Annotated in this window: 166 protein-coding genes and 1 pseudogene (2 of these 167 only partly in view); 103 read left to right on the top strand and 64 right to left on the bottom strand. The window is 43.9% G+C overall.

The window, feature by feature from the left end:
- The 10 genes from J6I44_RS06545 to J6I44_RS06500 all read left to right on the top strand — a co-directional run.
- Positions 1-1,039 carry the 3' portion of a CRTAC1 family protein gene (locus J6I44_RS06545; RefSeq protein ID WP_265765216.1) on the top strand. It extends 764 nt beyond the left edge of the window, so only the last 1,039 of its 1,803 coding nucleotides appear in the window; the start codon falls outside the window, past its left edge; the stop codon is at positions 1,037-1,039.
- Positions 1,032-1,898 (top strand): RnfABCDGE type electron transport complex subunit D, encoded by an 867-nt coding sequence (locus J6I44_RS06540; RefSeq protein ID WP_265765215.1) that lies wholly within the window; start codon positions 1,032-1,034, stop codon positions 1,896-1,898. The genes J6I44_RS06545 and J6I44_RS06540 overlap by 8 nt, the downstream gene beginning before the upstream one ends.
- 160 nt (positions 1,899-2,058) lie before the next feature.
- Positions 2,059-3,978 (top strand): 3-keto-alpha-glucoside-1,2-lyase-like domain-containing protein, encoded by a 1,920-nt coding sequence (locus J6I44_RS06535; protein WP_265765214.1) that lies wholly within the window; start codon positions 2,059-2,061, stop codon positions 3,976-3,978.
- Complete coding sequence (locus J6I44_RS06530; protein ID WP_265765212.1) at positions 3,956-6,043, top strand: plastocyanin/azurin family copper-binding protein; 2,088 nt, start codon at positions 3,956-3,958, stop codon at positions 6,041-6,043. Before J6I44_RS06535 ends, J6I44_RS06530 begins: the two co-directional genes overlap by 23 nt.
- Before the next feature lie 75 nt (positions 6,044-6,118).
- Positions 6,119-9,475 (top strand): VCBS repeat-containing protein, encoded by a 3,357-nt coding sequence (locus tag J6I44_RS06525; protein WP_265765210.1) that lies wholly within the window; start codon positions 6,119-6,121, stop codon positions 9,473-9,475.
- A gap of 466 nt (positions 9,476-9,941) precedes the next feature.
- Positions 9,942-12,812 carry a SusC/RagA family TonB-linked outer membrane protein gene (locus tag J6I44_RS06520; RefSeq protein WP_265765209.1) on the top strand — a complete coding sequence of 957 codons (2,871 nt, stop codon included), beginning with the start codon at positions 9,942-9,944 and terminating at the stop codon, positions 12,810-12,812.
- A gap of 89 nt (positions 12,813-12,901) precedes the next feature.
- Positions 12,902-14,488 (top strand): RagB/SusD family nutrient uptake outer membrane protein, encoded by a 1,587-nt coding sequence (locus tag J6I44_RS06515; RefSeq protein WP_265765208.1) that lies wholly within the window; start codon positions 12,902-12,904, stop codon positions 14,486-14,488.
- Positions 14,489-14,645: 157 nt separating this feature from the next.
- Positions 14,646-17,975 (top strand): VCBS repeat-containing protein, encoded by a 3,330-nt coding sequence (locus tag J6I44_RS06510; protein WP_265765207.1) that lies wholly within the window; start codon positions 14,646-14,648, stop codon positions 17,973-17,975.
- 59 nt (positions 17,976-18,034) lie between these two features.
- Positions 18,035-18,574, top strand: coding sequence for a hypothetical protein (locus tag J6I44_RS06505; RefSeq protein WP_265765206.1), 540 nt, complete (start codon positions 18,035-18,037; stop codon positions 18,572-18,574).
- 96 nt (positions 18,575-18,670) lie between these two features.
- Positions 18,671-22,018 (top strand): VCBS repeat-containing protein, encoded by a 3,348-nt coding sequence (locus tag J6I44_RS06500; RefSeq protein ID WP_265765205.1) that lies wholly within the window; start codon positions 18,671-18,673, stop codon positions 22,016-22,018.
- Between the two features lie 77 nt (positions 22,019-22,095).
- Here the strand turns inward: J6I44_RS06500 and J6I44_RS06495 are convergent, their stop codons facing one another.
- From J6I44_RS06495 to J6I44_RS06480, 4 genes are all read right to left on the bottom strand, one after another.
- Entirely contained in the window at positions 22,096-22,944 is an 849-nt protein-coding gene (locus J6I44_RS06495) for a hypothetical protein (protein WP_265765204.1), read from the bottom strand.
- 368 nt (positions 22,945-23,312) lie between these two features.
- Complete coding sequence (locus tag J6I44_RS06490; protein WP_265765203.1) at positions 23,313-24,119, bottom strand: 3-keto-disaccharide hydrolase; 807 nt, start codon at positions 24,117-24,119, stop codon at positions 23,313-23,315.
- Between the two features lie 567 nt (positions 24,120-24,686).
- Positions 24,687-28,118 carry a DUF7133 domain-containing protein gene (locus tag J6I44_RS06485; protein WP_265765201.1) on the bottom strand — a complete coding sequence of 1,144 codons (3,432 nt, stop codon included), beginning with the start codon at positions 28,116-28,118 and terminating at the stop codon, positions 24,687-24,689.
- A 176-nt stretch (positions 28,119-28,294) separates the two neighbouring features.
- Positions 28,295-29,548, bottom strand: coding sequence for a nucleoside permease (locus J6I44_RS06480; RefSeq protein WP_265765200.1), 1,254 nt, complete (start codon positions 29,546-29,548; stop codon positions 28,295-28,297).
- A 289-nt stretch (positions 29,549-29,837) separates the two neighbouring features.
- Between J6I44_RS06480 and J6I44_RS06475 the strand changes: the two genes are divergently transcribed.
- From J6I44_RS06475 to J6I44_RS06375, 21 genes are all read left to right on the top strand, one after another.
- Positions 29,838-30,770, top strand: coding sequence for a sugar phosphate isomerase/epimerase family protein (locus J6I44_RS06475; protein ID WP_265765199.1), 933 nt, complete (start codon positions 29,838-29,840; stop codon positions 30,768-30,770).
- A gap of 228 nt (positions 30,771-30,998) precedes the next feature.
- Positions 30,999-31,562, top strand: a complete 564-nt coding sequence (locus tag J6I44_RS06470; protein WP_265765198.1) for an RNA polymerase sigma-70 factor — start codon at positions 30,999-31,001, stop codon at positions 31,560-31,562.
- Between the two features lie 199 nt (positions 31,563-31,761).
- Positions 31,762-32,826, top strand: coding sequence for a FecR domain-containing protein (locus tag J6I44_RS06465; RefSeq protein WP_265765197.1), 1,065 nt, complete (start codon positions 31,762-31,764; stop codon positions 32,824-32,826).
- An 18-nt stretch (positions 32,827-32,844) separates the two neighbouring features.
- Positions 32,845-36,291 carry a SusC/RagA family TonB-linked outer membrane protein gene (locus J6I44_RS06460; protein WP_265765196.1) on the top strand — a complete coding sequence of 1,149 codons (3,447 nt, stop codon included), beginning with the start codon at positions 32,845-32,847 and terminating at the stop codon, positions 36,289-36,291.
- A 30-nt stretch (positions 36,292-36,321) separates the two neighbouring features.
- Entirely contained in the window at positions 36,322-37,899 is a 1,578-nt protein-coding gene (locus J6I44_RS06455; RefSeq protein ID WP_265765195.1) for a RagB/SusD family nutrient uptake outer membrane protein, read from the top strand.
- 315 nt (positions 37,900-38,214) lie between these two features.
- Positions 38,215-39,927, top strand: a complete 1,713-nt coding sequence (locus tag J6I44_RS06450) for a GMC family oxidoreductase (protein WP_265765194.1) — start codon at positions 38,215-38,217, stop codon at positions 39,925-39,927.
- Between the two features lie 76 nt (positions 39,928-40,003).
- On the top strand, positions 40,004-40,621 hold the full coding sequence (locus J6I44_RS06445) for a gluconate 2-dehydrogenase subunit 3 family protein (protein ID WP_265765193.1): 618 nt from the start codon (positions 40,004-40,006) through the stop codon (positions 40,619-40,621).
- 113 nt (positions 40,622-40,734) lie between these two features.
- Positions 40,735-41,373 (top strand): 3-keto-disaccharide hydrolase, encoded by a 639-nt coding sequence (locus J6I44_RS06440; RefSeq protein WP_265765192.1) that lies wholly within the window; start codon positions 40,735-40,737, stop codon positions 41,371-41,373.
- Between the two features lie 220 nt (positions 41,374-41,593).
- Positions 41,594-42,175, top strand: a complete 582-nt coding sequence (locus J6I44_RS06435) for an RNA polymerase sigma-70 factor (RefSeq protein WP_265765191.1) — start codon at positions 41,594-41,596, stop codon at positions 42,173-42,175.
- A gap of 27 nt (positions 42,176-42,202) precedes the next feature.
- On the top strand, positions 42,203-44,374 hold the full coding sequence (locus J6I44_RS06430; RefSeq protein ID WP_265765190.1) for a GH92 family glycosyl hydrolase: 2,172 nt from the start codon (positions 42,203-42,205) through the stop codon (positions 44,372-44,374).
- A 276-nt stretch (positions 44,375-44,650) separates the two neighbouring features.
- Positions 44,651-45,670, top strand: coding sequence for a FecR family protein (locus J6I44_RS06425; RefSeq protein WP_265765189.1), 1,020 nt, complete (start codon positions 44,651-44,653; stop codon positions 45,668-45,670).
- Between the two features lie 119 nt (positions 45,671-45,789).
- On the top strand, positions 45,790-49,221 hold the full coding sequence (locus J6I44_RS06420; RefSeq protein ID WP_265765188.1) for a SusC/RagA family TonB-linked outer membrane protein: 3,432 nt from the start codon (positions 45,790-45,792) through the stop codon (positions 49,219-49,221).
- A gap of 17 nt (positions 49,222-49,238) precedes the next feature.
- Positions 49,239-51,032, top strand: coding sequence for a RagB/SusD family nutrient uptake outer membrane protein (locus J6I44_RS06415; RefSeq protein ID WP_265765187.1), 1,794 nt, complete (start codon positions 49,239-49,241; stop codon positions 51,030-51,032).
- A gap of 95 nt (positions 51,033-51,127) precedes the next feature.
- Entirely contained in the window at positions 51,128-51,679 is a 552-nt protein-coding gene (locus J6I44_RS06410; protein WP_265765186.1) for a discoidin domain-containing protein, read from the top strand.
- A gap of 186 nt (positions 51,680-51,865) precedes the next feature.
- Positions 51,866-52,984 (top strand): glycoside hydrolase family 76 protein, encoded by a 1,119-nt coding sequence (locus J6I44_RS06405; protein ID WP_265765185.1) that lies wholly within the window; start codon positions 51,866-51,868, stop codon positions 52,982-52,984.
- 355 nt (positions 52,985-53,339) lie between these two features.
- The gene (locus tag J6I44_RS06400; protein ID WP_265765184.1) at positions 53,340-53,936 is read left to right on the top strand and encodes an RNA polymerase sigma factor; all 597 of its coding nucleotides are present in this window, start codon (positions 53,340-53,342) and stop codon (positions 53,934-53,936) included.
- Positions 53,937-54,106: 170 nt separating this feature from the next.
- A complete protein-coding gene (locus J6I44_RS06395; protein WP_265765183.1) occupies positions 54,107-55,162 on the top strand; it encodes a FecR family protein in 1,056 nt (351 codons plus the stop codon).
- Positions 55,163-55,218: 56 nt separating this feature from the next.
- Positions 55,219-58,752, top strand: coding sequence for a SusC/RagA family TonB-linked outer membrane protein (locus J6I44_RS06390; RefSeq protein ID WP_265765182.1), 3,534 nt, complete (start codon positions 55,219-55,221; stop codon positions 58,750-58,752).
- An 18-nt stretch (positions 58,753-58,770) separates the two neighbouring features.
- Positions 58,771-60,477 carry a RagB/SusD family nutrient uptake outer membrane protein gene (locus J6I44_RS06385; protein WP_265765181.1) on the top strand — a complete coding sequence of 569 codons (1,707 nt, stop codon included), beginning with the start codon at positions 58,771-58,773 and terminating at the stop codon, positions 60,475-60,477.
- A 196-nt stretch (positions 60,478-60,673) separates the two neighbouring features.
- On the top strand, positions 60,674-61,942 hold the full coding sequence (locus tag J6I44_RS06380; protein WP_265765180.1) for an exo-beta-N-acetylmuramidase NamZ family protein: 1,269 nt from the start codon (positions 60,674-60,676) through the stop codon (positions 61,940-61,942).
- Positions 61,943-62,033: 91 nt separating this feature from the next.
- Entirely contained in the window at positions 62,034-63,650 is a 1,617-nt protein-coding gene (locus J6I44_RS06375; RefSeq protein WP_265765179.1) for a glycoside hydrolase family 10-like protein, read from the top strand.
- Positions 63,651-63,754: 104 nt separating this feature from the next.
- Here J6I44_RS06375 and J6I44_RS06370 read toward each other — a convergent pair whose 3' ends face one another.
- The 3 genes from J6I44_RS06370 to J6I44_RS06360 all read right to left on the bottom strand — a co-directional run bounded on the left by J6I44_RS06370 (position 63,755) and on the right by J6I44_RS06360 (position 69,124).
- Entirely contained in the window at positions 63,755-65,866 is a 2,112-nt protein-coding gene (locus J6I44_RS06370; RefSeq protein WP_265765178.1) for an amino acid permease, read from the bottom strand.
- A gap of 856 nt (positions 65,867-66,722) precedes the next feature.
- The gene (locus tag J6I44_RS06365; RefSeq protein ID WP_265765177.1) at positions 66,723-67,301 is read right to left on the bottom strand and encodes a gluconate 2-dehydrogenase subunit 3 family protein; all 579 of its coding nucleotides are present in this window, start codon (positions 67,299-67,301) and stop codon (positions 66,723-66,725) included.
- Positions 67,302-67,402: 101 nt separating this feature from the next.
- A complete protein-coding gene (locus J6I44_RS06360) occupies positions 67,403-69,124 on the bottom strand; it encodes a GMC oxidoreductase (RefSeq protein WP_265765176.1) in 1,722 nt (573 codons plus the stop codon).
- Between the two features lie 182 nt (positions 69,125-69,306).
- On the opposite strand from J6I44_RS06360, the gene J6I44_RS06355 reads away from it, so the two are divergent.
- The gene (locus tag J6I44_RS06355; protein ID WP_265765175.1) at positions 69,307-70,470 is read left to right on the top strand and encodes a Gfo/Idh/MocA family protein; all 1,164 of its coding nucleotides are present in this window, start codon (positions 69,307-69,309) and stop codon (positions 70,468-70,470) included.
- A 95-nt stretch (positions 70,471-70,565) separates the two neighbouring features.
- Here the strand turns inward: J6I44_RS06355 and J6I44_RS06350 are convergent, their stop codons facing one another.
- Together J6I44_RS06350 and J6I44_RS06345 are read right to left on the bottom strand one after the other, a co-directional pair.
- Positions 70,566-72,119 carry a sodium:solute symporter family transporter gene (locus tag J6I44_RS06350; protein ID WP_265765174.1) on the bottom strand — a complete coding sequence of 518 codons (1,554 nt, stop codon included), beginning with the start codon at positions 72,117-72,119 and terminating at the stop codon, positions 70,566-70,568.
- Positions 72,120-72,230: 111 nt separating this feature from the next.
- Positions 72,231-73,232, bottom strand: a complete 1,002-nt coding sequence (locus J6I44_RS06345) for a LacI family DNA-binding transcriptional regulator (protein ID WP_265765173.1) — start codon at positions 73,230-73,232, stop codon at positions 72,231-72,233.
- Positions 73,233-73,563: 331 nt separating this feature from the next.
- On the opposite strand from J6I44_RS06345, the gene J6I44_RS06340 reads away from it, so the two are divergent.
- The 4 genes from J6I44_RS06340 (at position 73,564) to J6I44_RS06325 (ending at position 80,140) form a co-directional block, all read left to right on the top strand.
- Positions 73,564-76,680, top strand: coding sequence for a SusC/RagA family TonB-linked outer membrane protein (locus J6I44_RS06340; RefSeq protein ID WP_265765172.1), 3,117 nt, complete (start codon positions 73,564-73,566; stop codon positions 76,678-76,680).
- Between the two features lie 21 nt (positions 76,681-76,701).
- A complete protein-coding gene (locus J6I44_RS06335; protein WP_265765171.1) occupies positions 76,702-78,126 on the top strand; it encodes a RagB/SusD family nutrient uptake outer membrane protein in 1,425 nt (474 codons plus the stop codon).
- 236 nt (positions 78,127-78,362) lie between these two features.
- On the top strand, positions 78,363-79,745 hold the full coding sequence (locus J6I44_RS06330) for a glucoamylase family protein (RefSeq protein ID WP_265765170.1): 1,383 nt from the start codon (positions 78,363-78,365) through the stop codon (positions 79,743-79,745).
- Between the two features lie 101 nt (positions 79,746-79,846).
- On the top strand, positions 79,847-80,140 hold the full coding sequence (locus tag J6I44_RS06325; RefSeq protein ID WP_265765169.1) for a hypothetical protein: 294 nt from the start codon (positions 79,847-79,849) through the stop codon (positions 80,138-80,140).
- A gap of 151 nt (positions 80,141-80,291) precedes the next feature.
- Here the strand turns inward: J6I44_RS06325 and J6I44_RS06320 are convergent, their stop codons facing one another.
- The 11 genes from J6I44_RS06320 to thrS all read right to left on the bottom strand — a co-directional run bounded on the left by J6I44_RS06320 (position 80,292) and on the right by thrS (position 90,100).
- Positions 80,292-80,984, bottom strand: a complete 693-nt coding sequence (locus J6I44_RS06320; RefSeq protein WP_265765167.1) for a tetratricopeptide repeat protein — start codon at positions 80,982-80,984, stop codon at positions 80,292-80,294.
- A 66-nt stretch (positions 80,985-81,050) separates the two neighbouring features.
- Positions 81,051-81,728, bottom strand: coding sequence for an ABC transporter ATP-binding protein (locus J6I44_RS06315; RefSeq protein WP_265765166.1), 678 nt, complete (start codon positions 81,726-81,728; stop codon positions 81,051-81,053).
- A 5-nt stretch (positions 81,729-81,733) separates the two neighbouring features.
- Positions 81,734-82,555 (bottom strand): TIGR00282 family metallophosphoesterase, encoded by an 822-nt coding sequence (locus J6I44_RS06310; protein ID WP_265765165.1) that lies wholly within the window; start codon positions 82,553-82,555, stop codon positions 81,734-81,736.
- Between the two features lie 82 nt (positions 82,556-82,637).
- Positions 82,638-82,934 carry a cell division protein ZapA gene (locus J6I44_RS06305; RefSeq protein WP_265765164.1) on the bottom strand — a complete coding sequence of 99 codons (297 nt, stop codon included), beginning with the start codon at positions 82,932-82,934 and terminating at the stop codon, positions 82,638-82,640.
- The gene (locus J6I44_RS06300; protein ID WP_265765163.1) at positions 82,931-83,188 is read right to left on the bottom strand and encodes a coiled-coil domain-containing protein; all 258 of its coding nucleotides are present in this window, start codon (positions 83,186-83,188) and stop codon (positions 82,931-82,933) included. The genes J6I44_RS06305 and J6I44_RS06300 overlap by 4 nt, the downstream gene beginning before the upstream one ends.
- A gap of 8 nt (positions 83,189-83,196) precedes the next feature.
- The gene (pheT, locus tag J6I44_RS06295) at positions 83,197-85,608 is read right to left on the bottom strand and encodes a phenylalanine--tRNA ligase subunit beta (protein WP_265765162.1); all 2,412 of its coding nucleotides are present in this window, start codon (positions 85,606-85,608) and stop codon (positions 83,197-83,199) included.
- A 121-nt stretch (positions 85,609-85,729) separates the two neighbouring features.
- A complete protein-coding gene (gene pheS, locus J6I44_RS06290) occupies positions 85,730-86,743 on the bottom strand; it encodes a phenylalanine--tRNA ligase subunit alpha (RefSeq protein ID WP_265765161.1) in 1,014 nt (337 codons plus the stop codon).
- Positions 86,744-86,836: 93 nt separating this feature from the next.
- Positions 86,837-87,184: a 50S ribosomal protein L20 gene (rplT, locus tag J6I44_RS06285; RefSeq protein ID WP_265765160.1), complete on the bottom strand. Its 348-nt coding sequence runs from the start codon at positions 87,182-87,184 to the stop codon at positions 86,837-86,839.
- Positions 87,185-87,216: 32 nt separating this feature from the next.
- Complete coding sequence (gene rpmI, locus J6I44_RS06280; RefSeq protein ID WP_265765159.1) at positions 87,217-87,414, bottom strand: 50S ribosomal protein L35; 198 nt, start codon at positions 87,412-87,414, stop codon at positions 87,217-87,219.
- A gap of 157 nt (positions 87,415-87,571) precedes the next feature.
- Positions 87,572-88,129, bottom strand: a complete 558-nt coding sequence (infC, locus tag J6I44_RS06275) for a translation initiation factor IF-3 (RefSeq protein ID WP_265765250.1) — start codon at positions 88,127-88,129, stop codon at positions 87,572-87,574.
- 30 nt (positions 88,130-88,159) lie between these two features.
- On the bottom strand, positions 88,160-90,100 hold the full coding sequence (gene thrS, locus J6I44_RS06270; protein ID WP_265765158.1) for a threonine--tRNA ligase: 1,941 nt from the start codon (positions 90,098-90,100) through the stop codon (positions 88,160-88,162).
- Between the two features lie 162 nt (positions 90,101-90,262).
- Here thrS and J6I44_RS06265 point away from each other — a divergent pair, with 162 nt between their 5' ends.
- Positions 90,263-92,725 carry a PAS domain S-box protein gene (locus J6I44_RS06265; RefSeq protein ID WP_265765157.1) on the top strand — a complete coding sequence of 821 codons (2,463 nt, stop codon included), beginning with the start codon at positions 90,263-90,265 and terminating at the stop codon, positions 92,723-92,725.
- 3 nt (positions 92,726-92,728) lie between these two features.
- On the opposite strand, the gene J6I44_RS06260 is transcribed toward J6I44_RS06265, so the two are convergent.
- Positions 92,729-95,449, bottom strand: a complete 2,721-nt coding sequence (locus J6I44_RS06260; RefSeq protein ID WP_265765156.1) for a UPF0182 family membrane protein — start codon at positions 95,447-95,449, stop codon at positions 92,729-92,731.
- A 333-nt stretch (positions 95,450-95,782) separates the two neighbouring features.
- Between J6I44_RS06260 and J6I44_RS06255 the strand changes: the two genes are divergently transcribed.
- Both J6I44_RS06255 and J6I44_RS06250 read left to right on the top strand, forming a co-directional pair.
- Positions 95,783-96,424 carry a SatD family protein gene (locus J6I44_RS06255; RefSeq protein WP_265765155.1) on the top strand — a complete coding sequence of 214 codons (642 nt, stop codon included), beginning with the start codon at positions 95,783-95,785 and terminating at the stop codon, positions 96,422-96,424.
- Positions 96,421-97,170 (top strand): hypothetical protein, encoded by a 750-nt coding sequence (locus tag J6I44_RS06250; protein WP_265765154.1) that lies wholly within the window; start codon positions 96,421-96,423, stop codon positions 97,168-97,170. The genes J6I44_RS06255 and J6I44_RS06250 overlap by 4 nt, the downstream gene beginning before the upstream one ends.
- Before the next feature lie 24 nt (positions 97,171-97,194).
- Here J6I44_RS06250 and J6I44_RS06245 read toward each other — a convergent pair whose 3' ends face one another.
- On the bottom strand, positions 97,195-98,406 hold the full coding sequence (locus J6I44_RS06245; protein ID WP_265765153.1) for an MFS transporter: 1,212 nt from the start codon (positions 98,404-98,406) through the stop codon (positions 97,195-97,197).
- A 287-nt stretch (positions 98,407-98,693) separates the two neighbouring features.
- On the opposite strand from J6I44_RS06245, the gene J6I44_RS06240 reads away from it, so the two are divergent.
- The 4 genes from J6I44_RS06240 (at position 98,694) to J6I44_RS06225 (ending at position 101,750) form a co-directional block, all read left to right on the top strand.
- Entirely contained in the window at positions 98,694-99,212 is a 519-nt protein-coding gene (locus tag J6I44_RS06240; RefSeq protein WP_265765152.1) for a hypothetical protein, read from the top strand.
- Between the two features lie 4 nt (positions 99,213-99,216).
- Positions 99,217-99,654 carry a hypothetical protein gene (locus tag J6I44_RS06235; protein WP_265765151.1) on the top strand — a complete coding sequence of 146 codons (438 nt, stop codon included), beginning with the start codon at positions 99,217-99,219 and terminating at the stop codon, positions 99,652-99,654.
- A 98-nt stretch (positions 99,655-99,752) separates the two neighbouring features.
- On the top strand, positions 99,753-100,919 hold the full coding sequence (locus J6I44_RS06230; protein ID WP_265765150.1) for a phospholipase D-like domain-containing protein: 1,167 nt from the start codon (positions 99,753-99,755) through the stop codon (positions 100,917-100,919).
- Between the two features lie 9 nt (positions 100,920-100,928).
- A complete protein-coding gene (locus J6I44_RS06225; RefSeq protein ID WP_265765149.1) occupies positions 100,929-101,750 on the top strand; it encodes an ion transporter in 822 nt (273 codons plus the stop codon).
- 105 nt (positions 101,751-101,855) lie between these two features.
- Here the strand turns inward: J6I44_RS06225 and J6I44_RS06220 are convergent, their stop codons facing one another.
- From J6I44_RS06220 to J6I44_RS06210, 3 genes and pseudogenes are all read right to left on the bottom strand, one after another.
- Positions 101,856-102,302 carry a VOC family protein gene (locus J6I44_RS06220; protein ID WP_265765148.1) on the bottom strand — a complete coding sequence of 149 codons (447 nt, stop codon included), beginning with the start codon at positions 102,300-102,302 and terminating at the stop codon, positions 101,856-101,858.
- Positions 102,303-102,637: 335 nt separating this feature from the next.
- A complete protein-coding gene (locus J6I44_RS06215; RefSeq protein WP_265765147.1) occupies positions 102,638-103,324 on the bottom strand; it encodes a GDSL-type esterase/lipase family protein in 687 nt (228 codons plus the stop codon).
- A gap of 212 nt (positions 103,325-103,536) precedes the next feature.
- A pseudogene (locus tag J6I44_RS06210) lies at positions 103,537-104,061 on the bottom strand (DsbA family oxidoreductase); the annotation flags it as partial.
- Positions 104,062-104,192: 131 nt separating this feature from the next.
- On the opposite strand from J6I44_RS06210, the gene J6I44_RS06205 reads away from it, so the two are divergent.
- Positions 104,193-105,368, top strand: a complete 1,176-nt coding sequence (locus J6I44_RS06205) for a phosphatidylinositol-specific phospholipase C1-like protein (RefSeq protein ID WP_265765145.1) — start codon at positions 104,193-104,195, stop codon at positions 105,366-105,368.
- A gap of 12 nt (positions 105,369-105,380) precedes the next feature.
- Here the strand turns inward: J6I44_RS06205 and J6I44_RS06200 are convergent, their stop codons facing one another.
- The 4 genes from J6I44_RS06200 to J6I44_RS06185 all read right to left on the bottom strand — a co-directional run bounded on the left by J6I44_RS06200 (position 105,381) and on the right by J6I44_RS06185 (position 107,941).
- A complete protein-coding gene (locus J6I44_RS06200) occupies positions 105,381-106,097 on the bottom strand; it encodes an outer membrane beta-barrel protein (protein WP_265765144.1) in 717 nt (238 codons plus the stop codon).
- Between the two features lie 12 nt (positions 106,098-106,109).
- Entirely contained in the window at positions 106,110-106,700 is a 591-nt protein-coding gene (locus tag J6I44_RS06195) for a DUF6940 family protein (protein ID WP_265765143.1), read from the bottom strand.
- A gap of 22 nt (positions 106,701-106,722) precedes the next feature.
- A complete protein-coding gene (locus tag J6I44_RS06190; protein ID WP_265765142.1) occupies positions 106,723-107,241 on the bottom strand; it encodes a DUF6174 domain-containing protein in 519 nt (172 codons plus the stop codon).
- Positions 107,242-107,533: 292 nt separating this feature from the next.
- The gene (locus J6I44_RS06185; RefSeq protein ID WP_265765141.1) at positions 107,534-107,941 is read right to left on the bottom strand and encodes a hypothetical protein; all 408 of its coding nucleotides are present in this window, start codon (positions 107,939-107,941) and stop codon (positions 107,534-107,536) included.
- Positions 107,942-108,977: 1,036 nt separating this feature from the next.
- On the opposite strand from J6I44_RS06185, the gene J6I44_RS06180 reads away from it, so the two are divergent.
- From J6I44_RS06180 to J6I44_RS06170, 3 genes are all read left to right on the top strand, one after another.
- The gene (locus J6I44_RS06180) at positions 108,978-110,885 is read left to right on the top strand and encodes an ATP-dependent nuclease (protein WP_265765140.1); all 1,908 of its coding nucleotides are present in this window, start codon (positions 108,978-108,980) and stop codon (positions 110,883-110,885) included.
- Positions 110,882-112,846: a UvrD-helicase domain-containing protein gene (locus tag J6I44_RS06175; protein WP_265765139.1), complete on the top strand. Its 1,965-nt coding sequence runs from the start codon at positions 110,882-110,884 to the stop codon at positions 112,844-112,846. The genes J6I44_RS06180 and J6I44_RS06175 overlap by 4 nt, the downstream gene beginning before the upstream one ends.
- 182 nt (positions 112,847-113,028) lie before the next feature.
- Positions 113,029-114,384: a DNA recombination protein RmuC gene (locus J6I44_RS06170; protein ID WP_265765138.1), complete on the top strand. Its 1,356-nt coding sequence runs from the start codon at positions 113,029-113,031 to the stop codon at positions 114,382-114,384.
- A gap of 20 nt (positions 114,385-114,404) precedes the next feature.
- Here J6I44_RS06170 and J6I44_RS06165 read toward each other — a convergent pair whose 3' ends face one another.
- Positions 114,405-114,647 carry a hypothetical protein gene (locus tag J6I44_RS06165; RefSeq protein ID WP_265765137.1) on the bottom strand — a complete coding sequence of 81 codons (243 nt, stop codon included), beginning with the start codon at positions 114,645-114,647 and terminating at the stop codon, positions 114,405-114,407.
- Positions 114,648-114,736: 89 nt separating this feature from the next.
- On the bottom strand, positions 114,737-115,630 hold the full coding sequence (locus tag J6I44_RS06160) for a class I SAM-dependent methyltransferase (protein WP_265765136.1): 894 nt from the start codon (positions 115,628-115,630) through the stop codon (positions 114,737-114,739).
- A gap of 67 nt (positions 115,631-115,697) precedes the next feature.
- Between J6I44_RS06160 and J6I44_RS06155 the strand changes: the two genes are divergently transcribed.
- Positions 115,698-117,509, top strand: coding sequence for a chloride channel protein (locus J6I44_RS06155; protein ID WP_265765135.1), 1,812 nt, complete (start codon positions 115,698-115,700; stop codon positions 117,507-117,509).
- Between the two features lie 552 nt (positions 117,510-118,061).
- On the opposite strand, the gene J6I44_RS06150 is transcribed toward J6I44_RS06155, so the two are convergent.
- Both J6I44_RS06150 and J6I44_RS06145 read right to left on the bottom strand, forming a co-directional pair.
- Entirely contained in the window at positions 118,062-118,745 is a 684-nt protein-coding gene (locus J6I44_RS06150) for an RluA family pseudouridine synthase (protein ID WP_265765134.1), read from the bottom strand.
- The gene (locus J6I44_RS06145; protein ID WP_265765133.1) at positions 118,745-120,223 is read right to left on the bottom strand and encodes a sodium:solute symporter family protein; all 1,479 of its coding nucleotides are present in this window, start codon (positions 120,221-120,223) and stop codon (positions 118,745-118,747) included. The genes J6I44_RS06150 and J6I44_RS06145 overlap by 1 nt, the downstream gene beginning before the upstream one ends.
- A gap of 35 nt (positions 120,224-120,258) precedes the next feature.
- On the opposite strand from J6I44_RS06145, the gene J6I44_RS06140 reads away from it, so the two are divergent.
- On the top strand, positions 120,259-120,480 hold the full coding sequence (locus J6I44_RS06140; protein ID WP_265765132.1) for a hypothetical protein: 222 nt from the start codon (positions 120,259-120,261) through the stop codon (positions 120,478-120,480).
- Positions 120,481-120,520: 40 nt separating this feature from the next.
- On the opposite strand, the gene J6I44_RS06135 is transcribed toward J6I44_RS06140, so the two are convergent.
- On the bottom strand, positions 120,521-121,378 hold the full coding sequence (locus tag J6I44_RS06135; RefSeq protein ID WP_265765131.1) for a glycoside hydrolase family 16 protein: 858 nt from the start codon (positions 121,376-121,378) through the stop codon (positions 120,521-120,523).
- A gap of 107 nt (positions 121,379-121,485) precedes the next feature.
- On the opposite strand from J6I44_RS06135, the gene uvrC reads away from it, so the two are divergent.
- The 7 genes from uvrC to J6I44_RS06100 all read left to right on the top strand — a co-directional run bounded on the left by uvrC (position 121,486) and on the right by J6I44_RS06100 (position 131,498).
- Positions 121,486-123,336 carry an excinuclease ABC subunit UvrC gene (uvrC, locus tag J6I44_RS06130; protein WP_265765130.1) on the top strand — a complete coding sequence of 617 codons (1,851 nt, stop codon included), beginning with the start codon at positions 121,486-121,488 and terminating at the stop codon, positions 123,334-123,336.
- Positions 123,337-123,581: 245 nt separating this feature from the next.
- Positions 123,582-124,229 (top strand): RNA polymerase sigma factor, encoded by a 648-nt coding sequence (locus J6I44_RS06125; protein WP_265765129.1) that lies wholly within the window; start codon positions 123,582-123,584, stop codon positions 124,227-124,229.
- Complete coding sequence (locus tag J6I44_RS06120) at positions 124,213-124,848, top strand: hypothetical protein (RefSeq protein ID WP_265765128.1); 636 nt, start codon at positions 124,213-124,215, stop codon at positions 124,846-124,848. The genes J6I44_RS06125 and J6I44_RS06120 overlap by 17 nt, the downstream gene beginning before the upstream one ends.
- A 77-nt stretch (positions 124,849-124,925) precedes the next feature.
- Positions 124,926-125,669 (top strand): DNA repair protein RecO, encoded by a 744-nt coding sequence (gene recO / locus J6I44_RS06115; RefSeq protein ID WP_265765127.1) that lies wholly within the window; start codon positions 124,926-124,928, stop codon positions 125,667-125,669.
- The gene (locus J6I44_RS06110) at positions 125,666-126,856 is read left to right on the top strand and encodes a S1C family serine protease (RefSeq protein WP_265765126.1); all 1,191 of its coding nucleotides are present in this window, start codon (positions 125,666-125,668) and stop codon (positions 126,854-126,856) included. The genes recO and J6I44_RS06110 overlap by 4 nt, the downstream gene beginning before the upstream one ends.
- Positions 126,857-127,119: 263 nt before the next feature.
- Positions 127,120-127,683: a hypothetical protein gene (locus J6I44_RS06105; RefSeq protein ID WP_265765125.1), complete on the top strand. Its 564-nt coding sequence runs from the start codon at positions 127,120-127,122 to the stop codon at positions 127,681-127,683.
- A gap of 602 nt (positions 127,684-128,285) precedes the next feature.
- The gene (locus J6I44_RS06100; protein WP_265765124.1) at positions 128,286-131,498 is read left to right on the top strand and encodes a TonB-dependent receptor; all 3,213 of its coding nucleotides are present in this window, start codon (positions 128,286-128,288) and stop codon (positions 131,496-131,498) included.
- 279 nt (positions 131,499-131,777) lie between these two features.
- On the opposite strand, the gene icd is transcribed toward J6I44_RS06100, so the two are convergent.
- Complete coding sequence (gene icd / locus J6I44_RS06095) at positions 131,778-133,025, bottom strand: NADP-dependent isocitrate dehydrogenase (protein WP_265765123.1); 1,248 nt, start codon at positions 133,023-133,025, stop codon at positions 131,778-131,780.
- Positions 133,026-133,491: 466 nt separating this feature from the next.
- Between icd and mutL the strand changes: the two genes are divergently transcribed.
- The 7 genes from mutL (at position 133,492) to J6I44_RS06060 (ending at position 146,166) form a co-directional block, all read left to right on the top strand.
- Positions 133,492-135,336, top strand: coding sequence for a DNA mismatch repair endonuclease MutL (mutL, locus tag J6I44_RS06090; RefSeq protein ID WP_265765122.1), 1,845 nt, complete (start codon positions 133,492-133,494; stop codon positions 135,334-135,336).
- Between the two features lie 92 nt (positions 135,337-135,428).
- Positions 135,429-136,562, top strand: coding sequence for a tRNA-queuosine alpha-mannosyltransferase domain-containing protein (locus tag J6I44_RS06085; protein WP_265765121.1), 1,134 nt, complete (start codon positions 135,429-135,431; stop codon positions 136,560-136,562).
- Positions 136,563-137,536: 974 nt separating this feature from the next.
- Positions 137,537-140,740 carry a SusC/RagA family TonB-linked outer membrane protein gene (locus J6I44_RS06080; protein WP_265765120.1) on the top strand — a complete coding sequence of 1,068 codons (3,204 nt, stop codon included), beginning with the start codon at positions 137,537-137,539 and terminating at the stop codon, positions 140,738-140,740.
- 22 nt (positions 140,741-140,762) lie between these two features.
- On the top strand, positions 140,763-142,565 hold the full coding sequence (locus tag J6I44_RS06075) for a RagB/SusD family nutrient uptake outer membrane protein (protein ID WP_265765119.1): 1,803 nt from the start codon (positions 140,763-140,765) through the stop codon (positions 142,563-142,565).
- Positions 142,566-142,746: 181 nt separating this feature from the next.
- Positions 142,747-143,673, top strand: coding sequence for a hydroxypyruvate isomerase family protein (locus J6I44_RS06070; RefSeq protein ID WP_265765118.1), 927 nt, complete (start codon positions 142,747-142,749; stop codon positions 143,671-143,673).
- 339 nt (positions 143,674-144,012) lie between these two features.
- Entirely contained in the window at positions 144,013-145,125 is a 1,113-nt protein-coding gene (locus J6I44_RS06065; protein ID WP_265765117.1) for an endo-1,4-beta-xylanase, read from the top strand.
- A 51-nt stretch (positions 145,126-145,176) separates the two neighbouring features.
- Entirely contained in the window at positions 145,177-146,166 is a 990-nt protein-coding gene (locus tag J6I44_RS06060; RefSeq protein ID WP_265765116.1) for an aldo/keto reductase, read from the top strand.
- Positions 146,167-146,527: 361 nt separating this feature from the next.
- On the opposite strand, the gene J6I44_RS06055 is transcribed toward J6I44_RS06060, so the two are convergent.
- Positions 146,528-147,754, bottom strand: a complete 1,227-nt coding sequence (locus J6I44_RS06055) for an ABC transporter permease (RefSeq protein WP_265765115.1) — start codon at positions 147,752-147,754, stop codon at positions 146,528-146,530.
- A gap of 302 nt (positions 147,755-148,056) precedes the next feature.
- On the bottom strand, positions 148,057-149,592 hold the full coding sequence (lysS, locus tag J6I44_RS06050) for a lysine--tRNA ligase (protein WP_265765114.1): 1,536 nt from the start codon (positions 149,590-149,592) through the stop codon (positions 148,057-148,059).
- A 170-nt stretch (positions 149,593-149,762) separates the two neighbouring features.
- On the opposite strand from lysS, the gene J6I44_RS06045 reads away from it, so the two are divergent.
- The 6 genes from J6I44_RS06045 to J6I44_RS06020 all read left to right on the top strand — a co-directional run bounded on the left by J6I44_RS06045 (position 149,763) and on the right by J6I44_RS06020 (position 153,816).
- Entirely contained in the window at positions 149,763-150,395 is a 633-nt protein-coding gene (locus J6I44_RS06045; RefSeq protein WP_265765113.1) for a 4'-phosphopantetheinyl transferase family protein, read from the top strand.
- Positions 150,396-150,422: 27 nt separating this feature from the next.
- Positions 150,423-151,187, top strand: a complete 765-nt coding sequence (amrB, locus tag J6I44_RS06040) for an AmmeMemoRadiSam system protein B (protein WP_265765112.1) — start codon at positions 150,423-150,425, stop codon at positions 151,185-151,187.
- Between the two features lie 6 nt (positions 151,188-151,193).
- On the top strand, positions 151,194-152,060 hold the full coding sequence (locus J6I44_RS06035; RefSeq protein WP_265765111.1) for a Rossmann-like and DUF2520 domain-containing protein: 867 nt from the start codon (positions 151,194-151,196) through the stop codon (positions 152,058-152,060).
- A 252-nt stretch (positions 152,061-152,312) separates the two neighbouring features.
- The gene (locus tag J6I44_RS06030) at positions 152,313-152,627 is read left to right on the top strand and encodes an MGMT family protein (protein ID WP_265765110.1); all 315 of its coding nucleotides are present in this window, start codon (positions 152,313-152,315) and stop codon (positions 152,625-152,627) included.
- Positions 152,628-152,646: 19 nt separating this feature from the next.
- Entirely contained in the window at positions 152,647-153,183 is a 537-nt protein-coding gene (locus tag J6I44_RS06025; protein ID WP_265765109.1) for a TlpA family protein disulfide reductase, read from the top strand.
- 6 nt (positions 153,184-153,189) lie between these two features.
- Positions 153,190-153,816, top strand: coding sequence for a thioredoxin family protein (locus J6I44_RS06020; RefSeq protein WP_265765108.1), 627 nt, complete (start codon positions 153,190-153,192; stop codon positions 153,814-153,816).
- A 401-nt stretch (positions 153,817-154,217) separates the two neighbouring features.
- Here J6I44_RS06020 and J6I44_RS06015 read toward each other — a convergent pair whose 3' ends face one another.
- From J6I44_RS06015 to J6I44_RS05985, 7 genes are all read right to left on the bottom strand, one after another.
- Positions 154,218-157,274: an efflux RND transporter permease subunit gene (locus J6I44_RS06015; RefSeq protein ID WP_265765107.1), complete on the bottom strand. Its 3,057-nt coding sequence runs from the start codon at positions 157,272-157,274 to the stop codon at positions 154,218-154,220.
- A gap of 117 nt (positions 157,275-157,391) precedes the next feature.
- Positions 157,392-158,588, bottom strand: a complete 1,197-nt coding sequence (locus J6I44_RS06010) for an efflux RND transporter periplasmic adaptor subunit (protein ID WP_265765106.1) — start codon at positions 158,586-158,588, stop codon at positions 157,392-157,394.
- Between the two features lie 84 nt (positions 158,589-158,672).
- Entirely contained in the window at positions 158,673-160,061 is a 1,389-nt protein-coding gene (locus J6I44_RS06005; protein WP_265765105.1) for an efflux transporter outer membrane subunit, read from the bottom strand.
- A gap of 289 nt (positions 160,062-160,350) precedes the next feature.
- The gene (locus J6I44_RS06000; protein WP_265765104.1) at positions 160,351-161,397 is read right to left on the bottom strand and encodes a glycosyltransferase family 4 protein; all 1,047 of its coding nucleotides are present in this window, start codon (positions 161,395-161,397) and stop codon (positions 160,351-160,353) included.
- Between the two features lie 9 nt (positions 161,398-161,406).
- Positions 161,407-162,318 carry a sulfotransferase domain-containing protein gene (locus J6I44_RS05995; protein ID WP_265765103.1) on the bottom strand — a complete coding sequence of 304 codons (912 nt, stop codon included), beginning with the start codon at positions 162,316-162,318 and terminating at the stop codon, positions 161,407-161,409.
- Between the two features lie 75 nt (positions 162,319-162,393).
- A complete protein-coding gene (gene bla / locus J6I44_RS05990; protein WP_265765102.1) occupies positions 162,394-163,104 on the bottom strand; it encodes a subclass B1 metallo-beta-lactamase in 711 nt (236 codons plus the stop codon).
- A gap of 79 nt (positions 163,105-163,183) precedes the next feature.
- A complete protein-coding gene (locus J6I44_RS05985; protein ID WP_265765101.1) occupies positions 163,184-163,915 on the bottom strand; it encodes a carbon-nitrogen hydrolase family protein in 732 nt (243 codons plus the stop codon).
- A gap of 673 nt (positions 163,916-164,588) precedes the next feature.
- On the opposite strand from J6I44_RS05985, the gene J6I44_RS05980 reads away from it, so the two are divergent.
- Positions 164,589-164,933 (top strand): DUF6122 family protein, encoded by a 345-nt coding sequence (locus tag J6I44_RS05980; RefSeq protein ID WP_265765100.1) that lies wholly within the window; start codon positions 164,589-164,591, stop codon positions 164,931-164,933.
- A 23-nt stretch (positions 164,934-164,956) separates the two neighbouring features.
- Here J6I44_RS05980 and J6I44_RS05975 read toward each other — a convergent pair whose 3' ends face one another.
- Positions 164,957-165,340 (bottom strand): hypothetical protein, encoded by a 384-nt coding sequence (locus J6I44_RS05975; RefSeq protein ID WP_265765099.1) that lies wholly within the window; start codon positions 165,338-165,340, stop codon positions 164,957-164,959.
- Positions 165,341-165,647: 307 nt separating this feature from the next.
- Between J6I44_RS05975 and J6I44_RS05970 the strand changes: the two genes are divergently transcribed.
- Positions 165,648-166,697 (top strand): hypothetical protein, encoded by a 1,050-nt coding sequence (locus J6I44_RS05970; protein ID WP_265765098.1) that lies wholly within the window; start codon positions 165,648-165,650, stop codon positions 166,695-166,697.
- 214 nt (positions 166,698-166,911) lie between these two features.
- Here J6I44_RS05970 and J6I44_RS05965 read toward each other — a convergent pair whose 3' ends face one another.
- Together J6I44_RS05965 and J6I44_RS05960 are read right to left on the bottom strand one after the other, a co-directional pair.
- Positions 166,912-167,835 carry an alpha/beta hydrolase gene (locus J6I44_RS05965; RefSeq protein ID WP_265765097.1) on the bottom strand — a complete coding sequence of 308 codons (924 nt, stop codon included), beginning with the start codon at positions 167,833-167,835 and terminating at the stop codon, positions 166,912-166,914.
- A 110-nt stretch (positions 167,836-167,945) separates the two neighbouring features.
- Positions 167,946-168,830 (bottom strand): helix-turn-helix domain-containing protein, encoded by an 885-nt coding sequence (locus tag J6I44_RS05960; protein WP_265765096.1) that lies wholly within the window; start codon positions 168,828-168,830, stop codon positions 167,946-167,948.
- 279 nt (positions 168,831-169,109) lie between these two features.
- Here J6I44_RS05960 and J6I44_RS05955 point away from each other — a divergent pair, with 279 nt between their 5' ends.
- From J6I44_RS05955 to vapC, 3 genes are all read left to right on the top strand, one after another.
- On the top strand, positions 169,110-169,313 hold the full coding sequence (locus J6I44_RS05955; protein ID WP_265765095.1) for a hypothetical protein: 204 nt from the start codon (positions 169,110-169,112) through the stop codon (positions 169,311-169,313).
- A 206-nt stretch (positions 169,314-169,519) separates the two neighbouring features.
- The gene (locus tag J6I44_RS05950; RefSeq protein WP_265765094.1) at positions 169,520-169,717 is read left to right on the top strand and encodes a type II toxin-antitoxin system VapB family antitoxin; all 198 of its coding nucleotides are present in this window, start codon (positions 169,520-169,522) and stop codon (positions 169,715-169,717) included.
- Positions 169,714-170,109 (top strand): type II toxin-antitoxin system VapC family toxin, encoded by a 396-nt coding sequence (gene vapC, locus J6I44_RS05945; RefSeq protein WP_265765093.1) that lies wholly within the window; start codon positions 169,714-169,716, stop codon positions 170,107-170,109. Before J6I44_RS05950 ends, vapC begins: the two co-directional genes overlap by 4 nt.
- Before the next feature lie 322 nt (positions 170,110-170,431).
- Here the strand turns inward: vapC and J6I44_RS05940 are convergent, their stop codons facing one another.
- Together J6I44_RS05940 and J6I44_RS05935 are read right to left on the bottom strand one after the other, a co-directional pair.
- Positions 170,432-171,340 carry an FRG domain-containing protein gene (locus tag J6I44_RS05940; protein WP_265765091.1) on the bottom strand — a complete coding sequence of 303 codons (909 nt, stop codon included), beginning with the start codon at positions 171,338-171,340 and terminating at the stop codon, positions 170,432-170,434.
- 155 nt (positions 171,341-171,495) lie between these two features.
- Entirely contained in the window at positions 171,496-172,779 is a 1,284-nt protein-coding gene (locus J6I44_RS05935; protein WP_265765090.1) for a hypothetical protein, read from the bottom strand.
- 35 nt (positions 172,780-172,814) lie between these two features.
- On the opposite strand from J6I44_RS05935, the gene J6I44_RS05930 reads away from it, so the two are divergent.
- Positions 172,815-172,988, top strand: coding sequence for a hypothetical protein (locus J6I44_RS05930; protein ID WP_265765089.1), 174 nt, complete (start codon positions 172,815-172,817; stop codon positions 172,986-172,988).
- A gap of 20 nt (positions 172,989-173,008) precedes the next feature.
- Here J6I44_RS05930 and J6I44_RS05925 read toward each other — a convergent pair whose 3' ends face one another.
- Positions 173,009-173,788: a hypothetical protein gene (locus J6I44_RS05925; protein WP_265765088.1), complete on the bottom strand. Its 780-nt coding sequence runs from the start codon at positions 173,786-173,788 to the stop codon at positions 173,009-173,011.
- 254 nt (positions 173,789-174,042) lie between these two features.
- Between J6I44_RS05925 and J6I44_RS05920 the strand changes: the two genes are divergently transcribed.
- Positions 174,043-174,363, top strand: coding sequence for a site-specific integrase (locus J6I44_RS05920; protein ID WP_265765087.1), 321 nt, complete (start codon positions 174,043-174,045; stop codon positions 174,361-174,363).
- Between the two features lie 25 nt (positions 174,364-174,388).
- On the opposite strand, the gene J6I44_RS05915 is transcribed toward J6I44_RS05920, so the two are convergent.
- Complete coding sequence (locus tag J6I44_RS05915; RefSeq protein WP_265765086.1) at positions 174,389-175,402, bottom strand: zinc metalloprotease; 1,014 nt, start codon at positions 175,400-175,402, stop codon at positions 174,389-174,391.
- A 229-nt stretch (positions 175,403-175,631) separates the two neighbouring features.
- On the opposite strand from J6I44_RS05915, the gene J6I44_RS05910 reads away from it, so the two are divergent.
- The 6 genes from J6I44_RS05910 to J6I44_RS05885 all read left to right on the top strand — a co-directional run bounded on the left by J6I44_RS05910 (position 175,632) and on the right by J6I44_RS05885 (position 183,707).
- Positions 175,632-176,951: a cytochrome ubiquinol oxidase subunit I gene (locus tag J6I44_RS05910; RefSeq protein WP_265765085.1), complete on the top strand. Its 1,320-nt coding sequence runs from the start codon at positions 175,632-175,634 to the stop codon at positions 176,949-176,951.
- Positions 176,952-176,974: 23 nt separating this feature from the next.
- Positions 176,975-177,175 carry a hypothetical protein gene (locus tag J6I44_RS05905; RefSeq protein ID WP_265765084.1) on the top strand — a complete coding sequence of 67 codons (201 nt, stop codon included), beginning with the start codon at positions 176,975-176,977 and terminating at the stop codon, positions 177,173-177,175.
- 18 nt (positions 177,176-177,193) lie between these two features.
- A complete protein-coding gene (locus tag J6I44_RS05900) occupies positions 177,194-178,201 on the top strand; it encodes a cytochrome d ubiquinol oxidase subunit II (RefSeq protein ID WP_265765083.1) in 1,008 nt (335 codons plus the stop codon).
- 89 nt (positions 178,202-178,290) lie between these two features.
- Positions 178,291-179,781, top strand: coding sequence for a xylulokinase (locus tag J6I44_RS05895; protein ID WP_265765082.1), 1,491 nt, complete (start codon positions 178,291-178,293; stop codon positions 179,779-179,781).
- Positions 179,782-179,816: 35 nt separating this feature from the next.
- Complete coding sequence (gene xylA / locus J6I44_RS05890) at positions 179,817-181,145, top strand: xylose isomerase (protein ID WP_265765081.1); 1,329 nt, start codon at positions 179,817-179,819, stop codon at positions 181,143-181,145.
- Positions 181,146-181,547: 402 nt separating this feature from the next.
- Positions 181,548-183,707 carry an alpha-glucuronidase family glycosyl hydrolase gene (locus tag J6I44_RS05885; protein WP_265765080.1) on the top strand — a complete coding sequence of 720 codons (2,160 nt, stop codon included), beginning with the start codon at positions 181,548-181,550 and terminating at the stop codon, positions 183,705-183,707.
- Positions 183,708-183,989: 282 nt separating this feature from the next.
- Here J6I44_RS05885 and J6I44_RS05880 read toward each other — a convergent pair whose 3' ends face one another.
- Positions 183,990-185,027, bottom strand: a complete 1,038-nt coding sequence (locus J6I44_RS05880) for a LacI family DNA-binding transcriptional regulator (protein ID WP_265765079.1) — start codon at positions 185,025-185,027, stop codon at positions 183,990-183,992.
- A gap of 445 nt (positions 185,028-185,472) precedes the next feature.
- Between J6I44_RS05880 and J6I44_RS05875 the strand changes: the two genes are divergently transcribed.
- The 15 genes from J6I44_RS05875 to J6I44_RS05805 all read left to right on the top strand — a co-directional run bounded on the left by J6I44_RS05875 (position 185,473) and on the right by J6I44_RS05805 (position 208,727).
- Positions 185,473-188,466, top strand: coding sequence for a SusC/RagA family TonB-linked outer membrane protein (locus tag J6I44_RS05875; RefSeq protein ID WP_265765078.1), 2,994 nt, complete (start codon positions 185,473-185,475; stop codon positions 188,464-188,466).
- 18 nt (positions 188,467-188,484) lie between these two features.
- Positions 188,485-190,215: a RagB/SusD family nutrient uptake outer membrane protein gene (locus tag J6I44_RS05870; protein ID WP_265765077.1), complete on the top strand. Its 1,731-nt coding sequence runs from the start codon at positions 188,485-188,487 to the stop codon at positions 190,213-190,215.
- A 108-nt stretch (positions 190,216-190,323) separates the two neighbouring features.
- On the top strand, positions 190,324-191,634 hold the full coding sequence (locus J6I44_RS05865) for a DUF6807 domain-containing protein (protein WP_265765076.1): 1,311 nt from the start codon (positions 190,324-190,326) through the stop codon (positions 191,632-191,634).
- Positions 191,635-191,806: 172 nt separating this feature from the next.
- On the top strand, positions 191,807-192,625 hold the full coding sequence (locus J6I44_RS05860; protein WP_265765075.1) for a ThuA domain-containing protein: 819 nt from the start codon (positions 191,807-191,809) through the stop codon (positions 192,623-192,625).
- Between the two features lie 34 nt (positions 192,626-192,659).
- Complete coding sequence (locus J6I44_RS05855) at positions 192,660-194,090, top strand: Gfo/Idh/MocA family protein (RefSeq protein ID WP_265765074.1); 1,431 nt, start codon at positions 192,660-192,662, stop codon at positions 194,088-194,090.
- A gap of 155 nt (positions 194,091-194,245) precedes the next feature.
- Entirely contained in the window at positions 194,246-195,610 is a 1,365-nt protein-coding gene (locus J6I44_RS05850; RefSeq protein ID WP_434084225.1) for a putative oxidoreductase C-terminal domain-containing protein, read from the top strand.
- A 241-nt stretch (positions 195,611-195,851) separates the two neighbouring features.
- A complete protein-coding gene (locus J6I44_RS05845) occupies positions 195,852-196,859 on the top strand; it encodes a plastocyanin/azurin family copper-binding protein (RefSeq protein WP_265765072.1) in 1,008 nt (335 codons plus the stop codon).
- Positions 196,860-196,908: 49 nt separating this feature from the next.
- Positions 196,909-198,345, top strand: coding sequence for a DUF7133 domain-containing protein (locus J6I44_RS05840; protein ID WP_265765071.1), 1,437 nt, complete (start codon positions 196,909-196,911; stop codon positions 198,343-198,345).
- A 58-nt stretch (positions 198,346-198,403) separates the two neighbouring features.
- A complete protein-coding gene (locus J6I44_RS05835) occupies positions 198,404-202,105 on the top strand; it encodes a CRTAC1 family protein (RefSeq protein ID WP_265765070.1) in 3,702 nt (1,233 codons plus the stop codon).
- Between the two features lie 91 nt (positions 202,106-202,196).
- Complete coding sequence (locus J6I44_RS05830; RefSeq protein WP_265765069.1) at positions 202,197-202,466, top strand: hypothetical protein; 270 nt, start codon at positions 202,197-202,199, stop codon at positions 202,464-202,466.
- Positions 202,467-202,711: 245 nt separating this feature from the next.
- On the top strand, positions 202,712-204,127 hold the full coding sequence (locus tag J6I44_RS05825; protein WP_265765068.1) for an alpha/beta hydrolase family protein: 1,416 nt from the start codon (positions 202,712-202,714) through the stop codon (positions 204,125-204,127).
- A 143-nt stretch (positions 204,128-204,270) separates the two neighbouring features.
- Positions 204,271-205,290, top strand: a complete 1,020-nt coding sequence (locus J6I44_RS05820; RefSeq protein ID WP_265765067.1) for an aldose epimerase family protein — start codon at positions 204,271-204,273, stop codon at positions 205,288-205,290.
- Between the two features lie 21 nt (positions 205,291-205,311).
- Entirely contained in the window at positions 205,312-206,091 is a 780-nt protein-coding gene (locus tag J6I44_RS05815; protein ID WP_265765066.1) for a 3-keto-disaccharide hydrolase, read from the top strand.
- 231 nt (positions 206,092-206,322) lie between these two features.
- Positions 206,323-207,309: a formylglycine-generating enzyme family protein gene (locus tag J6I44_RS05810; protein ID WP_265765065.1), complete on the top strand. Its 987-nt coding sequence runs from the start codon at positions 206,323-206,325 to the stop codon at positions 207,307-207,309.
- A gap of 71 nt (positions 207,310-207,380) precedes the next feature.
- Positions 207,381-208,727, top strand: a complete 1,347-nt coding sequence (locus J6I44_RS05805) for a Gfo/Idh/MocA family protein (RefSeq protein ID WP_265765064.1) — start codon at positions 207,381-207,383, stop codon at positions 208,725-208,727.
- A gap of 728 nt (positions 208,728-209,455) precedes the next feature.
- Here J6I44_RS05805 and J6I44_RS05800 read toward each other — a convergent pair.
- A complete protein-coding gene (locus tag J6I44_RS05800; RefSeq protein WP_265765063.1) occupies positions 209,456-210,382 on the bottom strand; it encodes an acyl-CoA desaturase in 927 nt (308 codons plus the stop codon).
- A gap of 339 nt (positions 210,383-210,721) precedes the next feature.
- Between J6I44_RS05800 and J6I44_RS05795 the strand changes: the two genes are divergently transcribed.
- Both J6I44_RS05795 and mltG read left to right on the top strand, forming a co-directional pair.
- Positions 210,722-211,441: a Bax inhibitor-1/YccA family protein gene (locus J6I44_RS05795; protein ID WP_265765062.1), complete on the top strand. Its 720-nt coding sequence runs from the start codon at positions 210,722-210,724 to the stop codon at positions 211,439-211,441.
- 16 nt (positions 211,442-211,457) lie between these two features.
- Positions 211,458-212,504, top strand: a complete 1,047-nt coding sequence (gene mltG, locus J6I44_RS05790; RefSeq protein ID WP_265765061.1) for an endolytic transglycosylase MltG — start codon at positions 211,458-211,460, stop codon at positions 212,502-212,504.
- Between the two features lie 30 nt (positions 212,505-212,534).
- Here the strand turns inward: mltG and J6I44_RS05785 are convergent, their stop codons facing one another.
- From J6I44_RS05785 to metG, 9 genes are all read right to left on the bottom strand, one after another.
- Positions 212,535-214,280, bottom strand: a complete 1,746-nt coding sequence (locus tag J6I44_RS05785) for an ABC transporter substrate-binding protein (protein WP_265765060.1) — start codon at positions 214,278-214,280, stop codon at positions 212,535-212,537.
- 60 nt (positions 214,281-214,340) lie between these two features.
- Positions 214,341-215,891, bottom strand: a complete 1,551-nt coding sequence (gene guaA, locus J6I44_RS05780) for a glutamine-hydrolyzing GMP synthase (protein WP_265765059.1) — start codon at positions 215,889-215,891, stop codon at positions 214,341-214,343.
- Positions 215,892-215,942: 51 nt separating this feature from the next.
- The gene (gene gcvH, locus J6I44_RS05775) at positions 215,943-216,323 is read right to left on the bottom strand and encodes a glycine cleavage system protein GcvH (protein WP_265765058.1); all 381 of its coding nucleotides are present in this window, start codon (positions 216,321-216,323) and stop codon (positions 215,943-215,945) included.
- Positions 216,324-216,341: 18 nt separating this feature from the next.
- Complete coding sequence (gene accC, locus J6I44_RS05770; RefSeq protein WP_265765057.1) at positions 216,342-217,691, bottom strand: acetyl-CoA carboxylase biotin carboxylase subunit; 1,350 nt, start codon at positions 217,689-217,691, stop codon at positions 216,342-216,344.
- Between the two features lie 14 nt (positions 217,692-217,705).
- A complete protein-coding gene (accB, locus tag J6I44_RS05765; protein WP_265765056.1) occupies positions 217,706-218,200 on the bottom strand; it encodes an acetyl-CoA carboxylase biotin carboxyl carrier protein in 495 nt (164 codons plus the stop codon).
- Between the two features lie 9 nt (positions 218,201-218,209).
- Complete coding sequence (gene efp / locus J6I44_RS05760) at positions 218,210-218,785, bottom strand: elongation factor P (RefSeq protein WP_265765055.1); 576 nt, start codon at positions 218,783-218,785, stop codon at positions 218,210-218,212.
- 368 nt (positions 218,786-219,153) lie between these two features.
- Positions 219,154-220,512: a sodium-dependent transporter gene (locus J6I44_RS05755; protein WP_265765054.1), complete on the bottom strand. Its 1,359-nt coding sequence runs from the start codon at positions 220,510-220,512 to the stop codon at positions 219,154-219,156.
- Positions 220,513-220,644: 132 nt separating this feature from the next.
- A complete protein-coding gene (locus J6I44_RS05750) occupies positions 220,645-221,991 on the bottom strand; it encodes a sodium-dependent transporter (protein ID WP_265765053.1) in 1,347 nt (448 codons plus the stop codon).
- Positions 221,992-222,106: 115 nt separating this feature from the next.
- The gene (gene metG / locus J6I44_RS05745) at positions 222,107-224,137 is read right to left on the bottom strand and encodes a methionine--tRNA ligase (protein ID WP_265765052.1); all 2,031 of its coding nucleotides are present in this window, start codon (positions 224,135-224,137) and stop codon (positions 222,107-222,109) included.
- Between the two features lie 616 nt (positions 224,138-224,753).
- Here metG and J6I44_RS05740 point away from each other — a divergent pair.
- Positions 224,754-225,806: an NAD(P)-dependent alcohol dehydrogenase gene (locus J6I44_RS05740; RefSeq protein ID WP_265765051.1), complete on the top strand. Its 1,053-nt coding sequence runs from the start codon at positions 224,754-224,756 to the stop codon at positions 225,804-225,806.
- A 205-nt stretch (positions 225,807-226,011) separates the two neighbouring features.
- Positions 226,012-226,659: an SDR family oxidoreductase gene (locus tag J6I44_RS05735; protein ID WP_265765050.1), complete on the top strand. Its 648-nt coding sequence runs from the start codon at positions 226,012-226,014 to the stop codon at positions 226,657-226,659.
- A 658-nt stretch (positions 226,660-227,317) separates the two neighbouring features.
- Here the strand turns inward: J6I44_RS05735 and J6I44_RS05730 are convergent.
- Positions 227,318-228,427, bottom strand: a complete 1,110-nt coding sequence (locus J6I44_RS05730; RefSeq protein WP_265765049.1) for a glycoside hydrolase family 43 protein — start codon at positions 228,425-228,427, stop codon at positions 227,318-227,320.
- 170 nt (positions 228,428-228,597) lie between these two features.
- Between J6I44_RS05730 and J6I44_RS05725 the strand changes: the two genes are divergently transcribed.
- Complete coding sequence (locus tag J6I44_RS05725; RefSeq protein ID WP_265765048.1) at positions 228,598-229,101, top strand: DUF4920 domain-containing protein; 504 nt, start codon at positions 228,598-228,600, stop codon at positions 229,099-229,101.
- A gap of 195 nt (positions 229,102-229,296) precedes the next feature.
- Positions 229,297-230,238 (top strand): Gfo/Idh/MocA family protein, encoded by a 942-nt coding sequence (locus tag J6I44_RS05720; RefSeq protein WP_265765047.1) that lies wholly within the window; start codon positions 229,297-229,299, stop codon positions 230,236-230,238.
- Between the two features lie 234 nt (positions 230,239-230,472).
- On the opposite strand, the gene J6I44_RS05715 is transcribed toward J6I44_RS05720, so the two are convergent.
- A protein-coding gene (locus J6I44_RS05715; RefSeq protein ID WP_265765046.1) for an RNA methyltransferase crosses the window boundary here: on the bottom strand, positions 230,473-230,686 show its 3' portion. It continues 314 nt past the right edge of the window; only the last 214 of its 528 coding nucleotides appear in the window; its start codon lies off the right edge, out of view — the gene reads right to left on this strand; it ends in the stop codon at positions 230,473-230,475.

Below are 230,686 nucleotides of genomic sequence, written 5' to 3'. Positions count from 1 at the left end.
AGTGAGCAACGAACTGGGGCTTGTCAGTAACCGCTGGTCATATGCGGCTTCTTCAACCGACTTGAACGGCTCGGGTTATCCCGATTTGGTGATTGCCAACGATTATGGTGTGGATGAGCTTTTTATTAACAATAAGGGTAAAGAGTTCGTTAATGCCGGTGAGCGTGCAGGTATGGGCTTCGCCCCCAAGAGCGGGATGAATGTTAGCTTTGGTGATGTGATGAATCGGGGAGAGCAAGCTATTTATGTGACCAATATTTCCGAACAGGGCGTACTGATTCAGGGCAATAATTTGTGGGTTCCCAGACGAGGGAAAGATCAAAATATTCATTTCCAAAATTTGGCGGGTAGTCTGGGAATTGAGTTAGGAGGCTGGAGCTATGGAGCACAATTTGGCGATCTTAATTTGGATGGCTACCTGGATTTGTATGTAGCCAACGGTTTTGTCTCGGATGAAGAAGGGACGGATTACTGGTACGACTTTTCGATGGTAGCCGGGGGGAATAAATCTATTATTGCTGACGCAAATAACTGGCCGGCAATGAAGGGTAGAAGTTTATCTGGTTACCAGGAAAATAAAATATGGCTAAATGATGGGGCCGGTAAGTTTCGCGAAGTGGCAGATGCCGTTGGCGGTTCTCTTAATCTGGATAGTCGATCCGTGGCTACTGCAGACCTTAATAACGATGGCAGGCTGGAGGTGTTAGTTGCAACTCAGAAAGGCCCATTAAAAATTTATAGCACTACAACAGCTGAAGATAAAAACTGGATTGCCTTTAACCTTAAAGGCACCACGAGTAATAAAAGTGCTATCGGGGCCTCGGTGCGATTATTCTGGAATAATCACCAGCAAGTACAGTCGGTTCAGTCAGCAAGTGGATTTAGCTCACAGAATCAGCATGCCCTTCATTTTGGTTTAGGTAAGGCTGCTACCGTAGAAAAGGCTGTTGTCGAATGGCCATCGGGACAGGTAGATACGCTTAAAAGCCCTGTTATTAATAAAACACATCTCCTAACAGAAGCAGCTGTTCATGAATAAAGTAAGTTCGATTGCGGGAATGCTGAAAGGGGTCAGGTACAATCCAAAATATACTCCTCCGCTTTTAATAACGGCTATTTTGTTGGCTGCTCACATTTCTTTCGGGATTCTGGAAAGTTATCCCAAGCTGTTGATGGCTATTGGTGCAAGCTTCGTAACTGAACTTTTGCTGCACCGACTTCTTGTAGGAAGCTGGCGCGATTTATCGAGTGCCTATATTTCAGGCATCAGTGTGGGGATTTTGATTCGATCTCCGCAACTTTGGCCTTTTGCCTTGTGTGCAATGATTTCCATTGCCTCCAAATATGTATTGCGCTATAAGGATCAGCACATTTGGAACCCCTCCAATTTCGGGGTGGTGGCCATGTTGTTGCTGGCCCCACAAAGTGTAGCCGTGCTAAGCATCCAGTGGGGTAATAACATGTGGGCGATGCTCATTATCTGGATTATTGGCTCGGTGTCTATTTATCGATTGCGGCGCTTCCATATATGTGCAACCTATGTAATATCCTTTTTTGTTTTTGCTGTGTTCCGAAGCTGGTTTACCGGCACTCCTTATCTGGCGGAGATATCACCCATCACGGGTCCCATGTATCAGCTGTTTACCTTTTTTATGATTACGGATCCCAAGACCACGGTCAAAAGCAAATGGGGACAAATCTTCGTGGTTGTCTGTGTAGCTTTCGTTGAAATGATTTTTCGGATTAATGAGGCCGTTTATGCACCGTTCTATGCATTGTTTATCGTAGGCCCAATAGCTATGTTCATAGAACTTTGGTGGAATGACAGGGGGCAGCAAGAAATGGTTGGTGAGGGACCGGCACGCACCGAACCGACAATGGCCATTGATAATGGATGACCTTCCTACTGCAGGAGAATTAAAATATTTGTGTGCCTAATCAATATGTTTTAAGATATCCGTTATTGATTTATTTTCGGATTATATACCTTAAACGGCTCAAAGAAATTTTCGTTACAGGGATTTAATAAGCAAAGTTTATAAATAAAGAAAAGGTGTTATGCACTTAAACTGGTTGGCTAATATTAATTTACGAAGTATCTCACTTTTATATTTGGGGGTGCTTTTCCTATTCATACAAGGATGCGGTAGCAAACACCAACAGGCGGAAGAGCCCATAGAGCTGTTACCTATGAAAGAAGTGGAACTCACGGACCTCGAAGCCTTCCAGTCGGTAGGTGATAACTGGAGTATGGCCGGGGAAGTTAATAGCAGCCGTACGGCAGAGCATGATTTGAAGGGCGTTGACGGCGTCGGAACAGTTGTTAATAATCCAACCGAAGAGCAGCAGGACCACCTTTTCACACAGTTCGAGCACGGAGATTTGGAGCTTGAGCTTGATTTTTTGATGCCTAAGGGATCCAATTCGGGCATCTACTTGATGGGGCGTTACGAGGTTCAACTGTTCGACAGTTGGGGCGTAGAAGAGCCGGCGTTTAGTGACGTGGGAGGCATTTATCAGCGTTGGGATGAAAGTAAAGCAGATGGTGAAAAAGGATTTGAAGGGAGTGCTCCCCGGCTAAATGCCGGACGTGCACCCGGGTTATGGCAACATCTGAAAATTATATTTAAAGCCCCGGAATTTAATGAGCAGGGAGAAAAAATATCCAATGCAGAATTTAAGGAAGTCTGGTTAAATGGAGCACTTATCCAGGAAAATGTGACGGTTTCGGGTCCTACCCGCGCGGCGGCATTTGAAGACGAACAGGCTGAGGGCCCGCTCATGATACAGGGCGACCACGGACCGGTAGCTGTACGGAATATCAAATATAAGAAGTATGACAAAACAAGCATTGCATTAGAAAGCCTGAACTATGGCTACTATGAAGGCGCTTTTGACCAACTTCCCGATTTTGATACGCTGACCGTTTCAAAGACCGGAACGGCTGATTCCCTGGCTGGTAACATCGTTGAAGAGGCTGCTGATCGCTATGCGTTACGGTACACAGCCACACTTGTTGCGCCAAACAGTGGAACATATCTGTTTAAATTACGCAATGCCGGTACCTCAAAAATACTGATTGATGGCCAACCGGTTATTGAACAGGATAGCGTTCACAGGATGCACCAGCTTTCTTCTGCTACAGTAGAACTGGAAAGCGGTGAGCACGATTTTACTTTGGAGTACATTAACCATCCGAATGAATGGTACCGTGGTCTATCTTTATTTGCTGAGGGCCCCCGCCTTCGATATCAGTCCTTGCACGCCTCATCTTCCGTTCAGAGCGGGGGACGTGAACTTCCTGACTTGATAGTTGAGCCAGAGAGCCATGTTAAAGTTATTCGATCGTTTAAAATGCACCAGGGCAAAAAACGTACACACGTTGTGAATGTAGGAGCACCCAATGGCATGAATTATAGCTATGATATGGGGCAGGCGGCCTTGCTGGATGTCTGGGAAGGGCCTTTTTTGAATGCCAACGAAATGTGGATTGACAGGGGTGAGCCCCAAACCGTTTCATCGGCTGGACCACCTCTTATCCTGAATGGGAAACCATCTATAGCCAAATTGACTGATGGTGCTGTAGCCTGGCCAGACTCCGTTTCATGGGACCAATTGCAAGTAGAGGGATATTCTATTGCCGAGAATGGCTGGCCGGTCTTTGAGTACTCAATGGATGGAGTAACAATTCGGGATCAAATTGAAGGTGTTGACAACAGCCGACGGTTGGTTCGAAAGATAGAATTCACGGCTTCTGATGCCAAAGAGGGATTATGGTACCAGTTAGCCTCTGGGGGAAAAATTATTCAAAATGATAAAGGAGCATATACCATCGATGATCGGGCATATTATCTGAATATCATCAATGGAGCAGGTGCTGAACCTCAAATTATTCAGCATGAAGATACTTATGATCTGCGGCTACCGGTATTGACTGAAGAAAATGAAGCTGTGATTGAATACGAAATTATCTGGTAAAATGAATATGGACATGATTTTGCATAAAAATAGGATCAACTTTTTCAGCTCTGCCATACAGTCCCGGAATAAAAAACAAGGAATACCTAGGCCGGGGATTTTCATCCTGATTATCTTCCTGATCGGAATGAGTCCGCTTGCAACTTTTGGGCAGTCCGACCTTCCATCCGAATCGGATTACTATCAAATTGTGGATGTACCAATACCGGATGATATTATGCTGGAAGTGGGTGGCATGGATCTGATGCCTGATGGAAGGTTAGCGGTCTGTACCCGTCGGGGGGAGGTCTGGATTATCGAGGATCCTTACCAGCAAAATGGGGAACCGGAATATAACTTATTTGCCGAAGGCCTCCATGAACCGTTGGGACTCACCTACAGAGATGGCAGCATCTACGTTACACAACGCACCGAAATAACTCGTCTCACGGATACCAATGGAGACGAAAGGGCCGATGAATATAAGACGATCTGGATACGTCCCGTTTCAGGGAACTATCACGAATATTTTTATGGGCCACTGTTTTTACCCAATGGCGACATGCTTGTCACCGTCAATCTGGGATGGATAGGACACGGCGCGAGTCTTTCCAAATGGGATGGATGGATGCTTCAAATTTCACCCGAAGGAGAAGTAAAACCTTTGGCAACCGGACTGAGATCCCCGGCAGCATTTGCTCTGAACAAAAATGGGGATATCTTTTATGCCGAAAATCAGGGCGACTGGGTCGGATCCGGAAATATTACTCATCTGGAGGAAGGAGACTTTGCCGGAAACCCTGAAGGGCTTCGCTGGTCGGATGTATCCGGGTCCCCGATTTCACTGAAACCGGGGGATGTTCCTGACACGGGCAGCCCCATGCATGAAGTAGCACAAGAACTCCCCGAGCTAAAGACGCCCTCCGTTTGGTTTCCACATGGTGTATTGGGTATATCCACATCGGGAATATTATTAGATACAACCGGCGGTAATTTTGGACCCTTCGAGGATCAACTGTTCGTTGGTGACCAGGGACAAAGTAAAGTGATGCGGGTTTTCCAGGAGAAGGTTAATGGCGAATACCAAGGCGTAGTTTTTCCTTTTCGTGAGGGGTTTGAGTCGGGCATACTACGCTTAAACTGGGGGCTCGATCACTCTATGTTTCTTGGGATGACCAGCCGGGGATGGAGTTCTACCGGGAAAGAACTTTATGGGCTACAGCAGTTGGTTTGGAATGGTGAGACACCTTTTGAAATCAAAGAAATGTACGCTAAACCGGATGGCTTTGAATTGACGTTTACAAAGCCCGTTGACCGGGAGTCTGCTGCTGATCCCTCTTCATACGAAATTACCGGCTTTACCTACCATTACCACTCAACCTACGGCAGCGATATTATTAATCAGGAAGACGCAGAAGTTACCTATGTTCAAGTTGCTGAAGATGGTCTCTCCGCTCGACTGGCAGTTGATAATTTAAGAAAAGGATACGTTCACGAAATTAAGGCCGAGGGGGTTACGGAAGCAGAAACCGGTTATCCCTTGCTCCATGCTGTGGGATATTATACTCTTAAAAATATACCTGAGGGTGAGCAACTTAAGGTGCCTGAGGAACAGATGCAGGAAACAAATGAGGTTGCTGAGGACGATACTTCGCAGGATATAGATTCCCATAAGCATCAGACCACGCAACCGGAAAGCTGGACCAGCGGACCGGATAAAACGATCACTATTAGTGCTACGGATGCTATGACTTTCGACGTGACCGATTTTGAGGTGGAAGCGGGAAGCAAGGTTCGGATTATGCTTAAAAACCCCACAGACCTTTTGCACAACTTGTTGATTGTTGAACCGGGTCAACTTGAGGCCGTGGCACAGAGTGCTCTGAATATGGGGCTCGATGGACCTAAAAGAGACTATGTGCCTCAATCCGATAACGTACTTTTTTATACTTCATTAGTTGATGTCGGAGATTCTCAATCCATCTATTTTACCGCGCCAGAGCAGCCTGATGAGTATCCGTATGTCTGTACTTTTCCCGGACACTGGCAGACCATGCAGGGGGTAATGACAGTAACGGAGAATTAGACAACCGTATTTGTTCGGCAGCAGGACGCATTTAACAGGCCATGGTAAGGGGAAATACAGATTGGGTTTTAATCTATGAATAAAACTTGGTTTTCTAATTATTATCGATGCGTGCATTCCGGCTGGCCACTTATAGTTTTGCTCTTTTTAGTAGGCTGTTCAGGCGATGAGTCAACCCCTCTGTTTGAAACTGTTCCGGCAGATCAGACAAAAATACATTTTAGCAACGATCTGCAGCCGACCCCCGATTTTAATATGCTTAACTACCTCTACTTTTATGATGGGGGAGGAGTATCTATTGGAGATATAAATAATGACGGACTCTCTGACATCTACTTTACGGGGAATATGAAGCCCAATAAGCTTTATATAAACCAAGGGAATTTTGAATTTAGAGACATTACGGGGCAGGCGGGGGTAGCAGGAGCAGGAGACTGGACTTCAGGAACAACCATGGCTGATGTAAATGGGGACGGTTTGCTGGACATCTATGTCTGTAATATCAACTACCTGTCCCAGCAAGGTCGGAATGAGTTGTTTATCAATAATGGCGATGGTACATTTACGGAAAAGGCGAAACAATATGGGCTGGATTTTCAAGGCTATGCAAAACAGGCAGCCTTTTTCGATTATGATAACGACGGAGATCTGGATGTGTACCTGCTGAATCATGCCGTGCATTCTAACAGGTCGTATGGCGATGTGGACCAGCGAAAAATTAACGATCCTCGTGCTGGAGATCGGCTATATCGCAATGAGGGCGAGAGGTTTACCAATGTGACAGCTGAAGCCGGTATTTATAACAGTATAACGGGTTATGGCTTAGCCGTCGCCACCAGCGATTTAAACAACGATGGCTGTACGGATATTTATATATCAAATGATTTCCATGAAAATGACTATCTGTACCGCAATAACTGTGATGGCACATTTACAGAAGTGTTAGAAAAATCAATGGGGCATACCAGCCGGGCTTCTATGGGGAATGATGCGGCTGATTTTAATAACGATGGCTGGATTGACCTCTTTGTGGCCGATATGTTGCCGCATACTGAGAAGGGACGCAAAACGGCTATCAGTTCAGAAACGTACAAAGTATATACCATCCAACGGCAATTTGGATACCATCCACAGCTGGTACAAAATACGCTTCAAATCAATAGGGGAACGGATAGCACCGGTCAGCTTACATTTTCTGAAATTGCTCAATACGCTGGCGTTAACGCTACAGACTGGAGCTGGGCAACACTGTTCCTTGATATGAATAATGACGGCTTTAAGGATCTGTATGTAACGAATGGTATCTATCGTAGGCCTAATAACTTGGATTATCTGCTTTATATACGAAGAGATTCAACACAACAGGGCTTGGGCAGGCAAAGTACAGCAAGTGATTTATCCGCTCTTCAAAAAATGCCCCACACCAAGGTGCCTAACGCGGGCTTTATCAATAACGGAGACTACACCTTTTCTTATAAAAGTGATGACCTCGGAATGGGCAGTCCTACCTATTCAAACGGTGCAGCCTATGGTGATTTGGATAATGACGGTGATTTAGATCTGGTCACCAACAACGTAAATGGCAAAGCCACCATCCAGCGCAACTTGACGAGAGAAGGTGACGAAGGCAATTATATCCAGATTAGTTTACAGGGAGACTCCTTAAATACGCATGCTATTGGCAGCAAAATTATGATCTATGACAGCAGCACCGTGCAGAAGTACGAGTTGTTTACCACCCGCGGCTTTCTGTCGTCTGTAGAACCCAGAATCACTGCTGGGGTAGGGCAAAGTAAAAATATTGATTCTTTGCAGGTAATGTGGCCGGATGGAAGTAAGCAAATACGGTATAATATAACGGCCAATCAGCATCTTAACATAGACCAAGGGGAGGGTGGTGTTATAAGCAAGGGATCTTCAGATAAGGCCATGAGAAAAATTTTCAAGGATATTACCCAGCAGGTGGGATTAGACTATGTCCACAGAGAAGATTCGTATATTGATTTCAATCGCCAACCGCTGACGCCCTTCATGCTTTCTACTCAAGGCCCTGCACTGGCTTCTGGTGATGTCAATAACGATGGATTGGACGATTTTTTTATTGGCGGGGCCAAACGACAGCCGGGAGAGATATTTTTGCAACAAAACGGAGGTCAATTCCGCTCTATGAAGTTTTCGGGTTTTGAGAGTGATGCCATGTTTGAAGATGTGGGGGCTACCTTCTTTGATGCCAATGGCGACGGCTGGCTGGATTTATATGTGGTTAGTGGAGGAAACGAGTTTTCCTACCAATCCGAAGGGTTGCAAGATCGGCTGTATATGAATGACGGGGCTGGCCGGTTAGTGCGAGTTGATGATGCTTTACCTGGCGTGTACGAAAATGGATCTGTAGTTGCTCCTGCGGATTATGATGGTGATGGCGACGTCGATCTTTTTGTGGGCAGTAGGTCGGTGCCTCAGAATTATGGATTATCACCAGATAGCCATTTATTGGAGAATCAGGGAAATGGAATGTTCAAGGAGGTAACCGATCAAGTAGCACCAGCGTTGCGTAAGCTCGGTATGGTGACGGATGCCGCATGGAATGATATGGACGGCAACGGAAAGCCTGATTTGATAATTTCAGGTGAATGGATGCCCATTACCATTTTTTATAATGAGGGAGAGAAACTGCAGCCTGTTGATGCAGGCAATCTGGCCCAAACAGAAGGATGGTGGCAAAGTATAGCTACAGGTGACTTTGATGGTGATGGAGACAGCGATATTATGGCGGGCAATATGGGGACCAATGGATTCCTGAAAGCATCCCGGGAAGAGCCTATCGTGATGTATCTGAAAGATTTTAATGAAGACGGGCAGACAGACCCTATAGTTGGATACACCCGTGAGGGTAAAGAATATCCGGTAGCCCCACGAGATGAGCTGTTAACACCGTTTAAGTTTTTGAGGCCAAAGTTTAGCAGTTATGAAGATTATGCAGGTCAAACTATCCAGCAGATTTTGGGCTCTACTTTAAATGAGGGAAGTCTGCAAAAAAAGAAAGTAACGATGTTACAATCAGTATTCATCGAGACATTGAAGGATGGAACATTTGCAATACACCCTCTGCCGGTTAAAGCTCAATGGGCTCCCATATTTACATTTTTATCAGATGACATTAACAGCGACGGCCGGCCTGACCTGTTAACAGCAGGAAATTTTCATGATGTAAAACCCTCGCTGGGTGGACGTTACGATGCCGGTTATGGGCTTTATTTAAAAGGAAAAAAGGGTGGTTTTGAGTCCGTTAATATTCTTGATAGTGGGTTCAAAATCGAAGGGCAAACCAAAGCTATTCATGCTCTAAAGACAGGGGCAGGAATGGGTAAAGATCAAATGATAATTGTAGCACGTAATAATTTGCCGGTTCTCTTTTTTACAATAAGTGAATAAGGTTATTTGGGTATATTGCAGCGGAGAAGCGAATTCACCTTAATTTCTTCCACCTCCAAAACTGGGCTATTTCCCTTAATGTCTATATTGTAGAAACAGCAACTTTTGCAGGAGCTTTTCTTACACAGGTAATATTTTTTGCATTTATTGAAAAAAAATTTGCAATTAACCTTTACAATTGAAAATTTAGCAGAAGCTAATAAGTACGAGAATGTTTCAATAAGCTATTTCCGTATTTACAGCCGGGTCTGATTATTGGGCATTTCTCGAAAATATAAATTAAAATTAAAGGGGACATATGGTAGGGAAAAAGTTACTACTTTATACTTCTATATCCGATTTATTTAGAAGGTCGATAAAAAGGGCAGGTATCTGCACTTCTTTATCTGTTAAAATTCTTGTATTAGGTGCCACTCTGTTTTTTTGCTCAAATGCTACAGCACTTGCGCAATTTCAGGTTTCAGGAATGGTGACAGATGCAAATGACGGTCAGCCTTTGTCGGGTGTGAATATTATTGTAAAAGGCACAACAACAGGTACCTCAACAGGTGTAGATGGAAGCTATGAGTTGGCCGCTCCTTCTGCAGAAGATACATTGGTGGTTTCATTTATTGGGTATGTGCAGCAAGAAATTCCTATAAATGGTCGCAATGCCATTGACATTTCACTCCAATCTGATATTGAGCAACTCGAAGATGTTGTGGTCGTTGGATACGGCACCCAAGAGCGGCAACAGGTTACGGGTTCTATATCCAGTGTAGATTCCGATGAATTTATTTCCGGGGATGTAAGTAATCCAACGGAATTGATTCAAGGGAAAGTACCGGGCTTAATCGTATCCAGGGCGGGAGGTAATCCCAATGCATCTCCCACATTGCGCCTCAGGGGGATATCGAGCTTTGGAAATAACGAGCCTCTGGTAGTGGTCGATGGTATTATCGGTGCCAGCATGGATAATATTGATCCCAATGATATCGAATCCATTGATGTTTTAAAGGATGCTTCCGCGGCTGCCATTTACGGAACGCGCGGTGGTAGTGGTGTGATTGCAATTACTACTAAAAAAGGGCAGGCGGGCCAAACGAATGTCAGCTATAAAGGCTCTATTTCTATGACCGGGGTCGAAAATACGCTGGACGTGCTTTCTGCTGATCAGTTTAGGCAGCTGGGCGAAGATACGGGCGTTGAAATTTCGGATTTTGGAGCTAATACTGATTGGTTCGATGAGATTACTCAAAACAGTTATACCCAAATCCATAACCTGTCGGTTTCCGGAGGAACAGAATCAACTACCTATCGCGTTTCGGGGAACTTCAGGGACAATCAGGGATTGCTCAGAACAACCGGTTTTCAGCAGCGCAGTGGCCGATTAAACTTTAAGCATTATGCCTTAGACGATAAGCTGGCCCTGACGTTTGATTTAAGCGCAACCAGTCGAAATCAGGAAGATGGTTTTAATAATGCCTTTCAGTATGCGGTAACGTTTAACCCCACGGCACCGGTAAAAGCAGAGGGTTTTGAAAATACGGGCGGGTATAGAGAAATTGATGCCTTTGATGTATATAACCCGGTAGCTATTTTAGAAACAGCCGAAAATATACGCGAAATGCGTAATATAAATGCAGCTGTGAAAGCTGATTACAGTTTTGATGATTTACTACCTGGACTCACTGCTTCTGCATTTTATTCATTACAGACCTATGATGGTTCTCAGAATGTATTTTATGCCCGCACCAATAAGATAACCGGTGGGGCAACGACGTCTGCCCTTGGGCGTGGACTTGCAGAACGGAGGGCCAACAAAAGTAATACGGAACAGTTCGATCTGACGTTAAACTATACGGCTGAAGCACTGGAGGATCTCAGTATTGAGGCGCTGGCTGGGTATTCCCATATTTCGTCAGAGTTCGAAGAGACTTTTGTTGGAGGAGGCGACTTTATCTCCGATGCGGTTGAGTTCCATAATCTTAATTTTGCACAAGATTTTGATAACGGTCTCGGAGATATCAACAGCTTTAAAAATGACAATCGTCTTATTGCTGGTTTCGGTAGAATTAACCTGAACTGGGATGATACCTATTTCCTAAACGGGACAGTGCGCCGCGAAGGATCTACTCGATTTGGGGTCAACAATAAATGGGGAACATTCTGGTCGTCAGGTGCCGGAATTGAACTCACCAATCTTGTAGAAGTTGATTTCTTGGATCGAATGCGGTTAAGAGGTAGTTATGGCGTTACGGGACAAGATGCACCTTTTGACGGTATCTCAAAATTACGGTTCGGACCTACCGGAAACTTCTTTGTAGGCGGAGACTTTGTACAAAGCTTTGGTCCGGTGAGTAATCCCAATCCCGACCTTAAATGGGAGGAGACCAAAGAGTATAATATTGGTGTAGATTTTGCCTTGTTAGATGAACGATTGACAGGTACTGTAGAATATTATCAGAAGAATACCGAGGACCTTATTTTTGAAATTGAAGTTCCGGTCCCTCCAAACTTGTATCCCACTTCTTGGTTGAATATTGGAGAAATCCAGAGTAAAGGAGTAGATGTAAGCCTGGGTTACGACGTAATTCGTGGCTCTGATGCCTTATGGAATACCGGATTTACTTTCTCTACCTCAGATATCTTGTTGAAACAGTTTGAGTCAGACGTACCACGGTATCTTGCAAACGTGGGTTCGCCCGGACAGAATAACACACAGATGATTCGGGTTCGGGAAGGTGAGCCGCTCGGACAGATTTGGGGGCCGAAATTTGCAGAGATTGGCGAAGACGGTGTTTGGAGATTCTTAAGCTCTGAAGGAGAACTGATTGAAAGTAGTGAAGTATCTCGCGAAGATGAAGCCGTCATTGGAAATGGAATTCCGGATTTTACGCTGGCATGGACCAACTCAGTGAATTATAAAAACTGGGATTTAAGTGTTTTCTTCCGTGGAGTGTATGGGCATGACCTGGTGAACAGTGTCCGGGTCTTTTTCGAAAATCCTACCAACATCAGCACTTATAATGTGACTACCAGTGCGTTGGACTTAACGGAATTGGAATCGGATCCCGCCTATTCGAGCTTTCATGTTGAAGATGCATCCTACCTGCGATTCGAGAACTTATCTGTGGGCTACAATGTGCCCATGCCAGAAGAAAGCCTTGTCAATAGGTTAAGACTTTCGGTTTCAGGAAGAAACCTGTTTACGCTTACTGGCTATGATGGTATTGACCCTTCCGTGCGATGGGAGGACACGGCCGATGGTAATAATCCTTTATCTATCGGTATTGAGCGAAGAGATCAGTGGTACACCGCTCGCTCCTTTACGTTCGCCGTAAACATCGATTTTTAAAAAATCCGGGTAAGACTATTATGGATAGACTAATGAATAAAAGTATAAATAGAGTTTTCAAAGTAGGTTTGTTGATGTCATGTATGTTAATGGCTTCTTGTACAGATCTGACTGAGAATGTGAATAACGAAGTAACAGCTGATAACTTTTTTCGGACCGATGAAGAGTTTATCTCAGCATTGGGCGATGCCTATAATCCCCTTACAAGTTATGGCGGTAATACGGCGGTAACCGTGCTCAATGAAGTTACGAGTGATGAAATTGTCGTAGCCCAAAAGGGGGCCGACTGGGAAGATGGTGGGGTATGGATTCGTCTTCACAGGCATACCTTTACACCTTCCGATGACGTGATTAATAACACGTGGAATGATTTCTTTAGCGGGGTAGCTAATGCTAACCGGTTAATCTTCCAGTTTCAATCCGTTGTAGAGTCGGGTGATGTTAGCCAAGAGGATGCCAGTGCTTTTATAGCCGAACTTAGAGCACTGAGGGCTTTTTATTACTATTTATTGTTGGATAACTTTGGCAACGTGCCTATCGTTACCGACTTTGAACAGGATCCTTCGGAAACGGCCCAGCCCAGTACCGATTTCCAGGATGGCCGACAGGCTGTATTCGAATTTGTGGAATCGGAGTTACTGGAGGTATTAGACTTAGTTGATACAGATGTCGGTGGAACTATCGGACGTGTCAATAAGTGGGTTGTTCACATGACGCTGGCAAAGCTGTATTTAAATGCTGAAGTCTACACGGGTACTTCCCGTTGGGATGATGTAGTTACGCATACCAATGCCATCATCGATTCGGGGAACTTTAACCTGATGGCCAATTATGCCGATAACTTCACGGTCGATAATACCGGCTCTCCGGAGCATATTTTCACGATTCCTTTTGATGAAGTGTTTCTTGAAGGTTTCAATCTCCATGTAATGACTAATCATATTTTGAGTCAGCCCGCGTTTGATTTTGGCTCACAGCCCTGGAACGGTTTTCAAACCATGACCGACTTTTATGGATCCTATATTGATCCTGCACAGAATCCTGGTCCCCAGGGAGATGTCGTTGGGCTTGATCCACAGGGATCTACGGTAACCGGAACGGTTGACGATCGTCTGGATAACTTCTTGGTTGGACCATTACTTGATCTTGAAGGCAACCAGATTGAAGATGATGGGGTACTCTCAAGCGATCCCAATGGACCGCCTATTACACACACGCCGTATATCAACGAGTTAGAGCCTGACAGTTGGCGCCAAGCTGGGGCCCGTATAGCCAAGTATGAGATGGAAATAGGTTTGTCTGGTAGTAATATGAATAATGATATGGTCGTCTATCGCTATGCCGATGTGCTCCTGATGAAAGCAGAAGCATTATGGCGAATGAATCCCAATGATCCGGAAGCACTTATGCTCGTCAATCAGATACGAGAACGGGCAAATGTGGATCCATTTACTTCTCTGGATGCGGATAAGCTGCTTGGCGAACGGGGACGAGAGCTTTTTTGGGAAATCGTGCGCCGGCAAGACCTCATACGTTTTGAGGGCGAAACCCAACAGACACGGTTTAATGAAGCTTGGTGGGAGAAGAATACTTCAGATCCTAATCGAAATGTGTTCCCCATACCACAAAACCAGTTAGAGGCGAATCCTAATCTGGAGCAGAATCCCGGATATTAATTAGTGGATAAACTTGTATCTTACAGAAGCATCTCAATTTACTTTGGGATGCTTCTTTTTTAATGGCATTCATTTCTCTTTCATAAAGGTTTAATCTAACAGCTGGATGATGCATCGGTCATCTATATTTTTATATATAGCTACACTTCTCTGTGTTGTGCAGTGTTCCAAAGACCAGCCTAATGATTCGGAACTCTTTAAGCGCTACTCTTCCTCCGAGACAGGCATTGACTTTCAAAATAATTTAACGCCAACAGAAGAGTTGAATATGTACACCTTCCGTAACTTTTATAATGGTGGCGGGGTAGGAGCCGGAGATATAAATGGCGATGGACTGCCAGACCTTTTTTTTACAGGCAACATGGTGCCAAACAGGCTTTATCTGAACAAAGGAAACTTTAAGTTCGAGGACATCTCGGAAACGGCAGGCATAAAGTCGGAGGGCGTATGGACCACCGGCGTTAGCTTTGTCGATATCAACAGCGATGACCTGTTGGATATTTATGTTACCAAATCAGGTCCGCCGAGTGGAGATAATCGCCATAATGAGTTGTTTATTAACAACGGCGATCTGACTTTTACCGAAAAAGCCGAAGAGTATGGTTTGGCAGAAGTAGGCCTGTCTACGCATGCGGTCTTTTTTGATTATGACCGGGATGGAGACCTGGATATGTATCTGTTGAATAATTCATTTGATGTACTAGGCGACTACGAGAATATTACCGGGAAGGCGCGGCATGTCCCAGATCCGGATGGAGGGAGTAAATTATTTAGTAACCGAAATGGCCATTTTGAGGATGTATCCGAGGAGGCGGGTATTTTTAGCAGTGCCATTGGCTTTGGGCTCAGTGCGTCGATAAGCGATCTTAACAGGGATGGCTGGCCGGATATTTATGTCGCCAATGATTTTTTTGAGCGAGACTACCTGTATATCAATAATCAGGACAGCACTTTTGATGAGGTATTGCCCGAACAGATGCAAAGCATTAGCGCCAGTTCTATGGGAACGGATATTGCTGATTTGACAGGTGATGGTTGGCCCGAAATTTTTGTCGCTGATATGCTTCCCTTTACGGAACGCCGGAAGAAATCTAAAATGACATTCCAAACGTTTGACGAGTATAAAGAAGGAGAAGAGAGGGGGTTCCACCGTCAAGTGACTCGTAATACCTTGCAGTTGAGCAATAGGGACGGGACCTTCTCAGAAGTCTCTCGTATGGCTGATGTGGATGCGACCGACTGGAGTTGGGCTACGTTGCTGGCCGACTTTGATCATAATGGGCATAACGATATCTATGTTACCAACGGCATTTTTAAAGATCTCCTGGATCAGGATTATCTGGAATACGCTTCTAACCCCCGGCGAATTAAAAATTTGATTGAATCCTCTCCGGGGCAAGCCATCATGAAATTGTTGGAAGAAATTCCATCTGAACCAATAGAAAATAAAGTGTTTGCTGGTTTGGGAGAACTCTCATTTGAAGATAAAAGTGACGCATGGGGGGTAGACACGCCCGGTTTTTCAAGTGGTGCCGCCTGGGCAGACCTGGACAATGACGGCGCCTTGGATCTTATTGTCAATGAAGTGAATGGTCCAGTTTTGGTTTATCGGAACCGGGTACGGGAAGAATACCCTAATCGTAATTTTCTTACCGTTAAGTTGATTGGAGATAAACCCAACACCCAGGGCATAGGCACCCAACTGGATATATGGAGTGGAGAACAACACTGGTATCGCGAGCAAATGCTGCAGCGGGGATTCCAGTCGAGTGTAGCCCCAGAACTTCATGCAGGGCTGGATACCGCTACGCATATCGATTCACTGCAGCTTCAATGGCCGGATGGTCGGGTGAGCTTTCGTAAAAATGTTGATGCATCTGTACAGCTGGTATTCAAACAGTCAGAAGCAACGGTCGTTGAAACAAAATCAGCAGACGTTTCTAAGCTTCATTTATCCGAAGGATCCACCGGCAAAAAGGTGCCTTGGTTAGCACCATTATCCAAGCCGTTATCTCCGGGCTGGTCTCATCGGGAAAATTCTTACAACGACTTTGAACGAGAACAACTTTTGGCTCATATGCGATCGACTGAAGGCCCGGCTCTCTGTAGCGGGGATGTTAACGGAGATAAAAACGAAGATTTTTATATAGGCGGGGCAAAAGGACAAGCCGGTCGTCTTTTTCTTCATACTGAGGATGGAAAATTTACAAGCGTAGGGCTAAGTACATTCGAAGAGGATGCAGGCTCCGAAGATACCGACTGCGCTTTTTTCGATGCCAATGGCGACGGATTTCTGGATTTATACGTTACCAGCGGAGGCAATTCCTTTTCGGCCGGGTCATCAGCGTTACTGGATCGTCTGTACTTAGGAAATGGGCAAGGAGGGTTTCAGCAAGCAGAACAATTGCTACCCAGCAAACAAAACTACGTAAGTAGCTCAACAGTAGCGGTAAATGACGTCAATAGCGACGGACATCCCGACCTATTTGTCGGAGAACGCCTTAAGCTTTTTGCGGTGGGGTTACCGGCCAAAGGATTTATGCTAATCAATGACGGATCCGGAAACTTGCGGGAACAGAACAAGCAGTGGGCACCTTCATTTGATGAGTTGGGCATGATAACCGACGCTGTTTGGACCGATTGGGATCAGGATGGGCGTAATGACTTAGTGGTAGTGGGAGAATTTATGTCACCGCGTATATTTCGCAACACCTCTTCTGGTCTGAAAGAAATTACGGAGGGTACTGGAATTTCAGGATTGAAGGGGTGGTGGAACGCTGTCCATGCGAATGATTTGAATGGTGATGGCAGGCCTGACCTTGTGGTAGGTAATCATGGTCTTAACTCTCAGTTTAAAGCTGATACGAAATCCCCTGTTCGGTTAAGAGTCGGAGATTTCGAAAAAAATGGGCAAATAAATCAACTACTGAGTATATCTGAAAATGGGAGCGAATACCCTTTCGTATTGCGCAATGAACTGGTCACATCTGTACCTTCAATGAAGTCAAAATATCCGGACTACAAGAGCTTTGCCGGCCAAAATATTGAGGATATTTTAACTGAAGAACAACGTGCCTCTGCTCACAAAGAAGAAGCCACAGAGCTTGCCAGTGTAGTACTTTGGAATAGATCCGAAGGGGCAGAGGTAGAACAGCTTCCGCTTGATGCGCAGTTGTCCCCGATATATGGAATTTGGAGTGAAGATATTAGCGGTGATAGTTTTCCGGAACTATTATTAGGCGGAAACCTTGGAGCTGTTAAGCCGTTAGCTGGCCCCTATTTAAGCAGTTATGGAGTGGTACTGAGTTATCGGGATAATGAATTTATGAAGATCGACTCTTACCTAAGCGGCCTGAAAATAAAAGGTGAGATCCGGAATATTGAGCCTATAAAAAGCAGAAGCGGAAACGGTTATATCGTTATTGCCCGAAACAATGATTCTCCCGTTATTTTACAAGTTCAGCATACCGTTAGTAACGAAAATTAAGAATTTGGTAACAGGTCAATAGGTGGAAAATGATGATAAAAAGGTTATTTCCTTTGTTCTTGGCTTTACTCATAATAGTAGCTTGCAAACAGCAGCCAGCTTATGAACGTCTGGTGGAAGAAGAACTACAAAAAGAAGTCCGCTACGACAGTCTTTTCTTAGGATATAAATTTGGAATGAGTAAGAAGGACTTTTTCCAACACAGCTGGAAGTTGAACCAAGAACATGTAGTTAAAGGCAATGCACAAGTAATTTATGAATTTGATGATCTTGCTTCGACGGCCCAGATGGTCTTTTATCCGGACTTTCATAACAACCGAATTTATCGGATGCCGGCCGAAATTTCTTACAAATCCTGGGCGCCATGGAACCCTGAGCTATCGGCAGACAGCCTGTTAGTAGATTTGGTAGATTTTTACCGCAAAAAATATGGTGACGGATTTATAAAGGCTAAGCTGCCAGATATAGAAAGAATGTCGTGGGTAAAAGTAGATGGCAATAGAAGAATTGCTGTCTATCCCGAAGATAATAGAAAAGTCAGGGTAGAGTTTTTAGATTTGACAACCCAGCAAATGTTGGATAACAAGCAAGATAAATAAGATCTTTGAGGTCTGTCAGTATACATGAATCAGAGGATATGAATGTTAAACGGTACGTCGAATACGGTGAGCGAATTGCATCAAAAAAATAGGTGGATGAATATTTCTGCGCAGGTCATCGTAATCCTTTTAGGGGCGATCATGTACCTTTCCGGCTGTTCAGGGGATAAAAAAAGTACTCTTTTTAACAAGCTGCCGGCGAATAAGACCAATATCCATTTTAAGAATACCCTTTCATATAACCCTGACTTCAACATTTATCGTTATCGCAATTTTTATAACGGGGGTGGTGTAGCCTTGGGAGATATCAACAAAGATGGCTTGCTGGATATTTTTTTTACAGCAAACATGGAAGGTAACATGCTTTACCTTAATAAGGGAGATATGGAGTTTGAAGATATATCAGAAAAGGCAGGCATTGGCGGAGACAGATCATGGTCTACAGGCGTAAGCATGGCCGATGTGAATGGAGATGGCCTTATTGATATATATGTTACCAACTCTGGTATTGTGGAAGGGGATGACCGAAAGAATGAGCTCTACATCAACAATGGAGATTCTACCTTTACGGAAAGTGCAGAAGAATATGGAATAGCTGACAGCGGTCTTTCCATCCACGGTACATTTTTTGACTATGACAAAGACGGTGATTTGGATTTATACCTGATCAACAATTCCTACCGGGCTATCGGCAGTTTTGACTTGCAGAAAGCGGATAGAACTATCGCCAATGATGAGGGAGGGGATCAACTCTATCGAAATGATGGCAATACTTTTACCAATGTTACGGAGGAGGCCGGAATATTTAGCAGTGAATTTGGTTTTGCCCTGGGTGCTTCGGTCGCAGATGTAAATCGGGATGGCTGGCAGGATATCTATGTGTCCAACGATTTTTTTGAACGGGATTATCTTTATATCAACAACCGGGATGGTACGTTTGAAGAAGTCCTGGAAGCCCAAATTAGAAGTACAAGCTCGGCTTCTATGGGAGCGGACATTGCGGACTTAAATGGGGACGGATATCCGGAAATATTCGTTACGGATATGCTGCCTGAACCTGAGTCAAGATTAAAGCTGAACACTACTTTTGATGATTGGGAAAGATATCGAAAGCATGTTGAAAATGGGTATTACCATCAATTTATACGCAATACGCTACAGCTAAATAATGGCAATGGAACCTTCAGCGAAGTCAGTCGATGGGCCGGGGTAGAAGCTACCGACTGGAGTTGGGGGGCAAATATTGCAGACCTTGACCTCGATGGACGTAAAGATATTTTTGTAGCCAATGGTATCTACCAGGATTTGACAAATCTCGATTATCTTAGCTCTATTTCCCAGGGAGATATGGTCAAAAGAATTGTTACAGGCAAGGAGGTTAACTTTAAGAGACTTATCGATATGATTCCCTCCAATCCCATATCCAACTATGCCTTTTTTAACAAAGGGAATATGCAATTTGCTGACTCCTCCGGCAGTTGGGGTTTGGACAAGCCCAGCTTCTCAAGCGGGTCGGCTTATGGCGATCTGGATAACGATGGTGACCTGGATTTGGTAATCAATAATGTAGAACAGAAAGCCTCGATATATCAGAATCAGGCTAACCGGCTTCGTCCCAATCACAGGTGGCTACAGGTTGAACTTCAGGGAAATGCACCGAATACGTATGCTTATGGAGCACAACTAACTGCTTGGTCCAATGGTAAGCGCTGGTATATTGAGCAAATGCCCATCCGGGGATTTCAGTCCTCGGTAGATCCCAGGCTGCACTTGGGCCTTGGCAGGACTAAAACACTTGATTCACTGATCATAGATTGGCCAACGGGCAAACAGACACGTCTTCAGAATGTAAAGACCAACCAGCAAATAGAACTGAGTGAAAGGGAAGCGAATTATGAAACCAAAGACAGGGCAATTGAGAAAGGGGGACTAACTGACAATCGGTTATTAACGGAGATAACAGATCAACTTACTCTTAATTGGGAGCATAAAGAGAATCCTTATTCTGACTTCCAGCGGGATAAATTGCTTTTCCATATGCGTTCAACCGAAGGGCCGGCACTCTGCAAAGGAGATGTAGACGGAGACAGTTTAGAAGATCTATATTTTGGTGGCGCTAAAGGTCAGCCGGGAAGTTTATTCATCCAAAATAAACACGCCGGTTTTGAAAGGGTAACGGTACCTTTATTTCAGGAAGATGCCTCAAGTGAAGATGTAGATTGTACTTTTCTGGATGCCGATGGGAATGGGACGATGGATCTTTATGTAGCCAGCGGTAGCAATGAGTTTTCTTCCAGCAGTTCCGCTTTGATGGATCGCCTCTATTTCAACAACGGCGATTTAGATTTTGAACGTTCCGACCAACCGTTCCCGGGATTAACCTATGAGACTACCAGCACCGTTGAGCCCGCTGATTATGACAAGGATGGAGATACGGATCTATTCGTAGGCGTCAGACTTCGGCCCTTTGCAGTGGGGACGAACGTCCGGGGCTATTTGCTTAAAAATGACGGCAACGGAAAGTTTCAGGATGTAACTGCGCAAGAAGCACCCGGATTAATGGAGACCGGCATGATTACCGATGCCCAGTGGGGAGATATCAACGGTGATGGACGTGAGGAGCTCCTAATCGCCGGAGAGTGGATGCCGCTCCGGCTATTTACTTACCAGGATGGAATATTGAAGGATAAGAGTGTTGCTGCTGGGCTGGATTCCACAAATGGCTGGTGGCATACGATAGAGCTGCATGATCTCGATGGGGATGGCGATCTGGATGTTATGGCAGGAAACCAGGGATTAAATTCTCGGTTTGAGGCATCCAGGGATAAACCAGCGCGGATGTGGACGAACGATTTTGACGGCAATGGGACGATTGAGCAGCTGATCACAACCTATAAAGAGGGACAAGCCTACCCGATGGCCCTGCGGCATAACATAATCGAGCAGATTCCTTCGTTGGAATCCAAGTATCCGGATTATAAATCGTTTATTGGACAAAGCATCCAGGATATCTTTCCTCAAAATAAGTTAAAAGAATCTACGAAATCTGAGATATACCAGCTGGCCAGTATCGTGGGATGGAATGACGGGGAGGGTAATTTTTCGATCGAGAAACTTCCTATGAAGGCCCAGCTTTCATCCGTTTACAGTTTCCTTGCCGCGGATATTAATCAAGATGGGGACGTTGAGCTTTTGGCAGGCGGTAACCTGCATAATGTAAAGCCCGAGGTGGGACGTTATGATGCAAGCTATGGAACCGTTTTTAAAATGGATAGTAGCGGCCGATATCGGAGTCTTGAAGATAAAATAAGTGGATTTCGTCTCTCTGGAGAGGTCAGAAAAATGATTCAGCTACGGCTTTGGAACGGACGCCAAATAGTGATTGTGGCTCGCAATGATAATTCACCACAAATATTTGAGATCACAACTGTTGGGGAGAAATAAAACAGTCACCTATTTTGAATTGCATGTAAGGAATAGATGGTTATCCCTTACATAATAGATTTGTCTTCCAAAGCTGTCTAAAAGTCTAAAAGCGACTTTGTATTTATCCGATTTCGAAAGAAATGGGTCTGGGCATCAGACAGATCGTTATAATCACCGTGTTTGGCAACAAAATCACCTATGATACGAAATTCTTCAAATTCGGGATCTTCAGGAAGGGTATCAATGGTAAGTACAGCTGTGGGGAGAGCAGACAATACGATCGAAAAGTTCCCTTCTATAAAATTATCGGATACCCTTGTTAATTCGAGCTGGCCGTCGGTCGCAAAATACAGATAGTCAATTCCCGCATGGCCGAGTCCCCGCTCATTATAATTTACGATGACTGAGTGTTCACCTATTGCTGGAAACGTGAATTCAGGGATCCGCTCTATCGGTGGAAGGTCTTCAGGGTTCTCCACATACTGGCGGGCCTGTCGAATCATTTCCAGCCATTGCTCGTTGGTATGTAGCTGGACTACTTGGTAGGAGTCACTTTGCCAATTGTTTACTACAGGAAAACTGAAATTCAGCGTTGCAAAATTAATATCATCATTGATGCCTTGTTCCGCATGCAGATAAATTTCGTGCTGCTGTAGTTCCGACGGATCGATGTCAAGATTAAGTTCTTCTAAAATTGAAGGGGACAAAAATTGTTCTCCGAAAAGACCCAGACTGGTCTTAATTTCGATCTCATTGATCTGTTCATGAGTAACTTGTCGGAGCATAACGCCATTTCCATCGAGCACTTCATAGCTGAAGCGGTACTTTGGGGATTCCGGCGTGTCAGGGGCTTGTGGCGTTTCGCAGCTGCTTACTGTCAGGATAAATGCTGTGATGAGGGTAAATCCTGCCAATCCCTGGATTAAGGAACTCTCTGAAGACATAATGTAACCTCCTTATCGGTTTATTAGGATACACATTGATGATGAGAGGAGAAGAATATTCTTACATTTCTACTAACCAATAATACCCCCTCTGGATCTGTAACGTGTAGTGAACCAATCTCCTCTTTCTTTATAAAGATACTACAGGAGTAGTAAAAAGCAAGTATTATATTTTGGAGGATGATAAAATTTAAGCTGTGGATGTGTTGGGTATAGCTGATAAGAAGAGTCTCCAAACAATGGCTATAGCTTGTCAGGGGAGATCCTTCAACGTCGTTCAGGATGACAGTGGGGTTTTGCAAAGACTACTCTAAGTCTATCGGTTTAAGTAGATAAGCACTTTTATAGAAATCAAAACCCAAGTTTATTTAAAGCGGTAAGATCTCAATATTGCGAAAATGGACGGGGTGACTTTCGGCCTGTAACGCAATATACCCTTCCGTAATGATGAGGTTTTCGCTGTCACCTATAAGTTTTTGGGTATTAGAATCGGAGGTATCGTACTGGGGATCTGAATAGGAGAGTACTTTCTGCCCGTTGACGTAGTGGGTGATAATGTCACTTCCATGAACTTCAGCTTCCACTTCCACCCATTGGTCGCCATGATAAGTTTTTGATGTTGATTGGGTGCAGTGTTGGGTAACCAAACTGTCGTTCATTACGATATGCGTGCCCATCGAGCAGATGTTAGCGGTAGGCCGCGGTTCTTTGCCATTGCCTCCCAATAACTGAACCTCAATAGAAACGGGTGATTGTTGGTCTTTTGCCATTGATTCCGGAGGCTGACAGTGAAACTTAATCCCACTATTTCGATAAGCCCAGTCGGGCGCTCCGGGTACTTGTTGACCTACAAACCGATATTCCAGACGAATTTTATAGTTGGAGTAAGGCTGCTTATAGAAAAGGTGGCCAAACTTGCCATCAAAAGACTTGTAATTGTCATAAGAAACCTTGAGAAGGCCATCCTCTACATGGAACGTATTCTTATAATTGATACCCAATTTATGTCCGGTAAACTTGGGCGTCCAGCCATCCAGGTTCTTACCATTAAAAATGGAAATCCATTTTTCCTGAGGAATTGTAATTTCGGATGTTGGTTCGGTTGTAAAAGCCATGATAATAAGTCCAATAGCAGTGGCCAAAGAACAAATAGACAATATTGACTTAATTTTCATAATTGAATCATTTTTCGTTGATAAAATATATTGTTTTTTAAGAGAGCTGTAAGGGGAAAATCTACCCAAAATAAATTTAAACACGAATTTCTATGTCATCCCCCTAATCCCCCCTTCGAAGGGGGACGATGTTGAACCTAACTTCAAGAGTTTTACCTCTCCGACCTAAGAATTCTGAGTGGAGAACGGCAGGCGAAAACGGAGTATTTCATACCGGTCCGATTATTGAAGCCAGCAATAGATGTAATGGACCATCGAAATACTCTCGCCGAACGTTCGGAACAGATTTCAGAATTCTCAGCCGGCGACGTTTTTGGGTTCCGTTTTTGTGTCGTTTCAAAAATGGAACAGTACACAAAAGGTACATTGCCATATTATTGTTGTTTGGCAAAGCAAGTTTATTCGTTCCAGGAAGTAAGATCCCTCACAGCTACTAAATTTCTCAAAGATTCGGGGACAGCCCGTCCTACAATTCTTTCCAGGGTACAGTCTGCTTTTAGGTAGGCTACACCAATCATAATTTTTAATCCCTAATTAGATTCTTTAGTAATAATTTTATACCACATTTCAATTTGAGCCGGTTTGTTGACTTAAAAATTCTACTAAATCACGTAGGTCACCTTTCGATAAAATATCCGCCATAGAGTACATCGCTGAGGGGGAATTGGTCCGGTTCGTAATCTGATCTTTAGCAATCCGGGTTGTGTTCCCATCGGCATCCTGTATAGTCAGGGAGCTTTGGGTCTCTTCTTTAAGCACTCCGGTAATGGACTGATCATCTTGGGTCGTTACGGTAATAGAACCAAAGCCAGGCGCAATGCGATTGTTGGGGGCTATAAGCGAGGCCAGAAGTTGTTCTCGGTTCAGGGTATTACCAATATCAGCCAGGTCTGGACCGATGTTGCCACCTTCACCTCCAACGGCATGGCAACGAATACATTGAGCAGCATTATTATTGTAAAATATTTCGGCTCCCTCTTGGGCATTGCCGCCCCAAAGCGCTTCCTGATATTGAGCTACTGCGTCATCCTCTGGTTTAGCTTCCTGATATTGAGCAAGCAAATCCTGAAGTTTTGGAGCATTCGAGCTATCAGCGGCCTGAACTAATTCCAGTTGAATTTCTTTAGGGAGACTGCCATCCAGAAGCTTCGAAAGCTGTTCCTGTAGTAAGGTTTCCGCGATTGGAGCATTCATAGATCCCAAAGCTCTAATGGCACTCTGTTGCTCAACAGTGGCGCCCTCATTCAATACAGATGAAAGTAGCATTGCCTTCTGTTGAGCTGAAATATCAAGAGAGGGGGTAAGCCCAAGTGCTTGCATCCGTACCTTTTGATTACCTGAGTCTAGCGCTATCTCTATCGCCTGCTCCATATTTCCATAATCCAGATGTTGGAGTGCGCTAAGAGCTTCAGCTTTAACCATGGGTTCGGTCGATGAATCTTTTAAAAGGGCAAAAACGGTGGGAGTTTCATTTTTTATCTGTAATTTTTTGATCGCCTTAATCAGCTCGATTTTGACAATGGGATCATTGTCTGCCAAAAGGGGTTTTATAATGGAGCGTACGGCCGCTGTAGCCTCCGTTTTTTCATTATGGATTTGTCCACGATATCGGCCTGTAACACGGTCTAATGTTGAGGGTTCCGACCATACGGATAGAGTAGCTAATGCTTCTGCTCGCAGAGTGTCTGAAGCATTTTCTCTATTTGCAAAAGATGCCAGTCGTTTAGCATCGGCTGGGGTACCGTTAAACAAACTGGCGTTGATGGCCCGGCGGATAAGTGGAGGATTGAGAAATGTTTCTTGATCTAACATACGGGCTAAATTGGGGAGTGCTTCTTTAATAAACGTATCATCGTTGATAGCCCGAGCTGCATTAGTAACAACAAATTCACTGTTGTCATCCAGAAAGCGTGCTACCCCAGGTGAATCCAATCTTTTGAGAGCTACTACGGCTGCTATACGAACGGCCTCGGATGAATGGTCAGCTAAACGGACAAGTGCTTCTTCGCTGCCTATACGTGCTAAGGCAATAGCCCCTGCATGGCGCAAATAGATGTCTTCATCATTATTAGCTTCAAGCATAGCTATAATGGGGGCAATCGCCTCCTGGTGGCCTATACGTCCCAATGCCTGGGTGGCCATAAGTTGCACACGAGGGGATGCGTCGTTTAGCAGCGGGATAAGAGACTCAGCTGCCGGTTGGTAGCGGACGTCCCCCAATATTTTTGCAGTCTGAGCTTTAACCTCAGGATCATTATCTTCTAAATATTGAAGCAGGGGCTCAGCTTCCGTTGAGTCGTTTCGAGCTAACTGTCCAATGCCCCAGATGCCATGCAGTCTGGCTAACTGATTTTCTTTCTGCTTTATGGCATTTAGCAAGAGTTGTTTCTCCTTTCGGTGGACAAGTTCAAATTGAGCTTCCATACGAACACGCATATCCTGGTAATGTAAGAACCGGGATAATGTATCCTCTGAAAATGTATTAAAATCGTCTGTTAGTATTTTTTTAGTTTTATTTCGAACAACTGAAGAAGCTTCTTCAGGGGTGTCAATGCGCCAAATACGTCCTTTATCATTCGTATTCCACCCGCCAATCCAGTCGGTAAAATAGAGGCTCCCATCAGGTCCAAAGTCAATGCCGGTTGGTAAAATACCCTGCATGATCGGTTGGTCGCTCTTTAGCTTAAAGGAGGCTCCATTGGGCTCCAGTTCAAAGGCATGGATAGCTGACGTTGCAGGAGAACCGGTAAAGTCAGAAATAAAAAAGTGATTTTTCCATTGATCGTTAAGGGCAGTACCCGGATTATATGCCATCCCTGCCGCCCCATTATGATAAGAGGCCAGAGGAGGTAAGATAAGGGCCGACTGGCCTTCAAAATGCGGCTTATGGTACCGTTCGTCCATCCAAACCTTATACTTGTTGTTTTTCGGATCGGTGTATTTCCCAAACTGCCAGTGAATGCGCCAACCGCTATCTGATCCATTGATAACGTACACCAATCGTTCTTGTTCACCAGCGTGATCCCCATCATGATCTACTGTTATCAGGTTTCCATACTTATCAAAAGAGAATTCATGCGGATTTCGGAGCCCTGCAGCAAACACCTCAAAATTACTCCCATCCGGATCTGAACGTAAGATCGCTCCTTGGTTGGGATAGGCCCATTTAGTGCCATCAGGTGCTTCAACATTCAGCCCTACGTCACCCACACTCCAATAGACGCGTCCATCTGGTCCTACGGTTAGGCCCGACATTCCGTGGCCACGAAAGCCCATGTGCACAGTGTAACCATGACTTATCGACTTTTTTGAATCAGCCATACCATCATTATTGGTGTCTTTGGTACTCCAAAGATCGGGACCAACACCTACAAAAACCTGATCGTTATAAGATAAGACCGTGCCTGCCACATCCGTTTCCTTTTGATGAAAATCTCGCAGATAAAGCTGGGAATGATCCGCAATGCCATCACCGGACAGGTCCGTTATTCGGAATATTTCTTCCTTATTGACCGTCAGATCCTTCCAGTCGTATGAGCTATCGGCGTTAAGGTCTTGCAACCAAGAGCTATTTTTATTGCTGTGTTCGGGTGCTAATTCCTTCTCTAAAAAAGATACTCGATCTTCTACATTCTTCCAGCTTATGGATTCATGTTCCCAATTGGGATGCGAGCGAATATCGGGTTTAGAACTACTACGCCTATTTGTGACGGACACATACGCTTCGCCTTGATTAGTTATATCCAGACCAATAGGGTCGGCCAGTAGCTTTTCTGAGGCCCAGAGGTTGATATCCAACCCTTCGGCAAGTTGAACAGAAGTTTCATTTTGGATCTGTATAGCATTTTCAGAGGATTCTTTTTCCGAGAGCGAGATAACTTCAGGTTCAGGATGGGGATTGCATCCAACCATGATAAGACAAAAAGAAAAAATAAATGAGAAGGTCAATGTGGTATCCTTAACAAGGGAAGGGAAAAAACGATTTATGCGGAAAAACATTAAGACAGTTATTTTCTGATAAGCTGATATCGAAAAAGCAGAGGGAGGTAAAAAAACTTACCCTACGCTCTTAAGCAAGTATTATTTTTATAAAGTTTGAGACATACCAATGAAATAGAAAAGTCGGCCAGGCATGTTATTCGCCTAACCGACTTGACATAGATCCCTACATAGACTTAAACAGAGATGTCTTCAGCTGTTGCATCTTTATCGATAACCTGATCATTAAAGAATAAGATAAAAAAGAGCAGTACACAGGCTGCGAAGATGGCTGGTATCCACCAGAAATCTTGCCACTGAGATAAGTTAAGAGCAGCGGCGTCACCTAAGAAACTATTAAATACCCGACCTGCGACACGGGCTCCAATAAACATCCCAACGCCATAAGTTATAAGAACAATCAGTCCTTGTGCTTGCCCTCGAATATTAGCGGGGGCTTTTTTATCTACATAAATTTGACCGGTAACGAAGAAAAAGTCATAGCAGATACCGTGCAGGGCAATCCCTGTAATGATCATCCAGGTAGTAGGTTCAGGGGCACCAAATGCAAAGAAAACATACCGTAGAATCCACGCAAGCATACCTGCTGCTAACATCCATTTTACCCCTAAGCGTACAAACATGAGAGGAATGAGGACCATAAAAAGGGCCTCCGACATTTGTCCGATCGTGAGGGTAGCGGCGATGTTATCAAAATTAGCGTTGTTTAAGAAGATTTGGGTAAAATTATAGTAAGCCGCCAGGGGAATACAGATTAAAAAGGAGCTAAATAAAAATACGTAAAAGGACTTACTGCCAAGTTGTTTAAGAGCATCGATACCAGCTATGCTGCGAAACGAAACTTTTTCTCCAGCTGCAGGGGGAGGGGTATGGGGCAGCGTAAAACTGTAAAGCCCAAGCAGAAGGCTGGCTGCTGCTGTCAGATATAAAGGAAGAGCCGTTTCTTCGGGCTTAATACTGCTGCTAACAAAATAGCCAAGCACAAAACTGATGATAAGTCCGGCAACAATCCATCCAATAGTTCCAAATACACGGATGACAGGAAAGTCTTTTTCCTGATCATTAATGTGGTGAAATGAAAGAGTATTAGCCAGGCTCATAGTTGGCATATAGCAGAGATTATAGGCCAGCAGAAGGAGAATAAAGACAACGGGTGAGCTAACGGCCATGGGAGTTAAAACCATAAATAAAGCCCCTAAAAGATGAAGGGTGCCTAACACTTTCTCCGTTGGGAAATAACGATCAGCTATAAGGCCGACGAAAAAAGGAGCTACTATAGCCGCAATAGGGTTTACCATAAAAGGCCAGTGGGTTAGGTTTTCCATGCCGTTGGCCGTCATATAAACCGCAACTGTTGAATACCATGCCCCCCAGATGAAAAATTCCAGGAACATCATGAGGCTTAATTTCGTCTGTAGTAATCTGTTCATTAGATATACTTTTAATTATTTGAAATACAATGTGCCGCTTTTAAAATTTTAATATTAAACCTAATTAATGATGTAAAATTATCAAGCTAATTATTGTAAAAATATTTGCACTCATATTACAAAAAATACCAACGAATTAATTGAATCCCTCAGATCTTTTATTACATTACACCTAATTTAATTCCTTATAAGAAAAGTAGTGGTTGATCTACTACTCAAGTTTAGGATGTTTCCTGACTCAGGTAGGTAAATCAACTACTACATTCATTTTAATCAAATACTTATCGTGATGGATAGAAAACAGTTTCTACAAATGGGGGGGATAGCCGTAGCATCAGCAGCGGTACCCGGTTTAATAACGGCATGCAGTTCAAAAGCGGATACCGGCAGCGAGCTTTTCTTTGATATTTCTCTGGCCGAATGGAGTTTGCACAAATCCCTTTTTGATGGCCAGTTCAGCAATTTAGAATTTCCGGCAACAGCTAAAAATGAATTTGGAATCACGGCCGTAGAGTATGTAAATCAGTTTTTTAAAGATAAGGCTAACGATAAAGGCTATCTGGATGAACTGAATACCCGATGCGATGATTTAGGCGTACAACAGGTTCTGATTATGATTGACGGAGAAGGGGCCCTGGCTGCTTCTGATGAGGAGGAACGTAAAACATCGGTCGAGAATCATTACAAATGGGTTGAAGCTGCCGAACATTTAGGTTGTCACTCTATTCGGGTCAATGCTCGTGGAGACGGTTCGCCCGAAGATCAAAAAACGGCCGCTGTTGATGGATTAGGTAGTCTCGCGACCTTTGCCAAAGATTATGGAATCAATATAATCGTTGAAAACCACGGTGGATATTCTTCTAATGGTTCTTGGCTTGCCGGTGTTATGCAACAAGTGGATATGGAAAATTGCGGTACATTGCCAGATTTTGGAAATTTTTGCATTGAGCGAAGTGAAAATGGTTGTGCAGAAGAATATGATCGCTATAAAGGGGTTGAAGAGATGATGCCCTATGCAAAGGGAGTCAGTGCTAAGACCTATGGCTTTAATGAAGAAGGGTTGGAAACAACGATCGATTATTCTCAAATACTGCAGACCGTTAAAGATGCTGGCTATACCGGTCATATCGGCATTGAATATGAAGGTAGCGAACTCAGCGAGTTCGAAGGCATAAAGGCAACCAAGTCTCTGCTGGAAAAAGTAGGGCAGCAGGTCTCTTAGAAATAATTATAGCGGTTATAGTTATTTAAGTAAGAGCCAACCTTCATATTGATTAATTAAGTGAAGGTGTTAAGTATTTTTTCAAGGGTAGACGGACAGGTGATTCTATATTCGGTATTGGATATAAAATTCTGCTCCGTCTGCTTTTGAGATTTAATGAGCTATGATTGTAAGTTTTTGTCTGAAACAATGATACAAGTTTAAGCCTTTTAAAATTTTATATTGACAATGGGGGATGATATTAAATTATGGATATCTAAAATCCGAGAAGGGGATCGAGAGGCTTTTGAGAAACTTTTTCTTCGGTTTTACGACCCTCTTTGTAAGTTCGCATGGCGATACTTGCGTTCTGCCCATATATCAGAGGAATTAGTACAGGATGTATTTTTAACTGTTTGGGAATCCAGGGAATCGTTAGACCCTGAAAAAAGTATTAAATCATACCTTTATAAGGCTGTCAAGAATAAAGCGTTAAACCACCTGAAGCATAAAAATTTAGCAGAAGACTATAATCAACAAATAGATTGGCTTAATTCTACGTCCATATCACAGATACATGATTTCAATAATGAGGACTCAAAATTTGTAAAAGCAGTTCAGAAAGAAATTGACAATCTTCCTGAAAAGGCACGTCATGTATATAAGTTAAGCAGAAAAGATGGGCTTACGTATCAGGAAATTGCAGATATCCTTGATATTTCAAAACGAACGGTTGAGTCTCAAATAAGTCGCTCACTTAAAATACTGAGAGAACGTTTGGCGCAATATTTCGACCTTCATACCGCATCGTAATCTTTTTTACGATTCCTTTCTAATTTATTTATTCCAATTTCTCAGGTCCTGGATGACTATGTAGTTATACAGAGTTGCGGTATTACTGTAATTTACTTTCATCAAATAGTAAGAAAAATAAAAAAAATTCCCGGGTACCTCTTTTTTCAGTTGTATAACAAATAGAAAGAAGTAGAAAAGTCTTAATAATCCAAGACCCATGGATTGGGAATTATTACATAAATATTTGTCTGGGGAATGCACTTCCGAGGAAAAAAATCGGGTAGATGCATGGCTTCAGGAAGACAGGGAACACCAGTATCTGCTGGACTCTTTATCAAAAATTTGGGAGATATCTCCTAAAGATGAAATGCATGTTGATTCACAGTCAGCCTGGAATTCCTTTCAGGATAAAATTTCATCAGAAAAGGAGCCTCCTGCGAAAGATAAGAACGCTATTTCTGGTGTTACTAAGTTAGTTGCCCAGCCTTACAGCAAGAGAAAAAGTAACTCTTGGCTGTCAGGTACAGCGGTGGCTGTAGCAATTCTTTTGACAGGTTTGTTCATGTATAATTTTTTGGGGTCCCAAAATTCTTCAAACAAGAACTCAAGCCTTACTAAGAATAAACAACCACATGTAGTTGTTACCGAACGAGGCCAACGTACTTTATTCAAGCTTCCTGATGGCACGAGGATACATTTAAATGCCGCCAGTAAAGTTGAAATACCAGCCTCTTTTGGAGACTCTCTGCGTCGCATAAACCTGGAGGGAGAGGCCTATTTCGATGTAATTCATGATCAGGAAAAGCCCTTTATTGTACATTCAGGAGACTCTTATACCAAGGTGTTGGGGACGAAATTTGGGGTCAAGGCCTATCCTGATGACTCCTCTATACAAGTTGTTGTGGAAGAAGGAAAAGTGGCTCTGGAGAGGTCCAGGATGCCAAGCGAAAAAAGTATGAGAATCACAAAAAATAGATTGGGTTTTCTATCTAAGTCGGGAGAGGCGAAGCAAATTGAGATATCAGAACTTGCACAATTTTTAGGATGGAAGGACGGACGATTAGTCTTTAATTCTACTCCCGTTGAAGAGGTTATTCGCAGATTAGAAAGGTGGTATAATATAGATATTGCTGTGGGGGAGGTATCAATAAGAGACCAAACAATGACCGCTTCTTTTCATGATGAACCTATGATGGAAGTTCTCAACATATTAGCTGCTTCATTAAACGCTGAGTACAAACAAAAAGGTCGCAAAATAATCTTAATCAAAAAGCAAACTTAACCATAAACCAAAATACTTATGACAAAAGGGAAACGACGTAGGATCTTTGGAATAGGGAAGCACCTTATCTGTTATATCTGGATGTTTTTTATAGCAGTGAGTGCTGTATATGCTCAAGCTGATAGTAAACAAGAGCAAAAAAGTTTTATATCACAAGCATCGGTCTTCAATGATAGCGATATCAGAACAACAAACACCGTCTCCGAAACACTTAAGCAGGTCGTGACGGTCAATTATCATAACCATACTCTCCGATATGCGCTACAGGATGTAGCTCAAAAGGCTGGTTTTAAGCTTTCTTATATTGATCAGAAGGTACCCATGGAAAAGCGAATAAGCTTAAGCCTGGAGAATGTGACGGTTAATAAGGTGCTATGGAAGATATTGGAAGGAACGGGACTTCGTTTTGCGGTTTCTCCCAACAATCATTTGGTATTCATGGAGAGGATGATGCCTAAAAAGGAAGTGAAGTTAGAATCTGTTAGCGGAACTGTCACGGATGCCAGCTCCGGAGAGACCTTGCCGGGCGTTAATATACTTGTTAAAGGTACTTCGACAGGAACGTCCACGGATGCAAGTGGTGAGTATGAGCTCAATGCTCCTTCATTACAAGATACGCTGGTATTCTCATTTATTGGTTACCAAACGCAGGAAGTTCCGATACAGGGTCGTTCTCAAATTGATGTATCCATGCAGCTCCAAACCGTTTCCGGAGATGAGCTGGTAGTTACAGGATATGGGGTGCAAAAGAAATCAGATGTTACCGGTTCTATCGGTATGGTTTCAGCGGAAGAGTTGCAAGAACAGCCTTCCTTTAATGCGTTGAAAAGCTTGAGAGGCAAAGTTGCAGGAGTTAATATTTTTACCAACTCAGGCTCGCCAACAGGAAGCAACCGGGTCGTCATCCGCGGATCCGGATCTATTAATGCAGGCACCCAGCCACTCTATGTTGTGGATGGAGTTGTGATGCAGGATGGTATTGAGTATATGAATCCCAATAATATTGAGAGCATGGAGGTCTTGAAAGATGCTTCTGCTACGGCAATTTATGGTTCTCGCGGAGCCAATGGAGTCATCTTGGTGACCACGAAACGAGGCGATACCGCTTCTGGTGATGTGAGTGTTACCTATGACGGTTCTTTCAGTGTCGGCCAAATGGCCAGCAAGATGGATGCGATGAATGCCGAAGAGTTTATGGAAGTGCAACGTATCGGTTATGAGAATGCCCCGCTTTTTGATGACTATGCCCCGGGCGAAGAGCCTCAGCTCGACATTACACCGGATATGGGAACCCTCTTTGACGATGCAGGGAACCCGCTCTATGATACCGACTGGCAAGAGGAGGTATCGCGTACGGCACTCTCTCACGACCATCAGATCGGCGTACAGTCCGGAGGGGAGAAATCATCATTTGGTGGGTTTCTTAACTATACGAATAACGAAGGCGTTATTTTAAATTCATGGATGAGACGGGCAAGCGCTAAAATTGTTTATGATGCCAGCCCCAAAGAATGGCTGTCACTGGGAACCAATTTACGGGTCAACAGAACCTGGGAAAACAATATTGAAGAAGGTGGAGGCGGCCAGGAAGTTCGGAGGACCATGGTAGAATTTGCTCCCATACTGCCTGTCCGAATGCCGAGTGGGGATTACAGCCATTTCAATGATGTTAAAAGTTTGACACTCGAAGGCCAACCTAATCCGGTTCAAAGAGCACTCGAAGAAGATCGATTACGCGATCGGCTGCAGCTCTTTGGTAACGCATACCTTGCCTTGCAAATCACACCTAATCTGGAGTTCAGAACACAGTTTGGTGTTGATAATACCAATTATGAATTGCGAAATTATCAGCCAACTGATCTGGAGTCTCCAGCCACTTCGGTAGGGAGTGCTTATGTTGAGAATAGCGAAACGACCTACTGGCAGAACGAAAACTACTTGACCTACCTACAAGATACAGGGTCTCATCGTATTAATGCTGTGTTGGGAGCCAGTTGGCAGCAGAGAATGTATAGAGATAACGCTGTAGGCGTGCGGAACTTCCCTAACGACTTCTACCGAACGAACAGCATAGATGCAGCTACCGAAGTCGATGGTTTTCCGGCATCGGGCTCTTGGGACTGGACCATGAATTCCTTCTTTGCCCGAGGTAGTTATACTTTTGATGATACGTATAGTGTAACATTGACCAGCCGAATGGATGGATCTTCCCGATTTGGTAAAAATAACAAGTATGGCTTTTTCCCTTCTGTCGGAGTGGGCTGGACGGCATCAAACGAAGGCTTTATATCCAACATAGATGCGATTGATCATCTTAAAGTAAGAGGCTCCGTTGGGAGAACTGGAAATACCGAAATAGGCGTTTATCAGTCGTTGTCTACTATTGGTTCGGGTACGGTATTACTCGGTGGAGGGCGCCAAAATTCAAGCGCTCCTCAGCGATTGGCCAATCCCGACCTGGAATGGGAAAAGACCACACAGTATAATATTGGTATGGAGTTAGACCTCTTTAACCAGGTGGTGTCATTTGAGGCTGATTACTACTATAAAAAGACAGATGACTTACTGTTAGATCGTCCAATTCCTTCCACCACTGGCTTCGATGTTGTACTGGATAACGTTGGCTCGGTATCAAACCAGGGAGTTGACTTTATCATGACGACTCGAAATGTCCAAACGCCCGACTTCTTCTGGTCTTCAACACTTAATTTCAACTATAATAAAAACAGAGTTGAAAGTTTGGGTAAAGAAGATGAAGATATTTTTCCAGGTCCAAACTGGGTATCTGGTAGTCAGACAATCCTCCGCGTAGGTGAACCTATCGGTACGTTCTATGGATTTAAGCGGATGGGTACCTGGAATACCGATGAAGCCGCAGAGGCTGCTGATGCAGGACGAATTCCCGGAGAAGCCAAACGATCTTCTGACCGACAAATTATTGGCTACGGTATGCCAGAATGGACCGGCAGTTTTATTAATAAATTCAACTTCAAGAACTTTGACTTTACTGCAGATATCCAGTTCGTCTATGGCAGTGAAATCATGCAAGAGTTCTTACATACTGCCGAAGATCGCCAGGCATTAACCAACGGTATAGCAACCCAGCTTTATGAGGCCTGGACAGAGGATAACCAAAATACCCCCATCCAGCGTATTCGCCACCAGCCACTTTCAGGGCAAAATACGCAGGCCGATACCCACTGGATTGTTGATGGCTCCTATATACGGGGCAATCTGTTTTCAATAGGATATAACTTCAACCAGCAGGCTCTTACGAACTGGGGACTGCAGCGCTTAAGAATCACAGCCAGCCTGGAAAATGCTTTTGTCATTCACCATCCCGATTTCAAAGGCCATGATCCTGAAGGTACCTCGTGGGGCGGGAATCCTAACTCACAGAATATTTTCTTCTACCAATATCCCAAGCCACGGACATTTACGCTGGGTGTTAACCTCCGATTCTAAACGAATATTTAAACCATAATGACTTTTACTATGAAAAAATTAGCATTGATTGTTGTTGTATTGGGATGCTTTGCGTTATCATCGTGTCAAGATTTTTTAACGGAATCTCCCAAAGATCAAATATCTACGGATCAGCTTCTGGGTTCCCCGGATGCCGCCAGTGGACTGGTTAATGGACTTTATCGTGATGGCCAGGGGGCCGGATTTTACAATTCCGGTGGCTTTGGCGGCGCGGATGTAATGATGGGAGGCTACATGTCTGGATTCTTTGATAACGAAGGCAAGGGAGAGCGTATCCAGGGCCAGGTAGCTCAAGACTTACAGGTTGATCCGGAAATATTAAACCAGTTTTTTGATGGCTGGTGGTCCGGCCATTATGACGTGATAGCTCGTGCCAATACAGCTATCAAATACATCCCGGATATGAATGGATTCTCGGAAGATGAGAGGCAGCGTCTGCTGGCAGAAGCACGGTTTTTCCGGGCACTGAACTACTTTTCACTGGTCAAGTTTTTTGGTGATGTTCCTCTTATTACCGAACCTATTGAAGGACTCACTAACATTGAGGTTGCCCGGACCGGCTCGGATGCGGTTTATTCCCAGATCATTAATGATCTTAATTGGGCAATCAATGAGGGTAATTTAGGAGCTCAGCCATTTCCAATGAATAATTATCGTATTACCCAGGGCGCTGCCCGAACATTGTTAGCTGATGTGCATTTGCAGATGGCGGGCTATCCACTGCAGGCAAGTGAGCATTATGCGGATGCAGCTGATGCTGCCCGATCGGTAATCCAAGCCGGACAGCACGCTCTTGTGGAGCATGGTGAAACGGTGGAAGAGAGTGCCTACAATAAACTTCGTACCTCGGATGTAGATCCTGAGTTTGTGTATGGAATCGAATATAATCCGGAAATAGCATCTAATGATAACCCTCGTATTACCATTCCAGGGGTCATACGTCCTCCGGGGATTAATTATGGTCGTACCTTAAATGCCTATCGACCCATCCAGGAGTATATCTGGGCATATGATCCGGATGTAGACCTCAGAGTTCAAAACAAACAGCTGTTCCATAACTCTATTGAACGGGAAGGCCAAACCTTTGAATTCGGAGAGTGGGCACCCTACCTTTGGTTTGAAGAAGAGGCGATTTTTGAAACCGGATTGGGAGGAAGAGATATCCGGGTTTATCGTTATGCTGAAGTATTACTCATTGCAGCCGAAGCTATCGCTCGCTCTGAGGGTGTAACACAGGAAGCTATTACATACCTTGCGGATGTAAGGGACCGTGCGTATTGGCAAACAGATCGCAGTGCCATTGTTGCAGAATTAAATGGTCTTTCTGAGCAAGAGTTTGTGGAAGAAGTATGGAAGGAGCGACTTCGTGAATTGGCCCTAAACTTTAAAGTATGGTCTGACATTCAACGAACCCGGCAATATCCTGTGACGGATGAGGATAACAAAGGCGAAATTATTTTTGAGGATGTTATAGGTCATTCCAATAACTGGGGCCAGACCTATGAAGAATATCACTTGCTGTATCCTATCCCAGATGATGAAATACAGACAAATCCTGCCTTGGAGCAAAACCCGGGATATAATTAATTAGTTAACCAGGAAAAAGCATAAAATTGAAATATAGAGGCTCCGCCTAAAACCCGTTTCTTACTGGCTAAGAGCGTAAAAGGCAGAGTCTCTATATTCAATATGTTTTAGACAACTATTGTGATCATTAAAGATTATAAATTGTTAAATACCACGACCCCTAAACAAGGCAGGTTGTATTTTGCCTTAATTTAAAGTAAAATGAAATTGAGCTTTTGAATAAGATTAAAAGTCAACAGATAGTAAATACTTTTGATTCTATTTTATTCAAAAGCTCATCTATAATATTCAATAAAATAGGTTTCAACTCTTCTTATGCAGATAAAGGAAAGTCCTAAAGAATATGATGTTTGTATCGTCGGCTCGGGAGCAGGTGGCGGAATGGCTGCCCACGAACTTACGAAAGCTGGAGCTGATGTAATTATGCTGGAAGCAGGTGGTTGGTTTGATTCTGAAGATTTTGCCATGTTCACCTGGCCCTACGAATCGCCACGACGGGGAGCTTCGACTCGCCTTCAGCCATTTGGATCTTTTGACGCTTGCTTCGGAGGCTGGGATATTGAAGGTGAGCCGTATACCCAGAAAAATGATAGCAACTTTGATTGGTTTCGGGCCCGCATGTTGGGAGGAAGGACCAATCACTGGGGACGTATTTCACTTCGTTTCGGTCCGGATGATTTTAACGGAAAAAGTATTGATGGACATGGCGATGACTGGCCTATAAATTACGAGGATGTGAAGCCTTATTATGATCGCATCGACCGACTGATTGGCCTGTTTGGTACCAACGAAGGCATTCCCAATGCACCAGGGGGCATCTATATGGATCCACCGGAGCCCCGATGCTACGAGCACTTGATTAAAGATGCTTGTGATGATATGGATATTCCGTGTATCCCTTCCCGGTTATCGATTATAACAGAGCCGCATAACGACCGTGCCGCTTGTCACTACTGCGGGCAGTGTAACCGAAGTTGCTCTACACATTCTAACTTCTCATCACCTTCCGTATTGCTTCCGCCAGCCCTTGAGACTGGTAACTTAGAGATTAAAACCGGAGCAATGGTCCGTGAAGTTACTTATGAGGATGGTAAGGCAACTGGTGTTTCTTACGTCCACAAAAAAGACAAACAGGAATATAAGGTAAAAGCCAGGGTCGTTATTTTAGCAGCCAGTGCCTGTGAATCGGCACGCTTGCTGCTGAACTCTAAATCGAAGGATTTCCCCAATGGATTGGCGAACTCCAGCGGCATGGTCGGGAAGTACCTCAACGATTCTACCGGAACATCCGTGATGGGCCTGATACCCGATATGATGGATATGCCCGCCCACAATGAGGACGGTACCGGTGGCATGCACCTATATATTCCCTGGTGGGGCGACAATAGTGACCTTGACTTTGCCCGGGGCTATCATGTGGAGCTTTGGGGCGGACGCGGGATGCCCAGCTATGGCTTTATGGGCGGCATCCAGAATTATACCGATGTCTTTGAAAAACGTCCTGAAGGAGGCGGTGGTTATGGCAAACAGCTAAAAGAAGATTACCGTCGCTACTACGGATCCATGGTCGGATTCTCTGGCCGCGGGGAGGCTATTTCGTACGAAGATAATTATTGCGAAATAGATCCCAATACGGTAGATGAATGGGGGATTCCGGTGTTACGCTTTAATTATGAATGGAGCGACCAAGAGTATAACCAGGTTAAGCACATGCAGGAAACCTTCCGTGGAATTATTGAAGAAATGGGAGGGAAGGCAATGTGGGATATGCCCTCTAAAGAGGAAGGATACGGTATTACCAATCCGGGTGAGATTATCCATGAGTGCGGCACAACCCGGATGGGGAACGATCCCAGCACGTCGGTATTGAATAAACACTGCCAGGCTCATGATGTGCCCAACTTGTTTGTTGCTGATGGAGGTCCGTTTGTATCGATGGCTCACAAAAATATTACGTGGACTATTTTGGCACTCTCGATGCGAACTTCCGAATATATCACGGATCAAATGAATAAAGGAAATCTATAATTATAGTCGTGAGTGATGAGAGGTTCTTTATTATCATTTCATTACTCAAGACTCATAACTCAAGACTCAAACCACTATGGATAGAAGAGAAGCGATAAAAACCCTGTCTTTGAGTACACTGGCAACGAGCTTTGTGATGACGGGTTGTCAGCAGGCCCCGAAAGAAGCAACGAAGGAGCACAACTTCTGGAAACATGTTTCCCAGGAAGATATCGAAAAATGGGAAACCCAGTTTTTTACTGATCACGAGTTCGAAACGGTCCGCCAGTTGGCTAATTTAATTATTCCGGCTGATGAACGCTCCGGTAATGCCGAAGATGCCGGGGTTCCAGAGTTTATCGATTTTATGATGCTGGATCGACCGGAAAATCAGACCCCGATGCGTGGTGGACTTAGTTGGCTGGATGTTCAATGCCAGAAGCAGTTTGACAAAAAGTTTATTGACTGCTCCGAAGAGGAGCAAAAGAATATGCTTGACCAGATTGCGTATCCTAAAATAGCTGAACCCGAAATGCAACCCGGAGTTACTTTTTTTAATAGTTTTCGGGATTTAGTAGCTTCTGGGTTCTGGTCCAGTCAAATCGGTATTGAAGATATTGGTTATATGGGTAATCAGCCATATGACTGGCAAGGTTGCTCTCACGAGGCGCTCGAACATATTGGACTGGCAGACAAGGCAAAAAATTCTGCTTAACATAATTTTAACTCTTACTATTTAAATACTTATACATGAAGTTCTTATCGATATTATTTTCCACAATGTTAGTGTTAACAATCTGTAGTTGTTCAACTAAAGCACAGAATAATATGCTTACACAAGAAGAAAAAGATGATGGCTGGGCGCTGCTCTTTGATGGAGAAACGACCGATCATTGGCGGGGCTACAATAAGGACGCTTTTCCTGACAAAGGATGGGCGGTAGAAGATGGAAACCTTGTTGTCCTTGCTGATGGTGGAGGGGGCGATATCATCACCGACAAAAAATATGGAGACTTTATACTAAAGCTTGAGTGGAAAGTTACGAAAGGAGCTAATGGCGGAATCTTCTTCCGGGCTATGGAGCAGCCGACCCAGGCGATCTACTGGTCAGCACCCGAAGTACAGGTGTTGGATAATGAAAACCATCCTGATGCCGAAAGAGGGAAGGATGGAAACCGTAAGTCGGGATCACTTTATGATTTGATTCCTGTTAAGCCTCAGAATGCCAATCCCTATGGGGAGTGGAATTCTATTAAGATTGTAGCAGACGGTGCTTCTATTGAACATTGGCAAAATGGAGAAAAGGTAGTCGAGTATGAGCTTTGGACCAATGAGTGGTACGAAATGCTTCGTAATAGTAAATTCCAAAGCCATCCTGAATTCGGAGATGCACGAGAAGGATATATTGGCATCCAGGATCACGGCAACCGTGTAAGCTTCCGTAACATTAAGATTAAAGAGCTATAAAGCTATTTTGAATATTATTGTTGCCTTCGAGAGGTGGAATAACCTTTCTAAAGTTAAATCACTCCCGCTAGCTTGGTTAAAGCGGGAGTGATTTATTTAAGCTATATGCTTAGTTAATTTTATAGTATTTCATTAACAATACGTAAGAATATTTAATTTACTTTTTTGAAAAAAGATGCTATTTAAGAAAGCATCATTTTCATTATGTCTAAAAAAGTGAATGGGTGTAGAGGAAACGGCTAAAAAAAATAGGATTTATAAAATCCAAAAAGGGGACGAGCATACTTTTGAATGCTTATTTAAGGAGTATTATTTGCATCTTACCCGTTTTGCCTGGCGGTATGTGAAATCAAAAGCAATTGCTGAGGAGTTAGTACAAGAGGTCTTTGCCAATATATGGGAAAACAGAAGCACCTGGTCGCCAGCTGGACCTATTAAGGCTTATCTGTACCAAGCTGTAAAACATCGGGCGTTAGACCATCTTAAGCATGAAGAAGTGCGGCAGGAGTACGATCCCAAATGGATGGATAACAAAGAGCACCCAACCATAGATTTTGAGGATCAGTTTCGTAGAAAACAACTGCGAAAAGCGATAAAAAAAGAGATAGAAGCCTTGCCCTCCAGAAGTAAAATGACGTATAAGTTACACCGCTACGATGGACTTACCTATAAAGAAATTGCCCAGGTGATGGATGTATCTGTAAAAACCGTAGAGTCTCAGATGACGCGAACTCTTAAGCGGCTTAGAGAACGTCTTGCTTACCTTTTACCCTTTATCCTGGTTGCTACATTAACCATGTAACTAAAGAAACTATTGCTAAATTCATATATGATGAACAAAGCTTTTCCCATTTTAAGTACCTGTTACCTACCCTTACTGATTCTGCTTATTGTTGCGTTTTCATGTGATAATAAAACCAATGATTCTCAAAAATTAACCTCTCATGTTAATCCGTTTATTGGCACCGAACCCCTAACAGACACCACTTTAATTGGATATACCCCACCCAAGGGATGGCGGGTATGGGCAGGTCTGACCTATCCCGGGGCTGCCCGTCCAAATGCAATGGTTCAGCTAAGTCCTGTTACGGAGTATGGTACAGGCACTGGCTATCAATATGAAGATAGTGTAATAAAAGGGTTTACCCATACCAACAAAGGGCACTGGAACTTGGGGCACATTCCAGTGCTGCCCGTTACGGGAGAAGTATCGGGCGATAATTTGGGATCAGCCTTTAGCCATGATTCGGAAACGGCTTCACCGGGCTATTACCGTGTGTTACTCGAGTATTACGGAGTTGATGCAGAACTGACGACAATAAAGAGAAGTGGATTTCATCGATATCATTTTCCTGAGGATAGTAGCAAAAAAGTGGCTTTTGATTTAAGCAGATCCAATGAAGGGGTACACGGGTGGAAGGTCAAACAGGTGGGGGAAAGGGCAGTGGCAGGCTACCAGGATACCGGCTACAAAGTGTATTTCTATGCGCGTTTCAATCAGAATGTTGAACGATTAAAAGAAGGAAACAAGGAAGACCCGCTTTCGATGGTCTATTTGGCCGATGAAGGCTCAAGCAAGGTTGAGCTTCAGATTGGCTTATCATTTGTTAGCCAGGAAAATGCTAAAGAAAACCTGGAGGCTGAAATTGGAAATCAAGGCTTCGAAGAAGTAAAACAATCTGCAAGCAAAGAATGGGAACAGTTATTAGAGGGGATAAAAGTAACAGGAGGTACCCTAAAAGAGAAAGAACTGTTTTATACTTCCCTATACCGATCATTCTTATGGCCGGCCTTACGAAGCGATTACAATGGGGAATATCGTGATGTTGAGGGTAATGTTACGACTGCTGGTTTTAACTATTACACCCGCCCGGCCTTATGGGATACGTATCGCAACAAATTAGTGCTCATGGGGATGCTTTCTCCCAACGTAACCTCAGATGTGATCCAATCGTTAATTGCTACAGGTGATAAGATGGGATTCATCCCTACCTTCTTTCATGGCGACCATGCGGCACCCTTTATTGCCGGATCCTACTTGAGAGGAATCAAAGACTTCGATGTAGAAAAAGCTCTCAAACTGTTGATTCAGAATGCCACCCGAGAAGGGGGACCACGACCTTATATCAAAGAATATATGGATAGAGGGTATATAACGACGCCAGAAGTTAACAGAGCCCATGTAGAGACCAAGGCTAAAGCTGCTGTGACAAAGACGTTGGAGTACGCCTACGATGATTATTCTGTTGCACTTTTGGCGGCAGCAGTGGGAGATACGGTTGCAGAGAAAAAATTTATGCAACGTTCAAGCAATTATAAAAATTTATTTGATAGCTCCACAGGTTTCATGCGGGGTAAGTTAGAAAACGGGGATTGGGTGCAAAGTTTTAATCCCGAATATCCATATTATGAATATATGTATCGCGAGGCTAATGCATGGCAGTCTTCCTTCTTCGCTCCGCATGATATGGAGGGGCTGATTGATCTGCATGGCTCAGAGGAAGCATTTGAAGCTAAGATGGATTCGCTATTCTCCATACCCTGGAATTCCAGCTATGTTGCTCGCAATGTCTGCTGTTTTCTGGGTCAGTATTCCCAGGGCAATCAACCTGACCACAATTATCCCTACCTCTATTACTTCGTTGACAAGCAACCGAAGACGCAGAAAATCCTGAATACGATTATGCATAAATTTTACGGTGTTGGTGAACATGGCTTGGCACTGAGCGGCATGGATGATGCCGGGGAGATGTCGGCTTGGTATGTTTTTAATGCTATCGGCCTTTATCCATTCTCCCCAGCGGATGAAGAATACCTTATAAGTATCCCTCTATTTGATAGCGTTAAAATTAAAGTTGAGAACAATGAATTTCTGATAGAGAAAAGGAGAGAGGGAATAAAGATCAATAATTTAAAACTGAATGAGGATACCCTTGAAAAATTTTCTTTACCTCATCAGGCCTTGCAAGCCGGTGGAAAGCTGGAAATAGCTGTGAATTAATAGATGCTGTTTGTTGGCTCGAACTATGCGTATTCAACTATTCTTTTGTCCGTAATTCTTTGCTTCATACCTATCTGAAATTTCAGGTGATGGTCCTTGCTATTAGTATCCAATAGGGTTACCGATGGGTAGCCCTATTGGAATTATTTTGGAGACATACTCGATATCTCACAACTATTTTTTGAGTAAACCCAAATTAATGTGGAAAAAATTGCAGGGTGCCTCCATTCTCGCTCGTCTTAATAATAAAGACAACGGTAAAAAGTACTGATATCGATGCCTACACCCCACATGTGGACTTTAATACAGCGGTACATAACGGGAAGCTGTCCCAAAGAAGAACAAATGAAAGTTGAAAAATGGATGGATGAAGATCCGGCCAACCGAGAATTAGTTGATGAGGTTAATAATATTTGGGAATTATCTTCAGAGGAAGAATTTGATGTTAATGTTCAAACAGCCTGGACAACCTTTAGAGACCGTGAAATAAAAGGTGAGGCCAATGCCATTAAAAATAGCAGGAAAGGAGCCGGTGTAAGACAAAAAATGTTGCCGGTATTCAGGGCTGCCGCAGCCATCTTATTGGCAGCTTTTGTCGGATGGTTTTCGTGGCAGAGTATTGATCAGGGTGCCGAAAAAGTGGCCTCAATCTCAACCGTCATGCAAACTTTAGAGACGGGTAATGGAGAACGCGCTCAACTGACCTTTTCGGATGGTACGGTGGTCACCTTAAACTCAGGAAGTACCCTCGAGTATCCCAAGGCTTTTAGAGAAACACAACGGAAGGTGAAACTCAGAGGTGAGGCTTATTTTGAAGTTGCTCCCAATAAAGATCGACCATTTATCGTAGATGCCGGCATGGCTGAAGTAGAAGTGTTGGGAACCAAATTTAATGTCAGGGCCTGGAGTATGGTCGGTGTTGGAGTACGAGAAGGGAAAGTCGCTGTTAATGCACAAAGCACTGATCTTAATACGAAAGAAAGAGTATTGCTTACCAAAGGAGAATATGCCAGTGTAATAGAAAATAAAGGTCTTTCGGAAGTGCAGGCTGTGGATGTGGAGAAGGAAATGCTATGGCTTACCGGGGGGATGCATTTTGATAACGAACCATTTTCGGATGTGGTGAAAAGACTTGAACGTAATTTTAATGTTCATATCAAGATTACTGATCAAGAGCTGCGCACGGTTCCATTTACCGGAACATTTCAGAAAGCGGAACTCGGCGAAGTGTTGGATGTAATATCGGCATCTATGGGAGTGGATTACAGGCGCTCTGACACATTGGTAACATTCTAACTCCACCGACCAAAGTCCAACAACCAATCCTATCAAATTGAATGTTAACGATAAATAAGTATCTCAACCAATAATCAACTTAACCTTAATATGATAAGGCTACATAAAACAAAATTAATATGATACTAACGGATAAAAAGGCGGGATTGCTGGGAGTGATAGTTCTTTTGTTAATGACTATGACCCTCGGCAGGGCGATGGCACAGGATCAGCCCAACAAAAGTACCTTGGCAAATGTACAAGAAGTACCATCTATTTCTGATGAATTCTATAAAGCAGAGCTTGACCTGAAAATTGATATCAATTTTTCGGAAATATCTATAGAACAGGCCTTGCGACAAATAGCCAGAAAGTCTGGCTTAAAGCTCAGTTATCGGGGGGATATTCTGCAGGAAGGTCGGGTATTTCTACAAAAAAAGAATATGCCTGTTACCGATGCTTTGGAATATGTTTTGAAAGATACCCCACTGGATTACAAGCTTTCCAGGAAAGGGTACTTGGTTATCCATCAGAAACTACAAACGGCAGAAGAAAAGATAGCTGTTACCATTTCGGGTGTAGTGACTGATGCCCAATCCGGTGAAACAATTCCCGGAGTAAACATTTTAGTAAAGGGAACATCCATCGGTGCATCTACCAATGCCACCGGAGAGTTTACCTTAGATGCTCCGGCACTTACCGATACGCTGATTGTTTCTTTTATTGGTTATCAAACCCAAGAAGTTCCTATAGATGGACGAACAGAACTGGAAATTTCTTTACTGCCAGGCACCATTACCGGCGATGAGCTTGTAGTAGTGGGATACGGTGAACAAAGAGAAATTAGTTTGATTGGCTCCCAATCTTCCCTCGCCAATGAACAGGTTGGCGAGTTGAAACAGTCGTCAGGAAGTTTAACAAATTCATTAGCCGGACGATTATCCGGAGTTGTAGGGGTGCAACGTTCGGGCTTGCCTGGTTCGGATGCCTCCGATATTTGGATTCGGGGTATCTCTACCTTTGGAGACAGTAGTCCTCTTGTCATGGTTGATGGCGTAGAGCGGCCCATGAACAGCCTAAATCCGGAAGACATCCAGAGTCTTACGATTTTAAAAGATGCCTCGGCTACTGCGGTCTATGGTACCAGGGGAGCAAATGGGGTTATCCTCATTGAAACCAAGGAAGGTATGGATGGTAAACCCTCGATTAATGTGGATTACTACCAGGGAGTCACGGAGCTGACCAGGGTTCCGGAGTTGGCCGATGGTCCAACCTACATGCGGCTGGCGAACGAAGCCAACACCACGCGCGGTGGAAACCCTATTTATACAGATGAAGATATCCAGAACACGATCGATGGAACAAATTCCTTATTGTACCCAAATGTGGATTGGATGGGAACCGTATTTAACGATTATGGTCAAAACCGACAATTTAATGCCAATGTGAGTGGAGGCTCTGAAAGTACACAATATTATCTCTCTCTGAGTTATTATGATGAAAATGGGTTGCTCGTAAACAGTGACTCATCCGACTACAATACGAATAGCAATTATAAAAAATACAATTTACAGTCAAACGTAACTCTTGATGTAACACCTACCACCAAAGCAAAGTTAGGCATCGGCGGATATTTAGAAGACCGGCAATATCCTGCAGGTGACCCTGATAATCCAATTGATGGTGTGGGGAGGGTCTTTAACCAGGCTTTGGAAGTCTCACCTGTGGCTTATCCCATTATGTATCCGGGGGGATTGGTGCCCGGTCGTAATCCCAACGGAGGTGAGCGAAATCCCTATGCAGATGCAACGAACCGAGGTTATACGGATCAGTTCAACAGCCAGTTATTTTCGAACCTCGAGCTTACCCAAGACTTGGGTACACTGATTCAAGGATTGTCTCTAAAGGGGGTATTTGGTTTTGATACCAATAGTTTGAACCGAGTTATCAGAGGTAAACGACCCAACACCTATTATATCAACCCCAGTGATCCTTATGATGTGGATGGGAGCTATTATTATAATTTGACATATGAAGGGAATAATACGTTAGGATATGATCGGAGAAACAGCGGCGGTCGTGAGTACTATCTGCAGGGTTCGTTGAACTACCAGAATGACTTTGGATCACGCCACCAGGTTTCGGGGGTGTTAGTCTATAGCCAGCTGGATGAACAGAACGCATTTGCGGGTGATTTTACAGCCTCGATTCCTCACCGAGAACAGTCCCTGGCGCTTCGTGGAACCTATTCGTACGACGACCGATACTTCTTTGAAGCGAACTTTGGATATAGCGGATCAGAGAACTTCGCACGTGAAAACCGCTACGGCTTTTTCCCTTCTGCCGGTGTGGGCTGGGTGATCTCCAATGAAGAGTTTTTTGAACCTTTAAGTGGGGCCATTGATTTCTTTAAAATTCGATACTCAGATGGTTTTGTAGGTGCCAGCGGTACCGATGGCCGGCGTTTTGCCTATCTTACTCTGTTAGAGAGCTATGGCAATGCCTATTACTATGGGCTGAACAGAAGTGGACGTAACGGTATTAACGTGTCCGAATATGGGGTAGACGTGCGTTGGTCCGAATCACGAAAGCAGGATTTAGGGATAGAAATACGGACTCTCCAGGATCAGTTATCGCTTACCGTTGACTTCTTTAAAGAGCGAAGAGAAGGCATCTTTCTGCGGCGTACTTCCATTCCGAACTTTGTGGGCTTAACATCCGACCCATATGGAAACTTAGGAGTCATTGAGAACAAAGGGTTCGATGGACAACTGAAGTTCAACGGCCGGTTGAGCCAGGATTTCAATCTTGGCATCCAGGCACAATTTACCTACAACAAAGATACAATTGTTGAGAATGACCAGCCGCCCCAGCCTTATCCGTGGATGGACCGCAGGGGCAATAACCTGCTGGCTATTTATGGATACGAGGCCGTGGGGCTGTTTGAAAGCCAGGAAGAGATTGATGATCATGCACAACAGTTTGGTCAAGTGCTGCCCGGCGATATCAAATATAAAGATCTGAATGGAGATGGGGTTATCAATGCGTTTGACCGAAAGAAAATTGCAAGGGGAGATGTTCCATATCTCACTCTCGGTTCAGGTATAACATTAGGTTATAAAGCTTTTGATCTACAAGCCTTTTTCCAGGCACAGTTCGGGTCCGAAGATCAAATTAACGGTTACGGCATTCATCCCTTCCAGGGAGGGGGCGGGCGTGGTAATATTTATGCCATCGCTACCGATCGATGGACGGAGGAGAACCCTGATCCGAATGCTTTTTATCCAAGACTGGCTTATGGAGAAGCACAAAATAACAACAACTTTCAAACCAGTTCATATTGGACTCGGAAGTTTGATTTTATCAGGATGAAAGAGGTTGAGTTTGGCTATACCTTGCCAGTTTCTATGACTACAGGGACAGCCCTGAAGTCAGCACGTATTTATTTCCGGGGACGGAATCTGCTCACCTTCAGTGAATTTGACCTGTGGGATCCAGAGTTAAATACGACGAATGGATCAGCATACCCCAATACGAAAGTATACGCTATAGGATTGGACATACAATTTTAAAACAGATGAATAGCATAATGGATAGTTTAAAACATTTAGGCACGGTACTGTTGCTTGCGCTCATCGTAGGGTCTTGCTCTGATTTCTTAGGCCAGGTACCCGATGACCGCTTGACACTCGATCAAACCTTTTCGGAAGAAAATACGGTCGAAGATTTTTTGGCCGATATTTATTCACGCCTGCCCAATGATAACCAACGGTGGTGGACAGGTGGAAACAATGGCCCATGGACGGGGGCATCGGATGAAGCTGAGTTCGTCTGGTCTTATTATTTCCAAAACTCGGTGAATATTGGGGCTTGGGATGCAACAACAGGTCACGTAAGCGAGATGTGGTCTAATTATTACCAGGGAATACGTTCAGCCACTTATTTCATGCAGAACGTAGATCAGTGTAGAGCCTGTGATCAGGGACGGATCATTCGATATAAGGCAGAAGCCCGGGCTTTACGAGCAATATTCTATTATAACTTGATGAAAATCTACGGGCCGGTAGTCATGTTCGGCAATGAACTCCTTCCACCGGACGCTTCCCTTGATCAGGTGCAAAAGAAACGGACTCCTTATGACGAAGGCGTTGATTTTGTGGTGAACCAGCTGGATTCCGCCTCCATTGATTTACCAGCAACACCTCCCAATAATGCCTATTACGGTAGAATGACCAAGCCCTACCTGCAGGGTATTAAGTCTAACCTGTTGCTGTTGGCAGCGAGTCCGCTTTATAATGGGAACACCGATTACGCTTCCTTGCAAAACCCCGATGGTACTCAGCTTATCAGTCAGCAGTATGATGAGAGCAAATGGGAGCGAGCAGCCAATGCAGCTAAAGAATTTATTGATGAGTATGTGCCCGGAACCTTCTCATTATATCGTAAAAATGGTCCCGATGGTCAGTTTTCTCCCTACCTATCTACTCGGGACGTGGTGTTAGAAGACTGGAATAGCGAAATCATTATGGCGCGTCCCGGTGCGGGGGTCGACCAATATGCTAAAACTCCATACCACTCCGGTTCGGCTTCTGAAAATCGGGGAGCCGGAGGGCTTGGAGCTACACAAACCATTGTGGATGCTTATTTTATGGAGAATGGTCGTCCAATTGATGATCCCCAATCAGGATATCAAGAGTCTGGCTTTTCGGACTACCAGGCGCCTTATGATAGCGAAGCGCGTAGAACTTACAATCCATGGACTAATCGTGAGCCCCGCTTCTATGTAGGTATTACCTACAATGGCAGCCAGTGGCTGAATACAGATCCACAGCCCATCATTACTAAGACCTGGTACGAAGGGAATTCAGGCAAGCGCATTGGAGGAAATGATTATACGCCTACCGGCTATATAGTACGTAAGAATGTAGGAGTTGGAAGCGGTAATACCACAATTCCCATGATGCGGTTAGCAGAAATCTACCTGAACTATGTGGAGGCACTCAATGAGTATGACCCTGGCAACCCGGATATCCTGGAGTATTTAAATCGCATTCGCAACCGGGCAGGTATCCCGGAGTATGGATCAGAAAACCTGCCGGCTCCTTCATCCCAGGAACTAATGCGGGAGGCCATCCGTCATGAACGTCAGGTGGAGCTGGCCTTCGAAGATAAACGATACTTCGATACCCGACGTTGGAAAATAGCTGAGGAGACCGCCGGTGGGCCTAAGTACGGAATGGATATTAATGCCACGCCCGAGTCTGAGTTCTATAATGAGGTGGCATTTGAGGAAAGGATTTTTGAGCAAAAGCATTACCTGTATCCTATTCCTCAGGATGAGGTAAATATTGATGCAAACCTGGTTCAAAATCCCGGTTGGTAATCTTTTAAATCATAGCTGCCGGAGAAAAGCTGACTGACAACAATAGCTAAGAACGGCAGCTATTACAATATACAAGTAAGAAAATTTTTTATACTATGTTTAGAATTAGCCACTTTTGTAAATCATTGTTGATGCTGGTAATCATTGGGATAACGGTAAGCACCTGTAATGATGACCTAAGTCCCTTATCTGGAATCGAAGAAAGAAGTATCAACGATCTTAGTGTTGATGCTACAGTGGCGGTAAGCCAAGAAAATCCGGGAGGTGCTACGGCCAATGAAGGATCTTTAAAGCTTACTGACGGAGATAAAAATTCAAAGTTTTTAATCTTTGGCTATACTTCTGACTTCTGGATGGAGCAGTCATTTGATGAAGGTGTTACTGTCAATGCCTATACGTTAACCTCCGGAAATGATGCGCCTCCAAGAGACCCTCAAAGTTGGACTTTTGAGGGTTCCGATAATGGGGAGGACTGGGAAGTGATAGAAGAAATCAGTGATGCTACTTTCTCATTAAGAAATAAGACAGCGATATATGAGCTTGATTCGGAAGTTACATATCAGCAGTATCGGCTGTCAATAACAGCGAATGCGGGTAGTAGTCTACTTCAAATAAGCGAATGGCGATTGCTAAACATTGAGGGTTAAGCACCATCAATCCTTTATCAGGAGGTTCCTTTTATCCAAAAGTTTACCCCAAGAATTCTTGGTTATGAATAGATTCGAGAATCATAAGAATATTTTCGGTCGTTTAAAGGGAGAGACCATCAAAATTTGTAGTAGTAAGCAATGTACGTATCCTGATTCATTTTAAATAAGTCTTCTAATATTGCTATGAAGTTAACTCATACTATATTTCTCCTGACAGTGGTATTTCTTTTTTGGGGATGTAGCTCAGATGTCAAAGATAAATCCGCAAAGTCAACATCAGCGTCGGAATCTAAAGTAGCATATACCGAAGCTGAAGCCACAACCGCCCTCGAAGCGTTTAATGAGCACTTTTATTCAAAAAAAGCAAACCTCTATTACGAAACAACGGAACAGAAGGAATTGGGTTCCATATGGACGCAAGCCATTTTCTGGGATATCATTATGGATGCCTATGAGCGTACGGGCGATGCCCGATATGAGCAGATGATCCATGATATCTACGACGGAGGATACCGAGAATATGCCGGCTACAACTGGGAAAACAAAGAAGAGTGGTTTATCTATGATGACATCATGTGGTGGGTCATATCGTTGGCCCGGGCTCATACTATTACCGGGAATGAGAACTATCTGAAGCTTTCTAAGACAGGATTTGACCGTGTGTGGAGAGATTCCTATGACCCTGAGGATGGCGGTATGTATTGGAACTTTGACCACAGTGGAAAGAATGCGTGCATCAACTATCCGACGGTCATTGCAGCAATGCGATTATATCATATTACGGACGAATCCGAGTATCTCAAAAAAGCAAAGAACATTTATAGATGGTCAAGAAGAAACCTGTTTCAGGAAGCTTCAGGCCGCGTGGCCGACCATAAAGTGGGCGAGGATCCGCCGGGATTTGAAGACTATACTTATAACCAAGGTACCGCCATTGGGGCGGCCGTAATGCTTTATGAGGAAACAGGAAAGCAGCAATATCTGGATGATGCTATCCTTGCCGCGAATTATACGAAAGAGGAGATGTCCAACGAGGATGGAATTCTGCCCGCAGAAGGGGATTGGAATGAACAGGGCGTCTTGAAGGCAATTTTCGCGCGATATATGGATATGCTTGTCGAGGATGCAGGACAGGAGCAGTACTTGCCATGGCTACAAAACAATGTGAATACCGCTTGGCGAAACCGAGATGAAGCCCGTACGCTGATGTACCGGGATTACGATGTGCCCGCTCCAACAGGTAAAATTCAGTCGTACGAGGCCAGCAGCGCTGTAGGATTTATGCAACTTATCTCACCATAGTCAGCATGAAAAGTTAAAACCTATATAAGAAACTCTTAGTTTATTATTTGATGACGAGTAGTATCATATCCAGAGTTGAGGACATTTTATTTCATTTTTAACACCTAAATGAGCTGGAAATCCTGATATAGTACCTCTTTTTTTAGCTTTCCTGTGTATTGATTTTCAAGAATTGGGTCCTTTTGACCAGTTTCTTGATAAGAGAGAGTTATGATACCAAACCCTTCTGTTTTGTTAGATGTAAAATGCTTTTAACAAAAATGGATCCCTATTGATAAAGGCATTCAAAATCGCTATTTAATTTTTTACGGCTAAAATTTGAAGATTACTTTAGGGATTGGTCTCATATAAAAACATGATTCCGCATAACGAACGTAAAGAATTAGATAAGGGGCAAAGCAGTGAAGAACTTTGGGAATCTTTATGTGAGGGTAATCGGAAGGCCTTAAATCAGCTTTTTCGGTTGTTCTATGAACCGTTATATGATTACGGTATTAAATTGGTTTCTGATCCAGAGGTTGTTAAGGATGGAATTCAGAAACTTTTCTTGCGTTTGTGGAAACGTCGTGAAGCGCTTAGCCAAGCCCAATCGGTTAAGGCTTATTTATTGTTTTCGTTACGGCGCATCTTGTTGCGAATAAAGAAGAGTCACAAAACCCGTATTAAACGAAATAAGCATTATCTGGATAAAACCTTTAGCAGGTCCTTTTCTACAGAGGAGATTGTTATTGAAAAGGAGTTAGAGCGCGAAAAGAAAGAGAAGTTACTTGAAGCTATTAATGCTCTCAATGGTCGACAAAAAGAGGCACTTTTTCTGAGATATTATCATGGATTATCAAATGGTGAAATAGCCCACGTCATGGATATCAATCGGCAAAGTGTTCGCAATCACCTTTCTCGAGCACTCAAAAGTTTGAGAACCCTCCTGTATGGTATGCCATGGATTGATTAGAAAGGCTATTCGACATTTTAATGCCGGTAGCTTAAAAAAGATTCGAGAAATTTGAGTACGCTATATCTTTGGTTGTGTCTTATAGGGTGAATGATGCTGTAAGCTAGCCCACATTCTTTGGTTAGGCTGGTTATAAGCATTTCATTTTATTTCGACATAATAGATAGACTGTGGAAGATTATAGCAACAAAATAGAAGTACTTTTAGCGAATGAATCTTTTGTACGTTGGATTGAAGGAAATGCCTCAGAGATGGAAAGGGCAGGGTGGGAAGCCTGGCTCAAGGAAGATCCCGCCCGTGAGAAGGTAAAGGAAGAGGCAATTCAAATACACAATAACTTCCGGTTTAAGGAAAACAAGCGTGCTGATATGGAATTTGAGTTATCAAAGCTCAACCAATCAGTGGATAAGTTTGAAGGGGCGCAAAAGCATACGATTACCAGGCAAGCTCGGAACAGATCATATTATCCACTCGTTGCAGCGGTTGGTTTGTTACTCATGGTGGTATTAGGTAGCCTATATTTTTCGTATGATCCTGAGGAGCCTGTCCAAAAGGAGGGACCAACATTTCTGACAAGATCTACAGCATTCGGTGAAAAGAGACTGTTGACTCTTAGCGATGGGTCTACGGTACAATTGAATGCCAATTCTACCTTAAAGTTACCGGAATCTCCTGCCGGAGATTTACAGCTTTGGCTTAAAGGGGAAGCTTATTTCAATATCGTACATAAAAAAGGTGCTCAAAAACGGACGGTAACTGTCCATACTCCGGATGGTAATGTACAGGTACTGGGCACCAAATTTAATGTAAATACCTTTAATAAAGGTACTGAGGTTGTATTGAAAGAAGGTAAAGTAAGGGTAGGCGTAATTGATAAGACGGGGCATTATAGAGCAAATCGGACAATGAAACCCGGGGAATTGAGTCAATTTACTGCTGAGCATGAAGAAATACTCATTACGCAGGTTAATCCTGAGCTGTATACCTCATGGACAGACGACAAACTGATTTTTGATCATACGCCAATTGTTGATGTCGCAGAGCGCATAGAGCATATTTATGGGGTAGAATTGGTAATGATGGATCATGAAATCGGGGAAACTGAAATCTCTGGATCTATTCCAAATGATAACCTTCCTATTTTCTTGCAAGCGCTCGAGAAGATTCTGCAACAACCTATAACAAGAAAGAAAGGTGTAATACAAATAGGTTCACCTGGCAAATAGCGCATATGGATTAATAAAATGTCTAAATACTAACCAAAACTTCGATGGATATGATAATGAAGAGACTGATACTATTTTTCATATTATGTGGCATTGTGGGACAAATGCCAACAAAGGCACAAGATTTAGGAGAAGTTTTAACACTTCAGCGAAATAATGTGAACCTACAAGAGGTAATACCATTAAAAGAGCAACTAGACTTAATTGAGAAAGAATATCAAACGACTTTTATCTATAAAAGTCACTTGGTAGAGCAAAAATTTGTAAAACGACAAAAACCCAGAGATAAAAAGCTCGCAACAGTACTTCGTAATCTGCTTGACCCTCTGTATTTAAAATTTGAGCAGATTGGCAATAAGAACTTCATCATTCTGCCAGCTGAAAAACCAGAGCCTCAACTGGATGAAGAAATTAGTGGAATAGTTACTGACGCAAGCAACGGTGAAACGTTGCCCGGTGTAAATATAATGGTGAAGGGGACTACAAAAGGGACTACCACAGGCAGCAATGGTGAGTTCAATCTCATGGTTCCAACATTACAGGATACGTTGGTCTTTTCTTTTGTAGGTTTTCAGACTCGAGAAGTGCCAATTGCCGGTCGAAATAGTCTCGAGGTAGACCTGCAGGCTCAAGCTGTAACAGGGGATGAGGTCGTGGTTGTAGGATATGGAACCCAAGAAAGGGCCGACCTGACAAGCAGTATATCTACTGTGGATGTCGAAAAAACTCTTGAATCACGGCCTATAACTGATTTGGCACGCGGCTTACAGGGGTCGGTAGCAGGCCTCACCGTGACAAATGCCACGGGAGAAATAGGAACAAATTCAAGCATTACACTCCGTGGCTTGCAGGGATCACTCAATTCACCAGGTGGAGCTTCACCGCTTATTTTGGTTGATGGGGTTGAAGTAGAGAGCCTCAATCAAATTAACCCAGAGAATATTGAATCTATTTCTGTATTGAAAGATGCTGCATCCACAGCCATTTACGGAAGCCGTGCGGCTTGGGGAGCGGTACTAATTAAAACCAAGCTTGGGGATAAAAATAGTGTCCCACAAATTAACTATTCGAATAGCTTTTCTTTTGCGACGCCTACTAATGATTTGAATTTAGCTCCGGCCGCAGAAGGAACAGAAATGGCATTCAATGCTTTGCAACGATCTAATCCCTCTACCAACGTTTTTGGAGTAGTCGGCATGTATTTCGATGAAACAGCCATCCAAAAAATGAGGGAATGGGAAGAGCAGTATGGTGATCAAAATCTAAGTGACGAAATGGTTATGGGGCGCGATTTTGAGATCCGTGACGGGCGGTTATTCTTTTATCGCCCATGGGATGCAGGGGATAAGTTCATGAAAGAGTGGACTCCGATGCAGAAACATAATTTAGGTGTTTCCGGCGGAACGGAAGCAACAACCTACAACATAGGATTGGGTTATCTTGGCCAAGAGGGTGTGCTTGATATCAGTAATGACAAATGGCAGCGATATAATGTAGATATTGGGCTGCAGGCAGATGTAAATAACTGGCTGGATGCGCGCGGAAAATTTATGTTTGCACAAACGGAGCGAACCCGCCCCTACACTAATTATGGTGCTATTTATGATAGCTGGTATTATCTGTATCGTTGGCCACGCACCTATCCTTATGGCACTTATGAAGGCAGACCATTTCGGAGTGCAGTTACCGGCATAAAACAAGCCAGTGAATCGCTATATACTTCTTCGTTATCTCGCATTACCGTTGGAGGTACGGCAACCTTGACAGAAGGGTTAACAATCGATACGGACTTTACTTACAATCGTAAGGAAGACCATCTTGACCAAACGGGAGGCAATATTCAGGGGTACAATTTCTGGGCCGGTGGAGGCAACCTTAACTATGGCACGTATTCCAGTCCCACCTTTAACAATGTTAATTATACCTCTGACTGGACCCGACGCAGCAATTTACGAGCAGTAGCAACCTATGAAAATGATCTCGATGAGCATTCGGTTAAAATACTGGCTGGTGGGGAAGCTGAGCAGTTTGATTTTACCTCCCAATATTCGGAGCGCCAGGGGCTGCTTGATCCCAGTAAAGGGGAAATTGACCTGGCCAATGGCGATCAGTTTGTCAATGGTGCCCGGACAAATTGGTCTACTGTAGGGTTTTTTGGCCGTATCAACTATTCTTTTGAAGATACTTATTTGTTGCAGCTTAATGCCAGGTATGACGGATCTTCTCGGTTCCCTTCAAATCAACGGTGGGGTTTCTTTCCATCAGTATCAGCGGGTTATAAAATTAGTGAGGAATCCTTTATGGATTTTTCAAAACCTGCGCTTACGTTCTTAAAATTAAGAGCTTCTTATGGTTCGGTAGGAAATAATGCCGTGGGGGCCTATCCTTACATTGCTACAATGGGTTCTTATGGTTCAGACTGGTTAATCAGTGGCAGTGAAGATGAAGTTACCTTTGGAACACCGGGAGCGGTTTCAACTTCCCTTACCTGGGAGACCGTTACAACTCTCGATTTTGGCTTTGATGCCCGGTTCTTTGAAGACCAGTTAAACCTTACCTTTGATTGGTATGATAGAACCACCAGCGATATGCTTTCCGCCGGAATAACACTGCCCTCCACATTTGGTACAGGCTCACCCCGCAGGAATTATGGCGAATTACAAACAAGAGGCTGGGAGCTTGAGATAGGTTGGAATCACTCATTTGAAAATGAGGGGTATCTCAATCTTACAGGAACACTGTCTAACTTTACAGAAGAAATTACCAAATATGCCAATACCACACAGGGAATTGGCAGCTATCGTACTGGTCGTATTTTAGGGGAAATATGGGGTTATGAAACGGACCGCTTGTTTACCCGGGACGACTTTCAACAAGATGCCAGTGGTAATCTGCTGACTGACGAAGATGGGGAATATCTTTTAAAAGAGGGTATCCCGGATCAATCGCTGCTGGAAGATGGTTCTTTTTCCTTCGGACCAGGTGACGTCAAATTCAAGGATCTCAATGGAGATGGCAAAATAACATATGGCTCAAATACGGTTGACGATCCCGGTGATCAAAAAGTGATTGGTAATTCTACGCCTAAGTTTCAATACGGACTGCGTATTGGTGGTGGATGGAAAGGGTTTGATCTGAGTGTATTTCTGCAAGGGGTTGGTAAGCGTGAATTTTGGGCCAATGGACCGGTATTTGTGCCAGGTTATCGTCCGTGGGAAGGATGGTTCGAAAACCAGCTCGACTATTGGACACCGGAAAATAAGGATGCCTTTTATCCTCGACCAACAAATCAATTACAGTCAAGCTATACCCGTAATTTCCGGCCTCAAACACGCTACATTCTCGATATGTCATACTTTAGGATGAAAAACATAACTATTGGATATACTTTGCCGAAGTCAATTACTTCTAAAGTCAAAATTGGAAGTCTCCGCGTTTATGTAAGTGGCGAAAACCTGTTTGAATTTGACAATGTAAACGTTCCCCTTGATCCGGAGACAAACTACACAGATACAGGTCGAGCCGGTTCATTCGGTCGCGTTTATCCATTTCAGAGAGTTATCTCTGCCGGCTTAAACATGAAATTCTAAACCTTTTAAAACCTCGTTATGAAATATTCATTTTACATATCGATTTTTGTACTCCTGTGCGTAGTGGCAACAGGCTGTCAGGATGATTTTTTGACACAACCACCCCAAGATGAGTTTACCGATGATACCTATTGGACCAGCGAAAGCAATGTGCGTACTTTTTCCTGGGGATTTTATGAAGCCTATTTTCAGGGATACGGACAAAGCTTCGGCTGGGGTGATTACTTTTCCGGGCAGTCATTGAACGATGATTTTGCACCTTCAAGTCCACCTAATTTTGTTCGAAATGTGCCTACCTCAGGCGGCGGATGGTACTTTGGGTGGGTACGGAAGGTGAATCTTTTTATAGATCGGGTGCAGCAGGTCCCCATGGATCAGGAAGCTATTAACCATTGGACGGGTATTGGACGCTTCTTTCGAGCATTGGAGTATAACGATCTTGTTAAGAGGTTTGGTGCAGTACCATGGTACAGCGAGGTACTAAAAGAAGATGAACAAGATAAACTGTATAAAAAGCGTGATTCGCATGTTGCGGTGATGGATAATATATTGGCTGATTTTCAGTATGCAGTCGAAAATGTAAGAGCAAATGACGGGACCGAGGGACTTACCATTAACAAATATGTAGTACTTTCATTTATGTCACGTGTATTTTTGTATCATGGTACCTATCTAAAATATCATGGCATTGATGAGCAAAAGGCATCAGAATACTTACAGGTGGCCAAAGACGCAGCCGAGCAAGTAATCAATTCTGGTCGGTATTCGGTAGCAGCCGACTATAGAGAGCTGTTTAATTCGCTTGATTTGGGAGGTAATCCCGAAATAATACTTTATCGGAAGTACCAAACGGGTAGCATTACACATAGTTTAAACAGCTATTCTAATAAAGAACCACAAACCGGTGCCTCTAAAGACGCCATTGAAGCTTACCTGGCCACTGATGGCCTGCCAATCGCACTTTCACCAAACTACCAGGGCGACAAAACGATAGAAAATGTGATGGCCAATCGTGATCCGCGTATCACGGAAACCTTTGTGCAGGAGCTTCGATTAAACGGTATAGATGGAAATTATTCTACTTCTGGATATGCCCAGCATAAATTTCTTAATGAGTCCATCGCAGATTTGCCAGAAGGTAATTCGAATGATAATACTACGGATGCACCGGTTATTCGGTATGGTGAGGTATTAATGAATTATGCCGAAGCCAGCGCCGAGTTGGGTAATTTGACCCAGCAGGATCTGGATAAGTCTATTAATAAGCTACGTAACAGAGATGGAATTAATATGCCAGATCTCCAGGTAATAGGGGGGCAACCCGCTGTAAATGGGGAAGTCTATGATGATCCTCAGCGCGATCCATCCGTCCCGTCGATGGTCTGGGAAATCCGTCGAGAACGCAGAGTAGAACTCATGATGGAAGGTTTTCGCCTGGATGACTTAAAACGCTGGAAAAAATTAGAATATGTAGACACGATCGAAAATAAAGACATCAACCGAGGAGCATGGATTGCAAGGTCTGAGTATCCGGCTACAGAAGGAGATGTTCGAATCGAAGGCGGGGCAGAAGAGGGGTATATCGTGCCTGCATTTGAAACCCAATCACAGCGGCGATTCGACGATCCCCGTGTTTATCTTTTTCCCATACCATTAGATCAAATAACGTTATACGAAAACAATGGTGTTACTTTAGAGCAGAATCCCGGCTGGGAATCCCCATAGAATAACTATAATGACTGATCTCTGGATAAACGTCAGGGGTCAGTCTTATCTTTTACTGCTTCCAGCAAGGGATGGGAGCAAGGTAAATCTAAGAATTACGAGAAGCCATTGGGTATAGCAGTTCTCACTTCTTTGAGCTATTTTTTAAAAGGAATACTACAGGGAAATAATTATTACAATGGTAATAGGGCGTATAATGAATATCAAAAAAATAGTTATTCTACTTGGGTTATTTTTCATCTCCTGTCAACAATCTCCCGAGAAAAAGACTTCTGATTCCAGTGCAAAAGTCGTGACGGGTGCCCAGCATCTTGTAAATAATAACTTCGACATCCTTGAAGGGAAAAATGTGGGGTTAGTAACTAATCATAGTGCCATAGTGGGAGACTCCCTGTTAATTGATCTTTTGCATCATGCCGAGAATGTTGAACTTAAGGCACTGTTTAGTCCCGAGCATGGTATCCGGGGCCAAGCGGATGCCGGCGCCCATATCAAAAATAGCACTGATCAGGAAACGGGACTTCCAATATATAGTCTGTATGGAAATACCCGAAAGCCAACCCCTGAAATGCTTGAGGGTATAGACGTATTAGTTTTTGATATACAGGATGTTGGGGCTCGTTTTTATACGTATATTGCCACGATGGGATATACCATGCAGGCCGCGGCCGAGCAAGGCATTCCTTATGTGGTGCTGGACCGTCCGAACCCTCTTGGAGGCGCTAAAGTAGAAGGATTTACACCTCCACAGGATTATAAATCATTTAAAGGGTTATATCCGATTCCCGTAACCCATGGTATGACGGTTGGAGAATTTGCTAAAATGGTAAAAGACGAATCGTTTATCGGTGGTTTAAGCAATCTCAACCTAAAGGTGGTAGAAATGAAGGGCTGGAACCGGAATATGTTGTGGCCAGAGACCGGATTGCCCTGGAAAGCACCAAGCCCTAATATACCGGATTTTAAAACGGCCCTGATTTATCCCGGGGCCTGTTTATTTGAAGCTACCTGGATGAGTGAGGGGCGCGGAACCGAGGAACCATTTATCATCTTGGGAGCGCCCTGGGCTGATGGAGACTCACTGGCAAAGAGATTAAATAGAAAGCAGTTACCAGGATTAAGGTTTTCTGCTGCTACGTTTACTCCAAGAAGTATTGAAGGTATGTCTACAAAGCCAAAATTAGAAGGCAAGAAGCTAAAAGGAATCAGATACCATATAACACAAGCCGACTCTGTCAATCCATTTGCTGCTGGAATTCACGTGCTTTCGGCTTTTTATAGGTCTGCCCCTGATTCTGCAAAAGTCAATTTTTTCCGTCCCTCCCGCCTGAATACGCTTGCAGGTTCTGGCCAGTTTCATGACTGGATAACGGCGGGACAATCAGCTCAAGCAATTGTTAACGAATCGCAAGAGGAAGCTGATGTCTTTAAAGAAAAGCGAAAACAATATTTGCTGTATGATTAACTTTACTCCATCTGTGTTATTCAGATTTAAGAAAAAAGTATTTTCCTCAATTCATCGTTTCTGTTATTTCAAAAAAGGTTCTTGCCTGCTGTTGATTGTTACCATTCTTTTAATGCTGGGGTGTTCAACTTCACAGACAGTGGTAAAAGAAGAGGATAGGGAAGACGAAGCCCCCGAACAGGTTGATCCACCGGAACCTGAGATTGAGGAGCCGATTCCAGAAGAACAGCCAAAACCGGAACCGGAAGATAAGGTTGAACTGATTAGCTACAGCGAATTACCCGAGACACCGCGCGAATTCCGTGGAGCATGGATTGCAACAGTAGATAATATTGATTGGCCATCTAAACCCGGCCTTTCTGTGGCCCAACAAAAGGCAGAGCTCAGGGCAATGATGGATCGAGCCCAGCTGTTGAATATGAATGCTATTGTTTTCCAGGTGAGACCCTCGGCCGATGCTCTTTATGATTCGCCTTATGAGCCTTGGTCAGAGTATTTGACGGGGCAGCAAGGCAAAGCGCCGGAACCCTATTACGATCCACTGAAGTTTGCCGTAGAAGAAGCCCACCGGCGCGGACTTGAATTACATGCGTGGTTTAATCCTTTCAGGGCTTACCATCCGGCAGCAGAGGGGGATTTTGCACCGGGACATATTAAAAACAGACACCCGGATATGGTAGTGAAGTATGGAAGATATCTCTGGCTGGATCCGGGCCAACCTCGTGTGCGTCAATATTCTATTGATGTTATCGCAGATGTAGTGCGCCGGTATGACATCGACGGGGTACATCTGGATGACTATTTCTACCCATATCCAGTTACAGGTACAGATGGAAAAGATACTCCCTTTCCGGATTTAGCCTCATATAAAAAGTATATGAGAGAAAATGGATCCGTTAAGCGTGGAGACTGGAGAAGACAGAATGTGAATCAATTTATAGAACGTTTGAGTCAGGAAATTAAACTGATCGATCCCCAAGTACGGTTTGGTATTTCGCCCTTTGGAATATGGCGGCCGGGCCATCCAGAGCAAATTAAAGGTTTTGATGCTTTTGACAGGCTTTATGCCGATGCACGAAAATGGCTGCATGAAGGTTGGGTTGACTATCTTGCACCGCAGCTGTACTGGCCAATTGAGCAGAAACCGCAAAGCTTTCCTGTACTTCTGGATTGGTGGAGCCAGCAAAATATCAGGGAACGGCATATTTGGCCCGGACTGTACACCAGTAAACTTAGATCTGTACAAGAAAAATGGCCAACCAGTGAAATTGAACGACAGATCCGAATCACGCAGGCTAATCCGGATGCTACGGGAACCATTCATTTCAGTATGAAGGCTTTAATGCAAAATCCGGATAAGCTTTCAGGTCATTTGCTTACGGATGTTTATCAGGATGAGGCGCTTGTACCTGCAACAAGTTGGATTAAAGCAGAAAAGCCACCTGAACCCAGCGCTACTTTACAGCAGTTAGGCTCAAAGTTTTCGCTGATGCTGCATACAAAACAAGGGTTTGAGCCCTGGCTTTGGATTGTGAAAAAGAAGTACGGCTCCCACTGGTCGGTGGATGTACATCCTGGATGGAAGCAGAGTATTGTTTTATCACAGGCTAACAGGCATGGTTCATTTGTTGGCGCAGCTATTTCTGTAGTGGATAAATTAGGCAATGAAAGTGTGCACTATCTAATCGAAAATCCCAACTATAAATAGTAATCAAAAATAAAAGCTACCCCTGTTACTTTTTATTGTTTGAGCAACAAGGGTAGCCTTGGGTGAAAACTGGATAGCTCCTTCGAGGGAGCGGTCGTTACCTCCTAAAGCTCTTTAAGTTGTTGGATATCTTCTTTTTGACCAATGATAGAGAGCTCATCATTTTCTTCGATGACGGTGTTTCCATGTGGTATTTTAATGGCACCATCTCTTTTAATGATAGCAATCAGGCTTTCTCCGGGCAGTTCAACTTCTCTGATCTGCTTGCCGGCCATGTTTTCCAATGGTGTGCCTGTTCGAACCCTGAGGTTAATAAACCGCTCATCCCGGAGCAGAACTTCTCGCAACTCTGATTCATCCCGGGCCGTCTTCCAGCGCTGGATGAAATGCTTGTTATCGATCATCTCAGCCAGGTGGGCAAGAATACGCAAGTGCTGCCCTGATTGTTCAGATGAGCTTACTAAAAAGAACAACGTCCTGAGTTTTTCTGTCTCGCCGGTCTGTTGCTCATTTAAAATATCAAAGCCTTCGGTTGAGACAACAATTTCATCAGAAATACGAACTAACACCATTTCGGGTGAAATATCTTTGTCAAGGCGGGTGTGATTAATAGCTACACCATTGCCAATGGGGATAGTACCCATGCCATGAGCTTCATAGAAATTTTTGGCAAGCTCATCTTCGTTCAGCCCCATACGTTCAGCAAGAAGCTTTGAGGCTCTATCAACAATTTGCTTGTAACTTATATTTTTGTCCCATTCATCGATAACAATAGATCGTGCAATTACTTTCTCATAGGGGTCTTCTTCACGAAGCCCCTTTTCACGGAGGATCGTTCTCATTTCTCTTTCCAGGCCGTAGTCTTTGCGCTTACCTAATCGAGCATGAACATGGAATATGGCTCCTTGCCGATCTACTTTTCCGTGGGCGTAATAGTAATACCAGGCAACTCCAAAGGTACAAACCACAACGGTAAAGAGAATAGAGAGGAGGCCCATTTCAAGGATCAGAATAGCTGATAAGAGCATACCTGCAATCTGCATCCAGGGGTACCAGGGAGAATTAAAGCCCGGATCATATTCTTCAATTCTACTTTCCCTCATCACTATTACCGCCAGGTTAAGCAATGCAAACAAAAGTAGCTGAAAGGCACTGGCTAATTTAGCTACCTGTGTTACATCAAAGACAAGAAGGAAGAAAATCATTAATCCAACCGTTCCCATGATGGCATAGAGGGGAGTCCCCATAGAGCTAAGCTGAGAAAATTTGGGATTAAATAACTTATCTCGCGCCATAGCCAAGGGATACCGTGAGGCCGACATAATTCCGGCATTTCCGGTAGAAGCAAAGGCTGCTACAGCCGCAATTACAATGAGTATAATACCGGTCTCACCAGGTAACCAGTTCATAAAAACTTCTCCGGCAGTAGCCACGGGAGTTAGATCTTGCCTTAATTCAGTAGGATCTAACAAGGATACCATAATAAATACTCCAACCACGTAAATGAGGATAGCTGAAAAAATCGATAAAAACATTCCAAGAGGGATATTTTTATCGGGTTGTTTTACTTCCTCTGCAATGCTGGCCACTTTTGTGAGGCCGGCATAGGAGACAAAGACCATACCCACAGTGGCCACAAATCCGGTAACGCCATCGGTAAAGAGGGGGGTAAACTGTCTTTGAGTCACTTCAAAAAAGTCAACGGAGAAAACCGCAAAAAGACCTTGTAGAATATAGAAGGTCATAATAGAGATAAGAGCAGCCACCAGAATTTTTTGAAGGGCGGTAGTCTCTTTGGCTCCGACGACATTGAGAAGACCGAAAACAATTGTCAACACAATTGCTACGGCTGTAATAGGAAGCTCTATGAAGATGGATATATAGGCTCCCATACCGATAAGGGCAAAAGCACTTTTAAGTACCAACGCAAGCCATGAGCCGTATCCTCCAATGGTTCCCCAAATGGGACCTAAACTTCGGTCGATGATATAGTATGTTCCTCCTGCTTTGGGGAGAGCTGTTGCCAGCTCAGCCATACTAAACATCGTAGGTAAGACAATAAGGCCCGAAACAAAGTAGGCTATGAAAACGGATGGGCCGGTTTGTGCAGCAGCGAGTCCCGGTAAAAGAAAGAAACCTGAACTAAACATCGCTCCTGTGGCAATGGCATAAACATCCCAAAGACCCAGTTCTTTTTTTAAATTTTTATGCTTCATTATCTTGACACTAATAGATTAAACGTTGAAAAATTTTAAAGACTACTTATTAATGGTCCGAGTCACCATTTTCAGATAGCGGATGATCCAAGTTATATATAACCCATATTTTATAGCAGCTGTGAATAAGGAAGGCAATAATTGTAACACCAATTATACCTTGCACTTTAAGCATTATAACGGGTTTAGAGCTCAAAAAGGTGATAACTAAATATTCAACCAAGGCAACAATTGCAAAGGCAATAAGTATTCTGATGAATATTCTCTGGATATTTTTGTTCTTAAAAATCATAGCTGACACCTCCATTTTTTAGAGGTCAGTATTCTAAAATGAATATCGGGTTAGTAGCTTACCTATCAACATTGTTGTAATAACATTGAAAATCCGATAGAATAACGACTTCTTAACCCGCTAAATAAGCAGTTTGACGCTCCATATCTTGTACAGATAAAGAGCAAGACGTGTAATTCACTAATACTAGGTTGGAAAAATTTAGAAATAATCTCTCTATATAGGAAATATACTTTCTAATGTCGCAAGATATGCAGTCAAGTAAAGATGTAAAGGTTTTGTAAAACATAGCTAGAGGCTGTTAATTTCTTAAATTGCAGTTTAGCTAAATAAAGAGGGCAAAACCTTAAAAGGAATCCGAAGAGTACTCGGAGACTCGCGTCTAAGACGCACTCTTTAATTAATTAGTTTTAGAATATCGCTTTTCCTTTATCTTTGCAAAGAAATAATTGTAATTTTATTTGAAGTAGATAGGCTAATAAAATAAGCAGCTAAACTGAAAATTTGAGGTGTATAATGTTGGCTGTAATTTTCAGCTTAGCCGTTCTAATTAGTTGTTGAGGTTTACGACCAAGCCCTCCCAACCTCCGAATAGGGCATACAAGCGTCATAGTATCCGGGAACCAGATTTGACTTGAGCTCTTCAGAAGCTCCAATCTCGGAGGTATAATAACCAACAACGGTAAACTCCTTCATCATCGAGAAGAAAGGTTTTAAGTCGGAGCCTGGTACTGGATTGGGATTATCAATTGCTTCTTGTTCCAGCTGTTCCATCAATGAGATTTGATCATCTTTCGAAAGCTCTACAAAATTACTCCCAAATTCACTGTTACTAAATTCCTCTACATGATTAAGACCTTTCAGAAAGTGTTCCTTTTCCTGATCGGTATTCCAATTGGTAAGCATATGGTCAATAAACTCATTGACCTTGGCTGCTTTTGCTCCCGGTGTATCAGTGGCCGGAATAATTCGTTCAGAAAAAACGGTTACTAATTTGTTTTGCGCAGCAGATAACGTCTGTGGAGTAAACCCACTACTTCCACTTTCGGCTGAGCAGCCTCCCATAATACCGGCTACGGTTGTCAGTGAAAGAGCTCCTCCACTTAAAAATGCCAGTTGTTTTATTGCTTCTCGTCTATCCATAGTTTTATAGGTTTTGAGTAGTGAGTAGTGAGTTATGAGTTTTTGAGTAGGATATGTATAAAGAGCTCTCAGTACTCAAGACTCATTACTCACGAGTATCATTAAATATTTCCTTTTTTCATTTCCTCTACTGCAAAATCAACAGCCCGGGCAGTCAGCGCCATATAGGTAATTGATGGGTTTTGACAGGCTGCGGATGTCATGCAGGCACCGTCGGTCACAAATAAATTGGGAACGTCATGAGCTTGGTTATGAGCATTTAAGACTGATGTTTTAGGATCACGCCCCATACGGGCAGTACCCATTTCATGAATGCCCTCACCCAGCAGATACTCATTTTCATTGGTACTAACGTTTTTAGCACCGGCAGCTTCAAGCATTTCAGCAGCTGTGGCTGCCATATCTTTACGCATACTGTGTTCATTATCCTTGATCGAACCGTGAATTTCAAGCTGTGGAATTCCCCAGTCATCGGTTTTATCTGATAGTTCGGCATAATTATCTTCGTAGGGTAGAATCTCGCCAAAGGCGGTCAGCCAGAAATTCCACTGCCCGGGATCCCGCAGCTTATTTTTAAATTCTTCACCGAAACCTTTCATATTGGTTCCACGTCCCCAGCCGGAGCGAGAGGCCCCGCCCTGAAATCCGTAACCTCGGATAAAGCTATCCTGGATGGTCTGTTCATTGATATTTCGGAATCGGGGTATGTAAATACCGTTCGGCCGGTTGCCGTGGTAGTAGCGGTCTGTATACCCTTCAAATGAACCGGAGGCACCTACGCGGAAGTGGTGATCCATCAGGTAGTGTCCCAACACTCCACTGGAATTGGCGATACCGTTCGGAAAGGCTTCCGAAGTAGAATTGAGCATGATTTGGGTGCTGCCAAGGGCGGAGGCATTCAAGAATATTACATTTGCATAAAACTCTTTCGTTTCTTTGGTAAGGCGGTCAATTACGCGTACGCCCGTAGCTCTATTTGTTTCCTTATCGTAAATAATACTATGGACGATACTGTTGGGCCGGAGCGTAAGGTTTCCGGTTTTTCGTGCAGCTGGCAGGGTACTACTCTGGCTGGAAAAGTAGGCGCCTACGCTGCATCCTCGGGAACAAGGTCCACAGTAGTGGCAAGAACCCCGCCCTTTATGGGGCTCGGTTAATACAGCACAACGACCAATGGTCATGGTCCGGTATTCAAAGTTATTTTTGATTTTCTCCCGCACATCTTTCTCTACGCAATTCATATCCATGGGAGGGAGAAACTGCCCGTCAGGGAGATGGTCTAAGCCTTCTTCCTGACCGCTTACGCCGATAAAGTTTTCGACATAGTCGTACCAAGGCTCAATATCTTCGTATCGGATAGGCCAGTCAACGGCAATATCATCATTTAGGTTGGCCTCAAAGTCCAGGTCGCTCCACCGATACGTTTGGCGGCCCCAGGTAAGCGAACGCCCTCCCACATGATAGCCGCGAACCCAGAGGAAAGGATCTTCTTCATCCGTTTGATAGGGATGTTCCTTATCATTAACAAAGAAGTGATAGTTATATTCATTGATCACATCAGATCGAAGCTGCATTGGATACTCTTCTTCAAACAGCTTGCGGTCACCTCTTCCACGAAATTCAGCTTCCCAGGGAGGCATATGCTCAGTCTTATAATCTTCTCCATGCTTCACATCCCGACCGCGTTCAAGAAGCAACGTTTTAAGTCCGTTTTCAGTCAGTTCTTTTGCCGCCCAACCTCCGGAAATGCCAGAGCCAACCACGATAGCATCATACTGTTCCGGGGATTGAGAGATATTGTATTCCTTTATCTTATTTTCCATAATTTTCCTTGTATTAGTAATCTCTTGCCAAGCAACATAGATGTGGAAAATGATAGTTGCAAGAAATTTGCAATATTTTTCTTTTAGCTCATTTTCTGACCGCTAATTTTTTGCAATTTAACTTTTAAAATCTCTTATTTAGATACATCATTCTAAACAGATAATTTAACACTATTAAGCTAATGGAAATAGATAGAAAAATTCGTTACGGTATGGTCGGTGGCGGTCCTGGAGCATTTATTGGAGAAGTCCATCGTATGGCTGCAGCATTAGATGGAAAGATAGAATTAGTGGCTGGTTCTTTTTCGTCAAAGCCCGAGAAATCACGAAAAATGGGTAACAAATTGCATCTTTCGGAAGATCGCGTTTATACATCCTATGAAGAGATGGCTGAAGAAGAGGCTGCTCTGCCAGCAGATGAACGCATTGACTTTGTAAGTATCACTACTCCGAACCATCTCCATTTTCCGGTAGCCAAGGCTTTTATAGAGCAAGGCATTCATGTTGTTTGTGACAAGCCAATGACCCACACAATCGAGGAGGCCGAAGAGCTTTGCCGATTGGTTGAAGAGCATGATGTGATTTTTGCATTGACCCACAACTATACGGGCTATCCAATGGTTAAAGAAGCCCGAAAACTGGTGGCTGACGGTAAGCTGGGAACACTTCGAAAAGTTGTGGTCGAATATCCGCAGGGATGGCTGGCCCAAGTGGGAGAAGATGACAATATATGGAGACTTGATCCTGACAGAGCGGGGATCTCCTCAGCTGTAGGCGACATCGGCAGCCACGCTGAAAACCTGGTGGAATATATAACCGGTCAAAAACTAACAGAACTCTATGCTGATATTCACAGCTTTGGGAAAGGCTATGAGCTTGAAGATGATGCCAATATGCTGGTTCACTACGATGGAGGGCTACGAGGAATCTTATATTGCTCTCAGGTGTCGGTGGGAGAGGAGAACGATTTGAATATTCGTCTCTATGGGGATGAAGCTTCGCTTGAATGGCACCAGGAGAATCCCAACTACTTGCGAATAAAGTATGAAGATGCTCCAGAAGAAGTGTATAAGCGTGGCAATACGTATTTGTCTGATGCTGCCCAGTTTGGAAATCGTATTCCCCAGGGCCATCCGGAAGGCTTTATTGAAGCTTTTGCAAATATCTATTCTAATGTGGCTGATGTTATTACAGCTCGTCTATCGGGTGAGGAGGCTAATGCACTGGCGCATGATTTTCCTACTGTTTATGATGGTGCGCATGGGGTGCATTTTATCAACAAAGCTATTGAAAGCGGAAAGAATCGCAAGTGGGTGGATATGGAATACGATCCAACCGATGGATAAGAGGTTTCTTGGAGAATAAGGACTTAGTTCTGTAAGAATTTTGTTGATTATAGCCCCGATATTTTAAATAAATGTCGGGGTTTTCTTTTGGCCCATCACCAAAAGAGTAACACGATAATAGTAGTACATATACAGACGATCCAGGCAAAGACCGGGTATCCTTTATACCATGGGAGTGATAAGGGCTGCGCAAAGATCTCTTTCTTATCTACCTCAGGGAGGGTGGATTCTGTTTTAGACGTATCCAGATAGCTGCTAATGACTAAAATGCTTGAGCTAAAAAGGAATATGATCGTTGCAGAATAGAGATAATGGATGGTGGGCAGAATATCCCAAAAATGATTATTGACTAATAGCATTAGGCCAACGAGACTTCCCATCCAGAGTGAGGTGAAAGCTGCCTGAGATGTGGCTTTTCGCCAAAACAATCCAAAAATGAAGCAGGTTACTACGGGTGGACTTAAATAAGAAAGCAAGGCCTGCAGGTATTCCCAGAGGGTGGGGAACTGCTCAATAAATGGTGCCCAAAGCGAAGCAATGAAAACAGCAACCATGATAAATACTTTTCCCATGTTTATGAGATGGCGCTGACTGCTTTGAGGTCTGAATTTTCTATAGATATCCATGGTAGCAATACTGGAGGCAGCCGTTAATGCAGAGTCTATACTAGACATCAAGGCGGCTATGAAACCAGTTAGTACGATGCCAAGTATACCTGCTGGCAAAAAATCATACATCAAGAATGGATAAACGAGGTTGGTATTTTCAAGTTCTGGATAAATAAGTCGGGCGGCAGTTCCTGGAAGAATGAGCATAAATAAAAGAGGCAGCTTTAGGAAAGCCGCAAATATAGCACCCTTCCTGCCATCATCTACCGACCGGGCTCCCAGAATACGCTGAACCATATGCTGGTTGGTGCACATAAAATAAAAGGCGAGAATGGGTAGGCTGATGATTAATGTAGGCCAGGGAATTAAGGTATCATCGACCGGACGAATAAGGCTTAAGAGGTTGGCATCGATGGAAGCATGAATTTCCTGCCAGCCCGTTTTTTGATAGACGACAAAGGCAATAATGATGGAACCGGCCGTAAGTAGAACAGCTTGAATAGAATCCGTTACAATTACTGCTCGTAAGCCACCCAAGACGGTATAAAGCCCGGTAATGAGCGCCATGATAAACACAAGGATATGCAAGTCTAAACTGGGAAAGATGCCACTCAGGAAAAGGCTACTTGCGTAGAGAGCCCCGGCAATATCAATAAAAATATTAACAGTGATGGCAATGACAGAGAAAAATAATCTGGACCGGTGATCATAGCGCCGTTCAAGGTATTCGGGCATGGTGGTGAGCCGGTACTTCAGATAAAATGGGGCAATGAAGATGGCAAAAATAACCAGCATGACTGATCCCACCCACTCATAGTTAAATACGGAAATACCCGTCTTATAGCCACTACTTGCTAAACCAATTATACTGGTAATTGAGATGTTGGTAGCGAAAAGCGATAAACCGATAAGAGGCCAGCTTAAAGAACGTCCGGCAAGGAAAAAGTCATCAGTGTTTTGATGGCTTTGTGCTTCCCGAAGTCCTCTCCAGCTAATGAAGAGCAAATAGATGGCAATTATGGCAACATCTAAGATGGTCAATTACAGCATCATTAAGGGGTTAAATTTGTCCCAAGGTAAGAAAAGTCGATTGTTGAAAAAAACGTTGGCACTCGCTTCGTGAACAGGGGAGTGGCAAGCAAAAGTGAAAAACTAAGTTGATTGACGTTGACTGACCGATACGGGTACAAAACTAAGTATTCCGGTTTTAGGTTCGGGATTGGATAGTTTTTCCCGGAGCAGTTTCATGGTCGTCAGTCCAAGCTGTTCAAAATCTGTATTGATTGAAGACATCGTCGGTCTGTTGTGCCGGCAAACAGGAAGGTTATCATATCCCATGATTGCGATATCATTTGGGAAAGAATATTGTTTGTCAATGGCTGCTTCCATAAAACCATTGCACATATCGTCGTTGGATGCAAAGATAGCACTTGGTTTATCGGCCAGTTTATCAAAAGCCTCAAAAGCATCATGGCCAGACTCGAAAGTAAAGTCTCCTTGGTACGACCAGTTAAGTTCCATCTGATCATGATGTGCTATATAATCTGTAAATCCATTATATCGAAACCTTGATTCCGCCCGTTCCGAAGGTCCTTTGATGATCCCAACCTTACGGTGGTTTTTTTGCTCGAAGTGGACTGCTGCTAAATGGCCGCCACTATAGCTATCGAATGTAATGGTTGGAAAAGCAGGATTTTCAATTAAGGCGTTAGAGATAATGGGGAATTTATCCGGAATAATCGTACGAATTTTTTCATAATTCTGCCGCTTAAACTCGGGAATATAGAGAATAGCCCCATCATAATAGTTAAAGGAAACTTCTTTTATCACTTTAAGAATATCATCTTCACAATCCGGTACGCCAGTCAGAAATAGTTGAATGTTATGCTTGCGGGCAGCCCGATTTAGACCATTGAAAAACGACACATAGAACTCACCTTCATGAAAACCCGTACCAATGAGGGCGATATTAAGTAGCTGGGTAGAGGAATGAGCATTTTTGACCTTAGGGGAACGGTATTTATGTTTTTTTGCACTCTCTAAAATTTCATCGCGGGTTTTAGCACTAATTTTATTAGAACCATTCATAACTCTGGAAACCGTAGAAACAGAGTACCCTGTATCTTCTGCTATATCCTTAAGCGTAACTTTCATTATTTGTTTGTATCAATTTGAACTATCCGAAGGAAACCAATTCTCTCATAACCCTTAGGCCGCTATGGAACTTTATGCAAGATAAACTAGTCATTAAGGAATGCTTTATTAAATAACTTGTCAAGCATTATTTCAAAGGCCATTTGGCGCTAATTCACCTATAGTAATTAGTCAAACTTGCTCAATTAATGCAAGTTTAATAATAATTTTATGCAATAAAATAATAAATTTGCACAAAATGTTGATTTATTTGCATTAAGTGCTTAAGGTTAGTAGTAACTTTTTAGAAATATTTATCTCAACAATTATTAACCTTTTGAATATAACTATTATGATAGCGAAGGATATATTTGCAAAAGGATTGCTGGCTCTTTGTTTGTCTCTTTTTTTAGTGACCGCAGCATACGGGCAGCATTCTGTAAAGGGGGTCGTTAATGATCAGGCTGGGGAGCCATTACCGGGAGTTAATATCCAGGTTAAAGGGACTACCCAGGGAACCTCAACAAATGCCCAGGGAGCTTATTCATTAACAGTAGAAAGTGAGAGCGACACGCTTATCTTTTCCTTTATTGGGTTCCAAAGGCAGGAAGTTCCTATTCAGGGGCGCCAGGAAATAAACATCACTATGACTCCCCAGGCTATAGAAGCTGGAGAAGAATTGGTGGTAGTAGGGTATGGTACCCAGGAACAAGTTGATTTGACGGGGTCAATTAAGCGAGTACAGTCAGAGGAATTAAATAAACAGCCTGCATTAACCGCTACTGAAGCCTTACAGGGTAAGGTAAGTGGCGTGAATATTATCAAAAATGATGCGCCTGGCGGAACTCCCACTGTTATTATGAGAGGCTTAGGTACTGCTTTAGGGGGGAGGAATCCTTTATATATTGTAGATGGAGTGCCCGTTGATGATATAAATAATATTGCACCCTCAGATATAGAAAGCATTGATTTTTTAAAGGATGCTGCCTCCGCTTCAATTTATGGTCTGCGTGCAGCAAATGGTGTAATTATCGTTACCACAAAGCAGGGTACAGAGGGAGCTGCTCAATTTGAAGCTGATACTTATGTAGGCTATAACTCAGTTTTAAACAAGGTCAATATGGCTGATGGCCCAGAGTATGTAACCTATTTCAATGAAGAAAATGCAGCTGTAGACGGCTTCCAGTTAAATCAAAACCAGCAGTATGACACCGACTGGTTTGATGAACTTTTAAACCAGGGACGCTTCATCAATAGTAAACTTTCAGTTTCCGGAGGAAGTGAAAATATTAATTATTTCTTCAGCTATAACCTGAATGCAGAAGAAGGGTTATTGGATAACCAGAAATTCTGGCGCCAAACCTTGCGTAATAACAACAACTACCGTCTTTTTGATGGTTTTCTGACGCTGGATCAAAATTTAAGTATTTCCTTTTCCCGAGAAAATCCAATGCCTTTTGGAGCTTTTAACACGGCTTACCGACAGTCACCTTTAGTTCCCACCTTTTATCCAAATGGAAGATATGGCCAGCCTTTTGTTAATGAGACAACCGGGGAGGTCACGTATGAAGGGGCAGCAGATGAAACCATCGGACGCTTGAATACGCATGGAAATCCGCTAACAGCCATTGACTTTAACAATGAAGAAAGCAATGCGATAACGTTGCAGGGAAATTTAGCAGCTGATTTTAACCTGACCGACTATTTAACATTTACCACTCGGTTGGGAGCCACACGCTTCTATGGGGATACACGAGCATTTAGCCCTCTTCGCCAGCAATGGATATCCGGTGACCCAACGAGAACTGTAGCCCAATACCAGGCTAATAAGGAAGCAAATCCCGGTGTTACGGATTGGGCCGATAATACACTCTTTGTAACCGATACCGAAACATTCCGCTGGAACTGGGATAACTATCTTAATTTTTCTAAATCATTTGATGATCATAATGTAGACATCACGGCCGGTATATCAAGTGAGAAGACGGGAGTCGGCAAACGGTTTAGAGGAAGAGCTTATGATATTCCGGAGCAAGAACAGTACTGGAACTTGGATTTAGCGACCGACCAATATGATAAAATTGTGGAGCATACGAACTTTACACCCAATACACTGCTTTCCTATTTTGGTCGAGTACAATACAATTATGATCGTCGGTACTATATTTCCGGTACGCTGCGCCGTGATGGATCGAGTCAGTTTGCAAACACCGAAGACTACTGGGAGCTTTTTCCTTCTGTAGGTCTCGGCTGGACGATTTCCAACGAAGAATTCATGGGCGAGAATGAGGCCATCAGTTTCTTAAAGCTACGCGCCAGCTGGGGTCGGTTGGGGAATCAAAATGTACCCTTTAATTCAACAGTGGTAAGCACTGATCCGGGCAGTGCTTCTCAGAACTATGTTTTCGGTCCTGCACAAGCTCTCCGATTTGGAGCAAGTGTGGGTTCCCCAGCACGGGATATTTCTTGGGAAATTGTTGAGGAGTGGAACCTCGGAGCGGACATAGAATTTGTGGATAGCCGCCTTACTTCGACCATTGATGTCTATCAAAAGACGACTAAGAATCTCATCCTGTTGGTTAATCCACTGCCAAACTCCCAGTTCGAAGGTGACTATTTCGATCAGGGGGCGGAAGTCGTAAATCAGGGCCTGGAGCTTTCTCTCAACTGGAGCGATAATGTATCTGAAGATTTCTCTTATAACGTAGGAACCAGCTTTTCTTACAATAAAAACGAGATAACTGAGGTAGAGACTGGATTTGAAGGACTCACAGGTGGAAGCCTGGGTAACGGGCAAATTACTAAGCGACTGGAGGAGGGACAACCCCTCGGCGCATGGTGGATGTATGAGGCCGTTGGAGTTTGGCAAGACGAAATGGAGATTGCTAATAATCCTTCAATCGGCGGTGCTTTGCCGGGACATTTGCGTTATAATGATGTGAATGAGGATGGCGTAATTGATGAGCGGGATAAAAAATTCTTTGGCTCTTACGTTCCCAATTATAACTACGGTATTAACATCGGAGCTAATTACAAACAGTTTGATGTTAGCCTCGATGCATTTGGAGTTGCCGGTAATAAAGTATATGACGGACTCAGTAATACACGCTTCGGTGGTGAAAATATACGAGAAGAGACTTTTACCAATCGCTGGACGGGTCCTAACTCAACAAGTGAACATCCCGGTGCCAATCGTGATGCGATTGCTTCAGACTATTATCTGAAAGATGGCTCTTATCTGAGAATTAATAACATCACACTGGGCTATAGTCTGCAGAATATAGTTAATCACCTAAACCGGGTTCGTTTTTATATCAGTGCTCAAAATCCATTTATGATTACCGATTATCCGGGCTTCACTCCAGAATTAGTAGGAAATGGAAGCCCCTATGGGACCGCAGGCATTGAACTTAATGCCTATCCAAATACCCGCAGTTTGCTGCTGGGCGTCAATATTGATTTTCAATAATAAATAAGAAGGTATCCACTTATGTATAAGTTAAAGAAAATATCATTTGTCCTTTTTCTAATACTGCTCTTTGTAGGCTGCAGCGATGATTTTCTTAATGTAGCATCCAGAGAGGAGATAGAAGCTGAGGATAGCAGCGAAAATTATACTCCTGATGAGTTTGTGATTGGGGTATATGGAAGCTTCACGGATTTCACCTATGCCTTTTCCTGGCTGGGAGTAACCGAAATTATTTCGGATAATGCAGATAAGGGGAGTTCGCCTTCCGATACCGGTACAGATAAACACCTGCTTGATAATCTGGAGTTCAGCAGCACCACGCCATCCATAGAAAGCGTGTGGACCAAATGGTATAAGACCATTGGCCGGGCAACGTATGCCATTGAGTATACCGAAAACTTTGAGATGTCTGATGAACAGCTGCGAAGCAGGCTTATCGGTGAGGCCAAATTTCTGCGAGCCGTTTGCTACTTCTACCTGGTGCGATATTTTGGCGATGTTCCAATCCAGGAGCAGGATTTAACCCAGCGAGCCCCCCAGGAAGAGGTTTATCAGTATATCATTGCTGACCTTGAAAGTGCCGCAGAAGTCCTTCCTGAAAAAGGGGTATATGCTGAAGAAGACCTTGGACGTGCTACGCGCGGAGCCGCCCTCAGTATACTTTCTAAAGTGTATCTACAACGTGAAAATTGGCAACAGGCTCTCGATTATGCCAACCAGGTGATTGAATCTGGCCAATATTCATTAGCTGATAACTATGAAGTTATTTGGCGGGAAGAGGGGGAAAACGGTCCCGGTTCTATTTTTGAAATCCAGGCTCGTGGGGAATCGACTGCTCACGGTATCCAGCAGTATTCAACAACACAGGGGGCTCGTGGACCCAGCGGATGGGGATGGGGATTCAATACGCCCACCCAGGATTTAGTCGATGCCTATGATTCGGAAGGCGATGAAATTCGTAAAGATGCGACGATCATTTTTGCCGGTGAAACCCTATGGGATGGTCGTGAAGTAAGCCCGAGTATAGAAAATCCACGCTATAATGAAAAAGCTTACTCAAGTGCCAATGCAGGAGCAGGTGATGGAGATAAAAATATGCGCATCATGCGATATGCCGAAGTCTTGCTGATTAAAGCAGAAGCCGCCAACGAATTGGGACAGACCGGGGAGGCACAATCGGCCTTAAACCAGGTACGCGATCGAGTTGATCTGGATCGGGTAACGACGGGCGATCAGAATGAATTACGAGAGGCTATCTGGAAAGAACGACGCCTGGAGCTGGCCTTTGAGCACGATCGTTGGTTCGATCTGTTGCGTACTGGCCAGGCGGCAGAAGTTATGCAGGGGCACGGCAAGAATTTTGTTGAAGGCAAGCATGAGTTGTTTCCAATACCTGAAGAGCAACTCCGTAAGACCCCGCAAATGGAACAGAATCCGAATTACTAACAAGGGTTTTATCAGTCATTCTCCTTCTTAATCCCGTTAGGAGAAATTGGAAGCAGGGCGGATGGAAAATTTCGTCCTGTTTTTACATGTGCCATATTATTTTTCTTTGAAATAAATTCAGTCAAATTTCACATACTGTGCTAAATGGTAAGTAAGCTTGAAGACGACTGAAAATCAGTTCTCTGTAGTTTTAATTATTTTCCTAACTATTTAGCTATAAGCCCAATATTACAATTATGAAAAAAATAAGGTCACTTTTAGCGTTCATTTTCTTCACCAGCATCGCTATCACAGGATGTTATAATCAAGAAACAGTAACTCGCAGTGAGGATTCCCCGACAGAAGAGAATATTGCAAAGATATCGGAGGATTCCCTGCTTACGCTTACCCAAGAGCGTACGTTTCAATATTTCTGGGATGGAGCCGAGCCTAACTCGGGTATGGCTCGTGAACGGTTCCATGTGAATAACGTGTATCCACAAAATGATAAACATGTTGTTACCACCGGTGGGTCTGGATTCGGACTTATGGCCCTTGTTGTTGGGATGGAGCGAAATTTTATTACGGATCAGCAGGGGGTAGACCGATTGGAAAAGATCGTGAAGTTTCTAAAAGAGGCAGACCAATTTCATGGGGCATGGCCACACTGGCTCAATGGGGAGACCGGGGAAGTAAAGCCATTTGGCACCAAAGACAATGGGGGAGATCTGGTGGAAACATCCTTTCTGGCCCAGGGCCTGATTACCGCAAGGCAATATCTGAGGCAGGATGGGGGAGAAGAGGAAGCTTTTTTAGCTGCTCAAATTGATACCTTATGGAGAGGCATCGAATGGAATTGGTACACCAAAGATGGGAAGGAAGATGTACTCTATTGGCACTGGTCTCCGGAGTATGAGTGGGAGATGGATTTTCCTCTCGAAGGTTATAATGAGACACTCATCACCTACGTAATGGCTGCTTCTTCTCCGACGCACAGCATTCCGGCCGAAGCTTACCATGAAGGGTGGGCACGTAATGGCACCATAAAAACGAATGTGAATACCTACAGTTACAATCTGTCTCTTTCTCATAATGGAGCGCAGGAATATGGCGGTCCTCTTTTTTGGGCTCATTATTCGTATCTGGGCTTAGATCCGCGGGGCTTAGAAGACCGTTACGCGAACTACTGGGAAGAGAATAAAAACCACACGCTTATTAATCGTCAATGGTGTATCGAAAATCCTGAAGAATATGAAGGTTATGGCGAAGATCTCTGGGGCCTGACGGCAAGCTATTCGGTAAGTGGCTATGCAGCTCATCGGCCGACAGAAGATAAAGGCGTTATCTCTCCCACGGCAGCCCTTTCCTCATTTCCATACACGCCGGAGTATTCTATGGATGTGTTAAAGAATCTTTATTACACCTATGGAGATAAAACATTCGGTCCCTACGGCTTTTTTGATGCTTTTAGTGTTGAGGCCCAATGGTATCCCAAGAAATATTTAGCCATCGACCAGGGGCCCATCGTTGTGATGATTGAGAATCACCGAACCGGTTTGCTCTGGGATCTGTTCATGTCAGCTCCTGAAGTTCAGCAAGGTCTAAAAAAGCTCGGCTTCCAAAGTCCACAGCTCAACTAATTATAAATTTCGAAATCTAAATTCTTATCCACCATGATGAAAGAGACTATCGACAGGCTTACCATCTTATTGCTGGGTCTGTTTGTCCTCTACTAATAAAAGTGGATACAGGCAATGCCCAGCTCCTTACTACAGAAGAAGCCATAGAGTCAAAAGTAGATTCAGTGTTAAACCTGATGACGCTTTTCACCAGTGACTTGGCCACGACCGGTCCCACTATCTGGGATGACTACGTGAAACTCATCAAAGAAGGGAAGGTCGGGGCTCTGTTCAATGCCTATGGAACAGGTTATACCAGAAAGCTTCAACGAATGGCAACCGAAGAAACAAAGTTGGGTATTCCACTGCTTTTTGGATACGATGTAGTATATGGATTTCGTACCATTTTACCGTGATTGATGTAGCAAGAGACACTCGCTGATACGGATCTTAAAACAAAGAACTGATCATTCGGGGATGAGAGGCCAAGAAAATAACCAGATTAAAAAAGAAACCCTGCTGTGTTTATCCAACAGGGTTTCTTAATTTCTGATACAGTAAGAAAGGTTATTCTCCGTTAACGGCCATCAGACGGCCTAATAGCTTTTCGGCTTCGGCCACTTGTGAGCTATTGGGATAATTATCAATAACGAGCTGAGCATACTTTTCGGCATTTGCCTGATCACCGGCATCCTGGTAGGCGTTGGCAGCCTCCAGATAGTTGTAGGGCGTTGTAGAAGAATTATCATCCCACTCGGCAGCTTTAATATACAGTTCGGCAGCTTTGGCATGCTCACCCGATTCCGTCATTAAAACAGCCTGAAAAGAAATAGGACCAACTCCTAAAATACCTTCCGGAATATCATACTCCTGGATGTAGGAAATGGCTTCCTGTATGTTACCTAAATTATACTCCGAAACAGCGGCATAGTATTGAGCAAGGTTTGCGGCATCGGTTCCAGAATAGTTGTTAATGATCTGTTCAAATCCAACCGTAAAATCAGCTTCTGATCCTTTAAGGGCCTTTTCATAGTCAGAATTCATATAAGCAGTCGTAGCATCGGCCATAAGCTGCTGTGCCTTATTTTCCTGTGAAACGGAATAATAGTAGTAGCCGATAGCTCCGCCAACAACCAAAACAATGGCTAAAAAGCCGCCAATGACCGTTGTCTTATGGTTATCGTAAATATTTTGTGCTTTAGAAACGGTCTCCAATAGTGGATCTCGTTCTAATTCTTCTCGGACATTTTTCTTAGACATGATAAAAACGTGTTGATCTTAATTTTTAGTAGGTGAAAATATCATTGTTTTAGCTGATAGCAAAATCTAAAGTTCGTGTAATTTGCCATGCGAAAGTTCATATATAATATCCGACCGCTGGGCAATATTTTTCTCGTGCGTAATGAGCAATATACTGACCTCTCGTGCCTCCCGAAGATTAAATAACAGATCGAGCAGCATATCCGTATTCCGTTCATCGAGATTACCAGTGGGTTCGTCAGCTAATATGAGATCCGGATCGTTTATCAGCGCTCGTCCCATGGCTACGCGCTGCTGTTCTCCGCCTGAAAGCTGTGACGGACGGTGCTCGGCACGTTCAAGAATGCCAAAGCCATCCAATAATGATTGCGCCTTTTCTTTGGCCTCGTTGGGATCAGTTCCGCTGATAAGAGCCGGCATCATAATATTTTCAAGGGCGGTAAACTCCGGCAGCAGATGATGAAATTGGAAGACGAAGCCTAACTTTTGATTTCTGAAATCAGCAATGGCTTCACGATCCATCTCATAAATAGCCTCGCCATTCCAAGAGACGATTCCTTCATCGGGCTTGTCTAAGCCGCCTAAAATATGCAGCAAGGTGCTTTTACCGCAACCGCTGGCCCCCACAACAGTTACTATAGATCCCTGTGCAATACTGATGCTTGTCCCATCCAATATCGTTAAGGGGGGCTGTCCATCATCATGGAAAGTTTTCTTGATATGTTGCGCTTCCAAAATGGACATCAAAGTTATTTTTCTAAATTGCTCGAATGAAAATCCGGGTAAATGATCGGCTCAATATGTTCGCATAGGCCCGATGAGGTGTCTACCTTAGCTACGATAGCACAAAGATGGTTGTTGCCATTTGCCAATTTATAGCGGTGCGGGGTTCCAAGTTTAAAACGCTTCATGGAAGTATGTTTATCCATGCCTAATACCGAATCGAAAGAGCCCGTCATCCCTACATCGCTGATGTAACCGGTTCCTTTAGGAAAGATACGGGCATCGTGGGTTGGGATGTGAGTATGCGTTCCTACAAAGATGGATATCTCACCGTCCAGGTGCCAGGCAAGCGCCAGTTTTTCAGCCGTGGCCTCTGCATGAAAGTCTATGAAAATGATATCGGTTTCTTCTTTCATGCGTTCGATAACCCAGTCGGCCGTAGAAAAGGGATCATCGATCGCCTGCATAAAGGTACGGCCCTGTAGGTTCAGAACCCCAATCTTTTGGTCAAAATCAGGAATTTCATAGACGCCAAAACCATAGCCGGGATTACCCCTGGGATAATTCATAGGGCGGAGGATATTCCCATCCTCTTTCATATAGTCGAAGACTTTCCATTTGGCAAAAGAATGGTTTCCGCCGGTAATAACATGGACCCCCAAATCATAAAGACGTTTAATGATAGAGCGATTGATTCCCTTTCCTTTATGCGAATTTTCTCCATTAGCGATCACAAAATCGGCCTCATGTTTTTTAATGAGGCTGGGGAGTATGGTTTCCAAAAGGCTAAGGCCGGGTTCACCGACAATATCCCCCACAAAAAGGATGTTGACTAATGATTTTGACATACTGCTATATCTTAATAGCCGATAGCTTGCTATATTAAAAGCCTAAAGGTAAGGAATATAACGCCTTTCTCAGAATCAGATTTTATTCGGATGAAATTTCACCAATGAACTCTTCAAGTGATTCATTCACCTCGTTCATTATTTTTCCATCCTGTTGTTCCAGTTCTTTATTGTGTTGCCGTTCTTCAAACAGTTCTTCTGCTATCGCCAAAGCAGCTAAGGACATAACGGTGGTGTCTGGCTGCTTGTTGAGTTCTTTTTTATATTGACGGAATTTATCATCAACATAATGAGCAATGCGTTTGATGGTTTGCTCTTCCGAATCCTCAACTTTAAGGGGAAACTGTTTTCCTAAGATGGTTATTTTTACGGATTTCATTCGTTGTCCTCAAGATGATTATCAATTTTAGAAATCAATCCTAATACCTGGTGACGTATGGCCAGTCGCTCAGACTCAGATACTTCCGAAAAGATATCTGTTTGCCCTTTTTCTATTTTACGAAGTTCTGTCCTAAGCTGACTATTCTCTTTCTCCAAATCTGCAATCTGACTTTTAAGAGATTGGACCTCTTTACGAATGCGTTGGAGTAATCGCCGAAACTCTTTTGTATGTGGACTATCGTCTGTAAGCACGTTCGAAATTATGATCGAAGTTTAGCGGAGTATTGTTTTTCTAGAACATCTACAACTTTGTTAATTATAGGTTCTACATCGTTGATAGTCAAAGTTTTGTTTTTATCTAAGAAAGAAAGTCTGAATGCGAGGCTTTTTTTCTGTTCACCCAGTGACTCGCCTTCAAAGACATCAAAAACCTGCAGATCTTTGAGGGTAGGGCCTGCTGTCTTCTTAATCGATTGCAGAAGATCACCCGCTTTAACAGACTGACCGACAATGACCGCAAAATCGAATTCAAAAGAAGGAAACTTAGACACCGGCTCATAGCGGGGCTCCTGCAGTTGTTGTTTGGCTTCAAATATTTTAGTCAGCGAAAATTCACCTACCACAGCCGGTAACTCTATTTCATATTCAGCCAGCATTTCTTGTGAAACGTTGCGTAGCTGTCCTATCTTTTGATCGGCAATGAAATAACTCAGAACGTTATTTTTATCAACACGGCTTGTAATTTGTTCCCCTATATTTAACTGGGCCAAAAAGCTTTCTACGGCCGCTTTCAGGTCGAAGGCATCGTAGTGCTGGGGTTCAGTTTTCCAGTGTTCAATCGTCTTAAATCCTGCCAGCCCAAATAAAATATTTGTCTGCTCATCGATACCGGAATGGTAGGTTCCATCGGCAGACGTTTTTTCGAAGACATTGCCAATTTCAAAAAACCGAACCTGCTGTACCTTGCGGTTAAAGTTATAGCCTACCGACTTTAAAAATCCATACAAGAGGGAAGGGCGGAGGGTAGTCATGTCATTGGAAATAGGATTCAGTGTGTGAGTCATTTCCTCTGTTTTACCCAATAGCTGTGCATCTTTTTCGGGCATCAATGAGTTGGAATAAATCTCCCGAAACCGCAGGCCTTTGGCCGTTTCTCTTGCCTTGGAAAGAAGATTTTCCCAGTCGGTAATAGGCTCGGGGGAGGTGAACTTTCCATGCTTCGGGGCAGGAATGTTGTTGTAGTCATAGAGACGTCCCACTTCTTCAATCAGATCTACTTCGCGTTCGAGATCGGGCCGAAAGGTTGGAATCTGATACTTCAGTTTATCCTCATCTTGTTCGATCAGTTTAAGCTCCAGACCATCCAGTAGGTCCGCAATTTCCTCCGTAGAAAATTCGGTGCCCAACAGTCGGTTTACATACGATTTACGAAGGTCCAGCTGGCGTGGTTCTGTTTTTACAGGATGGACATCCGTGCAGCCTTCTACCATAGTGCCGCCACAAACTTCGGCAATCAGTTCAGCTGTTCGTTCCGCAGCAATACGTTGGAGTTGTGGATCGATACCCCGCTCAAATCGATAGGAGGCATCGGTTTGTAAAACTTGTTCTTTGGCTGTCTTCCGGATGGTCGCAGGATCGAAATAGGCACTTTCAATGAGCACATTTGTCGTTTTTTCACCCACTTCGGAGTCCACGCCGCCCATGACGCCTGCGATAGCAATGGGTTCCTTTCCATCACAGATAAAGAGTGTGCCCGGAGAACAGTCTCTTTCGATGTGGTCCAGCGTTTCGAACGTTATTTCTTCATCAAAATCCTTGATGATAATTTGATTACCCTGGATGGTTTCTGCATCAAAAGCGTGCAGAGGCTGGCCCAGCTCAAACATCACGTAATTGGTGATGTCAACTACGTTATTAACCGGGCGCACGCCGATTGTTTTAAGCCGATTTTGAATCCAGTCGGGTGATTCTTCAATTGTAATATCTTTGACCAACTTGCCGACATAGCGAGCACATTTTTCTTCGGCTTCAATGCTAATTCCAATCTCCTGGAGTGGTTCAGTTGTATCAAATTCCGTTTTAAACGGTTTTTTAAGCTCCAGGTCAAGAGCAGCAGCTAAGTCACGCGCTACCCCTAAGTGGCAGGTTGCATCGGGACGATTGGGTGTTATTTCAATATCAATGATGATATCCTGGTAAAGGTCGAGCGCCTGTTGCAAAGGCTGCCCCGTCTCCAGTTTGTTATCCAATACCATGATTCCACTGAGGTCATCACCGATACCAAGTTCATCCTCAGCGCAGATCATGCCCCGTGATTCTTCTCCGCGTAATTTAGCCTTACGAATAGTGAAGGGCTCACCATTTTCCGTTTCAACAGGAAGCGTAGTGCCTACAGTAGCCACCGGCACTTTTTGATCAGCTGCTACATTATCGGCTCCACAAATAATCTGAACTTCTTCTGTGCCCGTATCAACCTTGCAAATCCGGAGACGGTCGGCGTTTGGATGGTCAGTAACTTCCAACACGTGTCCCACAACAACGCCCTCTAATTTATTGCCATAAGAAGCAATACTGTCAACTTCCAGGCCGATGAGGGTGAGCTTTTCGGCTGTTTCTTCCGGTGATAAATCAAGTTCTATAAATTCAGTGAGCCAGTTATATGAAATCTTCATTTAGCTACAAATAATTATTTTAATTGAACACGGATAAAACGGATTTGGCAGGTTTCCGCAGATAATTATCGATGTATTTCAGTTGCATCCGTGTTATCAGCGTTCTATTCTTTAAAAGTACTTAATGAAATTGTTCAAGGAAACGAACATCGTTTTCATAAAAAGTGCGGATGTCATCGATCTGATGGCGTCGCATCGCAATTCGTTCAACGCCCATGCCCCAGGCAAATCCAGTGTATTTTTCGGGATCGATACCGACTGCTTTTAATACATTGGGGTCGACCATGCCAGACCCCAATATTTCGAGCCATTTGCCCTCTTTCTCGTGCGCGGGCTCCCACCAGATATCCATCTCGAGGCTGGGTTCAGTAAAGGGAAAAAATCCGGGTCGTAGTCGATATTTTACATCCGAACCAAACATGAGCTTGGCAAAGCTAATAAGTGTTTCCTTGAGTTCAGCCACACTGACATCTGTATCAATATAGAGTGCTTCCACCTGGTGAAAAAGGAAATAGGATTTAGGAGATACGGCTTCGTTTCGGTACACACGTCCCGGCATAATGGTACGGATGGGCGGTTCTTTTTCCTGCATTAACCGAATTTGCACCGGAGAGGTGTGCGTGCGGAGCACCAAATCATCAATATTGGGGTCATCATCTTTTCGAATGAAGAACGTATCCTGTTCATCGCGGGCCGGATGGTTGGGCGGAAAGTTCAGTGCCGTAAAGTTATGAAAATCATCTTCCACTTCCGGGCCGTCAGCAATAGAAAAGCCGAGGCGATAGAAAATATTCTTCATCTCTTCCAGCGTCTGTGTCAATGGATGATAAGAGCCGGCAGAGTAGGGCGGGGCGGGAAGAGAAAGGTCGTCTTTAGCGCCAATTTGTTGAGCTTCTTTACGAGCTAACTTCTTTTTATTGGTTTCAAAAGTATCTTTCGCCAGATTCTTCACTTCATTCATGGCTCTCCCGACCTGAGCTTTTTGGTCGTTGGGCACTTCACTCATGCGCGAAAACATGGCAGGAACTTCGCCATTACGTGAAAGGAATTTTAACCGGAAGGACTCCAGATCCTCATCATCAGCGATGTTGTAGTTGGCAATTTGTTGCTTTAAGGCTTTTATATCGTCGAGCATAGAAATAGCGTTGGTCGATCTCAATTCGATAAAAATAAAAAACCGATCCACCCATAGTGATGGGGAGATCGGTTTAAAAATATAAGTGTGCTATTATTTGGATGCTTCTTCGGCAATAGCACTGAATGTATCCGGATCATTGACGGCAAGGTCAGCTAAAACCTTACGGTTGATCTCAATATCTTTCTTCTTCAGGGCTCCCATCAGCCTGGAATAAGTAGTGTCGTTCTGACGGGCAGCAGCATTAATGCGTGTGATCCAGAGCTTCCGGAATTCACGTTTGCGAACTTTGCGGTCGCGATACTGATATAGCATCCCTTTTTCTACCGCATTCTTCGCAAATTTATAAACATTCTTTCGCTTGCCCCAGTAACCTTTCGCCTGATCTAAAATCTTGCGGCGACGGCGACGGGAAGCCACCTTATTTCTTGAACGTGGCATTTGGTCTAATGTTTAAAAGTTAATAATTGTATTTATTTGTAAGGAAGCATTTGCTCGACATCTTTCTCATGCGTCTTATCGACGATGGCCTTTTTACCGAGCTTGCGCTTTCTTTTACTCCGTTTTTTAGTGAGGATATGAGCTTTTCCAGCTTTTTTTCGCTTATAATGACCTGAACCGGTCTTTTTGAAGCGCTTTTTAGCCCCACTGTTGGATTTCATCTTTGGCATAGTAACAACACCTGTAAGATTTCTTTGAAATTAAAAGGCTTGAAAGATAAGGATTAAAGTTTATAGAATAAACTCCAATACCGAAAATTATTCTCGGTGGCTCATTCGAGCCGTAAACTGGAAATACCGAATTTCAAGTCCTGGAAAATAAAAAGAGCTAATTCCCTTTACCGCTGGGAGCGAGCATCATAAACATCCGGCGGCCTTCCATATTGGGTTTAGACTCAATTTCACTGATATCGCTAAGTTCTTCGGCTAAATCCAAAAGAAGTTCTTTTCCCCGGTCAGTGTAGAGCATATCCCGACCTCTGAACTGAACGGTTGCCTTTACTTTATCACCATCTTCCAAGAATCCCCGCGCATGACGAGTTTTAAAGTTCAAGTCATGGTCATCCGTATTGGGACGAAATCGAAGCTCTTTAACCTGAACAGTATGCTGCTTCTTCTTCGCCTCTTTCTCCTTTTTCTTCTTTTTGTACATGTATTTACCAAAATCCAGAACCTTACAGACGGGAGGTTTAGCATTAGGCGCTACCTCTACCAAGTCTAAGTTATAAGATTCAGCGATTTCGCGTGCACGATCTATGGGAACAACTTCATGTTCCTTTTCGGCTTCTTGAGGGTGAATAACCCGTACTTTTGATGACCGAATTTCTTCATTAGATCGGGGGCGATCATCATTGCCCCGTGGTCTTCGTCTTCTGCGTCTTGCGATAGTAACCTCTACTGTTTTATTAAAATTAAATTAATGATTAGGTAGCTCTTTACTATTAATCTCTGCTGTGAGATTAGAAATAAATTCAGAAAAATCAAAGGTTCCAATGTCACCTTCTTTATGTCGACGAATGGAAACGGTTCCATCCGTTTCTTCGTCACTACCTACTATTAACATATATGGTATCTTGCTCGTTTCAGCATCGCGAATTTTTCCGCCTACCTGTTCACTCCGGGTGTCCACATCCACGCGGACATTTTTTTCCTGGAGCTTAGCCGCACACTGGTAAGCATATTCGTTAAATTCATCAGAAATGGGAATAATTTGAACCTGTTTAGGTGACAGCCAGACCGGGAAATCTCCCGCAAAGTGCTCTATGAGGATGCTGCAAAAACGCTCCATAGATCCAAAGGGGGCACGGTGGATGATAACCGGACGATGACGTTCATTGTCGGCACCGACGTAGGTTAGATCGAACCGCTCAGGCATCACATAATCCACCTGGATGGTACCCAGCTGCCATTTACGGCCAATGGCATCGCGAATAATAAAGTCAATTTTAGGACCGTAGAAGCTGGCCTCGCCGCGACCAATGGTATAATCGAGCCCTTCTTCTTCGGCTACTTCTTTTATTTCTTGTTCCGCCCGATCCCAGAATTCAGACTTGCCTCCATATTTTTCTTCGTTATCGTCGCGGAAGGACAGTCGGATATCTACCGGCATGTCAAATGTTCCAAAAACGAGCTCGGTCAGGTCGATGACATTTTTAATTTCATCTTTCAGTTGTTCGTGAGTGCAGTAAATGTGAGCATCGTCTTGCGTAAAACCACGCACTCTGGATAGGCCACTCAGTTCGCCGGACTGTTCGTACCTGTAGACGGTACCAAATTCGGCTAATCGCAACGGAAGGTCGCGATAACTGTGTAACTTGTTCGAGTAGATGCGGTGGTGATGCGGACAGTTCATGGGCTTTAGCAGGTACTCCTCATCATCTACGTTGATGGGATTGTACTGTGATTCCCGGTAGTAGGGGAAGTGCCCGGAGGTACGGTATAGATCCAAGTTGCCGATATGGGGCGTAATTACTTCTTCATAGCCTCGTTTCTTTTGTTCTTCACGCAGAAAGGCTTCCAGCTCTCGCCGGATGATAGTTCCATTGGGCAACCAAACGGGAAGTCCTTGCCCAACCATAGGATCGATCATATAAAGCTCTAACTCTTTGCCAAGCTTTTTGTGATCTCGTTTTTTGGCTTCTTCAACACGTTTAATATGCTGTTTTAATTGCTTTTGCTTGGGGAAGGTAATGCCGTAAATGCGCGTCAGCTGCTCGCTGTCATTATCACCGCGCCAATAGGCACCTGCCAGGCTGGTCAACTTCACCGCCTTGATACGCCCGGTATCCGGGATGTGAGGGCCACGACAGAGATCCGTAAAGTTACCCTGTGTGTAGAAGGTAATATTTCCGTCTTCAAGTTCTTCTATGAGGTCAACTTTATACTCATTGTCTCGCTCTTGGTAGAACTCCAGTGCTTCTTGTTTAGAGACCGGTTTCCGTTCAAACTCTGACTTATTGCGGGCCAGTTCGATAATTTTGTTTTCAATCTTTTCAAAATCGTTTTGGCTGATCGTCTGATCACCAAAATCGATATCATAGTAGAATCCATTTTCGATAGGAGGACCAATTCCAAATTTTGCTTCCGGGTACAGCTCCTGGACTGCTTCGGCCAGCAAGTGGGCAGAAGAATGCCAAAACGTATACTTTCCGTCATCCGTATCCCAGGTGTTTATTGTAATGGAACCATCGTTTTCAATAGGACGGCTGAGATCCATAATTTCTTCATCAAGGGTAATGCTCAGTGCTTCTCGTGCCAATCCTTTAGAAATGGACTCGGCGACTTCACGTCCGGTGACTCCTTTGGGAAATTGTTTTTCAGTTCCATCGGGAAAGGTAATCGTAATTTGTTCAGGCATTCAGTGAAAATTAAACTTATTCAATTCATTGCTTTGATTTCTAGCCCCTTAAGATAAAAAAATTAGAAAAGAGAGACAGGCCGATTTTTACTTTATTTTTAATACAATCGCAATATATTAGGCTATAAAAATTCACAGCAGTAATTTTAGTAAAGGATCAAGATGGCAAAGAATGGAACTTCATATTTGTCAAAGACGGCAATCTTTATCTTAGATGATCAATCCCTGCAAATATTAGATGCCAATGAACAGGCGTTGCAGCTTTATGGCTATTGCTATGATGAGCTTTGTCACATGAGTGTGCACGATCTGGGTACCAAAAGAAAACGTGCTGAACTGATTAGTCAGAATGGTGGTGGGGCGACCGATAACATTTGGCATCACCAGAAAAAAAGCGGAGAGGTGTTGTATGTTCAGTTTACCCATCATCGATTTAACTATGAGGGCAAGCCAGCCAAGTTTGCGGTTATTCATGATGTGACAGAGCAAATCGAACATCGGGAAGAAAGAGGCAGTAAATATCCACGCCTAAAAAGTCACAATATAAATTATCCCCTGGCTGAGGTGGGTTTTGATGAAAACTTAGAAATCACTCATTGGTCAGAAAAAGCAGAAGAGCTTTTCGGCTGGTCTGAAGAAGAAGTGCTAGGGGAGGCTGGTATTATTCAACGAATTCTACCTGAGGATAAGTATCGTGCCGCTCAGAAACGATTGAATAAGATTGTTGATGAAGGAAAAAGCTATTATACCGCTGAAGGACAATTTATCACTAAAAGCGGTAATGTTTATTATGGAAAGTCGTACAACTCGATGCTTTATGGTACATCGGGCAATCTTATTTCGGTGCATTCCCTTATCAGTGATATAACAAAGCGAAAAGAATCACAGGATTTATTTCGAGCGCTTTCAGAAGAATCATTGGTTGGTGTCTATTTAATTCAGGATGGGATTTTTAAATACATAAATCCACGATTTGCAGAGATTTTTGGATATAAAGAGGAGGAGATAGAAGGAAAGGTTGGTCCTGTAGAATTAACACATCCGGATGATAGAGATAGAGTGAAAAAGAACCTGTCAATTAGAATTGAAGGGGACCAGGATTCAGTTGAATATGGATTTCGTTGTATTACCAAAGATGCAGAAACGATTCATGTTCATGTCTATGGTTCTGTAATTGAATATGGCGGCTCGAAAGCTATTGTAGGAACACTGGTTGATATTACCCGCAACAATAAAATAATTAAACAGTATAAAGCGAGTCTGGAAAGTTATCAGGATCTTTTTGATTCCATTAGCGATGCTATCTTTATCCAGGGCGAAGAAGGTGAGTTCTTGGAAGTGAATAAGGCTGTGGAGGAAATGTATGGCTATCACCGTGATGAACTGATAGGAGAAAGTCCGCACATGCTTTCTGACGGGGAAAAAGTCGATTTGGATAAAATTCAGAAATATGCCCAAGAGGCCATGAAGGGCCACTCACCCCATTTTGAATGGTGGGGAAAGGACAAAGATGGTGAATGCTTTCCGCTGGAGGTGATTATAAATCCAGCCAAATTTTTCGGCAAAGATGCCATGATAACAATTGCCCGTGATATTAGTGAACGGTATAAAGCCGAGGAGCAGATGCGCAAGAGTGAAGAGATGTTTCGCCAGCTCTTTCAGAACGCTCCTATTGCTATTGCCCTGATGGATAGCAACCACATGGTACAACAGGTAAATGAGTCTTTTACTAATATTTTTGGTTATCAGACGCATGAAATTCAGGGTCAGAATATTGATGAGGTAATTGTACCAGACGAGGAAAAGTCGATGGCTTATAAAGTTTCAGAGAAGATTTTTGATGGAAAAACAGCTCGTACTTCGGGACTCAGAAAAGATAAAGATGGACGTATCATTAATGTGCTTATCTATGGCGTTCCTGTTATTGTGGAAGAAAAAACGATCGCCATCTATGGGTTATATATTGATATTACGGAGAGCAAGAAAAACGAAAACCAACTGAAACAGTCACTAAAAGAGAAGAAAGTGCTGCTTTCGGAAATCCACCATCGGGTTAAGAATAATTTGGCGGTTATTATGGGATTGTTGGAGCTTCAGTCGTTCAATACCACCTCTGACGAAGCTTCCAAAGTGCTCAAGGAAAGTCAAATGCGCATCAATTCTATTGCCTTGATTCACGAAAAGCTATACCAGAAAGAAGATCTTTCTGAAATTTCATTTGATGTATATATCAAACAGCTCATGGATGTTATTGTTTCTTCCTTGCAAACTAACCAGCAAGAGATACAGATAGATATTGAGGCAGCTTCGGTTCACCTTACAGTAGGGCAGGCCATACCCTGTGGACTTATTTTGAATGAACTTATCACCAATGCTTATAAGCATGCTTTTGAGGATCAGCGAAAGGGGAAGATCCTGGTCTCTTTTACACAAGAGGAGGATGTGGTAACCCTGCTTGTCAAAGACAATGGCAAGGGGATGTCAGATGCACCTAACCTCGAAAACCCTGATTCATTAGGTATACAGCTCATTAATACCTTGGCAGATCAGCTTCAGGGGAGCGCAAAATTCAGTAATGCGCATCCCGGGACAGCGTTTAAGCTTCGTTTTACGATTGAATATTAAGTCTTAATTATCACTGAGCAGTTCTTCAATCTCATTCATCTTTTCGCCATAAAGGGTCCAATCACCTTCTGAGAGAGCTTCTCGGGCTTCCTGCCAGAGGGTTTGCAACTGAGATAGTGTTTGGTTTGTAGAACCAGCAGGGATGTTCACTTGAGGCAAGGGTACGGTAGACGTATCGGTAGGCGCAGCAATAGGTTGCCGTTGTTGGCCATACAGAGCTTCTATAGATTCCCACAGTGTGGGCTGCATAGCAATTTTATCTCCGGAGGTGGCAATGACGCGTTGTAGTTGAGGAATGTCTACCCCTTCAGCAATTAAGAATACCGGCTCTACATAAATAAACGAATCCTGAATCGGGATGATCATCAAATTACCCCGAATGACTCTTGAACCCCGCTGATCCCATAAGGCCAGCTGCCGGGATATTTCGGTATCCTGGTCAATTCGCGCCTCAATTTGGGCCGGTCCGAGGATAAGCCGGTCTTTGGGGAGCTCGAAGACAGAGATATCTCCATAATTGGGGAAATCCGAGTTGGCCGCCATCCATCCAATCATGTTGTCGCGGTTATTGGGCGTCAGCGGACTTATCAACAGGTATTGAAGTTCTTGCTGTCCGGGTAATTTGGTCAGCACGTAATAAGGTTCCATTTTTATAGAACGGCCCTCATACTTCTCATTCGGACGTGTCCAGAGATCCTCGTTGTTATAGAATACCTGCGGGTCCGTCATGTGATACTTGTTATATCGATCCATCTGGGCTTTGAAAATATGGATGGGATACCGCAGGTGGGAGCGGAGGCCATCCGACATAGCATTCAGTGGCTTAAACATATCTGGGAAGATATCACGATATACTTTTAGGATGGGATCCTGCTCATCGGATGTGTAGAAATCTACGGAACCGTTGTAGGCATCAACCACTACTTTTACTGAATTCCGAATATAATTGTACTGGTTGTTATATGGAGCAGAGTAGGGATAGTCCGCTGATGTTGTGTAGGCATCCTGAATCCAATAGAGCTTACCATCATTTAATACGAGATAGGGATCATCTTCCAGCCTCAGAAAAGGAGCGATCCGTTTGACACGCTCTTGAACTTGCTTCCAAAAAAGAATTTTACTGTTCTCATTGATGTAATCCGTTAGCAGGATATTGATATCTCCGAACTGCCAAGAGAACAGCAACTGCTCGAAAAGATTGTTTATGGAGACACCACTGCTGCCCTGGTAGTTCGTATAGATATTTTTATCGCCGCTCGGGTAATCCAGTTCGCGAACGTTGGTATTTACGATTTTGTAATCGGAATTATGCTCGCCATAATAGATAGCCGGCTGGTCAACTTTTAGGTTGATGTCGCTGACGGGCGGAATATCTTTGATGACCATCCGGGGATCGCCCTGCGAGCCTTCCTGGGCAACAGGACTCATAACCATTCCATAGCCGTGTGTGTATTGCAGCCGCCGGTTCACCCAGGTATCGGATTGTTCAGGTAATTCCTCGGAGAGTTCCCGGGCTGCTACCATCATTTGCAGGTAGCCCTCATTAGTGTGGTATCGGTCCACGTCTACGTTATAAAATTGATAGTACAGGCGGATTTCCTGTAACTGCCGATAGGTCTGGATCAGTAGCCGGGGATCCCAAAGCCGGATGTTCTCGATGGTTTCTTCATTCTGCTGCACCATGGACCATGACATTCTCTGCGGAGGCTTAACGCTGTACGGCTGGGTTTCCATCTCATCAAGCCCATAAGCTTCGCGCGTCTGGCTGATGCTGTTTTTGATGTGCGGGGTTTCCAGCTGTAGCTCGCTGGGATCAACGGAGAATTTTTGGATTGCGCCCGGCAAAATGTTGAGGCCAATTCCCCCAATAACAAGCGTTGCCGCACCGCTGAGAGCAAGCCATTTGAGTTTGGTTTTATAAAGCTGGAAGAATGATAGTAGCGCTAAACCAAAGCAGAGCAGGCAGACGATCCATAATACGGGGAGCTTTACATTAAGGTCCACATAACTTGCTCCATAGGCAGCACCGCCGTCGCTATAAAGCAGATTATATCGGTCAAGATAATATCCCCAGGATAGTAACAGAAACCATAAACCAAGATTAAGGCTAATCTGTTTTTTTACACCGCTGGCAGCGTTGATCCTCTTAGAAGACTGCAGCGAGATGGCACCTGAGTATATGTATAGAATAAGGGTAATGAGGGTGACAAAGAAAACCAGGGAAACCATGCTGTTCTGGATCAGCTCAATAAAGGGCAGGCGGAAGAGATAAAAGCCAATGTCATGGCCGAAAATCGGATCCACTTGTCCTACGACTTCATCCCAGTGGAAACGAAAGTAGGTGTCCCAGCGCATAAAAAAGGCGAGTGAGAAAAAGAGGCTAAATATTGATCCCAGGCCCAAGAATATGTTGCGGATCTTCTTGGTACTGATCTTGTTCAGGTTCAATTGTGCCAGAGGTGAGTTCCCGAAGTTCATGGTACCAAATCGTTTACCAATGGCACTCATATTGGGCAAGACATACGCCAAAGCCACTACCAAAGCCCCGATTAATAACAGGGCTTGTGTTGTTTTTATCGTCCAAAAGACCTCTTCGTAGCCGAGATTATCGAGCCAGAGCCACTCTACAATCCAATCGGAAAAGCCACCAATAATAAAAAGTGATATTAGGGCGAAGAGGACAACACGGAATAATATATTTGAAGAACTGAAAATACGGTTCATAATTTTTTATCGAGATATTCAGACATTAGTATGGCCAACGTGGCTATATGACAAGTCATAAAAGATAGTAAGCTTTTTACAGAAAGCAGAATGCAAGTATCAGTTTTTGTAATGGGAGTACATAAAATGAAAAGGAGTTGGATTTACCGTGCTAACACTTTTCTTCAGGTGCTTGCCCATAAGGGAACCAGGGAAGGGGAGCCGTCACCTAAGAAAAAGTACCCATAGGCTACTTTTAAACTGTTATGGTTAAATAAATTATTTTTTAACCATTATAGTTAAAAATTGTTTTTTTAAACTGTTTTGGTTATATATGGAAAAAGTGAGGTAATTATGGAACAGGCACTGGTATTAATTGCGGATATAGAGTCATCCAAGGAGATTAAAGAAGAGGATCGGGAAGTTTTGCAAGATAAATTGCAGGATGAATTAAAGCAGCTGAATGAAACCGATCAGCGTCCTCTTTCTCCATATACGATTACGCTGGGTGATGAATTTCAGGCGGTCTTTCAAAACGCTGATGGACTTTTTAAGCATTGTTTTCGGATATTAGCGTTGTTGTATCCGGTTCGAGTCCGTTTCTCATTGGGTATTGGCAGTATTGCCACTCCCATAAATGAAGAGCAGGCTATTGGCATGGATGGTCCGGCTTTTCATGCAGCCCGAGAGGGAATGGAAGCCTTAAAAGAAAGCGGATTTCTATTCAATATATACCTCGAAGAGGGAACAAATACGGAAGTGAACCTTATCAATGACAGTTTGCAGTTATTGTCTCACGAAGTGCAGAAGTGGAGGCAAAATCGATTATCAATTTTTTATTTATTGCAGGAGGGATATAATTACAAAGAGATTGCAGATAAATTGGATATATCACAGCCAGCTTTTTATAAGAATAAGGAAGCGGGAGCATTGGAGGTTATCCGTAACCTGACTAATCATATATCAGCGATTATTAATCAAAAATTAGTATCATGAATTACGCCATCTTTTTGAGCATCCTAAACCTGGTATTGATCGCGCGCCTTCGGCTGATATTCCGAGATCAGGGGGCATCCGGGAAAGACTTAGTGATTATTGGGCTATTGCCACTTCTTATTTTGCCTTTTGTACAGTTTAACTGGAGCTGGCTTTTGCTCACCGTTCATCTGATTAGTTATCCCTTCCTAATGAAATGGACTGAGGGGAATATTCATAAATTAAACAGAAATCGGTCACTTACACTGCTCTGGCATATTTTGATAGCGGCTATTCTGTGTAGTCCATTATTGAATCTTGGCAGCAATTGGCTGGCCCAAAAAGTGATGCACTTTTTGAGCTGGATGTTTGTTCCCGGCCAACAAATAGCCCTACGTACTGTGATAGTAGTTCAGGTAGCAGTTGCAGGATTGTTATTGGTCATTAATGAGATGAACATTTTGCTGCGATATATCCTCAAGGCTATGGGACTTGAATCAGTTGGCGCCCAAGAGGATACGGTAAAGGTAAGTGAGGAAGAGTATAGTATGGGGCGCCTTATTGGTTTATTGGAACGTATCTTTATTTTTATTTTCGTACTCCTTAATCAATATAGTGCTATTGGATTTATCCTGGCAGCCAAGGGAGTGACCCGATTCAATAATTTTAAAGATGACCGTCCGTTTGCTGAATATGTGCTGATTGGAACTTTACTTTCCACCTTGCTGGCCTTAATTATTGGCTGGGGAGTAAAAGCGGTACTATAAACACAATACTTGTATTTCAGTCAATTACTTCCACAATTCCTTACGAAAAGCAAGGGTAGCAAGCCCTGTTGCAACAACAACCGTCGTGATGGCACATAACAGAATACTAGTGATAGGAACCTGATGATCAATTAGCCAACCCATCAAAAAGGGACTGAGGGCCGTACTGAAAACCATAATTGAAGCGAATAAGCTTCGGACGGTGCCAACTGAATCTTCTCCATACATTTCTGCCCAGAGTGCCGACTTCAGGTTGCTGCTTATGCCCATGGTCATACCCATCAAGAACATATAAGCAAAAGCTGACCACCAGCCCGGATGAAAATAAGCTGCCAGAAAGCCAAGGCCGATGGGGATAAGGTGGTATGGAAAGAGTTGTCGGGCACTAAAGCGGTCGATAGCGGGGCCTACAAACAGGGAGCTTATAATACGAGCAATGGCATGAGCAACAAAAGCCGAAGCGATAAGGGTTGCAGACCATCCCAATTTTTCGGCAATGTTAACCTGGTACAAGAAAAGTCCGGTTACCCAGAAAGGAGGGAGTAAAACAGCTGGTAACAGCAGGTAGAACCGTTTGTCCTTTAAAACCATGCTGTAGTTACCAGGCGAAGAGTCTTCATTATCATCCAGTGCCTTTGGAGTTGTTTTATCCGCTGTTTCGCCACTCAAGATGCTCAGGACAAATGGAATTAAAAGAATGCCAATGGTAAGAGAAATGCTGCCCCAGGCACCCCGCCAGCTCAGGATAGGTATCAGAGCGGTAATAATAAGCGGCAATATAGCTTCTCCAATGGGATAGCCCAGGTTAGCAATGCTTAATGCCTTACCCCGTTGAAATTTAAAAAATTTGGCCATAGCTGTTTGTGCAGTATGTCCACTTAATCCCTGCCCGGATAATCTGAGCAAAAGAAGTCCGATGAATAAGACGGCTATATGCCAAGAGACAGAGACGGTGAATGCTGCGAGCATGAGCCCCATAGCGACCATAAGGCTGAACCGTTTAAGGGGCAGGTGATCAATCCATTTACCAATAAACGGAAGGGAAAGGGCGCTACTCAGTGTTGCCAGAGAATAAAGCGATCCAAAGCTGGCATTCGAAAGATTGAAGGTAGCGAGAAAAAAGGGAACAAATAATGAGATTAAGAACGTTTGTCCAAAGCTGGAGAAGAAAGTAAAGGTAAGTCCAAATGACAGCAGGCGTCGTTCTTTCAGGACAAACTGCAGATAGTTTCGCATGGCTTAAAATAGTAAGGAGCTATAAATTGACGATTGCTCTCGCTTTAAGGGGCCAAAGGTACGGACTATTTCAACCAGCCTAAACAAAAAGGGCTGTTAAGTTTTTGTTATTATCTATCAGGGTCATTATTCAAATTGATGAAAGACGCTTGCTTTTTACTTATAGAAGGCGGAATAATGGCCATAAAGAAAAATGTGGCCTCTATTGATATAAGCTTTATATTTATGCTATTCTTAGAGGAACTATTATAGCATTTATAATTCAATAACAAACCTACTTAAATACAATGAAATATCTATCTGGCTTACTTATTACACTTTTAACAATAGTTGTTATAGCCTGCGGTGGGAGCCAAGAAGGTGAACAGGAGGCTTCATCCCAGACGATGGAAGAGGCCCCCAGCACTGAACAAACCATCACTGCTCAGGCGCCTGAGGCCAAGCTTAATATAAACACCGCATCCGAAGAAGATTTTCGTACTATTCCGGCTGTTGGGGATAAGATGGTTCATGAGTTTGAAGAGTACCGTCCTTATGTTAGTATCCAACAGTTTCGCAAAGAGATTGGTAAATACGTGGATGAAGAGCAGGTAGCTGCTTATGAGAACTTTATTTATGTTCCTGTCAGCCCGAATGAAAGCGATGCCGCTTCTTTACAACAGCTGCCGGGTGTTCATGAGAACGAAGCACAACAGTTGGTTGACGGACGTCCCTATGATTCTAACGAGGCTTTTGTAGATGCACTGACGTCTTTGGTGAACGAGGAAGAACTTGCCATTGCTAAAACTTATTTAAAGTCTGAATAATAGCGTGACTCAGAAAACTACGGCGCAGCAACTTCGATCATTCTTGATGGGAGTTGCTGCCTTTATTTTTATAGGCAATGTCGCAGAATTGTATTTGCTCGATCACTTTGAGCAAGCCCAACAGTGGATTCCCATTATCTTATCAGCTGTGGGATTTATGGTAACTGTAACGGCATGGCAGTATCCGGGGCCTAAGGTATTGGCCACTCTTCGATGGCTGATGGTGATTACAGCCTTAGCCAGCATTTATGGGATGTATCTCCATTTTTCCAGTAACTACAGTTTTACCCAAGAAATTAACCCCTCTTTTTCGGCAATGGAAGCGGTATGGCCGGCCATAAAAGGGTCAAATCCGTTGTTGGCACCGGGTATCCTCTTCTTGGCTGCTGTTCTTGCTATAGCTGGGACGTATAAACACCCGGCATTAGACAATGTGAAGTAAAGTATCCATTTTTTTACTCTTGGTCTTTTTCTATAAAATGTAAAAAGGTCACAGGCTAAGAGAGAAGGTGTTTGTAAATTAATGAAAGGTAATATGCTATGGCCTATCAGGAAATACTGGAAAGCACGGTTGGAATTCCATTCACTTCCGGGAATACGGTCGAGGTGCTAAAAAATGGGGTCGAAATATTTCCAGCTATGCTTCAGGCCATCCAGGAAGCTCAACATCGTGTCGATTTTCTAACTTTTGTCTATTGGAAGGGAGATATCGCTCAGCGTATGGCACACAGTTTGTCAAAAAAAGCTGAAGAAGGCGTGGAGGTTCGAGTCATCTTAGACAGCTACGGGGCCGCCTTTATGACGGATGGGTTAACCGAAATGATGGAGGAGAGTGGGGTTGAAATCAGTTGGTTCCGTCCCTTTAAGCAGTGGAAAATTTGGAAAACTGACAACCGTACGCATCGCAAGGTATTAATTTGTGACGGCAAAGTTGCTTTCACAGGCGGTGTAGGCATCGCAGAAGAGTGGGAGGGAGATGCACGGGATCCCTCCGAATACCGGGAAACGCATTTTCGCATTGAGGGTCCTGCGGTTCGGGGATTGCAGTCAGCCTTTCTGGAAAATTGGATTGAAGCCGGACATCAACTTGACAGCCGGCTTCCCCGGCATCAGTATAACGGGGAACGTTTCAGTGACAGAGAGCAAGCGATTAGGGATGTGGCATTGCAGGTGGTGAGAACTTCGGCTTCCGTACGCTGGAGTGATATCGTGATTCTCTACCAGACGTTAATCGTACAGGCCCAGGATAATATTAAAATCACTACGGCCTATTTTAATCCTAATCAGCCCATGGTTGAGTTGTTGTGTAAAGCCGCCGAACGTGGGGTTGAAATTGATATTATGATTCCCGGTAAGCATACCGACCAGCGGGTAGCAAACATAGCAGGGAGCGACCGCTTTAATGAACTGCTGCAATGCGGTATCAACATCTGGTTTTATCAGAAGACGATGCTTCATGCAAAAGTAATGATTGTTGATGATGTTATTTCTTGTATCGGTTCTGCAAACTTTAATCACCGCTCAATGCTTAAAGATGATGAGATCAATTTGATTGCCAATAATGAAGCATTGGCCAGTGTTTTGTTGAGACATTTTGAAGATGATTTAACTTCTTGCGAGCAGGTGACAAAGGGACAATGGGAGCGCAGAAGCATGTGGCAACGGGCATTAGAAACGATTAGCAAACCATTCAAGCAAGAGATTTAGGTTATTTTTATGGAGGACCATCAAGCATTAGGTTGGAAAGGGCGTCTGCACGAAATTATTTTTGAGGCCGATACCCGATCAGGTAAGGTTTTTGATGTTGTCCTTATTGCCAGCATTATACTCAGTGTTATCGTGGTAATGCTGGATAGTATTGTCAGTTATCGTAATGCATACGGAGAGCTGCTGTATGAGCTGGAGTGGTTTTTTACGATCCTGTTTACTATTGAATACATCTTTAGGATTCTCACTGTTGAGAAAAAGTCAGGCTATATCTTTAGTTTTTATGGCTTAGTGGATCTCTTTTCTATCCTTCCCACTTATGTCAGCTTGTTGTTGCCGGGGAGTCAATATTTCCTGGTCATCAGGGTACTGCGTGTATTACGTGTTTTCAGAGTATTGAAGTTTACGCAATATATCGTCGAAGTGGAATACCTTCAGAAAGCCCTGGTTGCCTCGCGCCGTAAGATTGCCATTTTTATTTTCACGGTGATTACGATAACCGTTATCGTGGGTTCTTTGATGTATGTGGTCGAGGGCTCAGAAAATGGATTTAGCAGCATTCCCAAAGGCATATATTGGGCCATCGTTACACTCACTACGGTTGGCTACGGTGATATTTCTCCCCAAACGCCCTTGGGGCAGATGATGTCGGCACTTATCATGATTATGGGCTACGGAATTATCGCCGTGCCTACCGGTATTGTTACCGTAGAGTTGAATAAAGTAGAACGTGAAAGAAGGCATTCTACCCAAGTTTGTCCATATTGCTCAAAAGAAGGCCACGACCGAGATGCTACGTACTGTAAATATTGCGGAGAAGCTCTCAATTAAAGATCAATATCTTTTTAAAATATCAACTATGAAAGGCTTAGAACCCTTTCATAGTCTAGAATTTCGGGGCTACCTTTTGTGCCTTGTACTGGTTAAGGGTAATTCTTATTTCTCTGGAGCCTTTACGTCATTTACTTCAAGCCAATAGCCATCCGGATCCTGGAAATAAATTTGGCGGATACCGTCTGGACGCACATTAAAGGTATTTGGCTTACCATAGGCGCTGGCATAATAGATGTCATTGTCATCAAGGCGCTCCATAAGTCCATCCAGATCATTGCTTTTCAGGGCCAGGTGAATACGCTGAATCATACTGATTTCATCGGTATCGCCCTCGATAAGGTGGAGCTCCATATTTTGGCCCATACTAAACCAGCGGATGTATTCCTTTTCGGTCTTATTTTCAATTTCGGGAAGCGACATAATATTTTTATAAAATGATGCACTGGTCTGCAGGTCAGAAACAGTGATGGAATAATGGTCAAAGGTAAGTTTGGAGGCGGCCAGCGATACCAAGAGCATGGAAGAGCTAAGCAGTAAGAGCGAAAACATGAAAACTTTGAATTTGAGTCTGATTTCAGTGTCGCCCTAAAATAGGGAAGAATTTGATAAGGGATAAATAATTTCCCAGAACGAATGACTATATTTCTTTATCCAATGAGGATGGTTATTAGCGTTAACTTTAGGGGATTTTTAAACCGGGGAGCGGGGTGAATAGCGGGAAAAATTATTTTGTATAATGACTAACGTTAAAGAGCACTCCCTGTTTTTATCATTTTATCTAATACAATATCTGCGATTCCCCGAGACTTTCTGGGTCACAAAAAATGAATAATAGAATCAAAACGATGCAAAAACTACCCCCCTACATTAATCCCAAGTAAAGACTATTCAACCAATTCTTCCATCACAGGTCGCAACACACTATTCCACCTGGCATAGCCCTTTTCATTAAGGTGCAGCAAGTCATCGAGAAACAGGCTGTCGTCGGGCGTTCCTTCACTATTTAACACCGGAGTAGCGAGGTCCACGTAGTGCAGACGATCGTTTTGAGCATTATAGGCCTTGATACGCTGATTGGCTTCCTTCATTTTGGGCCAGTAATCCCACCGGCTGCTACTGGGCTTTATGGGAACATAGGCGAAATGGACGTCCGGCTTGTCGGCCAGGATACGTTCAATCAGCTGTTTGTAATCGCCCAGCACCTGGTCAACCGGTTTTCCGGCGGCAATATCATTATCGCCCTCATAAAATACGATTAGCTCGGGATCATATTTGCCAATCACCGAATGGTAATAATGCTGCACGTCCGAAATATGGGAGCCGCCAAAGCCCCGATTGATAACGTCAAATTCGGGGAAGGCCTCGGCCGTCTTCCAAAACCGGATGCTGGAGCTGCCCACAAACAGGATAGGATCGGAAGGAATACTGTTTTTCTCATCCCAACTCCTGAATTGCTCGATCTCAGATTCAAACCGCTGAGGATCGGGGTCATCGACCGTTTGCTGACCTTTTACGGAAAGGAACGCTACAAGAACTAATAAACAGAGGAGAAGGGATGATTCCTTGAACATAAGTTGTGGGGTAATTAACAATTAAGAAAAAATGATAGTATTGATTTCGGCCCTTTTAGTCAACAGTTGCCATCAACATCACAGGCAGCATCGCTTTGTTCGGAAAGTTCAACGGTATCTTGTTGCTCATTCCATTCTTTCCATACTTTGTTCAAAGCCTGTAAAAAGATGTCCGTATCCTGCGCACCGGAAATGCTATATTTTTTATTAAGTAAAAAGAAAGGTACGCCCCGAACCCGCATATTTCTGGCCTCTTGGATGTCTGCTTTAACAGCTTCAGCATAGGTATCGCTGGAAAGTGCCTTATGTGATTCATCAGGATCCAGTCCAACTTGAACGGCGATGTCGAGGAGCGTTTCGGTATCGTCAATATTTCTGGATTTAATAAAGTAGGCCTCAAACAGAGCTTCTTCAGCTTCGTCACCCAGACTTTGGGATTTGGCGTACTGGATGAGCGTATGTGCCTGGAAAGAATTGGCTACGACTGCTTCATCCATATTATATTCCAATCCCTCTGCGGCCGCCATATCGGTAACACGTTGATTCATCTGTTGGGCGTGTGCAACGGACCAACCCTTTGTTTGAGCCAGATACTCGTTAATATTGGCATCAGCGTCGGTTTTCATATCCGGGTTAAGCTGATAGCTTTTCCATTCCAAAGCGATATCATCGGAATGATCAAATTGATCCAGCGCCTTTTCCAGCCTTCGTTTGCCAATGTAACAGAAGGGACACATAATGTCGGACCATATTTCTATTTTCATAATACTATCGTAAAAATTCGGTTATGTTTAATCGTTAGATATGCTAATCAAATTGAAGATTAAAACATTCAGTATTTAACAAAAATTTTTGATTCCCTTTAAATATGTTCCGACTTCTTCCTTTTTTCTGTAGTCTATTGCTATTAGCATCAATTTTTGTTGGTACTACAGCCGCACAGCAAACAGCCTCCCCCAAGTGCGAAGATATAACGAAAGCTAATGTTGATGATTGCCTGCGACTGAACCAGATCCAACTACTGGGCACGCACAACAGCTATCACCAAGCTCCAACAGCAGAAACAGTAGCGTTGTTTAATGGGAAGAGGCCGGGCTGGGCTAAAAATCTGCAATATACTCATCATCCGCTTAAAGAGCAGCTTGAGCGATTGGGGATCCGACAATTTGAGCTGGATATTTTTGCCGATCCACAGGGAGGATTATTTGCTGAACCCCTTGGTGCGATCCAGACCGGCGACAAAGCGTATCTCAGGAAGGAGGAAATGATGCGGCCGGGCTTCAAGGTCCTTCACGTACCGGATGTGGACTACCGCTCGCAATGCCTCACGCTGACCGCATGCCTTTCTGAAATTAACGACTGGTCCTCAGGGCATCCCAACCATTTACCTATTATGGTTTTGCTGGAGGTAAAAGACAAGGGAGTAGCAGGACAATTTTCCTCAGGGAATCATAGTTTCGTTAAGCCGGTCCCTGTTAATGCATCCAATATTAAAGAAATTGACAAAGAGATATGGCAGGCGTTTTCCAGCGATCAGGTGATGACGCCGGATGAGGTGCGAGGTCGTTTCGCATCACTTGAAGAAGCTATCCTAACTGAAGGTTGGCCGACCCTCGCAGAAAGCAGAGGAAAGGTCCTGTTTGCTTTAGATAATACCGGAAAAGTCAAAAAGGCCTACCTGGCTGATAGGCCCAACTTGGAGGGAGGGGCCTTGTTTGTAAGTTCAGAGCCTGGTCATCCTACGGCTGGATTTATCAAGATGAATGATGTGTTGTCGGATAGGCAATCGATAAAGGAACGGGCAGCCGCCGGGTACATCATTCGCACCCGGGCGGATATTCCCTTGGAAGAGGCGCGGACCGGAGATACCACCCGGAGAGACGCGGCCCTGCAAAGCGGGGCCCAGTTTATCAGTACAGACTTTCCGGAAGTCAGTTCGTTTGGGTCGGATTATAAAGTCACCTTACCCGGTGCAACGGGATCCGGTCGCTGTAACCCGGTGAGTGCTCCCAAGGATTGTCGGCATCATTTTATCACAGAATAGGCCAGCGGCTTTTTAGAATCGATATGTAATCCCCATTCGAATGAACCGGGCATAGGTTTCTGCATCGATTCCAACATAGTCGCTGGTATAGTTATGTAGTCCGTAGGAATATCCGGCAGAAAAGCCCCACTGTTGATAGTAGAAAGTAGCCTGCCCCCGCAGCCTGATATCGGTGCCGGGGCTATTCTGTTCTTTGTCGGTGGTTATAATATTATCATTGCCTCCTGCTTTGGCTTCGCCTTTCTCTCGACTACTGGTATTGAAGGCAATATCCGCCCCCAAAGTTATATCCAGATCCATGGAAGAAGGAAACTTAAACCGATGCCCCAAATAGGGGTAAAGATTTACAAAATGATGGATAAGGTGTGTTTCGCCTGAAAATGATGGATAAAGAGCATTCGGCTTTCTTTCTCCAATTGTTCTGGTAATCTCTACTTCACTACGCAATCGCTCAAAACCCATCTGTGTACCCAAAATGAGATTTCCGCTGGTTATGCGTTGCAATTGTAAAGCCAATCCATAAGAAACGGAATTCTGGGTTCCATAGGGATTATTGGTGTAGCTGGTTTGAGAGGCTACATCACTGAGAATAATAAAAGAATTATGGGTAGCAGAACTTCCACCAAACGAAAATAAGCCTGAGTTTAAATGGGCAGAGAATTCGGTGCTCTGGGCACTGGCAGCCGAGGCGAGGAATAAGGGAAATAGGTAAAGTAGTAGTCGTTTCATAATGACAAGGTATTATTCGGATGAAAATGATCGATATTCTTGGGTCTGGTAGTATTTGGGTCGCCGGTCGATGCGAAGGTGAAGCCAGGAGACGCCCAGTCCGTTGGTGCTGAGCCAGCGTGGAGATTTACCAATAGCATTTAGCATTTCTTCGGCCGCGATACACCACAATGCATCCTGTTGCTCAGGTTCTGCATTTCGGACAAACGATCCGATATGAGTATAGCATTCAGGGGACTGGTGGGGACAGGGAGCAATCAATTGGGCATCGCCGCCGAGATTAGGGAAGGAGACGGCTTGCCGGTCAGGGTCAAAATATTGTCGAAAGGTATGCTGGTCGGGCGAGCAGCGAGAGAGATAGCTGTTATGCACAAGCGTGCATTCGTAGGGCTGATCCATGTTCCCTTCAGCCATCGGTTTGTTTTCCCACAGGAAGGCTTCAAAGTCACAATCTACCAAAAGTTGGCTATAAAAATTTCTAAATGCCGAAGAGTCACGCAGCAGATAGAGAAATAGGCGGTTGTTTATTTTTTCTCCATCCTCCTGTATGCCAAAAGATTGGAAGTGATCATTTGATGCAATTTCTATAGGTTTCCACATCATTTATTATAGCTGGGGTATTAAATTAAACAGGATATAAATGTGATGAACCCGAGAAGGAAGTTATTTCATATCTGATTTCTTCATCAGCGATCTGTTTGCTATAATCAATATCGATACGCCAGGGAAAACCAGAAAAATTATTGTATTCAACATCAAGGCGGTCGGCATCTTTTTCCATAGCGTCTTTGATTAAATCGAAAAGATCTTCAACAGTGGGATAAACATCTTCGTAGGTTAGCGTGGAATCGATGGAGACAGGCTTTTGGGAATGGGGATCCAGCACACTAAATATCGTGTCTGCTTTAACGACTACTTTAGCAGGATACAGACCACCGCCACAAAAGCAGTATCGATCGAGGGTAAAGGTATATTCAGCATAATCCATTGCCTGCCATTTTTGATGATTTTCTCTGAAACTGGAATCGGCGCTGTTACGGTCATTGCCGTCAAAGAGCGAGCAGGCCGGCAAAGAGAGAATAATCAGCAAGAAGGCCATAATGAAAGGAATTGCTGGCTGGTATAAACGATGGATAAGTGACATGGCATCCGGACCTTTTACTTGATAGTTAAGAGAAATATAAATACAGGTGTAGGTTTCAACAACTTATTTTCGCTGTTCAGGCCTACATTCTATTACACCCGGGAGCAAGGGAATAACTATTGAAGAAATATTGCACCTATCTTTCATGTCAGGAGTAGAGCTATTCTCTCGTAAAGAATAGGTGTCCGGTTCTAGAAATGTCGTTGCTCAGCGATCTATTGAACTCTTGCACATTCTAACGCAGAGCTTTGGGAAGAGAAAAATAATTGAATGATAAGTTTCTCCCACGGATTTACTGAGCTCGAATATAGGTATGAATATAACAGTCATAGCATTCATCGGATAATATCAATGTATCTTTCCCTTTGAAGGTTACTCTTTGATCAAAGAAGAAGTCCTTTTGTCCTGTATCATAACTTATAATCACATCTCCTTCTTTTTTCTGTAAAGAATATTTTCCTGCTTGTACCAGGGTATCGGTCCGGTAGAATGTAAAGGCACCGTTGGACTTGAAGTTAAAATGACGGTCAGGCACTCCCGCGGAATCTCGTGTTGTAACCTCACCCGCAAATCCTCCACTGGATCGAACCCATTGCCACTGACCGATAATTTTTGATGCGTGTGAGTTATTGTCTAATAATGAACAGGAGATCAATGCTGATAAGAACAGGATGAGAGTAATGGTTGTTGTTCGCTTCATAATTTTATAGATCTTATTGTATTTCAAGAGCTATGTGGGTGAAGCCAGGGAATCAGAAATTAAGAGTCTCGTATATTTTATTACACTCAAAAGTGCTGGAGTAACTATTGGTTGTGAATTTAGGACATTGAAACAAAAATTAGCAGCCCTCTTGAAAATTTGCACCTTGCAAAGCCAAAAAACCTTGTGAAAGACATGGAGTATGTTGGCAAATGGAAAGGAGCAATTTCATTCACCGCACATTAAATGTGGATTCTTAATGAGGGTTGGACTTTCGTTCGGCTTCTGGTTTTAAGTCGGACGATTGGGAGAGAGCAAGGGCTTTTCACTCACCGGATCCCGAGAAATCGGGACCGATGAGGTGTTATATTCGTGCTGCGACTGTTTTTGTCGCGGTAGGAATGGATAACTAACGAACTCATTTATTCATCGCACATCAAGCCTAGATGCACGATGAGGTCTTGTGCTCGTCCCCTCACTGGTTTTGTGGTGGGGCGATTGGTATAGGCTGTTCATAACTTCTCAAATAAATCACCTCTTATACAATAACACCCGTCCCGGAAACCTCTCCCGTTTCAAATTCCCCGTGATTGTATTTTGGATACTGCCAGTATTGATGTCGCATAGCTTTTTACGTTTTAAGTAGAAGTGGGACTTAAATATCACTTGCCATATTAATTGATATTAGATATCGAATACACAAAATCAAAGAACTGTTTGGCAGTGCCTTTTTATCCTTAAGGCTGTTTTAAGTACAGAAGCTTATCTCAGGGTGTATTGGCTCGGTCGGACAGAGAAGTATATCTCAGAGTGTTATAAGCTTAGTATCTCGTAGTGTCCGGGATTATAATATCAAGGAGACTGAGTAAGTAAGGGTAGAGAATGGTTGGGTAGTAAGGTGCCGTGTAACTTTTTCAAATTTGTGTGAGATTAAGCTGTTTTTGATTATTTAAAATGAACGAAATTAAAAACTTATGAGCTAAGTGATTTTTTTAGTTAGTTATATTTTAACTTTCAATTAATTATTTAGTAGGGGATGTATTTATCCAATCTTATTATTGAAAATTACAGAACATTCGGTTCTAAAGAGAACAATAATCATCTTGAGATAGATTTTCAGGAAGGCTTAAATTTACTTGTAGGAGAAAATGATTCTGGTAAATCTGCAATTATTGATGCTATAAGACATGTTTTATGGACTACAAGTGATGAATATCATCGCATTACTGAAGAGGATTTTCATATAGTTGGTGATCAAAGAAAAACAAACCTTCAAATTTCATGCACGTTTACAGATTTAACAAAAGAAGAAGCTGCAAGATATTTAGAATGGTTAAGCTTGGTAGATGGAGAAAAATGTTTGATTGTCAATCTTGAGGCAACACTTAACAGAGATGTTAAGAATTATCGCAGAAGGATTTCAGTAAACTATAGATCAGGAAAAAATGGACAGGGTAAAGCTATTGAAGGTGATATAAGGGAATTTTTAAAGACAACTTATTTAAAACCATTGAGAGATGCTGAATCAGAAATGAGTTCAGGTCGGAGGTCACGTTTATCACAGATTTTAGAAGCGCATCCTGATAGCAAAGAACAACAGAATGATAACTTTGATGATGAAAATCCAAATGACTTTGAGCCCGAAACACTTGTTGATATAATGAGGCAGGCAGAGTACCTAATCAAAAATAATGATTATATAGAGGACTCAGAGAGTAAAATAAATCAAGACTATTTAAATGAATTTTCAATTGGGGATGATACAATTAGTGGTGAATTGGGAATATCCAAAAAAGCTTCTTTAAGAGAAATTTTAGAAAAATTTGAACTTTGGATTAGGCCAGAAGATGATAAAGAAATTCGAACCAAAAGAGGCCTAGGAATTAATAATATATTATTTATGGCTACTGAGTTGCTTTTGCTTAGTAGTGAAAGCGACTTTGGAATGCCATTATTATTAATTGAGGAACCAGAGGCACACTTGCATCCCCCAATGCAGGTTCGATTAATGGATTTTCTTGAAGAAAAAGCAGGTTTAACAGATCAATCCCTACAAATAATAACTTCAACACATAGTCCCAATATATCTTCTAAGGTTAATCCTCAAAATCTGATAATGGTTGGTGATGGTAATGCTTACAGTTTAAAAAATGACCAAACGAAGTTATCAGAGGAAGACTATCAATTTTTAAAAAGGTTTTTAGATGTGACAAAGGCGAATCTGTTTTTTGCAAAAGGGGTTGTAATTGTAGAGGGGGATGCAGAAAACTTGCTTATACCAACACTTGCAAAATTGATCGGTTGTTCTTTTTCAAAAAATGGTATTTCAATAGTCAATGTAGGTCATACAGGTTTATTTCGATATTCAAGAATATTTCAACAGTGTGAGGAGGATAAAGAAATGCCGATTAGGGTAGCATGTATTGCTGATATTGATATTCCATCTGACTTTTTTTCTGAAGGAAATAATGATGCAGATAAACACTACAAAAAAACAGAAAGAGATTACAGTGATGAGGATCGATCTGAAAAGAAGGAAAGTTTGCAAGAGAACGATGGTAAACCAGTTTATACGTTTGTTGCAGAAAATTGGACTCTCGAGTATGATCTGATCAAAAGTGGTTTGGGATTGGAAATGCTTACTGCAATAAACTTAGCAAATGATCTGAATTATGAAGATTCAGATTTAGCTGACGAAAAAGAAAAAATTATTTCTAATTCAAAAGATGAATATGATGCTCTTATTTCCCAACAAGAAGATGAGGCTGATTTAATTTATAACAAATTCTTCGAGCACAATCTTTCTAAAACAGTTGTTGCTCAAGAATTATCTCACTATTTGGAAGAAGAGTATGATCGAAGTTTAGAAGATGATTTGCCAGAGTACATTGTTGATGCAATTAAATACGTAACACGTAATAAAGAGTTCGAAGACTTAGCATGATTGACAACGATTTAAATATCAGTGATCAGGATATAGCATCAATTGAGAAAATATTTGGTTTTAGCTTTACCGAAGATAATCGAGATGAGGTATTAAAAAGTTTAAGTAATTTAGATGTTCAAGCTGGACCAGGTAGTGGAAAAACAACTCTATTGGTTGCTAAACTTGCTATTCTAGCACAGAAATGGAAGTGGTCTGATCGAGGAATTTGTGTATTGTCACATACGAACGTTGCCAGAGAAGAAATTGAAAAACGGCTTTCAAAAATTGAAGGAGGTTTAGATCTATTGGGCTATCCGCATTTTATAGGTACAATACAATCATTTATCAATAATTATTTCGCTCTCCCACTTTTAAGGAATAAAGGGATTGAAATCAGCTTTATTGATAATAAAATTTTCTCAGAAAATGCCTTAGAATTGCTTCAGTATAAATACAATGCTCGAAGAACTCTTAGTCATAAATACAACGGGGAAAGGATCGCCAGTACTTTAGAATTCGAAGGATCAGAGTTAGATTTAACTTATATATCCAGATATGGTAGGAAACAGCTTCCTTGGGGAAAAGACATAGAAACCTATCAAGAACTTAAAGAGATAAAGTTAGAATTACTTCGCAAAGGAATTTTGCGATTCAATGATATGTATGCCTTTTCTGAATACTATTTGGCAAAATTTCCTTCAATCAAAAATGTAATAAATACCAGGTTCCCATTAGTATTTATTGACGAGATTCAGGATTCAAATTTCCAACAGGATAAAATTCTAAAGGATATCTTTTCAGAAGGTTCTACTGTTCAAAAACTTGGTGATATCAATCAGTCAATATATTCGGGTAACCAAGGAAGTTTATTAGAAGATTTTCCTTATGAAGAAAAAAAGATCGAGGTTAAAACTTCTAAAAGATTTGGGAACAAGATTGCAAATTCAGCTTCTTACTTTACTGCAATTAACCCTCAACAATTAGTAGGTTTTGATGAGCGAAATAATTTTAAAAATACCATCTTTTTATTCGATAAAAATTCAATCGCGGAAGTACTTCCGTCTTTTTGTGAATTAGTTATTGATGAGTTTGGTAAACTAGAAAGTAAAAGCCATACAGTAAAAGCTATAGGATTAAGAAAGTCAGACTCAAGAAGTCAAGAAGAAATTAAGCAAAACAAAAATTTCCCATATCTAATCAATGATTACTTTGCTGATTTCAACGAAGAAATAACGACGTCCAATATTAATATTTCTTATCTAATTGACTATGTATTTCTCAGTAGATACCTCTTAAAAAAAGACAATGAGTTTAAAGAAAGCTATGATCTTCTTTTAAAAGGGGTTTTAAGAATTTTAAGTAAAAGTGGGTCAAAAACAGAAGAAGGTAAAAGATATAGTAAAAGAAGTTTTATTAGATGGTTAAATGATGTTGGGAAACACCAGTTATTAAATAAAATCTTCTATGATTGTCTTGAATTATCTTTGGAGTTGAATAAGGAAAATTGGGAAGAAATAGTTAGTTCAATATTCGAAATTATTGGAATTTTGTTGACTGGGGATAATAAGGGTGAAGTGAAAGAATTTGTAAAGTATCTTGATGAAAGTAGTTTTGATGTATCTAAATTGGCAGACGGTAGTACGAAAGATTTAAATACCTACAGCTATTCGAATGATGAATTGAGCATCCAAGTAGATTTATCTACAATACATTCAATAAAAGGTGAGACGCATGACGCTACATTAATTTTGGAAACTTATATGCATGGTCATGATTTATCAAAATTAGTAGAGTCACTCAAAGGGAACAGAGAGAAAGTTAAAAAGCGAAAAGAGCAAAGAATGAGAAACATATTTGTAGGCATGACGAGACCTAAATATTTGCTTTGTCTTGCAATGTACAAGGAAAATATTACCGATGACGACATTGAAGAGCTTGACAATGCAGGTTGGAATATTGAAGATTTAATAAAAAATTAATTTACTCTGCCACTACGCTGTCATCCCCCCTCTATATCTTAAAGTTATACAATCCACACTGGAAACTGGACGACAGAACTCTGATATTGTTGGCACTGTCCAAATCTTGGCAGAGTTAGTTTTATTTGCCACCAGTGCTCTATTTTTAAATTTTTCACTGAACTATTTTTCATTTACAAACTATGGAATTGACTGCAATCCTTTTTATCCTCGTTGGACTCATTCTCGGCTACGCCATTGCGCATTTCAGGTATAAAAGCAGCCAGGCGTTAAGTAAAGAAGAGGCCGATGCGCTGGAGCTGGAACGCGAGCAGGCCGCACAGCAGGTATCCCGGCTGGAGGAACGCAACCAGAATATCGCCCGTCAGTTGGAATCGACGGAGCGAGAACAAAAGGAAAGCGAACGGCGCGCTAATGAAGCAGAAAAGCAGCTGGCCGAACTAAATGCCGACTACCGGAACCTGAAGGAGCGGCTCAGCGAGCAGAAAGAGGAAATGCAGCAGCTGCAGGAGCGGTTTAAGGATGAGTTTGAGAACCTGGCGAATAAGATCCTCGAAGAAAAGAGCAAGAAGTTTACTGAGCAGAATAAGGAGAAGCTGGACCAGTTGTTGAAACCGCTGGGTGAAAAGATGGAAGCCTTCAAGAAGAAAGTGGAGGAGACCCACAAAGATGAAGTAGAGGCCCGGGGTTCGCTGAAACAGGAGCTCAAAAACCTGATGGAGCTTAACCAGAAGATGGCGAAGGAGGCCAACGACCTGACAAAGGCCCTGAAGGGCGAGTCGAAGACCCAGGGCAACTGGGGCGAGGTGATCCTGCAGCGCATCCTGGAGAAGTCGGGGCTCACCAAAGGACGTGAATATGAGACACAGGAGTACCACACCACCGACGACGGCCGCCGCCTGCACCCGGATGTGGTGGTGCACCTGCCGGATGAGAAGCGCCTGATTATCGATTCTAAGGTTTCATTGACAGCCTATGAGCGGTACGCTTCGGCCGAGGATGAGCAGGAGCAACAGGCGGCATTGCGGGACCATCTCGGTTCTATCCGCAGCCATGTGAAAGGACTAAGCAATAAAAATTACCAAGAGCTGTACGGGGGCAACAGTCCAGATTTCGTGTTAATGTTTATTCCAATTGAACCGGCCTTTGGGATTGCGCTGCAGAATGATACAAGTATTTATCATGAATCTTTCGAGATGAATATTGTAATCGTAAGTCCCTCTACGTTGCTGGCAACATTGGCGACCATAGACAGTGTATGGAAGCAGGAGTATCAGAATAAGAATGCGCAGGAGATAGCTGATCGGGGTGGGGCACTGTACGAAAAGTTTCGACTTTTTGCGGAAAGCATGCAGGAAATTGGTCAGCGTATTCGTCAAACCCAGGAAAGTTATGATCAGGCGATGACCCGGTTAAGTACGGGGCGTGGCAACTTGGTGCGACAGGTAGAGATGCTGAAAGAACTGGGCGCCAATGCCAATTCATCATTGCCCGATGAGCTTACTGATCAACCTCAGCTGGAGAAAGAAGAGGGGTAGGGAAGTAATTATCTGGAGGTTTACTTCTCGTCTTTGATTAGCTGTAGTATCTGGTTTCGTAAGCCTTCGGGAGCACGGGTAGAAGGGCAGCGACTACTGATGAGCGACTTGATATTTTTTGCAGACTCATATTTTTTGCGTACATCCTTATGCTGCGCAATATATTTGAAGAATGCCTCGCGTTTTTTTTCACTTACCTCATCATCTACAATAGGGGTAATGAGTTCAAGCGCTTCATATTTCGTAAGCTCTTTTTCGTACATAATCTTTTGAAAGCCCTAAAATGTTAGAGCATTAGGTTGGCATGTTACATCTCATCAACATACAGATCTGTTTTAATGTTCCATCATATTCACAGAGAGGGCAGGCTACCCTTGGCAGATATAATATAAAATCCGTTCAGGATATCTAATTTGGTATCCAGAGGGGCAACAAATTGGTCTGCCATTTCTTCTGGCCTGTAGCATCGGTCTATCATAAATCCATGTTTCAATAAATGAGATTTGAAGTCACTCATGGAAGTATCAAACTGTAGCTTTTCTCCTACCAGGTTTAAGCTTGAACGGAACACTAATCGATGGTGAGGGGGGAGCTCATCCAACGCAAAATGGGTGCTTAGAAGGGCAGGTTGTATAAAGTAATTATGCAATGTAGATAGAACGTTGCTTACCTCTTGGGAAGTTAAATAGTCAAAGAATCCTTCTGAAATGATTGCTGTTTTTTCTTGGGGGGCAATCGTTTCCTGGTTTTCCAAAATGTCTGATAACGAATGTTCGGGGAGCTGAGCTGCAAGAATAGAAGGATGGGGATAACTGGGGTAGACTTCTTGGAAAAAGTCTTTTTTTAGTTTTGCCATCCTCGGGCTGTCGAGCTCGAGCGCTGGGATACCTCGTTGTCTGTAATAGTAAGCCGTGTGATCAAATCCTGCACCGAGAACAAGGAGTTGCTGATAGCCTTGGTTAAGTAATTCATCCAGCATCTTGGATATATACCACTTGCGGGCAAGAATATGCATCAAGTCGCCGGGTAACAGTAATTCTTCTGATTTAATATACAGGGCGCGTATCCAATCGAACTGTAGCCAATAGTGATAGTAAGAGAGAGGGCGCGGTAAAGTTTGTACTATCGATTCATAGAACCGAATGGTTTCCTCATCAAACAGACCCCGGAAGTCTGGATTTCGGGTAAGCCCATAGAACTTAATGGCGATAAAGGCCGCCGATTGGCTAAGCTGGTCAGCGTTCATGCAATTGGATGTATAATTAATGAAAGATAATGATTAGATTGCTTTCCATTATCAGTGGAGATAGCATATGTTTAGTATAAACTCCAGAAAACTCAGGACAAACCTTCACGATCTGGGCCAGGCAGTGAATATGATCATCACGGGCCGGTGGCTGTTTTACTGTGTCATTATCGGAATTTTAGCGGGACTTTTTGCACTTCTTTTTAATTTTCTATTCGAGCTCATTCAGGAGGTTGCGATCCATCAGCTGGCGGGGACTGTTATTACACATCCCGATAATGAGCGCATATTTGAGGACTTCATTCTACCGCTGGATTTCTTTGCCATAGAGCAGCCTTGGCTGCTATTTTTTCTGCCCGCCTTGGGTGGTCTTATTTCGGGACTGATTGTTTATAAGTTTGCTCCGCAGGCCAGGGGGCACGGTAACGATGCCGTGATCGAAGCTTATCATAGTTCAGTGGACCTCAAAAGTAACATTCCTTTCACAAAATTGTTGGCATCAGTTTTTACCATCGGAACAGGTGGCAGTGCCGGTAAGGAGGGACCCATTGCCCAGATTGGAGCGGGTATTGGGTCGTATGTGAGCAAGAAACTGGATATGGGAGTCCGTGAACGCCGTATATTTATGATGGCTGGTCTGGCAGCCGGTATTGGGGCAATATTTAAAGCTCCAATTGGCGCCGCGCTATTTTCTTCAGAAGTATTATATCGCAGTGATTTTGAAAGTGAGGGCTTGGTCGCCGGTGTCATTTCTTCAATCATCAGTTATTCGGTCTACGCTTCGGTTACCGGATGGGAGTCAATTTTTTCTTTTCAGCCGGTAAGTTTCAGCAATCCCTATGAGTTGCCTCTGTTTATCTTATTGGCCGTTATCGTTATGGTTGCCGGCATTTTATATACTAAAATATTCAATGGAATAAAGACACTTTTTGATAAGGTGAGTTTGCCTTTCTACCTCAAACCGATGGTGGGCGGTTTATTGGTTGGGATCATCGGTTTTTTCTTTCCGGCAGTGCTGGGTACAAGCTACGGTTCTCTGCAGGCAGCGTTGCATGGAAACCTGACGATCCCGTTTATGCTCACCCTTGTGGTTCTAAAAATGGTCGCAACCTCTTTCACAATACAGTCAGGAGGGTCCGGAGGGGTTTTTGGACCATCCTTGGTCATCGGGGGACTATTGGGGGGCGTTCTGGGTTACACTATTGAAATGATTGCTCCCGGAACCATCACCAGCCCGGAAGCTTTTGTGCTGGTGGGGATGGCGTCTTTCTTCTCTGCGGTAGCTAATGTCCCCGTTTCATCCACCATCCTGATATCTGAGATGAGTAAAAGCTATGGATTGATTGTGCCGCTTATTTTTGCGAGCGCCGTTGCTTATCTTGGAGCGCAAAGCTGGAGTATCTATAAGCAGCAGCTGGAAAACCGGTTTTCGTCTACTTCCTATCGCGATGACTTTCTCAGTGAAGTCATGCAGCATCTGAAGGTGCGCTCGGCCTTCCAAAAAGCTAAATATATGCCGGTGATTAACCACCGTTGGCGTGCCAGCCAAATCCTGGATGAATTTTCTAGGGCCGACTCTCTCATTTTGCCCGTAGATAACGATGACGGCGATATCATTGGGATGATTTCACTTTATGATGTACGGATGCTGCTCCAAAAAGAGGTGGGCGATGTCATTATTGCCGCTGATATCATGGTGCCTCCCAAACTGTTAAAGCTCAACGATTCATTTAGCACAGCGCTGGACTATTTCAGGGAGTCGGGAGAACCGGAGCTGCCCATCCTCCGGCCAGGGTCCGAAAATCAGTTTATAGGGGTACTCAGCGAACGGGAATTCCTTTTGAAATATGAGCAGGCGATGTCCCGAAGCAGGGGGTGAATAAACATTCAGGGTCCAAGATGTAGGTTTAGGGATTAAAGAATTAAGAATGAAAAAATAGGAATTGGAATGTTAAAAGCCTTAAGTCCAAAGTGCTAAGATTTTAGGATGGGAATTAGCAGTAACCTACTGTTTCAAGTTTGTGACTTGGAACAGTTTAAGATCTCCATGGGCCAATGGCGCGAGCGTCCGATCGTGCTAATGTATTGTTACTAGCGAGATACTTACGACAGCTGACTATATCTAGGCGGCCTGGACCACTTTTAAACTGGCCTGCACCTTATACAAAAAGTTAAGTAGATATTGCCTGGATAAATCATCCGATGAGGATTCAGGGAACGGAGAATGAAGAAAAAGGAGTATCAATCAGATCAGAGACATGTAGGAAGAATTTATTTCTTTATCGATCTCTGTCACTCAGAGGAGCTTGTGACAAGAGGCTTAAATGGAAAATAGGCTGGTATCACTCATCGGATGAGTATGGTGTGCCCCGCTTAGCCGCGATAATGAGTTCCCGAGCTAGTAATGGACTTTTTATTAACAGTAGTTTCTTCAAAATCTGCTCCAGGGTTCTTCGTCGGGAGCCGTCACTTCAAACTGCATCTGTTCGCCGAGGGAAGGATGATTCAGAATAAGCTCAACAGCCCGCAAGGCGATATCCCGGCCATCCGGCTGGTCAGATCCGTATCGATAGTCGCCCCAAATGGGATAGCCTTCTTCGGCAAGCTGCACGCGAATTTGATGGGGTCGGCCGGTTTGCAAGTGAATGGACAGAAGGTTGAGGCCACCAGACTCCGCAATTTTAGCAAATGACAGCGTAGCTTCCTTGGCTTTCTTAAGATCTGCAGCAACAACACTAACCATATTTTTGTCCCGATCTTTAAACAGGTGATGCGTGAGCACACCGTTGGGCGGCGGGTTGCCTTCTACCACGGCCTGGTACGTCTTCTGGATGGTGCGGTCGTGTATCTGTTTCGATAGGTTTTGGGCGGCCCGGCCCGTTTTGGCCAGCAGCATGAGTCCGCTAACCGGACGATCGAGCCGGTGGACTAACCCAAGAAAGGGGATCCCGCTACGCGGATTGGAGCGGGCAAGATATTCTTTGCAGAGGTTGAGCACATCCGGATCGCCGGTGTGATCCTCCTGCGAGAGCATATTGGCAGGTTTATTTACAATCAGCAGGTGTTGGTCTTCAAAGACGATTGGTATGTCGGGCGTAGTCTGGGTTGTTTTCATCAGATATTGGAATAACGTTTAAGGCGTTGATTCGATTCAGGCGGGGTCATCAGGCTGACTCCAACAAGCAAGGGAATATTGACAAGCAGCCCATAAATGCCTTCATGCATGGGAACAGGGCGTAGTTCAGGATACAAGAGGAAGAAAATAGTGGTGGCAATACCGCCGACGAGACCGGCCAGGGCGCCTAACCTGTTCGCTCTCTGCCAGTAAAACATGCAAAAGACCAGCGGAAATATTTGGGCGACTCCGCCGTACGAACCCAGCAGCAAATTTACGATGGGGATATCCGAAATGACTGCAAAATAGTAAGCTACCAGGCTAATGAGAATAACCAAAATGCGAATATGAAATCGTTCTTTTTTATCGGTTGTCAATCGGTCGGGAAGGAAGAGTGAAAGGCCGTCACGCACGCCGATAGAAGCTGCTGAATGCAGAATGGCATCTCCGGATGACATTGAGGCCGCCAGCGTGCCTGCACATACCAGTCCGATGATAATGACCGGCAGGTCCAGCTGCGTAAGTACATGAGGCAGGATGGTATCCGCCGGGCTAACGCCGGGATAGGCAAGGATAGCTGTAAAGCCGATAATCAAGATCGGTACCAAAAAAAGTTGAAAGGTAGGGTACAGTACCCCGGTCAGCTTCATCGTGCGATCGCTGTCGGCGGCAAAGGCGCGCATAAAAAGATGGGGCCAAACGGAGAATCCAACCGCGGAAACCAGCACGGCTGAGCTGTATCCCCACCAGTTCCAGGGCTCGCCGCTGTTCGTGAGTCCCGGAGCCTGGAGCATGGCTTTGGTAACATCGGGATTTTCTGCTATTTGAGTAAACATTTCTCCAACCCCACCAAATAGCTTGTACGGCAAATATAAGCCCAGAAACCAGGCAATAATCATCATAAAAATACCCTGAAAAGTGTTGGTCCATCCAACACCCATGACCCCGCTGAAATAGACATACATAAGGACTACCAGATAGGCAATACCTGCGCCCATCCACTGGGGAATGGCTCCTTCGCTGATAGTGGTGATCACATAGCCAGCACCTTTCATTTGCAGGGTCAGATAGGGAATAAATACGATGATGCTCAGTATGGCCAACAGAGCAGAGAGAGTCTTACTGTTGAAACGATCGCTTAGAATCTCTGCCTGGGTCACGAATCCATACTTTTCGCCCAGGCGGCGTACCTTCGGACCAAAAAAGTAGATGGGGATCATGCCGGTGGTGCCATAAGCGATAATGTAAAAAGCCGCTGCTCCGCGCGAATAAGCCCATCCGGGTCCGCCCAGAAAGGCGAAAGAAGAGAAGATGGAAGCGCCCATCACAAAATAGAGAATGAGCAGATTCATGCTTCGGTCGCCAGCCACAAATCCAGTTACACTTTCTGAAACCGTTAGTCCGGGAATGATACCCATGGCCAGCGTGATAGCCAGATAGATGCCGCAAATAATTAAAATGATAATCCAGCTTTCCATCAGCGCTCACCAGTAGAGTCGGAAGGTTCACTCAAATGATACCAGAGGAGCAGGAAAAAAGAAGAGAGCAGGAGGAAGATGATCCAGGCAAAGGAGAGGGGAAGGCCGAGGATCATGGGTTTTATGCCACTAAAGATAGCATATACCGGCCAGATGAGTCCTGCCTGAATAATCAGCAAGAGGCACACAAATATACGTTTTCTGTTCGTCATGGCACTTTATTTCCCGTCTATCCCATTCGCTTATCAAAAAATTAAGTAAAATATAATTTTGGTGGCTATCAATATTTGAGTGGATTTATTCCTTTTGATATATGCGAACGTAGTCAACAACCATCTCTTGGGGCCAGATCGTATCATCAATACCTTCCTGACCTCCCCAGTTGCCGCCGACCGCAATATTGAGAATCAGGTGAAAGGGTTGGTCGAAGGGCCATTCCTTATAAGTCTGCCGGCGATTTTTAAAGACCGCATACTGTTTGTCATCAACAAACCAGGTGATGGCATCCGGGGTCCATTCAATAGCATACCGGTGAAAACGGTGCTCGGCATCCGGCACGCGGAGGGTATCCGTGTTTTGGGTACCATCGCTGTGGTTGAAGGCCTCGGTGTGAGCCGTTGCATAAATACGGTTAGGTTCGTGTCCCACGTGCTCCATAATGTCAATCTCTCCGCTTGAAGGCCATCCGCCGTAAACCCATTCTTCCGGGAGCATCCAGATTGCGGGCCAGGTTCCTCGGCCCAAAGGGAGCTTGGCCTTGACCTCTATACGTCCATAGGTCCAGGCCATTTTATTGCGAGTCAACAGCCGTGCTGAAGTGTAAGCTGCGCTTTTGTAAGATTCTTTGCGAGCAGTGATGATGAGATGCCCGTCTTGTACCCGTGTATTCTCAAGCCGGTTCTGGGCATAATACTGTTGTTCATTATTTCCCCAACCGCATAAATCGGGGCACCCATCGCCGACATCATAGCTCCACTTCGAATCATCCGGTAAGCCCTCATAATCAAACTCATCAGACCATACCAATTCGTAATTATCCGGAGTTGCAGGTTGTAAGGACATCCCTCTATTTTGTAAATTAGCTGCAGACTGACCAGAAAGTAAAACAATGGAAATACCGATCATCATCCATTGAATAATCGACTGTATTGACATAGATTCAGTGGCTATTAGTTACGATAAAGATAAAACCGCGTGGATTGCATGGTTTTATCTTTTTGTTAATGTTCGGACGAAAGAATGATAAAAATAAATAGTAATTGATGAGCACAAGTTCTGCAAACATAGATGTGAAGGAGAAGGTAGACCATCTGCCGCTTTCGCCGGGTGTATATATGTTTAAAGATCGTAAGGATCGGCGATTGTATATTGGCAAAGCCAAGCGGCTGCGTAACAGGGTGCGATCTTATTTTCAGGAATCGGGGGGGCACGACGGTCGCATTCGTGTAATGGTGAAAAAGATCAAGGATCTGGAAGTCATTGTGACGGATTCTGAGGCCGAGGCTTTAATCTTGGAAAATAACCTGATTAAAGAACATCAGCCTCGTTATAACGTGATGTATAGGGACGACAAATCCTATCCATATATCTGCGTGACCAATGACGATCGTCCCCGGGTTTATCCAACGCGAACCGTCATCAATGATGGCAGTAAGTATTTCGGTCCCTACGACAGCGTTATGCACATGAAGCGGATGCTGGAAACGATGCGAAAAGCTTTTGGGCTCTGTACATGCGCCGTTTCCCGAAAAAATGTAGACCGGACTAAAGGCGCCCCCCAATGGCATTCTTGCTTTGATGATTATCTGGAAAGCTGTTCCGGTGATTGGGACATGGAAGAATACCAAGAGACGATTTATAAAGTGGAGCGGATGTTGAACGGCCGGACGGATGCCTTGATCCGGGACCTCAAAGAAGAGATGTCGATAGCATCCGAAGCCCTCGAATTTGAGAAGGCTGCGCGTATCAGGGATAGCCTCCGGGCGGTACAAAAATACAGCCGTAAGATGAAGATGGTGGCCGATAAAAAAGTAGACCGTGATCTCTTTGCCATTAAAGTAGATGAAGAAATATCGGAAGCATGTGGTGTGCTATTTAAAGTACGCGAAGGAAAGCTGATTAGTAAATTCCACCGCTTCCTTAAGAATATCAAGCATCTGGAGAAAGGAGAGATGTTGCAGTCATTTGTAGAAGATTATTACACAGGGCAACATGCGGGTGGAATACCAGATGAAGTGTACGTAAGCGACGACCTTGTGAATGATGAACCTCTTGCCCAATATCTCTGGGAAGAACGTGGACGAAAAGTACGGATCCACCGCCCACAGCGTGGAGAAAAGGCCAAAATGATTCGGATGGCCCTGTCGAATGCCAAGCTCTTGCTGGGAGAGCGTAAGCTGGAAAAGGAAAAAGCGGCCCGAAAGCGTATCCCGCATTCTGTAAAAGAACTGAAAGAGCATCTCGACCTGGATCGGCTGCCACGGCGCATTGAATGTTTTGATAACTCGAACCTGCAGGGCAGTGATCCGGTGGCTTCCATGGTCTGTTTTGTGGATGCGCGAACAAGAAAAAGCGAATACAAGCGGTTTAATATCAAAACGGTGGAAGGCCCCGACGACTTTGCCTCCATGAAAGAAGTGCTTAGCCGGCGCTACAAGCGGGTTATGAACGAAAAGCAGCAAGTTCCCGATTTAATTGTCGTGGATGGGGGCAAGGGGCAGCTTAGCAGTGCGGTAGAAGCATTAAAAGAGATCGGCTTTTACGGGCAGTGTGAGATTATTGGGCTGGCCAAACGACTCGAGGAAGTATTTGTACCGGGGCGCTCGCAGTCCATTATGATTCCCAAAAAATCATCGGCCCTGAAGCTATTGCAGCGTGTGAGAGACGAGGCACACCGCTTTGCGATTTCTTTCCACCGAAATAAACGCTCAAAACGAACCATACAGACCGAATTAACCCAAATTAAGGGCATTGGAGAAAAAACTGCTCAAAAAATGTTAACAAAATTTGGATCCGTAAAATCAATCCAAAAAGCAGATATTGACGTATTACAAGAGGAAGTTGGGAATAAAATGGGTCAACGGGTGTATGATTACTTTCACACAGAGGCCTAATTGTCGGCATCACATCATCATGTGATATACATCGAGTTGTTCATTACATACAATGGAAATAGACATTGACTGAAACGGAACAATATTGGATGTTATACGTATTCATTAGTGATACAATTAAACAGATGAATCATAACAGCAGTAAAATTTGTTCTGAAAGTAAGATGAGGTCAATATAATGCGTCTAATTGCAAAAATTAGTTGCATCGAAGACTAAAAATTCTTAAATCAGGCGTGAGGAAATTATGAAGCTTGAACAATCCAAACATATCAGTAAGAAATATAAACAGCTGGATGATAAGGATCTGGTTCGTTTTTATCGCCAAAATGGGGACGAACAGGCATTCAGCGAGTTGATGAATCGTCATCAGACGAAGATTTATTCCTATATCTACAGTATGGTAGGTAGTGCCGGCAAGGCTGATGACATCTTCCAGGAGACGTTTACCAAGGTCATTACTAAGATGGATGACACCTATAATGAGCAGGGTAAATGGATTGCCTGGGTGATGAGAATAGCCCATAATGCAACAATTGATTATTTAAGAAAACAAAAACGGTTCGTGGACGTTAGTTCTAACTACGACAAGGAATCAAACACTGATTTCTATGATCGTTTGCCTGATGAAGATCTTGTCAGCGCACAGGAACAGCTTGAAAAAGATGAAATTAAAAATAGTCTGATGAAACATATAAGTGATCTTCCTGAGGAACAACGTCAAGTAGTAATGCTGCGTCATTATTATGAAATGCCGTTTAAGGAAATTGCTGATTTGACGAACGTATCCATCAATACTGCACTCGGAAGAATGCGGTATGCGTTGATAAATCTTCGAAAACTTTTTGATAAAGAAAAAGAACAAGAAGAACAAAACTATGCGCAACGAGGATAATGATTGCATTCGGTATCTGATGAAGGAGATGGATCCTTCTGAGGAGCTACTGATGGAACGAGCAATGATGGAGGACGAAAACCTTCTAATCGAGGTCGAAAGTATGCGGCAGACGCTAAAAAAATTAGACAAGCTTCCCCGCAAGGACCCTCCATCTGAGCTCTCGAACAATATTTTAAAACAGGCTGCTGAGCAGGCCGAAAAAAATCGAGAGTCCCAGAAAACTCTTAACCCTGTTTTCAAGTACGCAGTGGCAGCTACGCTGGCATTGACGATTGGGGCAGGAGGCACATGGTTTTATATGGGCGGTAGTGTAACCGACGATTCTCGCAGATCAAGGATATCGGCTGCTCCTTCACAATCGCAAGTTGCCTCCGGCAGTAGCGATTTCCAGCTGAATAATATTAATTTCGAAGCTCTCAAAGTTACTTCTGCAGCCGCGAAAAAGGTAACACCGTGGGTTGATCGAGAAAATGTTATCCATTTTGAAGACCAAATGAATAACAGCGACTTTGAGGCCCTCATCCAGGAGTCAACTCAAAAACTGAAGCCGATCAATAACTCTGCGTTAAATAACAGGCCGGTTAAATCGATACAGTTGACGGGTACCGGAAATTAAAATTGTTGTTGCATTTCTACCGGTACTATACTTCCTTTTCTGTAGATGGATTATTAATGCCATGAATAAGAAAAGGAATGATTACGCATACCGAGGCTATAATATTTAAAACGGTAGACTACCAGGAATCAAGCAAGATTGTTACCATGTTCACTCGTGAACATGGTAAAATTGCGCTGATGGTTCGTGGTGCTAAAAAGCCCAAGAATAAATTTTCCGGGCTCATTGAAATAGGCAATCTGCTGGATGTCATTTACTACTATAAATCTTCTCGTTCAGTACAGATACTTTCGGAGGCGAGTTATCTCGAAAAGTTGATGAACTTGCGCATTGATTTTGAGAAGATGGCGACAATGACTTCCGCAATTGAGCTTATCAGCCAGCTGCTGCACGAAAACGAAGTCAATAAACCCCTCTTCAACTTCTCCCAAAAAATGTTGCACTGGCTGGATGAAACCGAGATTCATCCGCCGCTTATTTTCCCCTACCTACAGATTCGATTAGCTACCCTTGTTGGTATTGGCCTGCAGGTAGACCATGCCGGCCGTTCGGATAAAATGAACTATTTAAACCTCGAATCGGGTTTAATAACTACGGAGAGTGTTTCATCACACGCATACAAGTTAACCCCTAATCAATTTAGGTTTTTAGCTATTGCGCTCCAGTCAAAAAGTTCTAAATTATTTGATATACCATTTGAAAGGGGAGAGCTAAAGGCATTGATAGATAAATTAGATCGGTATCTCAAGTTCCATGTTGAGGGATTAAAGGATCGTACCTCAGATGCCATCTTTGAACAAATATTACAGGAGTCATTATGAGGACACGGGACCGATATCTTTCAGGCATATTATTATTGCTCATTGGTATTTTAGTGGGAACTTTATTCGCTTTTTATCAGCAAGATCGGGTTGATGATCGGGCAGATGTAAAAGTTACAGAAATAAAACATAGCGCCCGGCCTATTTTCACCGATAAAGAATTACAACAGCTGGATGACCGTTTTCTTTTCAAAGAAATCGCCAACCGGGTAAATCCCACGGTGGTATATATAGAATCAGAAGTCCCCTTTTCTCAAGAGGACATGCCGGAGGATGATATTCATCAGGAAGAGGAGGATTTCTGGGGACATATTTTTCCACGTCGGGCACGGACGGTAGGTTCGGGCATTATCATTAGCAGCGATGGATACATCCTGACAAACAACCACGTAATTGACGGCGCCACGGAGGATGGTATTGAAGTGACCCTAAATGACCGCCGGACTTATTCGGCACGTATTGTAGGGCAAGATCCAACCACCGATTTGGCTGTCATGAAAATAGATGCACAAAATTTGCCGGCTATCACTATTGGCAACTCTAATAATGTAGAAGTGGGCGAGTGGGTATTGGCTATTGGCAATCCTTTCCGGTTGCGCTCAACGGTAACAGCGGGTATTGTAAGCGCCTTAGGTCGCGATATGCAGATTATACGAGATCAGATGCGGGTGGAAAGTTTTATACAGACGGATGCCGCCATCAATAAGGGGAACAGCGGGGGACCCTTGGTGAATACCAGTGGAGAACTTATTGGGGTAAACACCGCTATCGCCTCCTTGAGTGGAAGCTATCAGGGATATGGATTTGCGGCCCCTTCTAACCTTGCAATGAAGGTAGCCAGCGATCTTATTGAATATGGCGAGGTGCATCGGGCATTATTGGGGGTCGTTATCCGAACGGTTGATGCTAACCTTGCTGAAGAGTTGGAGATGGATCAAATTAAAGGTGTGCTCATCACGAATATATCATCTGGTGGAGCGGCAGCCGAGGCAGGACTGCAAAGCAGCGATGTTATCTTAAGTGTTAACGGACAGGTCGTGAACAAATCTAACCAGTTGCAACAGAAGATTGCCGTTTTGCATCCTGGTGATAGGGTATCTCTTAAAATTTGGCGAGACGGAGAGGAATTGTCCAAAACTTTAAAGCTTGGGAAACTGGAGACGGTAAATTCCTCCGAAAATCAATAAAAGGAGTTGCTCTAAGGTAGAGAAATACACCTTTCCCAAAGTGAGCGCGGAACACATACGACAGTTGAAAGTATGTATTCTTTAAAGGATCTTTCCCGGGACTCATTATCATTGATGAGAAGAAGGTTGAATATGCCCGCTTCATTATAAGTACAATGCCACGACATAGCTTTTTCTTTAAGTAATGATCCGCTGATCTTTAGAAGAATTTTAAGGTTATCTGATATCCAGAATAAATATTAAACAGGAAACTATATAGATTTATGAACCGCTTATTTTCTTTACTTACAATCATCGTAGTTGCAAGTGCTTTTGCAGGATGTTCAAGCACATCACAAACGGTTTCTCCCTCTGCCAATGCCCAAAATGATGTTTCTGCGGAGTCTCAGTCAACACCCACATGGTTTAATAAGGAAGAAGTAGCTTTTGAAGGTTCAACAATCAGTAGTTATGCCACTGCTATTGGCCCCGATTCGGTTTCAGCGGTATCTAAGGCCGTAGAACGGGCCAGTGTTTTGCTTAGGCAGTCCGTTTCAAACCGGCTTGAATCCGTCCGCAACGATGCTCTTAAAGAGCTGGGAAGTGACTCGGGACTTGATACGCCGGGCTTTTTGATTGCTCTTCGTAAAGCGGACCGTGTTGTTAATGAGGTGGCTAATAGCAGTCAAACCAATACCCAAGGCGTAGAAGGGCAATCCAGTTCTTTGGGGTTTGCCGAAGTTCAGGCAGACCGGGCTGAGCTTATTGAACGAATGGGGGAGCAGTTATCCGCTCACCAGGAGGCGTGGAATAGCTTGGTAAACTCTGATGCTTTTTCCAGCTTTTAATACAACTGCTGTTTCTTTATAAAGCTTATTCAATTTGATCATGAGTCCTGCCTTTTGGCTTTGTTGCTATCAATGGTGCAAGTAAAAGTTCGCACTATTATAGAATATACAAGGCGACTTACCTTCCTTTCAATATTTTAAGCCCAGGCATAGGTTTCCTTAAAAGAGGAAATAATGTGTTCAATCACTTAGCAATCAGCCGGGCTCCCCGTACCTTATTCGAAAATCCTTACTGTTTATGGTGTAGAAACAGTAAGGATGTACCGCGGAAACAGTAAGGATGTACCGCGGAAACAGTAAGGATTATTGGTACAAACAGTAAGGATATCAGACCAATCCATATAACAAATAGAATGGGGGAGCGCATGCAACCTGTTGATCTTATTGAGAGAATTTAACTATACCATGTTGTCGGGGGATCTCAAACCGAATTAAGCTTGAAGCTTGTATGGATTTAGACAACAGGAATTTGCTTCAAAGTGCTCCCCTTACTAAAGTGATCTCCACTGAATATAACTTATGAATGCCTTGACTACTTATTTACCCAAAATTTAAATAACTTTTAATGAATTGTAATCATATAATTAAAAAGTGTAGAAAATATGGCCAAATTGTTACAAGCAGTAATAGGAGCTGTGTTAATCTGTTTGTGTACCCTACTAACAGTTAACACAAGTTATGCACAGGTTACCACTGCCTCCATCGAAGGGCAGGTGACTGATGAAAGTGGAGAGCCGTTAGCAGGTGCAAATATAATTGTGGTACATGAGCCGTCGGGCACACAAAGGGGCGTATCCACTCGTTCTAACGGGCGATTTACCCTGCCCAATCTTCGTATTGGAGGGCCTTATACCGTTACCGCAACCTTCATCGGTTTCGAAAAACAAGTCCAGGGAGATATCACCTTATCACTGGGCAAAACCCAAACCGTAAATTTTCAGCTGGCAGAAAACGTCGAAGGTCTTGACGAAGTCGTCGTTACGGCAGGAGGGGATGAGGATATCAACGAAAGCCGTACCGGGGCTGCTACTACCATTGACAATGCGGAAATTCAGCAGTTACCAACTATAACCCGCTCTGCAGAAGACATCTACCGGCTGGCGCCTTCTTCGGATGGGAATTCCTTTGCCGGACGTAATGACCAGTTTAATAACTTTTCGCTGGATGGCTCTATCTTTAATAATCCCTTTGGATTAGATGCCGCTACGCCCGGGGGACAGTCCAACGCTCAGCCCATCTCGCTGGATGCCATCGATCAGATTCAGGTGTCGGTAGCTCCCTATGACGTCACACAGGCTGGTTTTACCGGTGCTGCCGTCAATGCCGTTACCAAGAGTGGAACCAATACGTTTAAGGGATCGGTGTTTGGGTTCTACCGAAATGAGGATTTTACCGGATCCAAAGTGGAAGGAAATGATATCTTTGTGCCGGATCTTACACAGTTCCAGACGGGATTAAGCCTGGGTGGACCTATTATCAAAGATAAGCTCTTTTTCTTTGCCAACTTTGAACTTGATCTTCGTGATGACCTTGGAAGTAACTTCCTGGCCAATAATTCCAGTCGATCCGGGGGCAATGTTTCGCGGGTAGAAGAAGAGGATCTGATGACCGTTAGTAATGCACTGGCCGATCGTTACGGATACAGTACCGGCGCCTATGAACGCTATTCGCACGATACTGATAACAACAAGGGTATTTTTAAGCTCGATTGGAACATCAATAACAATCACTCTTTAACGGCTACTTATAACTTTCTGGATGCTTTTCGGGAGCAGAATGCACATCCCTCGGCTATTGGCCGTCGCGGACCGGATCAGACCACACTACAGTTTCATAATTCCGGCTACCGTATCAATAATAAGATACAGTCCGGTATCGTAGAATTACGGTCACTGCTTGGTAATAAGTTTTCGAATAAGCTGCAGGTAGGGTATACCCATTTTGATGACAGCCGGGATCCCTTTAGTTCGCCTTTCCCCACGGTTAACATTTCAAAAAATGGTATCAGATATATCGTTGCAGGACACGAGCCGTTTTCTATCCACAATCGTCTCGACCAGAAGGTATACCAGGTGACCAACAATTTCGACATTTTTGCAGGGGACCATACCATCACCATAGGTACATCATTCGAAGCCTTCAAATTTGATAACTCTTTTAACCTTGGGGCGTACTACATCGGGCAACCGGGTGGAGTATTTTCCGGGGCAGGTATCCCAATGGAAAACTTCGTAGATCTGGTTAATTCCGGTGGGCTTGATGCTGCAGTCGAAAATGCTCAACAGGTTTTTGATAATAATAATGCTAATGACAGCTGGGCGCTGGCTGAGACGAACGTCGGTCAATGGGCCATTTATGCACAGGATAAGTGGACCATAAACAACGACTTTACCTTTACCTATGGATTGCGCGTGGATATGCCGCTCTACTTTAATACAAAAGAAAAGATCCGGGAGAATATTGAACGAAAGGGGGGCACCCTGGATGAAGGCGGCACCTATGCTCCTGATTTAACCTACTACGATGAGGATGGAAATCCGGTGCAATTCAGTAGTACAGAGCTTCCCGAGCAGACGCCTATTCTTTCGCCACGTATTGGTTTTAACTGGAATCCCATGGGCAATCAGACACTACAGCTTCGAGGTGGATCAGGCCTCTTCACAGGGCGCTTCCCATTTGTTTGGGTGGGCAACCAGGTTGCTAATACAGGATTTTCATTTTACCAGGTCACGGACCCTGATTTCCAATTTCCCCAGGTTTGGCGCTCAAACATAGGTGTTGAAAAGCGATTTAAGGGCGGCTGGTTACTTTCCTCAGATTTCATCTTTACCAAAGATGTAAATGGTGTGCTGGTTAAGAACTTTGGATTAAAACCGCCATCCGGCACCTTAAACGGGGTTGATAACAGGGCCTATTACACAACTGATGACTATGCCGAAGATCCGAATGGTAACCAGGTAGGAGCATTCGGGGGACCTGCTCAAAATGCCTACGTCTTCACAAATACGGATAAAGGACGGAGTTTTAACTGGACGGTAGAGGTCAAAAAGCGATTTGGTGAAAACTTCTTTACTTCGCTGGCCTATAACTACCTGGATGCGCAGGATGTAAATTCTATTGAAGCTGAAATTTCAAGTGATGCTTTTGCAAGAAATCCGGCGCTTGGAAATGTAAATACGCCGAACCTATCCCCATCGCTTTATGGCAACAAGCATCGTTTTGTAGGGACGGCCAATAAAACCTTTCGCTATGGGCAGGACAGCCGATGGGCTACTACCTTCTCGCTCTTCTTTGAATATGCCAAGGGCGGACGATTCAGTTATACCTACTCCGGCGATGCAAACGGTGACGGTTCTGGGTTGAATGATCTGATTTACATTCCTACAGAGTCTGAGCTCCAGACCTATTCCTTTACGGGGAGCGGGCAAGAGCAGGAGGCTCAGCGCCAGGCATTCAGTGAATTTATTGCCCAAGACGACTACTTAAGCAGCCGAAGGGGGCAATATGCCGAAAAGTATGCGGTATTGAGTCCGTGGTACAGTCAGTATGATCTGCGAGTGCTTCAGAAACTGAATCTCGGCAACAACTCCATTGAATTCAGTATTGATGTTCTTAATATTGGCAACCTGCTCAATTCAGAATGGGGTGTCCGGAAAGATCCGACGAACAGTCAGCCTGTTGGTATTAATGTGGCTGATCCAAGCGAGGGACCCGTTTACAGCTTTGATCCCAGTTTAAATAATACTTATGTCAATACATTTGGATTGGAATCTCGTTGGCGAGTACAGTTTGGCCTTCGATACTCCTTTAACTAAGGCCTGATTGCTCTCTTTATTTTAGGTGGATTTATAAACCCGCAAAGGTTCCAATTCTTTGCGGGTTTTCTATCTATGTCAAGCTCTCAGATAAAAGGTTTATTTTTCCTCTTTAAAATTGAAATAGTTTGAATGACTCTAAAGACCGAAAGGGTTTGCAACCTTTTCGGAGTTTTTGACAGAATGAGGTTTTGCGAAGTCTCATAGGAATAAAAAAATCCGCAACGCCTTTTGGACGCTGCGGATTTTGAAAAAGTGGAGAAGAAACGAGAGAAAGAATTACATATTCTCTACGATTTTCTCACCGAATTCCGAACACTTCAGAAGGGTAGCACCTTCCATCAGGCGTTCAAAGTCATAGGTTACTTGCTTCTGATTAATGGAAGCCTCAATGCCTTTCTCGACCAAGTCAGCGGCTTCATTCCAGCCCATGTATCGGAGCATAATAACCGCAGAAAGGATCAGAGATCCCGGATTTACTTTGTCTTGTCCGGTATACTTGGGTGCCGTACCGTGCGTAGCTTCAAAAACAGCAAGACCAGTGTTATAATTGATGTTTGCACCGGGCGCAATTCCAATTCCACCCACACAGGCAGCAAGAGCATCTGAAATATAGTCACCGTTCAGGTTCATGGTGGCTATAACATCATACTCATCGGGACGCGTCAGGATCTGTTGCAAGAAGGCATCAGCAATGACGTCTTTTACAACGAGACCATTTGGAAGCTTGCACCAGGGACCTTCACCAATAACTTCGGCATCATATTCTTCACGAGCAACTTCATAGCCCCATTCCTTAAAGCTACCTTCGGTAAATTTCATAATATTACCCTTATGAACCAGCGTAACGCTGTCTTGGCCGGTTTCGAGAGCATAATCGATAGCTGAACGGACCAGGCGTTTCGTGCCTTCAGTAGAAATAGGCTTAATACCCAGGGAAGTAGTATCCGGGAATCGAATCTGATCGACTCCCATTTCATTAATCAAGAAGTTCTTAAGCTTCTCATTCTCTTCAGTGCCTGTTTGATATTCAATACCAGCGTAAATGTCTTCGGTATTTTCCCGGAAGATAACCATATCTGTTTTCTCGGGATGCTTAACCGGACTTGGGGTGCCTTGGTAATATTTTACCGGGCGAACACAAGCATAAAGATCTTTTTTCTGACGAATAGCTACATTCAGTGAACGAATTCCTCCACCTACGGGCGTTGTAAGAGGGCCCTTAATAGCAATTTTATATTCTTCAATGGCATTTAAGGTGTCTTCTGGCAACCACTCTCCATCACCATAGAAGTCGACGGCCTTTTCGCCGGCATAAATTTCAAACCAGTTAATTTCTTTTTGACCGTCATAGGCTTTTTCGACCGCACTATCAATAACATTGCGCATGACCGGCGTAATATCGATGCCAATACCATCACCCTCAATAAATGGAATAATCGGATCATCACCTATTTTTAGTGAACCATCGGACTTTTTTTCAACTTTGGTGCCCTTTTCCGGGGGCGTAATCTTGTCATAACTCATGAGAATCTCAGCAATATATTTGAATTAAATTTGCCTTTAAGTATACCAAAAAAAAATCGCAGGTGCATGCCAAAATACCAGCCTGTGAAATGACTGCATTTTGATGAATATTCTGGTTATATTAATATCAGCTAATGGAAAACTTCTATCTATTATGAAAGGAAGCTGCCATGATTAAACCAATGTTCGGGCATCGCCCCAAACCCAGAAAATTTAATTACCCTTTTCGCCATTATAATCCTGAAGAAGATAAGAGCAGAAAGGAGCGAATGAAGATTAGAAGAAGCCACAAAAAATATCATCAAGGGCGATCGGTATTGATGTATGCGCTGGGCTTGTCAATGATCTTGTATATCATGTATCTGCTATAAGTTTTATCTTCGTATCCGATGATTAATCAGCATGGGTACCCTAAACTGCTCGATGCTGTGGAAGAATAATGCAAAATCGAAAATAAGTACGTACTTTGACTCAGGAAACGGATTCCCAAGATTCGATTATACACGAGCTGCCTCCCGAAATCTCAAACAAAATTGCTGCCGGCGAAGTCATCCAACGACCCAGCTCAGTGGTCAAGGAGTTGCTGGATAATGCCATCGATGCAGGAGCAAACCAGCTCAAAATTATTATTCAGAATGCCGGACGCACGCTTATCCAAGTCGTGGATAATGGCTGCGGGATGGGGAAGGAAGATCTACGGCTCTGCTTTAAGCAGCATGCAACCTCCAAGATTCATGACATGGATGATCTGTTCCGTGTAAGAACCCTTGGCTTTCGGGGAGAGGCGATGGCTTCTATCGCTTCAGTAGCGCAAGTTACGCTTAAGACGAAGCGTCCCGGTGATGACATGGGGTATAAATATGAGATCTGGGGTGGAAAGGAGAAATCGTTTGAACCTGCCGCTGTTGATATAGGGACGTCGGTAGCCATCCGAAACCTGTTTTATAATGTGCGTGCCCGCCGCCAGTTTTTAAAGACCGACGCAACAGAATTTCGCCATATCCTGAAGACCGTTCAACAGGCTGCGTTGGCTAATCCGGAGCTTGGTTTTGAACTGATTGCTGATACCGACTCAATTTATGACTTGCCTGCCGAGCAGCCGCTGAAAGAGCGTGTGGCCCAGATGTTTGGAAAAAGCTACAAAGCCAGCCTTATCGAGTTTGAAGAGGAAACCAGCTATCTTTCGGTACGCGGCATATTAGCGGATCCCAAATTGACCAAAAGAAGCCGGGGCGAGCAGTTTCTCTTTGTTAATGGTCGGCCTTTTCAGCATCGCTATCTTACGCACGTCATACTAAATATTTACGATACCTGGACCGGAGAAAAGGAATATCCCTTTTATGCTATTTTCCTAAGCGTTGACCCTTCCCAGGTGGATGTAAACGTTCACCCGGCTAAAGAGGAGGTAAAGTTTGAGGATGAGCGAGGGGTGATCAAGTTGACAAAATCGGTGGTTAAAAAAGCACTCAATGAACAGTTTTTAGTTCCTGAGGTTCCGACCTCTCAAGGTAGGAGCTCGCGATCCGGTGGATTTTCTTCGGACTTTAGTTTCGGGGGAACAACGCAAAAATCCACTCCTAAGAAAAAACCGGTAAAATTTCCTTCTCGCATCAATTTTGACCAGTCCAAGTCTAAGCCCAAGGGGGAGGGACAAGGGTTTTCTCGCCAGCTGTATAGTTTTGATGAACAGTCTGAACGTCGCAAACAGGAAGAGCAGGGAGGCAAAGATACCCCTCCGGAGCGTATGGGGGAACGAGGGTTTTGGCAGCTGCATAATTGCTATATTCTTACTCAGACGCGTTCTGGATTGTGCATGATTGACCAGTATGCGGCCCACAAGCGTATTGTATATGAGAAAGCACTGAGCGCAACTGAAGAGGCTATTCCAAGTACTCAGCAGCTGTTATTTGCACAGAATATAGAGTTTTCGGCATCTGATTTTTCACTCTTGGAAGAATTGCATCCCATTTTAAAGCGAATGGGATTTAATGTTCAGCTTTTGAGCGGAAATACGGCAATGATAAGCGGGGTGCCTGCCGATATCGATGTCGGAGATGAACATTCAGTGCTAAAGGCCATGCTTCATCAATATCGGGAACTTGATGGCAAAGTAGAGCTTGATGAACGCAAGAAATTAGCCATTGCTTTCGCTTCTAAGACGGCCATTCCAAAAGGCAAGAAGCTTACCGATATGGAGATGGAGAATTTGCTGGATCAGTTATTTGCTTGCGATGAACCCTACAAAGATCCGCTGAACAAGCCTACATTAGAATATATACCTCTTGAAGATATTGAAGCTCGCTTCAGGTAAGAATGAATTGTTGAATTAATGAATTCTCTTATTTTTTAGTTTACTTCAATCAATAAATATTCATTCAACAATTCAACCAATCAATTTCTCCCATGAACATTCTGGCGGTTGAACCTTTTTACAGCGGTTCGCATAAAGCATTTTTACAAGGACTTCAGAAGCATTCTCGCCATCATATTATTCCTGTTAATTTAAGTTATAAGGGGAAGAAATGGCGAATGCATGGTAACTCCGTAGTACTGGCCGGTATGGCTCAAGAGGTTGAAGAGGAGATTGATCTTCTGCTGGTTAGCAGTATGACGAATTTGCCTGCTTTTTTGTCGTTGACCAGTCCACGGTTTGCCAACATCCCGAAAGTGATGTATATGCATGAAAACCAGTTTACCCAGCCCATGCCGGAAGGAGAGGAGCGAGATCAAACCTATTGCTACCTGAACTATTTGAGTATGTTATCGGCTGACCGGCTGATTTTTTCTTCTAAATTTCATCGCAGCGACTTTCTGAAGGCCCTTCCGGATTTTTTGGCCAATTATCCGGATGACAAATATTATTACCCGGTAGACAAAATTGCCGAAAAGAGCTTGGTGCTTTACCCGGGTCTTGACCTTCAACGATTTGATGCCCAGCCAGATATCCGAAGTTCTAACGATAATCCTGTTATTGTTTGGAATCAACGCTGGCAGTTTGATCGAAATCCGGCCATGTTCTTTCGGGTTTTGAATCGCCTAAACGATATCGATTTAACCTTTGACCTGATATTGGCCGGGGATACACAGCACGAAAAGCCTGAAGAGTTCGAAAAGGCCTGGAAGCGTTATGGTCGGCATATTACCCACTTTGGATATGTAGAAAACAAAGAAAATTACAGCAAACTGCTGCACCGGGGAGATATTGTTGTGTCTACAGCCACCTATGAATTTTTCTGCGTCGCTATTATGGAGGCCATATATTGCGGTTGCCACCCCTTGGTACCCAACCGGTTACATTACCCAGAATTGGTTCCCCAGAGCCTGCATAAACCGTTATTACATGCCCCGGTGCTTTATGAAACAGAAGATGACCTGTTTCATTACTTGAAAGACCTGCTGACGAATCAAACAGATCCTCTGCCCAAAGCCTCGCTGCAGAATATTAATAAGCATCTTGACTGGTCAAAAAGGATTGAGGAGTACGATGCTATGTTTGAAGAATGCCTTGATATGGATATCACCCCATCCCTTTCTTAAGGTTTAAGAGTCATATTAGTAACGTCTTTAGCAGTTAGAGACAGAATTAAAGATCTTCAGGTAACAGTTCAATCTCCCTATCCATCTTTTCTAAGAGAAACCTCGATGAGTATCTTATAGCAAAAGCCAGAGGTACTTTGTTTAGTACACCAATTTTTAACCACATTAAGATAACCAAGACGAATCTCTTTTAGAGTGCCGGGGAAGTACCAGCTTTTCTTTTAGTTGTAGAGTCTTTTGTCAGCATAGCCTGAGTAAACTATTGGGTTCTTATGATTATTTAGAGAAGGCTTTGCAAAGCCTTCTTAGAATCAATAACCATTGATGTGAAATATATTTGCATAAACTTGAATTGAATTTGAAATTTGACTGCGGCTCGCACAGATTGGACTATATTTTTAGGTTAAAAATAATTATTCAAAGAAATTGAGAGATGATTATGTCCCAATAAAAGTAAAGTTCGTTAGTACGATGTTAACTTTAAAGTATCCGGTTAAGTACCCCTTTAATTGCTTCAGCAGGAGGTTGAATTTTAAAGCGAAGCCCATTGTCATATTCTAAATATGAAGTTCTTATTGTTTCAGTATGCAGCTTGTTTTGCTTTGAGAACGGTTTTTTAGTGAGCTTGGTCTTCTTATAGTTTCATCTCTAAAAGAGAATTTAGAGGCGTTATTAAATCCTGAAAAAGACAAGTCCTTATTTATAGCTGTTAGAATTATTGAATTGTTGTGCAGCAAAAATAAGTCACAAAAAAATATTGTGTAATAATATTCTAAGTAATAAAAATATTTGCATAATTATCCATCATATTTGATACTTAAAGAAAGGGATAAGTGTTTGTATAACAGCTAAAGCAAGTAGCTAAGGTGGATGGGATAGTAAGTTAAGCGAATCAGCGGCCTTTCTATGTTATCGAAAACACTTATTTATGGATAAATTAATTCAAACCTTAAAATTGTATATCAGGGGTTACTATGAACAAAAAAGTGACAGATGTAATCAGAGCTATGCTTAAAGGCAGAGTTCTGGAAAAAAGTTGGAGGGGCAACTGGTTTAGAATACCATCTGCGAAGATGTTGTTAGTCACCGGCTTGCTCATTGCAGTAAGTGCTATGGAGGTTCAGGCACAGGATGCAGAAATATCCGGAACAGTAGTTGATAACCAAGGAAGCTCGCTGCCCGGCGTTAATATTCTGGTTAAAGGTACCTCTACAGGTACATCAACCGACAGTGACGGTGCATTCTCATTGACGGCTTCTTTACAGGATACCTTAATCTTTACCTTCATTGGTTTCCAGCGGCAAGAAGTGCCAATAAACGGCCGTGAAACTATTGAAATTCAGATGGTTCAGGAAACCTATTCTGGTGAAGAAATGGTCGTTGTCGGCTATGGAACACAGAGAAAGGAAACACTGACAGGATCGGTAAGTGCAGTAGGTGGTGAAGAGCTCCAGAAAACACCGGTCACCAATACCTCTAACTCTATTGGTGGTAAGCTACCCGGTGTGGTAAGCGTTACCTCGAGTGGAGAACCCGGTTCTGATGGGTCTACTATTCGTATTCGTGGCCAGCATACCTTAAACGATAACAGTCCGTTGATCGTGATTGACGGGGTGCCCGCTGAAGCTGGTGCTCTTGATCGTATAAATCCACGTGATATTGAGGATATGACCGTACTGAAGGATGCTTCAGCGGCTATCTACGGTTCACGGGCAGCAAATGGAGTAATCCTGGTACAAACCAAGCGAGGCAGTGCAACAGGGGGAGCTCCTCAGTTGCAAATAGACTTTAACCAGGGTTTTAACCAGCCGACCCGCATTCCAAATATGGCGGATGCTCCCACCTATCTTCAAATGCTGAATGAAGTGGATATGTACAGAGGCAATGATCCCCGATATTCCCAAGAAGAAATACAGAAGCATGAGAATATTGGCGCGGAGGATCCATGGCTCTATCACGATACCGATTGGTTTGCCGAAGCTTTAAAGCCGGTCTCTTATCAAACCCGGGCTGATGTTGCGATGTCTGGAGGTACTGAAAACATGCAGTATCGTCTCTCTTTAGGTGCACTCACCGAAGATGGATATTATGAAAACAGTGCTACCGGATACAATCAGTATAACTTCCGAAGTAATATTGATGGGCAGGTTAATGACAATATTAGTTTGCAGTTTGATGTAAGCGGTCGCTTTGAAGATCGTAACTTTCCGACACAGGGGGCAGGAGCAACTTTCCGTATGCTTATGCGAGGGAAGCCACAGCTTCCGGCCTACTGGCCCAATGGATTGCCGGGACCAGATATTGAAAATGGTCAGAATCCTGTGGTTACCGGAACAGACGCTACCGGTTATAACCAGGATGACCGATACTTTCTTAATGCTAACCTCGTCGCTGATATTGAAATTCCTGGCGTGGAAGGGTTAAATGTTCGTGGAACTTTCTCCTATAACAAGCGATTGCAGGAACAGAAAGTATGGTTGACGCCATGGACCCTTTACGGTTTTGATGCCGATGGATATCGCGCTAATGGCGGTGATCCGGCCCAGTATTTAACCGGTGCTTCACGACCATCTGGTCAGGAACCTACCTTATCCCAATTCAGTGCGGATAGTTCCAGTATCCTAATAAATGCCGTGGTTCAATATCAGCGTGATTTTGAGGATCATTCCATAAGTCTTATTGGTGGAGCGGAGCGTCGCGAAGGATCCAATGCTTGGTTCAATGCCTTCCGACGTAACTATATTTCCCCCGCTATTGACCAGTTATTTGCCGGTGGTGAAGAGCAACGGGCCAATAACGGCAGTGGTAACAAGGGCGTATGGCAGAGTCTTTTCAGTCGCATCAACTACGATTACCAAAGCAAATACCTGCTAGAGTTGGTTGGTCGGTATGACGGCTCCTACATATTCCCCAAAGGTTCTCGTTATGGATTCTTCCCGGCGGTATCTGTAGGGTGGAGGCTGTCCGAAGAAGACTTCTTTGCTGATAATGTAGGATTCTTTGATAACCTTAAGCTTCGGGCTTCTTGGGGACAAACCGGTAACGACCGTATTGATCCTTACCAGTACCTGGCCAGTTATGGTTTCGGAGGTGGATACATCTTCGGTGGTGGTACGGAAGTGCCCAGCATGTACCAGACCCGGACGCCCAATCCCAACATTACCTGGGAGGTTGCTAATCAGTTTGATGTTGGTATCGAAGCCTCTATGCTCGACAACCGTCTCTCGATTGAGATGGATTATTTCGACTACCTGAGAACCGATATTCTTACCCAGCGAAATGCTTCTATTCCTCAAACTTCTGGACTGAGTCTGCCGGAAGAAAATATAGGTGAAGTGTCGAGTTATGGGGTGGATGGTTCCATTAACTGGAGCGATCAGGTGAATGAAGACTTGATTTATAATATCTCACTCAATGCGGGCTGGGCTACCAATGAAATTAATTATTGGGATGAACCCGCAGGAGCCCCCGAGTGGCAACAGTCAACCGGTTCTAAAATGGATACCGGTTTGTTCTATGTTGCTGACGGCATTTTCCAGAATGAGGCAGATATTGATGAATATGGAGCCTACTGGGCAGGAGACAGAGATGCCGTACGGCCGGGCGATATTAAATTCAAGGATATTGATGGTGACGGCGAAATTACCGCTGATGACCGTGTTCGATCAGACCGAAATGATGTGCCCGAATGGACGGGAGGAATTACCTTCCAAGCCAGTTATAAGCAGTTCGACTTCACCGCCTTCTTCCAGGGCGCTGCAGGGGCATCGCAATATATCCAGACGGAATCTGGCGATTTTGGTAACTACTTTAACCAGTTCGCCCAGAAGCGATGGAGACCTGATCCCGATAACGCAATGATGCAGCACCCGGATCAAGACCATGCGGAAGGTCCCCGTGCATTCCAACGTACCGAAGAGTATTGGATTGCTAATGGCAATACCTACTTCTTCAGGAATACGGATTATGTGCGACTTAAAACATTGGAGATTGGCTATAATATGCCCACAAACCTGACCAGTAGATTGGGGATGCAGAATATGCGCATATATCTCAATGGGTTTAACCTGTTTACCTGGGATTCTTTCGGTCTTATGGACCCTGAGACACAAAACGGTGCAGGTTCCTATTATCCACAGAAGAGGGTAATAAATGCCGGAATTTCTTTAACATTTTAAGCACCAAAAATATTAGATCACTATGAAAAATTTAACTTATATATCAACGTTACTTTGTGTAATGTTACTGGCTGTTACGGCCTGCGATGTGCAGAGCGTATTAGACCAGGAGCCGGTTGATCAGATTTCTGAAGAAGCGGTCTGGGACGACCCGGCGCTTGTTGAGGCGTATCTGAATGATATTTACCTCGGTATGGGCCATGGGCTCTATGAGGTAATGTTAGCTTCGACCACCGATGAGGCTCATTTTACTCATGGCTATGGCATTCCCGAGATTGTAGAATCTAATGTTTCTCCAAGTAACAGGGGAAGTTTTGGAAGCCGGGGAGACTTTAACCATTGGGATTGGGCGGACTTGTATTTTCGCATTCAGCAGGTAAATACCCTGCTGGCTGAAATGCAAGAAACAACGATTGAAGATCAGGCACTGCTCGATTCTTTTAATGGGCAGGCTCATTTTCTGCGAGCCTATTTCTATCATAATCTGCTTCGCATTTATGGAGGAGTCCCCATTATTCAGGATCCCAATTCTTTAGATGATGAGGATATTACCCCTGCGCGCAATAGCTTTGCTGAAACCGTTGACTTTATCGTTCAGGAAGCAGATGCAGCAGCAACCCTACTTCCGGTTGAACAAAGTGGAGATGATTTAGGGCGGGCCAGTGCCGGAGCAGCAATGGCGCTGAAGTCTCGTGTTTTATTGTTTGCCGCCAGTGATCTATATCACCAAAATCCAAGTGGTATGGATGTGACCGGCTATAGTGGAGCAAACCAACAGCAAATGTGGCAAGATGCCAAAGCTGCAGCTCAGGAGGTAATGGATTTGGGAGCGTATGAACTTTACCGGCCCAATCCGGCAACTCCTGAGGAAGCCGGCGAGAATTACTATCAGCTGTTCCTTACGGAGAAGCCTGCCAACCCGGAAACCATCATGGAGCGTTACTATATAGAAACGCGTGATGATGGCCATAACCCGGGCTTGGATAACGGTCCCAATGGGTATCACAACTGGGCTGGGAATACGCCTGTCCAAAACTTAGTGGATGACTATGAAATGGAGGATGGATCTGAATTTAGCTGGGATAATCCTGATCACGCTGCTTCTCCTTATGAAGACCGTGACCCCCGACTGGAAGCTTCTATCCTTCATGATGGTTCTGAATGGGTCCAGCGTCCACCTGATGCCGTACAGTATGATGGTGAGAACGTTATTCAAACGTTCAAAGAACTTGAACTTTCTGATGGAAGTGTAGTGCCTGGCGTCGATACCCGTGACGGACCTATCGAAGACTGGAACGGAAGCTACACCGGGTATTACATGAAAAAGTTTATCCGCAATGACATGCAGCACGGTTCAAGTAATAAGCAGGAAGGATCCTGGATCTTCTTCAGGTACACCGAAGTCTTGCTGAACTACGTGGAAGCGTCTATTGAACTTGGCGATTTTGCTGATGCGCGCCGGGAGCTCAACAGAATAAGAACCCGTGCCGGAATGCCCACATTCGATGCTTCCGTAACCGGAGATGAGCTTATGGAAGAGTATCGCAACGAACGGCGCATTGAAATGGCCTTTGAAGAACAACGCTACTTTGATGTTCGCCGCTGGATGATTGCTCCTGACGTAATGAATGAACAGGCACAAAATATTTACATTACAGCAGAGGCTGCAAGCCAGGCTGACCGTAGTAGCTATACCAACTATAACTACGAGGTACGTTCACAAGTGCCGGGTAACAGGGCATGGGAGGACAAAATGTATTTCCAACCCATTCCTTTTGAAGAGATGAATCGAAATGATAATTTGATTCAAAACCCGAATTACTAAGAGTAATTATAGATAAATAAAACAGTATAAAGCGGGGAGAATTTAACATATTCTCTCCGCTTTTATTTTAGGTCTTGGCAAATGCTTTTGCACCTTTTTTCTTTAGTTTATTAGTTTTGATAGAAAATTGGGTGTTTAAAGGTGTTGGACTTATTTAATTATTATAACCTATGACAAAATTATGGATAGAAAGAAATTTTTACAGAGCAGTTTATTGACGGGAGCAACAGCACTGACCGGCGCTTCGGCAACTTTTGGTTCTATAAAATCAAATATGAATTCCCAAAACGAAGCGGCGGACTTCAACTTAAATTATGCCCCTCATTTCGGCATGTTCCGCCACCACGCCGGTGATGATCTCATCGATCAGCTAAAGTTTATGTCTGAAGCGGGATTTAATGGCCTTGAGGATAATGGTCTTATGGGACGCTCTCCGGAGATGCAGGAAAAGATTGGTCAACAGCTGGCGAAATCAGGGATGGAAATGGGCGTCTTTGTCATTGATAAAGGAGGAAATGGTGCAAATTCATTTACGGCCGGCAATGAGGAATATACCCAGATATTCCTGGATGCCTGCAAAGAGGCTGTAGAAGTAGCTAAGCGGGTAAATGCTACGTGGATGACAGTCGTTCCGGGCAACTTTACCCGGCATTTACCCATAGATATACAGACCGGCAATGTGATTGAAACACTGCGAAGGGCGGCAGAAATTTTTGAACCGCATGATTTAGTGATGGTGTTAGAACCACTGAGCGATACACCGGACCTGTTTTTGCGCACCTCCACACAGACCCATATGATCTGTAAAGCAGTGGATAGCCCTTCCTGTAAAATTCTTTATGATGTTTATCACCTGCAGAAAAACGAGGGGAACCTTATTACCAATATTGATTTATGCTGGGATGAGATTGCCTATTTTCAGCAGGGCGACAATCCGGGCCGTAATGAGCCGGGAACGGGCGAAATCAATTTCCAAAATGTGTTTGGCCATATCTATGAAAAGGGATATCGTGGGATTATGGGGATGGAACATGGTAACTCTATGGATGGCAAAGAAGGTGAACAAGCGCTTATCAATGCCTACAAAGAAGCTGACAGTTTTATGTAACAGCTTTGCATGTTTAACTATTTAGTACTTTAACGTGCTTGCCGGTAAACACAAATTCTAAGGTATGGGTCCTAATGATTCAATCCTCCTGTCCTCTTTCTCCCCCGAATTGCTCGGGACACGCAAGGTGGAACTCGTTGATGAAGATGGAAGTTGTACATTTTTTGAGGAGCTGTCATTAGAAGTCCCTCCCCGACAATGGTCGGGACAGGCTTTGGAGAAGAGGGATTTAGGGAGATTGACTGCTCATACCGTTTCTCGAATTGGTAAAATGTGTTACTTTATATGCTAATCGCTTCTGCGACTATATCTTCAACACGAAAAGAAAGTATATTACCGATGTTACTGTATCATAAAATCAGTGTTATAGTAGTGGTATTTCTTTTCTGTGGTTGTCAAAGCCAACAATCAACCAGCGGAGATGGGAATCTTGGTTCGCTGTCAAAAGCCTATGAAAAGGAATTTAAGGTGGGAGTAGCCTTGAATACGTCCCAGGTATCGGGCGAAATTCCAGAAGCGACATCTCTGATTGCCAAACACTTTAATTCCGCCACTCCTGAAAATCTGTTAAAATGGGAGTCGGTGCATCCCCGGGAAGAAGAATATAATTTTGACCCCGCTGATCAATACGTTTCGTTCGCAGAGAAGAACGATATGTTTATTGTCGGCCATACCTTGGTTTGGCATAATCAGGTGCCTGGCTGGGTGTTTGAGGATAAGAAGGGTAATACCTTATCATCCGATAGGCTCTTGCAGCGTATGAAAGAGCACATATCCACGGTGGTTGGTCGCTATAAAGGTCAAATAGATGGCTGGGATGTGGTTAACGAAGCGGTGCTTGATCAGGGCGGCATGCGAGGCTCTCCATGGTACAAGATCCTGGGGACCGACTATATTGCTAAAGCATTTGAGTATGCCCATGCCGCAGACTCAAGCGCAGAGCTCTATTATAATGACTATAATTTGTGGAAAACAGAAAAGCGCCAGGAGGTTATTAGACTTGTAAAGCAACTGCAGGCGAAGGATATTCCAATCCAGGGAATAGGCATGCAGGCTCATTTGGGACTCAGGCATCCGCCAGTAAGTAAGGTTGAAGAAAGCATTGAAGCCTTTTCTAAGCTGGGAGTAAAGGTAATGATCACAGAATTAGATATCGATGTGCTTCCCGATGAAGAGGAAGGAGCTACGGCTAACAGTTTGGAACTAAATCCATATTCCGAAGGGCTGCCCGACTCAGTCCAGCAAAAGCTTACGGAAAGGTATGTTGAACTTTTTAAGCTGTTCAAAAAACATAGTACCAACATAGACCGGGTTACATTCTGGGGACTCAATGATGGCCAGTCATGGCTCAATAATTTTCCTGTTGCAGGGCGTACCAATTATCCTCTACTTTTTGATCGGGAGTACAATCCCAAGCCGGCCTTAAAGGCACTTATAGATTTACAGCATTAATAGGTAGCTTCGCTGCCTGTAATTATAAAGTTATTTAAAACGTATATTTTTATGCATTACAGATCGTTTAAAGGAACATCCGTCGCAGAAATTGGCCTTGGAACCTGGCAGCTGGGCAGCAGCGAATGGGGTTCAGTAGGTGAAGAAGAGGCGCTTTCTATCTTGCAGTCCTATGTTGAGCAGGGGGGCAACTTTATAGATACCGCTGATATCTATGGTATGGGCCTCAGTGAAAAGACCATAGGAAGCTTTCTTGATCAGCTGGAAACTGATCGGAAGATCCATGTAGCAACGAAGCTGGGTCGCCGGGAAGATAATGGCTACGGATGGCCACAAAACTTTAGTTATAAAACAATGCGTGAGCATGTAGAAAGTTCTCTTCGCAATTTGGGCTTATCGCAGTTATTTTTGGATCAGTTTCATTGTATTCCGCAAGAAGAGCTGGAGAAGGGAGACGTCTTCAATCATTTTAGAAAACTTCAGGAGGAGGGACTCATTAAGCATTGGGGCGCCAGTGTAGAAACAACCGAGGAGGCGCTCATCTGCCTGGAACAGGAGGGGATAGCCTCACTTCAGATTATTTTTAACCTGTTTCGACAACACCTTGCCGATGAAATTTTTGAAAAAGCAGCAGAAAAAGACGTTGCCCTGATCGTCCGTGTACCGCTGGCAAGTGGAATGCTGACTGGAAAGTTTGACAAAAACACTACTTTCCCAAAAGGTGATCATCGGAATTTTAATGCCGACGGAGAAGCTTTTAATGTGGGAGAAACATTTTCTGGCATTCAGTTCGACAAAGGACTTGAGCTCGTCCGCAAGACCGAACAAATAATGCCGGATAAGGAAATGCCACAACTGGCCTTACGCTGGATACTGGATCATCCCCAAGTCACAACGATTATCCCCGGAGCCACCAAAAGGGAGCACGTGATAAGTAATACATCGGCAAGTTCCCTTGATCCTATTCCCAGTGAAACCCACAAAGAGCTCCGCGAGCTGTATGACAAGGAGATTCGTCCCAATATTCGCGGGCGTTATTAGGGGAATTAGTTATTGGAGAATTGGTATAATGGTTATTGGGGATTAAATAGAAACTCCAAAACATGGCAAGGTTTTAAAATTTCACCATGTTTTTAGCAATACTTTCCAAATTACAAACTTGAAACTGTTTGAAGCGTCTGAATGAACCCATATCCGGCCCGTTCTGTTAAACCTTATTTAATTGGTATCACTCATCGGATGAGTGGTTTTGCTCAGTACTTCTTCAAATCTCTTGGTACTCATCCGATGAGTATTTTGGGGACCCTAATTTTTACACTAAAGCTACACTATCTCCTTTCTGTTTCCAATAGCCTTAAAGACGAATACTTAACCCAACCAACTAATACACCAATAACAAAACTCACCGTCCATAAGCGATAACTTTAAGCGGATCGGTATTAGCTGCTGTACGGGCAGGGAGGTAAGAGGAAAGCGTACAGAGGACTAACGTTACGGCAGCAACGATCACAAAATCAAGTCCGTGAGGCTCTACTGGTGCATAAGCCATATAGTAGTTTTGTTCGGAGAGGGGAATGAGATGATAAGTGGACTGCAGCCATGCAAAGAGTAACGAAAGGGCAACACCAATCGCCAGACCTACCACTGCAACAAACAGACCTTCCAGGATAAATATTTTGCGGATACTGCTATCATTAGCCCCCATGGTTTTTAGGATGCCGATATCCTGTGTACGTTCGAGTACCATCATCAGGATAGTGCCAATCAGGTTAAAGGCCGCAACAATAATCATTACTCCTATGACAAATGGGATGGTCTGTTCCTGGAGATCTACCCAGGCGAAGATACTGCTGTATTTTTCATAGATGCTCTCGGTGAAGTAAGGGAAGCTTAAATCATCGCGTAGCTGTTCTTTTACGGATGAAATAGCGGTATAGTCATTGAGCCTGATTTCCATCATCGAGGCTTGTTCGGGCGGCACCTGGAAGAGGTTTTGAGCATGGGGACGAGCCACAAGGGCAAAGATATTATCGAACTGACCAATACCGGTCTGGTAGATCCCCTGCAGGCGGAACTGCTGTATTTCAGGCGAACTCAGGGGCGAGGGGAGTCCCTCGATGGTATAGGCCGTCAGGACGGAGCTGACATCCGCATTGAGCGACTGCGCCAGCTTGGATCCTACGACCATGCCTGGCAAGCCCGTGCTGTCCGTTGTTAGATCATATGTGCCCTTTGTGATGTACTGTCTGATATCCGTAACATCACCCTGCTCATCAACGCCTTTAAAAAGAATACCCGTTACTTCTTCCGAAGACTGGAGCATGGCCTGGCCGTTAATAACGGCTTGAGCCTGGTCTATCTGTGGATACGTTTGCAGATCCTTCAGCAGGGTATCAGAACGCATGATGGGATCGTCACTGAAGGTGCTGATCGTGATATGCGGAGCAAAGCCCAGCACTTTATTATCAATAGCTGATTTAAAGCCATGAACGATGGAAAGGGCGATCAGCAACCCGGCTGAGCCCACCGCCACTCCGGTAATGGCCATGGCCTTGATAAAGCTGAGAAAGCGCGAGTCTTTCCGCCTGCCCTTGAAATATCTAAGTGCCAGATACCACTCAAAGTTCATTTGTTTGGTTATTGGTTAACTCCTTTATCGGTTAACGTTAATTCTAAGTTATAGGTTATAGCCATTCAATCCTCCTGTCCTCCTTCTCCAAGGAGGAACTTATTTTTAAATATGGAGATAACTCAGAATATTTAGAGCCAATAACCAAAGAGTCCCTCTTGGAGAAGAGGGATTAGGGAGATTGACTGATCCTAATAGCTCTCCAACCGTTATCTCAACCGGTAAACGTGTTATTAGTTAATAGTAAATTGTTACTGGGCCTTGGAATTTCTCGATGCCAACAAATAACAATTAGCAAATAACTACTTCTCAGGTTTCATCTGAGGGAAGAATAAGACATCCCGGATGGACTCTGAGTCCGTCATGATCATGGCCAACCGGTCGATGCCGATCCCTAATCCGGCCGTGGGAGGCATGCCGTATTCCAGGGCCTGCAGGAAGTCTTCATCAAGCGTCATCGCCTCTTCATCACCGTCGGCACGCAGGCGAGCCTGCTCTTCAAAACGTTCGCGCTGATCAACCGGGTCATTAAGTTCGGAGAACGCATTGGCAATTTCTTTGCCGTTACAGATGCATTCGAAACGTTCTACGAGTCCTTCCTTCTCACGATGCTTCTTCGCAAGGGGACTCATTTCTATAGGATAATCAGTAATGAAGGTCGGCTGAATGAGGTTAGGTTCCACATATTCACCGAATATTTCATCAATGATTTTGCCTTTGCCAAAGCTGTCTTCCAGCTCAATATTTAACTCTTCGGCCGCTTCTTTAAGTTCGCTTAAGTCTTTGCCATACAGATCTTTACCTGTTTCTTCTTCAATAGCTTCGAACATCGGGATGCGTGGCCAGGGACGCTTAAAGTCGATCTCTTGGTCGCCTACCTGCACCGTGGTAGAACCGTGTAGAGCTTTGGCGACGTGCTCCACCATCTTTTCCACAAAGTCCATCATCCAGTTGTAATCTTTATAGGCTACATAAAGCTCAACCTGGGTAAACTCTGGATTATGGAAACGGGAAAGTCCCTCGTTACGGAAGTCCTTGGAAAATTCATAGACGCCGTCATATCCGCCAACAATCAGTCGCTTCAGATAAAGCTCATTGGCAATACGCAGATACAGTTTCATATCCAGTGCATTGTGATGTGTAACAAAAGGCTCGGCCGAAGCACCCCCGTAAATGGGCTGCAGGATGGGGGTTTCAACCTCCATATAGCCTTTATCGTTCATGAAGTTACGCATGGCTTGCACCATGGACGTACGTTGCTGAAAAACATCCCGTACTTCCGGGTTGACTACCAAATCCAGATACCGTTGCCGGTAGCGCTGCTCTTTGTCCGTGAAAGCATCGTAGGTTTTGGTTTCCCCGTCTTCTGTTTCCACTTCTTTGGGAATGGGGATGGGGCGCAGCGTTTTACTTAACAGCTTAAATTCTTCGGCATAAACGGTCGTCTCACCAGTGCCGGTCTTAAAAACATAGCCCTTAATACCTACGATATCACCAATATCGGTCAGTTTCTTAAAGACCTTGTTGTAGTTCTCTTTTCCAACATCATCACGTCGGATGTACACCTGGATTTCTCCCTTAGAGTCCTGCAGGTTAAAAAAGGTAGATTTACCCATGATGCGGCGTGTCATAATACGTCCCGCCACCGAAACGCGCTCTACCTCCTCAAGCTCCTGTTCATCTTCTTTGATAAGTTCAGGATGATCAAGGATGTACTGGCTGTTATGAGAAACATCAAAAGAATGGGGATAAGGGTTCGCCTCCATCTCGCGTAGTTGTTGCAGTTTTTCAAGGCGAATTTTGTGTTGTTCACTTACTGAAGATTCAGTATTGCTCATTGGAAAAGATTAAGCTTGGTCTAAAGTTAACAGGTAGTATCAAGTCGCTAAAAATAAAGATTCTGCTACAAAATTGTCAGTTTTTTCTGTAGTCGTTTAAATAGTTTGTTAATTGGATAAATTTGGAGATTTTTAGGGGTTATATGTTAAAGAGTCATTTTATTATTTGAATGAATACAGCACTTTCAGCAGTTATCGATTCATTACCCTTTGCCGGCAACTTTGCCCTCAAAAGAATTTTAGCACTTTCGCCCAAGATTGTGGCTGAGTTAAATGAGAAAGAGAGTTCAGAATTAGCTACTTTCACCAATGATGAGCGAAGGCGTGAATTCGTTACCTCCCGACTTTTGCTGAAGCAGCTGGCTGATGAATGGGACCTTGATACGGCTAATTTTGTTGTTGCCAAAAACGAGTTGGGCAATCCTTTTGCTGAGGTAGGAGACGATCGATACGAAATTAGTATAGCCCATACCAAGGAGGAGGTCTTTTGTGGACTTACACGAACAGAGCCCATTGGTGTAGACCTGGAGCCCATGAATCGTGACGTATCCGGACGGCTGCGCACAAGGATACTTCATCCCACCGAGAAGGAAGAGGAGCTGGAAGTATCAACAATACAGCTATGGACTATTAAGGAAGCCTACATTAAACTTAGGGGAGAGGGGCTGCGGCTGAATATGAATGATGTGTATGTACAGTCGCAGCAAGATCATTTTCTGGTGAAATTAGATGATGATAAAAAAGCTAAAATTTGTAGTTTTAGCTATCAGGATAATTGGTTATCGATAGCGTTTTATCTATAAATTCAGAGTAGATCAGCACATTTGCATATGAATATTACATCGTATTCCCGGGACCAGATACAGAAGGGAATTGAAAAGGCAGAGCAGCGGCACGGTAAGGATAAATCCGATATACGGCTCCTTTTTGCCCCGGAAGTAATTAATGATAACAATTTTAATCGTGCATGCGATATCTACAGTCGTGTGGACCTGTCAAGTTACGAGACGGTGGTTGTGGTAGAGTCCCACAATGAGACCTTGGATAAGAAGCTTCCGATGGCGTCCAAGTCCTTTTTTGAGACGCCGCTCGGCGAGGTTCCCGTCAATGATTACATGCGGAATGAGTTTTGCGATGAGGATGATGACTTTTATATCTATGATGAAGCTTTTAATAAAGATATCAGCCTGTTCCAACAGCTGATGTTTCTGCAGGTCTTGTCGGATGACTTTTCGGCGGTAAGCGTGCAGATTGCCGATACCAATCCCGCGATTGTCAAAGAATTGGCCTACGTGCTCGAAGAAGTGCTTGCCTCACGCAGCGCTCTGCTGGTGTTCTGCTGCGAGCTGGATAATGAATTTAAACAGGAGTTCCAGAATGTTCGAAAGATGGTAGAACAAGGCAACCATTCCGGATTGTTACACTACCTGAACAGCGGAGAGTCGCATATCAAAGGGGCAACAACCTTTATTGCCGGAGTCATCGTGGCTCATAAATGGGATCTCCACCTTCGATTCCTTGAGTCGGAGTACGACCAGTACAGCGGAAGCCTGTTGACGGCCTATGCCGATCGTAAACACGTATTCTTTAGCTAATCACTTATGCAGACCCCTGAGGTTACGGTTATTGGAGTAGGAGCCTTGGGTACGGCCTTGATACGCGCTTTTTCTGCGCAGCATATCCTCGTTAAAAGTATATTTAATCGTACTGAAAAAGATGCTGAATCTCTTGCGGATGAGCATGACATTGCCATAGCATCGGCCCGCCCGAAGGCACGGTCTGAGCTGGCTTCCCTGGTTTTTATTACGGTTTCTGATAGCGCAATTCCGGAGGTTACCCGCCATCTTGTACAGCTGGATGATGACTTATCCGGTATGACGGTCATTCACTGTTCCGGTAATGAGCCTGCGGATATACTGCATCCCCTGCGCGATCGAGGCGCCCACATTGCCTCCATGCATCCCTTGCAGACCTTTACCTCGGCATCTGGTCCCACTGATTTTGAGGATATTTATTTCAGCCTGCATGGCGATAGTAACGTATTTCCAATGCTGCAACGCATTGCTCAACAGCTGGGTGCTCATACCATGGAGGTCACTTCCCAACAGAAAGCCGATCTGCATGCCGCGGCCGTCTTTGCCTCCAATTATTTGATTACGCTGCTGCAGGCTGCTACCGAAACGGCATCCACCGCCGGACTTTCGGAACAGAACGTCAAAGAAGCCTTGCTGCCGCTCGTGCAGACTACGCTTAAGAATGCAAAAGGACAGGCGTTGCCGGAAGCCCTCAGCGGACCGATAAAGCGAGGGGATGTGAAGACGATTGAGGATCATTTAACCTTGTTGAACAACCAGCCGGAACTGCGGAGCCTGTATTGTAATCTCGGCAGAAAAACAGTGGCTCTGGCCCAGTCATCAGGTTATTTAGATGAAGAAACAGCTGTGGAGCTTAAAGAAGTATTGCGATAGGGAAGAAGGATACTGCAATTTTGAGCAAATAAAGATACTGCAGTCCACCTTTTTTAACTCAGCTATCAGATGTCATGGGTTGTGATTTGAGTCATCAGATGAATGATAGATCTCCCTTAATAAAATTTAGTTTTTATTATTCATCCGATGGCTAAGTATGTATATTTAATCGGCAAGTTTGATCAATATTATGTTGATTTATGCTAATACTGGAAGAGGCTTTGCAAAATCTCTGTAAAGATTAATTGTGCAATGAGTAACTATTATGAGCGGGTGTATGAGGTAGTAGCACAGATCCCGGAGGGAAGAGTGACCACCTATGGCGCCATTGCCCGTTATTTAGGTATTGCTTCGGCGGCACGCATGGTGGGGCATGCGCTAAATAATTCCGCCGAAACGAATATCCCCGCGCATCGTGTTGTAAACAGAAATGGAGAATTAACGGGTCGGGCTCATTTCCCGGGCGACACGATGCGAGAGCGTCTGCAGCAAGAAGGCGTTGTATTTGTGGATGAATACCGCGTTAAGCTGGAAGCCCACCAGTGGGACCCAAATAATAAATTGTGATAAGGACAGATCGTTATTTATGATAATATCTAACAAAAGACTGGAGATCGGGTTGTTCGCAACGGTAATGATACTGCTGATGGCCTTTGTACCTATAGATCTTACTCACCAAAAGGAGAGCCCCGCCAGTGACCCGCTGCTCAAGAATGTTACAGGATCTGAACTGCAAGAAATAGTGGATTCCTACCAGGGCAAGAAAGCAGTACTTATCAATGTTTGGGCTACTTGGTGTGCACCCTGTGTAGAAGAATTTCCGGAAATAGTAAAGTTGCAGCGGGCATACCCAGAGAAACTGCAGGTCATCTTTATTTCAGGAGACTTCCCGGATGCGCGGGCCCGTGCGTTAGCCTTCCTTAAGAAGCAGGAGGTAGACTGGACCACCTACTTTAAAACCGGTGACGATCAGGAGTTCATTGAATCTGTTTCTCCAAACTGGACCGGGGCGCTTCCCTTTTCCAAGGTAATAGGAATAGACGGAGAAGTGGTAGCCAGTTGGGAACAGTCCGCCACATATACTAAGTTTGAACGTCACGTTAAAACAGCAATTAACCAATAAACTGTCATGAAGAAACAATATGCAGCATTTGCTTTTATTGCAATGGTAGGAGTCGCTTTATATGGATTTCTGCCCTCAGAAAATACTGCTATGGATGAACTTGCTATTGGGGCCCAGGCGCCGATGGTTGACCATGAAGTCGAAGATGTTTCCGGGGAGATGCTCACCTTACAAAAGGTAGCAAAGGAGAACGGCCTTTTAGTAAACTTCTCTTGCAACACTTGCCCTTGGGTTAGCCGGTGGGAAGATCGCTACAATCCTATTGCCGAGCTGGCGGAAGAGCATGGTATCGGCGTTATTGCCCTGAACCCGAATACTGCTATTCGCGACGATGGAGAGTCCCTGGAGGATATGAAAGCGCGTGCTGAAAAAAGTAATTACCAGTTTCCCTATGCGCTGGATGAGGGGAGCAAGCTGGCTACCGCCTTTGGTGCTACCCGGACGCCTCATATCTACTTGTTTAATAAAGACATGGAGCTGGTATATCGCGGAGCTATTGATGATAATGCCGCATCAGCAGAAGGGGTGGAACAACCTTATCTTAAAAACGCCATTAAAGCCTTAGCCGCTGGTAATGAGATCAACCCCCAGTCTACAAAGTCGCTCGGCTGTACTATCAAATGGCCCGAATAGCAGCCTCTGTATTTAAGAATATCGTTATCTGATCAATTAGCACTGGTGTAGGTTTCAAACGTACGCCAGTGTTTTTTTATGCTGTTCATCATGGATATAGTATAAATATCAACACGGTATTTTACCGTTTATCATCTTTTATAGAGTGGTAAACGCTGGGCATGATCACCAGATTAAGTAACCCCCGCATTATAGCTTGTAGGGCCTGTTTTTAAAATCCTTACTGTTTATGGTGTAGAAACAGTAAGGATGTGCCGCATAAACAGTAAGGATTTACAGTAGAAACAGTAAGGATTTTTTATAGGTCCTTACAGGGAGCAGAGCAGAAGGGCAGTGGATGGGGAATATCAGCCCTGCTGATGCCCTTGAAATGGTCACCAGTTTATAAGAAGATTGGCCATTTATGTCGTAATACTCTTAACCTGATTGAGCGCATCTTCCAGTATCATATAGAGGCAAGGCACAATGACAAGGATAATGGAAGTGGCAAAGACAATCCCAAAACCCAGTGAGATAGCCATGGGGATAAGGTGAGTAGCTTGCCGCGAGGTTTCCAGTATAATAGGGGTAAGTCCACCGAATGTGGTAAGGGTGGTTAGTATGATTGGCCTGAAACGGCGCAGCCCGGCCTCGTGGATCGCATCGAAAGCGGAGTGATTCGTCCGCTTTTTATTGGCATAATCAATCATGATGAGTGAGTCATTGAGTACCACACCCGATAGCGCAATAACGCCCATCAGGCTCACCAGCGATAAGTCATAGCCTAAAATGATGTGTCCTATCACGGCCCCAACTATACCGAAGGGAATGGCGCCCATGACTATCAGGGGTTGTATATAGCTACTGAATGCGATGGCCAAGAGGGCATAGATGATCATCATAGCCAGGGCAAATCCACCCCACAGGGCCTGCGTTGATTCTCTCATTTCTGCCTGGCTTCCTTCAAAGCTCCACGTTATTCCCGGGAAATCAGCCCGCAGTTGGGGCAGTACATCCTGCTGCAATGACTCAAGAACCCTTGTTACCGCATTGGAAGGTTGGGCATCCATGCTGACCGTAACCACCCGGCGGCCATCCCTGCGATTGATATTTGTAAATGCTTCGCCCTCCTCCAGGCTTACCACATCCATCAGGGGGACTTCCATGCCGGTGGGTGTTTGGATGACAAGATCTTCGAGGTTAAAGAGGTCTTTGCGTTGTTCATAGGGAAGTTTTACCCGCACTTCTATCTCGTTTGTGCCGCGGAGCTGACGCATAGCAAGGGCTCCATAAAAGGCATTACGTAACTGTTGGCCCACATCAGAAGGGGTAAGTCCCAGCTTTCGTCCTTCGGGTAGCAGACGAAAATCGAACTGGGTTTTGCCCTGGTTATAGTTATCATTGACATCACGAGTAGCCTCAAAAGACTCCACACGTTCAAAGAATGCCTGGCTTGCCTGCTCAAGGACTTCAATATCAGAATGACTTAAATCGACGCTTATGTCGGGCAGATAACCACTGGGACCGCGTTCGGCGGAGAACGTAATCTGGTCGAGTCCTTCGATATCCCCAATTTCATCCCGCCATAAATCCATCACTTCCTGGGCCGACATATCACGTTCAGCCGGGGGCTTCATCACTATTTCCACATCAATAAAGCTTTGTCCCCGCACATTGGTCTTGATACCTTCAGCCACTTCAAAAAGGTTGTGTTCCTCGAACATCCGGTTGGTGGATACGGTAATCTCCCGGGCAACCTGGGCGGCTTGTGCCGGTGTGGTACCCACCGGTAGTGAGGCTCCGGCCTCAATTTCATCGGCTGATACTTCGGGCATCATTATCATGCCCATGTGATCGCTGTAGCCGTAGCCGCCTACAATAACGAGCAGGGCAATGGCTGAGCTCAGGGTGATGTATCGGTACCGCAGGCATTTGTCCAGAAAGTGACGGTATCGGGTGTTTACAAAATGATTAAAGCGATCCGCAAACTTCTGTTGCCACTTATGTATCTGTTTGCCCAAGGTAAACCTGCTTTCACTTTTGGAGCTGTGAGCCAGGTGAGCGGGCAAGATAAAGAGGGCCTCTAAGAGGGAGACGGCCAGCACAATGATGACGACAGCCGGCAGCGGCCACCAGTATTTGCCCGTAGTTCCCGGGATAAAGAGCAGGGGAACAAAGGCAATAATGTTGGTGAGGATACTAAAGGTTACAGGCTTACTCATATCCCGGGCGCCTGCAATGGCGGCTTCAAGAAAGTTCATGCCCTGCTGACGGTATTCATAGACATTCTCCCCCACGACGATAGCGTCATCCACTACAATGCCCAGCACCACCAGGAAGCCGAACATGGATATCATATTGATGCTTAGGCCGACAAGCGGAAGGAACAGGATGCCGCCGACAAAAGAGATGGTCATGCCCATCATCACCCAGAAAGCTAGGCGATATTCAAGGAAAAGAGCCAGGATAACCATCACAATGATGATCGCAAGTATGCCGTTTTCGGTGAGTAATGACAGCCGTTCCCGGTAATCATCAGCAGTGCTGCTGTCTATACGATACTTTACGCCGGGAGGGAAAGAGGGCTCAGCAGCTTCAAGAACTTCTTGTACGGCGTCTGCAATCTCGAGGGGCGACTGGTCGCCAATGCGATAAATCTCAAGATCCACAGACAGTTGCTGGTTGAATTCCCCGTGGAATCCGGTCTCTTCAAAGCCATCGGTTATCTCGGCAATATCACTAAGCACCAGGTTTTGTCCTGCATCGGAGGAGACGACTTCAATTTGTCCATACTGGTCGGCCCACTGCTTGCGTTCCTTCATCCGCAAGAGTATTTCGCCGGAACTGGTTTCTACGGCTCCGGCCGGAATGTCTTCGCTGGATTGGGCAATGATATCGGCAACCTCTCCAAGAGTAAGGTTATACTCGCGAAGCCGGTTGCGGGGGATCTCCACATGGGTCACATAATCAGGTACATTGCCAATCTCTACCTGGGTAATACCCTCCGTGCTGAGGAGTTGGTCCCGCATGTTTTCCGCCAGTTTGCGCAGTGTCCAGATGTCGGCATCACCATAGAGTCCGATGGCCATTACTTCCCGTTGATTAGATTGCAGGCGTATTTCCGGCTCTTCAATATCATCGGGGAAGGTTCGAATACGATTGACGGCCTGGTCAATATCCTGGTAGGTTTGCATCCGGTTTGCTCCGACCACCAGTTCAATTGATATTTCTCCGGATCCTTCATCAGCGGTAGAAGTCACTTCTTTAATGCCTTGAACGCCCCGAATAGCTTCTTCAACGGGACGAAGAATGCCCTGTTCAACCTCCGCCGGGGCGGCCCCGGGATATACCACGCTTACTTCAATAATGTCTAACTGGTACTGCGGAAAGACCTCTTTCTGAATATTGAATACCGTCCATATACCACCGCCTAATAGGATGATCATCAGGAGATTAGCTGCAATAGAATTGCGAGCCATGTAAGCTATTGGACCTGGAAAAGATCCTCCTGAGCTGTTATTTGGGTTGTCATTATTCATGCAGTTTGAAAAACAGCGTTAGTATTTTGATTCGCGTACATAAAGTGGAGCATAATGTTATTCTTGCGACATGGTATCAGCAGCCGTTGTACTGTCATCGCCTTCCAGCCGAAGGGGTGCTCCATCGGTTACGGTGGAAAGATTGGTGGTCACTACCTGCGCCTGATCGTTTAATCCCTCGGTGATGTAAACATGCTGAGCATCTCGCAAAAGGATATCAACATCCTTAATTTGTAATGTTCCTTCTTCCATAACCCATACGGTTTCATTCTGCCGCAGGTAGTCGCGGCTGAGCTTAACAACATCGGTTAACTCTTTAGCCTTAACACTTGCTTCCACAAAGGCACCAATGATTAAGGAAGGCTTTCCTTCATTTTCCGGGTTCATAGCCTGGGGATCGGTCACGGATATCAGTACACGTGCCATACGTGTTTCACTTTCAAGGTTACCGACCAACCTATATAATTCGCCTGTGCGATAAGTATTCGGATCCCAGGCTGTACGGTTTTGTATGGATACTTCCGAGCCTTCTTCGCCATCTTGGGGAAAGCTGAGCCAGCGCAACTGTGAGAGGGGAACGGTAGCCTCTATCCAATACGTATCAAGGCCTACCAAGCGCCCCAGGTTACTTCCGGTGGCTACCTGGGATCCAATATTGGCGTTGCGGCTTAGGATATGGGCATCAAAAGGGGCACGGATAGTGGTTCGTTGCAGATCCAGTTCGGCCTGCTTAACGGCAGCACGTGCCGATTGTACATTTGATTTGGCAGCCTCTAACTGGGGTTCCCGCAATACCAGAGCCTTATTCTCTTCCGAGAGGCTATCTTCAACCAGCTGATAATCCTGTAGTGCTACATTTTGCCGTCCCATTTCAATATTTAGATCAGAAATGGCCTGCTGTAGCTCACTCTTTCGTTGTTGGAGAGCATTTTTGTAATCAGTGGGATCAATTTGTAGCAACATTTCGCCCTTTTGCACATAGCCACCGGGGGTAAAAGCGTCGCCCCGGTTAATAATTTCTCCACTTACTCTGGGACTTAGCATAACATCCTGCGATGGCTGTACCGTACCCATAACTTTGATAGTGGGCTGGTAGGTGCCTTTCTCCACTTGGGTAACGTTCACCAGCATGGCCGTTTCTTTGGTTGCGCCGCTGCGGCTGGCTGTAGGTTCGGTAGAGAAAATAAGGGCCGTTACTACTGCTCCACCCAGCAGGATAATCAAACAGGTTAGTAGTGTCTTTTTCCAATCCATGTGTTATTGCTTGTTTTAACCCCTTATGGATATCAGGATGTATCGGGGCCTACTTATATTATTATACATTTTATTCTTAAGAGATCATTCCCGCGACTCTTGTTCTATTTTAAATGAGCCAGCCAGCGCCCGGTATAATGCTACCCGATATTCAATCAATGTAAGCTGCGCAGTAAGAAGGTCGCGCCGAAGCTGCTGCACTTCATCGAGGGCCGTGAGTACATCCAGGTAGTTACTGGTGCCATTAAAATATTGATTCTGCAACCGTTCATAGGCTTGCACGGATAAGCTGACCTGCTCTTGGAGACTCTCAATACTTTCTTTCTGTTTTTCTTCACGAATTAAAGCATCCTCTACTTCCTGGAAAGCAGTCAGGATTGCTTGTCCATACTCATACAGCCGCTGTCTTTTTATAGCTTCGGTGCGATCCACTTCAGCACTTAATTCCCCTCCGTAAAAAATAGGTGCCAAAAGATTGCCTGCAAAAGAAAGCGCCCAGTCTTCAAATAAGTTGTTGGCATTTTCCGCAGCTGATGAGGCCGAGGCCGTCAGTGTGAGCCGCGGATATTGATTGCTGATGGCGGAAGCAAGGTCGCGGTCGGCAGCCTGTAGCAAATTAAAAGCACTGCGCACGTCGGGCCTTCTGCGAACCAGCTCTGTAGAGAGACCAGTCTCGGGCAGGGGAGGCAAGTCTGGCAAATGCTCGGCTGAGGTTGAAAGATCTTTTTGGGGTGACTCCCCGAGCAGGACGGCCAGCTGATGTTCTAAAACTTGTATTCGTGACTCAACGATGCTCTTTTGTTGTAAGGTAGATTCCAGTAATCGTTCCTGTCGCAGGATATCAACGCCTTGCACCTGGCCAATACCCAGACGGTTTTTGAGTAAACCCAGTACCTGACGATTTGTTTTAACCTGGCTCTCAACAAGCGATCGTTGGTTCTTGGCTGCTGCAATCTGGTACCAGGTACGAACTATTTCTGCCGAAAGTGACAAGCCTGCCGTCTGATAGTCAGCCAGGGAGGCTCGCGCCCGATATTCTTCTGCCTCGGCGCTGGAGCGGATGCTACCCCACAAATCCAGTTCATAGACCGCCGTCAGCCCTAACTCAAAACTTTCATCATCTTCTACATTAGACTGACTTTCGGTCGTTTCTCCCCGGGCTGAAGCTTCAAGGCTTGGGAGTAAAGCTGCTGACTGGCGATCCGCTATTGCTTGGGAAGCTTTTAGGCGTTGCCAGGCAGACTTCAAATTAAAGTTGGATGAAAGAGCTTTTTCAACGGTCTGGTTTAGTTGCTGATTATCAAATACGGTCCACCATCGTTCAGGTACTTCCTGTGTGCCGGCAGCTGAAAAGTCAGGGGGTGATGCTACGGGATTGGAAACCGTCTTTGTCTGGGAAACACAGCCGAACAAACCTATGACCATAGGACCTATCAGAAACAGCTTAAACAAGTCTTTCCAATTTAAAGCCATAGATTTAAAGGTGCTGTTAAATAAACAGAGACAATCGTTGTATCAGCTTCTTTAGTAATTTATTAAGTCAACTACTTCAATAAAATGAAGCTATTGGTTTTTATCTAATTCTTGCAAAGAAACTTAATCTCGGTGAGACAACATATATACTAATTCTATAGGAACTTTGAAGCTCCAGGATATAAATACCTGACACTCTAAAATGAGCTGATGAAGGCCTAAAAGGAAAGGGTATTTCAGGTCAACAACTGCTGAGGAGGGGTTAGGGAAATAGGGTCCTTATAAAGCGTTATGTTCCTTGTAGGTAATGATAAATATTTTCTGCGGCTTTATCCCAGCTAAAGTTCGGAATGCGTTTCAATCCAAGGTCAGTCAGTTTATCCTGTAAATCAGGTGAATGGATGAGTTCTAAAATACCTTTTTTGATCGATTGTACATCTGTCGGATCAACTTTGAGGGCCGCTTCGCCCGCAACTTCATCGAGGGCCGTCGTGTTGGAAGTGATAACCGGGGTTCCGCAGGCCATGGCTTCAACGACCGGGAGCCCAAACCCTTCGAAGAGGGAGGGAAGCAAAAAGCCGACTGCTCCCGAATAGAGGGCCGAAAGATCCTCATCATCCACATACCCGAGCCTCTTGATGGAATCGTTGTCAAAATCCACATCCAGATCGCTAAAATTGGCATTAGTTGCTCCGGCAATAGCTAATACATAATCTTTTAACCCTTCTTCTTTTCGACTCTGGTTCCAGGCTTCCACCGTTCGCTTAAAGTTCTTCCGGGGATCGAGCGAGCCGAGGGTAAGCAGGTAATTGGAGGGTAGATCATATTTATCGCGCAAACTTTTAATGTCGGCCTCGGTGGCAGGACTAAACCGATCGGTGTTGACCCCATTATATACGACTTTAATCTTTTGGGGATCGATATCCAAATGATTACTGATGATGCTTTTGGAAAATTCTGATACCGTTAAGATGCCTTTGGCTCTTTTTGCTATGCGGGGAACAAGCGTGCGCTTCCAGGTGGCGTAGGCCGTTGAGAACCACTCCGGATGCGGAAAAACGGCCATATCGTGGAGCGTAATAACATGATTTCGAGCATAAATTGGTCCATTATTAGCCGGGGACCACAGAATATCATCAGGCTGCTTTTGCCGCGGTAAGACCATCTGCTGCCACAGGTTACGGCCTAACTTACCGGATCCCCAGAATCCCGACGGCTTAATAATTTGATATGGATATCCGCCCCGGTCAAAGCCTTTGATGATTTCCCGCGCATAGCGTTCCACGCCGGTAACGCGTTGCAATAGGCAATGTCCGTTGATATAAATGGTACTCATTGGGATATTTTAATCATTAAGCCAGCCTTTGAGGCTACGACCGATCAGTGATTCTGTTTTATTGATATCCTCCTTGAAGGTAGTCGCCAGTTCACGCCTGGTGTCCTCTGAAATTTCCAAATTGCCTTTTTTGATGTTAAAGGATCTGAACAACTGAAGTGCTTTATGACTGAGCTTGGGCGGTATAATTTTGTTTATGGTAGCTTTGTAGCCCAACACCCAGTTCACCATTCTGGAAAGTATCCAGCTGCGGGCTACCCCGGAGGCATTTCGTTCCTGGCGTTCAAGATCGTATTCAAAAGGGGACAATCCAAGAAAATCTGTAATATCCGAGATAACGTCCGGAAGATCATTTTTGATGTCCTTCAGCGTGATGATATGAAGCTGTTCGGCGTCAAAGTGATCGAGGTATCGCTGTATCTGCTGACTGTACATCCCCATAGCGGTGAGGTGCCAGGAAAATTCCCATCCTTTGTCAATGCGCGATTGTTCTAGGGCCAAAGCCTCTTCAAAGGGTTCCGTTTCACGCCCATCACGCAGTAAGTGTTTGTAATGAGAAAAGGCCCGCTCAGTGGGATTTCTAAGTACGATGATGATGCGGCTATCCGGATCGTAGGTGGCAATTTGCTCGGCGGCTGTAGTACTATACAGATACGACACCGAAGCATCCAGCTTAACGGTATGTTTATCACTTGGGCGATATAGATTGTGATACTCTTGCTGGCTGCGGGTCCAAACAGTACTGTCGTCTCCCGGACCAGTCCCGGCTTTTACCGGATCTTCATTATTGTCGATATTGCTAAAATAATTGGGCTCTTTAACGGCTGGAACAGCAACTTCAGGATGCTGTTCCAACAGGTAATAAAGGGTTGTTGTACCCGATTTCGCCGCTCCAGCGATGAAAGCATTTCGGAGGTTCATGGTGTCTGCATTTCTAACTAATCTTTAAAGAAGTTCATAACCCGCAGCATGGTAATTTGTTCCATAAATAGCCGGTTATTCTGCTTTCAATAAAAGGTTAAGCGTATTTTCAATAGCACCCGGCGTCCATTTTCCATGTCCGGGGATGACCAGCTTTCTCTCTGGATATCGTTCCTTAACTCGAGCCAGACTTTGGGACCAGTCTTGTACATAAGCATCTGCCAGGTTACCCAGCGACTGGGCCTGCGCACTTTTGATGAAACATCCTCCATACAGGATATCCCGATCATTGAGATAGACCACGGTATTGTCAACAGTGTGGCCAGGACCCGGATAAAACATGTCGATGGATGCTTGCCCGTATGTTAAAAGGGTATCCGATTGAAAGGAAGCATCCGGTTGGGCATAGCCGTTTTGTACAGCTTGGGTGGCGGTAAGCTCTCCGCTAACTGTTGGTATGTGGTTGGTTTTAAGCACATCTATGCCGCCAATACGATCTTGGTGGGCGTGGGTGATGACTGCAAAGGCAACGGGTTTATCGATCTTATCGTCAATCCAGTTTAGTAGTTGGCGGGTTTGGGACTCATCCCAGGGTGTATCAATGAGAGCCACTTCGTTGCCGGATACCAGTACCAGTCCGTTTGCTGAAATAAGCTGCCCCTGGTAAGTGGCAAAGGATTCATAGAGGTACACGTTCTCTTCCAGCTGTGTAACTTCAATTTGATGATCCGGAGGTGCGGTCGTGAAAGAAAACAGAGAGAAATAAAGTAACAGCAAATAGGTCATTATGGGAAACGGAATTAGGATTTTCTTGATGATATAGAATGGTAGTTTAAAATTTAGCAGGAGGCAAGGTGAATTCGGGTTATCGTATTGTTTTAACGATACAGTCCTGCGTCTCGGTATTCATGAGGATGATTCCCTCATCTACATCATTGAGCCCGCCTATCTTTTGTCCCTTAGCATTCCAAACGGCCGACTGGCCAGCTCCGGTCGATCCATCGCAGGGACCGATGCAGTTCGCCATAAATACATTCATTCCGTACTCTTGGGCTGTATTTGGTAACACCTGGTTGGCTTCTCCGACGCCTGATGCAACTTTAGCGACACTGGCGACGTACGTTTCTGCACCGGAGGCATGAGCTTGTTGAGCATGTTCCGGTACTGATATTTCATAACAAATGGCCAGGGCAATACCAGGGAGACCCTCCAGCTGATCACTGGACACAGAGTCACTGATAAAATAAGGTTCTTCATCCGCATGCAGATGTTGCTTGCGATAAGTTTGCCGCTCTTTTTCCGCCTGAAAAATAACCATGCCAATTGATACGCCTTCAGGATCAGCTATAGGCAAACCTAAGCCAATAGTCAGCTGCTGCGTATTACTAATAGACTGGAAGACATCCAGTCGGGAATCGTCTTTGGTGGTCGCCAGCTGCTCAGCACGTTCAGGTTCATATCCGGTCAGCGATAATTCCGGGAAAAAGACATAGTCAGCCTGGTAAGCCGCTGCCAGACCTAATATGGATTCATGATTTCGGATGTTTTGAGCGATATCTCCGGGTTCCGGTCGCGTTTGTGCAATACAAATATTCATTTTCAATACAGTCTGAATTCGCTGAGAATTATTTCTTAAAATATCTAAATAGACGAAGTAATCGCAATTCATCGCATTTTAATTTTGATCTCTTCAGGTGATCAGTACATGTCGATCTTAATGTTTTTTGTAAAGCAGATGAAGGAAACAGCTGCACCATAGGTAAGCAATGCTATGTCTTTATTATTTAGGGATCAAAAATGTCACCGGCTGTGGATTCTCCTTTAGCTAACGCACTGTATTCATAGGCCGAGGGACTGAAAAACACTTGTGTCTTTAGATAAGACCCTTGGCCTTGAATTTGTTGGCGGAGGAAAGCGAATGGGGCGAAGTGGGACCGTATAAATTCATACCGGTTAAACTTTAATTAGAGGTTAAAACCAAAGAAAGACCATTGAATTTATACAGCATGAAGGCCATGAGCGCCGCTAAGAAATTTTCAGTACAGCCTACGTAGCTATGCTACTTCGGCGTAGTGGGCCCTAGATCTTTTTTAAGCCTTTTGGATCAAGGAAATAAACATTAGTTGTTCCATTTTTGGGTTGCTATAAAAACTTACCAGCCTTACAATCGGCTATTATAATTAATCAATACACTTAATTTACCGTACCCCACCATTGATTCGCAAAAAATGTTATGTTTGGGGGCTTAAAAGAAATCATGACATCTATCTATGCTACACATTGGCTTACATTTCTTAGTTCCGCTGGGCGTGGCTCTGCTGTTTTATCGCAGGTACTGGGTGAAGGCTACGTTTATCCTTATCGTAACGATGGTTGTGGACCTTGATCACTTGCTGGCCGACCCGATTTACGATCCTGAGCGATGCTCTATTGGGTTCCATCCGCTGCACACCACACCTGCCATTATTCTCTACGGCCTGATGTTCCTTATTCCTCTTTTATTGAAATCCAAGGGTGAAACACTAAGCCATCAATCAGGCCAAGGAATTATTCATCTGGTGGGCCTGGGGCTACTCATTCATATGCTGTTGGATGGGGTGGACTGTATGTTTTAGCGTCCGAACGCTTTTATTGCTGATTAGCCTGCATTTATTTCCGCTTTAAAAGAAAATATGGATCTAAAATAGTGCCAATAATGGAATACTAATATCCCAGTCAGTAGCAAAAGTAATGGTGCAATAAACCAGTTGCGGGAATCTAAAAAGATGTGATAGGCAATAATGTTAACAACAATTGGGCTCAAAAGGGCTAAAGCTAAAGGCATAAACCTGTTACTTAACAATAGGAGGCCGGCTACCACTTCAAATGTTTTAATAATATAGATATATCCACTTGAAACAAGTATTTCCATGAAGGGATGAAATTCTGGCACGGGTATAAAGGTGTAAAAACCATTTAAGCCGAATATCAGAAAAATTAAACCCAATAAGATTCGGCTGGAGGTCACTAATATTTTTGACATAAGGAGTAATGTTTATGTGGTGCAGTTGTCAGAGTATTAAGATGACGAAAGGTTAATTAATAAATTAGAGACAGGCAAGAGTCAGTGTCGCCCATAGCTTTAGTTGAAGGTTACGGTCCATTTCCCTTGGGGCTATTTGTACCGGATTCATCTATCTCTCAACATTATAATTGATAAGTAATACCAACTCTTATTGGAGAACATTATTAGTCCAAGGAAGTATATATTTTCTGGTTAAGGTTACAGAATGGAAGCCATAAACCTATCGTTAGGTGCCTCAACTTAAGCCGAGTATTAGGTGTAAAAAATGAACCATAAAAACTTCAGATACCTCGTGTTTCAGCAGTTTGATATCGTAGGAAATACAGTTTGTATATATTTTAGAAAAAAATATGCTCCGTTCTTTGGCTCTTTTAGGTTTTGGGCAATATTACTTGTCGTATTGCTGGCCATGGGGGGATGTTCTCCGGGCAGTAAGAATTCAGGAGAAACCCATGGGGTCACTGTTGAGGAAGATCATAGCTATGGCCGAGCTATGGGCATTGGTCCCATCAAGAATAGGGAAATAGATGAAGCCTCGGGACTGGTGGTGCATCGGGGAAATCCCAATTTGCTATGGACCCATAACGACAGCGGGGGAGAGGCTCGTCTCTTTTTATTCCAGCGAAACGGGACGTTTCGGGCGGAGTATCACCTGCAGGGAACCACAAATCGTGACTGGGAGGATATAGCCTCGGGCCCCGGGCCCCAGCCCAACATCAACTACCTGTATATTGGTGACATCGGTGATAACTATACGCTTTATTTCGATTATGTTATTTATCGTCTGAAAGAACCGGCTGATCCCACCGAATCGGGCAAGGGAGGCAAAAGCAAAATCGTGACGGAGGTCGAAGAACTTCGGTTCGTCTATCCGGATGGAAGTCACGATGCGGAAACCTTATTTATTGATCCGGCAACGCGGGATCTGTATATCGTCACCAGGCAGGAGACCCAAGACCGAGTATACCGGTACACCTATCCACAATCTACTACAACAACCGACACGGTGGAATTTGTTGGGAAACTACCGTTTGCCCAATTTGCGGGCGGAGATTTGTCGGCTGACGGGCAGACGCTCTTGCTAAAAACACTTCCTCAGATCTTTATCTGGAGGCGTGAGGCCGGAGAGTCTATTGCGGAGATGCTGTCCAATAAACCCAGGGAAGTGGTTCCCTATGGAACCGGTCCCCAGGAAGAGGCTATTGCCATTGATCCCCAAAGACACGGCTTTTACACCCTAAGCGAGTCCAAAGGAAAGCCCGTTACGCTTTATTATAATCCGGTTAAAAGTAAAGATAAAGATGGGGATAAGTAATATTTCTTTAGCCTCTGTACTTATACATCGGCTCAATAGGATTCTTTGAAATAATAAGATGCTGATGGAGGCGGGTCCGCCAGCTGGGGAATTGACATCTTCCTTTTTGAAGGGGTTAGGCCTTTTACTAAGAGGCAAAAAATTTTATAAAAAAGAATGCTGGCAGATAACTACCAGCATTAAATGAAAGTTAGGATTTAGGGAAATGCCTCACTTAGAGGTTTTCACCAAAGAAAGATTCTAATTGCTCAACAGCTTGGTTTACATATTCCGGTTGATCATATAAGTCATAGTGGCTTGCACCCTCAACAACAAGCAGATCCTTATTATTGGAAGCTGCGCGGTTATAAAGGTCAAAGCCATCCCGGTATGAACCAAAACCTCCTGGAACATTACCGATTACGATTTGCAAAGGCTGCGTCAGCAACTGTTCTGCTAAGTGAAAAGCATCAAAGGCAAGCACAGCATCCATGCTGGTAAAACGTAACTTGTTAGGAGAGTTGGGATGTTGGCCTCTCGGTGTGCAATAGTATTTAACAGCTTCTACAATATCTATATCTGTTATACCCGCTTCTTCTCTTTCTTCTGGAGAATTAGGGATCCAGTTTGTGATATTAGGTTCAGCACCATTGGCTTCAACCGTACGCTGTTGGCTAACGGCTTTTAATGTTTTTATAGCAGCATCGGGAGAACCATCACCTTCGCGATATGTTCTGCCAAGATTAGCAGGAACAACAGTGCCCACTGCTTTAATTCGTCGTTCTGTCATTGCTGCATTTGCGGCATACCCACCGCCTGCACAAACACCCAATACGCCAATGCGATAATTTTCAACATAATCGAGTGTTGTAAGGTAATCTACAGCACAGCGCACATCTTCTACTCGAGTGGCCGGATCCTCGATGTATCGGGGTTCCCCTCCACTTTCTCCTTGAAAAGAGGCATCAAATGCAATGGCCACATATCCAAGTTCAGCAAGCTTTTCTGCATAGATTCCAGCTGTCTGCTCCTTACAACTGCTACCTGGATGAACACAGACAATAGCTGCATATTCTTTGTTCTCGTCAAAGTCTTCCGGGAGGTGCAGGTTGGCTGCTACGTCCCATGTCCTGTTTTTAAATGTCACTGATTCTAACATACTCTTAAACTTTTGTTTGATATTTATACTTCGTGTCAACTCAATGCATTACAAAAGTATGTGTCAGCACCTTTTTTTAATAAAGGATATCAAACAAATAGATAAGATTATCAAACAGTTTCGATTTGTCGAACCGAGGTAGGCGTTGTTCCGGTGTTCCGCTTAAAATAATTGCTGAAATACGTTGAGTATTCAAAGCCCAGGGCATAGGCAATATCAGATACATTACAGTCGGTATGCTTCAACAGAGCTTTAGCCTCAACGATAATTCGCTCGGAAATATGTTTGCTGGTTGATTGACCAGTAACTTCCTTAACCGAACGATTTAAATGATTGACATGGACATTTAGCTTTTCTGCGTAATCGGTCGGAGCGTTCAGCTGTAGTGGGTGGTGTGGAGATTCGATGGGGAATTGACGTTCCAATAATTCAAGAAATAGTGAGGTGATTCGGGAGGCAGCATTATGATGATTAGATAAAGAGCCGGAGGGCTGCATTTTTAGTGACTCATGGATAATTAAATTAACATAGCTGCGAATGACCTCATTTTTATAATGATATGTCTGGTTTTGTTCTGCCAGCATTTTCTGGAACAGATCAGTAATGGAGGTTGCTTGTTCTTCATTTAAGGAATAGACGGGGCTTGCTTCTACATCAAACAAAGGAGATTGCTCAAGGCTTTTGGGGTGACTTCTGTTTTTAAGGAACTCTTCACTAAAAAGGCAGGCATAGCTGTTACCAGTAGCAGAAATAACTTCCCAGGAGTATGGGGTGTGGGGAGTGCCAAAAAACAGGGTAGTGGCGTTAATTTCAATCTCTTTGTCTGCATAACGAATTATACTGTTGCCATTATGCAAACAGATTTTATAGAAATCTTTCCGTCCATAAAAAGGAAGTCCGTCTATATCACTGCCCACCTCATACACCTTAAAACCTTTAAGGTGTATATGATCAATATTGATGTCTTCGCTATTTGTTAGTTTTTTAATTTCCATTACTATTAATATAAGAAAATCAAATAACTGTTATACAAATTAATATAAAGCCATCAAATGGAAACGAGGAATTTTACTGATTGATAATCTTATAGCGTTTATTCCAGATAAATTAAGAAATGGAAATGCGGGGGTATGTAAAAGACCTAACGACATTGCGTAGTGGGCCTTTAGCGCAGGAGGGAGGCGTGTCCGCTTAGGGCACCCTCAAGGTTGACGTTCTTCACAGAAGAGGTCACCTTGGTTGTTCCACTACGAACGAACCCTATGAGGATGCCCATGAAGGAGATTACACAATGTTATGACAGGGACAAACCTGATCCATCTCATTTGCTTTTGGCAATTGATGTGAGCAGCCGCCGGCTGGATCTGTACAGTCGATACCGGCAAGGCGAGCACGAATACGAGAGCACGGAATCGTTTTCCAACGAGGTGAGTACTATTGCAAACCGACTGGACGACTACAGCAAACAGAGCAGGTAACATTGCCTAAAACCACCTCTTTATCGGGATTTGTTAAATGGAATGACTCCATTTGCGGGAAAGGTGCATCTTAGTCACCGTTTTTAAAACGTTTATTTGACTGTTTGCTAAGGGTATGCGCCGGTTAGGTGTACAATAAAGTTAGGATTTGAGCAGTTATGTGTATAAATTGATAAAAAATACACATTAACTAAGTCGGTACAATTATGCGAACGAATGTAGTGATCGATGACGACTTGATGGATGAAGCCTTGAAGGTGAGTCGATTGAAAACAAAAAAAGCTGCTGTGGAAGAAGGCTTGAAATTATTAGTCCAGCGTAAAAAGCAGGAAAATATCAAAGACTTGCGCGGGAAATTGCACTGGAAAGGTGATTTAGATGATATGAGGACTGACGAGAAGTGATTTTAGTAGATACCAGCGTATGGGTTGATTATTTCAATGGCATAGAAAACCAGCAAACCGAAAGCCTTGACCAGGTTCTTTCTGAGCAATCAGTTCTCCTGGGAGATATTATCCTCACCGAAATTCTACAAGGTTTCGATAGCGACAAAGAGTTTAGATTGGCCAAACAAGCGCTTGATCCATTAGACTGCGTTCATCTCGGAGGAAAATCTCTGGCTATAAAAGCAGCATCTAATTTTCGTTTTCTTCGGTCGAAAGGCGTAACAATTCGAAAAACGGTAGATATGCTAATTGGAAGTTGGTGCATCGAACATGAAGTGGAGCTGCTACACAATGATAAAGACTTCGACCAGATAGCAACTCAACTGCCACTACAAATTTACGTTGATTGATGTTGTTTGTACACCTGGCGACATTGCGGATTATTACGCCGAAGTAGGCACGGCTACGTAGGCTGTACATAAGCTACACGCGAATGAATGTTGAATTGATAAATAACGAACCGAAAGCTAAAAAGCCAAAAAAGTGGCCCCGACGCATCGGGGGCGAGGTGCTGAGCCCCGTCATACGGGAGTCCGCTTGAATGCTATGACTTTGTCAAGTGTTAGGCTCGAGGCCTGATGCGCGGGCTAGCCTGTTTCCCGCCGTGCTGGTATTTTTAATATGAGAGACCTTTTTGCACATCTCAACTCGGTAGGGTAATCTAAAGGCGGGTTAGGTTTCTCGGCTCCTTACCATAACCAAGTGTTCTAAAGATTTTGCAAATCCTTCTATACCAGGAAATAGAAGCTCAGCAGTTATATTTATTTCTTTTAGCTTTTCTAAAATTTCATCTCTGGCTTCTTTTTTAATAAGGATTTTGATGACAACATTTTTAACTCGTTTATTAGATTCTGCCGAATAGGTATTTAAAAATTGGTTAACCAAATTTTCTTGAAAAGTTTTTCTTATATCCAATGGCATAAGAAAAACTCCTTGTTGTTTAGCAAGTCTTTCAATCTGTTTATTTGGTTCTACCATTAATAGTCCATTCAAACAAGAACCATCTGTATCTACTTGACCGGGCTTATGATCCTTATGAATCTGCTTTATATAAGAGTTGCCAAAATTATTGGAATATCTAATTTGGTCATCTCTTAATCCATACGAAGAGAGATCTTCGAAATCTAATTCGGAAAAGTTTAATTTGTCCTGAAATTTCGAAGCATACTTTATAGAAGAGTTTCTGATCCAAGGCTCTCTTATTCCCCAGATTGCAGCATTATCATTTCCATTAATCAAAGCAAAGTAAGAAGCGATATATAAAGAATGAGTGAAATCTAGTAAGCGTGTTGGTGCACCAAAATGCTGCATTTGAGCGAACCAACTAATTAAGTCATCTTGATCAGGTTCATAACTAAGGTATAGATGAGCCCTTCTTTTAAATTCATAAAGCATCCAATGTTCGTGATTGATATAAAATGTTCTGTCAACTGAATTCCGATGAAAAGCTCTTTCTATTGTAGTTTCCAGATCCCAACAGTACTTTGACTGACCCCGAAAAAGATAAAGCTCTTGATCAATATCGAGATTGTCTAAATCAGACCAACTCTCTATTGTTTTAGATGTAAAATCCCATTCCATATTTAGTACTATTTTTAGAGAAACCTAACGACCTTGCGCATAAGCTGCACGCGATGAAATGTTGAATTAGCAACTAACGAAAGATGAACTTTAAAACCAAGAGTGGCAGAGAATTCGCGAGGTGTGTCCGAGTTAATCGCGGGTTAGGTTACAAACTATTTAGGCAAACTGCCTGCTAAATTAATAAGGACGTTATAAATGAAACTCCCAAAGGAACCTGTCAACGGTTCTTTAATCATTAAATTAAATAGTGTTGTAAACATATCAGGATCTTTGGCACGAATATTTGCCAATGCTTCTTTGAATTTTTGATTATCTAATTCATCTTCTCCCTTTTCTAACTGATCTTTAATTATCTGTAATGAGTTTTTTATTGTTGAATCAGACTTGTTAATGAGGTTTTGAAGGGTATTAACAAGACTTTGCTTTTCTTCTAATGTTTGCTCAAAAGATTTCTCAACCATTGATGATAAATCATCAACTCTAGATTCAAGTTTATCAATGCGTTTTCGATCTCTTTGGCTTTGTTGACGTGATAGTTCAAGCAATTCATTTTTTTGTTCAACTTGTAAAGCTGCAATTCTTAATTGATTTTTGAGTTCAACTTGTTTGAGTTTATCGCTTACGAATTGCTCTGGTTTCATTTCACCTTGAAGGACTTTACGATAGTCTGCAAAACTTCTTTCAATTTTTTCTTTGATTTCCCCATCAGGAGTTTCAATAATCAAAGAAATAGTATCATTTTCTTGTTGGATTGCAACTTTGAGATTGTCGTTTTGATATTCATTTTGAATATAATTTCCAAAGTAGCTTAATATGGAAACCCCAGCTTGTATGAATTCAGGAGGAAATTCAATAGTCCTTACTACAGTTTCATTGGCTTTTAAGTTATTGCTTAGCAATCCTTTGCATGTTGAGAGAATTAAATCAGTTGACAATCCCCCCGCAAAAAAGGTATCTCTATTTGAGCAAATTCGAGCTAATTGATCGTTAAATCTAGTCGAAAAAAGGACAATATTTGTATTTGGAGATCTTTCTTTAATTCCCTGAATAAGGCTTGGAACCATGAATTCGATCAACTTAATAAGTTTCGTTTCTTCTTTATGACGAATTCTTTGAAGCTTCTTCCTTGAGGGTCTTTCACCTCTCTCTATTATTTCTGCATGTCTTCTGCCTCCAGCTCTAAGGGCTGTTACAGCTAATATTACTAAATCAGGAGTCAACAAATTTCCAAACTTCTTAAATAAAGGAAGTTGCCCAGAGCCTGTTGGTTTAACTGTATCTAACAGAACTCCTGCTTTTTCGAATGAACTGATATCCAGAAAATTGTCTTTAAGTTCTTCTTCAATACTGTTTAGAGCTTTTAAGCTAGGAGGGCCTTCCGAAAACAAATCGGGTCTGAAACCTGAGCTTAAATGAATAGTAAAAATATTTGGCATTTTGTCTTGAATATTTTGATTTGCAACCTAACGACATGGCGGACTACTACGCCGAAGTAGCACGGCTACATAGGCTGTATATAAGCTACACGCTAATGAATGTTGAATTGATAAATAATGAACGAAGAGCTAAAAAGCCAAAAAAGTGGCCCCGACGCATCGGGGGCGAGGAGATATTTTTCTTGCCCGGAATTGCTATAGCCTATTGACATTGGAGGCCATATATAGGTTAGGTAGCTGGTTTAATTTTATTATGTCTGAGAAGTAAAGTTTTTCTACCTTTATCTTCGAATTCAACTACACCTGCAGGCCCGGTTCTTTTTTTATGCTGTAAGTTTAAGATTTTTCCTTTACCAAAGTCATCATGAATTATTTCATCACCAACTACATAAGTTATATCAGATTCCATATCAAGATGATCAATAATATCGTTTTTCTGAGCAGTCCTGAACCTCGTAATTCTAAAATTTTCTTCCAGACTAGATAGCCTTTTATGTATATCATCCATGGAACTAAGGATTAATTTTGACTCTTCTGAAATCTCCACCGAAGATGAAACTTTGGCTGCTCTTATCCCTAATAACTCAATCAATGAATTAATTCCTTTTTGATTACTTTTTGAGTTGTTTTCTAAGGCGACTGATATTTCTTTCCGTAAATCCTCAACAGTATCTATTCTCAAAGTTGAATCGTATTCAATATCTCTAATCCCCTGGATGTCAAATATTCTTGGAGTTACATCATCTTTTATAATGGTTACAGGTTTATTAAAGGCTTGTCTTATGCCTAATTCATACAACACATTAGGATTTGTGCTACTCAAATCACACAAAACCATTTCGGCATTAACAATCTGATCGAGTATCTCTAGTACAATATGATGGGTTGAATTAATATTATCTGCTCTTAAAACCCTAAAGCCCGCTTGTAGACATGCTGGTTCTATTAAATGTTCATATACTCTATTAAAATGACCTTCTTCATATTTATCTGGGTCACTTATTGGCATTATTACAAAACAAAGTGGTTTTTCTGAATTGTTGTCACTGATGATCTTATTTTAAATTATAAAGCTACCTAACCTATAATTATATCAAGGAGCATGCGATAATACTCTTGAAAATTCCATATAAATCCAAATAATGCATTATCTGGTGATATTATCACACATAGCGTTTCGATAACAGGTTGATATAATATTTTTTTGTAAGGATTTCCTTCAAAAAGGGACTTACCTATGTAAACCTGAGTAAAAAGAGGAGAATGATGGGGAAATCACGATTGCTGAGCAAGTTACGGACAGAGGTCAGGAGACAAAATTATAGCTACAGTACAGAGCAAGCCTATGCAGACTGGGTTAAGCGATACGTTCAATTTCACAGCCTCAGCCATCCGCAAGAAATGGCGGAGCCGGAAGTGATTGCTTACCTAAATTATTTGGCTGAAGAACGTCAGGTGGCAGTTGCTGCTCAAAACCAGGCACTATCGGCATTGCTTTTTTTGTATAAATTTGTTCTTCATCAGCCACTTCAAAAAATAAATGGATTAGAAAAGCCCCTTTCCCATGATGAGAAAGAGGCTTGAATATTAAGAATCCGTACAAACAGGATTAATTCTTCGGCCAGTTTCCATAAACACTATTATAAGAAGCTTTGTCGGTTCCCAGCAGGTCGTGTTGGGTCCCCAGGATAATAGCATTCATCACGGCTCGGGGCGACACATGCAGCTTATTATTACTGTCGGTAACAGAAATTTTGCCAAAGTGACCAAAGCCCAGGGCATGGCCATTTTCGTGAAGAGCTACTGTCTCGATGTCAATAGCATCGGCCGTATTCCCGGTGTCGGTCCATAAGAAATCATCATTATACCAGACTTCTTTTAGGGCGGTATCCTCATAGCCATCGTTGTTGATGTCCGTCGGATTGCCGGCATCATCAATGAAGACAAAGGTAAACGTAACGCCCAGTACATTACTGCTGGAGCCCGGACCCACAAAAAGCTCAAAGAAAAGTCCCGGTACAAAACCAAACTCCGTAATATCGGCCAGGAAGGGATCGCCACCTAAAATAGCGCTGGGGTTAACTCCCGTATCTTCCCGTCTTAGAATATTGAGCTTGGCATTTTTCTTTACATTATTCCACGTATCCATCGATGCATCAATGGCAGGTTCTCCATCCAGCTGATCGGCAGTGCCAAAATTAGCCGGAGCAAAGGGACCGTACGTTAGATAGGTAAGGTTATTTCCATCTGCATTACGGCGATCATCGTCCGGTACCCATTGGGCAGTCAGACGTTTCTGTCGGTCATTGGCATAGATCGTCTGTCCGGCAGCCGTTTCCGCTCCCTGTTTCTGGGTTACCGTTTCGGCATAAGCAAGGCGGACGTTTAATCCCCGTTCAGCCAACTTCTGGTTAATATCCTCCATGCTATCCATCCCGTCAAGGTTTATATTGCGTTCACCCTGAAGGCTTTGAATACTGCTCAGGCCTTGCGTTTGGGCCGTTACTGTTGATGGTGAATTCTCTTCAGGTGTTGATGAATTAACATAAGATTCACTACATGATGAGATGATGAAGGCTGCCAGTGTAAGTACTCCGATAGCCACTTCTCTTACTTTTATCATAATACCTCTTGATTTAATTAAGGTTGATGAGTGTATCCCAAATAAATAATATTTATTTAGAAGAGTTTTAATTATAACGATAAATATTCGTAAAGCAAGGGAATTTAGGCTGATCGTTTAATAACAATGGATATAAAAAGAAGTAACATTTTTTCTTCGTTCATATATTCTTCATACTAACTTAGTTGGTTTCAAGCAGTTAACAGTGTTAACCAATGTCGCTGTATTTATGGAAGATCTTCTTGCTGCCCGTCTTCAGATGGCCGTTTCTCTCGGCTTCCACATTATTTTTGCCTGTATTGGCATTGCCATGCCTTTTTTGATGGCTATTGCCGAATATAAATGGATTAGAACCGGCGAACAGGTCTATCAGGATTTGGCCAAAGCATGGTCGAAGGGAGTCGCTATTTTCTTTGCCACGGGTGCTGTTTCAGGGACCGTACTCTCGTTTGAGTTAGGCCTTCTGTGGCCGACCTTTATGGAACATGCCGGACCTATTTTCGGTATGCCATTTTCCTGGGAAGGCACGGCCTTTTTTGTGGAAGCAATTGCGTTGGGGCTGTTTCTCTATGGATGGGATAAACTAAGGCCCTGGGTACACTGGGGGACCGGTATTGTGGTTGGGCTTTCCGGCGTTGCTTCGGGAATTTTTGTGGTTGCAGCCAATGCGTGGATGAACAGTCCTGCCGGTTTTGATTGGGTCAATGGTCAGGCCATCAACATCGATCCGGTAGCAGCTATGTTTAATGATGCCTGGTTTTCGCAGGCGTTGCATATGACCATAGCCGCTTTTGTCGCTACCGGTTTTGCCGCGGCCGGGCTTCATGCGTTACTATTACTTAAAGATCGTAATAACCTGTTTCATCGCAAGGCCATGAAAATAGCGCTGGCTGTTGGAGCCATAGCAGCAATTGTACAACCGCTAAGTGGCGATTATTCAGCTAAAGACGTAGCCGAACGTCAGCCTGCTAAACTGGCGGCCATGGAGGGGCATTTTAAAACCTCACAACCGGCTCCGCTGATTATTGGGGGCATTCCTGATGAAGAAGCAGAAGAGGTGCACTACGCTATCGAAATACCGAATATGCTGAGCTTCCTGGCCCATGGCGATTTTAATGCCGAGGTTATTGGCCTCGACCAGTTTCCCAGGGATGAATGGCCACCCGTTCTTATAACACATATCGCTTTTCAAATTATGGTCGGCGCCGGATTTGTTATGATGGCGGTAGGGATGGTTTACCTTTATTTGTATTGGAAGAGGAGGGAGGTACTGTTTCAACGCTGGTTTTTATGGATCGTTGGTCTTTGTATGCCTTTGGGATTCATTGCTGTAGAAGCAGGGTGGACCGTCACTGAAGTCGGGCGGCAGCCCTGGATTATCTATGGCATAATGAAGACCAAAGATGCGGTTTCTTCAATGCCGGGACTCCAGTACCCGTTCTATCTCTTTACAGCATTATATTTGCTGTTGACGGCTATTTTAATATGGCTCATGCGGCGACAGATTATCACCCTGTCTGAACGCTACGAATCGGCAAGCGCTAATTAGAAATTAAAAATCAGGAATTATCAATGGCTCTTAAAACACAAATATCCTCCCTTGTCATCCCGGACCTTGATCCGGGATCTCGTAGTGGTCCGCAACGTGGATATATCACGAGCCAGTATCAACGTTGGCAGGCACTAATAAATCCAGATGCTGATGCTTCGAATAGGTTGAAACACTATACTCAGGATTGTTTAAATCTAACCGCAGAAGAGGTAGAAATATAATCGTTCAAACGTTTTATTATGCTGATAGACATTGTCATATTTTTCCTGGGTTTCTCTATTATCTTTTATGTGCTTTTTGGTGGAGCGGATTTTGGTGCCGGGGTACTAGAACTGATTTCGGGTGAAGAGGATCGGGAGAAGATAGCTGATGCCATTGGACCCGTATGGGAGGCTAATCACGTTTGGTTGATACTGGTCGTCGTGATTTTATTTATGGGCTTTCCAAAAATTTATTCCACGATGTCGTTATACCTGCATATCCCACTGCTGATCATGCTGGTGGGTATCGTACTGAGAGGCACAGCTTTTACATATATGCATTATGATGCCATTAAAGATAAAAGCAACCATGTCTATAATTTTATCTTCAAAATTTCGAGCGTGCTTACGCCTCTCTTCCTGGGCGTTATTGTTGGAGCAATGGTATTGGGCAAAATTGATCCCAATGCCGAAACTTTCTATGCTGCTTTTATTGCTCCTTGGTTTAATTTGTTTGCTTTCTCTGTGGGACTTTTTTGTGTGGTCTTATTTACCTTCTTAGCTGCAGTTTATTTAATTGGGGAGACGAAAAACGAGCAGCAAAAATCAGCATTTATTAAAGCTGCAAAGCGCATTAATGCATCAGCTGTAGTTGTTGGGGCCCTTGTGTTTATATCAGCCCAGATGAATGATCTATCTCTGTTGGAACTGTTCTATGAATCGTGGTTGGCTATAGCCGCTGTAGTTCTGGCTACAGCAATATTACCCTTTCTTTGGAAGAGTTTGCATTACTCACAAATTGTATTGTCACGAGGACTCGCAGCAGCCCAGGTTATTTTGATTATCCTTGCATGGTTTTGGGTTCAATATCCGGTAGTTATTAATGTCGGTTACGGTACGGAATCACTCACCTTTTATAATGCCGTTGCGCCACAAGCTACCATGCTTCAGCTGGTTTGGGCGTTGGTAATTGGCTCTTGCATTATTCTTCCTTTCCTGTATTTTTTGATGAAAACTTTTAAAGGAAAACAGTTTATTGATAAATAATTTTTTGAATTCGACTATAATTGATGGTATATAGTCCCGGATTTTTTAGCTGTTTATTACAATTAATTAGAAAATAATTTAACCCTTTTATGCAGTTATTGGGATTAGATATTGGGAGTTCAGGAATCAAAGTTTCGCTTTTTGATGTGAATTCCGGCAAGGAAGTAGCCTCAGCAACCTCACCCCAAACTGAGCTGGAGATTGAAGCTCCACAGCCGGGATGGGCTGAACAGGATCCTAACACCTGGTGGAAACATGCCGTAACGGCCACAAAAGAAGTGTTGGATACGGAAAGTGCCAATCCTGAGGACATTGCAGGCATAGGTATTGCTTACCAGATGCATGGATTGGTGTTGGTTGATGAGAATCATAAAGTATTGCGCCCTTCTATCATTTGGTGTGATGGGCGAGCCGTGGAGGTCGGAAACAAGGCCTTTGATGCGTTGGGAGAGGATTACTGTCTGGAACACTATCTGAATTCTCCCGGAAACTTCACGGCCTCAAAACTTCGATGGGTCAAAGAGAATGAACCTGAGATATACCAACAAGCCCACAAAGCAATGCTTCCCGGTGATTTTATCGCTATGAAGCTCACTGGTGAAATAAAAACATCCATTTCAGGGCTTTCAGAAGGTATTTTTTGGGATTACTCAAGCCAGGGCATCGCTTCTAAGCTGTTGGATCATTATGATATTTCGGATGAATTACTCCCGGAGTATGACCCTAACTTTGCAATATCCGGTGAACTTACCTCTCAGGCAGCCCAGGAACTTGGATTGCCAGCCGGTATTCCAGTAGGATATCGCGCGGGTGATCAGCCCAACAATGCGCTTTCGCTGAACGTATTACATCCCGGGGAAGCAGCAGCTACTGCGGGTACATCGGGCGTTATTTATGGGGTAACGGATGAGCCGCTTTATGATAAGCAATCCCGTGTGAATACCTTCGTCCACGTTAACCATAATGAGCAGCAGTCGCGTTACGGAGTCTTGCTCTGCATTAATGGGACCGGCATCCTAAACAGCTGGCTCAAGAACACCCTCTTTGATGGGCAGATTGATTATCAGCAGATGAATGAGCTGGCCGCCCATGTTCCCATTGGAGCGGAAGGAGCAACGATCTTACCCTTTGGGAACGGCCCTGAGCGGGTACTCAAGCAAAAGCCGATTGGATCACAGTTTAAAAATATTGATTTTAACCGCCACAACCGTGGTCACATTGTCCGGGCTGCTCAAGAAGGTATTGCGTTTTCCCTGAACTATGGTTTGCAGATTATGCGAGAGATGGGCTTAACAATCGATACAATCCGGGTGGGGAAAGGAAATATGTTTTTAAGTAAGGTCTTCCGAGAGGCATTTACCAATACGACCGGCGTGTCTGTGGAAGTATATGACAGCAGCGGAGCATTAGGAGCTGCCATTGGCGCCGGCATCGGTACGGGCATTTTTGAAGATCGGGAAAAAGCCTTTCAGGGATTGACAAAATCCGCGACCTTACAACCTGATCCCGACCTCCAAAAATCGTATCAGGATGCCTATAACCGCTGGATTGAAGCCCTTGAACAAGAATTAAATCATTGATCAATTATCCTTAATTACCAATTACAACCTAAATTATGAGTATTACAACAGGCAGTACCACTTATTTTCCAGATATTGATGAGATACCTTTTGAAGGAAAAGATTCTACCAACCCACTGGCTTTTAAATATTACGATGCCGAACAAAAAGTAGGCGACAAGACGATGAAAGAACACCTTCGTTTTGCGGTTGCCTATTGGCATACGCTTTGTGAACAGGGTGGAGATCCCTTTGGTCCGGGAACACGCGTGTGGCCCTGGATGAAGCATGAGGATCCGGTAGACCGCGCCAAGGCAAAGATGGATGCAGCTTTTGAATTTATTACCAAGCTGGGAGTGCCTTACTACTGCTTCCATGATGTGGATGTGGTTGATGAAGCAGATACTATTGCAGAATCCGACAAAAGATTGCAGACCCTCGTCGATTATGCCAAACAGAAGCAGGAGGCAAGTGGTGTTAAGTTGCTCTGGGGAACGGCCAACCTGTTTAGCCATCCACGCTATATGAACGGAGCGGCAACCAATCCGGATTTTAATGTACTGACCCACGCTGCTACACAGGTTAAACGAGCTCTGGATGCTACCATTGAACTGGGAGGAGAGAACTATGTATTCTGGGGTGGCAGAGAGGGATATATGTCGCTGTTGAATACAAAGATGAAGCGCGAAAGAGATCACCTGGCACAGTTTCTGCACATGGCCAAGGACTATGGCCGGAAAAATGGCTTTGAGGGCACATTCCTCATTGAACCCAAGCCGATGGAGCCTACCAAGCACCAGTACGATTTCGATACGGCAACGGTTATCGGATTTCTCAATGAATACGATCTGCAGGACGATTTCAAAGTCAATATTGAGGTCAACCACGCTATTTTAGCCAAGCATACCTTTGAGCATGAACTCCAGGTAGCAGCTGATGCCGGTATGCTGGGCAGTATAGATGCCAACCGAGGCGACTACCAAAACGGCTGGGATACCGACCAGTTTCCTGCTGACATTTTTGAAACGACCCAGGCCATGCTGGTCCTCCTCGAAGGTGGAGGCTTTGACACCGGAGGCATTAATTTTGATGCCAAAATTCGCCGTAATTCTACCGATCTGGAAGATCTCTTCCACGGACATATCGGGGGTATGGACATCCTGGCTCGTGGATTACTGACAGCTCATAAGATTCTGGAGGAATCGCCCTATAAAGAGCTTCGCAAAGAGCGGTACGCTTCGTTTGATAGTGGTAAAGGTGCCCAGTTTGAAAAGGGTGATCTAAGCCTTACTGATTTGAAAGCGTTGGCAGAGGAGAATGGAGAACCCGAGCAAATTAGTGGTCGACAAGAGTACTACGAAAACCTGATTAATCAATATATTTAAGCGTACTTTTTAAAAATAGACTACTGACCTTCAAAGGCTGTGACCTTCTTTGCAAATATGCAGAGAGTAGGGCACAGCCTTTTAATATTACATTTTATTCAGAAGAGAGGCACAATAAGACCGTTCGTTTTTGAAAGCTCCCGGTCTTGGAATAAGTATAAATAAATACATATTTATTCCATGTATTTGCTATAATATGCTGTTGTGCAGCGTGTTAAAAGATTTTAAAGTTGCTATTTTTAAACTAAAAAAACATTAAGCAGTGTAGTATTGTTGATTGGTGCAATCGGTTGCGTCAATCAGTTTACATAAGCATTTTAAAAAGGTTTAAACGCTGTATAACGATTGTCTTAGACTTAATTTTTCCACTACACCATAGGATAAGGGATTGTGATGCTTAGAATGTCAAGATTAGTACTGTTGTTTATTTTGATTACGTTAACTGCGGCTTCTATAAATGCTAAGGCCGAGGATGGCTCCCGACTTTGGCTGAGGTATGAGCAAGTGTCGGATGAAGAAATGCTCGAGCAGTATCGGTCTTTATTGCAGGAAGTAGTGATCCAGGGAGAGTCAGAGACGTTATCAATAGTCCGGCACGAAATCCAAAAAGGTCTTACCGGCTTATTAGGCCATTCAATCCCCATTGATAAAGTACTTTCTCAGACCCAAAGCCTAATTATCGGTACGCCTGCTACATCCAAAGTGGTGGCTTCTGCAGGTCTTGACGAAAGTTTGAAGGCTATCGGCGATGAAGGCTTCCTGGTAACAATGAAGAAAATGGAAGGTGTAACCCATCGTATTATTGCTGCCAATACGGACATTGGGTTACTGTATGGAGTATTTCGTTTTCTGAAACAACTCCAGCTTCATAAGTCAATTCGCGACCTTTCTATCGAAAGTGCTCCTAGAATTAAACATCGCCTGTTGAATCACTGGGATAACCTGGATCGTTCGGTCGAACGGGGGTATGCCGGATTATCTTTATGGGAATGGTCAACGTTACCGGAGTATAAATCTCCAAGATATGTAGATTATGCCAGGGCGAACGCCTCAATTGGGATTAATGGCACGGTGCTGAATAACGTCAATTCTGATCCCCGAATGATGACGGAGCAGTACCTCGAGAAAGCTTCTGCTTTAGCCGATATTTTTCGTCCGTATGGAATCAAGGTGTACCTTTCGGCTAATTTTTATGCGCCCATGCGTATTGGTGGGCTTGATACTGCCGATCCTCTTGATCCTGAGGTACAGCAGTGGTGGAAAGAGAAAGTAGACCAAATTTATGAGCATATTCCTGATTTTGGTGGTTTTTTGGTTAAAGCCAATTCTGAAGGGCAGCCCGGTCCGGCCGATTATGGAAGAACACATGCGGAGGGGGCCAATGTACTTGCCGAAGCGTTACAGCCGCATGGAGGTATCCTGATGTGGAGGGCTTTTGTCTACAGCGCCGACCAGGAAGACCGGTTCAGGGAGGGGTATGACGAGTTTGTACCCTTAGATGGAGAGTTCGCTGACAATGTGATCCTCCAGGTTAAAAATGGGCCGATCGACTTCCAGCCCAGAGAGCCCTTTCATCCGCTTTTTGGAGCGCTTCCGAAAACCAATACGATGCTGGAACTGCAGGTCACTCAAGAATACTTTGGATTCAGCAATCACCTGGCATATATGGGACCACTGTATGAAGAAGCCCTGCAGTCGGATACTTATGTACAAGGTGAAGGTTCAACGGTTGCAAAAGTTATTGACGGTGATCTTTTTGATTATAAACATACAGGAATAGCTGGTGTGGCGAATACTGGAACTGATCGCAACTGGACGGGTCATCCGTTTGGCCAGGCTAACTGGTATGTATATGGACGAATGGCCTGGGACCATTCATTGACCGCGGAAAAAGTGGCGGATGAGTGGTTGCGTATGACCTTCACGCATGATCCGGATTTTGTAGAACCGGTAAAATCCATGATGATGAAGTCACGCGAAGCAGGAGTGAAGTATCGAAATCCACTGGGATTAACCCATCTGTATGCGCAGGGCCACCACTACGGTCCGGCCCCCTGGACGGCAGAACTTTCCCGGCCCGACTGGACGGCCGTTTATTACCACCGGGCCGATTCGGCCGGCATTGGGTTTGACCGTACCGAAAGCGGCTCTAATGCTCTGGAGCAGTATCAGCCCTCGGTGAGAGCGCGGTTTGAAAATCCTGAAACAATGCCAGAGGAGTATTTATTATGGTTTCACCATCTGCCATGGGATTTTAAGTTGAATTCCGGGAAAACGCTCTGGGAAGAATTGGTCCACCGATATTATGAAGGGGTAACTATGGTTGAAGAAATGCAGAAAACCTGGAATTCAGTCGAAGGACTGATTGACCAAGAACGGTTTGACCATGTACAGGCCCTGCTGGAGATACAGAAGAAAGATGCCCTTTGGTGGCGTAACGCCTGTGTTCTGTATTTCCAATCCCTTTCAGGAAAACCTATTCCTGCAGGATTAGAAAAGCCTGCTCACTCCCTGGAGTATTACAAAAAACTTGAGCATACCAAGCATTATGCCCGATTCTGATGCTTGATGTGATCAGCAATGTCCTTAAGCCGGCTTTAGTGTGTCAGCAGACAGTAGTAAGTAAACTATTGGATACAAATACTGATTTTTCGGCCCTTTGCAAAACTAATATATCTTGTCATTCTGGCCCCCGACGGCAGTCGGAACAGGCTTTGTTTCAGAATCCCAGATACTTTAAGCAGCCTTTTAACGGAGATGTCGAATTGAATTCTGGATGACAAGCTCGGTTTTACAAAGGCCTCCTTCGGTAATGGTATGACCTTCACCTTGCTCAGGTATTTTTTATGATGCTTTTACCGATGATTCTCTGATGATCAGTTCTGCATTGAGAATTATGGTGTTGGTCATTGCAATATTATTATCGCCATTCAGGTGGCTAATCAAATTTCGGATTACCACTTTACCCATCTCATTGCCATGATAGTTGATGGTAGTCAATTTGGGATTAACAAAGCTGGATATGGGATCATTATTAAAGCCCACTACGGCTATATCCTCAGGTATCTTGATTCCATGATCTTGAAGGGTACTCATGCATGCAATGGCACAGGTATCATTGGCAACAAAGAGTCCATCGGGCAGGGGATCCATACTTAAAATCTGCTGCGCTGCTTGTTGGCCGGCTTGGTTGGAAAGATCATTTTGGATCAAATATTTGGGATCAAACGGAATATCATAATCTTCAAGTGCCTGTTTATATCCCCGAAACCGATCTTCATAGACATTTCTGGCAAGGTTGCTGGTCATATGCACAATGCGTTTGCACCCTTGCTTCAGCAGGTGGGTTACAGCTTGCTGACCAGCCTTAAAGTTATCGATGATAATGTTGGCCGCCGATTTGTAGTAGGCCACCCGGTCAAAGAAAACCAAGGGGATATTATTTTCTATGATAGGGTCGAAATGTGAATAATCTTCTGTATCGTAAGCTAAAGAGACAATTAGCCCGTCAACCCTGCTTTCAAACATGGTTTCTACATTGGAAGCTTCTTTTTGAGCGGTCTCCAGCGATTGGCTTATGATGAGGTTATACCCATTTTCATTAGCCACTTTTTCCATGCCGGCTATCACAGAAGACATGAAATTACTATTGAGTTTAGGAACAATGACCCCCAGGGTGTTGGTTTTTTTACGCCTCAGATTCTTAGCAAAAATATTAGAACGATATCCCATCTCTTTGGCCTGCTCCTTTACCTTTTGTTGGGTGTCGCTGCTGATGGAGGAATGATTTTTAAGGCTTCGGCTTACCGTAGAAGGGGAGACGTCTAATGCTTCGGCAATATCATAAATAGTCACTTCTGTGTTATTCTTATCAGCAGGCATGGTAATATGGAGGACTATAGATAAAAATTAAAGGGATAAGTATAGCAAAAAATAAAGTTTAAATTATCAAAGAGTTTATGCAACCGATTGATATAAAGCGATAATGCTTATTTGCCTTTATTTAATAAGATAATTGGTCAATGAAGATATAAATACCCTAATAATAGCCTGTTATGCAAATTTTATTTCTTACATTCCGAAAATTATTAAACTATTTTTCCGCATTTAAAATAAATTTACGCAATCGGTTGCATAAAAGATGATAATTATTATCTTGAATTATTGAGTTGAGAAATTTTCTTGCTCAACTAAAAACAAGCAATCCTTTTTGCATAATGAATAGGGGAAAGCTGAAATGTTAATTTGAATAAAATACATCAGCATAATTATGGTTTGGGATAAGTTACATAAAATGTTAAGGATCAGGGTTCAGGCTTTATCCTGGATGGGCTTAATAGCAATATTAGTGGTTCCATTTTCGATGAATGCTTCGGACATAGAAAATAGTTTGCTTTTTACACAGCAGACCAATCAAGAGCATACCGTCAGTGGTGTTGTTACGTCAGCTGATGAAGGAGAACAGCTCCCAGGAGTTAATATTACCGTTAAGGGGACATCCATTGGTACTTCAACGGATGTCGATGGCGGGTTTTCGCTTACGGCACCATCCGATAGTGATACTCTTGTATTTTCTTTTGTTGGTTTTACAAGGCAAGAGGTGCCAATAAATGGACGTTCTACCATCAATGTTCAAATGTCGCCGCAGACCCTTGAAGGAGAAGAGCTGGTCGTCGTTGGTTATGGAGCTCAAGAAGCGCAGGATGTTACCGGTTCGGTTTCTTCCGTTTCATCGGAGGCTCTGTCAGAAGTTCCGGTCAGTGATCCCGCATCTGCACTTCAAGGTCGAGCAGCAGGGGTTATGGTTTCAAGCACGGGTAATGGTACGCCGGGAGAAGGGGTAGTCGTTCGTATTCGCGGGCGCCGTTCACTTACCGCAGGTAACGATCCGCTCTTTGTGGTTGATGGTATTCCGTATAGTGGAGGTTTAAGCGACATCAACACCGAGAATATTGAGTCTATGGAAGTATTGAAGGATGCCTCGGCAACAGCTATTTACGGATCGCGCGGTGCCAACGGTGTTGTGATAATTACCACCAAGCGAGGTGGAAATCACGAAACCATGGTTTCTTACGATGGGTATTATGGTATGTCGGTTCAACTTTCAAATCCAGATGTATTTAATGCCGAAGAGTTTGCTGACATGAAACGCGAAGCATACCGGCATTCGGGAGAATATGACGGCGATGATACGGATATTTTCCAGCCACCGGAGTTAGAGTCGATCGAAAATGGTAATTCTTATGATTATACCGATCGTGTGACCGATGACTTTGGTTACCAGCAGAGTCATAATATTACCGTTCAGGGAGGTAATCAAAGTACGCAGTTTGCCATTAGCGGTAACTTCTTTAATGAGGTCGGTATTATTCCGGGTCAGAGTTTTGATCGGTATAATTTGCGTGTCAACCTGGATCATGATATTAGCGACCGATTGCACATTGGTACTTCGACCTTACTTGCGCGGAATGTACGAAAAGTGGGCTCAAATCCTTTTGGAACAGCATTGTCCATGAATCCACTTGGCAATCCCTATGATGAAGACGGAACGCTTGATTTTAGACCCACCAATGACGGATTGATTGCCAATCCATTGAATGATCTGGTTCCGGGCAAGATGTTGGATGACCGAAACAGGATCCGCATCTTTAGTAACATTTTTGCGGAATATGATATCTCCGATAACTTTTCTTACCGGTTGAATTTTGGTCCGGATCTTTCTTCCTATCGCCGCGGGATATTTCAGGGTACGCTCACTACTGCTCGTGCCGAAGGAACGCCCTATGCTGAGAAAGAGGAAGAGTTAAGTTTTAATTATACCCTCGAAAACATTCTGAACTATCAGCAGGATTTTGGAAATATTCACAGTATTAAGGCAACGGGGCTATTTAGTATTCAATCCAGTAAGTTCGAAGAGGATATTATTGCTGTTTCTGGCTTGCCTTATGAAAGCCAAAAATACCATAACCTGGGAACCGGAGATCAAACTGAAAACATCGAAAGCTTTCTATATGAATGGAGTATCATGTCTTTCATGGGTCGTATTAACTATCAATTAAATGATCGGTACCTCTTTACCGTATCCGGCCGTGCTGATGGTTCGTCACGATTAGCCGAGGGTAATAAATGGGGCATTTTCCCTTCTGCCGCTATCGGTTGGAGAATTACGGAGGAGCCCTTTATGGAAAATCAGGATCTGTTTTCAAACCTCAAGCTGAGAGCCAGTTATGGGGTGACCGGTAACACGGCTATTGATCCCTACCAGACCCGAAGCTTACTTGCACAAACGACCTACCAGTTTGGGGAAGAAGCAGGCTTCGGTTATGCACCCAATCAGATATCAAATCCAGAATTACAGTGGGAGACCAGCAGCCAAGTAAACATTGGACTGGATTTTGGCCTGTGGGATTCAAGAGTGACCGGTGGTATTGAGGTCTATGAAACTACCACTACCGACATGCTCCTTGAACGAAATTTACCGATCACCTCTGGTTTTGGATCAGTATTTCAGAATATTGGAGAGACCAAAAACCGGGGACTTGAAATAACGCTGAACACACAAAATATAGTCGGTACAAGCCGTGATGACTTTACATGGAGCAGTGATCTCACTTTTGGCGCCAATGATGAGGAAATTGTTGAGCTCTTCGGAGATGGCGAGGATGACGTAGGAAATCAATGGTTTATCGGTGCACCACTCACGGTCTTTTACGATTACGAAAAGATTGGAATATGGCAAGAGGACGAGGCATCAGCAGCCGATTCATACGGTCAGGCCCCGGGTGATATTAAGGTGAGAGACCAAAATGAAGATGGGGTTATTAATGAACAAGACCGCGTAATACAAGGTACCAATTTACCTGACTGGACGGCTGGTTTTGCGAACCACTTAAGCTATAAGGGAATTGACTTTTCTGTTTACCTATACGCCAGTGTGGGTCAAACAATTGATAATTCATTTGAAAGACCGAATCTTATCGGTCGGTATAACACCGCTGATGTGGATTACTGGACACCGGAAAATCCGACGAACAAACATCCCCGACCCGAATCAGGAATTGAATCGCCACTTTATGGCAGTTCACGAGGATACGAGGATGGGTCGTTCCTGAAAATACGTAACGTCAGGCTGGGCTATAACCTGCCGGTAAGTCTGACCAATCAGTTGGGCATTCGGTCCCTCAGAATTTATGCTAATGCAGAAACCCCGTTACTTTTTTCCAAAACGGGCAATATTGATCCAGAGCAGTATGACGGAGTCATAGAGGGAGAAGTTCCTACAACCCGTCTTTATACGCTTGGTGTTAACATTAATTTTTAATGACAAAGAATTAGCATAATGAAGAATCTAATATACATATTACTCTTATCGACTTTCGTAGTACTGCTCTCATCGTGTGAAATGCTGAATGAGGATCTGGTATCTGAAGTTAGTACCGATTCGCATTACACTACACCCAGTGGTTTTGAGGATGCAGTAAATGCCGCATATGCACCACTGCGTAACTATTATGGTAACAATGTGGGAGCGTTCTTGGAAGAATACGGTACTGATATTACCCAGAATGCCGGGCATGGAGGTCTTCGCCATTACAATTGGTACACGGCCGCATTAAACTCGGAAGATGGCATCATCACCTCGGTCTGGGATGGTTATTATCAGGCTATCAACATCACCAATGCTGCGATTAACCGTGCCGAAGGAATACAAGGCATGGATGAGACCCTTAAGCAAACCAAGCTGGGAGAAGTTCATGCGCTTCGTGCTTTTTATTACTTTACCTTGGTTCAGCACTTTGGTGCTGTTCACCTTACAACTGAAGAGACGGAAGGGGTAGAGATTGAGGCAAATCGAACGGCACCGGCCCAGGTTTATGAACAAATCGTTAGTGACCTGGAGACGGCCATTAGCAATCTCCCACCTGATCCTGCCGACCAACAGTTTGGTCGTGTAACCGAACCCGTAGCTAAAATGATGCTCGCCCATGTTCTCTTAACGCGGGGTTACCAGGACTTTGCGGGAAGTGATGATTTTAACCGTGCGGCAACACTGGCTGAAAGCGTTACCACTGATTATGGTTTCCAGTTAGTGGAAGACTATGAACGGATCTTTGCTGCCGATAATCAGCAGAATTCGGAGATCGTCTGGTCGATACAATACGGCACCGATCCTATTCTTAATGGTCCTGATGATGGCGACGGTAACCACAGCCATGTTTATTATCGTCCCTGGTACGAAACCTATGGTGGAAACGGGAGTGGAGCAGGACTATCACGTACCATGGAATACGGCCGTCCGTGGATTCGATTCAAAATGACGCCTTTTGCCCTGGAAAACTACCGGCCCCTCGACCAGGATTCCCGGTATGACAAAAGCTTTCAGGATACCTGGAACTATAACGATGCATCCAGTCTGCCCACGGATCAATATCCCAATGTTTCGGTTGGTGACACGGCTATTTACATAGACCCTGATATGACCGAGCAAGAGGTAGAGGATAGGCAGGCTGACACCCCTTATTACCTGATGTCTTGGGCTACCGCTCACACGGCAACAAATATCAATATGTTTCCGAACCTGAAGAAGCATGATGATCGTCAGCGGTCATCGGTCAATGAATACGGTGGTACGAAAGATTACTTTGTCTACCGCCTTGCCGAAGCCTACCTGTTTGCAGCAGAGGCACGTTATAACCTGGGGAACCTTCAGCAGGCCGCCGATCATATCAATGTGGTACGCCGCCGTGCAGCCTGGCCGGGCCAAGAGGCCAATATGGAAATTGGGGCTGGAGATGTAACACTTGATTTCATCCTCGATGAACGAGCCCGTGAGTTTTATGGAGAATCAAAACGGTGGACGACGCTCAAACGTACCGGCAAATTGATCGAACGAGCAGCTGACCGCTATTTGGGTAAACTTGGGGATGAACCTTCAAGAGATCCAGCTGACATGAAAACGACTGCTGAGGAAAAATATGGGAATGAAGGTTATAAGTTCTTGTTAAGACCTATTCCCGCTACACAAATAACAAGAACAGATGGCGGGTATGAGCAAAATCCCGGTTATTAATTCAGAGAACTATTGCTAATATTCCAGTCTAATTATGTGGCCTTGAGATATTCATTATAATCTTGAGGCCACTATTTTAATCCTCAATATATTATTAGATAACACATCATGACATATGTCAAAAGGTTAAACAACATCGTTTGGCTTTTGTTGGGTTTACTACTAACAGTTCCCAATATCCATTATGGTCAATCACAGAAAGTAGCTGATCTTACGGTTCAGGCCGGTGAATATGATCGAACGAATACCCCTGTCAGTGCTTCTTTGGAGGGCCTTAACCTTGGATTAGCAACCGGTCAAGAGTTACGGCTTTATGAGGTGGTTGATGGTGAGGAAAAAGCTGTAGACTCCCAATTAGATGCCAGTGGAGACGAAAAGAAAATCCGCTGGATCCTGCGAGGGAAAACTCCTGCCGGGAATCAGAGAAATTATATTCTGAAAAGAGAACCGTATTCTGGCAGTACTGAGAATGATGCCAATGCTGTTCACTTTTCTGATAATGGAAAATCATTAACACTGAAGGTGGAAGACCGCGAGGTGCTGAGCTATCGATATGCTCCCAAAGCACCGCCGGAAGGGGTATCGGAACTTTATACCCGCAGTGGTTATATCCATCCGCTGTTGTCGCCGGAAGGGGAAGTGATTACAAGAATTCAACCTTCCGACCACTACCACCACTATGGTATCTGGAATCCATGGACCAAAACGAGCTTTGAAGAGCGGGAAATCGATTTTTGGAATCTAAATAAAGGACAAGGAACAGTCCGGCATCAATCACTTCCTATTACAGAGGAAGGGGACGTATATGGCGGGTTTTCCTCATTCTTGAATCACGTTGATTTAACGGCTCCTTCTCCTGCAGGTGAGAAAATTGCACTGAATGAAAAGTGGGAGGTGAGGGTTTGGAATGCCGATCCCGAACAAGATATCTGGCTTGTAGATTTTGTTTCAACATTAAATACTGCTTCCCGCTCTCCACTTACCATTAAGGCCTACCGGTACCAGGGATTTAGTTTAAGAGCTACCGAGAAATGGAATGATGAAACGGCCACCTTGCTTACCTCCAAGGGGATGAATAAAAGCAATGGCAACGGAACGCGTGCCCGGTGGACAGACATTAATGGTGTTTCTCAGGCCTCATCCGGATCATCCGGTATTTTATTTATGACGCATCCGGGGAATCATAATTTTCCAGAGCAGCTCAGAATCTGGCCTACCGGTGCCAATGGGGGTAAAGAAAATGTTTATTTTAACTTTAATCCCGCTCAAGAGCAGGATTGGAAGTTGATGCCAGGAAAGAGTTATAGTCTTAAATACCGGATGATGATTTATGATGGGGAAATTCAACCAATGGATGCTGAGCGTTATTGGCAGGATTTCGGAAATCCCCCGCATGTAACTGTAGAGGAGCTTCAGTAAAATCTGTATGAAAATAAATTTTAATTATTGCAGAATAAGAGTTTAAAACTTGCAAATTTGTACCGCTTATAGTTATTTAAGTCACTAACGCAACCGATTGCGTTGAGCGTTGCCCTATACCTTGTTTTAGTTTCTTTAATCTCAATAGATGAAAAAATAATTGATCAACATAATGCAAAAAGTTAAGTCAAAAATTGTAGTATTTGGATATTTATCCTTCCTTTTTCTGCTTTTACCTGGATTGTTAAATGCACAGCCTGTTAATACACAAGCTGCTATATTCAACAACCAGGCGGAAGGAGTGGATCTTGAGGGCAAACAGGTATTGGTATATACCAAAAACGGCGAAGGATATGTGCACGAGAATATTCCCAATAGTATAAAGGCAATCAAAGAGCTTGGAGAAAAGCACGGTTTTACCGTTGATTCTTCCGAAGATCCGGCGGACATTAATGCGGATAACCTTACAAAATACGATGCACTGATCTTCTCCAATACTAATAATGATGTCTTTGCTACTCAAGAACAGCATGATGCATTTCAAAACTATATTCGTTCTGGGGGTGGGTTTGTAGGTATTCACTCTGCATCGGGATCCGAGCGTGACTGGCCGTGGTTCTGGAATCTCCTGGGGGGATCCTTTTACCGGCATGCTCCTTACCAGGAATTTACGGTAAATATTACGGATGACAGCCATTCATCTACCCATTTTCTGCCCGAAGAGTGGATACGGGAAGATGAATGTTACTATCTCAAACAATTAAATCCCGGAATTCGTGTACTGCTTCAGGCCGATATGACAACGGTAGAAGATAAGGAGAAGGAAAACTTCCCGGGTAAAGTATTTGGTGATACCTATCCGTTAGCGTGGTACCACGAGTTTGAAGGCGGACGTTCTTGGTACACCAGTTTAGGTCACAGCCCGGAATCGTATGATGACCCTATGTTTAGGAAACACATTTTGGGTGGCATTGAGTGGGTTGTGAAGTAAAGAATAATAATTAAGAAAAATAAGTACTGTTGATATGAGTGAAAACAAGAATAAAATGTCGCGGCGTGAATACCTGAAAACATCCTTAATGGGAGCAGGAGGCTTAATTGCAGCTCCTTCAATCGTACCCTCTACGGTATTTGGCAAAAGTGCACCCAGTAATAAAATAAATATTGGCCAGATTGGCTGCGGACGTATTGCCCGTGCCATGGACTTGCCAATAACCCTGGAGTATGATGATGCCCGGGTAATTGCGGCTTGTGATGTGGACCTTGATCGGGCAAGAGAAGGCAAACAATTGATAGAAAAGTATTATGCCGAGGAAAAGGGTAAGGAAAATTATGTAGATGTGGACGTCTATCAGGATTATCGCGAAATGCTGGAGGACCCGGAGATTGATGCGGTGATCATCAGTACGCCGGACCACTGGCACGCGCAACCGACTATTGAAGCCGCTATGGCCGGGAAAGATATTTATCTCCAAAAACCGGCATCGCTAACCGTGGCAGAAGGTCGGGCTATGAGTGATATCATTCACCGGACAGGTACCGTGTTCCAGATCGGTAGTCAGCAGCGCTCGGTAAATCCATGGCCTCAGTTTAAGCGCGCTTGTGAACTGGTGAGAAACGGACGAATTGGAGAACTACAAAAGGTGGAAGTCGGCTTGCCGGGTGATCCCGGTGGTGGAGATCCTACCAATATGCCGGTCCCGGAGAGTTTGGATTATGATATGTGGCTGGGACGAACCCCCGATGTGCCTTATACCACCCAACGAGTTCATCCCGAAGAGGGATATTCGCGTCCGGGATGGCTCCGTTGCGAGGCGTTTAGTGCTGGTATGATTACGGGCTGGGGCGCACACCATATTGATGCCGCTCATTGGGGAATGGGCATGGAACACACCGGACCGGTTGAAATAGAAGCTACTGCAGAATTCCCGACCGATGATCCCAACTATAATGGCTTATGGAACGTACATGGTGACTTTGAAGTGACGGCTAAATATCCCAATGATGTGATTATGACCGTAGGGGGTAATAACAAGCAGGGGGTTAAATTTATAGGATCAGAAGGCTGGATTTACGCCTCTCGCGGAGATGTGGGGGTTACGGCAAGCGATCCTGTAAGCGAGCAGAAACCCACAGAATCATTTAATGCCAGTAACCCTGATATTCTAACTTCAGAAATTGGGGAAAATGAAACTCACCTATACACAAGTCAGGAACAGCATGGCAACTGGCTTAAGTGTATTAAAAGTCGTGAGTTACCTGTAGCACCCGCTGAGGTTGCCCATCGTTCGTGCAGTGCATGCCTGATTTCTCATATCGCGATGAAGCTGCCAAGGAAATTACACTGGGATCCCATTAATGAACGCTTTAAAAATGATGATGAAGCCAATGCTATGCTTTCGCGTCCACAGCGTTCACCATGGGGTGTCAAACATATTGATGGCTTAAAAACTTGATAAAACATCGGACATCGTCTGGAAATTTAATTATAATGCCTGTTTATTACTTTGTTTATTATGATGAATGAAGTTTAAACAGGCATACAAATTTCAAAAAGGAAAAATTGAAGAATTTGTCTTTACAACACTGCGCTTTTCTATTGTTATTCTCAATGGTCTTCTATTCTTGCTCCAACTCTGACTCTGGTAACGGAGAAACATCTTCGAATAAGTTTACAGGTGCAGATGGAGAGGTAAAGCTGATGACCGTGGATCCCGGTCATTTCCATGCATCATTAGTTCAAAAATATGGATATGACCAGGTAGATTCCGTAGCATACGTGTATGCACCCGACGGATCTGACGGTCTGCAGCGTCATTTAAATCGGATTGAGCAGTATAACAATCGTACAGAAGGGCCTACAAACTGGGTAGAGGAGGTCTATACGGGCGCAGACTTTTTTGATAAAATGATTCGGGAACAGCCCGGTAATGTGGTTGTTTTATCTGGAAATAACGCCAAGAAAACACAGTATATAAAACAGTCTGTAGATGCTGGTTTGAATGTACTTGCTGATAAACCGATGGTTATAAAACCAGAAAAATTCCCGATGTTGAAGGAAGCGCTGTCTACCGCTCATGAGAATGATATCCTGCTTTATGATATCATGACCGAACGCTTTGAAATTACGACCCTTCTACAACGTGCGCTTTCTCAGGATACAGACGTTTTTGGCTCAATTGTAGAAGGAACACCCGAAAATCCGGCCATTACCAAAGAAAGTGTGCATCATTTCTTTAAATATGTATCGGGTAATCCATTGACTCGGCCGGGCTGGTTTTTTGATGTAGACCAGCAGGGCGAGGCTATTGTGGATGTATCCACCCACCTGGCGGACCTGATCCTTTGGGAAACATTTCCGGGAAAGGGTATAGATACTACGGAGGTGGAAGTAGTCCAGGCCGATCGTTGGGCAACGGAAATGACGCCCTCAGAATTTAAGAAAGTGACTCAAATTGAGGCCTATCCAGAGTACCTTCAAGAAGATGTGAGCCAAGACTCTATACTTAATGTTTTTGCTAACGGTTCATTTGTGTTTACTGTGAATGGCATTCATGGCAAAGTATCCGTTGAATGGAATTATCAGGCGCCCGAAGGAGCCGGGGATACGCATTACTCTATTATGCGGGGTACTAAAGCAAACTTGGTGATCCGTCAAGGGGAAGAACAGGGCTATGTACCAACCCTTTATGTTGAACCGGTGGATGGCAATGGAGGCAATGACTACGAGGCTTCCTTAAAAAGTGCTGTCGATGAAATTGCCCAGGAATATCCTGGAGTTTCAATGGAATCTTCACCCAACGGATGGAAAATCATTATACCGGATGAACATCGAGTGGGCCATGAAGCTCATTTTGCGCAGGTAACGGAACAATATCTGCAATATCTTAAGGATGGAGAAATTCCAGAATGGGAGCGTAAAAACATACTCACAAAGTATTACTTAACCACTCAGGCTTATCAAGCAAGCAGGTAGATTATTTAAGTTTTGAATAAGGTGTACCCCACTTTAAAAGCGGACTGCACCGCTTGGTGGCGATGGAGTCTACCTCGGCGGTGGCCTCCATCTTATTATTGAGAAATACTATTTAATTGATTTAGATTTAATGGTTAAAGAACGTTTAAAGCTTGACCTTTGCCGACTTTGTTTTTGTATTATACTCTCAGCAATTTTTTGGGGCTCACCTCTCAATGTATTAGCTCAAAGCGGAACAGCGGTGGACAGGACCATCGAGCTGAAGGCCGTAGCTGGTTTGAAGTATGACAAAGTACGATTGGTTATTAAGCCAGGCACAACTGTTCGGATTGAACTGGAAAATGCGGATGAGATGCTACATAATATGCTGATCGTTGAACCGGGAAGCCGGGAGAGGGTAGTTGAGCAAGCTGAAGCAATGGACGAGCAAGGCATGGAGATGGATTATATTCCTCAATCCTCAAATGTTATAGGCAGTATTCCGCTTCTTGAGGCAGGTGAAAAAGCATCCTTGGTTTTTAAGGCTCCTAATGAAGAGGGCATCTATCCCTACGTTTGTACTTATCCGGCCCATGGTATAGTGATGTATGGAGCTATCTATGTTACCAATGATCCGGATAGCCTTCCTCGAATAGACGAAGATCCCAATATTCCGGAACCGGTGCGTAATCAGATGGCGGCTTCTAATTCCATGCATCCGTATCCCATGGAAATGCCAACAGTCACCCGACTCTTTATGCCGGATGCAAGTCCTGCGGCTATAGCAGTAGGAATGGAAAAGAATCAGTCCTACGCCTGGGATGCGGGTTTCAGCCACTTGCGTTATGTATGGAGCGGAGGATATATCGATGCTTCCAAACAATGGGATGCCAAGGCCCAGGAAGTGGCAGAGCTTGTAGGTGAAGTCTATTACCGAAATACAGCTGGATTCCCTTTCCGGGTTGCCCGTAAAGATTCCGTTCCTACTCCTGATTTTAAAGGATACTCTTTAAATGAGGAGGGATACCCTCAATTTGAATATAAAATGGGAAGTATTGTGGTTAGAGAGCTTATTGTACCGGCTGATACTTCCCCGGGATTTCAGATACAGTACCAGTTAGATAATGTACAGCAACCTATTTGGTACAAAATGAGTGATAATAATAACGTTACTGTAACAGTATCAAAGGGAAAAGTTGAAGAAGAAATGATAAGTTTGACTCCCGAACAGGCGAAGCAATTTATAATTAACATAAGTGCAAATAAGTAGGTATAAGATGTATAGGAGCTTCGCAGCAATTGGGATATTAACATGTTTGATGATACTGGGTTGTCAGCCTATAGAGCAACAAGCCGAAGGCCCTGCTTATCGCGTTGAAACGATTGATACTCCAGAGGGACTTAGCGTAGAGACGGGGGGGCTTGATTTCCTACCCGACGGCCGGCTTATCGCCTGCTTTAGGCGAGGGGAGGTCATGATCTATGATGAGAAGACCCAAGAGTGGGCTCTTTTTGCCCATGGCCTGCAAGATCCGCTCTGGATTAAAGCCCTTTCTAATGACAAGGTGCTGGTTATGCAGCGGTCAGAGTTAACCGAAATTATTGATTCTGATCAAGATGGAAAAGCAGATAAGTTCAGAACGATCACAGATGATTTTGGGATGTCGGGTAACTATGCTGAATTTGCCTATGGACCGGAAATCGATAAGGAGGGCAACTATTATATTGCTTTAAATACGGCCTCGGCAATGGCTGGGGTTTACGATATTACGAGGGGAGAGTTTTCTCCTATAGGTCGTAATGGACGTATGTACTCAGCGGTACCATACCGGGGATGGATGCTCAAAGTAAAACCTGATGGAACCACTATTCCATGGGCCAGTGGACTACGATCACCCAATGGGCTGGAGTTTAATGATGAGGGCGACCTTTTTGTGCCTGATAACCAGGGCGATTGGCTGGGCACCAGCAAGCTGTATCACGTTGAAAAAGGAAATTTTTATGGACATGTTCCCAGCTTGGTTTGGGAGGAAGGCTTTGAAGATATAGAACCGCTTAAATTACCCGTCCCCGTATTAAATAAAATGAGAACTAAAGCGGCTATCCTCTTCCCGCACGGCTTTTTAGCTAATTCTCCCACTCAGCCGTTAGTAGATCGAACCGAGGGGAAGTTTGGACCCTTTACCGGTCAAATGTTTATCGGGGAAATGAATCATAAGCGAATTATGCGTGTCATGCTGGAGAAAGTGCAAGGGGAATACCAGGGAGCAGTGGTGTCATTTCTTGACTCCACAGGACTGAATATTGGCAACAACCGGCTGGCATTTTCTCCCAACGGAGATCTATGGGTGGGACAGACCGATCACGGCTGGCCGGGGGACCAGGGTATCCAGAAGATAAGCTGGAATGGTAAAGTGCCAATGGAGGTCAAAAAAATGAGTTTGACTAAAGAAGGATTTGAATTGACATTCACAAAGCCGGTTAACGCCCAAGTAGCCAATAATCCTGAGAATTATCATTTTGAGCGATATTATTACAAATACAATCAGGCCTATGGCTCCGATCGATATGGAATAGAGACCATCAAAGTGACGGACGCCAAAGTCGCAGATGATGATAAAAGTGTCCGGTTGACATTAGAAAAATTAGATACTGGCTTCATCTACGATTTACAGCTTAAAGAATTTGCTTCTGGTAAGGGAGAAGCTCTGGTACATAATCGACTGTTTTATACACTCAATTATTTGAAAGAATAGAATACTTCTTTCAAATTAGCTACACCGGAGACAAAGGGGAATCCATAATACTGTGTACATGCAATGTGTCTCAAATACTTTTTGGCTCGCGCTGTTGATAGGAGTTATGATGGTAGCAGGCTGTACCTCGTCGCCGGAGTTACAGTGGCATCAGGAAGAGCACTATCGCTGGGCAGAAGTTTCGCCAGGCTACTTTGGAGAAACGGGTTTTGAGTCTTTAGATGCTTCTCGCACCAACATCAGCTTTAAAAATAGCATAACCGATCAGAAAATTGCTGAAAACCGTGTGTATCTCAATGGTTCAGGATTGGCTACGGGTGACGTTGATGGAGACGGTCTTGTTGATCTTTATTTTGCCGGTCTTGATACGCCCAATAAATTGTATAAGAACACCGGTGGACTACAATTCAGGGATATAACAGAACAGGCGGGCGTAGCCCATGAAGGATACCACTCTACGGGCGCTGTTTTTGCAGACATAGATGGAGATGAAGATCTTGACCTGTTAGTTACATCCATAAATAAACAAAACGCACTTTATATAAACGATGGGGCCGGAAACTTTAAGCGCAAAGAAAACAGTGGTTTAGGTTCTGCCCAAGGTAGTATGACGATGGCCCTGGCCGATATTGATGGTGATCAGGATCTTGATTTGTACATCACTAATTATAAAGCCAAATCCGTTAAAGATATCTATTCCGCCGAGGAACTCGACTGGGATAACCTCCTGAATGAGCCCTATAACGAGCAGGATCCGGAAGGCCCCTTTACCCTTGCGCCACCCTTCGACGAGCATTACCAGCTCTTTATGACGGAAGATAATCGATTGGCCGGTTTGGGTGAGGTTGGGGAAGAGGATGAGCTGTATATCAATGAGGATGGATTTTTTCGCAAAGTTGAAGATACAGCCAAACGGTTCCTGGATACCAATGGCAACCCTCTTGGATTACAACCAGGGTGGGGATTGACGGCCAAATTTCAGGATCTCAACGACGATGGATTGCCCGACTTGTACGTTTGTAATGACTTTTTCCCAAAAGATAAAATATGGATTAATCAGGGAGAAGGTATATTTCGTGAAATGCATTGGAGCCATATCCGGAATATGAGTTTTGCCTCAATGGCGGTTGATTTCTCCGATGTCAATAAAGATGATAAGCTGGATATTTTTGTCACCGAAATGCTGAGTCCTGTACACGATCGCCGGCTTCGCCAGAGTAAAAGTCTGAATGATCCCCGACCCGAGCATGTGCAAACGATACAGGCCCAGCCGCAGTACAATCGCAATTCGCTATACCTTCAGAGGGAAGACCACACCTACGCCGAGGCAGCTCATTACAGCCAGACTGCAGCTACAGAATGGTCATGGGCCACCCGCTTTATGGATATCAATCTGGATGGGTATGAAGATCTGATTGTTAATACGGGTTACACCTACGACATCCTGGATATCGATACACAGGCCGGGATGATTCAGGAAGGCCGGAATATGGATGAAGACTATGGAGAGTTTGTTAAAAGAGCACCCTCATTGGCACTTCCCAATAAGTTTTTGATGAATAATGGGAAGCTGAAGTTCAAGGATCAAAGTAAACAATGGGGGTTTACCGAAGAAGATGTGTCTCATGGACTTGCTACCGCAGATTTGGATAATGACGGCGATCTTGACTTTGCTTCCAATCGTCTGAATAGTACAGGCACCGTGTTTGAAAATATGAGCAATGCACCCCGAATAGCAGTTCGATTGCACGGAGAGGCAGCAAACAGGCAAGGAATTGGGGCAAAAATAAGCCTCAAGGGAGGAGATGTACCTCAAAAGAAAGAGATCACTGCCGGGGGCGATTACTTGTCCGGTTCAACGCCTACTGTGATGTTTGCAGCCGATAAGGAAAAAAAATATACGATAAAAGTAACCTGGCCTTCTGGATCTATAAGTGAAATTGAAGAGGTAAAGTCCAACCGAATCTATGAGATTAACAAATCTGGTGCTGCAGAAAATAAAATGGAGGATACCTTTGCTACAGACCAGTCTCCTGTCTTTACCGATGTTTCTCAGCGAATCAACCATAAGCATCACGAAAAAACCTTTGATGAATCTAAATTACAGCCTTTGTTGCCAACGAAATTGAGTCAACTTGGTCCGGGCATAAGCTGGGTGGATCTCGATCAGGATAATGATGATGATTTATTGGTAGCAGCTGGCAACGGTAGTTCTATGGGAGCTTTTGAAAATATTGAGGGTTCTTTTGAAACCATGAAACAGTTTCCATTTGAATCAAAAGTTCAGGGAGATCAAACTGCTGTCATAGGTTGGGAAACTGAGCAGGGTACTAATATGATAGTCGGCAGCGCAAACTACGAACAGAACCCACAAGTTCCTTCTGCTTTTCAGTATCGATTTTCAAATGGAAAAGGGAAAGAGATAAGTAGTTTTAAAAATTATTCTACTACTGGACCTGTTGCCGCTGCGGACTATGATCAAGACGGAGATATAGATCTTTTCCTGGGGGGGCAGTTTGTTCCTGCTCACTACCCGAGGGATGCAACCTCTCGGTTATTTCTCAATGAGAACGGATCCTTTGTAGTTGATAAGATAAACTCAAGAAAGTTAGGTGAACTGGGCCTGGTGACAGGAGCGGTATTTTCTGATTATGATCAGGATGGAGACCAGGATTTATTGATGAGTCGATCATGGGACTCTATTATTTTGATGGAAAATGAAGAAGGAGTTTTCAACGATGTAACTGACCAAGTAGGCCTAAATACATATAAAGGATTATGGAACAGCATTGCCACAGGGGATTTTAATAGCGACGGTAAGCCCGATATCATCGCCGCAAATTGGGGAGAGAATAGTTCCTACAGCATAAAAGACAATGCTACCGCGAGAATGTATTATGATGATTTTAATGGTGACCGTCGGGTGGATATAATTGAAGCAAAAGTGGATGAAAGTGGAAGCTATGTGCCCACTAATAAGTTATTCGACTATAATTCCATTCCTCTCATTAGTAACCAATTTAATAGCTTCAATGCGTTTGCACAGGCTACAATGCAGGATATTTTTGGCGATAACTTGTCACGAATTGCATTTAAGGAGGTTAATACGTTCCAGCACATGCTTTTTACAAACACCGGAGAAGGGTTCAAAGCCGACCCTCTGCCCAAAGAAGCGCAATTTTCAACGGGTTTTCATTTAGGGGTAGCTGACTTTAACAACGATGGGAGCGAAGACCTTTTTATGAGTCAGAACTTTTTTGGTTTGCCCCGTGATGTACCCCGACTGGACAGCGGCCGTGGACTATGGCTTCGCGGGGATGGTTCTGGGAATTTAAGTTCTGTCTCCGGCAGCAAATCCGGGATTAAAATTTATGGGGAGCAGCGGGGAGCTGCCTTTAGTGATTTTAATAAGGATGGAAAAGTAGACTTGGCTGTTTCTCAGAATAACGCACAAACAAAACTCTATTTAAATGATACAAAAAGGAAAGGATATAGGGTAAGCCTGCAAGGGCCACCCCAAAATAGGAATGGTATTGGCTCCTCTGTTCAACTTATTTATGCCAATGGAAAAAAAGGACCGTTACGCGAGATACAGGCAGGCTCCGGCTATTGGTCACAAAACAGTTATACACAAATACTTGGAGCTCCCGCTGACAGAGAAGTTTCTGCTATTGAAGTCCACTGGTTTAATAACGAAACACAGATAGTAGATATAAAAAATGGACTGAAGTCCTACCTGATCCAATATTCTGAACAATAAGTTTTGATCAATAGGCAAGTCACCAAAAAGCGATTATTAAATCATAATGAGAGTATAAAATTTGTTGGTGCTTATGGATACTCGGAGTGCAATGTCAGTTCCGAAACAGGGAATAAAGAAATTATTATTCATCTTTCTATTGACATTGTATGGCACGCCAGCTATTGCCGAGGTTCGTCTGCCCAAGCTGGTAAGCGATGGGTGGTCTTACAAAGAGATATCGAAGTCAATATTTGGGCTGGCCCTCGCTGCCGGGAGCATGACCTACGAGTATGAGGACATTATTTTCTCAGGGCCACTATTGAGGTCTGTAGAGGTAAAAAATCAAAAGGTTTATTTATACTTTTTGGAGGAAAATTGATGACAAAAAAAAGTACAGAATTAGAAGGATTTACTATTGGGGCAAGGAACAGAATCTTGGTAAGGCCCATGCTACCATTACTGCTCCAGGTACGGTTGTCGTATGGAGTGATTCCATATCTAATCCGCTCTGCGTAAGATATGCCTGGGCTGACAATCAGGAAAATGCAAATTTGTATAATGATGAAGGACTGCCAGCTCCTCCTTTTGAAACAAATGTATCAAAATAAATATAGCTCTCTAATTATGAAGAACATCAAAGTACCTCTGACGATTCTCGGAATTTTACTTGCCGTTATCCCCTGTTGGGCACAAAATAATAGGGAAGAACAAGACCGCCTGAGCAGGCTGCATTGGAATAGGATGCTGAATTTACTGGACATTTCACTTCCCGACACTCTGCCCCCACACGCTGAAGATCCTGACCGTCCGGCTTATACTTTTCAAGAAGAAGGTTCCTCTAACTGGACCGATGAGGAGGGGAATACCTACATCCGGGGACCGTGGGGTAAATGGACGAACTATGAGGAGGCAAAAGCAAATCCCTATCCACAACTTCCGGATCCATTGCGGTTAAATGATGGAACTAAAGTTTCTTCTCCACAGCTTTGGTGGGAGCATAAGCGTCCCGAGCTACGCCGGTATTTTAATGAGGAAATCTATGGTAAGATTCCTGAAAAATTGCCCAGTGTACATTGGAAGGTTCTATCTACATCCGATACTACCATTAACGGCATTGCAGCATTAAAGAAAAAGCTGGTGGGTCAAGTTGATAATTCGGTTTATCCTGCGGTAGAAGTGAATATTGAGCTGACTTTAGTAACACCTGCAGACACAGATACTAAAGTACCCGCTATGATTCATTTGGGATATGATTTTCCTCCCGGCATTGAGTTACCCGATTCGTATGACCGATGGAAATTCCAGGTACTCCAGAAAGGGTGGGGGTATGCAACATATATTCCTACCAGTGTACAACCAGACCATGGAGCAGGTCTGAAAGAAGGTATTATAGGGTTAGTCAATAAGGGGGACCTGCGTGCTCCTGATGAATGGGGAGCACTGCGAGCCTGGGCATGGGGCGCTGGCAAGGTGCTGGATTATTTAAAGCAAGATGTTAATGTTGATGCCCAGAAAGTAGGTATAGAAGGCGTCTCCCGGTATGGGAAGGCAGCTCTTGTTACAATGGCTTATGATCCACGTTTTGCTATAGCCCTTATCGGTTCATCGGGCAAGGGAGGAGCAACCTTATACCGTAGAAATTATGGCGAAACGATTGGGATTTTAGGCTCCTCCGGTGAGTTCCATTGGTTCGCAGGCAACTTGATTAAGTATGCGGGCCCACTGAATGCCAGCCATTTAAAGGTTGATACCCACGAACTCATTGCGATGTGTGCACCGAGACCTGTTTTTATTAGTACCGGTTCTCCTGAGGTAGAAGGACGATGGATGGATAATGAGGGCCAGTTTTTGGCTGCCAAGCATGCCGGACCCGTTTATGAATTGTTTGATAAAAAAGGAGTCGGATCGGATAGCATACCCAATATCGGTGTGGGGTTGATGGAAGGAGAGATTGCTTTTCGGCAGCATAAAGGAGGACATACCGATGCCCCTAACTGGCCCTACTTCCTGGAATTTGCAAGCCGTTATTTATCGGATTAGCAATTATTACAGTTAATTAAGGCATCATCCTTTCATGAGAAATCCTAAACTTATACCAACAAAACTAATCAAATTAAAACTTCGGTTTTTTGTTTAGTTTTCATATAATTTTTTGATGAAAAATTTTAAACAATACTAAGAGATTGGACAGGGTAGATTTTCAAGGAACACTGAATGATACAGCCGTTGATCTGTATACGCTTACCAATAACAATGGACTAAAAGCTTCGATAACAAATTACGGTGCTCGTTTAATAGAGCTTCTCACGCCTGATAAGGAAGGTGAGTTAGATAATATCATTGTTGGACATTCATCGATGCAGGATATATTAGACGACAAAGGCAACTTTTTTGGAGCCGTCATCGGTCGTTATGCGAACCGTATTTCAGAAGGAAAATTTAGTTTGGATGGTAAAGAGTACCAGCTTCCCAAAAATGAGCGCAATCACCATCTGCACGGCGGCCCGGTGGGATTTCATAATGTGATATGGGGCGCCTATCAGATTGATGCTCAGCGGCTTCGGTTATCATATCGATCCGAAGATGGCGAGGCTGGATATCCCGGAAATTTGGGGATAAGTGTTACCTATACTTTGACCGATGAGGATAAGCTTGAAATAACGTTCAAAGCAGAATCGGATGAGCGAACAATACTTAATATGACTCACCATCCATACTATAATCTTCTTGGCGTAAACAATGGCGGTTCTGTTGATCACCACCTGTTAACGATCCCAGCCGATCAGTTTTTGGAGGTGGACCAGAACTTACTACCAACTGGAGAACTCCTTTCAGTGGAGGGAAGTCCACTCGATTTTAATAGTCCTAAACCCATTGGCAAAGAACGACAGGCTGCCCATCCTTATTTACAGCATACAAGAGGATATGACCATAACTTAATCCTAAATCGGGAAAGGGAAGCCGATATGATTTTTGCGGCTCGTGTTGAGGAACCAGAGACCGGACGTAGCTTAGAAATTCATACCTCAGAGCCCGGACTCCAGTTTTATACCTGTGAGAGGCCGGTTAAAGGTATTACATCTGCGTTTTGCCTGGAACCACAGCATTTCCCTGATGCTCCGCATCACGATCACTTTCCATCTGCTATTTTGGATGCATACGAAACCTATCGGTGGAAAACTATTTTATCACTCAATAACTAATCGACCTAATTTAATAGTGCTATGAAAAATAACATACCCTTTACTTTAATCACCTGTGCCGCATCACTGTTGATTATATTTGTCGCTACCGGATCTTCATGTGCCCAAGAACAAGAAATGAAACCTGAAGATACAGAAGTTTGGGAACCTGTTCCTCCCAAAGTAGATCCCGGAGCTTTTAGTCCGTCTCCACCACCTTCTGATGCAACGGTGCTTTTTGATGGTTCCGATTTTGCTGAATGGCAGACTGCTGAAGGCAATAAGCCCAGTTGGGAGTCAAGTGATGATCATATGACTGTTGTTAAAGGAACCGGAGCAATAGAGACAAAAAAAGAGTTCGGTTCAGTACAGCTCCACGTTGAGTGGCGTGCCCCAGAAAAAATTGAAGGTGAAGGACAGGGGCGGGGAAATAGTGGAATTTTCTTGCAAAAGAGATATGAAGTGCAGGTGTTGGATGCCTATAATAACGAAACGTACGTTAATGGGATGGCAGGTAGTATTTATAAGCAACACATCCCGTTAGCAAATGCAGCACGTCCCGCAGGAGAGTGGCAGAGTTATGACATCATATTTATTGCCCCAAAATTTGCTGAAGATGGTAGCTTAGAATCTCCGGCACGTGTTACCCTATTTTGGAACGGAGTACTTGTACAGCATGATGTAGAGCTCGAGGGACCAACGGAATATATCGGTCATCCCAGTTATGAAGCCCATTCCCAAAAAGCTTCACTGATGCTACAAGATCATAGTAATCCCGTTAGCTTTCGAAATATCTGGGTTCGAGGCCTGGCCGAAGAGTAACTCAAAGATGTTGCAACTTAGTATGCAAAAGGATTAAAAAAAATTGCATATCGGTCGTAATATTACTATGATCTATCAACTATTATAGCACCTTGGTGCATAACGGCTAAAACGATTCTGCTCTTGGATCAGATATCCAGAAGGGGAAAGGGCAGATCGGGAGCTGTTATAACTTTAAATCCAGTAATAATTGTAACTAAACGTTCTTTTTTGAAATTGCTGCATTTCATTATGAATAAATTTTATTTATTAGCATCCCTGTGTGTGTTTATCGGCTTAGCCAATCATGCTTTGGCCCAGGATTTCAGCCCCTACGAGGAAGCGATCCCTGGCTCTGATCAACAAATTGAGATGGTTCCTATTGAAGGGGGTACTTTTTTAATGGGGAGTCCCCGGGAAGAGTCCGGTAGAGAGGAAGATGAAGGTCCACAAAAAAAAGTTCGGGTTAATCCATTTTGGATGGCACAGTATGAGGTTACCTGGCAAGAATACGATCTATTTGTGGAAGAAAAATTAGATGATGTGACTTCTCCGGCTGAAGAAGGGGAAGTGGCTATACAAGCAGATGCGGTATCGCTGCCAACGCCGCCATATATTGATATGAGTTTTGGAATGGGGCGTGATGGCTTCCCGGCTATCAACATGACACAGTATGCTGCGGTGATGTACGCTAAATGGCTTACTGCCGAGACCGGTCATTTTTACCGTCTGCCGACTGAAGCTGAGTGGGAATATGCCTGCAGGGCTGGTAGTCAATCAGCGTACTCCTATGGTGAAGATCCTGAAGAGTTAGACAAATACGCATGGTATGAAGACAACAGTACCGAGAAGTATCATAAAATTGGCATGAAAGAGCCCAATGCTTTCGAGTTGTATGATATTCATGGAAATGTCGCTGAGTGGACGATGGATCAATATAAGGCAAATTATTTTGACAGTCTTGAAGGGGAAGAGGCTGAAAATCCCTGGTTTCGACCTGATGAACTTTACCCTCGTTCGGTTAGAGGGGGGAGCTGGCAGGATGACCCCAGTGCATTGAGGTGTGCGGCTCGACGTGGATCGAAGTCACGTTGGAAACAGCGTGACCCTCAACTTCCTAAAAGTCTTTGGTGGCTCACTGATGCCTCCTTTGTCGGATTTAGATTAGTACGTCCCAAGAATCCACCTTCAAAAGAAGAAATAGAAAAATATTGGTTAGAAGCCATTGAAGATATATGATTGCTATCAATTGCTGCGCAATATGTTATAAAAATTAATTCACATTAAATATAGAATGATAAGGTACCGTTATGTCACAAGATAAAGACAAAAAAAATAGTTCCATCTCTCGTCGATATTTTTGTAAAAGTGCATCGCTTGCCGCCGGTGGTATGCTATTAAGTACGATTCCAGCAATGGGAGCAATGAACCGAAAAAATAGCAATCAAACACTAAAAATTGCACTTATCGGCTGTGGTGGACGTGGCACGGGTGCTGCTAACCAGGCACTGACCGCCGATAGTGGCAACCAGTTAGTAGCTATGGCTGATGCTTTTAGAGATCGACTGGATGACAGTTACTCCACCTTATCTAAAAAGTTTGGTGAAACGGATCAGCTGAATGTGCCTGAGGAACACAAGTTTACGGGTTTTAATGGTTATAAGAAGGCTATTGAACTGGCTGATGTGGTCATATTGACAACACCTCCCGGTTTCCGGCCCATGCATTTTGAGGCCGCTATAAAAGCTGATAAACATGTGTTTATGGAGAAACCCCTGGCAACGGATGCGCCGGGAATCCAGAAGGTACTGGAAGTCGGCAAGCTTGCTGAAAAGAAAAATCTCAATGTTGTTGTTGGCCTTCAGCGGCACTATCAAAATAGCTACCGCGAAGTAGCTAAGAGAGTGCACGGAGGAGACGCAGGTGATATAGTATCCGGACAGGTTTATTGGAATAGTGCCGGTGTTTGGGAACGCCCCCGCCAGCCTGAACAGACCGAGATGGAATACCAGATGCGGAACTGGTATTACTTTACCTGGCTATGTGGTGATCATATCCTGGAGCAGCATATTCATAATATTGATGTTGCTAACTGGATGATTGGGGAATATCCGGTATCCGCCCAGGGCATGGGAGGCCGTGAAGTTCGTAATGGTAAGGATCACGGACAGATATTTGATCATCATTTTGTTGAGTTTACCTATCCCGGTGGCGCGGTCATAAGCAGTCAGTGCCGCCACCAGCCTGATACCATGAATCGAGTCTCCGAATTTTTCCAAACTACAAAAGGAACCGTCGATACGCAGGGCGATAAAGGAGTGATTAAAAATTGGAATGGTGACATTATCTATAACCACAAAGCCACTGATGACCCCAATCCTTACCAACAGGAGCACGATGAGCTTTTTGCTTCTATCCGGAATGGGGAAGTGATCAACAATACGGAATACGGAGCTAAAAGTACGCTGACAGCCATCATGGGTAGAATGGCTACTTATTCAGGAAAAGTTATTTCATGGGATGATGCCATGAGTTCAACAAAAAGATTGGTGCCAGATACCGATTCTTTTTCCTGGGATGCCCAGCCTCCTGTAGTTCCGGATGAAAACGGGGATTATCCCATACCTACACCGGGAGTGACTGAGGTACTGAGTTGATTTTTTAACTCCGTTACCTATTCATCTGCAAATTTTAAAGCGCTAATGCCTTGGGTGTTAGCGCTTTTTTATATATAAATAACCCTCAAAGGGGTTGAATTTTCGTCCGGCTTCTGGGGTTGAAGTTGGACGAATGGGAGAGGCTACCGACCTTTTTATGTTGCAACATGCGCGAGTGTCTCGCTCGTGCATTTATTTTTTTTCTACTATTCACTCACCGGACGTCACCCACAGACGCTCGATGAGGTCTTGGAAGCGTGGGAATCATCCCCGCGCCAAGGATAGCCCTTTAATGAGCAAAGTGCCCGGGAATGTTAAGTTTTAAATAATCTCAAATATGGTTGTAGAGACGCATTACATGCGTCTAATAGCTTTAGTACACCTCTAATGTGTACTAAAGCTTGAGAAGGTTAACAGCCCATCGCCGGATTGATTACGTGCCAGGCACTTCCAAAGTGCCTGGCACGTTTATCATTAGTTCCACTTAGCATCAAGGGGGTTATACTCCGGTTCTTTTGTAGACCATTTTTATCTAAAGCGGGAGTTCAACTCCCTCCGGGCTTGAGACACAGCACGCCGTGTCCCTCCAGATCGATGCTGGTCAAATAAAAATGTTCCTACTTTTCCAAGGTGCGGTCCACTTGCTAAGTGGGCTGCAGCAACTTAGCAGCAGAGGCTCAGTATGCCCATTTGCAAAGTCTTCAATAAACGAATATAACTTGACTTACTTATGATTGGGGATGTTCAATAACATCCGGTGGACGTTTGAATATTTTATGATCTGCGTATACTCGTTGTGGAGGCACGCGTAAATCCCATACCAGTTTGAACCACGACAGTACTTTCAGTCCATAATGAGAGAAGTCGAATTCCCACCAGTAAAAGCCCTGCCGCTCGGAAGAAGGGAACCGATGGTGATTATTATGCCAGCCTTCGCCCAGCGTGATGAGTGAAATAAACCAGTTGTTGCGGCTGTCATCCTTGGTCTTAAATCGGCGTTTGCCAAATACGTGGGCCAGCGAGTTAACCGTAAAAGTTCCGTGGTATAATAGAACAGTACTCAAAATAAATCCATAGACAAAAAACTGTAAGCCCGAGGTGCCTAACGAGGGAAAATAGTAATCGAGCAATGCTCCGGTTACGAAAGTCCCTACTGCAAGAATGATGGGAGGTAAAAGATGATAATTGTTTAAAAATTTGAGTTCGGGAAATTTAGAAAGATCTTTCACCATCTTAGAATTCGTCTCCTTAAACCGATTACTCAGAATCCATCCAACGTGCGACCACCATAGACTGCGCTGAACGGGAGAGTGTACATCTTTTTCGGTGTCAGAATATTTGTGATGATGACGATGGTGAGCGGCCCACCAAAGTGGTCCTTTTTGAGCACTTGAGGTGCCCAGCCAAGCCAAACAAAACTGGAATACCCGGCTGGTCTTAAAGGTACGATGCGAAAAGTAGCGGTGAAATCCTGCGGTAATCCCAAACATACGAACAGTATAGCTCAAGAACAGTGCTGCCAGGGCTACCCAGCTGAATTCCACCCAAAAGACAAGGAAGCATCCCAAGTGTAAGAGAATAAAGGGGATTCCACTAACCCAGTTAATTCGATCCAGTTTTTTGTCGTATTTTTCAGGAGTATATGGTGCTTCCATCCAGCTTCAAATTGGTTATGAAATAATTCGCACGGAATATAAGGATTTGAATGGGTTAGGAGAAAGTACAATTGTGTGAAGGATTGTAATCTTCTGTATATAACTTTTAAGGGTTTTCATTGACAAATGAAAAAGCTCTCAACCGGTCAGGGCTGAGAGCTTTTTTAGGGCATTTGGACATTTAGGAGCGTCCAAAAATATTACTCTTTAGGGTTATGCATACGGACTAATGAAATTAAAAGTTACATCTAAGTGCTTATAAAATAATTTATCTCTGAGATTGTTATTTTGATGACTCAGATGATATATTGCGCCTGAATTTTAAAAGAAAAGACATCTATGAGAACCGGTAATCCCACATTATCTCAAAAGACATTTCAGCAAGTTGATCAAGTTGCGCCTGGCCAAAGAACAATGACCATAAGCGGGACCATCAATAAAACGGCTATCCTATTTTTTATTCTGTTATTGGGTGCAGCCATTAGCTGGTACCAGCCTTCGGCTCCCTTTATTTGGGGAGGTGCAATCGGGGGATTTATTGTCGCTATGGTTACCATTTTTAAGAAGGAATGGTCGCCAATTACGGCTCCTATCTATGCAGGCTTAGAAGGGCTTTTCCTTGGGGGTATTTCTCTGCAGTATGCCAGTATGTATGAGGGTATCGTTTTCAATGCCGTACTGTTAACACTGGGAACCTTCGCAGCTATGCTGATGGCTTATCGATCGGGCCTCATTGAAGTTACCCAAAAGTTTAGAATGGGAGTAGTGGCGGCAACCGGTGGAATAGCACTGGTTTATGTGGCAAGTTTTATACTAAGCTTCTTTGGTATAAACTTTGGATTGCTGCACGGAACAGGGATGATGAGCATCGGCTTTAGCTTGTTGGTTGTGGGCGTGGCAGCGTTAAACCTGGTACTGGATTTCGATATGATTGAACAAGGAGTGCAAGCAAATGCCCCGGAGTACTTTGAGTGGTACACTTCATTTGGACTTATGATTACCCTGGTTTGGTTATACATCGAACTGTTGCGACTCCTTTCTAAACTACAACGTCGATAATAATAAAATAGGATTTTTGAACTTCAGAGAATTTGCTTTCGGATTTTCCCTTTGGGTAATTGTAGCTTTGGTAATCGCTGGATCGCGCTGGACGAGACTTTATAACAGCCCGGCTCTTACCAGTGATGAGGTGGTACATATCTATCTTAGCAGTAGCCTTGGCCCAGAAGGACTGGCTGATACGCTTTTAACAAAAGGGCTTCTTAAAAGAAAAAAAGAATTTGACTGGGCCGTTGGAACGCTCCATTGGAAAAATTTTAAAGCGGGGCATTATCAATTTGAGCCTGAAAGCTCTTATAAAGAGCTCTTTTCTAAATTGGGTCGTGGGCTTCAAGATCCTATCCGGCTCACCGTCTTACCCGGCTATTCCCAGTCACAAATTACACAACGCATTGCCCAGTCATTTAGGTTTGACTCTTTATCATTGGCAAACACTCTCAAAGACAGTACTTTTTTAGCCAAACAGGGTATTGATTCTACAGAAATTATCGGACGTATACATCCTAATACCTACTCGTTTTATTGGACAGCAAGCGCTGATGAAGTGATAACCCGGCTGCTGAATACCTTCCAGCAAAGTATAGCCGAAAAGTATAAAGAGCGGTTTAAGGAGCTGGATAAATCAGTTAATGAGATTGTGACTCTGGCTTCCATTATTGAGTGGGAGGCAGGTAATGACAGCGAGAAAGATACCATTAGTGGCTTATATTGGAACCGCCTGGAAACGGGAATGAGGCTGCAAGCCGATCCGACCATAAATTTTGCAGTAGGAGAACGTCGCAGACTCACATTCAAGGATTATAAGATCGATCATCCCTATAATACCTATTTGCATAGCGGTTTGCCCCCCGGGCCTATAACAAATCCCAGTGAAACCTCAATTAAAGCAGCTTTATTTCCTGCTGAGCATGAGTACTTGTATATGGTCGCTAGTCCAGAAGGGACGCACAACTTTTCCAGGACTTATCAGGAACATCAACGAAAGAGTGCTGAGTGGAGAGAATGGATCCAGAAACAGTATCGCATTAAGCGACAGAGGGAGCGCCAACACGACCAAAATTAATTCAAACCAAAGAACTAACTCATAGATTGGTTACTCTCTTACCAGGTAGCTATCTCGATCTGTTAATTTAAAGATCATGAGCTTCTGGTTAACATTGCTTCCCTTAAAGTCAATATTTGTAATCAGCCCATTATAGGGAGGCTGGTTTACTAATTCCTGTTGAAGTAACCCAGGATTGACCACCCGTTCAATGGTATTTAGTAAGAACATAGCGGTATCATAGCCAATCATGGCAAAGCGATTGGCTTCCGTTCTAAATCGATTTCTAAAGTCTATTTTAAAGCGATCTATTTGAGTATTATTGGGTTGTGTATAAAAGCTTTCGGTAAAATAAACGGGACGTTGACCAATCTTATCAGATGAGAAGCTTCTGTTTGCCCATTCTGGTGATCCAAGAATAGTGATATTACTTTCCAGGGTATTGAGCTGGCGCAGCAGGTGATCGATCAAGGCCGGAGCCGTTTCTTCTTCGGTGAACGGAGCATACACGGCCGAAATTGAATTTGTTTCAGGGTCACCGGCTAAAAAGCGTGAATATCGAGACAATCCCTCTCCTCGCTGGCCAAGTTCTTCAACAAAGAAATGAGGAATTCCCCCGCCCTTTTTTTTGAACTGTTCTTGAAATGCTTTGGCTGAAATAGCTCCTAAAGAGCCCTTTTGAGCTATAATGGCAACACTGTCAACATTTAATGATTCATAGGCGTAATCGGCCATATTTTGGCCGTGAACATCGAATGAGGGATTAACTTGGTAAAAATAGCCTTCATCCTCAGTAAGAGAAGCTGAATTAGCAAGAGGAGCAATTATGGGGGTCTGATATTGTTTCGAGACCTCAGCCATGGTCTGGGCACGCTCAGAGAACAGGGGACCAAGTATAGCATCAACGCCGGCATTTTTCAGCGATTCAAGTGCTTTCTGGGCTGAATCTGCTTCTGCGCCGGTATTTTCATAAACGAAGTTAACCTTCATCTTATGTTGTTCGTTGAACTGTTCAGCGGCAAGCATAAAACCGAGATAAAGCCCTCTGGAAACACTGTATTCTCTTTTGTCTGGGGAAAAGGCCGGCAAGGCAATACCAATATTATGGGTCAAGCCTTCAAAAGCTTCTAATTTCGTTTTTTCCTGGAGTTGCAAGTATTCAGGTTCGTTTTCTATGAGAGAGGTGAGCTCATCGATTTGAGAAGAGGGGATATCATCCACCATATTCTTCATTTTGGTAACCAAAATCTGTGCTGAGTTGTAGTCTACTCGTCCCATTGCATTGGCTGTCAGATCAAATAAAATGGTATCCGGGACACTCGTCTGCATTATCTCCAGCCGCTGATTATAGGTAAGATACAGTAGAAGCCCCTCGTAAAGCTCTTGGCTTTGGGTTGCTATTTGAGGCATATCCTGCTGCTGGGTAAGCCTAAATAGCTTGGGTAAGGCATCACCATACTTTTTTTGCCTTATATCAATCAGGCTGAGGGTATAGGTAGCCTCGTAGGCAAGTTGTGGGGGCGTTACATCGGCTACTTTCAGTAAGCGACTCCGGGCGGTATTGAAATCTTGGCTATTCCAATAGGCTTTACCGGCAAACAAAAGTCCTCTATTTGTGTGGATCTTATCAAATAGGGCAGCAGCTTTGGCATATTCTCCGTCTTGGTATAGTTGGATTCCTTCATCAAAAGATTGTCCACTTACAAGCTTGGGAGAGGCGGTACCAACAAATAGTACGCAGATAAACAAAAACAGTACTGCTTGGACCTTATCCAAATACGGACTATATGATTCCATAATATCAAAAGTTGAATATTCCTACATTATTAAACCTGATGTAGCCTGTTTTGTTCTGACTTATTCCCACTCAATAGTGGAAGGAGGTTTAGAACTGACATCGTAGACTACACGGTTGATACCCGGGACCTCATTAATGATTCGATTGGATACGTGAGCCAAAAAAGGATGAGGCAGGTGGGCCCAATCTGCGGTCATGCCATCCACACTGGTTACGGCACGTAGAGCGGCCGTAAATTCATAGGTGCGCTCATCGCCCATCACTCCGACACTTTGAACTGGTAATAAGACGGCTAATGCTTGCCAAACTTCATCGTAAAGGTCTTGTTGACGTAGCTCACTGATGAAGATGTCATCGACTTCGCGTAACAGGTCTAATTTTTCTTTGGTAACATCAGAAATAATACGGATTCCGAGTCCAGGACCAGGGAAGGGATGACGCTTAATAAAGTGATCCGGGATGCCCAATTGCCGACCCACATTACGAACTTCGTCTTTAAACAGTTCTCGAACCGGCTCTACAAGCGCTAAGTTCATTTCTTCGGGAAGTCCGCCTACATTATGATGAGACTTGATGGTAGCCGAAGGTCCTTTAAATGAGATGCTTTCAATAACGTCAGGATAAAGGGTTCCCTGGGCTAAAAATTTAAAATCATTATCTCCTTCAACGATATCATCAAAGACATCAATGAATATGTTGCCGATAATCTTGCGTTTTTTTTCAGGATCAAAAACTCCTTCAAGACCATCTAAAAAACGATCTGAGGCGTCTACTCCTTTAACGGGCAAATGTAGTTCTTCTTCATATAGATCCAGTACATCCTGGAATTCATTTTTACGAAGTAAGCCGTTATCTACAAAGATACACTGCAGCTGGTCCCCAATAGCTTTATGGACCAGTGTGGCGACAACGGTAGAATCAACCCCGCCGCTAAGCCCACAAAGAACACGAGCATCTCCCACTCGTTCGCGAATCTCTTCCACCGTTGACTCTATAAAAGACTGCGCCGTCCACGTTCCTTCGAGCTTACAAATTTTATTGACGAAATTTCTTACGATCTGCTTCCCATAGACGGTATGAACGACTTCGGGATGAAACTGAACACCAAACAGCTGCTTTTGTTTATGGCGTACGGCGGCTACTCTTGCATTATCGGTGTGAGCGATAATTTCGTAGTCCGCAGACAGTTCTTTTATATGATCACCATGACTCATCCAGACCACCGATTCCTGCGGGATATTCTGAAATAAGTCCGTACTGTCATCTACGATGAGATCAGAACGCCCGAATTCCCGACGATCTGCTTTTTCAACGCTACCCGGAATTTCAACGTGTGCCAAGATCTGCAGGCCATAACAAATACCAAGGACGGGAACGTCCCACCCAAAAATTTCAGTATTAAGACCAGGGGCGTCCTCATCATTAACACTTTTAGGTCCGCCGGATAGGATGATGCCCTGAGGAGGCTGGTCTTTAAAGTCGGATAAATCTTTATTGAAGGGATGAATTTCACAATAGACGCTGAGCTCTCGAACCCGTCGAGCTATTAGTTGTGTGTACTGAGAGCCGTAATCAAGTATGAGAATCCAGTCAGAGGGTCGATGTTGCATAGGTGAAAAATAAATAAAAAAGCATCCTTTGCCGGATGCTGAGAAGTTAAGTTAGCTTACAATTTCGTCATACTCATCGGCAGACATTAACGCATCGAGCTGAGCGGTATCCGATAAAGAAACCTTAACCATCCAGCCATCGCCGTAAGGATCGTCATTGACAAGCTCAGGCTCGGCCTCAAGGGCGTCATTAATTTCAAGGATTTCACCATCAACGGGAGCGAAAAGCTCTGAAACCGTCTTTACGGCCTCTACAGTACCGAAGACCTCGTCTTTTTCAAACTCAGTTCCTTCCGGTTCCAGTTCCACAAAAACGATATCACCCAGCTCACTCTGGGCGAAATCTGTTACGCCGATGGTCGCGGTGTTATCGCCGTTGTCACGAATCCACTCGTGTTCTTTAGTATATTTAAGATCCTGTGGGTGGCTCATAATACTATGGGTTATGAATTACTTGTCAGGGTTAAAATTGAATTTTTCTTCGAGATATTTGGTGTTGAAAGTTCCTTTCTGGAAGTTTTCGTCATCCATGAGCTGAATATGATAGGGAATCGTTGTTTTAATGCCCTCAATAATAAATTCTTCGAGGGAACGACGCATCCGTTTTATGGCGTCTTCACGAGTGGGAGCACTTACAATCAGCTTGGCAATCATGGAATCGTAATGGGGTGGAATCCGATAACCGGCATAAGCATGAGTGTCAACTCGGACGCTGTGACCACCGGGGGTGTGAAACACTTCGATGGTTCCGGCAGAAGGACGAAAGTTATGCTCAGGATCTTCTGCGTTAATTCGGCATTCTATGGCATGGCCGCGCATCTTCAGCTCTTTGTCCTCCAGCTTTTGGCCCATAGCTACCTTAATTTGCTCTGCAACCAAATCATAATTGGTAATTTCTTCGGTGACCGGATGCTCTACCTGGATCCGGGTATTCATTTCCATGAAGTAGAAGTTTTTGTCTTTATCTACCAAAAACTCCACCGTCCCGGCACCTTCGTAATCTACCGATTTAGCCGCATCAATAGCTGACTGCCCCATTTCTTCCCGTAATTCGGGCGTCATCAGGGGGGAGGGGGATTCTTCCAAAATTTTCTGATGCCTCCGCTGCAACGAACAGTCCCGCTCGCCAAGATGAATCACATTGCCGTGTTGGTCAGCCAGAATCTGGATTTCCACATGATGAGGATCTTCGACAAACTTCTCGATATACACATCGGGATCATCGAAAGCCGATTTTGCCTCCTGCTTACACATGCTGTATGATTTCTGCAGGTTTTCCTCCTCATGAACAATCCGCATTCCGCGGCCACCGCCTCCCGAGGAAGCTTTAATGATAACGGGATAGCCGATATCATTGCATACCTTACGGGCATCTTCAATGCTTTCAACCACACCGTCGCTGCCCGGTACGACAGGTACGTTGTTATTGATCATGGTTTCCTTGGCCATCGTCTTATTCCCCATACGAGCAATACTATCAGGGGAGGGGCCAATGAATTTGATGTCGTGTTCTGCACAGATGCGAGAGAATTCTGCCTTTTCAGAAAGGAAGCCATAGCCGGGATGGATGGCCTCTGCATTGGTGATTTCGGCAGCAGCGAGGAGGCTTGGAATTTTAAGATAGCTTTCCTTGCTGGCCGGTGGACCAATGCAGACAGCCTCATCAGCAAACTTTACATGAAGACTATCGGCATCGGCGGTTGAATAAACCGCGACGGTCTTAATCCCCATCTCTTTACATGTACGAATAATTCGAAGAGCGATTTCGCCTCTGTTGGCGACAAGAATTTTATTAAACATGAATTATATCTGTTTTACCCAATGACAAATAGGGGTTGATCGTATTCTACCGGTTCAGCGTCATCAACGAGAATTTCTTTGACTTCACCAGAGTAATCTGATTCAATCTCATTCATAATCTTCATTGCTTCCACGATACAGAGTGTCTGGCCTTTCTCAACATGGTCGCCCACTTTCACAAAGGCATCATCGTCCGGAGATGGTGAACGGTAAAAAGTACCGACAATAGGAGATTTAACTTGATTTCCAGATGAGGCATCGGAAGCTTCTTGCGTAGCTGATGGCTGTTCGGACTGAGCCGGTTGTGCCGTCTGTTGTGGAGCGGGTTGCGGCTGTGCCTGCTGGGCAGGGACCTGGTATTGCACAGGTATTTGTTGAGGCACCGCTTGCTCCTCAGCTTCTGCTTTTTTCTTTACTTTAATTTTAAAATCTCCTTCTTCGATGGAAACTTCATTGACTTCGCTTTCAGCAATAAGTTCCAGAAGGTTTTCAATAACTTTTAAATCCATGATATGCAATTAATTTGATGTTACACGTTCAATATATTCGGCAGTACGGGTATCAACCTTTATTTCTTCTCCTTCATTGATGAATAGCGGCACTTGTACGGTGGCTCCCGATTCAAGTGTTGCAGGTTTGCTACCGCCTTGAGCCGTATCTCCTTTAAGACCGGGGCGGGTATCAACAACGGTGGCAACAATATGATCCGGGGGTTCGGCATAGAGTACCTGTTCATTGTCTACATCAACTGCGAGATTGCAGACCTGGCCTTCAGCCACAAATTCAGCCTTGTTGACATTTTCTTCCTCTACAGGAATCTGTACAAAGGTTTCCTGGTTCATAAAATAATACAAATTGCCGTCGAGGTAGAGAAATTGGTGAGGCTGATGTTCTACCCGAACTTCAATAACGTCTTCGCCTGACCGAAAGGTCTTTTCAATATTTTTTTCGTTGACGACGCCTTTGAGCTTGGTTCGGATAAACGCACCACCTTTTCCGGGCTTTACATGCTGATAATCAACAATGGAGTATAATTCCCCATCCAGATCTATCACCATTCCGGTTCTGAAATTTGATGTAGAAACTTTTGCCATAAACGATTTTAATTCTTCAAATTATGTGATCAAAAATACGGTGCAACCTAAAGGATAACAAGAATTAAATACTGAGGGTTAAGCTCCATTAAAAAGGAGCTTTAAAACTATTCGAAAGAGATTATGGTAAATCGTTTTAGGTGCAATAGCCCATTAAATGGGTTGAGAAAATATCATTAAGTACTTTTTTTGTGCTGAACAATGGTTGCGCATATTTATAGGGACCTTTGAAATACTTCCTCGTCCGAACACTGATTTTGTGGTCGGACGAGTTTATAACGCTTAAGACCCTTCGCCGGACGATCCCGAGGATTCGGGATCCGACGAGTTTTACAAAAGCCTCTTGTATTTATTGATAGTTAAACTGTTTACAAACTAAACCATCCCAGGGCATTCAGGAGGTTGTATAAAATGACAACTGGACAAATAATCATGACAAAAGCCTTCCAGGATTTACCAACTACAGTCTGGCTAAAATTAGCATGACCTCGCTCCAACTCTTTAAATGCATTGGATGTTTTCCAGGAGTAAGCTAAAAATACACATACCAAAATACCACCCAAAGGAAGACCAATTTGACTAAAAATAAAGTCAAAAGTTCCAATAAGCCCCACTTTAAATGAGATGACAAGCGAAATAAGAAGGATGCCAAGACCAATTATCATGGCTGCCTTTCTGCGAGGAATTTGGTGTTCATCGATAGCATAGGATACCGGCACTTCAAGGAGTGATATTGTTGAAGTAAGGGCCGCCATCGATAGAAGGATAAAGAATACACTTCCAATAATGACCCCCAATGTTCCTCCAATACCATGAAAAAGCGCGGGAAGCACCTGGAAAATAAGATCAGGACCGGCAATCAACTGGCCGCCTTCAAAAATGGCAATGCCGTTGGCCTGTGCCAGGTACATGGCGGGTAAGATCAGAAGTCCGGCAAGAAAAGCTACTAACGCATCCATTCCGGTCACCAGGGCTGCAACTTGTGGGATATCTTCATCGGGACTAAGATAAGAGCCGTAGGTGATAATGGCACCCATCCCAAGCGAAAGGGAGAAGAAGGCCTGACCCATAGCAGCAAAAATAAGTTGGGGTGTTATTTTTGAAAAATCCGGTTGCAGGTAGACCGCCAGCCCTTCGCTACTGCCCGGTTGTAGCACTACATAGCCAATTAACAGAATAAGGATACCAAACAGCAAAGGCATCAGGGTTTTAGTGGCTTTCTCAATGCCTTCACTTACTCCACCCCGGATGATAGAGATGGTACCAATCATAAATGCAACAGAGAAGAGGGCATTTAGCCATCCGTTCGAGGTATCGGAAATCCAGGAAGCCCATCCCGTCATTCCGGCTGCAAAAAATAATTCTTCAAAGACATAACTGATGGTCCATCCGGCAATGACCGTATAGAACGAAAGGATCATGACTCCACATATGACTGCCCAGATCCCAATAAGGGCATGAAAGCTATTGGACCCCAATTCTTTGAAAGCACCGACAGGATTTTTCCCGGTCTTCCGTCCGATGGTAATTTCAGCCATCATAACAGGAAAACCGATCAGGAAACAGCAGATTAGGTAGATAATCAGGAAAGCACCGCCACCATTAGAGGCCGCTTCGGTCGGAAACCGCCAGATATTGCCCAGTCCAACTGCAGAACCTGCCGCTGCCAAAACAAAGCCTAATTTTGAATTCCAGTTGCCCCGTGCAGTGGTAGTTGAATTAGCCAAGAAGTTGCGTTTTGATTAAAGATTGAGCTGTCAAATAATTGGACTTATTATAAAAAACTTTTCCAAAAAAATTATAGGAACTTATAAATCGCCCTGGGGTTGAGTTCCTGTCAGTTTGCTGGAAACAGTGGGCTACCAAAAGTTGCTTAACAGATTATAAAGAATAACGAGGGGGCAGATGACCATCACAAATACCCGCCAGGTTTTACCAATCATGGTCTGGCGAAAGTTGGGATTTCCTCGCTCAAGTTCATCAAAAGCCTTTTCGGTTTTCCAGGCATAACCGAGGAAGAGGCAAATCAGGATGCCGCCCAAAGGTAAGCCAACCTGACTAAAGATGAAGTCAAGAGTGCCTATAAGGCTGGTGTCGAAAGAGATAATAAGTGAAATAAGCAGGATGCCGCCTCCAACAAAAAGGGCTGCTTTTTTGCGGGGTATTTGGTGCTCATCAATAGCGTAGGAGACCGGCACTTCAAGCAGTGAGATCGTTGATGTGAGTGCTGCCATCGAAAGCAGGACAAAAAAGGTGATCCCGACAATGGCACCCAGAACCCCTCCGATACCATGGAAGAGGGAGGGGAGTACTTGAAAAATAAGATCTGTACCAGCAATGAATTCCCCATTTTCAAAGATGGCAATACCATTCGCCTGGGCAAGATACATGGCGGGAATAATTAATAGACCTGCTAAAAAGGCCACCATTGTATCCGTAAAAGTAACGAGTGCTGCAGCTTGGGGAACGTTTTCATCACGGCTAAGGTACGAGCCATAGGTGATAAGAGCGCCCATCCCCAGGGAGAGTGAAAAGAATGCCTGCCCCATAGCAGCAAAGATGAGCGGCATATCTATTTTGGAGAAGTCGGGTTGTAGGTAGACGGCCAGACCTTCACTACTGCCCGGCTGCATAACCACGTATATAATTAAAAGGAAGAGGATACCGAAGAGGAGAGGCATCAGCGTTTTGGTGGCTTTTTCTATGCCGTCACTTACCCCGCCCCGGATGATGGAGATAGTACAGCACATAAAAGCAATTGAAAAGATCGCATTCAGCCATCCATTGGAGGTATCGGCAACCCAGCTGGCCCAATCAATCATACCTGCCGCAAAGAACACTTCTTCAAACACATAGCTGAAGGTCCATCCGGCAACAACTGTGTAAAAGGAAAGGATGAAAATACCACACAAAACACCCCACATCCCGATAAGAGGGTAAATTTTGTTAGAACTTAAGGCTTTAAAGGCGCCCACCGGATTCTTTCCGGTCTTACGGCCAATGCTAATTTCAGCCATCATCACAGGGAAGCCGATGAGGAAACAACAGATTAAATAGATAAGTAAAAAGGCCCCACCACCGTTAGATGCAGCCTCTGTAGGAAAACGCCAGATATTGCCTAAGCCCACAGCCGAACCCGCTGCTGCCAATACAAACCCCAATTTTGAATTCCAGTTACCCCGAGATGTAGTTGCTGATGCCGACAAAAATAAACTCCTTTTATTTATTTAAGTAATAATCGTACAAACGTATTTTTCTTAAGATGTAACGACGAAAGAACAGTTACAAAAAGATTTTTTAAAACTTTGTGAAAAATAGTCCTTAAGAAACCATACTCCCGGGTTCGGCATCTGTTTCCACAAACTTCAGAGATCCATCGTCTTCTTCCGACATTAAAATCATGCCATTACTTTCAACGCCCATCAATGCTTTGGGAGCCAGGTTGACAACTACACACACCGACTGATCAATAAGTTCATCCGGAGAGAAATCATTAGCAATACCCGATACAATAGTTCGCTTTTCAAACCCGACGTCGACGGTTAGTTTAAGCAGCTTATCTGCCTTTTCAATGGCGGAGGCTTCGGTAATTTTGCCCGCCCGGATGTCAATCTTCATGAAATCCCCAAACTCAATGTTATCCTTGATCGGTTCGTACTGTTTGTCCATCTCTTCCTGTTGTTGGGTTCGTTCTTTTAGCTTTTCCAGTTGTTCTTCTACCTGTTCGTCTTCTATTTTTGTGAATAAAATCTCACCTTTTTGAATAGGCTGGCCACTGTCAAGCATGGAGCCGCCGATATCTTTCCAGCGGATGGATCCCGTAAAAGACAATTCTTTTCTGAGTTGCGCCATGTTTTCCGGTAATATGGGATCAAAGAGGTGGCTCAGCGCTGCCGTTATCTGTAGGCAGACGTGCAAGGTGTTGCCACAGGTTTCCATATCGTTTTTGCGGCTTTGCCAGGGCTCCATTTCTGTAAAATATTTATTACCGATACGTGCTAAGTTCATGGTCTCGGTAATAGCCTCGCGCAGCTTAAAATGCTCGTAGGCTTCGGCTACTTTTTCTTTCTGTTGTTCAATCTGTGCAAGCGTCTGTTGGTCTTTTTCCGTGGGATTCGTCAAGGACGGAACCTTGCCATCGAAGTATTTATGCGTAAAAGAGGTAGTTCGGAATACAAAGTTGCCCAGAATATCCGCCAGCTCGCTGTTTACTTTGTTCTGGAAATTTTCCCAGGAAAAATCAGAGTCCTTGGTCTCGGGTAAAATCGTTCCCAAGACATAGCGAAGCAGATCCGGCTCAAAATCTTCGAGATAATCCTCCAGCCAAACAGCCCAGCCACGAGAAGTAGAAAGCTTTTTGCTTTCCAGATTCAAGAATTCATTGGCCGGAACATTTTTGGGAAGTACGTAGTCGCCGTGGGCCATAAGCGTAGCGGGGAACATGATGCAGTGGAAGACAATATTGTCTTTACCTATAAAATGGATGAGGTCCGTTTCTTCATCCTGCCAGTAGGTTTTCCATAAATCCGGATCGCCTTCTTGTTGTGCCCATTCCTTCGTTGCAGAGATATATCCAATAGGGGCATCAAACCAGACATAAAGCACTTTGCCATCAGCCTCCTCAAGGGGTACGGGCACCCCCCAGGTTAAATCGCGAGTAACAGCACGGTCAGCGAGTCCATCATTGAGCCAGCTTTTTACCTGACCAGCTACATTCGGTTTCCAATTTTCACGGGTGTCAAGCCAGTCTTCCAACTTCTGTTGAAAGTCGCCCAGCGGCAAGTACCAATGCTTCGTCTTGCGGGTCTCGGGTGTGTCACCGGTGATAGCACTCTTGGGATCAATAAGCTCGGTGGGAGAGAGTGATGTTCCACAGTTTTCACACTGATCGCCATAGGCTTCTTCATACCCGCAATTTGGGCACGTTCCCTTGACATAGCGATCGGGCAAAAACATTTCCGCCTTGGGATCGTAGAGCTGCTCTTCCGTCTTCTGCACGAATACACCATCCTCATACAGCTTCGTAAAAAATTCCTGGGAGGTCTGGTGATGCACAGTTGAGCTTGTGCGACCGTAGTAATCAAAGTTAATGCCAAAATCTTTGAACGCCTGCTTGTTGCGTGTGTGAAAACGATCAACGATATCCTGAGGGTCGACGCCTTCCTTTTCGGCGGCAATAGTAATAGGAACGCCATGCTCGTCAGAACCACAAATATGGATAATGTCCTCCTCGGTCATCCTTTTGTAGCGAACGTAAAGGTCGGAGGGGAGATAAGCTCCCGCCAGGTGACCTAAGTGTATCGGGCCGTTAGCGTAAGGCAATGCAGAAGTAACAAGGGTGCGTTTTGACATGTGACAATTACATTCAGGTTTAATAAGAGATGCTCGAAAATAAGTGTATCCTTCCTAAAATGACAAAAATGCTTTGAGATATTAAGAATACTTTTGATTTTAGGAACAACTCCACTGAAAATCAGGTGAATGATTTAGATTACAAGAGGACTTTGCAAAACTGGGTTTGTCATCCTGAATTCATTTCAGGATCTCCTTCAAAAGACTTCCCAAGAGTATATGATATTCCGAAACCCCGAATGGTCGGGACGCGGCAAGTTCGGAATAACAAAGCCTGCCCCCGACCACTGTCGGGGATGTGATAGTTTTGCAAAGCTCTCTACAAATACTGTTTGGATTATTATGAATACGACTTCTGGTTGCGGGCAAGACCCTTTCAATGGATGGTATCTGCTAAAGAGTGTTTATCCTGCAGGAAAGATTCTTTGGCGTCCTATAGCTTCTTCTCAGAATTTATATGCCATATATTTATCTAGGCTGATTAATAGCTATAACTCTAATATTGTTCTATGGTAGCTTCTAAAATTGCATCAAAAAATCAGGAATGAAGTGATGCCCTCAATTGTTGAACAACTTCATTATTACAAAATTCATAACAACAAAGTTTATTACAACCATGGCAACAAATGTTAATGCATATGCAGCACAATCATCCGATGCCGATCTAAAACCATTTGATATCAAACGGCGTAACCTCACCGCCGATGATGTGCAAATTGAAATAGAATATTGTGGGGTCTGTCATAGTGATATCCACCAAGTAAGAAATGACTGGAAGAATTCCCAATATCCGGTTGTTCCCGGACATGAAATTGTAGGGCGCGTCACCGGAGTGGGAGACGATGTTTCGAATTTCAGTGAAGGTGATCTCGTGGGTGTAGGTTGTATGGTGGATTCCTGTCAAACTTGCCCCGCTTGTGAAAATGATCTGGAACAGTATTGCGAAAATGGAGCCGTCATGACTTATAACGGTCCGGATGAGCACTTGGGCGGACATACCTACGGCGGATACTCCGAAAAGATCGTCGTTGACAAAGAGTTTGTTCTAAGCATCCCTGAAAATATTGATACCAAAGCTACAGCGCCGCTGTTATGTGCCGGCATTACAACGTGGTCTCCACTCAAGCACTGGGATGTTGGCGAAGGGGATAAGGTCGGGGTTATAGGACTCGGCGGCCTGGGGCACATGGGCGTAAAATTTGCAGATGCGCTGGGGGCTGAAGTAGTCATGATTACCCGCTCTCCGGAAAAAGCAGACGATGCTAAACGTTTGGGTGCTGATAAAGTGCTGATTTCTACGGATGAACAACAGATGCAAGAACATGCCGGATCGTTTGACTTCCTGCTCAATACAATTCCCGTTGGCCATGATATTGATCCGTATATTCAGCTACTGGGACTCGATGCGACCATGGTACTTGTAGGTGCTATTGAACCTTTGGACGAGTTTCACGGCGGCGGACTGATCATGGGACGTAAGCGGGTGGCTGGATCCGTGATTGGGGGTATCAAAGAAACACAGGAGATGCTTGACTTCTGCGGAGAGCATGACATAACTTGTGATGTGGAGATGATTGACATCCGGGAAATCAATGAAGCGTACGAGCGGGTTGTAAACTCTGATGTTAAGTATCGCTTCGTTATTGATATGGATTCCTTGAAGAGTTAACTGAATAACCATTAGACGGCTAAACAGGTCGTCTGATGGGTAGGCGATTATTTACCCAATTTAAATAGGGGGCTCAATGCTCCTCGATAGCTTTGAGGACGTCAGATTGAGCGCAACGAGTCCGCCAACCGGCGGAGGAGTGAAGTCGAAATACTCGTCAGATTTTCAAAGTTCATAATTTTAAGCAACAAGAAATTAGTAAACTATGGATATTTCAATCGTAGGCGGACATGGTAGTATTGCCATGCTGCTGCATCCTATATTAACAGAAGAAGGTCACCAAGTTCGCGGACTCATTCGCAAAGAGGAGCAAGCTGAGGATCTAAGGAAAGCCGGTGCGGAACCGGTTATCTGCGATGTTGAGAAACAGGATAACATCGCCGAGGCAGTTGGAGAGGCGGACCTGGTAATTTTTGCAGCGGGAGCCGGCCCCGGCAGTGGAGCCGCCCGCAAATGGACGGTAGACCGCGACGGGGCTATTAAATTGATCGATGCGGCCAAGACGAATGGCATCAATCGATATGTGATGATCAGTGCGATGGGCACTACGGGAGAGATCAGCCATGAGAATGAGGTCTTTGAAACCTACCTGAAAGCCAAGGCCGAAGCGGATGACGCCCTCCGCAACAGCGGACTGGATTATACCATTGTTAAGCCCGGTCGTTTGACCGATGAAGAAGCCACCGGACGCGTTCGGTTAGCGCCGGGAGTACCTCGTGGTGAAATTCCCCGTGCCGACGTGGCAACAGTTTTGGCCGAAGTTATTAACAATCCGGATACATCAGGATTAGAATTCGAAGTAACCAGCGGCGAGCAGCCGATTACTGAAGCCGTAAGGGAAATAGCTTCTTAAGACGGTTAGTTTCTAAATTACCTTCAAAAAAACATCCTCAAAGGTAGCAAAAAGTATTTTCTCATAGCAAAAATCACTTGTTTCATTATTCCTAAACACCTCATCATTGTTACTTTTTCTAACCACTTTTGTGTCGACAAAAGTGGTTAGAAAAAACGACCGGCTGAGTAAATTATCGCTACACTCTCTCCGGTTCTGCTAAAATCATTTAACTCGTCTCTGGCGTTCCTCAAACAGGAAATGATTTTGGACGCTTCACCTTCGTTCGCTTAATTAGCGAAATTTACCTTAGGCCGGATTGTTGAAGGGATTGAATTATATTTAGATAAATTGAATTAGTGATTGAGAGGTGTCATCGGCCTTGAAAAGTCAGGGATCTGCTTGGCTGGAAGCGGTATGGAGGTTTAACCCCGATCTTTCGGGGCTGCTTGAAGCTCCGCAAAGCGGAGCAAGTTAAATTATTTTCCGACATACCGATGTAAGCCGATACCTGAGTTTTTTCAGCCTAGATCTTTTACAAGCCTTTTGGTTCATGCCCCCGTATGGACGGGACACGGCAAAAGGCGAATATAGATATTGATTAAAAAAATACCCACTTTTTGATCACGGCACATCCCTCAGGCGTGGGAAGAAATCCCCACGCTATTCTAAACCGTTGCTACCGTTTGGTAGAATCGGTAGGAACATTATCGGGCAGCGGCTTGCCAAAAATAGGTGTGCCATCTTCCGCCCATCGTAGTACCTGTACTCGTGTATGACGGTTAGGATCATTTAATGGATTTCCGTCAATCTCCTTGTAGCTGCGGGCGTGATAGATAAACAGGTCCGTTGAACCATCCGGGGTAGTGGTAAAGCTGTTGTGGCCAGGACCATAAATCCCATTTTCCGGTGATGATTTAAAGACCGGCTCTTCGGCTTTGGTCCACGACTTGGGATCCAGCAGGTCGGCATCTACATCGGCGGTAAGCAAGCCAACCGCATAGTTGTGATCCGTACCGCTGGCGGAATAAGTCATAAAGATCTTGCCGTCATTTTTGATGACTGCAGCTCCTTCGTTCACTTTAAAGAGCTGTTCTTCCCAGTCATATTCTGGGCGGGTGAGCTCTACCTGGGGCTGTTTAATAGTCCAGGGGTTTTCCATTTCTGCAATATAGAGGGCTGTATTTCCGTCATATTCCGGGGGATGCTGGGCCCAGACCATATAGCGCGTGCCCTGATGCTCGAAGGTGGTAGCATCTAGGGAAAAGGTATCCCATTTGGTCTTGGTCTCGTCCTTTTCAACCCATTCACCGTTCAGGGGATTTTTAGAGTCATTCTCTACCACATACATCCGGATATTCCAGATGTCTTCGGCACCGCCGGCCGCAAAATAGATGTACCACTTGCCATCAATATAATGCAGCTCGGGCGCCCAGATATGTGCGCCCATTGGACCGGTTTCATGCTTGCGCCAGATCACCTTGGGTTCGGCCTCTTTCAGTCCTTCGATGGTTTTCGCCCGACGAAGTTCCAGTCGGTCAAACTCGGGGACGCTGGCAATAAAGTAGTAATACCCATCCGTATGACGATAAACCCAAGGGTCAGCCCGCTGAAGGATCAGTGGATTGGTATAGGAGATCTGCGAAACTATCTGATCTTTAGCGGTAGAATCTGTTGATTCCTGGAGCTGCTGCTCTTCGTTGGGCTTGCTGGAACACATCACCAGGAACAAGAGGGCAAAGACCAAGAGAATTCTTCGACAAAAGGGGATAAAGCTACGGCTAAACATAATGACGGATAATTTGACTATTTAAATAAAAAGGATTGTGTTAATAATAATTGTTTGTAATACACTTAACAAATTTTGGCTACTAACGAGCATGAAATACAATATTGTAAAGCATCATAATTGCTCATACTTTAGCAAAAGACCATTTAACCATAAGTTATATTATAGCTATGAAGCATTTACAACTTCTTGGAGCCTTAGTAATCCTTGGCAGCATGTCAGTACAGGCGCAGGAACATGTCAAAGACTATGTGCAACTTTCTGATCCCGTTGTACAAACCGAAGACTATCGAGTGTTTGGTGATCGTTTTGAATCCGGTGAGTCTGTGGTATCGCTTGATGAATTAATTAGCGCCGATAGCACATTTAATGAGCAAGCTATTACCACGGAGGGAGTAATCAGCCAGGTCTGTAAAAAGAAGGGGTGTTTTTTTATTCTGAATAAAGAAGGGACAGACCGCCATGCACGTATCACGTTTAAAGATTATGGCTTCTTTATCCCCACAAATACCGCTGGATCCAAAGTCAAGCTTAATGGAATATTCCAGGTTAAAGAACTTTCTGAGGAGAAGGCAAAGCACTATGCTAAAGATAGCGGAGATGATCCTGATAAGATAAAGGGACCACAAAAAGAATATTCAGTGGTAGCCACTTCTGTACTTATCTATAAGTAACGACAAAAAAAGTTATGCTTGGATCTGTTATTTCCTGGAAAGTATGCCCTCCACAGTTACAAAGATATTGTGTAAATACTTGCTACGGAGAGGCGACGAAATTATGCATATGAGGGAGAAAAGGAATTGCGAATCGATTATAATTTGCTACCTTGAAAAGGCATGTTTGATGTGCTAACGCAATAAACCGTATAAATGAAATATTTCCTTTCTGCTTTCCTGTTGTTGTTCTTCAACATTAACTCGCAAGGTCAGCCCCCGTCAACCGAGTCTGTAGAAGTGGTAGTAGCGGGACTTTCCCACGATCATGTACACTGGATTTTGGGTCGCGAAGAGAGCGATGCCATTAGCATTGTCGGGATCTATGAACCTGACAAAGAACTTCAGCAGCGGTATGCAAGGCAATACGATCTCGATGAAACACTCTTTTATACCGACCTGGAAGAAGCATTGGACACCTTAAAACCTCAGGCCGTTACGGCTTTTGGACCGGTCTATGACCACTTGTCGGTTGTGGAGGCCAGTGCTCTGAGGGGGATCCATGTGATGGTCGAGAAACCGCTGGCGGTAAGTTGGGATCATGCCCGCAAGATGAAAGCGCTGGCAGATCAACACGATATCCACCTGTTGACCAATTATGAGACCAGCTGGTATTCCAGCAACCACCGGGCGTACGAAATGGTTCATGAAGAGCAGCGGTTTGGAGATCTCAGAAAGATGGTAGTCCACGATGGCCACCAGGGACCCAAAGAGATCGGTGTCAGTGATGAGTTCTTGGAATGGCTACCGGACCCCAAATTAAACGGGGGAGGAGCCCTAATGGATTTTGGCTGCTATGGAGCCAATTTAATAACCTGGCTGATGAAGGGCGAAGAGCCCGTGACCGTTCAGGCCGTCACACAACAGATCAAGCCGGAGACCTATCCTAAGGTTGAGGATGAAGCCACGATTATTCTTACTTATCCGAAAGCACAGGGGATTATCCAGGCCTCCTGGAACTGGCCATACAGCCGGAAGGATATGCAGGTATATGGACAGACTGGTTATGTGTTTGCTGACAACGACCGGGATATCCGTTATATGGAGAAAGGAAAGAGGAGCAAGAAGAAGCTCGAAAGCCGCCCGGGCACCCTTTGACAGCCCATTTCATTATTTTGCTTCGGTTATCCGCGGAGAGATAGAAGTGAAGGATACAGATTTGTCATCCTTAGCCAACAATATGACGGTCATGAAAATACTGGAGGCCGCTAAAATATCAGACCGGACAGGGAAGGCCGTGGATATGGATAGTAACCGTTGGCAATAAAGAGCTTTATCATTGCCCAAAAAATGTGCTTCAATAAAGCAAAAATTGTAGCCCTAAATATCATATCACCAATATTTTTCCAGGAATGCATACAGTGCCACACCAACGGTTACGGAAACATTAAGTGAGTGCTTGTGGCCATACTGGGGGATTTCGACGAAATCATCGATATAAGGGAGGAGATCCTCATCCACGCCGGTAACCTCATTGCCAAAGACCAGGCAAATCTTTTTTTCTGCTGGTATTTGGTAGTCGGGCAATAAAATGCTTCCAGACATC

This window comes from Fodinibius salsisoli (assembly GCF_026229185.1).
GTDB classification, from domain to species: domain Bacteria; phylum Bacteroidota; class Rhodothermia; order Balneolales; family Balneolaceae; genus Fodinibius; species Fodinibius salsisoli.
Note: the sequence above shows the minus strand (reverse complement) of the source record. Positions and strands in the feature narration are given on the sequence as shown.

Coding starts and splice junctions, on each gene's coding strand:
- pheT (WP_265765162.1), bottom strand. CDS start 85,608: ATGAAGATTTCATATAACTGGCTCACTGAATTTATAGAACTTGATTTA.
- J6I44_RS05910 (WP_265765085.1), top strand. CDS start 175,632: ATGGAAGATCTTCTTGCTGCCCGTCTTCAGATGGCCGTTTCTCTCGGC.
- J6I44_RS05980 (WP_265765100.1), top strand. CDS start 164,589: ATGCTACACATTGGCTTACATTTCTTAGTTCCGCTGGGCGTGGCTCTG.
- J6I44_RS06240 (WP_265765152.1), top strand. CDS start 98,694: ATGAAATATCTATCTGGCTTACTTATTACACTTTTAACAATAGTTGTT.
- J6I44_RS06425 (WP_265765189.1), top strand. CDS start 44,651: ATGCCTACACCCCACATGTGGACTTTAATACAGCGGTACATAACGGGA.
- J6I44_RS06365 (WP_265765177.1), bottom strand. CDS start 67,301: ATGGATAGACGAGAAGCAATAAAACAACTGGCATTTTTAAGTGGAGGA.
- J6I44_RS05955 (WP_265765095.1), top strand. CDS start 169,110: ATGAAGGAGATTACACAATGTTATGACAGGGACAAACCTGATCCATCT.
- J6I44_RS06070 (WP_265765118.1), top strand. CDS start 142,747: ATGGATAGAAAGAAATTTTTACAGAGCAGTTTATTGACGGGAGCAACA.
- J6I44_RS05795 (WP_265765062.1), top strand. CDS start 210,722: ATGAGAACCGGTAATCCCACATTATCTCAAAAGACATTTCAGCAAGTT.
- gcvH (WP_265765058.1), bottom strand. CDS start 216,323: ATGAGCCACCCACAGGATCTTAAATATACTAAAGAACACGAGTGGATT.
- J6I44_RS06470 (WP_265765198.1), top strand. CDS start 30,999: ATGGGGGATGATATTAAATTATGGATATCTAAAATCCGAGAAGGGGAT.
- J6I44_RS05720 (WP_265765047.1), top strand. CDS start 229,297: ATGAAATATTTCCTTTCTGCTTTCCTGTTGTTGTTCTTCAACATTAAC.
- J6I44_RS06170 (WP_265765138.1), top strand. CDS start 113,029: ATGGAATTGACTGCAATCCTTTTTATCCTCGTTGGACTCATTCTCGGC.
- xylA (WP_265765081.1), top strand. CDS start 179,817: ATGAGTATTACAACAGGCAGTACCACTTATTTTCCAGATATTGATGAG.
- J6I44_RS06380 (WP_265765180.1), top strand. CDS start 60,674: ATGAATATCAAAAAAATAGTTATTCTACTTGGGTTATTTTTCATCTCC.
- J6I44_RS06525 (WP_265765210.1), top strand. CDS start 6,119: ATGAATAAAACTTGGTTTTCTAATTATTATCGATGCGTGCATTCCGGC.
- J6I44_RS06180 (WP_265765140.1), top strand. CDS start 108,978: ATGTATTTATCCAATCTTATTATTGAAAATTACAGAACATTCGGTTCT.
- J6I44_RS06310 (WP_265765165.1), bottom strand. CDS start 82,555: ATGTCAAAATCATTAGTCAACATCCTTTTTGTGGGGGATATTGTCGGT.
- J6I44_RS06485 (WP_265765201.1), bottom strand. CDS start 28,118: ATGTTTTTCCGCATAAATCGTTTTTTCCCTTCCCTTGTTAAGGATACC.
- J6I44_RS06055 (WP_265765115.1), bottom strand. CDS start 147,754: ATGAACTTTGAGTGGTATCTGGCACTTAGATATTTCAAGGGCAGGCGG.
- J6I44_RS06190 (WP_265765142.1), bottom strand. CDS start 107,241: ATGTCACTTATCCATCGTTTATACCAGCCAGCAATTCCTTTCATTATG.
- metG (WP_265765052.1), bottom strand. CDS start 224,137: ATGTCAAAACGCACCCTTGTTACTTCTGCATTGCCTTACGCTAACGGC.
- J6I44_RS06450 (WP_265765194.1), top strand. CDS start 38,215: ATGCAGATAAAGGAAAGTCCTAAAGAATATGATGTTTGTATCGTCGGC.
- J6I44_RS05985 (WP_265765101.1), bottom strand. CDS start 163,915: ATGAATATTTGTATTGCACAAACGCGACCGGAACCCGGAGATATCGCT.
- J6I44_RS06345 (WP_265765173.1), bottom strand. CDS start 73,232: ATGAAAGTTACGCTTAAGGATATAGCAGAAGATACAGGGTACTCTGTT.
- J6I44_RS05825 (WP_265765068.1), top strand. CDS start 202,712: ATGAAGAACATCAAAGTACCTCTGACGATTCTCGGAATTTTACTTGCC.
- J6I44_RS05855 (WP_265765074.1), top strand. CDS start 192,660: ATGAGTGAAAACAAGAATAAAATGTCGCGGCGTGAATACCTGAAAACA.
- J6I44_RS06135 (WP_265765131.1), bottom strand. CDS start 121,378: ATGTCAATACAGTCGATTATTCAATGGATGATGATCGGTATTTCCATT.
- J6I44_RS06245 (WP_265765153.1), bottom strand. CDS start 98,406: ATGCGAAACTATCTGCAGTTTGTCCTGAAAGAACGACGCCTGCTGTCA.
- J6I44_RS06360 (WP_265765176.1), bottom strand. CDS start 69,124: ATGGAAAATAAGATAAAGGAATACAATATCTCTCAATCCCCGGAACAG.
- J6I44_RS05975 (WP_265765099.1), bottom strand. CDS start 165,340: ATGTCAAAAATATTAGTGACCTCCAGCCGAATCTTATTGGGTTTAATT.
- J6I44_RS06415 (WP_265765187.1), top strand. CDS start 49,239: ATGGATAGTTTAAAACATTTAGGCACGGTACTGTTGCTTGCGCTCATC.
- thrS (WP_265765158.1), bottom strand. CDS start 90,100: ATGCCTGAACAAATTACGATTACCTTTCCCGATGGAACTGAAAAACAA.
- J6I44_RS06140 (WP_265765132.1), top strand. CDS start 120,259: ATGATACCAGAGGAGCAGGAAAAAAGAAGAGAGCAGGAGGAAGATGAT.
- efp (WP_265765055.1), bottom strand. CDS start 218,785: ATGGCAAAAGTTTCTACATCAAATTTCAGAACCGGAATGGTGATAGAT.
- J6I44_RS05995 (WP_265765103.1), bottom strand. CDS start 162,318: ATGAACCTCCGAAATGCTTTCATCGCTGGAGCGGCGAAATCGGGTACA.
- uvrC (WP_265765130.1), top strand. CDS start 121,486: ATGAGCACAAGTTCTGCAAACATAGATGTGAAGGAGAAGGTAGACCAT.
- J6I44_RS06100 (WP_265765124.1), top strand. CDS start 128,286: ATGGCCAAATTGTTACAAGCAGTAATAGGAGCTGTGTTAATCTGTTTG.
- J6I44_RS06045 (WP_265765113.1), top strand. CDS start 149,763: ATGAATACAGCACTTTCAGCAGTTATCGATTCATTACCCTTTGCCGGC.
- J6I44_RS06475 (WP_265765199.1), top strand. CDS start 29,838: ATGGATAGAAAACAGTTTCTACAAATGGGGGGGATAGCCGTAGCATCA.
- J6I44_RS06385 (WP_265765181.1), top strand. CDS start 58,771: ATGAAATATTCATTTTACATATCGATTTTTGTACTCCTGTGCGTAGTG.
- J6I44_RS05865 (WP_265765076.1), top strand. CDS start 190,324: ATGACATATGTCAAAAGGTTAAACAACATCGTTTGGCTTTTGTTGGGT.
- J6I44_RS06320 (WP_265765167.1), bottom strand. CDS start 80,984: ATGTCTAAGAAAAATGTCCGAGAAGAATTAGAACGAGATCCACTATTG.
- J6I44_RS06165 (WP_265765137.1), bottom strand. CDS start 114,647: ATGTACGAAAAAGAGCTTACGAAATATGAAGCGCTTGAACTCATTACC.
- J6I44_RS06020 (WP_265765108.1), top strand. CDS start 153,190: ATGAAGAAACAATATGCAGCATTTGCTTTTATTGCAATGGTAGGAGTC.
- icd (WP_265765123.1), bottom strand. CDS start 133,025: ATGAGTTATGACAAGATTACGCCCCCGGAAAAGGGCACCAAAGTTGAA.
- J6I44_RS06000 (WP_265765104.1), bottom strand. CDS start 161,397: ATGAGTACCATTTATATCAACGGACATTGCCTATTGCAACGCGTTACC.
- J6I44_RS06035 (WP_265765111.1), top strand. CDS start 151,194: ATGCAGACCCCTGAGGTTACGGTTATTGGAGTAGGAGCCTTGGGTACG.
- J6I44_RS06495 (WP_265765204.1), bottom strand. CDS start 22,944: ATGTCTTCAGAGAGTTCCTTAATCCAGGGATTGGCAGGATTTACCCTC.
- rpmI (WP_265765159.1), bottom strand. CDS start 87,414: ATGCCAAAGATGAAATCCAACAGTGGGGCTAAAAAGCGCTTCAAAAAG.
- amrB (WP_265765112.1), top strand. CDS start 150,423: ATGAATATTACATCGTATTCCCGGGACCAGATACAGAAGGGAATTGAA.
- J6I44_RS05740 (WP_265765051.1), top strand. CDS start 224,754: ATGGCAACAAATGTTAATGCATATGCAGCACAATCATCCGATGCCGAT.
- J6I44_RS05885 (WP_265765080.1), top strand. CDS start 181,548: ATGTCAAGATTAGTACTGTTGTTTATTTTGATTACGTTAACTGCGGCT.
- J6I44_RS05915 (WP_265765086.1), bottom strand. CDS start 175,402: ATGATAAAAGTAAGAGAAGTGGCTATCGGAGTACTTACACTGGCAGCC.
- bla (WP_265765102.1), bottom strand. CDS start 163,104: ATGACCTATTTGCTGTTACTTTATTTCTCTCTGTTTTCTTTCACGACC.
- J6I44_RS05730 (WP_265765049.1), bottom strand. CDS start 228,427: ATGTTTAGCCGTAGCTTTATCCCCTTTTGTCGAAGAATTCTCTTGGTC.
- J6I44_RS06125 (WP_265765129.1), top strand. CDS start 123,582: ATGAAGCTTGAACAATCCAAACATATCAGTAAGAAATATAAACAGCTG.
- J6I44_RS06025 (WP_265765109.1), top strand. CDS start 152,647: ATGATAATATCTAACAAAAGACTGGAGATCGGGTTGTTCGCAACGGTA.
- J6I44_RS05850 (WP_434084225.1), top strand. CDS start 194,246: ATGGTCTTCTATTCTTGCTCCAACTCTGACTCTGGTAACGGAGAAACA.
- J6I44_RS06080 (WP_265765120.1), top strand. CDS start 137,537: ATGAACAAAAAAGTGACAGATGTAATCAGAGCTATGCTTAAAGGCAGA.
- J6I44_RS05950 (WP_265765094.1), top strand. CDS start 169,520: ATGCGAACGAATGTAGTGATCGATGACGACTTGATGGATGAAGCCTTG.
- J6I44_RS06465 (WP_265765197.1), top strand. CDS start 31,762: ATGGATTGGGAATTATTACATAAATATTTGTCTGGGGAATGCACTTCC.
- accC (WP_265765057.1), bottom strand. CDS start 217,691: ATGTTTAATAAAATTCTTGTCGCCAACAGAGGCGAAATCGCTCTTCGA.
- J6I44_RS05835 (WP_265765070.1), top strand. CDS start 198,404: ATGCAATGTGTCTCAAATACTTTTTGGCTCGCGCTGTTGATAGGAGTT.
- J6I44_RS06400 (WP_265765184.1), top strand. CDS start 53,340: ATGATTCCGCATAACGAACGTAAAGAATTAGATAAGGGGCAAAGCAGT.
- J6I44_RS05895 (WP_265765082.1), top strand. CDS start 178,291: ATGCAGTTATTGGGATTAGATATTGGGAGTTCAGGAATCAAAGTTTCG.
- J6I44_RS06445 (WP_265765193.1), top strand. CDS start 40,004: ATGGATAGAAGAGAAGCGATAAAAACCCTGTCTTTGAGTACACTGGCA.
- J6I44_RS06145 (WP_265765133.1), bottom strand. CDS start 120,223: ATGGAAAGCTGGATTATCATTTTAATTATTTGCGGCATCTATCTGGCT.
- J6I44_RS05735 (WP_265765050.1), top strand. CDS start 226,012: ATGGATATTTCAATCGTAGGCGGACATGGTAGTATTGCCATGCTGCTG.
- accB (WP_265765056.1), bottom strand. CDS start 218,200: ATGGATTTAAAAGTTATTGAAAACCTTCTGGAACTTATTGCTGAAAGC.
- J6I44_RS06340 (WP_265765172.1), top strand. CDS start 73,564: ATGATAGCGAAGGATATATTTGCAAAAGGATTGCTGGCTCTTTGTTTG.
- J6I44_RS06420 (WP_265765188.1), top strand. CDS start 45,790: ATGATACTAACGGATAAAAAGGCGGGATTGCTGGGAGTGATAGTTCTT.
- lysS (WP_265765114.1), bottom strand. CDS start 149,592: ATGAGCAATACTGAATCTTCAGTAAGTGAACAACACAAAATTCGCCTT.
- J6I44_RS05840 (WP_265765071.1), top strand. CDS start 196,909: ATGATACTGGGTTGTCAGCCTATAGAGCAACAAGCCGAAGGCCCTGCT.
- J6I44_RS06540 (WP_265765215.1), top strand. CDS start 1,032: ATGAATAAAGTAAGTTCGATTGCGGGAATGCTGAAAGGGGTCAGGTAC.
- J6I44_RS06255 (WP_265765155.1), top strand. CDS start 95,783: ATGGAACAGGCACTGGTATTAATTGCGGATATAGAGTCATCCAAGGAG.
- J6I44_RS06085 (WP_265765121.1), top strand. CDS start 135,429: ATGAACATTCTGGCGGTTGAACCTTTTTACAGCGGTTCGCATAAAGCA.
- J6I44_RS05940 (WP_265765091.1), bottom strand. CDS start 171,340: ATGGAATGGGATTTTACATCTAAAACAATAGAGAGTTGGTCTGATTTA.
- J6I44_RS06215 (WP_265765147.1), bottom strand. CDS start 103,324: ATGTTCAAGGAATCATCCCTTCTCCTCTGTTTATTAGTTCTTGTAGCG.
- J6I44_RS06195 (WP_265765143.1), bottom strand. CDS start 106,700: ATGATGTGGAAACCTATAGAAATTGCATCAAATGATCACTTCCAATCT.
- J6I44_RS05930 (WP_265765089.1), top strand. CDS start 172,815: ATGGCGGACTACTACGCCGAAGTAGCACGGCTACATAGGCTGTATATA.
- J6I44_RS05970 (WP_265765098.1), top strand. CDS start 165,648: ATGAACCATAAAAACTTCAGATACCTCGTGTTTCAGCAGTTTGATATC.
- J6I44_RS06440 (WP_265765192.1), top strand. CDS start 40,735: ATGCTTACACAAGAAGAAAAAGATGATGGCTGGGCGCTGCTCTTTGAT.
- J6I44_RS06315 (WP_265765166.1), bottom strand. CDS start 81,728: ATGTCCATTTTGGAAGCGCAACATATCAAGAAAACTTTCCATGATGAT.
- J6I44_RS06175 (WP_265765139.1), top strand. CDS start 110,882: ATGATTGACAACGATTTAAATATCAGTGATCAGGATATAGCATCAATT.
- J6I44_RS05960 (WP_265765096.1), bottom strand. CDS start 168,830: ATGGAAATTAAAAAACTAACAAATAGCGAAGACATCAATATTGATCAT.
- J6I44_RS06010 (WP_265765106.1), bottom strand. CDS start 158,588: ATGGATTGGAAAAAGACACTACTAACCTGTTTGATTATCCTGCTGGGT.
- J6I44_RS06410 (WP_265765186.1), top strand. CDS start 51,128: ATGTTTAGAATTAGCCACTTTTGTAAATCATTGTTGATGCTGGTAATC.
- J6I44_RS06435 (WP_265765191.1), top strand. CDS start 41,594: ATGGGTGTAGAGGAAACGGCTAAAAAAAATAGGATTTATAAAATCCAA.
- J6I44_RS05785 (WP_265765060.1), bottom strand. CDS start 214,280: ATGGAATCATATAGTCCGTATTTGGATAAGGTCCAAGCAGTACTGTTT.
- J6I44_RS06155 (WP_265765135.1), top strand. CDS start 115,698: ATGTTTAGTATAAACTCCAGAAAACTCAGGACAAACCTTCACGATCTG.
- J6I44_RS06305 (WP_265765164.1), bottom strand. CDS start 82,934: ATGAAATCCGTAAAAATAACCATCTTAGGAAAACAGTTTCCCCTTAAA.
- J6I44_RS06520 (WP_265765209.1), top strand. CDS start 9,942: ATGGTGACAGATGCAAATGACGGTCAGCCTTTGTCGGGTGTGAATATT.
- J6I44_RS06250 (WP_265765154.1), top strand. CDS start 96,421: ATGAATTACGCCATCTTTTTGAGCATCCTAAACCTGGTATTGATCGCG.
- guaA (WP_265765059.1), bottom strand. CDS start 215,891: ATGCAACATCGACCCTCTGACTGGATTCTCATACTTGATTACGGCTCT.
- J6I44_RS05905 (WP_265765084.1), top strand. CDS start 176,975: ATGGCTCTTAAAACACAAATATCCTCCCTTGTCATCCCGGACCTTGAT.
- J6I44_RS06455 (WP_265765195.1), top strand. CDS start 36,322: ATGAAAAAATTAGCATTGATTGTTGTTGTATTGGGATGCTTTGCGTTA.
- J6I44_RS05880 (WP_265765079.1), bottom strand. CDS start 185,027: ATGCCTGCTGATAAGAATAACACAGAAGTGACTATTTATGATATTGCC.
- J6I44_RS05920 (WP_265765087.1), top strand. CDS start 174,043: ATGATGGGGAAATCACGATTGCTGAGCAAGTTACGGACAGAGGTCAGG.
- J6I44_RS06230 (WP_265765150.1), top strand. CDS start 99,753: ATGGCCTATCAGGAAATACTGGAAAGCACGGTTGGAATTCCATTCACT.
- J6I44_RS06075 (WP_265765119.1), top strand. CDS start 140,763: ATGAAAAATTTAACTTATATATCAACGTTACTTTGTGTAATGTTACTG.
- J6I44_RS05725 (WP_265765048.1), top strand. CDS start 228,598: ATGAAGCATTTACAACTTCTTGGAGCCTTAGTAATCCTTGGCAGCATG.
- J6I44_RS05860 (WP_265765075.1), top strand. CDS start 191,807: ATGCAAAAAGTTAAGTCAAAAATTGTAGTATTTGGATATTTATCCTTC.
- J6I44_RS05815 (WP_265765066.1), top strand. CDS start 205,312: ATGAAAAATAACATACCCTTTACTTTAATCACCTGTGCCGCATCACTG.
- J6I44_RS05805 (WP_265765064.1), top strand. CDS start 207,381: ATGTCACAAGATAAAGACAAAAAAAATAGTTCCATCTCTCGTCGATAT.
- J6I44_RS06405 (WP_265765185.1), top strand. CDS start 51,866: ATGAAGTTAACTCATACTATATTTCTCCTGACAGTGGTATTTCTTTTT.
- J6I44_RS06205 (WP_265765145.1), top strand. CDS start 104,193: ATGTTCCGACTTCTTCCTTTTTTCTGTAGTCTATTGCTATTAGCATCA.
- J6I44_RS06515 (WP_265765208.1), top strand. CDS start 12,902: ATGGCTTCTTGTACAGATCTGACTGAGAATGTGAATAACGAAGTAACA.
- J6I44_RS06260 (WP_265765156.1), bottom strand. CDS start 95,449: ATGAACCGTATTTTCAGTTCTTCAAATATATTATTCCGTGTTGTCCTC.
- J6I44_RS06460 (WP_265765196.1), top strand. CDS start 32,845: ATGACAAAAGGGAAACGACGTAGGATCTTTGGAATAGGGAAGCACCTT.
- J6I44_RS06005 (WP_265765105.1), bottom strand. CDS start 160,061: ATGGCTTTAAATTGGAAAGACTTGTTTAAGCTGTTTCTGATAGGTCCT.
- J6I44_RS06030 (WP_265765110.1), top strand. CDS start 152,313: ATGAGTAACTATTATGAGCGGGTGTATGAGGTAGTAGCACAGATCCCG.
- J6I44_RS06120 (WP_265765128.1), top strand. CDS start 124,213: ATGCGCAACGAGGATAATGATTGCATTCGGTATCTGATGAAGGAGATG.
- J6I44_RS06220 (WP_265765148.1), bottom strand. CDS start 102,302: ATGTTTTCGCTCTTACTGCTTAGCTCTTCCATGCTCTTGGTATCGCTG.
- J6I44_RS06185 (WP_265765141.1), bottom strand. CDS start 107,941: ATGAAGCGAACAACAACCATTACTCTCATCCTGTTCTTATCAGCATTG.
- J6I44_RS05870 (WP_265765077.1), top strand. CDS start 188,485: ATGAAGAATCTAATATACATATTACTCTTATCGACTTTCGTAGTACTG.
- J6I44_RS06200 (WP_265765144.1), bottom strand. CDS start 106,097: ATGAAACGACTACTACTTTACCTATTTCCCTTATTCCTCGCCTCGGCT.
- J6I44_RS06060 (WP_265765116.1), top strand. CDS start 145,177: ATGCATTACAGATCGTTTAAAGGAACATCCGTCGCAGAAATTGGCCTT.
- J6I44_RS06330 (WP_265765170.1), top strand. CDS start 78,363: ATGAAAAAAATAAGGTCACTTTTAGCGTTCATTTTCTTCACCAGCATC.
- J6I44_RS05800 (WP_265765063.1), bottom strand. CDS start 210,382: ATGGAAGCACCATATACTCCTGAAAAATACGACAAAAAACTGGATCGA.
- J6I44_RS06390 (WP_265765182.1), top strand. CDS start 55,219: ATGAAGAGACTGATACTATTTTTCATATTATGTGGCATTGTGGGACAA.
- J6I44_RS06430 (WP_265765190.1), top strand. CDS start 42,203: ATGATGAACAAAGCTTTTCCCATTTTAAGTACCTGTTACCTACCCTTA.
- J6I44_RS06490 (WP_265765203.1), bottom strand. CDS start 24,119: ATGAAAATTAAGTCAATATTGTCTATTTGTTCTTTGGCCACTGCTATT.
- J6I44_RS05900 (WP_265765083.1), top strand. CDS start 177,194: ATGCTGATAGACATTGTCATATTTTTCCTGGGTTTCTCTATTATCTTT.
- J6I44_RS06500 (WP_265765205.1), top strand. CDS start 18,671: ATGAATATTTCTGCGCAGGTCATCGTAATCCTTTTAGGGGCGATCATG.
- J6I44_RS06335 (WP_265765171.1), top strand. CDS start 76,702: ATGTATAAGTTAAAGAAAATATCATTTGTCCTTTTTCTAATACTGCTC.
- J6I44_RS05810 (WP_265765065.1), top strand. CDS start 206,323: ATGAATAAATTTTATTTATTAGCATCCCTGTGTGTGTTTATCGGCTTA.
- J6I44_RS06105 (WP_265765125.1), top strand. CDS start 127,120: ATGAACCGCTTATTTTCTTTACTTACAATCATCGTAGTTGCAAGTGCT.
- J6I44_RS06160 (WP_265765136.1), bottom strand. CDS start 115,630: ATGAACGCTGACCAGCTTAGCCAATCGGCGGCCTTTATCGCCATTAAG.
- J6I44_RS06065 (WP_265765117.1), top strand. CDS start 144,013: ATGTTACTGTATCATAAAATCAGTGTTATAGTAGTGGTATTTCTTTTC.
- J6I44_RS06535 (WP_265765214.1), top strand. CDS start 2,059: ATGCACTTAAACTGGTTGGCTAATATTAATTTACGAAGTATCTCACTT.
- J6I44_RS06480 (WP_265765200.1), bottom strand. CDS start 29,548: ATGAACAGATTACTACAGACGAAATTAAGCCTCATGATGTTCCTGGAA.
- J6I44_RS05830 (WP_265765069.1), top strand. CDS start 202,197: ATGTCAGTTCCGAAACAGGGAATAAAGAAATTATTATTCATCTTTCTA.
- J6I44_RS06110 (WP_265765126.1), top strand. CDS start 125,666: ATGAGGACACGGGACCGATATCTTTCAGGCATATTATTATTGCTCATT.
- J6I44_RS06225 (WP_265765149.1), top strand. CDS start 100,929: ATGGAGGACCATCAAGCATTAGGTTGGAAAGGGCGTCTGCACGAAATT.
- J6I44_RS05875 (WP_265765078.1), top strand. CDS start 185,473: ATGGGCTTAATAGCAATATTAGTGGTTCCATTTTCGATGAATGCTTCG.
- pheS (WP_265765161.1), bottom strand. CDS start 86,743: ATGCTCGACGATATAAAAGCCTTAAAGCAACAAATTGCCAACTACAAC.
- J6I44_RS06015 (WP_265765107.1), bottom strand. CDS start 157,274: ATGGCTCGCAATTCTATTGCAGCTAATCTCCTGATGATCATCCTATTA.
- J6I44_RS05925 (WP_265765088.1), bottom strand. CDS start 173,788: ATGCCAATAAGTGACCCAGATAAATATGAAGAAGGTCATTTTAATAGA.
- J6I44_RS06370 (WP_265765178.1), bottom strand. CDS start 65,866: ATGAAGCATAAAAATTTAAAAAAAGAACTGGGTCTTTGGGATGTTTAT.
- J6I44_RS06150 (WP_265765134.1), bottom strand. CDS start 118,745: ATGAAAACAACCCAGACTACGCCCGACATACCAATCGTCTTTGAAGAC.
- recO (WP_265765127.1), top strand. CDS start 124,926: ATGATTACGCATACCGAGGCTATAATATTTAAAACGGTAGACTACCAG.
- J6I44_RS05965 (WP_265765097.1), bottom strand. CDS start 167,835: ATGTTAGAATCAGTGACATTTAAAAACAGGACATGGGACGTAGCAGCC.
- J6I44_RS06355 (WP_265765175.1), top strand. CDS start 69,307: ATGGAAATAGATAGAAAAATTCGTTACGGTATGGTCGGTGGCGGTCCT.
- J6I44_RS06265 (WP_265765157.1), top strand. CDS start 90,263: ATGGCAAAGAATGGAACTTCATATTTGTCAAAGACGGCAATCTTTATC.
- rplT (WP_265765160.1), bottom strand. CDS start 87,184: ATGCCACGTTCAAGAAATAAGGTGGCTTCCCGTCGCCGTCGCCGCAAG.
- J6I44_RS05935 (WP_265765090.1), bottom strand. CDS start 172,779: ATGCCAAATATTTTTACTATTCATTTAAGCTCAGGTTTCAGACCCGAT.